Below are 192299 nucleotides of genomic sequence, written 5' to 3' on the forward strand. Positions count from 1 at the left end.
CTGGTCGTTTCTTCTTATCACTAGGTACGCCGGCTAACATTATTCCTGGATCAGGTACAGCGGTTCGTTCTAACGTTATTGGTACTGGTGAAGTAGATGTATCCAGTGGTGTTATTCTTATTAACTTAAACCCTGGTGACTTAATTCAAATTGTGCCAGTTGAATTGCTTGGAACTGTGGACATCCGTGCTGCAGCATTAACAGTTGCACAAATTAGCTAGTAGAAAGCGGTATTTCTCCTTTGAAATACCGCTTTTTATATATAATAAAAAACACTCACAGTAACATGAGTGTTTCATTCTTCATAGTGTTTTATTACATTCTTCTTTTTCCCACAATTACATCCCTTTTTCTTCACAAATCCTTGTTGCTGTAATTGTTCTTGATATGCCTGTTGTTGCGCTTGGTGTTGTTGCTGTATATGATACCATTGCTGCAGGTCATATGAATTTTGCCTTGGATTATTGCTCACAGCAAACATCTCCTCTACTGTCAATTCTGTCTATTTACTATATGAACAACTCTTTATTTCCGTTCCCTCATTCTTTTAAACTCCGCTTTCTCTCATATTATAAAAATATATTATTCTCCCATAAAATATCCTGTGATTGTTTCAATAATTGCTGCTGCACCTGCAATAGCTAATAATGCAAGTAATGGCTCTGCAACGATAGGGATCCAATTATATAAAACTAATAAAAAAGCACTAACCCATACACCTGTACACCAATAACAGCTTAATAATTCGCCAATCCACTTTCTTAATCCTTTACCTTTTACTTTTGTAAAAGTTGATACACTTCCATCCGGCTCTGTAATCTCTAATTCGTCAATAAACGGTCGCCGCAAAAAGGCTGTAATTTTATCATAAACAATTAAACGAGTGAGCCTAAAAGCAGCTAACGCGAAAATAAAAAATAAAAGCCAACTTGTAAACAGCATGATTCCACCTTCCCCTATCTTCTTTCGCCTATTTAAAAAAAAAGGTCTTGAGATTGTGACCAAATCTCCTCGACTCCAATATCTTATTAATGTAAATACAAACAAGAAGATAAGGAGTGACATTAATGAGTTGTAACGAAAATAAACACCATAGCTCTTCTCATTGTGTAGTTGACGTTGTAAAATTCATCAATGAATTACAAGATTGTTCTACAACAACATGTGGATCTGGTTGTGAAATTCCATTTTTAGGCGCACACAACACGGCATCAGTAGCGAATACACGCCCTTTTATTTTATACACAAAAGCTGGAACACCATTTGAAGCATTTGCACCATCTGCAAGCCTTACTAGCTGCCAATCCCCAATTTTCCGTGTAGAAAGTGTAGACGATGATAGCTGTGCTGTACTACGTGTGTTAACTGTTGTATTAGGTGATGGATCTACTGTACCACCTGGCGACGACCCAATTTGTACGTTTTTAGCTGTACCAAATGCACGACTAGTATCAACATCTACTTGCATCACTGTTGATTTAAGCTGTTTCTGTGCAATCCAGTGCTTACGCGACGTTTCTATCTAATAAATAAAGTGAACTAAAAAACTATTGGGGTGGTAGAAGCTTTCTACCACCTTTACATATTTAAAAGCCGGCCATATCAATTGATTTAATGTCTTCTATAGCTAACCTAATATCTCTCATACTATTTGGTGGCATAATAGCTACAATTCCATTACGATACGAGATGATCGATCCAATATAAGAAACGGTAGCCGTTTTTATTCTGCACCTTACTTTCGGAATATAATGAGGGCGGTTTAATAAAAAGTGAATTTTCTCTTCATTATTCATATCCTTAAATGATTTATTATATGGGACTGTTCTCACTGGCTCTTGCTGTTCTTGCTGTTCTTGCTGTTCTTGTACTGGTTCCTCTTCTTCTATTTCTTCTACTTGCTGCTCTTGTTGTTCTATTACCTCTTCCACAGCACTACTTACAGCATTTTCATTTCTATTACGTTCTTCTCTTCGATCCTCACTTTCAAAGTTTGTTAAGATAATCCTTTTTATTTTCGGTGCAGCAAGTTCCAAACTGACTTGCGCAATATATAACAACGGTTTTCCAACTGTTGAACTTTTATTTTTATTTTTCACACTCGTCCCTCCCACTTCCATACGTAGCTGAATAAATCGTGTACTATTATAGTTATATTCATAACGTGGTAAGAACTTTCGTTAAAAATCGTTCTTTCTAAGAACAAATAAAAAGGACAATCTCAACATGTAGAGATTGTCCTTTAAAAATTACTATTATATTTAACCTAGGATATGATACCCTGAATCAACGTGAATGTTTTCTCCTGTTACGCCGCGTGCTAAATCACTGAATAAGAATACTGCTGTATCCCCAACTTCTTCTGGAGTTGTTGTACGACGAAGTGGTGCGCGTTCCTCAATTTCTCTTAAGATTGAGTTAAAGTCGCCTACACCTTTTGCAGATAACGTACGAATTGGTCCTGCAGAAATAGCGTTAACGCGAATGCCATGTTGGCCCAAATCGTTAGCTAAATATTTCACGCTCGCTTCTAATGAAGCTTTCGCAACACCCATAACGTTATAGTTTTTCACAACGCGCTCGCCGCCAAGGTATGTTAACGTTAAAATATTTCCGCCTTCTGTCATTACTTTCTTCGCTTCTCTTGCTACAGCTGTTAAAGAGAATGCGCTAATATTTTGTGCAAGTAAAAATCCATCGCGAGAAGTATCTACAAATTCACCTTTTAAATCATCACGATTTGCAAAAGCAATACAGTGTGCAACACCGTGAATTGTACCAACCTCTTGCTTGATTGTTTCAAAGCAAGCTGTAAGTTCTTCATCATTTGTTACATCACAAGGTAATACAAGTGATTCTTGTCCTTCTAATGTGTCCGCTAATTCACGAACGTTTCTCTCTAAACGTTCTCCTGCAAATGTGAATATTAATTTTGCACCTGCATTATGCAAAGAGCGAGCAATTCCCCACGCAATACTTCTTTGGTTCGCAACGCCCATAACAACAAATGTTTTCCCTTGTAATAGTTCCATGATATATCCTCCCAGAATTACTTATACTTGTTATTAGTACCTGATACTATAATTATAGTACCATAAAACCTCTTAAAGGCAAACAAAAAAGTCATTAACTTAAATTTTGTTAATGACTTTTTGTTTCTATAAAAAACCGCTCTAATCCTTCTTCCCAAGAAGGCATTTGTGAAAAACCATTTAATCGTAGCATGTTATGTTGGAAAATAGAATATTTCGGTCTCGCTGCCGCCGATCCAAATTCTTCGGTTGAAACAGGTAATACATTCACTTTCATATTTGCATCCGAAAATATTTTTTTTGCAAATTCAAACCAAGAACATGAACCTCTATTTGACACATGATACGTACCGTATAAAGAAGTATGAATGAGCTTATTAATCATTACATTTAGATCCGCCACATAAGTAGGAGAACCGATTTGGTCTGCTACAACAGATACTTCTTCTCTTTCTTTACCTAATCGCATCATCGTTTTCACAAAATTATTTCCATACTTACCATATAACCACGATGTACGAACGATAAAGTATTTATTATGTAGCTCTTTAACGAACTGCTCTCCCGCATACTTAGAAGCTCCGTATATATTTATCGGCGCCGGATTATGAAATTCATCGTATCCCTCCGGTCTGTCGCCCTGAAATACATAATCAGTGCTAATATAAACTAACTTCGCCCCTACTAATTGGGAAGCAACCGCTACATTTCGAGCTCCTATTGCATTTATTACATAAGCAATATCTTGTTCTTTCTCCGCATGATCGACCTTCGTATACGCTGCACAATGAATAATGATATGTGGCTTTATTTCTTGTACCACTTGCTGCATTCGGGATATATTTGTTATATCTAGTAACTTTTTATCAAATGGATATATGTCATATTCTTCAGGATTTAACTCTTCTTGTAGTTGCTTTCCCAATTGACCGTTTGCTCCTGTTATGATAATCCGTTCTTTCATTTATATGCCCCTTACTTTTCTTTTAGTGGTTTCCACCATTCTATATGATGTTCATACCATTCCACCGTTTCTTTCAACCCCTGTTCAAACGTATACTGCGGTTCCCACCCGAGCTCATTCTTCATCTTTTGTGCATCAATCGCATAACGACGATCATGTCCTAAACGGTCTGTAACATACGCAATATCTTTTTTCGTTTTTCCTAAGAGAGTAATAATTTGTTCCACAACATCTATATTTGTTTTTTCATTATTTCCACCTATGTTATATACTTCCCCTATACGTCCCTTATGCAAAACGACGTCAATCGCACTACAATGATCCGTTACATGTAACCAATCTCTTACATTTAATCCATCGCCATATAACGGTAATTTTTTATCTTCCAACGCATTCGTAACCATTAACGGAATTAACTTTTCAGGATATTGATACGGTCCATAGTTATTGGAGCAACGCGTTACTATAACTGGTAATTGATATGTTTTATAATAAGATAAAGCTATCATGTCGGCGCTCGCCTTACTTGAAGAATATGGGCTATTTGGAGCTAACGAGGTTTCCTCAGTAAATCGCCCTGTTTTCCCTAAAGAGCCGTACACCTCATCTGTTGATACTTGCACGAGTTTAATATGTGGATATTTTTTTACTAATTCTAATAAGGTGACTGTCCCAATTACATTTGTATCATAAAAAGGAATCGGATTTTCAATGCTACGGTCCACATGTGATTCAGCTGCGAAATTGACAATTACTTGTACGTCACGCTCCTTAATAACATGCTCCAGCAGCTCTCCGTTTTGAATTTCCCCTTTTACAAAAGAGTAATTCGGATGATTTTGAAGAGACTTCACGTTATTTAAATTCCCGCTATATGTTAATGCATCGAAATTAATAATTTTATATGTTTCATAGCTTTGTAACATGTAATGAACAAAATTACTTCCAATAAATCCGGCCCCACCTGTTACTAATATATTCATATAACAACTCTCCTACTCAAAAGCTATCTTCACATTCCTGGAGTAACGGTAATATTCGATCTTTATCAGACAAAATAGGACTTGTTACCGGCCATGGAATTGCTAATTCTTTATCTTCCCAAAGTAACCCTGAGTCATGCTCGGCGCTATAATACTCATCTACTTTATACATAACAATCGTATGCGGGACAAGTGTACAAAAGCCGTGTGCAAATCCTTTTGGCACTAATAATTGCCGGTGATTATCCGCGCTTAAAATATATCCTCTCCACTGTTTAAACGTTGGTGAATCTTTTCGCAAATCAACGATAACGTCATAGATTGCTCCTTGCATAACTTGAATAAGTTTCGTTTGTGCTTTCGGATTTTTTTGAAAGTGTAATCCCCGAATCGTTCCCGCTTCTGCCGAATAAGAAACATTATCCTGTACAAATGAATACGTAACTCCTAATGTTTCTAGTACCTTCTTATTATAACTTTCTGTAAAAAAGCCACGCTCATCTCCAAATAACCTCGGTTCTAACAATTTTGCGTCGATAAAGTTTGTTTCTACAACTTTCATATTCTCACCTATTCTCCGTTAAACTGTTTACCAAAGTTTATATCCCGTGCTAACGTATTCGCCCTTTGAAGAGAAACATGAGTTCCCGCATCAGTCCACCAACCGCCCATTTCATTATAAGTAAGTACCTCTCGTTTTAAATACCAATTATTGATATCTGTAATTTCAAGTTCTCCCCTTGCGGAAGGTTTTAATTCTTTTATATAAGAAAAGACTTTCGAATCGTACAAATAAATTCCTGTAACTGCATAGGAACTTTTCGGCTCTTTCGGCTTTTCTTCAATTTCAACTATTTTTCTGTCTTGAATGTGCGCTACGCCAAATCTCTCCGGATCATCTACAGATTGCAGCAGTACTTTCGCACCTTCTTTTTGATTTGCAAACTCTTCAACGTAAGGACGAATGTCATCTGAAAAAATATTATCTCCTAATATAACTACCATACGATCTTTCCCGACAAAATCTTCACAAAGTCCTAATGCTTGTGCAATTCCCCCAGCCTTATCTTGCACACGATACGTAAAAGACACGCCAAACTCTTGACCGCTTCCTAAGAAACTAACAACATCTCCCATATGCTCTTTCCCTGTGATAATCATAATATCTGTAATATCGCATTGTTTCAGCTTATATACCGCATGATAAATCATTGGATAACGTCCAACAGGAAGCAAATGTTTATTCGTTACTTTCGTTATTGGATATAATCTCGATCCAGTTCCACCTGCTAAAATAATTCCTTTCATCCTACATCTCTCCCTTATGATGGAGATAGTATATCTTTGTAATGTTCTACAAACACTTTCCGATACTTCTCATATGTATCCGCATCAAACTCATCCCCATTGTAGTGAATACACCATAAATTCGCTTGATTAGGGATACCAATTAAATAACCCGCCTTTTGAAATTCTAAAGACTGCGACACATCATAAAAGTGGAATCCTTGAAACAAGTCTTCTCGCCACGGAATATCATATTGTGTGGCCATTAATAATCCATCAATTGCCTGAACTGACATAAATGATTGATTCCCATAAAACAGCTGATCTAAATTTAACAATTGATAATTTTGTCTTCTGTATTCAATCACTTTCCCTACTAAATTTTTCCCTTCCCACCATATCCCGTTGCTCGGTAAAAACTGGGCACCAGCTACGCCAATTAAACCAAGTTTTTCGTTATCTTTAAAAAGAGAAATGAGTGTATAAAACATCTCTCGATTAATAAGATACGTATCTTGATGTATATAAACCTTATACTTCGCGGGATATGAAAGTGCTCGGTTATATGCACTTGCCATACTTTTCGCATCTCGTATCGGAAAAATTTGTACGACATAACCAGGGGGAACAAAAAGATTTCTTATTTGTCTCTCGCATTGTTCAAATAAATCTTCATTATTTATACAAACAACGACTAATATTGTATGATCCTTCATCTTGTAGCCCCTCTATTCGTCTTGATTTACATCTGACATATAGTGCTCCACAAATATCTTTCTATACTTTTCATAGTTGGTCATATTCACATCAAAATGATAATGAATACACCACGCATCACGCTGTACAGGAACCCCAACTGTATAGCCAGCTTTAATAAATTCAAATGATTGAGATACATCATAAAAGTCAAACCCATCAAACAAGTCTTCTCGCCACGGAATATCGTATTGCGTTGCCATTAATAAACCGTCAATACATTCAACTGGTATAAATGTTTTTGACTCATGGTACGGCCTTTCTTGACTTGCCATATAAAATAAATCATTCATATAACCAATTACTTTCCCAACAATTCCCCTGCCTATATTCCACGTTCCATTTGGAGGAACATATTGAGCTCCAACCATACCAATCATCCCAAGATGTTCATGTTCCTGAAACAATTGAAGTAATCCATATAAAAAACCTACATTTACAATAAAAACATCTTGATGTATATATATTTTATATTTCGCTGGATGCGAAATTGCTTTATTATATCCACTCGTCATACTTTCTGCGTTTCGAATCGGCATAAATTGTATCGTGTATCCTGGAGGAACTGCCAATTGTAATATATGTCGCGCACATTGTGCATACAGTTTCCGATCATTTATACACGTAACAAATAATATCGTTTTCTCTGCCGCACTCATAATTGCGATTTTTCTGCTTCAATAATATATTGAAATACAACCGTCTCAGCCATGAAGCCACTTCCAAGACGATATTTTTTACAAATTCCATATAGTTCTTCAATAAGCGGTTCATATATTTTATGATCAATATATACACGATCTACTTTACTAATCGAATAACCTGCTTTTAAAAACATTCGTAGCATTTCATTAAAAGTAAAGAAACGAATATGTGTTTTATCTAATAAACCATATTCTGTATACGTCCAATTTCCAGCGAGTAAGGGAGCTAATACTGAGATGTGAGAAACGTTCGGTATACTAGCCAAAATTACACCATTTTGCTTTATATATGGTTTTACTTTTTCTATGACAGCCCACGGATCAAATAAATGCTCTAATACATCTCCAAATATAACGCAATCAAATTGCTCTTCCTCATACGGCATATCCATTGTTTCTATATCGCCTAAAACAACATGATCTAGTTTTTCTTTCGCTTGTTCCGCCGCCTCTGGGAATGCCTCAATTCCTGATACACGTGTACCGTTTTCTTTTATGACCGCTCCCAATGCACCACTCGAACAACCAATATCAAGAACTTCTTTCCATTCCTTTTTTATATGCTTTAATAAATTCGGATTCACTGCATTATAATAATGCCCAGACTTTTCTTCATATAAAGAATTTTTTGGGGAATTCATTTCACACACTCCTTATGCAAATTGAATTTGATATATAAACCTCATATGAAATCTATACATGTACCGATACTTTACTATATAACCAATCTATTATAGTTAGAATCGTGATAAGCTATTTCTAAAAAAAGCAACCTATAACGATTTATATTGTTTATCAAAAACACTCCGAAAATATTTGCGGTTATATTCAATTGCAGCATTATTCGGAACATAAGAAGCTGCTAATTCATTGTAATAATAAGCTTTATCTTGCTCTCCTAACTTGCTATAACAAATACACATTTGTAAATAAGGGATCCATGTGTAGCTAGCTGGACTGTGAAAAGGACTCTCTGTTGCCATTGGCACTTCTGTTGCAAGTTTAAACCAAAAAATTGCTTCATTGTATTTTTCTTGTTCCATATATACATATCCTATTCTTGTACAATTCTCTCCTCTAGGGACATCATACCGAAATGACTTTACACAAGATTCAACGGCCTTCTCCCACATTCCAAGCTTTGCATAGCAATCTCCTAATTTACCACAAGCATAAATTTTCTCTTCATACCAACCTTCGTCTTGATTAAGAAAGGTTTCATATAGTAGAACTGCATCATCATATTTTTGATTATCCATAGATTCATTCGCGTAATAAAACAAATCTCTCGGACTCAATTCTTCTCCAGCTGCTACAGTATCTTGAAAAATTTTCAAATTACGGTTCGTTACCTTCTTTTCTTTTTTATGTGTAATCGCAACATCACTATTAAAAGTCTCACCAAAAACTGCTAAATACTCATGCACCTTTCCAAACCATTGAAATTGTTTTTCACGCTTTACAAGTCGATATCTTTTTGTACAATATAAAGGTTTTCCGTTAGAATCCATTACAAGATGATAAGGCATCGAAACCGCATCCACATTAGAATCTAATTCTCTTTTTAATAGGTTCAATGCCTCTTGAGCATCTTCTAATAACACATCATCAGCATCTAGCCATAATATATATTCTTGCGTCGCTTTCGAAAAAGAAAAATTTCTAGCTGCCGCAAAATCATTAATCCATGAAAAGTCATATATGTTAGAGGTATATTGAGCTACAATTTCTTTCGTTCGATCAATAGAACCTGTATCAACTACAATAATTTCATCAACAATTTTTTCTACTGCGTCTAAACATCGACCTATTGTATTTTCCTCATCTCGAACAATCATACATAAACTAATTGTAATTCCTTGCTTGTTCAACATAATCACCCTCTTCCAAATCAATCATATGTTATACATACAATAAACTTTCCATTTTTTTAACTTGCACAAGTAGTTTAAGATTTCTTTTCAATAATTCAAATGTCCGTGTCATTTTCTTCCGGTTTTGCATCTACTATATAATGAACGCTTTATGGAGGTGAATTTATGTCAAATAATAATTATTCAGATGGATTAAATCCCGATGAATCTTTATCAGCTAGTGCATTTGACCCTAATCTTGTAGGACCAACATTACCACCAATACCGCCGTTTACTCTTCCTACCGGGCCTACTGGACCTACTGGACCTACTGGGCCGACTGGGCCGACTGGACCTACTGTACCAACTGGAGCTACTGGATCAACTGGGTCTACTGGACCTACTGGGCCTACTGGACCTACTGGACCTACTGGGCCTACTGGACCTACTGGGCCTACTGGACCTACTGGGCCTACTGGAGACATTGGTGCGACTGGACCTACTGGCGCGACTGGAGACACTGGCGCTACCGGACCTACTGGGCCAACTGGAGACACTGGTGCGACTGGACCGACTGGAGACACTGGTGCGACTGGATCAACCGGGCCAACTGGTGCGACCGGATCTACTGGGCCAACTGGACCTTCTGGATTAGGACTTCCAGCAGGGTTGTATGCCTTTAACTCAGCTACAGTTTCTTTAGCTCTTGGCGTTAATGATCCTGTACCATTTAATACTCTTGGATCTAGTTTTGGTACAGCAATTTCTCAAATGGATCCCGATACTTTCGTAATTAGTGAAGCTGGATTCTACAAAATTACTGTTATTGCTTATACAGCAGCAGTAAGTTTATTAGGAAGTCTTTCAATTCAAGTTAATGGAGTGAATGTACCGGGTGGGGGCACAAGCTTAATTTCACTTGGAGCTCCTATCGTTATCCAAGCCATTACACAAATTACTACAACACCATCACTCGTTGAAGCAATTGTTACAGGAATTGGATTATCACTAGCTCTTGGTACAAGTGCATCCATTATTATTGAGAAAATCGCTTAATTTTGTACTTAGCAGTAAAACTGATATCAGTTTTACTGCTTTTTCATTTGTAAATTCAATCATGAAATCTTTCTTTTCTACATAATCATAATGTTGTATGACATTCCGCAGGAGGCACTTATATGGAAAATAAATCTGCTGTCCAGCTTTATCTTGAGTTATTAAAGAAAACAATTTTATTTGAAATATGGTTAGAATACGAACCATACTTACCTGCTTCTCTACATATATCTAAAGAACTATCATATGAACCAGTTACAGTTCCACTTCCTTTATTTCTTAAGCAGTACGTAGAAAATCACAATTTAAAAATCGTTGATCCTAGCGTTTCAAAAAGTGAGCGACAAGGCGGCAATGATTGGCCAAGAGCGGCACACAGTATGGTTGGCCGAAAACGTATGAATCAATTACATGAGGCTATGGAAACTGTTGTCAGGGAAAATATAGAAGGTGATTTTATTGAAACTGGTGTATGGCGCGGAGGATCATGTATTTTTATGAATGGTTTTTTACAAGCAAACAACATTACGGATCGTACTGTGTGGGTTGCCGATTCGTTTGAAGGTCTGCCAGCACCTAACTTAGAACAATATCCGAAAGATTACGGTGATTATTTGCATACATTCGATTACTTACGAGTTTCTTTAGAAACAGTGCAAGAAAACTTTAGAAAATACGATTTATTAAATGATCAGGTGAAATTTTTAAAGGGTTGGTTTAAAGATACCTTACCTTCAGCACCGGTAGAAAAAATTGCAATTGCTCGCCTTGATGGTGATATGTATGAATCAACAATGGATAGTCTTGTAAACTTATACGATAAAGTTTCAACAGGTGGCTATATTATTATTGATGATTACGGATTGGTAACATGCGCCGAGGCTGTAACAGATTTCAGAAAGGAAAGAAACTTACAAGCTCCTATTACGAAAATTGATGATTTCGGTATTTATTGGCGAAAAGAATAGAATTTTATTTTTTGAGGGGTTCTATCACACTACTTATTCATAAGAGCTAATTGTGTAAAGTTCCCCTCACTATAGATTAATTTATATATACAATAGAAATCCCCTACTTTACTACAAGGACGGAGTGAATGTATGAACGAAAATGAGAAAAAAATCACATTAATTCCACCCCCAGAACTCGTTCAATATGTAGGTGGTAACTTTGAAGAAGTTGGAAAAGAGTTTATGCAGTATTTTATTGAAATTGGAAACTTAAACTCAAATGAAACAGTATTAGATATAGGATGCGGTATCGGCCGAATGGCAGTTCCATTAATGAATTATTTAAGTGATGATGGTGCTTATTATGGATTTGATTTATTCAATGAGGGAATTACATGGTGCAAAAATAACATTTCAACACGCCGCAACAATTTTCATTTTGAACATGTCGATATATATAATCAATTCTATAACCCCGAAGGAAAAGAAGATGCTTCCCAATACAAGTTCCCCTATGAAGATGATTCATTCGATTTTATTTTTTTAACGTCTGTATTTACCCATCTCCTTCCGAAAGAATTAGAACATTACGTATGTGAGATTTCACGAGTTTTGAAAAAAGATGGGAGATGTTTTATTACTTTCTTTTTAATTAATTCTGACTCTTCCTATTACTTAAATGCAGGATTAAGTACGTTAGGTTTTTATCATCAAATGGACAATTGCTATGTTCTTAATAAAGACATCCCGAATTTCGCAGTTGCCTATCCTGAGGAAGATATTCATACCCTATTAAATAAGTATGGACTAGAAGTACAGACTCCCCCCCATTATGGTTCATGGTGTAGCAGAACTGAACATACAAGTTATCAAGATATTATTCTTACACAAAAAATTTCTGAAAGGTAGTTGTATATGAATAATACAAAAAATCCGCCTCTCGTTTCCATCCTGATTCCCACCTATAATCGACCACATTATTTTAAAATTGCTCTAGAAAGCGCATTAGCACAAACGTATTCCAATATCGAAATTATTGTAGGAGACGATAGTACAAATAATGAAACAAAAAAACTAATATACAGACATTATTTACATAAGTATAAAAATATAACGTACATTCGAAATAGCTCTACTCTTGGACAATTTCATAACGCCCTTATGCTCTTAGAACGGTCAAATGGAGAGTACATAAATTTCTTAATGGACGATGATATATTTTATAATAATAAAATCGAAAAAATGATGTTTCATTTCCAACAAGACTTAAATAAAAATCTCGCACTTATCACATCCTATCGCACTTGGATTAATGATAATGGAGATACAATTGAACAACATCCCTCCATGAAAAAATTATATGATGAAGATACATTACTAAATGGGAAAGATTTTGGAAACCGTATGCTTATAGCAGGACAAAATATTATCGGTGAACCTACAATCGTACTTTTTAGAAAAAGCCTATTAACAGAACCTTTCGGCACCTTACATGGCAGAAAATATGGCTGTAGTGTCGATATGGCCTCTTGGATCAGTTTACTTTCAAAAGGTGATGCAATGTATATCACTGAGCCCTTAAGTTCATTCCGCCTTCATACTGGACAGCAAGTACATCATAAATTCCTTGAAGGCTGCGAAGATTTTTCTCAGCTCGTTTTAACCTCGAAAAAGTATGGTTTCTTGCAAGACGCCAAATATTATAAAAAGGGGTTGATACGAGCTTACGGATGGTATAAAAATGCGGTCAAATTTTACAATCTATTTCCAAACCTCATTCCAGATATAAATACACATGCACGTCTTTCCTATTGTTTACATATCATTACAAAAGAGCTCCGTGCAATATAGTCTATCACAAGGGAGGTGCTATTCCTTCCTCGTGATGTATGACTTCCCACAAATAGTGGAATAAATGTATGCATAGTCTGCTTGTATATTATTTTTATCATGACATGATCCATATACTTACTAGGCGATAGAAAGGAATACATACATTGAAAGATCCAAATTCTCAATATCAAATAGACTACGTATTACTATTCATCTTATTTGCCATTGGGACTGTTAGTTGCTTTGCAATTGCAAGTGCACAAGCTTCTTTACCACCATTTTTGCAAAGCGTAAATTTTGTATTAAAGCAAATCCAATGGTACTTCATTGGATTTATAGCCATTGGTGTCATTATGATTATTGATTTCGATCGTTATCAAAAAATTGCTTGGTATTTATATAGCTTTGCATTGGTACTACTCATTGGACTAGAACTTCAAGTACCAGGTGCCGTCACAATTAAAGGTGCGACTGCTTGGTACAGGCTCCCAGGCATCGGAAATTTCCAGCCTTCTGAAATTATGAAATTGTTTTTAATTCTCGTCACCGGACGAATTATAGCAAATCACAATGAAAAATATTTTTTCCGAACAATACACGACGATTTTTTATTACTCGGAAAAATATGTGCAACAAGTTTGCCACCTCTGCTACTTATTGCAAAGGAACCTGATTTAGGTAACACGATGGTAATTTCAGCTATGCTCGCAGCAATGATATTGGTTTCTGGTATACGTTGGCGTTTTATTTTCGGATTAGTTTCTGGTATTTCTGCAGCTGGCGTTACATTAACTTATATTTTTTTTACTCATACAAAATTCTTTAAAGAACACATTTTACAAGAATATCAACTAAATCGCTTTTACGGCTGGTTAGCTCCATACAAATATGATGCGCAAGGCTATCAATTAAGACAAGCTTTCTTAGCTACTGGATCGGGAGAAATGCAAGGAAAAGGTTGGGAAAATGGACAAGTGTACTTTCCAGAACCACATACAGATTTTATTTTCACTAATGTCGCTGAACAATTCGGCTTTTTAGGAGCGAGTGTCATTATTGCACTTTTTTTCCTACTTATTTTCCGCATGATTCATATCGCTCTAGAAAGTAATGATCCTTTTGGTAGTTACATCTGCGCTGGTACAATCGGAATGTTTACTTTTCAAGTATTTCAAAATATCGGGATGACCATCGGGTTACTCCCTATTACAGGAATCACACTACCCCTTATGAGCTACGGAGGAAGCTCCTTACTCACATACATGATAGCAATTGGATTTGTTTTAAACGTTCGCTCAAGGACGAAAATCTTTATGTTTAAATGAAGTACAAAAACGGTATATTTTTATCCCGCTTTAATGGGCAGTAAGACCCCCACCTTAAAATTCAGCGAAAGCAAAGAAGTTAGGTGGGGGTCGGGCTGCCCATTAAAGTCCGATTGGTGAGGGCTAATAATCAGTGGGGGATGAAGAAAACCCCCCACTGATTAAAGTTTCACTTTATCTCTATCCTTTTTTAGATATACTAATGGAAAATATGATGGAGGTTTAAATATGAAATATGACATTATAGGGGATATTCACGGATGCTTCCAAGAGTTTCAAGATTTAACAATGAAACTCGGATATAAGTGGAATAGTGACCTGCCGATTCACCCTGATCAACGTAAGCTTGCATTTGTTGGTGATATTACAGATCGCGGTCCTCATTCATTACGTATGATTGAAATTGTATGGGAACTTGTCATAAATAAAAAAGTAGCTTATTATGCTCCGGGAAATCACTGTAATAAACTATACCGCTTTTTCCTCGGGCGTAACGTATCAATCGCTCATGGGCTCGAAACAACAGTTGCCGAATATGAAGCACTGCCTTCTCATAAACAGAATATTATAAAGGAAAAATTCATCACACTTTATGAGCAATCCCCTTTATATCACGTACTCGATGAAAAAAGGTTAATTGTATGTCACGCCGGAATTCGGCAAGATTACATAGGAAGACAAGATAAAAAAGTACAAACCTTTGTATTATATGGCGATATTACAGGAGAAAAACATGCTGACGGCTCTCCTGTCCGTCGCGACTGGGCAAAGGAATATAACGGACAAGCTTGGATTGTATATGGACATACACCAGTAAAAGAACCTCGCTTTGTAAATCATACAGTTAACATTGACACTGGTGCTGTATTTGGCGGGAGTTTAACTGGATTACGTTATCCCGAAATGGAGACTGTTTCCGTCCCTTCCTCCCTACCTTTTTTCCCAGAGAAGTTTCGCCCAATTTCATAACTTACGAGAGATTACCATATCATTTAGGCCGCTCTCCTATAAAAACTAGGTAAAGTAATTAAAAAAAGATGCGATAAAGTGCATCTTTTTTTAATTACACGGCATATACTGTCGCAGGAGGTGACAGAATGAAGAAAAAATCTTCTAAACAAAAAAGAAAATGCCCGCCTTTTTATCTGCCCATGTACGGAATTAACAACTGGTGCAGCATCCGAGCTGCAGCTTTAGAAGAACTGGAAGGACAAGAGGCATCCCAAAAAAACAAAGCTAGACCAAAATATGTCTCTTTAGAAAATGCTGTAATGAGCCGCATAATTGATAATAGAAAAACAAAGATGCAACAAAAAAATAAACCTCTCTCTACTCATAATGAACAGATTGTGCCCTCTGAGCAAACAGAGAAAAATATAGAAGAAAATACACCTGTAGCAATAAATCAAAAAACAGAAGTAGAAATTCCAGCTGCTATTATCAATCAAGTGAAGAAAATAAAAGAAGCATTAGCACCATCCAATGATATACAAACGGAAAAAACGATCATAATTCAAACCCCTACATCTGAAAATACAAAAGTAAAAAAAGGTGGGCGGTATGCATATGCAGAGGGGCTTCACTCTCATGCAGAGGGGACAGCTTCACATGCAGAAGGGCTTCTTACACACGCAAAAGCTTCTTTCTCTCATGCAGAAGGATCAAAAACGAAAGCAACTGGACATAGTTCCCATAGTGAAGGAAGTGAAACGACAGCAGGCGGATCTTATTCTCATGCGGAAGGTAAACATACAATCGCTTTAGGCGAAGCAGCACATGCAGAAGGAACTGCGACTATCGCTAACGGATTCTCTTCTCATGCGGAAGGTAATCATACATCAACGGCTCATTTTGCAGGTAGCCATATTATGGGGCGCTTCGGCACAGCAGAAGAATCTTATTCTTGGTTTATTGCTAACGGTACAAATGAAACCGATCATCATATTGGTGCAAAGTGGCTTGCTCATAATGGGGAAATGTATATTGATGGCGCTTCTTACAATGCAAGTGGAACTGATTTTGCACAAATGTTTGAAACAGCAGACAATAATCTTATTGATGTAGGTTATTTCGTTACATTTAGTAGCGAAGAAAAAATTCGGATCGCTACTTCAAACGATTCATTCATTTTAGGAATATCTAGCGCAACCCCGGCACTTATAGGAAATAGCGGTGCTTTAAGTTGGCAAAAACGCTACAAAACAGATAGCTTTGGAAAACGTCAATATGTATGTACGGAATCGCAAGACATACAACCTCTTTTAAATACAGAATGGGATCCAGCTTGCAAATATATAGCAAGAAAAGATCGTGCCGAGTGGCTTCCTGTCGGATTAATTGGACAAATGCTAGTACGCGATGACGGCACTTGCGAAACGCATGGATATTGTCGTCCAAATAACGATGGCATTGCAACAAAATCCGAAAGTGGATTTTTCGTTATAAAGCGCACGGGTGAAAATCAAATTTTAATATTATTCCGCTAAGAAAAAAGGGAACAAAATTCTTCATTACATAAGAATTTTGTTCCCTTTTTAAGTATGCCTTACTACCTCCTGCATATCGCTTGGAATCGTTGTAGTGAAAGACATTTCCTTCTCTAAAACAGGATGATAAAACGTCAATGATGTACTGTGAAGTGCTTGTCGTTTCATTTCATCCCTTTTCCCACCATATAAAGTATCGCCAAGTAACGGATGTCCTATATGAGCCATATGTACACGAATTTGATGCGTTCTTCCTGTCTCAAGCTCAAGTGATACATGCGTCTTATGATTGGCGCTATCCATCACTCTAAAATGAGTAACTGCTCTTTGCCCATCTTCACAAACTATTCGCTCAATAATGCTATCCGATTTTCGTCCAATCGGTGCATCAATTGTTCCTTCTCGTTCGGTCATCTCACCATGAACGATTGCTTCATATGTTCTTTTCACAGCTTTTTGTTGATGCTGTTTCGATAAAAGATGATGCACGAAACGATTTTTTGCAATGAGCATAAGCCCTGAAGTATCACGATCTAACCTTGTTACGATGTGCACTGTACTTGCAAGATGCTGCTTATCATAATGGGATAAGAGCGCATTTGCAACACTCCCTGCCGGATGTTCTCTAGACGGAATCGTTGACATGTTCGCCTCTTTGTTTATGACAAGAACCGCATCATCTTCATATACAATACATAAAGGGATATCTTCCGCAATCATCCCTTCACTTCTTTCCTCCACTGGAAAAAAGACACGTAATTCTTCACCAGCTTGCAACTGATGACGAACGCTCGCATGTTGATCATTTACTTCAATAGCTCCGCCGTGAAATTTTATATCCGTTAATGCAGCTTTAGAAATCCCTTTTGTTTTTAAAAACTCTCTAACTAAAGTTCCCTCTTCAGCCGATTCTATATCCCATTTCAATGTAAATCTGTTCAAATACATAAACCCTTTCTATTTATCTGCCACAAACGAGTCACGAACTCGTTTCCAGAACGGGAATGGACGGAAACGAACAAATCGTACTTTCTCGTTTGCAACGCGATACTGGATTGATTTCACATCTTGATGCACCATCGTTAAATGGTCCACCGTAATTTGTAAGTTCATTCCTGCAGCCGGCTTCAGCACACATGTATGATGCTTCGGCAGTACGAGTGGCGACCCTACAGTACGAAACACACGGTTATTAATAGATGCCATTTCTGCAATTTGAATCGCTTCAATAGAAGGGTGAATAATCGCTCCGCCAAGCGCCTTATTATACGCAGTACTTCCAGAAGGAGTAGAAATACAAAGACCATCCCCGCGGAACGTTTCAAAATACTCTCCGCGTATTTCCACTTCTGTTACTAATGTACCTTCCGCACTTTTCACAGTTGCTTCATTCATCGCCAAATACTGTGACTCTTTACTCCCATTCACATAGCGAATAATCACTTCTAAAAGCGGATATTCCACCACTTGAAATGGCGTTTTAGCAATTGCAATTACTAATTTCTCTACTTCTGTCGGTAACCAATCTGCATAGAAACCTAAATGCCCTGTATGTACACCAACAAATGCTGTTTCATCCAATCGATTATAATAACGATGAAACGCATATAAAAGCGTCCCATCTCCCCCAACAGAAATTACAATATCGGGTTCCTTTTCATCCATTATAAATCCAAAATCTAGCAAGTACTCTTTCATCGTGCCTGCCAGTGTATCTGATGATTGATCTCCCTTTGACATAATTGTAAATTTCATCGCCCAACACCCTTTAGTTTATGATTCGGAATCTTTCGTTTCTTGTTTTCTTGAAAAAGCTTTCTGCGCTTCTTGAATCTCAAGACGAATAGAAGACATTTCTTCATCTAATAAAAACGCCGCTTCCGCTGCGCGTTGCAAGCGTATTTTAATATCTTCAGGAAAACGTCCACTATATTTATAATTTAAAGAATGCTCAATTGTTGCCCAAAAATTCATTGCTAACGTACGTATTTGGATTTCTACCAATACTTTTTTTTCTCCCTGAATCGTTTGAACTGGGTAACTAATGACAACGTGATAAGAACGATAACCGCTATCTTTCTTTTGCGTGACATAATCACGTTCTTCCACGATTTCAAAGTCATTTCGTTTTCGAAGATATTCTACAACAGGCTTAATTTCATCAACAAATTGACACATCATTCGAAGGCCAGCGATGTCTTGCATATCTTCTCTTAGCCGATCTAGCGGTACATTTCTCTTCTCCGCTTTATCAATAATACTTGCAACCGACTTTACCCTTCCTGTTACAAACTCAATTGGAGAATGCTCTGTTAACATTGCAAATTGAGTACGCATTCCTTTTAGTTTCACTTTCAGCTCTGCCACCGCTTGATGGTAAGGTGCTAAAAATTCTTCCCAATTTCGATTCATTCCAACCACCACCAAAATCAATCCATTTGCTTATAGAAATACTTTTTCTACAGCAGTTACTAGTTCTTCTCCGTAATTTGCATTACCTTCAATATTTTCAACTAAATATTCTACTTCTTCTTTTAAACTTTCTAATTCCATTTCAACGTCATTCACACGAACGAACATTGCCATATCTTTATTCATCGCTTCATGCATTGCTTCCCAGCATGTGTGCGGAATACTTACATAAATGAAAGATGATTCGTTTTCTAAGATATATAAAAATGATAAATTGTCTGAGTCTACAAGTACGTGATTACGCGCACTTAACTCCTTTACCTCTATTTCATTATTTTCCGCACAAAAAATAAGAGCATTCTCTCTCTTTTCTACGCTCTTAACTTGAATTTTATTTTGCATGCTCTAACTCCTCCATCTCAACTTCCTGTCTTACTTAACAGTATTATTGTATCATAACATGGACGCAAACAAATAAAACATTGAACCAAATTTGTGAAAAAGCGATAATGTGTAAAGAATTATTTTTCAAAAGGAGCGCATACAATGACACAAGAAATTGAAATTGAATTTAAAAATATTGTTACAGAAGCAGAATTCGATACATTATGTAAATCATTCTCTATTGAGGTATTTACGAAACAGGTGAATCACTACTTTGAAACACCGGGCTTCTCATTAAAAGAAGCTGGCTCTGCACTTCGTATTCGTCATAAAGGAGAAACTTATACATTAACATTGAAACAACCTGCAGAAGTCGGCTTGCTGGAAACGCATCAAGTCGTAACAGAAGATGAAGCAAGAATAATGATGGAAACAAACGTAATCGTTCAAGGAGCTGTAATGGATCAACTACACAAATTACAAATTCCTGTTTCCGCTTTAACTTATATGGGCAGTTTAACAACTGAAAGAGCCGAAACGCTATTTGAAGGCGGAACACTTGTCTTTGATCATAGTTTCTATTACAATCACGATGATTATGAAATTGAATTTGAAGTGCAAGATGAGGAAACAGGCAAAGCTGCATTTATTCATTTATTAAAGCAGCACGACATACCAATCCGTCATACAAATAATAAAGTAAAACGCTTTTTCCTTGCCAAACAAAACAAAGCACGCTAAAGTGAAAATTCCACTAGTGAATACGTTCTACTAGTGGATATATCTCACTTTTTAAAAGGAAAAGATTCTTTTACATCTGTAGAATAAGCAAAGAACGTTACGAAGGCTATTTATTTGCCCTCTGGAACATTCCATTGCTACAATAGATATACATTTCATGGAAAAAGGAGTTTATAAAGGATGAGCAAGCAACCGATGACACCATTTGAAGCAATTGGCGGTGAACAATGCATTGCAATATTAGTAGATACATTTTATTCCTATGTCAGCAAACACCCTGACCTATCTCCCATCTTCCCGGATGATTTAACAGAAACCGCTAGGAAGCAAAAACAATTTTTAACGCAATATTTAGGTGGTCCTAATTTGTACACTGAAGAACATGGTCATCCTATGTTAAGAGCACGCCATCTTCCGTTTGAGATTACGCCAAAACGAGCAGAGGCTTGGCTATCATGTATGGAGCAAGCAATGGATGACACAGGAGTGCACGGTCATATAAGAGAGTTCGTTTTTGAACGTTTAGCATTAACTGCTCAGCATATGGTTAATACTCCAAATGAAACAGGTGAAGTGTAATGGATAAGCAGGAAGCAAAGCATATCAATATGCCATCTCCTTCCGCATGTGAGCATAAGTCTGTAGAAGCATATTTATTTATTGATCCACTTTGTAAAGATTGCTGGGAAATTGAGCCCTTTATTATTAAACTATGGCTTGAATACGGGAAATACTTCTCTATTCGTCATATCGTAACAGGAAAAGTGGACGGAACGAACGCTTCCTCACACAAATGGAATAAACCTGCTAATATTCGATTTGTGTGGGAAAAGACCACAAGTTTACAAGGTTTTTCATGTGATGGAAAGGTACATATGCAAGAGGCATCGTCAACACCATATTTAGTTTCGATGGCAATTAAGGCAGCGGAGTTGCAGGGCCGAAAAGCAGGTTCGAAGTTTTTGCGAAAACTCCAAGAATATATTTTCCTTGAAAATGTATCAAACCCTGATTGTGAATTATTACTTGCATGTGCAAGAGATAGCGGTATTGATGTAGAAGAATTTAAAAAAGACCTACATTCCACTAGCGCAAAAAAAGCTTTCCAATGTGACTTAAAATTCACAAATGAGATGCATATTACAGAAATACCTTCTCTCGTATTTTTTCATGCGAATTCAGATGAAGAAGGTATTAAAATCGCTGGAACTTATTCTTACGACGTATACGTACAATTATTGAAAGAACTTGTAAAATGTGAAATTGAGCCAGAACCATTACCACCTTTAGAAGTTTTATTAGAAGCAACACAATTTATCTCTTCAAAAGAAGTAGCATTTATATATGACTGCTCGCAACAAGAAATTGAGCGCGAACTGAAAAAATTACAACTGAAACGAAAAGTACAAATGATTGACGTAAAATGTGAGCGTTATTGGAAATGGATAGCAAAAGAAAAAGACCTGGTGTAAAACACCAGGTCTTTTTCTTTACGGCTTATAAAAATATTAAAGGGGATGGGAGAAATTTTCACGTTCAAACAAAGGGGTATATGTTTGTATGTGAATTCGTTCACGCTTATTATATTACAAGATTCGACGTCAGATGACAACCCCTTTTGTCGAATTTCACACTTTTGTCACATTCTAAACGTTTTCATTTCTGAATAAGCTATAAAAAAGCTATTTTGGAGGTGTTCTGTATGAAAAAAACATATATTTTACTTATCTTACTAGCTGTCATCGTTTCTTTTTTCTTGTACATCCTCTCTCTACTACAAGCTTTTCCTAAAATTATTGCCTTTCCTCTTTTATTTGGAGTCATTGTCATCGCTCTCTCTTATTTCAACCATAAAAAACGATTTAAAGGGTTTTAACTACAAAAAAATCGCAAAATTGCCTTCTAATTTAGAAAAAAACAAAGAAATTCACTTTATTTTTTCGACAAATATCGACAGAAATATTCAAAACAAAAAAGACGAGGTAAATTCCTCGTCTTTACTATTACTTCTCTTCAAATAATAATGCTTCTAATTCATTTAATTTCTCTTCAAACACTTGCAATGCTTCTTTTACCGGTTCTGGAGATGCCATATCTACTCCAGCTTTTTTCAGCACTTCAATTGGATAATCTGAGCTTCCTGCTTTTAAGAACTCATTAATGTAACGTTCTACTGCTGGTTGCCCCTCTTCTAAAATTTGTTTAGATAAAGCTGTTGCTGCACTAAATCCTGTTGCGTATTGATATACGTAATAGTTGTAGTAGAAGTGCGGAATACGAGACCACTCTAAACCAATTTCTTCATCGATTACTAAAGCATCACCGAAATATTTCTTATTTAAATCATAGTAGATCTCCGTTAACATGTCTGGCGTAACCGCATGTCCCTCTTGTACTTTCTTATGAATAATATGCTCAAACTCTGCGAACATCGTTTGACGGAATACAGTACCACGGAATCCTTCTAAATAATGATTTAATAAGTATAGACGCTCTTTCTTATCTTCTGTCGTTTTTAATAAATAATCGTTTAGAAGCGCTTCATTACAAGTTGATGCTACTTCTGCAACGAAGATTGAATAATCACCGTATACGTGCGGCTGCGTTTTTCTTGTGTAGTAACTATGCACAGAATGACCGAACTCATGAGCAAGTGTATATAAATTATTTACATTATCATGCCAGTTCATTAAAATATACGGATTTGTTCCGTATGCACCAGATGAATATGCTCCGCTTCGTTTTCCTTTGTTCTCATACACATCTACCCAGCGATTTTCATATGCTTCTTTTAAAATGTCAACATACTCATCACCAAGTACATTTAAAGACTTTAATAACATGTCTTGTGCTTCTTCATATTTCACGTTCATTTTCACTTCTGGTACAAGTGGTGTATATAAATCATACATATGAAGCTCATCAAGCCCTAATGCACGCTTACGAATATCAATGTAACGATGTAGCAAGTGTAAATTATCATTTACAGATTCAACAAGTTGATCATACACAGCTTCAGGAATATTATTATTACTTAATGCCGCTTGACGTGCAGAATCGTATTTACGAACACGGGCGTTGAAATTATTACGTTTCACAGCTCCGCTTAACGTACTTGCAAATGTATTCTTATATTTTCCGTACGTTTCATATACAGCTTTGAATGCATCTTCGCGCACACGACGATCATCACTTTCTAAAAACTGAATGTAACGACCATGTGTAATTTCTACTTCTTCTCCATCCTCACCTTTAATAGATGGGAATTTCAAATCTGCATTATTCAACATACCAAATGTATTACTTGATGCACTCATTACTTCAGATGCTTCTGCTAATAGAGCCTCTTCCGCTTCAGATAATACGTGCGGGCGTTGTCGCGTAATTTCTTCTAATGCATGTTCATATACACTTAGGTCTCTATTTTCTTTCAAGAATGTTCGCAGTGTATCTTCTGAAATCGATAAAATTTCAGGCACAATATATGCTGTGCTGCTAGATACTTGTGAATATAAGTTTGTCGCGCGGTCATTTAACGCTTGATACACAGAGTTTGTTGTATCTTGATCGTAACGCATATGTGCATATGTATATAGCTTACCTAATCGCATTGAAATTTCATCTTCATATTGCAATGCTTCAAGTAAATTGTTCGCAGAGTCACCAAGTTTCCCTTTAAATTCAGTTAACTTCGGTAATAGCTCTTTAATGGCTTGGAATTCTTTTTCCCATTCTGCATCTGTTTGGAAAATATCTTCTAATCGCCACGTACTTGATTCTTCAATTTCTTTGCGATCTGGTAATGTTTTTGCTGTGTTTTGTTCAGACATCCTTTAAGCCCTCCTTTAAATATCTCTACTTACATACAATTCGATTTTTCTTATGTAATTCCTTCACGATCAGTCTTTATTATATCCCCTTTTCCTTCTCTCATGTTGTACTTTGCCTCAAATAAAGATAAGGCATACGCTAAGCAAATTTCATCATATTTCATAACTTCCTCCTTTGTTTTCAGTATGACTACACCCCTTTTTTTCCGGTACTTATCAGCCCCCACTTTCTGCAATACACCTGCATAACATAGAAATACTATATATTCAGTAACTGCCACTTTCCATATATGCTGTGAAAAGTACGGGAGCATACGCCTTTTCGTATACTTTTTCACATAACTACACACATATTGAAGGGAAATACAATCGCCTACCGCAAGCTCGCCTATACACTTCATATATAGAAAAGCTTGCCATATAAATGGATTTGTTTGAAAAGCAATTGAGGACGGGAGCGGCACACCAATTTCAGAAGGAAAATTTGCTGGGGTACATTTACATTGATATAAGAGGCGTAATAGTGACTTATGATTGTAATTCCAAATGGGTAAAGCATTTTTCCGAAAGTAGTTCTTTCGCTTTTTCCATTCCTCACCTAATGTTTCTTTTCGGAAAGAGACGGGAGAAAAGAGCATTTCAAAAGTAGTCGTTTCAGTTGGTAAATATATAATATGTGAGAAAGAGATGTTTGTAGAAAATGAAGTGAGAAACGCGCATTTCATAAATAATTTTTGTTTCGGACAGAAAAAAATGAGAAATGGCTGAGGGTAAGATTGTAAGGAGAAAGCCATAAGTGAGGAGAATTTCATCCAATATGCAGAGTGCTTTTTCAATTGATTTCCACCAATGATCCAAATGACCTGTATACCAGCTTGCCAATACGAATAGGTTCGTTTGTACAGCTGCTCTATAGAAAGATTTGCGCATTGGTATTCAATCGCAATTGTTCTCCCTGCTCTCTCTATAAAAACATCTGGTCGTTGCTGAATCTCTGGAAGATAGTGCTCTATATATACAGGGAAGTTTTGACGTTTGAACCACCTATATAACAATTCTTTACCGTGCATATGATACATAGATTCCGCTTCATAAAATGCAAGACACGCGTCCATTTTCTTATGAGCAAAATGCCAACTTTTTTGTTTCCCTAATTTCATTTGCAATTCTTTCCCGCAAGCTATGCAAAAGAAGCTTTCCCTTTTACGCATACGATGTAAAAGCTCTTCATCATGATGATAGAGTAGATGAATTTTTTCTCCGTTTTCTCTTTTAGCGATAAACATCAGAATCACACCCTTTCAGCTCCTTATATTCTACAATTTATTACAAATTCCTTTTAAAAAAGAGATGTCCCAATTTCGGACATCTCTTTTTATAATAAAGGTGATAATAATCGATACGTCGATTCAACAATTCGTCTATGAAGACGCCTTTTATGAAAACGATCGACATGAATTTCACTTGATTCTTCTATATCCTCTTTAAAATCTTGAACGAGTTTTCGAATGCTGTCTGTATCATATAAAAAGGCATTTACTTCAAAGTTCAAATGAAAACTTCTCATATCCATATTAGCTGTCCCAATTGAAGCTAAATCAGAATCGACAATGACAACTTTACTATGGAGGAAACCTTTTTCATATTCATATATTTTTACCCCTGCATCTAAAAGCTCCGGGAAGTACGATCTCGATGCGTAAAAGACGGTGCGCTTATCAGGCTTACTCGGCATTAATAAACGAACATCAATACCAGCAAGTGCAGCTACCTTTAATGCGGATAAAATATCATCATCTGGAATAAAATACGGCGTCGCAATCCAAATGGATTTCCGTGCAGAAGAAATCATGGCAAAATATAAATGTTTAATTGTTTCCCATTTATTATCCGGTCCACCTGCAACGAGCTGCACGCCTCCCCAATGATCCCCCTCAACTGCTTTCGCTTGTAAATATTCAGGGGCTAGCACAGCCTCACCAGTCATATAAAACCAATCTTGAAGGAAAATAAGTTGTAAGCTTTGAACAGCTTCACCACGCAAATATAAATGCGTGTCTCGCCAAAAGCCGAAGTACTTATCCTTCCCTAAATATTCATCACCAATATTTAATCCACCTACAAATCCTTCATTCCCATCAATAATAACGATTTTTCGGTGATTTCGATAATTAATCTTATCGTTTAAAATCGGAAAGCGCACAGGGAAAAACGGGATCATTTCAACACCTGCGTCGTTTAATTCTTCAATATATGAATTCGATAATCTAAAACTTCCAACCGCATCATATAAAAAACGAACAACTACGCCTTCTTTTGATTTTTGTATTAAAATATCTTTAATTTCTGTTCCAAGCTTATCATCACGGACAATGTAATATTCCATATGAATATGATGTTTCGCTCGTTTTAATCCATCTAAAATGGCCTGAAACGTTTCATCTCCATTTGTTAATGTTCTCGTTTCAGTTTGAAATGAAATATTTAAAGCGCCTAAGCGGTCCGCTAAACGAAATAACAGCTCTTGATGCTTATGATTGCGCAAAATCCGTTCTTCATAATCTTCATGTCCCTTATATTGTAAAAACGCTTGTTCATCGAGCAACGCCTTCTTTTGGAACATTCTCTTCCTCCGAAAGTTCTGTCCGAATAATAAATAAGCGAAGAATCCAAATACCGGAAAAATACCTAACACAATGAGCCATGTAAGTGTTTTTGACGGATGACGGTTCTCTAAGAAAATTACGCAGCCAATTAAAAATGCAGATACTGTAAATAAAATACTAATAATACCTAAAATCGACACATCTTTTATCCCAATTACATCCGAATAAAATGCTACATCAATAAACATACGCAACGAAACAAATAATGCGAACAATAGTAAAACAAAGAAAATCAACTTTAACGTATTTTTCATCTCTTACCTCCTTACTAAGAAAGCTTTCCTATTCTTCATATAAAAAGCCGATTTCATACTACAGAAATCGGCCTACGTTTTAGCAGGAAAATTATTGCGAATTGTTTCAAGCGCATGCTCTTTCACAATTTGTTTCCCATACTCACTTACACGATGAATTGTTAAAGTTGATTCTTCTCCGTACTCTAAAACAATACTTAAAATACGATCGATTTCTTCTTCATCATGTAGCACTTCATCGAATTCCACATATACATAATAGCGGTTCTCAAATGAATACAGCTCATCTTTTATATCTTCAAAGATAAGACGGTGACTTAATGAAATAACATCTTCAAAATCATTAAACTTAATTAAAAAGCCAAACGTACCATCTTCGTTAAAGTTTGTTCCTGCTTGCTCTTCTACCTCTTCCACTAATTCTTGCTGGAATAATGATTCAATGCCTTCATCTAGAGGAATGTCTATGATTTTATCTACACCTATTGGTAGTTCTAACTTTTGTCCATCCTTTGAAAGCTCTGCTTTCGTAACAAGTACTTCAATCCCTTTATCGACTGCTTGCACTTGAATCCATAACGGCCCATCAATAAAGAAATCGTCATGATCACGAGCTTCGTCCATCATTTCCCAAAAGAGCTCTTCGCTTCGTTCGCGGTCATACCAAATTTCCTCACGATTAAAGCCTCTGTCCTCTATATCAATGTACGTAATAAAAAATTTCATCGTATGGTCATTTATTCTTTCAATATCCAAAATACAACTCTCCCTTCCTGTTTGGAATTGTTATGAAGGGATTCCCCACTCATATGACAAATCAATAGATTCTTGTACTCTCATTTTATGATAAGATTCTCCAGAATGGAAATAAAATCGATTTATTTTACAAAAATAGTTATATGCCTATCTTTATTCGATTGTCTACACAAATATATCATTATAGCGATTTCTTACTCACAAAAAATTTGGACATACATTTCCACCTTCCCCCGTACACTGTAATAAAGTGAAACTTTTATTAGAGAAGATGATTTACTCTCTCTTCACCACATACATATAGTTCGCTTATTAAAACATCATAAATGGAGGCAGACGAATGGACTTAGAGTTTTTAACATCCGTACTAATGATTGTCGGTATCGATGTTGTACTAGGTGGTGACAACGCAATCGTCATCGCACTGGCTAGCCGAAATTTACCTGAATCGAAACGAAATAAAGCCATTTTGATTGGTACTCTTTTAGCAATCGTACTAAGAATTCTCCTTACTATACTAGCTGTCTATTTACTCGACATTCCATTTCTGCAACTTATCGGCGGTGTTTTACTTACATTAATTGCAGTAAATTTACTAACCGATAATAGCAACGATCTTTCTTCTATTCAAGGAAAAACAACTTTATTTCAAGCTGTGCGTACAATCGTATTCGCGGACCTTGTTATGGGATTTGACAACGTTATTGCCATTGCAGGGGCAGCTCACGGAAGATTATTACTCGTAATAATCGGCTTACTCATCTCTATCCCGATTATTATTTGGGGCAGCAAACTCATTTTAATACTTATGGAACGCTTTCCATTCCTCATTTATTGCGGGGCAGCGATTCTCGCCTATACAGCTGGAAAAATGGTCACACATGAAGACCGACTTGCAACCTTTTTTCATAACAACCCAAGTTTCACTGCAAGCATTCCTTACTTATTTATTTTCACCATTTTATGCATCGGTATTATCGTGCAACAAGTTCGATTACGAAATGTGAAACACTAAAAAAAACCTTCTACTATATAATAAGTAGAAGGTTTTCATATTATTATAATTAATTTACAAGACGCTGTGCTTCACGTAATTGGAACGTTCTTACAGTACGTGGTAAGAAACGGCGGATTTCGTCTTCATTGTAACCTACTTGAAGGCGTTTCTCGTCAATCATAATTGGACGACGTAAAATCCCTGGATAGTCACGAATCATCTTATATAAATCTTGAAGTGGTAAAGACTCTAAGTTTACATTTAATTCTTGGAAAACTTTCGAACGAGTAGAAATAATCTCATCCGTTCCGCTTTCTGTCATACGTAAAATCTCTTTAATTTCCTCAATCGTTAATGGATCTGAGAAAATATTACGTTCTGTATAAGGAATATGATTTTCCTCTAGCCATAATTTCGCCTTTCTACAAGACGTACAGCTTGGAGAACTATATAATGTTACCATACAAAGCTCACTCTCCTTAAAGAGTACAAATTCTGTACTAATTACAGTTTAAATTTCTAAATTCAGCATTTTTTTGCGATACCTTGTCTTAAAACAAAGTGCAAAAATCGCATTTCATGTAAGCAACAACTTTTAGCAAACAACAATTACTTTTAATAAGTAACTTCTATAATCATTATACAATAGATTTTGCAAGAAATATACAGTAAATTTCCTTCTAATTGAGAAAACTCTTCCGTGTATTCCACTGCTATGTAACATGATCACACTCGATTCATCTGTACTTTAACAATACCTCCAACCCTCTTAACGCTTGCTTTTCATAGATTATTCATATGATATATAGTTATTTTCCCAGAATCTTTCCTATAAAAAAGAGAACGTTTTCTTACCTTTTCTTGATAAATCAATTAAGAAATGTAAGACTATACAATTGAGAATAAAAAGGAACGTTTGTTCTTATTTTAACAAACATTCTCCTTCATGTCTATACGATTTCTAAAATAAATCAATAATTTTTCTGACATTTCTTTCTTTTTTACCTTTTATCTCATACAATAAACATACAGACAGGCAAAGGGGGAATTTGCAAATGATTGCTTTTTTTATTGATTTTGTCACGGTTGCTGCCCTCATCATCGGAATAACAGCATTGATTGGTGTCATTACAAATAGCATTGGTGAAAAACTCTTTGGCGGAAAAGAAAAGATGAAGTTTGTTAATAAAAGTTTGGATGTGCAATCCGGTTGGAATCAAGTTGGTGGGAAAGGTATTTATAAGAAACGTACGTATTAAAAAAAGCAGGCAATCACCTGCTTTTTTCTTATTTCTCTACTGACGCCCATTTAAAGCTTAAATCGCCGCCATATTTATGGTTGTACATATTTTTAATTGATTCTCTTTGTATATACGCTCTACCACGTTGATATACTGGAACAATCGCAGCGTCATCAAGTAACATTTTCTCTGCTTCTAATAAGTTTTTCCAACGGGCATTTACATCGCTTCCATCTTTCTTCGCTTTCATGATAATTTCATCATATTTCGGATTAGAGTATTTCATTTTATTTTGCGATCCGTCCGTCACAAACATATCAAGGTATGTAACTGGATCTGGGAAGTCTGCACTCCATCCAGAGAATGACATCACATAATCGCCCGCATCTTCTAGTTTTAGTTTTTGCGCAAATGGTTGTTGTTTAATTTTCACTGTTAAGCCTGGTAAATTCTTTTCTAACTCACCTTTTAAATATTCACCGGTTTTCTTCGATAATTCAACATCTTCATTTAATAACTCTAATTCGATTTCATTTTTACCAAGTTCTTTTTTACCAGCTTCCCAATACTTCTTCGCTTCTTTCACGTTTGGTTTTACAATATCTCCATTTACAGCACGGAAGTCTTTCTTATCTGGCCCTTTAATGAAGTTATCAGGAATTAATCCTGTTGCTGGCTTAGAACCGTTATTTAATAATGTATCAACGAACGGCTTACGTTCAAAAGCAAGTGAAATTGCTTTACGAATATTTTTATTTGCTAAAGCTGGGTCTTTTTGATTTAAACGAAGGAAGAATACAGATGTATCTTCTACTGTTTGGAAATCTGGTTTTCCTTTATATTTATCGATGAACTCTGCTAATAACGTCGCTCGATCGACTGCGTTTGTTTCATATAAATTAATTGGCGTAGACGTATCTTTTACAATATTAAAGTTTACTTCCTCAATCTTCACTTCTTTATTGTCCCAATATGACGCGCTCTTTGTCATTTTAAAGCTACGTTCATGTTGCCAATCACTTAATGTAAATGGTCCGTTATAAAGTGTTGTATTCGCTTCCAAACCAAACTTCGTACCTTGCTCTTTCACAAACTTTTCATTCACAGGATAGAAGATTGGATATACCATTAAATCTACAAGGTATGGAATTGAATTGTCTAATTCCACTTCTAATGTATGGTCATCAATCGCTTTCACGCCTAATTGATCTGGACTCATCTCTTTTTTATTAATTTTCTCTGCATTTTTTATATCATACATAATGTACGCTGATTTCGCAGCTGTATCTGGGTTAATCGCTCTTTGCCATGCATATACGAAATCCTTCGCCGTCACAGGCTCACCATTTGACCATTTTGCGTCTTCACGTAATTTAAATGTATATTTTTTACCGTCTTCTGACTTTTGGAATTCCTTCGCTACACCAGGAACTAGCTTATCATCTTTCCCTAAACTGTATAAGCCTTCCATCGTATTAGTCATTACTCTTGAAGAAACTGCATCAGCTGATAACGCTGGGTCCATCGTTGGAATTTCTTGTGTTTCAATTAAGTTAATAACTTGCTTCGCACCGCTTTTCCCGCTATCCCCTTTTGCGTTCGCTTGCGGTTCATCTTTTTGGTAGCTACATGCCCCTAACATCATGCTCATCGCTACTGTTGACGCTACAAAAACTGGTATCTTTTTTTTCATACTTCCACCCTCCAAAAAAATGTTAGCCCTTTCATTTTCGAACAAATAGAAATATATATATGTTCTAACAATTCATATTATACACATAAATATATTTTTTGTATATTTATATTTCTATTTTATTAAAATTTTCTGTTAAAAAATAAACCTTTGTAAACGTTTCATATTGTTGATTATCCTTACTAAAGTGTTGAAAATAACATTTTTTATATTTTTCTAAATTATCAGAGAAAAATAAATTTTATATTTTATAATACTTTGTGCATAATTATCCTTCTCTTTTTATCATAAAATAGCACTCTCTTCATAATAAAGATATGTAGGTTAAAATGAGTGCAAAGGATAAGAAAGTATGTTACGATACACTTTGCTAAAAATAGATATCGGTAAAGAGGGGACGGACATGACAGCAATTCAGGCAAAAAACGGGCCGACAGAGAAATTAAGTTTATTCTTATTAACATGGCCTATTTTTCTAGAAGTTTTTCTATTTATGTTAATGGGGATCGCTGATACTTTCATGTTAAGTGCATTATCAGACGATGCTGTATCTGGGGTTGGTGCAGCGAATCAATATCTCCATATCGCTATTTTGGTACTAGAAGTCATCGGGAACGGCGCAGCTATCGTCGTATCTCAATACCTCGGTTCCAAACGTTTTATGGAAGCATCTAAAATATCAGCTTTAGCCGTCACATTAAATTTAGTGGTCGGACTCATTATAAGCGCTGGTTTTCTTTTATTTTCAAAACATATGATGATGGCAATGAACTTACAAGGCGATGTACTCATGTATGCGCAAAACTATTTATCCATCGTCGGAGGCGCTATTTTCCTTCAAGCTATTATTAATTCATTAGCCGCAATTATCCGCGTACATGGCTTCACAAAGCAAGCGATGTTTATTTCACTTGGAATGAATATTATTCATATCGCTGGAAACTACGTACTCATTTTCGGAAAATTTGGTTTCCCAGAGCTCGGTGTACAAGGGGCTGCCATTTCTTCTGCTGTCAGCAGATTAATCGCACTTATCGTTTTCTTCTGGTTACTGTACCGTGTTATGGAATACCGTGTGAAATTACAATATTACTTCACCTTATCAAAGGAATACATCGGAAAAATTTTAAAAATCGGGATTCCATCTGCATTTGAGCAGGTTATGTATCAAGCTTGCCAAATTGTCTTCTTATACTATGCAACATACTTAGGAACGGAATCATTAGCGGCGAGACAATACGCTACGAATATTTCTATGTTCACTTATTTATTCGCGATTGCGATCGGTATGGGAACAGCCATTATTATCGGACGCCTCGTTGGCGGTGGTGAAAAAGACGAAGCGTATGAACGCGTATGGAAAAGTGTAAAGTGGGCAATTGGAGTCACTTTATGTATGGTCGCTCTCGTCATTACATTCCGTACACAATTAATGGGACTATTTACAGATAATCCGCACATTATTACGTTAGGTGCATCAGTTCTTTTACTAAGTGTACTACTTGAAACGGGACGCACGATGAACATCGTCATTATCAATTCACTTCGCGCAGCTGGTGATGCAAAGTACCCCGTTTTAATCGGCGCATTCTCTATGGTGTTAATGAGTTTACCACTCGGTTACTTTTTCGCCTTCCATTTAGATATGGGGCTCGTTGGTATTTGGTTAGCGATTGCTATTGATGAATGGACACGTGCCATCATTATGTTCTTCCGCTGGAAAAGTAGAGCGTGGGAACGTTATGCACTCGTTAAACCAGAAGAACAAGAAGAGATTGTTTCTGTTCAGGCACAGTAATGCTCGTTTAATTGAGATGCAGTCATTTGTAAATGAAATTTGCATTGGAGAAAAGCTGTTCCAACAAATTGTTGGAACAGCTTTTTTTAATTATACTTTTCAATTTCTATCTTCAATTCGTCAATATTCTTATTAGAAATCGTATCCGATATTGTATGATCCACTTGATTTTTTAAAATATATGTTTGGTTATCTTGTTTCTTTTTAACACTTAATCTCTCTTCGTCTACATGTAATAAGTTTGACTGTAAATACGCTATATCATTTTCATCAAACATTATGGAAAATGGTTCAATTGCGCCAAAGTAATGACTCATATTTTCATCTTTTTTCAAAAATAACATGTATTTCTTCCCAATCTCCGGCTTTATATAAAGAGGGTCTTCATTTACAACCTTACTATTCGAATCATCGATTTCAATTTGTTCTGCGTATCGATAATTAATTTTCATTCTATCTTGTAAGGGGTCTCCTTTTAAAACTTCTTTTACGTTAAAATTGTATAAATGCCCCTCTACATAATTTCCCTGATCTTCTTGACTAATGTCTTGTGGATTACGCGCCATATTCCAAGTTGAATCAAAACTATCATAATTGCCTATTGCAACTACATCGGCTTCCTTAACCATGTCTTCTAATCTACTTGTGGATGGAAAATCTTTAGTTATTAAAATTGTTTTATCTTCGACTTCTCCAAAATAAATACTATATCCCCCTATACATAAGAAAATTGCGAAAGGAACTGCCAACAAAATGAATTTTAATTTTTTATTCATTATATATCCCTCCTTACTTTCACTTATAAATTGCATTTACACCATTCACATCATCTTTTTGAGGAACATGCATTTTAGTACGATCTCTATCACTATTCATAATAGTGCAATCTCTTTCACCCTCCAAAATAATAAAATGAGATTTCCCTACTTAGAAAATACTTATTTTCTAGTCTCAAAATAGAAATAATCTAATATTAAAGCAAATTTATCCCTTCACTTTCTTCAATCCATAAAAAAAGAGCCACCCCTCATAATAGAAGAATGACTCTCTTTCTTATTGATAAATCTCTTTATATTTCTTATACTCCGCTTCAGAACATAGTACGAAATGTCCTGGGCGAATTTCACGCATTGTTGGCACTTCACTACCGTAATCATGCTGAGATGGGTCGTATACGATACGTTTACGATTGCGCTCATAATCTGGATCTGGAAGCGGAATTGCTGATAATAGTGATTTCGTATATGGATGAATTGGATTCGCATATAACTCTTCACTTGTTGTTAGCTCAACGATTTGACCACGGTACATTACGCCGATTCGGTCACTAATGTATTTTACCATTGATAAATCATGGGCAATGAATAAGTATGTTAAACCTTTTTCTTTTTGTAACTTTTTCAGTAAGTTTACAACTTGCGCCTGGATTGAAACATCAAGTGCTGAGATTGGCTCATCGGCAATGATAAATTCCGGTTCTACAGCAAGTGCGCGAGCGATACCGATACGTTGACGTTGTCCACCTGAGAATTCATGGGGGAAACGGTTTGCGTGCTCTTTATTTAAACCAACTGTGATTAATAATTCATGAACACGGTCCATACGCTCTTTTTTGCCTTTTGCTAGTCCGTGAATATCAATACCTTCTGCAATAATATCCCCTACTGTCATACGAGGGTTTAATGATGCATATGGATCTTGGAAAATCATTTGCATTTTACGGTTGAACTTCTTCAGTTGTGCACGTGATTTTTTACCATGTACATTTTCACCATCGAACAATACTTCACCAGCAGTTGCATCATATAAACGAATAATCGTTCTTCCAGTTGTAGATTTACCACAACCTGATTCTCCTACAAGACCAAATGTCTCTCCGCGGTAAATATCAAATGAAATATCATTAACCGCTTTGACAACACCACCACTCACGTCGAAGTGCTGCTTTACATTTTTTACTTCAATTAATTTCTCACGTTGTTTAGTCATGTTGTTCACCTGCTTTCATTTGAAGAATGCGTTTTTCAACAACTGCCGGCGGTCTTACTTCTGGAGCTTGCTCGTGAAGTAACCAAGTTGCCGCATAGTGTGTATCACTTACTTTAAATAAAGGTGGGTCCATTTCAAAATCAATTTTCAATGCCTGTGGATTACGTGGTGCAAAAGCATCTCCCTTTGGTGGCTTTAATAAATCTGGAGGCGTTCCAGGGATTGCGTATAACTCTTCTTCTGAACCATCTAAACTTGGCATAGATGCGATTAAGCCCCAAGTGTACGGATGTTTTGGATTGTAGAAAATTTCATCAACCGTTCCAATTTCAACAACTTTACCAGCGTACATAACTGCCACGCGATCAGCAACGTTTGCCACTACACCTAAGTCATGCGTAATGAAAATGATTGCCGCTTCTGTTTTTTGCTGAATGTCCTTCATAAGCTCTAAAATTTGCGCCTGAATTGTAACGTCTAGCGCTGTTGTCGGCTCATCGGCAATTAATAATTTCGGGTTACAAGCTAACGCCATCGCAATAACTACACGCTGTCTCATACCACCTGAGAATTGGTGAGGATATTGTTTTAAACGCGCTTCTGGATTCGGAATACCTACAAGGTCGATTAATTCTAACGCAACTTTACGTGCATCTGCTTTACTCATCCCTTGGTGTTTAATAAGACCTTCCATAATTTGATTCCCAATTGTCATCGTTGGGTTTAATGATGTCATAGGATCTTGGAAAATCATCGCGATATCTTTACCGCGCACTTGTTGCATTTCTTTTTCTGTTAATTTCGTTAAGTCACGACCTTCAAATACGATTTCACCGTTTTTAATACGTCCTGGAGGATTCGGAATTAATCCCATTAAAGCTTTAGAAGTAACTGATTTACCAGAACCAGATTCTCCTACAATCGCTAATGTTTCTCCTTTTTTCAAATCAAAAGTAACACCGCGTACAGCTTGTACTTCACCTGCATGTGTATCAAAGGAGACTTGCAAATCTTTTACCTCTAGCAATGTTTTCATTTTTACTTCTCCCCTCTTTTACTTACGCATTTTTGGATCTAACGCGTCGCGTAATCCGTCTGCCATTAAGTTGAATGCTAAGATTAACATACTGATGACAACCGCAGGGATGAACATCATATGTGGATACGTTTGAATTGATTTATAACCATCATTTACAAGAGAACCAAGTGACGCAAATGGTGGCTGAATTCCTAAACCGATGAAACTTAAGAACGCTTCACCAAACACCGCTGATGGAATTGTAAACATTGTCATTACGATGATAGGTCCCATTACGTTTGGAATTAAATGTTTCACAATTAATTGTGTATTTGTTGCACCTAATGTACGAGATGCTAATACATATTCTTGGTTTTTTAACTTTAAGATTTGTCCACGAACAATCCGCGACATCCCTATCCAGCCTGTAATCGCCATTGCGAGTGTAATTGACCATATACCAGATCCCATAATGATTACCATTAAAATAACGATGATTAAGTATGGAATACCATTAATAATCTCCATAACACGTTGCATAATATTATCTACTCTACCGCCATAGAACGCTGAAATACCTCCGTATGCAACCCCAATTACTAAGTCAATCGCCGCTGCTAAAAGAGCGATATATAACGATACGCGCGTACCTTCCCATGTTCTTGTCCATAAATCGCGTCCAAGATCATCTGTACCAAACCAGAAATACTCTTTAATATCACGTTTTTCATATTGGTCAACACCATATTGATCTGTACCGTCAAATGGTAGCCAATGAACATTTTCAATAACAGGAATTTTCGGTGGTAATTTCGCACGACCTAAGTCTTGCTCTTTATAAGAGTGTTTACTTACCATCGGCCCAAAAATTGCTAGTAATATAATAAGCGCTAATAAAACGAAACCTAACATTGCTCCTTTATGTTGGAACAAACGTCTTCTTACATCTTGCCAAAACGTTAAGCTTGGACGGGCAATGACTTCATTATCCACATTATTTTGATTGGCTTGTTGAAATAAATCTGGAGATAATTTTTGTACATCTTTCATCATTTTTTCCCTCCCGCTAAACGAATTCGAGGATCAATAATTCCGTATAAAATATCAACAATGAAAATAACTAAGATGAAAATCGCACTATAGAAAATTGTAGTTCCCATAATAACTGTATAGTCATTCACTGTAATAGATTTAACGAACTGTTCCCCTAGTCCTGGTACTGCATAAATTTGCTCGATAACGAGTGTTCCTGTAATTAATGCCGCAACCATTGGTCCTAAAATTGTTACAACTGGAATTAGCGCGTTACGAAGTGCGTGTTTTACAATGATAACGCCTTGACTAATCCCCTTTGCTTTCGCTGTTAAAATGTAGTCAGCTTGCATAACTTCAATTAACTCTGCACGAGAGAAACGTGCGATTGTTGCTATAACTGCCATCGATAAAGCGATCGTAGGCATCACTGTAAACTCTGGTCCTTTCCAGAAGGCTACTGGGAACCAACCAAGTTTTACCCCTACGAAATATTGTAGTAATGCGGCGAATACGAACGATGGTACCGACATCCCGAGTACGGAAATAATTGTCGCCCCATAATCGACCCACGTATTGTTACGAAGTGCCGCAACGATTCCTAAAAGTAAACCGATAAATGTTCCTAATATAATCGCTTGTAAACCAAGTTGTGCTGATGGTCCAATGCGATCCACAATCATATCTGTTACTGGACGGTTATCATATTGGAATGATACCCCTAAATCACCTTTTGCTAAGTTACCTAAGTAACGTGCATATTGAACTGGTACTGGATCATTTAAGCCATATTTTTCAAGAATGATTTCTTTTTGTGCCGGTGATAGTTTCTCCTGGTTTTTAAGCGGAGAACCCGGAAGTAATTTCATCAAAAAGAAAGTCAGTGTAGTAATTAAAAATAATGTCAAAGCCATGTACACGAAACGTTTTAATACATAACGTCCCATAGTCAAGCACCTCCCCGTTTTTCTCAAAAGCAATAAGATAGTTTAAAATATTCTTACTTTTATTTTTTTAAAATAAGAGCATACGCCCATCATAGGCATATACCCTAGTAAACGATGGAAAAAAGATTATTTTTGTTCAACAGATGCCCATTTGTAAGTTAATTTACCACCATAGTTAATTGGGATAATATCTTTTACGGCACCTTTTACTACATACGCTGAACCTTTTTGGAAGATTGGAGTGATAACAGCATCCTCTTTAATTAACATCTTCTCTACTTCTAAAAGGTTGTCCCAGCGTGCTTGTAAATCTTTTGTATCTGTTTTAGCTTTTAAAATTAACTCATCATATTTTTTATTAGAATAGCCTGTTTTATTTTGAGAACCATTCGTAACAAACATATCTAAATATGAAATTGGATCTGGGAAATCTGGTCCCCAAATACCAAACGCAATATCATATTGCTGAGAATCTTCTAATTTATTTTTTTGTGCGAATGGCTGTTGTTTAATTTTAATCGATAAACCTGGTAAGTTCTTTTCCATCTCACCTTTTAAGAATTCACCAACTTTTTTCGCATCTTCATTATCGAAGTTTAAGAATTCTAGTTCGATTTTATCAGTGCCAAGCTCTTTCTTCGCTGTTTCCCATAGCTTTTTCGCTTCTTTTGGATCTGTTTCAACTAACTTTCCATTTTCAGCTCGGAAATCTTTTTTATTCGGACCTTCAGCGAAATCTTTTCCAACAAATCCATAAGCTCCAATTGCACCATTATTTAAAATAACTTTCGCAATGTTATCACGGTCAAAGGACATTGAAATTGCTTTTCTTAAGTTTTTATTGCTTAAGTATTGATTACTTTGATTAAATCTTAGATAAGCAACCCCTGCTTCTTTTCTTGTGTGGAATTCTGAGCTTTGTCTAAACTTATCAACAAATTCTGAAGATAGAGCCGCACGATCAATCGAGTTTGTCTCATATAAATTTACATCAGTTGACGTATTCTTAACAATATTAAAATTAATTTCTTCGATTTTAACCGTTTTATTATCCCAATATGATGGGTTCTTCTTAAACTGGAAGCTTTGCTCATGTTTCCAATCGCTCATAACAAATGGTCCATTATATAATGTTGTATTCGCCTCTAACCCAAACTTATCACCTTGTGCTTTTACAAAGTTCTCATTGAGCGGGTAAAATACTGGATAAACCGTTAAATCAACAAAGTAAGGAACGGGATTGTCTAATTCCACTTCTAATGTATAGTCATCAATCGCTTTTACACCTAATTGGTCAGCAGGTAATTCTTTTTTATGAATTTTCTCTGCATTTTTAATATCGAACATAATGTACGAATATGTCGCTTTTGTATCTGGATTTACTGCTCTTTTCCATGAATACACAAAGTCTTTTGCTGTTACAGGTTCCCCATTCGACCACTTTGCATCTTTTCTTAATTTAAATATGTATTTCTTTCCATCATCTAGCTTCTGAACATCCTCAGCAATTCCAGGCACTCTCTTCTGATCTTTACCTATACGATATAAACCTTCCATCGTATTATTTAATGCTGTAGAAGATGCAGCGTCAGATGCTAATGATGCATCCATTGACGGAATTTCAGATAACTCCGTTAAATTAAGAACCTGCTTTCCGTTACTACTACTCGTAGCGTTTTCTTTCCCTTTTGCTTTTGCGTCATCTTTCTGGTAGCTGCACGCACCAAGCAACATACTTGCAGTTAAAGTCGATGCAAGTAATAACGGTATCTTTTTCTTCATGTTGTGTTGCCTCCCCTAATTGCACTTCCTGTACCCTCACTTGTAAAAAAGTAGAATTGAAAGAATAATCTCCAAGTTTCTACAATTTTCATTATACATATAATATAACAATTGTGAATATAGTTTTTTGTTTTTTTGTTAAAATTTTTAATAAAATGTTTATTTTTTTATTTTTTTGTAAAGGGATACGTTAACATTGCTACCATCATCTTAAAATCAGACCTTTAATTGCGTATAATTTTCAAAAAATTAATTCTAGTACATATTATAGCTTTTATAGTATAATAATTCTAGTAATATTTTGACGGAGGGGAACATTTTGAATAAAGTTTTTTTTCATACTTGTATACTAATTTTCATAGCGATAATCGCTTCTAGTATTGGCGCAATCCTCGTTTCATCGCAATTTTTGTTGAATTTTGTCAATATATCGTTTTATGCCGCACTACTTTTTATTCTTGTCGGCGGTTTTTTATTCATATTTCAAAATGGATTTTTTAACGTAACAATTTACGCCTTTCAAAGAGTGTTTGGTACGAACAAAAAAATTGACTCTTTAATTGAAGAAGCAGAGGAACCTGTCGATAAGAAAGAACGTATTTATAAAACATATTCATTCAAATGGACGTATCCAATTTGCATTACAGGTATCGTTCTTGGGTTGTTCTCAACCCTCATTAGCTTTACTATTTTGATGTAGTTTGCAAACACTATCCCATATGATATAATAATCAGCAAAACATTTTGTTATAAAACTTTAGTTCTTTCATATTAAAAGAGCTCAGGTAACAATAAATAAATTTATATGTATGCGATGATAAAGAAGAGTACATATTGAGGCAATTTCAGAGAGCTTGTGGCTGGTGTGAACAAGTAATTGCGCAGTGTGGAATGGGCTTTTGAGCACCAAACCGAACCGAAAGTAGTAGGCTTTGGCGTTATATCCAAACGTTATTATGGATTAGAGAGATTTCACAGTAGTGAAATAATTAGGGTGGTACCGCGGTCCATTCGTCCCTATAGTTTTTTGGGATGAATGGGCTTTTTTGTTTGCCTTCTCTTCCCTATCACGCATTCAAATTTAGGAGGAATTACTTATGTCAGTTATCTTTTCTGGTATTCAGCCGAGTGGAACGATTACACTTGGAAACTATTTAGGAGCTATGAAGCAATTTACAGAGCTTCAAAATGAACACGACTGTTATTTCTGTATTGTAAACCAACATGCGATTACAGTACCTCAAGATCCCGTACAACTTCGTAAAAACATCCGCAGTCTTGCTGCACTTTATGTAGCATGCGGCATTGATCCGGAAAAAGCTACTTTATTTGTACAGTCAGAAGTACCAGCACACGCTCAACTAGGATGGATTATGCAATCAGTTGCTTACGTTGGAGAATTAGAGCGTATGACGCAATATAAAGATAAAGCATCAGGTAGAGACTCAGTTCCAGCTGGATTACTAACGTACCCACCATTAATGGCTGCTGATATTTTACTTTACAACACTGAAATCGTACCTGTTGGTGATGATCAAAAACAACATATGGAATTAACACGTGACCTAGCAGAGCGTTTCAACAAGCGCTTCCGTGAAGTGTTCACTGTTCCTGAAATTCGTATTCCAAAAGTAGGAGCTCGCGTTATGTCATTAACAGAGCCTACGAAGAAAATGAGTAAATCTGATCCGAATCCAAAATCAATGATCAGTATGCTTGATGAACCGAAAACAATTGAGAAGAAAATTAAGAGTGCTGTAACTGACTCTGAAGGTATTGTGAAATTTGATAAAGAAAACAAACCTGGAATCTCTAACTTATTAACAATCTACTCTTCATTCTCTGGAAAAACAGTAGAAGAAATCGAAGCAATGTACGAAGGAAAAGGATACGGAGACTTCAAAGGCGACCTAGCACAAGTAGTCGTAGATGCAATTCGTCCAATCCAAGACAAATATAACGAACTAATCAGCTCACCAGAACTAGACGAAATTCTAGACAAAGGTGCCGAAAAAGCAAACCGCGTTGCATTCAAACAACTACGCAAAGTAGAAAACGCAATGGGATTAAGTAGAAAACGTAGGTAACTTATATAAAGCGGAGGCGGCTCGTTCAGAATGTGAGGGGGATGGAGCGCCTTCCTGCGAGGCGCTTTTTGCCTCGCAGGAAGGCGCGAAGCCACCGAACATTCCTGCCGCTGGAGCTGGATTACTATATAAAGCGGAGGCGGCTCGTTCAGCCCTGACTGGCTAAGGTTCTTTCCCACAGAAGGTGCTTTTTACCTTCTCGTGGGGAAGGTTCTTAGACGCGAAGGACTTGCTACCGGAGCTGGATTTCTTAGAATGCTCGCTGAAGCCAAGTTACAACAAATAAAAAAAACCGCCAATTGGCGGTTTTTTAATTTACCTTTTGCTCATTTTCCATTTCCCATAACTTTTCAAAGAATGGCTGTCCTTTTACGAGACGCTCACATAATTGTTCATGCTTCTCAGACCAGCCTGTTTTCGCTTCATCATACAGTTTAGCCCAAATATCTTCAAATTCCATATGTTGAACCATTCCATATGCTGATGGATCCCACTCTGTGAACCAATAGCGAATTTCTGCTGTGTTTTTCGTTGTATGTAATTGATCTAACGCCATAAATAATAATTGTTTAAGCTGTCGTTCTTTACGAGTTAAGCCATTCATAATGAAAGGTGATGGTGATAAAATATGATGTTCTTTTTCCATTTCTTCTACTTGGAACTCATATTTTTCTGCTTGTACGTTTTCTACCATCTCATATACCATCTGCTCTTGGCGCGGTATAAGTCTGCTCTTTCGAATTGGCACATTGTAACCAATTGTGTCAATCGCAATAATTCCTTTTCCATCTGTAACTACAAAGCAATACTCTTGCTGCAAACGTTCATGATTTTTACGAATATAAGCCTTATGATGTACGTCTTCCAACAATTTTTGCGGAAGCTCTAACAATTCGTCTTCGATGTAATGATATAATGTGGAATCTACTTTTAATAATGGCACTTGATCTAATAGCTCAATCGTATCATCTTTTCGCCATTCGTAAAAATGACAAACGTTATACCCATTCTCTTCACCTTCAAACCAATTTACCCATACATCATGTAGATATAACATTCACTACCCCTCACTTCACTACTGTTTGTATCAATCATTATGTTCAATTTTGCTTAACTTTATTCCACCTTAGGAAATATATTCTAATTATTATTTTTTCTTCTATTAATAGTAAAAAAACAGGAAATAGAATTCCTGTTTTTTTATATATGAAATGTATTTGCTTTATTCAATATTTCTTTCGCATCTATAGATAATAAAGAAAGTGTATCTATAGATGCGGAAGTTACACAATCTTTGACAATATGAAATCCAAGTGCATAGCCAAGCATCTTCGGATAAGAATGAAATCCATTTAATAAGATGTCATGCTCCCTTGTTCCTCGTTTTATACTTATTCTTTCGTGTACAACGTTTTCCCAATAATAAATAGCCTCTTCTTTTGAAAGATACGTCGTCCACGGTGCATTGTTTTTTTCTGAATATCTTTCCGTTACTGCTTGCTCAGCTAACCCTTCCATAATCATCGTATCAAGTAATGTATATTCTGTTTCTTTCGTCTCAATTTGATGTAACCTGCATATGTGATGATATTCATGCGCCAATAACACTTTTAATTCTTCTACCGAATTCCGTCCGCATACGAATAAGAAAATAACGTGACGCATAGATAATCCAGCCCTGCCGTTATACTCTTCTTGTACAGTTCGATTATAAGAATCTGATAATAAAATAAAGACAGGGACATCCGGACCTTTCAACCAATTTTTCAGTTTCTCATACTCCATACGTAACTCTTTCCAGATTTCCTTTTTCTCTAACTCTTTAATCTCTTGTTCTCCTCGCATAACCGGGCGATACATACCTTTAGAAATTAAAAAGCGGTACAATCTTTCTTTTGGCAACGGGATATACTTCGTAAACTTCTCACACAACTTTTCTGGCCGTCCATAATATAGATGTAACCACTCGGCAGTTTCAACAATCCCCATCTTTATCCCTCCTTTTTCTTATGTATATGCAAAAGGAGGAAAAGGCGTAAAAATAAATAAGGAGTTTTTTCGCAATATACTACGAAAAAACTCCTTATTTCATCTATTATTTATACGATTTAAATACTAATACTGCGTTATGACCACCGAATCCTAGTGAATTACTTAAAACCGCGTTTACTTCTTGATGTCTCGCATTATTCGGTACGTAATCTAAGTCACATTCTGGATCTGGTGTTTCATAGTTAATTGTTGGAGGAATTACTCCGTCTGTAATTGATTTAATAGAGAAGATCGCTTCAACAGCACCAGCTGCTCCTAATAAGTGACCTGTCATTGATTTCGTTGAGCTAATTGCTACTTTATACGCGTGCTCACCGAACGTTTCTTTAATTGCCATCGTTTCATACTTTTCATTCGCATCCGTACTTGTACCATGCGCATTAATGTAATCAATATCTTCTGGCTGTAGACCTGCATCTGCTAAAGCTTGACGCATTGCACGCACGCCACCTTCACCGCCAGGAGCTGGCATTGTAATATGGAACGCATCACCAGTTGCACCGTAACCAGCGATTTCCGCGTAAATGTGAGCACCACGAGCTAATGCGTGCTCTAATTCTTCAAGAATTAAAATACCTGAACCTTCACCCATTACGAAACCACTACGGTTTTTATCGAATGGACGGCAAGCTGTTGCTGGATCTTCATTGAATGTTAATGCTTTCGCTGAGCTAAATCCTGCGAATGCCATGCTTGTTAACGGCGCCTCTGCTCCGCCTGTAATCATTGCATCAGCATCACCGCGCTGAATCGCTTTAAATGCATCACCAATTGAGTTTGCACCAGATGCACAAGCTGTTACTGAACAAGTGTTAATTCCTTTTGCCCCTGTTACAATCGATACTTGACCTGCTGCCATATCTGGGATCATCATTGGTACGAAGAATGGGCTCACGCGGCGCGGGCCTTTCTCAGTAAAAATCTTAAATTGTTCTTCGTATGTTTCCATACCGCCAATACCAGAACCAATCCATACACCAATTCGAGGTCCGTTTTCTTCTGTAATTTCAAGCTTTGCATCCGCAACTGCCATTTTCGCTGCTGCTACTGCATATTGTGTAAAGCGATCCATACGGCGCGCTTCTTTTTTATCAATATATTTCTCGACTTCAAAGTCGTTAATTTCTGCTGCTACTTTTGCTGGAAATAGTTCCGGATCAATTCTTGTAAGTCGTCCGATTCCAGATACACCCTTTTTAATGTTTTCCCACGCTGTTTCAACATCTGTACCGACCGGTGTAACAGCTCCTAGTCCTGTAATTACGACCCTCTTTTTTTCCATACAAAATACACTCCTTTTTTTCTCTCAGTCCTTATTTACCCCAACGAAGAGCGACTGCTCCCCATGTTAATCCGCCGCCAAAACCAACAAGTATAATTAAATCACCATCTTGAATACGTCCGTTTTGCAATTCCTCTACCATTGCAATTGGAATTGAAGAAGCTGATGTATTACCAAACTTTTCAATTGTCATACTCATTTTTTCTTGTGGTAAATTTAATCTCTCTCTTGCAGATTCCATAATACGAATATTCGCTTGATGCGGTACTAAGAAATCCACATCCTCTTTCGTAAGACCAGCCTTATCCAGCACGCGAAGACAAGATTCACCAAGTTGACGAACGGCAAATTTAAAGACTTCTCTGCCATTCATCATAACATAATCGTCTTGATATAGATGCTTACCGCCACTTCCGTCTGCTCCTAATTCGAAAGATAGAACGCCTCTTCCTTCCGAAACAGCCCCCATTACGATAGCACCGGCTCCGTCTCCAAATAGTACTGCTGTATTGCGATCATTCCAGTCTACAATTTTAGAAAGTTTATCACTACCAACTACTAATACATTTTTATAAGTTCCCGTTTGAATAAATTGCTGCGCTGTAATCATTCCGTACATAAAACCAGCACATGCTGCACCTACATCCATTGCAGCTGCATGTTTCGCTCCAATCGCTTCTTGGATGACACAAGCTACTGCTGGAAACGCACGATCTGGTGTTACTGTCGCCACTAAAATAAGATCGATATCTTCTCCGCTAATCCCTGCATCTTCAAGTGCTTTTTTAGCAGCCTCTACGGCCATATATGAAGTATCTATTGTATCATCGGCAATGCGTCTTTCTGCAATTCCCGTTCTCGTACGAATCCATTCATCGGATGTATCCATTATTTTCTCTAAATCGTGATTTGTGACTACTTTTTCCGGCACATATCTTCCGATCCCTAAAATGCCCACGTTCACATCGCAGCCCTCCGTTTTATATCAATTATTATGACTTGGTACTAATTTTAAAACATAAATGTATTTTTGTCTAGAATATATTTCAGCTAAAACATAAAGCTAGGCATTATTCACTTTATTGTTTATTAAAAGAAACAGAAACATACCTTTCCTGTTTTTTTTGAAATATAAAAAGGCCCGAACCGCTTCTATTCACGGTTCGAGCCTCTCTTCCATCTAAAAAAGAAGGTTTTATTCTTTATCTGCTTTCCTTCTAGACTAGGGAGTTCTCCTCACTACTTTTCCTTTATCCTCTTCATATCTCTGATTTCTCCCCAGACGAGAATAAAAAAGGCCCTGACCGCTTCTGTCCACGGTTCGAGCCTCTCTTCCATCTAAAAAGATTCTTTTTATTCTTTATCTGCTTTCCCAAGCTCATATGCTTCGTTCATAACTTTCATCAATAACTCTAATACTGGTTGTGCTTTCTCCATATCAAGCGCAATTCCATTATCATCTAAAATGGCCTTTGCTTCTGGTAAATGCTTCATTGCGATTTGTAAAAATTGCATGCTTTTCTCATTCATATTATGTTCTTCCTCTCCATTAAAACTTTCACATACATAGTGTAACACGCCCGCTATCCTTCGTATAACTCTTTATATTTTTTCATATGTGCCAATTGTTTATTTAAACCGTATTCTAACGGAGTATTCCTTTTTATCGAAATAACCTCGACAGTATCATCTCTTTCTTCCTCATTCTCTTTATTCACTTTATCCTCTGCACGTAAAAGGTTCATACCTTTTTTCCATAATGATTTTTTACCACTAAGTAAATTGTATATACCGAGATGCTCCTCGTTCATTCCATTTTCCCATAAGTATTCACATACATCTTCCACGTACAGTAAATCACTTCCGTTTTCCTCACTCGCATAATGGCACTCTTTCTCATCCAGTTCTGATAAAATGAGCTGATGATACATCATAAAAGATGGTTGCCACGGCCCATATAATGTAGGAACTCGAAATACACTATACTGTACCTCTCCTTTTTTCAATCCTTCTTCCACTTTCGAAAATAAACGTTTATTTTCAGATTCATCTGCGTTTCCTACTTTAATAGAAGAAATTAGATTTAACTTCACTTTATGTTCTGCACACAATCTTATAATCCGCTTTAAATACTGTAATATGACCCTTTCATTCCGAAAGCCACTTTGTTGATTTGGCTCATACAGGCAAAAGTAAACCGTATCGAACTTCTCTCCTTCTACTGATTTCCATCCATCTTCATCTCTTATCGAGTAATACGTAAATAACGCATTTCGCCCAATTAACAATAACTTCTCTTCATTAATTTTTGTCATATTCTCGAATTCATCAAAATCAAGACCGTACACTTCTACTTCTTCTGCAATCATTTTATTCACAAGGTGATAACCTACAAACGTAAGTGCACCTACAATTAGCACGCGCTCCATACCACCAACCCTTTCTCCTTGAAACAAATAGCTCCTCATTTATGTATATGGGAGCTTCACAATTCTTCTTCATATTTTTTAAAGAAATCAGTCGTTTGCCTAACCATTTTATATTTCACATCTTGCAGATGGAATAAGACAGAAGTATCACATTGATTGAATTGCCTCATTTTCTCATATTTACGTAACAACTGTTTTCTTCCTCTTTTTTCTTGTGTTGATACGAAAACTTTAACAGGTACACAAGACGGAAGAAGCGTAAATGTTTTCTTATTTATTTTAGACTCCAATTCTTCTTCTTTGGAATCATACGCCAAACTTAATTCCTTCACTAATCTTTTGTAAAAAAACTTATGCTCTTTCTCAAACTCCACATATTCTGGTAAATCTAAACACGGATTTAACATAATGACTGAGCGTATACATTCAGGGTATTTGTTCATCATTTCAAGTGCTACAAGTGCCCCCATACCGTCTGCCATAATGTGCATTTTCGCATTTAATGTCTCTTTTCTCAAAACAACGTCATATAAGCGTTTTGCTAGACGAACAGATTGGTCGTTTCCCCAATGTCTTCCGTATAAATTAGAAGAAAAGACCGTGTAGCCTTCCTCAATAAGGCCATGTAAAAAATAAGATCTACCCGCATGCTGTGTCCATAAACTTGTACCATTCTCAATAAAGTAGTTGTAATCACCAAGAAGCATTACAGAAAATCCATTTGGCTTCTCCGGTAAATAAATGACACATGGCTCTTTTTCTAAGTAAAAAAAACGTTCCGTAATACTCATTTTTCCCCCGCCTTATTTTCTAAACGTATAAAAGTACTCTTCTATAATGTATGAACGGAATGCAAATTTGCGTTGAAAAATCTACAAATATTTTTCTATATTCTTTTTTCAATTGTGTTACAATAAGGACAGATTGAACGAATAGAGGTGTAAAATATGCGTTTCATTTGGGCATTAATTTGGTCGTTCGCGCTTGTACATATGATGAGCTACGTAATCGGCTCTATGACTGGCGGTACATACGATTTTAACCAAGCGTCTATTTTCTCAGTTGTTCTTGCGGTATTAGTACTAGCAATTTCAGCTGCAATTCCAAACGAACCAGTAGAACAACACTAAAAAAAGAGTCCGGATTTTATCCGAACTCTTTTTTACATGGATAAAAAATCTTTTATCATCCTTTAACGGTTACATAACTAATATAAGGACAAAGAGCATTATTCTCTTATTGAAAAAGACTAGATCGGAATATAAAGGAGTCATGTTATGAATTTCAAAAATTATAAGATTTGCAGTATTTACGGCCAACAAATGTGGCATGATCAAGCTATTATTATCGGTAACAAAAAAGGACTAGAACAATTAAGGGATATGATTGATGTAGCATTAACTGAAAATCAAAGTGAAGATGTGTTCTATCCAACCGATTTCGAAGGATACGAATTGAAGATTATTTGTCTCGAAGATGAAAAAACATTGGAGCACTTAGCTTTGCCCTACCACGATGAAAATTACTACACCAAAAACGATAATGAAATTGCACCAGAGTCCATAAAGTGAAACTTTAATCAGCCCTCACCAATCGGACGTTTACGGACAGCCCGACTCCTACCTAAATTCTTTGCTCGAACTGAATTTTGAGGTGGGAGTTTTACTGTCCATTAACGCGGGATAAACAATAAAAAAAGCACTTAAAAGTGCTTTTTTTATTAGGCTGTGGAGAAAACCTCCTCCACAACCTATTTTCATTCCACATGAACGACTAATTCGTTATTTTCTACATCAACAACTACGTGACTGTTATCAGTAATCGTTCCTGCAATTAATTCTCTCGCTAATTTTGTCTCAACTTGACGCTGTACATATCGTTTTAATGGACGAGCTCCGTACATCGGGTCAAAGCCAGCTTCTACAACAAATTCTTTCGCTGCATTTGTTAATTCTACTGTAATATGACGGTCAGCTAAACGACCTTGTAATTCTTTTACAATTTTATCAACAATACCTTTAATTTCATTCGTTGTAAGAGGTTTGAATAAAATAATTTCATCGACTCGGTTTAAGAACTCTGGTCGGAAATGTCCTCTTAACTGCCCCATTACCAGTTCTCTTGATTCCTCTTTAATGGCGCCATCTGCTTCTAATCCATCTAACAAATGAGCAGATCCAATATTTGAAGTCATAATAATAACCGTGTTTTTAAAGTCTACTGTACGTCCTTGCGAATCTGTAATGCGTCCATCATCTAACATTTGTAATAAAATGTTGAATACTTCTGGATGTGCTTTTTCGATTTCGTCTAATAAAATAACGGAATACGGTTTACGTCTTACCGCCTCTGTTAATTGACCGCCCTCTTCATATCCAACATATCCAGGAGGCGCACCAATTAAGCGTGACACAGCGTGTTTCTCCATATACTCAGACATGTCGATACGAATCATTTGCTCTTCACTATCGAATAAAGACTGTGCTAACGTTTTTGCAAGTTCTGTTTTACCAACACCTGTCGGTCCTAAGAAGATGAAGGAACCAATCGGACGATTCGGATCTTTAATACCAGCGCGTGCACGAAGAACTGCGTCTGATACTAAGCTTACCGCTTCCTCTTGTCCGATGACACGCTCTGATAAAATTTGCTCTAAGCGTAGTAATTTCTCACGTTCACCCTCAACGAGTTTTACGACCGGAATACCAGTCCAGCGTGAAACAATATCAGCAATCTCTTCTTCACTTACTTCCTCACGTAATAAACGATTTTCTTGTTTATTATGCGCGCCCATTTCTTCTGCTTCTTTTAACTCTTTTTCAATTGCAGGAATTTTCCCATGTCGAAGTTCCGCTGCTTTATTTAAATCGTAATTACCTTCTGCTTCTTCTAATTCACGGCGCAGACGCTCTAAATGTTCACGTAAGTTACGAACTTTGTGAATATCTTCTTTTTCTTTCTCCCATTTCGCTCTCATACCACTTGCAACTTCTTTTAAATCCGATAATTCACGTTGCAACGTTTTTAGACGTTCTTGGCTACCAAAGTCCTTCTCTTTTCCAAGAGCTGCTTCTTCAATTTCCAGTTGCATAATGCGGCGCGTTACTTCATCTAATTCTGTTGGCATAGAATCAATCTCTGTTCGAATCGTTGCACATGCTTCGTCAACAAGATCAATTGCCTTATCTGGTAAAAAACGATCCGAAATATATCGGTCTGATAAAACAGATGCTGCTACAATCGCGCGGTCATGAATATTTACACCATGATAAATTTCAAAACGCTCTTTTAAACCACGTAAAATGGAAATTGTATCTTCAACAGTTGGTTCTTCTGCTAATACTTGTTGGAAACGTCTTTCTAGCGCTGGATCTTTCTCAATATATTTACGATATTCATCTAATGTTGTCGCCCCGATACAATGCAGTTCACCACGCGCAAGCATCGGCTTTAACATATTTCCTGCGTCCATCGCACCTTCTGTTTTACCAGCGCCGACGATTGTATGAAGTTCATCAATGAATAATAAGATGCGGCCTTCACTCTTTTTAATTTCATTTAATACAGCTTGCAGGCGCTCTTCAAACTCACCACGGAATTTTGCTCCAGCTACAAGCGCACTCATATCTAATGCAAAGATTGTTCTATCTTTTAACCCTTCTGGTACATCCTTTTTCACAATACGCTGCGCTAACCCTTCAACGATTGCTGTTTTACCAACACCTGGCTCACCAATTAAAACCGGGTTGTTTTTCGTTTTACGTGAAAGAATGCGAATTACGCGGCGAATTTCACTATCGCGGCCGATAACAGGGTCAATCTTCCCTGCTCTTACTTCCGCCACTAAATCACGGCCATATTTCTCTAACGCTTCATAAGTTGCTTCTGGATTTTGACTAGTCACTCTTTGATTCCCCCGAACTGTCATTAAAGACTGTAATAAGTTATCTTTCGTAATATGAAATCTTGTAAGTAATTGATGTATATCGCCTTTTTCTTCAGAAAAAGCAAGCAGTACATGTTCAACTGAAATGTAGTCATCTTGCAATTTCTCTGCTTCTTTTCCTGCTCTTACAAGCAGTTGTTGCAGAGCACCTGTTATATATAATTTACCTGCTTCTGCACCGCTTCCTGTTACAGAAGGCTTTTTCTTAATTAAACTTTCTACTCCTTGTTTTAACGCTTCTATATCGACATTCATTTTTTGAAAAATACGCACTGCTAACCCATCTTGCTCTTCTAATAATGTAAACAAGAGATGAACAGTATCTACTTCTTGATGATGATGAGATACCGCTAAAGATTGGGCACTCATAATCGCCTCTTGTGTTTTTGTTGTCATTTGATTTAAGTCCATCTTTACAGTCCTCCAAATGTTTGACTTTCTTTGACCTTTGATTTGATTATACGCCAACTGACTTTTTTATACAATAATTTTGCTTATGTATTTTCAAACTTATTATTGGAAAAAGAAAAAGAGTGCATTCATTATACAGGTTAAAAAGTTACGGTAAATGTAATTACAATGCCCCATAACAAAAAAAGCCGCAATAATGATTGCGGCTTCTGTTACGGTCTTCTTTTATATGTCCACTGACGGTTATGATTTGTGTTATCTGGAAACCTTTCACCGGCAGTTAATTTCACCATTTGCGGATCTTTTACCATACTTCCTGTTTCACCAATCTCTACATAAATCCCATCATTTGGCGCTTTTTGTCCAGAACGAAACCTGCGATTTTGTCCCATTTCCATTCTCCTTCCATGACGTCTTTGCCTCATTAGTATATCCATTTTCAAAGAAAGCTTTTCTGTCATGTTTAGGAAACAAGTACTACATTTCATTCTTGTACATATACATGAATGACACAAGCTTAGGAAGAAATTTCGTTCCTATTTGTAGAAAAAAAAAGAAACCAACCTACTATAGGCCAGTTTCAAAGGAGAGTCAAACATATACGAGAAGATTACATGTTCATTATAAGCTTCCTCACACGAGCAATGTAACCCTTTTCACAATTTGTACATAATGAAAGAAACTTTGTTTGAACTTTCTAAAAAGACGTTGACTTTTCTTAATTTCCAGCGAGAAATAGTAGACACCGTAGCGCTTTGCGACGTAAGATGGATATATAGTGAAGTTTCCATCTTTGGTGTTCTCACCCAGCTTAACCTCTTATTTCTGCATATTAAAAACGGAAATACAGATAGAAACAAAAAAATTATTATAAGAGGTGAAATTATGAATAAACAACATTTAATCGCATTAGACTTAGACGGCACTTTATTGACAGACAACAAAATAATTTCCACTCGAACGAAACATACAATTACAAAAGCAAAGGAACAAGGACATATTGTCGTTATTTCAACAGGGCGTCCATTCCGTGCTAGTTTTGATTACTATAAAGAACTTGGTCTGAATACACCCATCGTAAACTTTAACGGTGCTTACGTACATCATCCTCTTGATTCAAAATGGGGAACACATCACTCTCCTCTTGAGCTAGCAACAGCCCAAGAAATTGTCCGAGCTTGCTTTGATTTTGGTGTAAAAAATATATATGCTGAAGTAATGGACGATGTGTATGTTCGTGAAATTGATGAAGATAAAAAACATATTTTCGAATTCGGTTCTCCAAAGATTTTTACAGGAGACTTATTAAATACTTTAAACGATCATCCAACTTGCTTATTAATTGACGCACATGACGAACATTCTAGCGCAATTCGTCAACATTTAACTGATATGCATGCTGAAGTAATCGATCATAGAAAATGGGGCGCACCTTGGCCGATTATTGAAATTGTAAAAAGCGGGTTAAATAAAGCTGTCGGATTACAAAAAATTTCTAGTCATTACAACATTCCACAAAAGCGAATTATCGCTTTCGGTGATGAAGATAACGACTTTGAAATGATTGAATTTGCTGGTCACGGCATCGCAATGGGAAATGCTATTCCTGAATTAAAATCACTCGCAAACCATACGACGTTAACAAATGAAGAAGATGGTATTGCACTATATTTAGAAGAGGTACTTGGGTTGTAATCTAAAAATTCCCTGCTTATAGTTTCTCGCCAAACGCTCATACTATTATCAGACGCACAAGTCAGCGCGTCGATTGTTTTCAGCTAAATAAAGGGGGTTTTTCGAATGGGTAAAAAGAACAAATCAAAACGTTTTATCCAACAAGGAGCCGATGCTGTTATGAAGCATGATGCAAGATTCCCGTACCGTGGTACATTAGCTGAGGCAGAAAAAGCGAGAAGTAACTCTTCTTTTGGAGGGGTTTAAATGGGGAACTTACTATTCCAACAAGCTAGAGATGCCGTTGCAAACGCCGTAACTTGTTCCAGTGGTGCTGAGCAACAAGATCTCGTATATAGAGCCAAAAACGCTTTGCACTCTGCTTATGCAAACTCTTCAACAGCTGAAAAGGTTCAGCTACGTGAAATGCAGGAGCAGTTGCAAAACATTACGAATTTGCATTAAAAAAGAGGACCAGCTTTGGTCCTCTTTAATCTTTTCGAAACAACCCAAACACCCCGACCGTTTGCAGTACGTTTGTAAATGCACTTGGGTCCACTTGTTTAATAACCCTCTCTAATTCGTATAACTCATAACGTGTAATAACAATCATTAACATTTCCTTATTTTCATTTGTATAAGCACCTGTTGCTGGGATAGTTGTAATCCCCCTCACTAGGCGGGAATGAATCGCCTTTCGTACATCTGCCCCATTTTTCGTAACGATTAGTGCTGTTATTTTCACATGACGTGTATGAATCGCATCGATAATTCGCGTTGATACATACAAAGTCACCAAAGTATATAATGCTTTTTCCCAGCCATATACATAGCCAGCAGCGATAATGATAATTGCATTAAAGAAGAAAAAGTATGTACCAACAGGCTTGTCTTTAATCTTTGATAAAATCATAGCGATAATATCTAAACCACCTGTAGAAGCTCCCCACTTTAACGCAATCCCTACCCCAATTGCTGAAATAATCCCGCCAAAAATCGCATTCAATATGATATCGTTCGAAACCGCCCTGACCGGGATGATTTCTAGAAACAACGTCATAAATATAACGCAAAGAAAACTAAAGAAAGTAAAGGCCTTTCCAACCTTTTTCCACGCTAAAATAACGACGGGAATATTAAACAAGCTAAATAATACCCCCGTTGATATGTGAATAGATAAAAATTCACCTAATATTTGTGATAATAATTGAGACAATCCAGCAAAGCCACTCGCGTACACTTTCGCTGGCGTTAAAAATAAATTCATTCCAATCGCGTTTAACAAACCTGCGACGATTACAACGATTAACTTCTTTATAAGTTCGGTATAATTCAACTTCAAATCCATTTCTAATCCACCTTTATTATTCATGAATGCACCGCTATACATAGTCTTTACGAAAAAGGAAATGATAAACGTACAACGTTTAGAAATGGAGTTGATACATATGCCACATACGAGTGATAATGACAAAAAAGCACGCGATAATAACGCAAAGCGTACGCAAAAAAATGAGCAAGAACAAAAAAATATCCAGCAAGGTAAACGTGCCTATTCTAAAAAGACCGATCACCTTTGATTCCATCGTACATCAACAGTATTGTTGATGTACTTTTTTTTACATTTTACAGGAAAAAACATTGAAAATTCACTTCATGTTCACTTCTATATTCTACAATAGCGATAACATATTCGGATGAGGTGTTGGCATGAGAGGGAAACATATTTTCATTATTACTGCACTAATAAGTATATTAATGCTAGCTGCTTGTGGACAAAAAAACAGCTCAGCTACAGTCGCTACGGCAACAGACTCAGCCATTACGAAGAGCGACTTCGAAAAGCAGTTGAAAGATCGTTACGGAAAAGACATGTTATACGAAATGATGGCACAAGACGTTATCACAAAAAAATATAAAGTATCTGACGATGATGTAGATAAAGAAGTACAAAAAGCGAAAAAGCAATACGGTGATCAATTCACAGCTGTACTAGAAAACAATCGTTTAAAAGATGAAGCTGATTTCAAAAATCAAATTAAATTCAAACTTGCTATGAATGAAGCAATTAAGAAAAGTGTTACAGAAAAAGACGTGAAAGACCACTATAAACCAGAAATTAAAGCGAGTCACATTTTAGTAAGCGATGAAAACGAAGCGAAAGAAATAAAGAAAAAATTAGATGCTGGTGCTTCATTTGAAGAATTAGCACAACAAGAATCGCAAGATCTACTATCAAAAGATAAAGGTGGAGACCTTGGATACTTCCATTCCGGTACAATGACACCTGAATTTGAAACAGCTGCCTACAAACTAAAAATTGGCCAAATTAGCGATCCCGTCAAATCACCAAATGGCTATCACATTATTAAACTAACTGGTAAAAAAGATTTACAACCTTACGATGAAGTAAAAGACTCCATCCGCAAAAGCTTAGAAGCAGAACGTATTGCCGATCCTACATTCAGTCACAAATTACTACAAAAAGAATTAAAAAAGGCAAATATTAAAATAAATGATAGTGATTTGGAAGATACGTTTACTCTTGCGCATGAGCAAGGGAATTAAGAAAGCACGATCTTATTTAATAAAATAAGATCGTGCTTTTTAATCTTCCATCAATATTTTCAACTTTTTCTTCAAGCTTTTATAATGCCAATTGATATGATCTAATTCTATCTCTACTTCAATTAGCGTATCTATTAAGTCTTCTTTAGATTGATGAGAGTTTATAATATTTTCAAGTAATTTTTCAAAACTTTTACTACTCTCATATATATCATTTAAATCGACCGCTACTATTTCACGTTCTTTTTCAGGGGATAATATGGAAAGTCGTTTTATTAATTGTTCTAGTACATTATCTTGCATTTCCGTACCTCTCTTTCTCTAACACATTATATGTACTTCACAATTAACCACGGATACCATAAGATTTCTTCTGCTTCAATTTCTCTATTATCAATTAAATGGATAATCTGTTTTGCATCTTCATAATTATCAACGAGTGATAAGTCATTTAATTTCTTGCCAAACACTTTAAAGTCCGCTTGTAAATTATTGAAAATAAATGAGTAAAATCCATTAGACTCATAACCGCATATATCAAATCCTAATATCCCATCATTCTTAACATCATTAGGTAATGAACTTTTGAGAAAACCATATGTGGAAACTTTACAGTCATTTTCTTCCCGCTCATTCATTAAAAAGTCCATCCGATACTCTTCTGAAAGATTTAAGCCGATAACTTCTAAGTTTTCTATCGCCTTTAAATAATTTTTCTTAAAGAATCTCGCATCCTCTAAATTTTTAAAAACATTCGGCCAAACAAACCTTTCTTCTTCCGTTAGTGTATCTAAAAAAGCTTGAGCACTTTCATGCTCTTCTTTACTAATCTCTAACCTTCCATTTATTATCTGAGCAATAGGATCATTTTTATTTGAATTACACCAAGGGAAAAACCAATAATCTGGAAATGTAGGGCGAACCCCCTTACATATCGTTAAAATTGTTTGTGATAGCCCCTCGATATTACATTCTTTATAGATAAGTTCCCTATCGTAGGAAATGATGAGGTATCCGGCGTTATAATACTTCATTTACATACCTCTTTTCTTTTCAATTAAATTTAGACTCACACTCTCTTTCATATAGATATAACTATCTATCCTTTCTATATTTTTTAAAATATTCCTCTTCCAATGATCCTCTTACCACAAACAAAAAAGAACTATCACTTCCCTAATAAACCTAGAGAAAAGATAGTTCTTTGTAGTCTCACTTTATTTCTTAAAATACGTCCAGCCTTCTTCTTGATAAATCTTCTCTTCTTTCATCAACTTACCAAGCGCACGCTTAAATGCAGCTTTACTCATGTTGAAGCGTTCTTTAATGTCTTCTGGGTTGCTCTTATCCCAAAATGGCATTGCTCCGCCTCGTTCTTCCATATATGCATAAACTACAGCAGCATCATCTTCCATTCCTTCTTCTTTACGAGGAAGAAGTGAAATGTTAATTGTACCATCATCTTTTACGTCAATAATACGGCCCGTTACACGTTCACCGATACGTACTTGTTCTTTTCTTTCCGTATGGTGTAAGAAAGCACGGAAATGCTCATCAGTTAGTATGAATGAACCAACTTGAAGTGAACGATACACACGTCCATTTACGTTTTTATTACGCATAGATGGTGTCGCATCTACGATAATTTCTTGCATATCACTGTCTCTTGCCGGAAGAGCGATAAGACGATCACGATTCGTTAATTTTAGCGTACAATATAATTCGTCTCCAACTTCTGGCCATACTGGCATATAAATCGGGAACTCATCAGCTGGGATTAGTATATCTTTTGATACACCAATATCAACAAACACACCTAAACTAGGGATAACTTCTACAACTTTTACCCAGTTCCAATCAAAAGTTGTAATAAGTGGCTCCTTCATTGTTGCTGAAACACGATTTTGATGATCAAGGTATAAGAATACATCAATCGTATCGCCTTCTGCAATTTCTCCAACTAATTCGTTTTTATGTAGGAAAATTTCTTCTTCTTCATTCCCAACCATATATCCGATTTCTGTTTCACGTAAAACAGTTACCTGTTCAATTGCTCCTAATTGTAAATACATATTTTTTAATTCCCTTCTCTATATAAAGTGAAACTTTAATCAGTGGGCGTTTTGTTCCTTCCCACTGATTAGCAGCCCTCACCAATCGGGCGTTTACGGCAGTGGATCTCCCACTTAACTTCTTTGTTCTAACTGAATGCCCGTTAATGCGGGATAACATTATCTTTTTTATCATTCCAAACAAAAGTTAATTATAACACGATTTCCCCTTTATTTGTCCAACTGCCCAAAATTCACTATAATAAAATGAGGTTACATGAATATAAGTATGAAAACACTTAAGTCTAGACTCGTTTTCAGCTATACTTTAGTATGTACAGTACATAAAAAGATTAGAAATTTATTTGGAGGTGCTAACTATGGCAAAAGAGAGTTCTTTTGACATCGTTTCGAAAGTAGAATTACCTGAAGTAACAAACGCAATTAACATCGCATTAAAGGAAATCCAAAACCGATATGACTTTAAAGGAAGTAAAAGTGATATTAAATTAGAAAAAGAAGTACTAGTTTTAACTTCTGACGATGAGTTCAAATTAGACCAAGTAAAAGACGTTCTAATTGCTAAACTTGTAAAACGTAACGTTCCAATTAAAAACTTGGACTACGGAAAAGTTGAAGCTGCGACTGGTAACACTGTTCGCCAACGCGCGACACTTCAACAAGGTATCGATAAAGATAACGCGAAAAAAATTAACAACATCATTAAAGAAATGAAATTAAAAGTAAAAACACAAGTACAAGATGACCAAGTACGTGTTACAGCGAAAAGCCGTGATGACTTACAAGCAGTTATCGCAGCAGTTCGTAGCGCTGACTTACCGATTGACGTACAATTTATTAACTACCGTTAAAAAGAAAAACATCCTCTGTGTAGAGGGTGTTTTTTTTAGCTAGTAGAGAAAATATTACAAAGTCTAAGCTTACGAGCAATCAGATATTTAGAATGGGTATTTAATTATTATGCATAAATAAAGAAGGTCCTTTTAATAATCGGCGCAAAAACCTCCCTCCCCACTCAAATGTAACAAATTATGAGTATAAGAATATTTTCCACCCTTTCATGTAATGTAAAATTAGTAAGGAATTTATTTTATGAAGAAATGTTAATTAAAAAAGAGTTAGAAGTGGTTATTTGAAGAAATTAATACTATGTTTTTTATTAACTACATTCTGTCTATATATTGCAGGGTGTTCTAATAATATAACTACACCCGGGGATACATCTAAAACTTCAACACCTGCGAAGTGCAAATACATCAACAAATCTTGGTATAAGAAACCTATAAAATGTAATAATTGATGATATAAGTTATAAAAAAGACACCATAAGGTGCCTTTTTTTATAGAAATTAATAAGGTATTCATTAGAAATTATGAGTCATTTTTTATTTTGATTTTCAAAATATTTTTCTTTAACTATTTTGATCAGATTTTCTTTTTCTGTTAGTTCAAAGATAAATAATGCTTTTTTCATGTTATCAGCTACATCTTCTTCATTATATTGTTTCAGCTTTAGTAAATTCCAACCTTTCCCATAATATAATTCACCTAATAAATATAACGTGTTTAGGTTAATAGCTAATTTGATACCCATATCATTGTATTTTATTGCCTCTTCATGTTGATTTGCATGACCTAAAATTTCCGCTAAATTAAAAATGATTTTTAATTTAATCTCTTTATCTCTAGGAAAATCTAACTTGTTAAAATTCGTTAAACATCTTCTTAATATATTAATACTCTTTTCATATTCTTTATTTTCCCCATAAAATATAGCCATTGACTGCATAATATCTATTTCTCTTTCTGATAAAAAATCACCATTCGTTACAGTTAGTTTTAATGCACTATTTAAAAGATTTAAAGCAGTTTTTATTGATTTATTTACATGAAATATAGCAATTGCTTCATGCCATATTAGAAATTGTTTATCTTCTTTTAACTGGAAATTACTTTCGTTTTTCTCTTGTTTCACTATTTCGTAAAGTTCATTATATTGTTTTTGCTTTATACAATCTCTCATTACATATTTTACATTTTCTACATATTTTAGTTTTTTGTTTTGAGTTAGTGCGAAAATATTATTTGGATCAATACCAAGTCTTTCAGATAACTGATATAACAATATACTAGATGGATAAATTATACCTTTTTCTATTTTGCTAATTTGACTTTGTGAACATATTCCATGACACAATTCAGATTGTGATATATTCTTTTTCATTCTAAGTTCTTTAATGGTAATACCCAAATCGTAAAATTTCATTTTTCCTCCTCAAATATAGCCCTTAATGAGTATCAGAATATTTTTCACCCTTTAATGTAATGTAAAATCAGTATAGTTGCAATTGTTGTTTGTTCTAAATGTCTTTTCACTTCTTTGCTCAGCTGCATTTCGAGGAGAGAGTCTCACTTCACACAAAAACAGGCTAGGGAGACACTCTTCTCCTTAGCCTGTTTTCGTACTTATTAAGAACAACACATCCGTTACTCATTTCCGTCTCTTTTTAACCGCAATCAAAAACGCAATAAACAATACATTCACACCGACTATTAAGGAGATAAATAACCAATTCACGCCTGTTTCCCCGTTAACTTTATACACATTTGATTCTTCACGCTTTAAAACGAGATAAAACTTTCCGTTTTCTTCTCTTATAATTTCATCTTCTAACAATCCTCTTAATTCTTGTTTTTCACCAATCGTACTTACAGGTACAGCCACTTTTTGTGTTTCTTTCGTATTATTAATCGCTACTAATGTGACTTCATCTTTATACTTTCGTTTTAGTATACTCATTCCATCTTTATCATACAAAAGTTCAAACGTACCGCGTCGTAGAGATGATCTCGTTTGTCTAAGTTCACCTAGTTTCGTTATGTGCTGCATAAATTTTTCATCTGATTTGAAATCCATTAATCGTCTATTATCCGGAGTATCTCCTCCATCTAATGCAATTTCAGTCCCGTAATAAAAATTCGGAATACCCGGTGATGTTAATAAATATGTGAGAGCTAGTTTCAAACGAGATGGCGGATAATTCATATGCTCTTTTGCAATACGAGCATATCTTTTTGTATCTTGATTATCTAAAAATATAATGGATTTCCCGTCTTTTTTACTCACATCATATAAAGGTTTCACTGATACATCCGCTTTTGAAAACGATTCTACTATTTTTTCGTTATACTCACTATCTCCCTCTGTCATAATACGAAAATCTTTCTTTATCGCTTGCATGTCTTTTTGTACGCCATCCCAAAAAGCATCCGACTTTTTTTCACTATGTATCACATAACTTCCATCTAAATCAACTTCTTTGCCCCACCATTTCATCGCGTCGATGACTTGTTGTTCATTTTCCCCAAATGGAAATTGAAGTACAACTTTCATTCCTTTTGCGTGCGCTTTTTGTACAAGTTCTTTCACATCATTTTCTGTTCCGAAATGTTCATTTACCTTTTGAAAATTACGCACATCTAACCCATCATACGTTCCACTTTCAAAAAGCGGAGAAAGCATAACAGCCGTAAAGCCCATTTCTTTTATGTAATCCAGTCTTTTTATAATCCCTCTTATATCTCCGCCCTGATATCCTTCCAAATTTCCAACTTCTAACTGTTTGTCATTTTTCGGTTCTCCATTATTGAAGCGATCAATCATAATGGAATAGATAACTTCGTCTCGCCACTCTCTTTTTTCATCCGCAAACGTATGTATTGGTACAAACAAAACGACAGCTAAACAAAAACAAATGAATAGTTTCCTAGTCCGTATTTTCCTCACACGCATCCCCCATGTTTTTTAATTGTAAGAATATTATACCAATTATCCAGACGAATCGCATACGTTGATTTCTTTCTCCGCAAAATACTTCATGTCAGATTTCCTAACATGAAGTATAAAGTTTTCTGAATTTTTAGTTGATTTTATGTTTCTTTTCGAATATGATATGAAACATAACAAATTGATGTAATTTTTTCTGACATTATAGGAGGAGAGAGAATGAATACAGGAGATACGGTTTTTATGTTTGTAACGACAGTAATGGTCATGTTAATGACACCAGGATTGGCACTTTTTTATGGGGGCATGGTTCGCAGTAAAAACGTACTCAGTACGACAATGCATAGTTATAGCGCAATGGCTATCGTTTCGATTCAGTGGATTTTGATTGGCTATTCTTTATCATTCGGACCAGATTGGCACGGACTTATCGGTACACTCGATTGGTTCGGTTTAAACGGCGTTACCTACGCACCAAATCCAGACTACTCATCTACTATTCCTCACAACTTATTTATGATGTTCCAACTCATGTTCGCCATTTTAACTCCTGCTTTAATTTCAGGTGCATTCGCCGAAAGAATGCGATTTTCCGCTTTCCTTATTTTCATCCTTCTATGGACAACAATCGTTTACAATCCTGTCGCTCATTGGGTATGGGGCGTTGGCGGGTGGCTTAGAGAGCTTGGCGCGTTAGACTTCGCTGGTGGTAATGTCGTTCATATTACATCTGGCGTGGCTGGCCTTGTATTAGCTATTTTTCTCGGAAAACGAAAAAACATAAACGGTTCGTCTCCTCACCATTTACCATTTACGATGTTAGGCGCAGGCTTACTATGGTTCGGCTGGTTCGGTTTTAACGTCGGAAGTGCATTATCTTTAAATGATGTAGCTTTAACCGCATTTATTAATACAAATATAGCCGCAGCTGCCTCCGCATTAACCTGGATGCTTTCAGAATGGTTCTTCCAATCAAAACCGACTGCGATGGGAGCTGCTTGCGGAGTTGTTTCTGGTCTAGTCGCTATTACACCAGCTTGCGGGTTCGTTACACCTTTCTCAGCTCTTCTTATCGGAGCAATTGGCGGCGTATTATGCTTCGGAGCAGTCTTTTTCTTAAAAACAAAATTCGGATACGATGATACACTTGATGCATTCGGATGCCACGGCATCGGCGGAACTTGGGGTGGCATTGCGACAGGACTATTTGCAACTACTACGGTAAACAGTGATGGCGCTAACGGATTATTTTACGGAAACGCGGCTTTACTGTTTAAACAACTTGTAGCAATCGGCGCAACATATGCATTCACGATCATCATGACGTATGCCATTATTAAAGCGATTAACTTCTTCCTCCCTGTTCGGGTAGACGAACACGAAGAACATATGGGACTTGATATTTCGATGCACGGAGAAAAAGCTTATGAGTATGTAGAAAAATCCGCTAATTAAAACGAAAAAGGTGTACTCCGTTCTAACACGGGGTACACCTTTTTCGTATATTCATAACGATACAAGTATTCCAAACTATTGGTATATAAATATCTTTATCTGTCTATTCATATAAATATCTTATCTTTTCATTAGTGCATTTAAAACGAGCTGCACCGCAACCGCATCATCTAAATAACCGATTGGAAATATATAATCTGGAATTACATCGACCGATAATATAAAGTAAATGAGCGCACTTCCCATTAAAGCAAGTTCTGCAGTCGTCCCCTTCTTCTTCGTAAACCTCTCGTACAATTCTTTCAAATCATTAATAAACGGGCCAATACTGCTTACCTTTTGAATCTTTTCAAGAAACCCCTTTTCAATCGTTTCTTTCCCTTCTTCAGTTTGCGAATATTGTTCATAATTCGCTAACTGCTGCTCTACATTCGATATACTAAACTTTTGATCATAGAGCTGGGCAGATTCAAGTAAGTGTTCAATGTTATTAATGGAAACGTGAATATCAGATTGCTCCTCCTGTTTCGTTTCAATAGAATAACCTGCCGCCACAAACAAATCACCTACCGGAACATCAAGGCTCTCTGCGAACTTTTGTAAATGCTTCGGATTCGCCTTTCGCTTACCATTTACGATCATTGAAATAGTAGCGGTATCAATATCAGTAAGCGAACTAAGTTTTCGCATCGATAAAGACTTTTCTTTAAGTAACTTTTTCAACAACAATCCAAGATTACTTCTTTCATTATCTTGAGACATATCTCATTCCCCTTTATTCACGAGAATAACCATAGTTATTATAAGAAAAATAACTACAACCTCTATACACTTTATATTAACAAATTTTTCTGACCATTTACAAGATAGAAGTCCCTTTATATGTTTACATTTTGCAAACAAAAAAGCTATCTTATATTTAAGATAGCTTTTTAAAATCATTTCAACCATTTCCGCAATAATAAAAATACACTACCGCAAATTATGTAAGAACTGACGAATATAACGATTGCCATAAAAAATGAATGATGTAGAGAAAAGGTTAGTATCATCAATAAGAAAGATACAAAGAGTAAATCTAATAAAATAAAGTATCCTGAAGTTAAAACACTTTCCACTAATTGCAACTCCGACTCTAACTCCGAGTACTTTAGCCTTTTATACAGTAATCTCAATTTCACTCACCTTCTATGAATTAATCAAAAAATGCAGCAAACGCAATAACTAGTAATAATGTTCCACTAATCAATGTACCAAACTGACCTAAAGTGAATTTACCGATGCGAACGTGAGCGATTTTTCTCCCTAACGCAACTCCGCCCCACACTGTAATAAAACTACCAACTGCAGCTGCAATACAAATAGCAATTGGATTTAAACCGAATAACCCTGCTCCTAAGCCGTTCGTTAGTGCATTCGCGGACAAACCAATTCCAAGAAAAATAGACTCTGCAAAACCGATTTCACCAGATTTACCGATATTTTTCGTTAAGCCATTTATTTCTGCACTTGCCACCTCTCCCTCAGTCTCTTGCACCGGAACCTTACGAGGTATTGCTAGTAAAATAATTCGGAGACCAATTATAACTAATAAGAATGAGCCAATTACAACTGGCATAATCCCAGGTAAAATTTTTGATAACCATAAACCAAAATATATTCCTACTACACTAAATAAAAAACAAATTATCGAAATAATAAAGTTTGATAGATGACTAATTTTTATATTTCGAATGCCGTAAGAAATCCCTACCCCTAAGTTATCGATACTTGATGAAAATGTTAATGCCAATACCATTATCCATGCTGCCATTTCGTTCACCCCTTCATATTGTTGAACATTCCGGAAACTAACGTGACATACATAGTACGGAATATGGATAAGGGAGAAAAAACTCCCTCTATCCCTCCCAATTAACAACTCTTTTTAAAAGCGAGGTAGCGTGAACCACTTCATTATATTCATGCGATTCACTTTTCCTTTTTCACGAACAGATTGAAAAATTTCTCCTGTAAAAGACCCCATTTTAGTCGCAATCTCTTTTTGCATTGCTTTATTTTCTAACGCCGCCTTTACACTCAAGTCTAGCGCCTGTTCAAAATGCTCTAACGCTTTTTCTAAATGATAATCCACATCTTGTTCAACAGCTTTATGCGTCATTTCTTACTTCCTCCATTTCTTCAACCTTTGCAGCCGCTTCTATTACCTCTTGCTCTTCAGCGTGATCATCTTCAACGTAAGAAAGTTCTTTCTCAAATTGTTTTTGCATTCTATCCATTTTCGCTTCTACAATAATATCTTCTACTTCTTCTTTAATCGTTTCAAAAGTAGATTTCACACCTTTTGCCCCTGATTCAACAAGTGGACGAAGTGTATTTCTTACAACAGGTAATAAAGCGGCACTCGCTAATGCTAAAGTAGATCCAATAACAATTTTTCGTATCATTTTCATTGCTCCTTTACACTGTTTTTAATAATGCTAGTTCATTGACTACCGGTTTTGCCGAGTCATCATTCTTATATGAAATTAAATTAATAATAGGCTTCGAAATTTGAGATACTGTGCCCGCTACAAGAAGAACAGGTATCCATTGTATAAGCGTTAATGGCACTGTATGGAATATACGAGCAAATGACGGAACATATATAGCTGATAATAATACAAGCCAAGACGTCCCTAACGCTGTTACAAAGAAACGATCTTTTGACCAATCACGCATTGTTTCGTCCGATCCTTCTTGCCTCCAAGAAAATGTTTGAATGAGTTGACCTGCAACTAACGCCGCAAATGCTGATGTTTGCGCTACTACAAGAGGCACACCAGCAGCTAAACTCATACCGAATAAAGTAAGCGATCCTACTCCTAGCAATATACCTCGCGTCACAACCTTTTTGTATAGCTCTTTATCCACAATATCTTGGCGTTTCGTTTGCTTCGTTTTGTTTCCAGGGTTTACAGCTAAAATCATTGCCGGTAAAGCATCCGTAATAAGGTTCATTAATAAAATTTGAATTGGCACTAACGGAATCGGCATCCCTGCAATAACAGCTGCACTTGTCACCAATACTTCAGCTAAATTTCCCGTTAATAAACAACCAACCGCTTTACGAATATTACCAATGATCGTTCTACCTTCTTTTACCCCTTCCACAATGGAACCGAAGTGATCTTTTTTCAATATAAGATCTGCAGCTTCTTTCGTTACTTCTGTTCCTGTTTGCCCCATCGCAATACCGATATTCACTTTCTTTATAGCAGGCGTATCATTCACACCATCTCCAGTCATCGCAACAATTTGACCGTCAGCTTGATATGCAGTTACTATGCGTAATTTATGAGCCGGTGTTACTCGCGCAAAGACAGAAGTGTTTTTCACGATATTTTTTAGCTCTTCATCTGTTAAATTATCAATTTCTATCCCAGTTAAAACACGATCATCACGATTCCAAATACCAGTCTGCTTCGCAATAGAGATCGCCGTGGTTGGATGATCACCAGTAATCATGACTGGCTTTACACCAAGTTCAATCGCTTCACGAATACTTTCTTCTACTTCAGGCTTCGGAGGATCCACCATACCAACTAACCCAACAAAAATAAGATCATCCTTCTCACCATCACTGTATGCAAAACCTAATACTCGTAACGCCTGTTCTGCAAAACCTTCATTTTGTTGTAAAATAACTTCTTTTTCTTGTTCACATAACGGATAGATTTCACCATTATGTTGATACCATTTACATCTAGTAAGAATCGCCTCTACAGATCCTTTCGAAAACTTATACAGTGATTCATTTTCCTGACAAACAACACTCATAATTTTCGTTTCAGAGTCGAATGGTTCTTCATGATGTCGTTCAAATGATTTCATATCTTCATGTGACACACCCGCTTTAGAAGCCAAACTTAACAAAGCCCCCTCAGTCGGGTCACCTTTCACGATCCACTGATTCTCTTCTTGTTCTAATTTACTATTGTTACAAAGGACACTAATTTGCAGAACGCGAACTAAATCTGGATTTTCTAACGGTGTCTTTTCACTTTCATGATAAGTCACTTCTTCTACTTCCATCTCTACAGCAGCGGCGACTTTAGATGACGTTACATCCGAGATCTTACCTACCGGTTCATATCCGTCACCTGATACACTCCATACACGATTTGGCGTAGCGATCACTTTAACCGTCATTTCATTCTTCGTAAGAGTACCTGTTTTATCAGAGCAAATAACAGTTGTTCTGCCTAACGTTTCTAAACTGGAAAGTTTCCGAACGAGTGCATTTTGCTTCTGCATACGGAATATCCCTGCGCTTAAAGCGATTGTAATCATAATCGGCAAACCTTCTGGAACAGCTGATGCTGTAAGAGCAACCGATGTTGTAATCATTTGTGTAATCGGCAAACCTCGTAGTAATCCTGCCACAAGTACGATACCACCAGCTACAAATGCCCCTTTAATAAATGTTTTACTAATAGACGTCACCTTTTGCTGGAGTGGTGTAGGCTCTGTTTCTTCTCCTTTCATTAAGGAAATCATATAACCCATCTCTGTACTCATCCCTGTTTCCACTACTATTGCTCTCGCTTTTCCGCGCGTTACGGACGTCCCCATAAAGAGCATATTATTCCGCTCCGCTAACGAACATTCTTCTCCTATAGCATCCTCTTTCTTTTCAACAGGTAAAGACTCACCCGTTAGCATCGCTTCATTAACTTCTAAATTCCAAGAATGTATAGTACGAAGATCAGCAGGCACACGGTCTCCAGCCTGAAGACAGACAATATCCCCAGGAACGAGCTCACTACTGGCTATTTCTACTTCTTCTCCTTCTCGGATTACCATACAATTCGGCGCACGAAATTGATTTAAAGCTTCCACTACTTTTTCGGCCTTCCGCTCTTGAAGCGTTCCAATTACCGCATTCACAATAAGAATGGTCCCCATTGCCAATCCATCAAACACCCCGCCTGATAATACAGACAAGCCAGCTGCTCCAAGTAAAATAAGCGATGTGAACTCTTTAAATTGCCCCATAAATGACACAATCCAAGGGACAGACTTCTTCGGTTCCATTCTATTCATTCCATACTTTTCTTGTCGCATTTGCACTTCTCTATCACTTAATCCTTGCTGTTTTTCCACTTGCAATTCATTTATTACGTCTTCTTGCGAGAGTGTATACCATTTCAGAGAAGGTTCTCTTGCTGCGGATTCGTTCCTATTTACTATCTCTTCATTAGAAAAAATCTTCTCACTCACTCGCTTCGCTCTAGATAAAAACGTTAAAGATAGAGCGTTCGCCAATAAAGCGATAACAGGCGCCGTAAATATAGACCAAACAGCCAACATCTCACCGGCAATATTCCACATTTTTGCTACTCGAAAATGTTCTCTCACCAATAAATCGATTCGTTTTGCATACGCCATTGATTGAAAGACATTTTTCATTTCATAGTGAGATATTGACGGGAATTCAATCTTTTCCTCACATATAAATAACACTTCTTCCCCATTCAAACGGATACGCTCTACACGTTCTACAACATCGCTATGTTGCCAACTTGTATCAATACCGTATTGCGTAAGAACACTCTCATTCATATTTAAACTATTGTTCATAACAGCTATCGCACATTTATTTTCGTTTAACTTATGAAAGATATTTGCAAACTCAGGAACAATTGCTATTTTTGATCCAACTAACAATCCGAGGCATTTTTGACCTTTAGCAACAAACTGAACGTTAAATCCTTCTTTGCTCAGTCTCTTCGCTTCTAACTCATAAAGGCTTATATCTACACCATTTCGTTCTATAAATTCTTTACTACCGGCAAAAGATGGGATACCTTGTATTTCACCTTTTATCCCTTCTTCATCAATCTCGATTTCAAAAGCCTTTCTTAACGTTCTTCCTGTTTGCTTCGCTCGTTGCACAACCTCATCTTTCCAATCATGCTCACTTTTCTCCAGTAATGAGGCTGCCGTGCACAGAACTTGCCCTTCATCTTCTGAAATACAGCTAATCTCCGCTTCTTCATTACGGAATATACGAGAGACATCGTCAAATACAATTGTTCTCGTTCTGGACAATTGAGATAACGATCCTTCATTTGGAATAAGGTATCCTCTTTCTCTCGCAACGAGATCTCCTTGTCGCCATGCATACTCAGCAGACGAAACAGCCGGTTTCGGATTCGCAGCTAATAAGACCGCCATTCCGCGTAACGGATTTCTCGTAAATGCCCATGTTGCTCCGCCAAAAAGCATGCCCCATTTCGATTGCTTTTCACTGTATGCTTTAATCTCTGGGGATAAAATTCGTTCTTTATACGAATCTGTTTCTTCATTTATGTTCGCTTGACTACGCTTCCAATTTAAATAGTTTAATAGACTAAGTCCCGCTAGCACGACAATATTTTCGCGCGCAAGTGCTAGTGCTAACGTTCCTATACCAAGCACTAGATCAGAATTCACCTTTTTGCTAGCAACCATTTTTTTGAATCCACGTTTTAGAAACGGATATCCCGTCACAACAGATAAAGCACCTGATACGTAAAAAAGTCCTGGGCTTCTAGCTAAAGCAGATCTTCCCATAAATAATTGTTTTATACCGAAAGCACCTAATCCAACGACAGAAAGCGCTAGCGGTAACGGAACACCTTCACCTTTTTTCTCGTAAGAAATTAAACTAGATGAAGAATCTTCTACTTTCTTCGTTTCTTCAATATTATTAAGGTTATTATTCTTTGTAATTTGTTCTTCTAGGAGTTTAATTATTTCACAAATTGTATGTAGAGAGGTCTTGTTGATATCGTAAGTAATAAGGGCTCTTCCTGTAGAAATAGAGGGACTCACTCGATAAATACCTTCCACGTCACGAAAACGTTCTACTATCAAGTTCGCCAAATTCATGTTGTATTTCAGTTTATATATTTCAATTCGAATTCTTCCAGGTAACGATCGTATAAATCTCGGTTTCAATGATTTACTCTGCATCATCATCCTCCTTATCCTTGTAAATGAAGTAACATCACTTACTATTTAAGGAGTGACAGGTATGCTCTCGTAATCTACACTCTCATTGGAATGATATGCATTTATATGAGATGCCCATTTTTCCTGAAATTTAGAAATCGTATTTGGAACCGCTTCTACTGCTCCAATAATTGGTGATACTGTTTTTACTGCCACTTTACGTGCCGTTTCTTTCACTTTCGGTAACACCTCTTCCATTTCTGCACCAGCACTTTGCATTTGTTCTTTTGCACCAAGAAAAGCAGATACTGTTTTTACCGCTAGTTTTCTTAGTCCCTTTCTCGCTTTCGGTGACGCCAATATAACCGCCGCTACCCCAACCGCTATGCCGATTGGTGATTTCATAAATCGAAACATGTACATTTCTCCTCACTTAATTTTTTCAAATCCACAAAATAAACAAAACCTATACAGCTAAGTACACATGTAATCCACTTCACCACATCCTTTTTTTGTAAAAAGTATATATCGAGTATATATTTTCGTTTGTATTATTTCAACAATTTATTAGTTTTTTGTAAATTTTGTGTTAATTCAAAAAAGTGTTTTGTGAATTTTTCTATTCTTATGCAAGGGGTCAGGTAATATATTCCATATTATTCTTACTCAATTGTTGAGATTATATTGAGAAATCATTTTGTTTTTTTACAAATTACAAACTAAGACATGCACTTTTACAAAACAAATTTTATATACTATAAAAAATGCCTCAAGGAGTGATTTTCATGAGCTTATCTTATTGGAAATACGCTATTCTTAATCATATTACTGCAAATTTTCGCACCTTCTTATTCAATATCATTGTCGCTATTTTAGGCGAAATCGCACTCTTTCTTGTCCTCAGTTTTATCCCAAAAAGATTTCATAAATTTTTCGCATAAAAAAGCCTGAGTTCCTATCTACTGTAGAACTCAGGCCATTTAGCTTTATTAAATATAGGGACTTGTTACATAGTGTTTATATTTGCGCCTTGAAATACCCCATCTAGTATTGCTACGAATATATCGGCGATTCTCCGGATATATCGACGATTTTTTAAATATATCAACGATTATTTCAATATATCGACGTTTCGACACAACATATCGATTTATCAACAAATTCCGACATAGCGAACCCGAAAAATACCCTGTCCCGGCGTAACTTACGAATCGCCGTACTTTCTTTTATTCGTACTTAAAATAATAAGAAATGCCACAGCTATTACAGCTAAAAAGCGAACTGGATTAAACGGCGTTCCTACCGTTTCATTAAAACGATGATAAATAAACGGGATCATCTCAAGTACCATTAGCCCCATCGCAATTTGAAACGTCTCAGCCATCGCTTTGTTTTTTATAAACGCAGCACGTTCATCACCTTGTTTTCCAATTGCTATAAACATTTTTATAATAGCAAACACTACAAATAAAAAGACACTTAACGCAATAATAAAAATCAAAACATCCATCAAAATACACCTCTTATATGTAAAACTTATTTGACAACAGTTTAACATCTTTCGCCCCGCATGTAAAATATCTTTTACATACAAAAAGACGACTGTTAAACAGTCGTCTTTTCCTATTTATTTCGGAGCATTCCCTACATATTGCGTAATATCAACATTTAAAGACTGCGCTAAACGCATTCCGTACTCTTGATCTGCACGGAAGAAGTTACAAACAGCTAGTAATTTCGTGCGCTCATTTACGTCTTTTAAGTCATTTGTTAAGTTTGCAATTAAGTTATCTTGCTCTTCTTTAGAGAATGAACGGTAACGCTCACCTGCTTGTTTGAAATCATTTGGTTTGTCAATTTTTTCACGAGATACGTAGCCTTCTACTTTCATAGTTGAATCCCGGTAAGTCGGGTCTTCAACTGGATTTTCAGTATGACGGCTCGGTTCGTAGTTAATTGTAGATGGATTTTGATTCATTTGCATCGCACCATCACGTTGTTGATTATGAACAGCTGCGTACGGGCAGTTTACTGGAATTTGTAAATAATTTGCTCCAAGACGGTAACGCTGTGTATCTGGATAAGAGAATAAACGACCTTGCAATAATTTATCTTCAGATGGTTCAATACCATTTACAGTTGCACTTGGAGAGAACGCCACTTGCTCTACTTCTGCAAAGAAGTTTTTCGGGTTACGATTTAACGTCATTGTCCCTACTTCAATTAATGGGAAGCGATCTTCTGGCCATACTTTCGTCGGATCTAATGGATCGAAATCTAAAGAATCCGTTTCTTCTAGTTGCATCACTTGTACGTGTAAATCCCACTTCGGATAATTTCCTTTTTCGATTGCATCGAACAAGTCACGAGTTGCATGGTTGAAGTCTTTCCCTTGTACTTCTTGCACTTCTTTTGCGCTTAAGTTACGTACACTTTGCTGTGGTTTCCAGTGATATTTAATGTAGACGATTTTACCTTCTGCATTAATCCATTTAAATGAATGGACACCGAAACCTTCCATTTCGCGATAGCTTGCTGGTGTACCGTAATCAGAGAACACCCATGTCATCATATGTGTAGATTCTGGACTTAACGTCATGAAATCCCAGTAACGATCTGGCGTTTGAATATTTGTATCAGGTGCTGGTTTTAAAGAATGCACCATATCAGGGAATTTAATTGCATCACGAATGAAGAAGACCGGTAAATGGTTACCTACAATATCGTAATTTCCTTCTTCTGTATAAAATTTAACAGCGAATCCGCGTGGGTCACGAGCTGTTTCTGGAGAACCTTGACCATGAATAACCGTTGAGAAACGAACAAATACAGGCGTTTCAGTTCCTTCATTTTGTAAAAACGCTGCCTTTGTATATTGCTTCATGCTGTTTTTCGTTACGAATACACCGTGAGCACCTGCACCACGTGCATGTACAACGCGCTCTGGAATACGTTCACGATCAAAGTGAGCCAGTTTTTCTACTAAATGATAGTCTTCTAATAATACCGGTCCACGGCGACCAGCTGTACGAGAATTTTGGTTATCTCCAACCGGAGCACCTTGGTTTGTTGTTAAGCGATTATTTGGATTCATCAGGGGGATCCTCCTCTTTATCTTTTAGGAATTATTATTTATTTAAAATTATTATAAATTAATTATTATTCAAAACTAAGTTCTTGTCAACTATTTCCTTCATTTTCTTAGAAACAATTTCAGCTAAGCAATCGATAAATACAGATTGTGAGTTTGGCATATTTGGTCTAAAATATGCTACGTTTAATTCATCAGTTACAACTTTACATTCATAATCGTTGTCATATAAAACTTCTAAATGTTCTGCCACAAAGCCGACTGGACAATATATGAAAGATTCATATCCATGCTCTTCAAATAAATCTCTCGTTAAATCTTGTACATCCGGTCCAATCCATGGATCCGGTGTATTTCCGGCACTTTGCCAACCAATTGTATAGTGTTGAATATTTGCAGCTGCTGCGATTAAATCCGCTGTATGTTGCAATTGCTCCACATAAGGGTCTCCTGCTGCAATAATTTTCTCTGGTAAACTATGTGCTGAAAAGATTACGACAGCTTTCTCTTTGTTTTCAATCTTTATACATGTTTCTTTTATTTGCTCTGCCCAATACGAAATAAATTTCGGTTCATCGTACCATTGTTCAATTGGTTCAATAACAGGACCACCGATTTCTTCCGAAAGACGAATAGCACGGTCATTATATGCTTTAATGCTAAATGTAGAATAATGCGGTGCTAATACGATACTAATCGCCTGCTCAATTCCATCTTTCTTCATCTCTTCTACTGCATCTTCTATAAATGGAGCTATATGTTTTAATCCTAAGTAACAAGTAAATTCATACTCTGTAAATATATTATTCATTGAATCTGTTAATTTATGCGCTTGCTCTTTCGTAATTTTTGCAAGTGGCGAAATTCCGCCAATCGCTTTATAGCGCCCGATTAAGTCTTGGAGTGCTTCTTCTGAAGGTTTACGCCCGTGGCGAATATGTGTATAGTACGCTTCTACATCATCTAATGATTCGGGCGTTCCATACGCCATTACGAGTAAACCTATTTTTTTCTTTGTCATCTATATAACACCTCACTTTTATAAAGTGAAACTTTAATCAGTGGGGGTTCTTCCTCCCCCACTGATTATTAACCCTCACCAATCGGACTTTTATGGGCAGTTGATCCCCCACCTAAATTCTTTGCTTTCGCTGAATTTTGAGGTGGGGGTCTTACTGCCCATTAAAGCGGGATAAATGAGAATCTTTTTCAAGAACATTTGTTTCCAATTATAACAACTAATAATAAGTACGTCAAAATAATGATTCTAAATAAGTATTATTTCTAATATAATTTCGAATTTTATTTGACACTTTATTTAATAAAAAGCGACTTACATAAAAGTAAGTCGCTTTTCTTCTATTCCTTAATGTTTACCCCATACTCTTTAAACCAAACGTGAATTTGCGCTAAATGAGCTAAAAGCTGAGGCCCCGTCATTAATTGACCGAACCAAGGCGATTGAAATGCACTGCCGCCTGACTCAATCAAGCCGCTCAATTGCTCTTTATCAAATAACTCGTGCAAAATTGATCCTTTATCCGTTAATAAATCTTGTAGCCATACTGTTACAGCTTTCGTATAGTGCGGATTATGCGTTTTCGGATATGGACTCTTCTTTCTATATAAGATGTCATTTGGAAGTAACCCTTCTAACGCTTTACGCAATAGACCTTTTTCGCGGTTTTTATACATTTTCATTTCCCAAGGAATATTCCACGCATATTCGACAAGTCGGTGGTCCGCAAACGGAACACGTACTTCTAAGCTTGCCCCCATACTCATACGGTCTTTTCTGTCTAATAATGTTGTCATAAACCATACCATGTTCAAGTAAAATAGTTGTCGTCTCTTTGCTTCAATTGGGCTTTCTCCTTCTAAAATAGGAACTTCTTGAATGGATTCTTCATAACGCTGCTGCACATATTGTTGTAAATTTAATTTATTTCTCCATTCTTTCTTTAGCAGTTGTTCACGTGCTTCTGTAGAGCGCATCCACGGAAAGGCACTCGATTGTAAATCATCTTCTCTATAAAACCACGGATAACCACCAAATATTTCGTCTGCGCATTCCCCAGATAAACCGACGACAAAATCTTGTTTAATTTCACGGCAAAACCATAATAATGACGAATCGATATCTGCCATACCAGGCAAATCACGAACGAGTACAGCTTCTGTTAAATACTGCGCTAATTGTTCATTTGAAATGACGCAGCGATGGTGAATCGTTTCAAACGTATCCGTCATTAAATGAATAAATGGCGCATCTGAATTTGGTTGGAATGCATTCGCTTTAAAGTATTTATCATTATCTTCATAATCAACAGAATATGTGTGTAATTGCCCTTTTCCTGACCTTGCATATTCTTTCGCAGCAATTGCTGTAATCGCGCTCGAATCTACACCACCTGATAGAAAAGTGCATAGTGGTACATCAGAAACGAGCTGCCTTGTAATCGCATCTTGTAATAAAAAGCGCGTTTTCTCTACTGTTTCTTCAAAGGAGTCTTCATGTTTTTTACTTTCTACATTCCAATATCTCCATATACATAAACCGTTCTTTGAAAATGTCATCGCATGACCTGGACGTAATTCTTTTATACCAGCATAAATACCGTGACCAGGTGTTCTAGATGGTCCAAGGCCGAATATTTCGGATAATCCTTCTAACGTTACTTCTGCCTTCACATCAGGATGAGCTAATATCGCTTTTAACTCTGAACCAAATAGTAATCGCCCACTATCATATTTATAAAATAGCGGTTTTACACCTAATCGATCTCGCGCAATAAATACTTGTTCTTTCTGTTCATCCCATACGGCAAACGCATATATACCGTTTAAATGATCGACACATTCTTCTTTCCATTCCATATACGACGCTAATAGTACCTCCGTATCAGAATGCCCTTTGAACGTATATCCTCTTCTTAATAATTCCTTTCGAATATCCTCTGTGTTATACAGTTCACCGTTATAACAAATTGCATAATTCGTTTCATCTTTTAAACAAGTCATCGGTTGTTTCCCGCCCTCAGGGTCCACAACGATTAACCGTTTATGCCCAAATGCGACATTGCCTTTAATCCAAACTTTATTATCATCTGGGCCACGTTTTGCTAACGTCTCAGCCATTTTCGTAACGACGTCCCGTTCTCCTTCTAATGAGCGTTTATAATCCACCCATCCTGTAATCCCGCACATATAAATCATCCTTCCATCCTATTTCTTTTCCTAAACGAGCAGTAATCCCCACCCTACAAGGTGCGGATCAAAAAACGAAAAACTTGACGATAACCTACTATCCACATATGGAATAGCATTTTCACTCAGTAAAACGTGTTTTATTGTATGCCCACCTATGTCTAGATGTGTCTAGTTATAAAGAATGCACGAACTGTCTATAACAGAAATAACTACTTTTCATAAAGGAGAAATCGTGTATGATACAACGTAACCATATTTTATATAACCAACCTCGCGCTCATACAGTCGGTAATGTAGAATATATAAACAATGAATGGGTATTCTTTGATGATGAAAATGATGAAGCATTTTTATTAGAAGATATTGCCGAAGATGGCTTTGAGATTTTATATAACAACAACTGGCTACCAGCTCGTTTCTACGAACAAGATGTATTACAAATCGCAAACGAACAGCACCACCTGCAAAACGGGGAAATGATAAGAATTCGAAAGAAATTACTTCTTAGCTATACGGAATGGCTTGAGGAATTACCTGACTCTGTCTTTACGTTATTAACCGAATCATTGCAATCACTTCATTACTCTTTATATGATTGCATGTATTGTCATAATTATTTATCTTTCTTACCGAAAGAGGAAACGCGCGAAGGAGTAAATATTCTTTTGTTCGATAACGAAGAGATGATTTGTACACTGCAGCACCATTTCGTTCGTCACGCTACGTCAAATAAAAACATGTTTCGTTTTACGAAAGCAAACGGAGAAGAGTTGCATATCGATGCGACATAAAATAAAAAAACCACCTTATCTCCCAAATATTTGAGATTATAAGGTGGTTTTATTTTTATTTAAATACGTACCAGCCAAGTGGTAATTTTAGTCCTAAGTATATTACCGCTACTAACGCAACAATAAATAAGCCCCAAACCGCCCCTGTTGGTTTGTTTTTGCTCATTTTTACAAGAACCATTTCCATTCCACCGATAACTAAAATACCAGCTAACATTTTCATGCCGTACCACATGTGCATGCTACCTGTTGCTGTCTTCACAATACTCATGTACAACATGAATCCTGTCACAATAATGAAGATATACACTAGACGAAGCCCCATATGTACACCCTTACCTTTTCTCCCTGCTGAATAAAGTGAATACGCAACGAAGAATAAAATTAAACCTAACGCCCATGCTGTAATATGCATATGTACCATCGTATCCCTTACCTCCTCTTTTCACACTTTTTCACTCTATATGATAACATGTTCATTTATTTTCAGGAAATGTTTCGCTTTTTTACATTTAAATGCTATAATATTTAGAGTATTTACAAACTTCTTGTAATAACAAAAGGGGGAACAATCATGATTCAAACTAAGGATATTATCGAACTTACAGACACATACGGGGCAAATAACTATCACCCACTTCCAATCGTTATTTCTAAAGCAGAAGGCGTTTGGGTAGAAGATCCTGAAGGAAACCGCTATATGGACTTATTAAGTGCATATTCTGCAGTAAACCAAGGTCATCGTCACCCAAAAATTATTAACGCTTTAATTGACCAAGCTAATCGTGTTACGTTAACTTCTCGTGCTTTCCATAGCGATCAATTAGGTCCTTGGTACGAAAAAGTTGCGAAACTAACTAATAAAGAAATGGTACTTCCAATGAATACAGGTGCAGAAGCTGTTGAAACTGCAATTAAAACAGCTCGCCGCTGGGCTTATGATGTGAAGAAAGTAGAAGCAAACCGTGCTGAAATTATCGTTTGCGAAGATAACTTCCACGGCCGTACAATGGGTGCTGTTTCTATGTCTTCAAACGAAGAGTACAAGCGTGGATTCGGTCCAATGCTTCCTGGCATTATCGTAATTCCTTACGGTGATTTAGAAGCGTTAAAAGCTGCTATTACGCCAAATACAGCTGCATTCATTTTAGAGCCAATCCAAGGTGAAGCAGGAATTAACATCCCACCAGCTGGTTACTTAAAAGAAGCTCTTGAAGTATGTAAAAAAGAAAACGTTTTATTTGTAGCAGATGAAATCCAAACAGGTTTAGGCCGTACTGGTAAAGTATTTGCTTGTGATTGGGACAATGTAACTCCTGACATGTACATACTTGGTAAAGCACTTGGCGGCGGCGTATTCCCAATCTCTTGCGTAGCAGCAAACCGCGACATTTTAGGCGTATTCGAGCCAGGTTCTCACGGTTCTACATTCGGTGGTAACCCACTTGCATGTGCTGTTTCTATCGCAGCTCTTGAAGTGTTAGAAGAAGAAAAATTAACAGAGCGTTCTCTTCAATTAGGTAAAAAATTAGTTGGGCAATTAAAAGAGATTGATAACCCAATGATCACTGAAGTTCGTGGTAAAGGGTTATTCATCGGTATCGAATTAAACGAGCCAGCTCGTCCTTACTGTGAACAACTAAAAGCAGCTGGTCTATTATGTAAAGAAACACACGAAAATGTAATTCGTATCGCACCACCTCTAGTAATCTCTGAAGAAGATTTAGAGTGGGCATTCCAAAAAATTAAAGCGGTATTATCGTAATAATAGAGAGGTTGTCCTACATGTTGGGACAACCTCTTTCTTTTTATATTGATTTATACTAAAATAAAGTTGTAATTTTCTGCCTTTTAAAATTGTAAAGGAGATTCGATATGTTATTAAGGTACGGCAAACATATTAACTATTTGGCTACATCTTTTATTTTAGTTACATTCTTTGGCTTCCTACTTTCCACAACATTGCTTATTAACTACTCAACTTCTACTACATTCACACTACTGAAAGCATCATTTTGGACTGCTGTTATTCTTACCATCATTGGTTTTGGACGAGAAAAAAGTGCACTTACCGTTATACTATTTGGCATTTGTACACTTGCATTCATTGGTCTTTACATTTTTTCTATTATTGATTACCTCTATAACCCAAGACCATAAAAAAGAGCTATCTTCGATAAGATAGCTCTTTTTTCATTTCACTACATTTCGCAAAGTACCAATGCCTTCTACTGTAATGACAACTTCATCACCAGCATGTAAAAACTTCGGTGGTGTTAAACCTTTTCCGACTCCAGCCGGCGTTCCTGTTGCGATAATATCTCCTGGTTCTAACGTCATGCCTTTACTTATCGTTGAAATAATTTCTTCTATTGAAAAAATCATTTTATTTGTATTTGAAGTTTGCCTTACTTCTCCGTTTACTACCGTTTCAATGTGTAACGCATTTGGCGTTTCAATCATTGATTTATGAATTAAATACGGTCCCATCGGACAAAATGTATCGAAACTTTTTCCAAGGAAAAATTGTTTATGCTTCCTTTGAATGTCGCGAGCAGTTATATCATTTATAATGGTGTAACCAAACACATGCTCAAGCGCTTTTTCTTTTTTTATTTGCTTCCCTCGCTTACCGATGATGATAGCTAGTTCTCCTTCATAGTCTAGTTCATTCGTTGCGTGGGGATGACTATTAATTTTTTCATCCATGCCAATAACTGTCGTTGGCGCTTTCGTAAAGATCATTATATTTTCCGGAATGGATTCTACTCCGCCCATTTCTATCGCATGCTCACGATAGTTTTTTCCAACGCAAAGAATATTCTTCCTTGGCCTTGGAATCGGTGCTAATATTTTCACCTCAGTTAACGGATAATACGCGGTTTCCCCATGCTCTTTTGCCCAATTTACAATTTCACATACTTTCTCAAAGCATGTGGTCCCTCTTTCAATATACTCTAGCATTGTAATGGGGATTGTAACCTTTTCCCCCTTTTGCCTTTGCGCTTCTCTTAAGTGCAATACCTTTTTTTCTTCTTCATCCACAATACCTACAAATACCTTTTCATCTTTTTTTGCCGTTACCAAACGCAATATTTCCACTCTCCATCCTAAAACTCATACCCTTTAATTGTATTCGCATCCGTAAGAAAAAAACCTTCTCATGCACGCTAATTTTTACAATATTCTTCCCCTATCCTATTCGTTACTCCTTTACATTTGACATAAAATGTAGAAAATTTACTTTTTTTAGCGAAAGTATTTCTTTTTTATGGGATTTTTGTATAATATGTACTACATATATACTAAAAATTTCATTTAGAGATGGAGCCGATTTCAATGTTTGAGCAAGCGATTGAAAAAAAACGTGAAAAAATGATTTATTTTGCTGAACGCTATGGAATGACTTCTCAAAAAACAGTGGATTGTAGCCAAGAACTGGACAGGCTCTTAAATGCAATTTGGCATGTACATACGGATTTTCACCCTAATCAAACACTCGATACACACACGCAATAACGCGTGTGTTTCTTTTATTTCAAAAAAACACACATTTTATTGAAAACGCCCATACAATAGTAGAAAAGAAAATTTTAAAAACGAAAGGTGTTTTGTATGCCAGCTATGGTCGGACATATTCGTATCGTCAATATTGGATCAAGTGGTATTTTTCATATTGGAGATGTATTTGCAATTAGGCCTATTAGTTATTCACGCGCTTTCGCCGGGGCCGGCTCTTTTAATGTTGGAGATAACGTTTCTGTCTACAATTATCAAAGCGCAACGACTGTTAATGACTCCGATGTAATTGATCAAGCGATAATTGGTTCAACTTAGAGGAGGCGATTGCATTGAATTTTTACGTAAACCAAAGCATCATCATTAACAGCATTAAAATTGATAGCATTACAACCTCTTCTGTATTTCAAATCGGTACTGCTGGAAGTATTAAAGCTCTATCTAAGTTCTCAAATACTGGCGGATTTACAGAACCCCTTCGCCCATTACAGGCGAAAGGACAAATTATTTCTATCAAACCATCAACTAGTTCTTCTTAAGACATCCTTGTCATAAATATATAGCAGGAATATATTTACCCTCCCTATTGAAAAGGAGGTTTCACAAATGAATCAAGATATATATACTTACTTACACCAACTTCAGCAAGCTCTTCAAACACAGCAAGCAGCCATCCTGAATTTAGAAGAACAAGTGCGTCAACTCCAAGAAGAGCTTAACGAATTAAAAAATCGCCCCTCCTCTTCTGTAGGAAAAGTGGAATACAAATTCGATCAATTAAAAGTAGAAAACTTAAATGGCACTTTAAATATTGGTTTAAACCCATTTTCAGCAAAAGGACAGCAAATTGAAGATTTCCAAGTAGATACAGAAACTTTGAAGGTCAACCCTGAGACTGACACAAATCCAGACTTTTACCAAGGGATTCTTCAAGAAATGCATCGTTACTTAGATGAAGAAGCATATAATCGGATTCTCCATTTTGAACAAGAAGAGAGAACGCCGCTCGATGAAATGTATCGACAAATGATGGTTGATGACATAAAAAAACAGATGGAGCATAGACTTCCTTATTATTTAACACAAGCGCAATCATATGAAGGGATTTCAACAGATCCAGACTATTTACGAGATATCATTATTCAAGCAATGAAACATGATATCGACAAAGCCTTCCTCTCTTTTATTCAACACATACCGGGCAATTTCCGAAAGGAGTAAGTATGTATGAATCTTAACGTTGTAAATCGTGAATTAAAAGTCGGACAGATTAAAATGAACGGTGTATCGTCATCTGCACTCTTTTTAATTGGGGATGCGAATCTCCTCATTCTATCTTCTATTCTTGATACACCATTTGAAACTGTAACAGAGGGTCCGTTTGTACCGTTAGTAACAGATGTCCCTCCTACTCCAGGTTAAGGAGACTGAGAAATTATGTTACATCATGTGTCTGTTGTCCAAAATGTTTCTATTATTTCTTTAGGGATTACTGCCGTATTTCAAGTTGGAGATGCAAATCAAATGGAGTTAAAAAGTAGGGCTCTTGCCGTCCACCGGGAAATTCCTTGTTATATAAAAGACGAAGGTCGCTTAGATGCATTTGAAATTTTTACAGATGAACATGTCACAATCCCAAAACGAACGACAGATGTAAAATTAAACATTGTCAATGAATGTCCTTTTATTGAAGTGAATGACGTTGAATTACGAACACTTTTAAATTCTGGTTGCTTTCAAATCGGAAATGTTGATTATGCTTTCAATAACTCTCGTATTATGCAAATCCGCCAATATATTACTGATGAACCTTCCGCTCCATAATTCATATAGTAATTAAAAAGCTTAGTAAAGTAGGTGGATGGTATGCCTTCCGTTGTTGGAAATCTCGTCGTTCAAAACAGTAATGGTTCTTTTAATTTAGGGGATTTTTATAACGTATCTCCGAAAGAGAATACGAAAGCTTATAATGGATCCGGAGCTTCCAATGTTGGATTTGTCGTGAATACTTTTAGCGGCGTTAGTGCAACAAATACGTTTGATTCTGATGTGGCCGATCAAGATCAGATCGGAACAGCGTAAAAAAAGTAGGAGATATTCTCCTACTTTTTTCTTTTATCTCATTCAAGATTATCAAAAAAATCACTGTTTACTGTTTCATTTTATTTAAATGATAATCCGCTCTCCTCCAAAGCCTTTCTAAGCTTCGACATAGATGCAGGTCCCATACCATGCAGTTTCGAAATTTCTTTTTCACTATATCGTGAGAGTTCTTCTACAGTACGAATGCCATGATGTTCTAATGCCCTTCTTGCTGGTGCTGATAGAAGAGAGAGAAAACCTTCTTTCGGCGTTCTCTCTTTCTCACAAGTCGGGCAAGTTGGACAATCGCTACTTTTGTAGTATTCATGTCCTTTTTCACACGTTCTTAACGTTTTTTCCGTTGCCATTTTCAAGTCCCTCTATTCTTCAATTTCGATAACATGATTACCATCAAAGAAGTATAAACATTTCTCTTTCACAGGATGTTGCAAGCTTTTCTCAAGTGCCTTTGCATATAACGAAAGCTGTACTTTGTATCGATCTTCTAAAATTTGTTTTGCTTGCTCAAATCCGCCTGGGAACTTCCCTTCAATCGTATCTGTTTTAAAGTCGATTAAAGTAATACCGTCTTCCTCTTCAATCATACAGTCGATAACCCCTTGGACAAGAATTGATTCCCCGCTCTGCCCTTGCCAATCTTGATATGCTTCTTCTGCTGCAAGCATCATCGTAAATGGTACTTCACGCTCAACACTTTTCGCCGCTAATACCCTTTTACCTAGATCACTGTCAAAGAATGAAATGACTTTTTCGATTGCTATTTCTTCGGCTTGTTCGAATGTTAATAGTTCTTTATTAACCATGCCACTAATTTGCTCCCGAATCACTTCTTCTGTAATCGGCTTCTTCAAATCAACATGTTGCATGACAGCATGAACTGCCGTACCTCTTTCAGCGTATGTTAATCCTTTTTTCTCCATAAAACGAGGACGTGTTTTAATTGGCGCACGCATTTTTTTAATAAAGGCGTTATCGCTACCTTCTTCAGATTGATAATTTCTCTTTATTTCTGTAACAGACTGTTTCGCACGGTGAGATGTTGCTTCCTCATATCCGTACTTCCACATTAATCTGTCATACACTTCTTCTTTTCGTTCACTTTGCAGGGGAACAGCTTTTTTCTCACGAAGTGCTTCTAGTAATTCTTGTTTCTCTTCTTGAACCGGTTCTGGCGCAAGTAACGTGCTACCGTCTACAACTTCGACTTTCCAACTCGTGTCATAGTCATAAATTTCACCCGGAATGCTTCCTTGTCCTAATTCAAGAAGCATTTCACTATCACGATGTCTATATAATGAAGGTGCAATCCAGTCTAAATAACATGACGCTCCGGCACGTATATGATCTGGTAATAACCATTCACTATGCTCCCTCGCATCAAGCCATTTTTCCATTTCCTTATTTACATCCTTAACCGTTCCGATTAAAATTAACTTCTCTTTTGCACGCGTTAACGCTACATATAATACGCGCATTTCTTCCGCAATTAATTCCATTTTCATTTTACGCTTAATCGCAAGTTGCGATAATGTCGTATATTTAATACGTTTACGAGGATCGATAAATTGTGAACCGAAACCGAAGTCTTTATGCAGTAAGAAACGTTTCATTAAGTCTTGTGTATTAAAACGACGACCAAGCCCCGCTACGAATACAACTGGGAACTCTAGTCCTTTACTTTTATGAATCGTCATAATACGAACGACATCTTCTTGTTCACCTAAAGCTCTCGCCGTCCCCATATCATCACCGCGTTCTAAAATACGTTCAATAAAACGTAAGAAGCGGAATAATCCTCTAAACGATGTTGCTTCGTATTGTCTTGCGCGGTCATAAAGTACACGCAAGTTTGCTTGCCTTTGCTTTCCGGCCGGTAAACCACCGACAAAGTCATAATAACCTGTCTCCCCGTATACTTTCCAAATTAAATCAGAAAGTGACTGTTGGCGTGCAAATTCACGCCATCCTTGCAGTAAATTATAGAACCACTCTAATTTATCATGTAGTTCTTGTTCTTCCTCAAGCGGTGCCCCTTTTAAGAATGAGCTCATTACTTCGTAAAACGAACCTTTCTTTCCGTGAGCACGGAGCGTCGCAAGTTCTTCATCATTTAATCCAACGATTGGTGAACGAAGCACAGCTGCAAGCGGAATATCTTGCATCGGATTATCAATCACGCGGAATACGTTCATCATAATATTTACTTCTGTCGCTTCAAAGTAACCAGTCGCAAGATCAGCGTATACTGGAATTCCTTGCAGCTTTAACTCTTCCATAATTTGCGGCGCCCACGGCATAGAGCGAAGTAAAATAACGAAATCGCGGTATTGTACAGGGCGCATACTATCCGTTTTACGATCATACACTTCATAACCTGAATCAACCATCGCTTTAATGCGCTGTGCCATAAGGCGAGCTTCAAGCTGCGCTTTTTCTACTTCTGCACCTTCTTCTCCGTCTTGCACTTCTTCTTCCGTTTGCTGAATGCATAGTAGTTCTGCCGCTACATCTTCACCTTCTGGATAGCTAGCACCTAACTTTAATTCAGCGTCTGCATCGTAGTCGATTTCTCCGACTTCTTCACCCATAATTTGTTTGAAAATAAAGTTCGTACCTGCTAACACTTCATGACGACTACGGAAGTTTTTCGCTAAGTCGATCTTCATTCCGCCGCCCGATCCTTCTTGTGTGAAGCGTTTATACTTTCCTAAGAATAAACCTGGTTCTGCTAGTCGGAAACGATAAATCGACTGCTTCACGTCACCTACCATGAACAAGTTCCCTTCACTCTCAGAATCTTTCGTTACGAATTTAATAATGGATTCCTGTACGAAGTTCGTATCTTGATATTCATCGACTAGTACTTCAGCAAATTTATTACGATATTGAAGCGCTACTGCTGATGGCTTCATCTCACCATTTTCACTTTGTTCACTTAAAATTTGTAAACAGAAATGCTCTAAATCGGTGAAATCGACCATTCCTTTATCTCGCTTCATCGCTTGGAAGCGCTCTGTAAATACTTTTACAAGTTGAACAAGCTTTTCTAATACAGGATGCATATCTTGAAAATCTCGTAAGAAACTTTCAGGTTTGCGGCTAAATAACTCTTCTTGTAATTTCTTCACTTCATCTTTCGCTTTATTACGAAGAGAATCTACTTGTTTTACAATATCTTCGTTGTAATCACTTTTCTTAATACGTTTTAACGTTTGCCACGATACGTTTTGCATAGCTTCATACACACTTGTCCACGATTCATGAGCAGCTGATGATAACGTTCCAAGTAAAACTGCATCAGCTTGCAGGGTTTCAACGCGAGGCGCCGGGCCGTCAGGAAGCATTGCGAGTTCAGTCGCTTTACGAATATGCTGTTCCGCTGTTTCAAGCTGGAATTTCACATCTTCTAATAAGTAAGAAGCATACACTAAATCTTCAATTGTCTTTCCTTCTACGTCGTATGCTTCTACTAATTTATCGAGCCATTTTTCCGGATTTGGATGCGCTCTTGATTCTGTATGAAGCGCTAAAATCATACGCTGTAAGTCATCATCACTACGATCACTTGTATAACGATCAACGAGTTCAAAGAATATCGTATTATCTTCAATTCCATACTCTGCTTCTAATATGTCATCTAACACTTCTTCTTTTAATAATTCATTTTCTGTTTGATTCGCAATGCGGAAACGAGGATCAACATCAAGCATGTAGTAGTATCCTCTAATTACTTGTAAACAAAAGGAATGAATCGTCGAAATAGATGCTTTATTTAATAAGCTCAGCTGCTTTCTTACGTGCTGAGAGCTTGGCTCATCAATTAATACTTTTTCTAACGCTTCCCCAATTCTATTTTTCATCTCTTGCGCCGCTGCATTCGTAAATGTTACTACGAGCAGGCGGTCGACATCGACTGGATTTTCTTCACTTATAATCTTTTTAATAATACGTTCAACTAATACTGCTGTTTTCCCTGATCCAGCTGCTGCTGCGACTAAAATATCACGTCCGTTCGCTACAACCGCTTTCCACTGGTCATCTGTCCACTGACTACCTTCTGGTTTTTCAGGCCAATTTTCAATCATTCTCCGCCAACCTCCTCTCTAATTTTCTCCATCGCTTCGCTATCTTTCATATCTTTTAGCGTACGGAATTGATTATCTTCAAGTGATTCATCGAACTGACAAACAGATTTGAAGTTACAGAACGTACATGCCGCTTTATTCCCCTTTTTGTAAGGAGCAATATCGATAACACCTTCTGTAATATCTTTTCCGATATTTTCAAACGTATGGTGTACGTATTTTTGCAATACGTTAAACTCTTGTTCACTTGCAATGCTCGAACGAGCACTAAAGCTACCGTCTTTTTTCAGACCCGCAGAAATAATATCAGAGCTTCCTGTTGAAAGTTTGTTATCCATTAAACGAACAACATCAGCATCGCCTAGCACGAGTCCTTTCATTTTAAATTTCTTTAAAATTTCTTTCTCAATTTCCGCTTCAGATGCGTCACCTTTCATCTCAACGATCGGGTTATGAATATGGAAGTACAGTACACCAGCCGGTGAAGCCGTGCCACCTTTTTTCATCCACGTATGTGCATTTGAAGTAACAACATCTAAATACGTTAACATTTGAAGTGCCAATCCGTAATACACTTCCGTTAAGTCTAACGCTTTTGAGCTTGATTTATAGTCAATAATACGTAGGAACGTACCACTTTCATCTTCTGCCTTATCAACACGGTCAATACGGCCAACTACTTCCATCTTCACACCATTTGGTAATGAGAATTCCATTGGCGGAAGTGATCCTGTACCGCCCATACCGAATGGCACTTCTAAATCAACTGGTACGAAACCACTTGATTTCGCGTGCTCACGAAGAATGATTGACGTACGGAAAATGATTTGTTGTAGTTTTTGTTTTAAATAGAAATGACGGTTTGAACTTAATAAAATTTGTCTTTGTAATAACGGTGCAATCTCTTCTATTACTAAAGCAGAAAGATGCTCACACTCTTTTATTGATAAATCCGCCCAAGTACGGTTTTCACGTAATAGCCTGTCTGCAATTCTCTTCAGCGCTGCATGGAATAGCTCGCCAATATCCGGTGCATCCAGCTTGAAAATATCACGCTCTCTTAATGATAAACCGTGCTGCGCGAAATGAGCATATGCGCAACGGTTAAATAGTTCCATACGAGAGACGCTTCCTTTTATTGTGTCTCCGTATAAATCTCTACTTACAACTGAACTTAGCTTTTGCGCACGATTTCGGTAGAATAAGCTTGATAATACGCGGCTACTTTTTTGCTTCCATTCATCTGAAGTAACGTAGAAGTTATATACGTCCCACCAAAAGTCTAAATTCCCTTCAAATCCGTATCGCTTCCACGTTTGAAGTTGCTGCATTACATATGACAACGTTACTTCTGGCGTTGCTACGTATGAAATTTGTTCCGAACGTGATAAATCATTTACGTCATTCGTAATAAATGTATCTTTCACATCAGGGAACATTCTTTTTATTTTCTTAATAAAGCTAGACGCAAGTAACGTCTTTCCTTCTTCATCTGCTAGCGGACAAGAAATATATAATTTCTCAGTCGCTCTCGTTACCATTTGGTACATAACGAACTGTTCTTCTAATAAAGTTTGTCTCGTCGTTGGTGCTAATTCGATACCTGCAGCACTAAGAACATCTCTTTCTTCATCAGACAGCATCCCTTCATCCATAGGTGCTGCCGGAATCACACCTTCATTCACGCCAATCACAAATGTTGCTTTCACATTTGATAATCTAGAACGATCGATATTCGCAATTAACACTTGGTCTAATGACGGCGGAATGTTTGCGAATTGAAGTGCCTCAAGACCTGTCGATATAACGTCTGTAAACATAGAAAGTGACATTTTCTCTTCGCCAAGCATTTCAACGAACGTATCAAAAAGACTCATTACTTCTTCCCATACTTGCTCATGATCTGTTGCGAATAAGAAATCTCCGCTCTCTTCTGCACGAATACGTAATGCTTCTAGTTTTTTCGGAACATCAAGCTCTTCTAAAAATAAGTAAACAGCTTCGCACATTTGCATAACTGTTCCCGCACGCTTCAATCTTTTTTGCATACGAATAACAGGCGTTCTTACAACATCGCGTAGTCGATTTATTTTCTCTTCCATTTCACGTTCACTGTCTGTAATCATCCCATCTGTATCGTCAAGAGATCGATAGCGGCGATACATCCACGGATCTTCTGAAGTCCATCTCTTTCCTTGTACACCGTACGCTAAACAGTAGTTTTCAAACTCGTCCATCTCTTCGCGCATCGTTTCTTTTCTTACGTCTAATGGATATAAAAGCTCTGTTTTCACGCAGCGAAACACTGCATCATAACGCCAATTCCCGCTAATAATCTCTAGTGCAGAACGAATACATTCTACTAGCGGATGATGTGACATCGGGCGTTTTTCATCGATGAAGTGCGGGATATTATAATCTGTAAATAACGTTCGCATCACATCGTAATAACTTTCCCCATTACGAAGAAGAACCGCAATATCTCGGTAACGGTAGTCTTCATCCGCCACAAGTCTACGAATTTCACGGGCAACACCTTCTACTTCAGCTCGTAAATTCGCTGCTGTATGAATCGTTACACTTGCTTCCCCGTGAAACTTTTCATTCGGACGCGCTTCATAATGCGTTTCTAAATGCGCTAATGCTTGCGAATGAAAACGTGGTTGTTCCATAAGTGGAATCGTTTTTTCAATTTCTATCTTCTCTTCACGCGCCACTTGCTTTATTTTTTCATACGTTAATGTCGTTTCATAAAATAAATCTAGTTCATTTACTGGCTGCGCTAACGTTTTTTCATCTATCGTTAACGTGATCGTAACTCTCGCTCCGCAAATCATAAGCTGTCTTACAATTTCTAGTTCTTGCGGTGAGAACGAATGGAATCCATCTATATAAATTTCAGCCCCATTTACATATTCAGATTGCGAAAGCTTTTCCACTAGCAATTGCAGGTAGTCTTCTGAATCTAAATATTTTCCGATTAAAGCACGTTCGAAATCATCATATAATAGTTGTAGATCATACACTTTATTCGCTAATAGCTTTTGTTCGGCACTGCTACTATGTGCATCTAATTGTTGCCACATTTCATATACGTTAGATGGCGTCACGTTGTAACGTTTAAACTCCGCAATCATACTACCAAGATGTTCAAAGAAACCGTTTTGCTCCGCTGCTTTTTGGAACACTGATAACCCATCTTTACGAGACTCTACAATTTTACGAAGTAGCATATGTACGCCCGCTTCATCAATGTGAAGACGACTCGCTCCGCCAACTTCTTGCAGTACCTTCCACGCTAACCGTGAAAAACTAAAAACTTGTGCCCGAATAGAACCTCTAACATCCTCACTACCAATTAACGCCTGCTGCGTTTGGAATGTCATCTGTTCTGGCACAAGATATAATATTGTTTCCCCTCTTGGGCGCTGCTTTAACTCTTCTTGCACTTCGTGTAAACAAAGTGTACTTTTTCCACTTCCCGCTCTACCAATCACAAATCGAAGTGACATGTAACCCCACCTTTCACTTACATAACGAACGTTAGTTTGCTACTATAATTGTATTATAGGACACGAAAAAAGACAAACGGAGTAGTTTGTCTTTTACTATACTTCTATCTATTATATCAACCTTTTGAAAAATTCGTTTGCACCTCTTTAATTGGCCAATATCGTAAATCAACTTTACCGACAACTGTATCAGCTTTTACAAATCCAAAGTGTCTACTATCCCAGCTTCCGAGGCGGTTATCGCCTACTACAAAAATATATCCAGGTGGTACCGACTTTTCTTTCGTTAACTCTTCTAGTTTAAAATCACCTGTTAGTTGTCGTCCATTTATCTCTTTCTTATACGTCTCTAAATAAGGTTCATCCAAGAATTGTCCGTTTATATATAGTTTATCATGCTTATATTCAATTTGATCCCCAGGTAAACCGATAATTCGTTTTACATAGTCCTCTTTTTTATTCGCATGAAACACAACAACATCAAACCTGTTCAAGTCCCCTACTTGATAACTCACCTTATTTACAACGAGCATATTGCCATCTTGCAATGTCGGCATCATTGACTTCCCCTCTACAACGTACGTTGAAAAGAAAAACGTTCGAAAAAATACAGCTAATAATACACCAATTAAAATTGTTCGTATCCACTCTATGCCTTCTTTTTTCAAAGTTTTCTTCATCCGCTTCTCCCCTTATCCTTTAATAATGAAGCTTTCCTTTACAAAGAAGACTATTCTTAATGTAGTTCTAACTTTACTTCGATTTTCTTGCCGACATACCATAAAATAAAAATACCAATCACTACAATGACTGATTTCACCGGATTATGAATAAATGACATTAAATCATGACCGATATACGTTAAAATAAAAATCATCACAAGTTTTCCGAACGCGAGTGCAAGGCCAAACTGTTTTACACTAATGCGAGATAAACCAGCGACAACATTTATAAGCGCAGACGGTGTAAACGGAAAACAAAAGATGACGAAAATTGGTGCGAATCCTTTCCTTTCAATCCATCCCATTGCCTTTCGTACTCTCTCATGCTTATTTACAAAAGAAAAGAAACGGCTGCGGCCAAAATGGCGGATTATGAAAAAGACAAGCAAGGCACCCATTACTGATCCAAGCCAGGAATAAAGAAAACCGAGCCAAAATCCAAATGCAACAGCATTCGCCAGTACAAATACGATGAGTGGCAATGCCGGAATCAACGCTTCTATCATCGGTAAACCAATACCAAGAAGTGGTCCGAACGCTTTATAACTTTCAACAATATGATCCATATTTTCTGGTGAAAAATACTCTTTGATTGTCTGAAAATCCATTCTACACTTTACCCCTTTACTCTAAGTACTACCCCTACTGTATCATTGCTTATATGAAAGAGGAAATGGTAGATACGACATATGGAGATGTAATTATTAAGTTTCCATATCTTTCATTAGAATTCCTTCATTATTATGCTATGATAATCTATCAATATTCGACAGGATATGAAGTCAATTTAGACAATGTGTCCAGATTATCACTCAATGACTATTATAAAAAAGAAGAAAATAGAGAAAGTAATAATTAGTCTTTTTCATAAGAATAATCCTACTGCATGTAAGGTTATTTCTACCTATACAAAAATAAGTAGCAGCGGATCATTTACCTTCAAACAATGATCCTTTTCTATTGGTTATCCCTTATATTTTTTAACAAACGTACACTGTCAATCACAATTAGGATCAACATGTATATAAAAGATAGTATTATTAATGTACTCCGAATAGGTAACATTCGAAATTTGTATAGAAACTTATCAATCATATATATACCTTGCTCATTCGTTATAGTTGCAGGAGTGAATATAAGATAATCTTTCCAATTATCTATCCACGTTAAATCAACTGCGGAAAACTTCATCGTTCCTAACCACACGTAAAGAAAAATTGGGATAAGAATCATATATTGCAAGCTGTGTAATATCTTTCTTTGCTTCTTGCATTCCATAATTTGAAAAACAAAAAGTGTCAGTACATACACGATCGATAGTAGAAATACTATGGTGACAGCTGGTTGAATTGAAAAAGAAAATAGGAATTTATCAATTTCACTAATTTGACTATATTCTGTTGCATTTTTAGGCGTAAAAATAAAATATTGTTTGTCAGCCCCTATCATTAACTGACTACCAACAAACCAGTAAACATAAAGGTAAGCAATAGTATAGGCAAAACAAGAATATATTGCGCCCAAAATAACATAGTCCTTTTCAACATACCATCTCCTTTTTATACAATAAGGTAAGCAATATTATGTATGCCACTAATGTAAAATGATGTATATTAACAGTGCAATAAATGTATGAAGTAAAATTACACTGTTAATGTAATTTTACACCATTCCAAACTACTAAAGAACAAAACTTTCCAAATTTTTCTTGTTTCGTTTATGAAACTTACAGCGTGACGATATATATAATAAAGTGATACTTTAATCAGTGGGGGTTTTCTTCATCCCCCACCTAACTTCTTTGCTTTCGCTGAATTTGGAGGTGGGGGTCTTACTGCCCATTAAAGCGGGATAAAATCAAAAAAAGGATGAGTCACCCCATCCTTTTCCTCTCATACATCCTCTTCTCTAACAAAATACACTTTCTCATAAGCTGGCCTTAATGTTGATTCATCCCTTTGATCTATCTCTTTAAAACAAGGGTTTCCTTGTTTTTTCCTACGATCTTCATATTCAGTACGCAATTTTGCCGTACGATTTAGTTGATTTTCAAAACTACTTTTTGATATTTCTAATTTCACAGCAAAGCCATTTATAAATCTAACAATAATATTTCCGTCCTTTGATTCTTTATTACTTTCAATATAAAAATGAGACAACCAAGCGCACTCTTTTCTAGAGTATGAATAAGTGGGGAAAAAATAAAGTTGATCTGTCGGACTAATCGCAATCGGTGCTTTATGCGTAATATGAGTTAACTCTTTCGTTCCTTCTTTTCTACCTAAGAAACTAGAACCATGCTTGCGGCAACTTCTTTCTATAATATCTAGAGGCTTTTGAAATACGAAAAAGGAATCTTCCCTCTCAACAACTCGTGTAACAATTTTCTTCTCACTTAAAATAACAGGAAGTAAGGCCATTGTATTTTTATTTACCACATAGTTTTCGACATAACGTTCTACTTTACTTTCCATATTCTACTGTCTCCTTTTTTCCATTTATATTAGCAGCTGCATATATAATTTTAGCATCTATGAAAAGGAAATGGTTTACAGATTCCGCTTTTTTACAATACTTTATCATTTATCAAATATCTTTTAAATTATAAAATAACAATATAGTGATTTATCGATAAAAAACCGATACAAAATGTATTTATACTATCTATAAATATTTACAACCACTTCCTCATTTCGCATCATTACGACAATTAACTTTGCTATAATTAAAAAATAAATCCAATATATGGAGGTCTACTATGGAAGAAAAAGAAGTGCAACCAACGATTCAAATGAAAAATAGTAGCATTGTGATCGTGAAAAACTCATCCAGCATTATATTCGGACTATTTTTCATTCTACTATTCTTCGCAAAGCCTTTCCGAAAATCGAAATGCCCTGAATGTAAGAAACGCGAAAAGAAAAAGATTGGAACAGAAGAGTAAAAGGCCTTCCATTTCGGAAGGCCTTTTACTCTTCTTCGTTTTGTATACTTTTCCATCGTATATTACAACAAAAAAGGGATGGCAGCAGCCATCCCTTTTTTCCATAATAAACTATAAAATTATAGTTTGATTACGTTTTTAGCTTGAGGTCCACGGTTACCTTCTTCGATTTCGAAGCTAACTTTTTGACCTTCTTCTAAAGATTTGAAACCTTCAGTTTCGATTGCAGAGAAATGTACGAATACATCGTTTTCGCCTGGAACTTCGATGAAACCGAAGCCTTTTTCGTTGTTAAACCATTTTACTTGTCCTGTTACTGCCATGATTATTTCCTCCTAAGAAAATACAAATTTTTAAGTTTTTAGTCTTCCTGTCTAAAAAAAGAATCCACACATTATCAAATACGAAACATAAACTAGTTCTCACATACTTTTTCTCGTTCGTTTTCAGCACTTGATAACATATGGATTGCTTAATTTAACTATTCAACTGGGACTATCATAGCACATTAAAATAAAATGTACAATCTTTTTTGAAAATAACTGACAAATTAAATTGATTATACATTCGTAAATAATTGATTTTAGTATGTGCGGATTTCACTTTAAAATGAACACACATACCATTTGAATACGATTACATCCCTTATTCTGAAGTGTTACAATATAATTATATTGGAGGGGATTATATGTCAAACTACGCCAACGAAGAAAAGCTTACAGGGGGAAATGTATCAAATGTGTATCGTTCTGAAAATACTGTTCTGCGAGAATTAAAGCCAGGTAGTGCAAACATTCATACATTATTACAACACTTAGAAAACAAAGGGTTTCATTATGCTCCAAAGTTTTTAGGTGTAGATGAAAAAGATAGAGAAATTTTATCCTTTATTGAAGGAGAAGCTGGGAATTATCCGTTAAAAGAATATATGCGGTCTAATGCTGTTTTAAAAGACATAGCAAAGATGCTCCGCCTTTATCATGATGCGGTAAGTGATTTTCCGTTATTAAATGAATGGAAACCGATGGATCATACTCCAAATAACATGGAGGTTGTATGCCACAATGATTTTGCTATATATAACATTATTTTTAATCAAGAACAACCAGTAGGCATTATTGATTTCGATGTCGCTGCTCCTGGTCCAAGAATTTGGGATATCGCTTATACGCTGTATACTTGTGTGCCTTTAAGTAGAACGTATTATACAGAATCGGGTGAGGCAGTTCATTATGACTCATCGCAACATGCTGGCCATATGAAAGAAAGAGTGAAATTATTTGTCCAGTCCTACGGTAAAAGTATGGATGAAGATTACTTAGGAATGGTGTTACTACGATTAGAGGCTTTATGTACATATATGAAACGAAAAGCGCAAGAAGGCGATGTGAATTTCCAAAGAATGATTGATGAGGGACATTTAGAGCATTATGAAAAAGATATGGCGTTTATTCGTGAGCATAGAGCTGAGTGGATTTAATCATATTGTCTTATTTTGTCGGTAAGTCGATATCCTTTGTCGAATCGTTGATATATCGAAATAATCGTCGATATATTTTAATTTACTCTCGAATCGTTTAGAAAATAATAAGGGGCACCCTTCAAGGAGGTGCCCCTTCCGTTTATTTCGTAAACTGTGCTTCTTCCGTAGATCCTTTTAGCGCTGTCGTTGATGATGTACCGCCTGTAATAACTTGCGCTACTTCATCAAAGTAACCTGTTCCTACTTCCCGTTGATGACGTGTTGCGGAGTAGCCGTGTTTTTCAGCTGCGAATTCTGCTTGTTGTAGTTCAGAGTACGCTGCCATGCCGCGCTCTTTATAGCCACGTGCTAATTCAAACATGCCATAGTTTAATGAGTGGAATCCAGCTAGTGTTACGAACTGGAACTTATAACCGTAAGATGCGATTTCTTTTTGGAAGCTCGCAATTGTTTTCTCATCTAGTTTTTGTTTCCAGTTGAATGAAGGTGAACAGTTATATGCAAGTAATTTCCCTGGATGCTCTTTATGAATTGCGTCTGCAAATCGTTTTGCATCTTCTAAATTCGGTTCAGATGTTTCACACCAAACGAGATCTGCATAAGGAGCGTATGCTAAACCACGTGCAATCGCTTGATCAAGACCTGCTTTCGTACGGTAAAATCCTTCCGGAGTTCTTTCTCCTGTAACAAATGCTTTATCAACCGGATCAATATCGCTCGTAATTAAATCTGCTGCATCCGCATCTGTTCTTGCAACAATAATGGTCGGCACTCCCATTACATCTGCCGCAAGGCGTGCCGAAATTAAATTACGTACCGCTGTTTGCGTCGGCAGTAATACTTTTCCTCCTAAATGGCCGCATTTTTTCTCTGATGATAATTGATCTTCAAAGTGCACACCTGATGCACCTGCTTCAATCATACCTTTCATCAGTTCAAATACGTTTAATTGTCCGCCAAATCCTGCTTCTGCATCTGCTACAATCGGTACGAAATAATCTGTATCATCGCTTCCTTCCATATGCTGAATTTGGTCCGCACGTTGCAATGTTTGATTAATTCGTTTTACTACAGCAGGTACGCTGTTCGCTGGATATAAACTTTGGTCTGGATACATATGTCCAGAAAGGTTCGCATCTGCTGCTACTTGCCACCCACTTAAATAAATTGCTTTTAGTCCAGCTTTTACTTGCTGCATCGCTTGGTTCCCTGTTAATGCCCCAAGTGCGTTAATGTAATCTTCCGTATGAAGCGATGACCAAAGCTTTTCAGCACCGCGGCGCGCTAATGTATGTTCAATATCAATCGATCCGCGCAGGCGAATTACATCTTCTGCCGAATATGGACGTGTGATCCCTTTCCAACGCGTATCTAATTCCCAGCTCTCTTGTAATTTCTCGATTCTTTCGTTTTTCATTTGTTCCATCCCCTTTTCAATTTTTATAAAATTTCATAACCTGGTAATGTTAAAAATGGTACGAATTCATCATTCCGAACGAGATTTGTAAACAACGTTGTCGCCTCTTGGAATCTCCCTTTCTTAAAGGCTTCTTTACCAATCTCTCTTTCTATTTTTGCTAGCTCTTCTTCTTTTAGCTCTTCCATCAGTTCAAGCGTAATATTACGACCGTCGTTTAGCTTTCCACCTTCATGGCGAATCCATTGCCATACTTGTGCTCTAGAAATTTCCGCTGTTGCCGCATCTTCCATTAAGTTATAAATTGGTGCTGCTCCCCGTCCGCTTAACCAAGATGCGATATATTGAATGCCTACGCTAATATTTAGGCGAAGTCCCTCTTCTGTAATCGTTCCCACTGGTACTTCTAATAAATCCTTTTCTGTAACATGTATTTCTTCACGTTTTCTAAAAATTTGATTCGGTGTTTTCATAATGTGATTAAATACTTCCATCGCGACTGGTACAAGTCCCGGGTGGGCAACCCAAGTCCCGTCATGGCCGTCTAAAGCTTCGCGCTCCTTATCTGCACGCACTTTTTCAAAAGCTGCTTCATTTGCTTCTAGATTGTTTTTAATCGGAATTTGCGCTGCCATTCCTCCAATAGCTGGTGCATTACGGCGGTGACACGTTTGAATAACTTTCAAAGAATATGCGCGCATAAACGGCGCCGTCATCGTGACTTGCGCTCTATCTGGAAGTAAAAATTTATTATGATTACGGAAACTCTTTAGAAAGCTGAAAATATAATCCCACCTTCCGCAATTTAACCCAGCAGAATGATCTTTAAGTTCATACAAAATTTCATCCATTTCAAACGAAGCGTGAATCGTTTCCAGTAGTACCGTTGCTTTGATTGTTCCGTTTGGAATACCGATATATTTTTGAGCAAATACGAAAACATCATTCCATAACCTTGCTTCTAAATGACTTTCCATTTTCGGTAAGTAAAAGTATGGACCGCTTCCTTTTGCTAAAAGAGCTCTCGCATTATGGAAAAAATAAAGTCCGAAATCTACTAAGCTACCAGACATATTCTTCCCATCAACTTGCATATGTTTTTCTTCTAAATGCCATCCTCTTGGACGCACAATTAATACTGCTGTTTTACTATTTAAACGATACTCTTTTCCGTTTTCATTTTTATGTGAAATCGTTCCCTTCACAGCATCTCGTAAGTTTATTTGTCCTTCAATTGCATTCTCCCAAGTTGGTGAATTCGAATCTTCAAAATCCGCCATAAAAAGATGTGCTCCTGAATTTAAAGCATTAATAACCATCTTTCTATCTACCGGTCCAGTAATCTCTACGCGGCGATCCTCTAAATCTTTTGGCAATTTGGCAATTGTCCAATCCGCTTCACGTATGTGCTTTGTTTCTTCTAAAAACTTCGGAAACTCTCCTGCATCAATTCTCTTTTGTTTCTCCGCACGCTTTTGTAAAAGTTCTATGCGGCGCTCATTGAAATTTTCATGTAGTTCCTTTAAAAAACTAAGCGCCTCAGGTGTCAATATTTCGTTGTACGCTGGTAACAATTCTCCCGGCAGTGTAACCCGTGAAGTTTGCGTCGACATATTAGCATCCCCTTCTTAAACTGTTTTATAACAGATTTGATTTTATGTTTTATATTATATAACAAATCTTCAGAAAAGGAAGTTTTTTTTGAAAATTCATTTCGTTTTTTTTCAAAATACCTTTCTTTCGCGCTTTATCCCATACAAAAAGGCCACTGTTATACAACAATGACCTTTTTGTATTATTTTTCAAATATTACTTTACTAGTTAAACCTTATTGCTGTCCTTGTTCCATATCATGCAAAATTGCTTTGTATAAAAACTGTGCGTATTTCTCTCTTTTTATTTTCATGGATGGGCCGAATTTATTATCTCCGATTCCCGCTGTAATACCATTTGTTTGTATTGCACTAATTGCATTCTTTGCCCATGAATTTGCTGAAACATCATTAAGCGTATGAGATCCCTTCGCCTGTAAATCAAAAGCATTTGTAAGCACTCGCGCCATTTCCGCACGAGTTAACGTTGCTTTCAGTCAAAAGTTTCCATGCTCGTCTCCCATAAAAATTTCTAGTTCCGTTAAAGCTAATATCTCTTCAATCAAGTTTGTTGAGTTTTCATCGATATCCCCATATGGGTTTTCATATTCCTCTTGTTCTTCTATATCAAATACACGATAAATTAAAGCTGCCACTTGCTCACGTGTTGTAAGGTCTCCAACACCATACTTTCCATTTCCGTATTCAACTATAATTTTATTATAAGCTAAATCTAAAATGGCATCCTATGCCCAAAATCCGTATGGAACATCATCAAATACGATCATTTCCGGATATTCTTCCGCTTTTACAGGGGCCACATTCGTCCCTGCAAATATACCGCCTACCATTGTCGCAATCATCATTACACCCAATATTTTTTCTTCATTGTCCTCTCTCCCTATTTCTATTTTATGTTAAATAGAAAAATAATAGATAATACGAAGTTATCCATACTACATATGAAGTATTTTCAAATAAAATGAACTTCATTATTTCAGGAGTATTAATTTGTTGGTGAATGTAAGATAAAATGCAAATCTTCTAGAAGAACCATTTCGACTACCTCTCTGCTTTATACCTCCTTCTTTCTTATTTCAAAAAGGAAGCTTTCACATCTAAGGTACTATATATTAAAAATTCTACAATCTCTTTGTGAACTCCTTTACATTTTTAAATTTCACTTTATTGACACAAAAAGAAGCAAATAGTATATATATGCGTCTTTTCAATATCATTTTATTCAAATTACAAAGTAGCACTTTCCTTCATCGATAAATCCTTCTCTGTTCCCTTGCGAAAAGTAAATGCCATTCCTACAAATATAAGAACAATCCCTACTACTTGCATACTAGTCGGTCTAAATCCGGTAAATACTGTATCTAATAATATTGCAACCGCAGGATCTAAAAACACTAATACAGAAATTAATCTCGTCGATAAACCTCTTAAACTGTCAAAAAATAAGTAGTATACAAATCCCGTATGTATAAGTCCTGTTGCTGTAATCATCATCCAGTTCATCTCTGTTAACCCTTGAAACTTGCCAAAATCTACGAATGGTAGCAATAAAAATATACCTAAAAACGTTTGTAAAAATGTCATCGCATATGCGCTCGTATGCTGAATTCCTTTTCCTAATAAAGTGGTAAAAGCATAAAATAACGCTGCAAGAAGTGCCCATACCATTCCAGATGACATTAATTTCTCTAACGACATACTACCGTCTACTCCAGCTACTAAAACGGTACCGATAAAACAAATGACAATGGACATAACCGCGAATACTGTAAGTCTCTCTTTAAATACAATACTACCAATCATTAATACGATAATGGGTGCAAGATGGTACACTGAAATCGCAATTGTAATCGACATAACTTCAAACGCTTTAAATAAAAATACCCAGTTAAAAACGAGAAATACGTCGCATGCTAATATTTGCATTACTTCTTTTTTATTCCATTTCTCACTTTTATACTGTCCTGTTACGAGCCAACACAATGCTAAAAATATAGTTGCACAAATGCAACGAACGAATACTAATTCAAAAGACGGTAAACCTGTTTGAGTAGAAAAAAATCCAATTGATCCGAAAATAGACATCGAAAGGATCATTTTATAGCCGGTATTGATTTTTTATTGAACACCCTTTCTCTCCTCCTATAAACTATCTTTTACAAATGAAAAATCTCCAAAACATTACGTATTATTATATATTAAAATCGGAAAATTATAAAAAACATAATATATTAAGTGATAGCTGCACAAAATTCCCATAAAAAAATCATCCTTTGTTATATAGGATGATTTTTTTATGGGAATTTTTCTATATTGAAACTTAAATATACTACTACTTTTGAAGAGTAAATTGGGCAACTATTTGTTTTAATCCCCCTGCTGCATTATGCATATGTTCAATTGAAACCGAGATCTCTTGAACAGATTTTTCTTGCTGTTGAATAGACTCTTTTACCCTATCAGTGCGGTCAGATGATCTTTGGGATATTTGAGCCATGTCTTCTGCAGAAGCCGAAATCTCTTCACTACTCGCTGCAATTTCATCTGTAGACATAGATACCGTTTGAATTTGCTCAGATACTTGCTGTACTTTTTCTGTAATTTTTCCAAATACTTTTTCTGTATGCATTACTACTTGTGTACCTGCCTGTACCTCATTATCTACTTTCCCCATCATATGTACCGTATGGTTCGTTGTTCCCATAACTTGAGTAATAAGCTTCTCAATTTGTTTTGCAGAATCACTAGATTGTTCTGCTAATTTTCTTACTTCATCTGCCACAATTGCAAATCCTCTACCACTTTCCCCAGCACGTGCAGCCTCAATTGCGGCGTTTAATGCTAATAAGTTAATTTGAGAGGTAATGCCTTGCATAACATCAATGATTTTAACAATTTCTTCTGATTGTTCTTTCATAGTCTCTACTTGTTTCACACCGTTATGTACTGAATTTTGGATTGTATCCATCTGTTGAATCATTTGTTTCATTAATTTGTTACCACTCTCTGCATCTAATGCTGATTGAGCAGACAATTCATTTACAGAGGATGATGTATTCACTATACTCTGCATTCCTTGTGTCAACTCTTCCATCGCACCCGCAGTTTGCTCCATTGCCTGCATTTGGCCCTCTGCGCCATTTGCAACTTCTTCAATATCTATAGTGATTTTCTTCGCTGCACCACTAGATACTTCCGATGCAGATACTACTCCGTCTGCATGTTGGAATAAAAGCTGAATATTATTCTCTACTTCTTGCATATTTGTTCTTAGCCCTGCAATCATTTCGTTAAAATCACTTACTAATACACCTAATTCATCCTTAGCATTATACTCACCATGTACAGTTAAATCTCCTTCTTTTGCTCTTTCCATCATACGACTAACCGTTTGTAAAGGTGCAACTATAAGCTTGCTAATAATATAACTTACTATACATATAATGACTGTAGTAACTACTACAAGAATGATAAAAGTAATAACGGACCGATCTATCATTTTTTGAGAATCTTTAAATACTTGGTCAGCTAAATTTGAAACATACGCTTCTAGATCTACAGCATAACTAGCTAACTCTACTCCCTTCGGTTTTAATTCCTTATGAAATTCGTTTACCATTTGAGATTCATTTGTTACCTTCGCTTTATCAAACAACTTCTTATATGTCTCCATATAACTTGGCAAAGATTCCTTCATCTTCTGAAACAGCTCATCCTCTTGCTTACTTAAATTGAAGCCATCATCATATTCTTTCAATAAAGAATCATATTTTTCAAGATCCTTTTCAATATTACCAATAATCCCCTCTTTATTTGTCCCCTCATTTGGTGACGCTGTAATTAATTCTAGTAAGTTATACTCTAGTGAATTTTGTGTACGAAGCATTCCTTCTAATAAAACTACAGAATGTTGATAATCATCTACTACAACCTCTGTATCATGCTTAATCTTATTAATAGAATTAATTGCTACGCAGCTCATAATTACCATGCTCAATACTGCTAATGAAATAAGTGATAATAATTTATATTTCACTTTTAAATTTTTTAAAAAATACATTTTTTCACCTTTATTCCTTTATATATGGATTTTTAGAATTTTATAGCTTATTATTCACAAAATCTCAATAAAAAGCAATGATAAATATTCCCAATATAAAACTTATATCTCTAAAAAAGAAGTAGCATAATCGCTACTTCTTTTTGCTTTGTTTCTCATATTGTTCAAACGTATGAATTCTTTCGAAAATTGGTGGATGTGTGTATAAGAAAAACTTCACTAATGCAGGCGGATTTACTTGGCTTAAACTCGTTTTTGATAAATATTGAAACGTTTTTACGCCAGATGCCCCATCTTTCGTCATATCTAAAGCATATTGATCTGCCGCTCGTTCTTCTATACGAGAAACATAGTTTGTTGCTGGCTGTGATGCAAAAGAGAGCACAGAAGAAATTAAGAAAAATAAAGGTAAAATTGAGAAACATGCTACTTTTGAAAGTTGCAGCGTATCCCCCCATTTTCGAATACACATATTTATAATACGGCTAATGAGATACATACCTATAAACGATAGCAATACATAACTCGCAACGCCCCAATATATATGTTTCATAACATAATGCCCCATTTCATGAGCCATTATAAATAAAATCTCTTTATCTTTTAATTGCTTAAGCGTTGTATCCCACATTACAATACGGGCGTTAGGACCAATTCCTGTTACATATGCATTTAACGCATTCGTTTTCTCTGACATATTTACTTCATACACGTGTTTAGCAGGAATATTAGCTTTGTCTGCTATCGCTAAGATTTTCGTTTCTAATTCTTTATTTTTTAGCGTCGAAAAGTCGTTATAAAGTGGATCAATAACGACAGGCTGTATAAATGTTAAAAAGATTGTAAATGGAACAGAGAGCGCCCAGCCTGCTAGCCACCATCTCTTCGGAAATTTACGGATGAGCCACAGAAGAACGGTAACTACGATTAGCATAGTCGCATAACTCTCCCAAAAACCAATAACGTGATCTTTTATCCAGCTTTGTGTACTTTGCGTTGAAATGCCGTAATCAACGGACACTTTTCGGCTAATCCATTGCATCGGCAGGGCAAGAACTGTTGTGAGTAGCGATAAATAAAAGAAATAAATCGCTACTTGCAGGACACTTATTTTCGTCGTTTCCTTCGACCATTTCTCGAACTTCCTTGAAACACCGAGCACAAGTACAAATAATAAAATAATCCATTCAAGAGGCGTCGCTAAAAAATACAGTAAGTTTTTCACGCGCGAATAATCTTGGCTTAGCGTAAGCTCTCTTGCATTCATAAACGTTTCTGGATCTGCACTCGTTCCTTTATACATGTCCGGAATCAGTTCATGATTCCATCCAAATAAATACCAATATATAAGCAACGCAAACCCAACGTACAAAAAAAGCGACCACCCAATAACCTTCCTCACGCTATTCCCTCCTCTATGCTGCCTGTCTATTATTATTGTAAGTTCGTACACGCTAAATTAGAACAAGCTTATTACGCGAATTGCTCGAGAACCTTCTATTTATATAAAAAAACTCTTCTACAAAAAGAAGAGTTTTACCTACCTTTAGACACTTTCTTCGGTTCATACTCTGGGATAAGAAACGTACTTACAACCCAACATACTAAACCAGCGCCTTTTACATAGCGTATATATTCATAGTCTTGAAAAAATAACGTCGTTACAATAAGCGTAAAAAATCCAATTAAAACTAGTACGTATCCTATTTGCTTCTTAGATAACATAACGCGTCCCCTTATGGAAGTACATCCACTAATAAACTAAAATCTTGTAAAGAAAAAGAACTATATTTCATAATACCTTGCACTGCTAAAAGTAAAATAAGACCGGTCACACACATATAATTAACGCTTTCTTCACTCTTTTTTTCAGCAACTATTCCGCCGCTTATACATAATATTCCTAACAAATGGAGTGCTAAATACATAAAGAAATAAGCTTCCTCCCAGCGAAGAATAACATTGACTGTCGTTATCAACACTATGCTAAGCACAATCAAATAAAAAAACTTATTTGATGATATTGTTTCATTCATATAATTTTATACATCCCTTTCAAATTTCGAATTAATGATGTTTCAAAGCTATAAAGTAAATGATTATTTTCATACTATAAAACAAAAGGAAAGCCACTATTACTTTCTCGAATACTTTATGGATCCACATATACTTCTCTTCATTTCTTCTGAAGATGCGCTTCATCATTTCTTCTACAATTAGACCAAATATTAATAAAACCCCTAACACAATAAGAAGAGAAATAATATTTTCTTTTAAATAAGTACTAGAAAATAAATAATACTCTGGAAACACAATCGTATCTACTACAGGTTGCATCCAATGACAAACGCTTTTATCACACATATCTGTAAGAGAAGTAGACTCTATAATTTCTTTCAATATTTTTTCAAACGTTTTCTTCATCTTACTTACCCTCCACTACGTCTGAAAAACTCTTTTCCTGCTCTACATATATAGCTGGCATTTCTTTACTCCAATATTTGCGGTTAACAAATAAAAAGATGAGTACTAAGTTTAATCCCGTTATAAAAATAATAAGTCCTGGAAAGAACGTCGTATAATTTGAGAAATCTGCAAAACTCATTATCTCTTCTTTATTTATTAAAAAAGATGCACCGATTACAAACGCATTGTTTAACATGTGAATCGCAATTGGCATAAGTAAACTATTCGTACGAATATATACGATTGATAGTACAACGCTAAATACTACTGCACCTAGGAAATCAACATGTAACAACGCAAACAACATCGCTACTACAATGATCGCTATACTCGTTCCCCATTTTGCTGCAAAGCGTTGCAGCAAAAATCCCCGAAAAACAAACTCACCAATAATTGGTGCGATGAATACGACCATAATAAACTGATATACAAATCCCCCTGTGCTATCTATAATCGGTTCACGTAACGCGTTCATAATAAATTCCGGTGTAATCCATGCAAAGCTATACATGTACAAAATAAGATATCCGTAACTAAACACGCCTAACATAAGTGCAATGTATAAAACTTGCACCAGGTTAAATGTTTCATTTTTATTAATAAATAATGAAAAGGAAACACGGTGTTTTCTATACTCATAATAAATCCACGTAATCGGAAGGATATAGAATATAAGAATATTTATAAAAGTAGAATTTTGCATATGAAATGTATTTTCTATCAATTCATTACTGGCTCTTGCAACTAAAGTTAATAGTGCAAATACAATTAAAAAATATCTAGCTCGCATCGTTTGAAACGGATTCACACTCATCTCCCCCCTATGTTCCTTTTATCATATCATTTGATTCTTAATTTTTTGTGAAAGAAAACCTTAAAATTTCCTTAAAAATTCCATAAGTTACAGAAAGATGATATGATATTCGAGGAAATTAGGAGGGATTTTTTATGTATCAAGCAAATATTTTGCTCGTTGATGATGAAACAGCAATTTTACAATTACTAACTACCATTCTTGAAAAAGAAGGTTTTTCTCATATTACAACTGCAACATCCGCTGAAATAGCGTTATCTCTCACTGAGCAAAACGATTACGATTTAATTATTTTAGATGTCATGCTTCCTGGACAATCTGGTTTTGATATTTGTCCGATCATTCGCCAAAAAACTGATTGCCCTATCTTCTTCCTCACAGCTAAAACATCTGATTTAGATAAAATATCTGGATTTTCACACGGTGCAGATGATTATATTACGAAGCCATTTAATCCACTTGAAGTAGTAGCTCGTATGAAAGCACAACTCCGTAGACATATGAAACAAGCTGTACCACACGAACAAAAAGCACACTCCAGTTCATTTGGTAGATTTGAAATTGATCGATATTCCGCAGAGCTTACAGTAGGTGGACATGTTGTCGAATGTTCCGCCCAGCTATTTCAGCTATTACTCTTCTTTTGCGAGAATCCGAACTATGTATTTTCGAAAGAAGAAATATACGAAAAAGTTTGGGGAGCACCTGCCTATAATGGTGATGACAATACCGTTATGGTCCACATTCGAAAACTACGTGAAAAAATTGAACAAGACCCAAGTAAACCAGAATATATAAAAACTGTTCGCGGACTTGGCTATAAGTTCATTACAAAGTAGGGTGACGATATGAACTTTAATAAACGACTTATTATCCAGTTTATTCTGCAACACGTATTTGTTTTAGTTACATTACTAATTGCTGTAGTAGCTGCTTTCACTTATTTAATTTTTCTTGTTACTAGCACTTCATACGAACCAAACATTCCAGACTCTGATAATTTTGTGATTGCAAGATATATCTCTTCAGAAGATGGCGATATTTCATTAAAGGCTGAAGTAAAAGACTTAATTAAAGAGAAAAATGATTGGATTCAAGTTGTAGAGGAAAACGGAAAAGTTCTCTATCACTTTAATACGCCAAATGACGTACCGACATCCTATACGAAAACATCTTTATTCTCATATATACAGAATCATATAGAAAGCCCTTATACATTTACATATTGGGAAATTGAATTAGAAGAAAAAAACGTACTTGTTATTTACGGCGGTACGTTAAAAAGCAATGGATTACTGAAATCAATCCAGAAAGAGCACCCTTCTGTATCTATGGATACATTCACATTAACAGAAGATGAAAAACAGTTACTTTCTAAAGAAAAAGCAACGCTTCAAATCTTTAATAGTGGCGGCGAAGAAGTATTCTCCTATCCAGATGGAAAGAAAAAAACGTTTTCTGCCATACAAGCTGCTCTTAATGCAAAAGAACCGTGGAATCATAAAGAAAACACGTCTAGCTTTTACGACACAAATAGCAATCATCTTCTCGTTGTAACTGCCAAAAATGAGCACTACTACCCAGATGATGAAATAGAAGATGTATTTGCTAAAAAGTTTCTAATCGGATGCGGATTAATCCTTCTTATCGTATTTGTTTATTTAGTCATTCTTTCTATTTGGTACGGTAATAAATTTGGAAAGCCGTTATTACATGCGATGCGCTGGCTTAAAAATATAGCTGGCGGAAAGTACGAAGAGCCTGTTAGTAAAAAAGGGAAACCTGTCAGGTTCCGGCGATCCGGTAAAGAAAAATGGTCATTCCGCTTATTTAGTGATGTGACAAATTCACTAGAGCACCTTTCTATTACACTCAAAAAAAATGATGCGATGAGGCAAGTACTACAGCAAACTCGTGAAGAATGGATTACTGGTCTCACACACGATTTAAAAACGCCACTAAGTTCTATTTATGGCTACGCATTATTACTAGAATCACAGCAATACAACTGGACTGATCGTGACATTCAACAATTTGGCAGCGTTATGAAAGAGAAATCTCAATATATGACGACATTAATTGATGACTTAAGCTTAACGTATCAATTAAAAAATAATAGTCTTCCTGCGCAGCACGTGAACATTGAAATGAATCAATTCGTCCAAAAAGTATTATTACAATTTATTAATAATCCGACACTCCAAAATCAAAATATTGAATTCGTACCGAGCTCAAATAACATTCAATATTTCATTGAAGAAAAATGGTTCCAGCGTATTATCGAAAATTTACTCGTAAACGCTGTAAAACATAATAATGAAACGACAAACGTCATCGTAAAACTTTCGCAAAACGAAAATTCATTTACACTCTCTATTTCAGATAATGGAAAAGGAATGGATGACAAAACGAAAGAACTTCTTTTTGAGCGATATTACAGGGGAACAAATACAGAAGAAAGCAACATCGGAACTGGACTTGGCCTTGCTATCACGAAACAGCTCGTTCATGCTCATAACGGAACAATTTCGATTGATAGCGAACTTGGAAAAGGAACGACGATTATACTTGTGTTCCCGTTTCGTTCGTAAAAAAAGCGCTAGATGGCGTCTTTTCTTGGGGCGGAGTTCAGCGGTAAATAAAATTATATCAGCGATTTTCAAGAAATATCGACTTACCGACAAAATTCGTCAAATATAGTAGCCTATATGAAAAAAGCGAACCACTCGGTGGCTCGCTTTTCTTTCTATTATTTCTTCTTCACCGGTATCCAAAGTTCAATTTGAGCGAACTCACTTTTATCTGCATGGGAACGCTCATCGTATAGCTCAAACTCATTAACGCCGCAATGTTCGTATCCTGAATGCGGGAACCATTCTGAGAATACGGCATTCCACGTTTGGTGGATAGACGATACCATTTCTTCATGAGGAACTTTCGGCGTTGTAAATACGGCATATGTTGCTGCTGGGAAAGTACGCTTCGCAACTTCATTTGGTACATTTTCAAAGCCTGTAACTTCCATTCCGATAATATAAGTGAAGTCGCCCGTTTCTAAATTAAAATCAGTACATAATCCAAGCTCTACCCATTGGCTCGTATCTTTACGATTCGGAATCGTTGTTCCAAGATCTTTCTGTAAATATTCTTGCCAAAATGCTGGGATGTCTTGATGGTTTTTCCCTTCTTTACTTGTCGTCTTCAGTTCATAACCTGCCATTAAAAATTCTGGTTTATTTACAATACGATATTCCATTTGTATGCCTCCTAAATACGGATTTAATTTTCTTTGCTTTACATTCACGCTGTAATACATCGGTGTTTCAATTTCTTGTTTTCGATATTCACTCGGTGTCATTTGAAATATTTTTTTAAAGGCTCTCGTGAACGTTTCGTGAGATTGAAAGCCATGCTCAAATGCGATATCAATAACTTTTTCATCCGTATGAGAAAGTTGATAAGCTGCCCGGGCTAACCTCCTCTTTCGAACATACTCCATTACTGTATCACCTACTAACGCCTGAAATACACGATGAAAATGCGACTCAGAAAAACCTGCAATACGTGCTAAATTACGCAGCGTCTGTTTTTCCATTACATCTTCTTCAATATAATCAATGGACCTTTGGATTTGTGTTTCATAGCTTTCCATCTCTGTTCACCCGCCTTATATGTATTATGATAAAAGAGAATCCTATCCAATTCTTGACGTTTTTTACTATAATTCCATAAAACATTGTAACTTTTTTATATGTATTTCGTTGTTATGTATGAAGGGAGGGAAATGTAGTGAAACGCAAACAATCATTAGAAGAAATTTACTCCGAGCATATGCAAGATTTATTTTGCTATCTTCTCTCCCTAACTGGAGATTCCCACTACGCGGAAGATCTCATGCAAGAAACATTTTATCGAATGCTCGTCCATATTGACTATTATAAAGGAGAAGAAATTAGGCCGTGGTTATTTACGATTGCCTACAACGCCTTTATCGATTGGTATCGAAAAGAAAAAAGATATAAAAAAACGACAATTACAGAATTCCATTTACCAAACGTACCAAGTACAGAGCACTCTTATTTCGTAAAATATGAGATTGCTAGTTGGTTAGACAGCTTATCTTCTCTTCCCCTTGAAAGACGAAATGTCCTGCTACTACGAGATTACTACGGATTCTCGTATAAGGAAATAGCAGAAATGACTGGTCTCTCACTAGCGAAAGTGAAAATTGAATTACACAGGGGACGAAAAGAAACGAAAAGCATAAAGGAGTGATCAGGATGGGTTGTACAGAGTTTAAAAAACTATGGGAGAAGTACGAAAACGGAACGCTCACGCATGATGAACAAGAATTGTTAGAGAGTCATATTGAGACATGTGAAGAGTGTGAAGTTTACTTAGATGAGTTGCTTTCGAAGAGTGAACCAATAAAGAAAAGGCTACCTCCACAAAATCTTAAAGTCCCGTTTTGGAAAATAAAATGGAAACAGCGTTGGCAAACCGTTAGTTTTGTCCTTGCTGTTTGTATAGCAATCTATTTTGTTGGTCATTTTTCATCATCTTTTTACTTCTATAATATGAAAAAATTAGCTGAAGTAGATGAGATTCCAGCACTCGCACTAGAAGCAACAATGCCAAATAGTCGTTCCGTTGGAGAAAGTACGAAGGTTAAACCCTTTTTCCGTACAGAAAACGAAATGAATTTCTATAAAACAATCGGTAAAAAAGAATTTCCAATTGGTACAGTAACAACACGTAGTTTCTTATCGTCTGTTACTGTCAAAAATCCATCTTGGGAAAACAGAGCCTATTCAAAAAAACTTTCCTTTGTTCATCCAAAAATCAAGGAAGAAGCTTCTTTGAAAGAATCATCTAAAAAAGTGTGGGATACACTTGGAAAGATACATGAGGGAACAGTTGCAGAAGTAGCGATATCTTTCGATAAAGCTTACACTTTACAAGAAGTCGAATCCATTCTATATAGCGCATTTGAAGCACAAGAAATGCCGCCAACTCCGTTATGGTACGCTTTAGACACAGGACAAGAAAGAATAAATGAAGACGATTTTATCTTGCATAGCGGAGAGATTATCGGATTTCGAGAACATATAGACCTTCCTGATAGTGAAGCAGAACAACCGAAAACAAAAGAAGATGAAGTAATCGAAATGATGCGCATTCTTTCTGAACATAAAAAAATTGTGAGTGAAGCTACTCGGACTCGTGAAAAAGATCTGAACTTAGATAAGCGCTATCAGTACGTAAAAAATAACGGCGTTAAAGTATACGGCATGGTCATTACTGGCCCGTCGAAAGAGTTATTAAAATTACAAAACTCGCCGCACGTTCGTTATGCGACGCTTGGAGATATTGAGGTTTGGAATTGGTTTGATTATTAATGAGAAAAAAGAGAGCATCAAGAAGAGATGCTCTCCTTTTTAATCCGAAATCACTTTCACATACATCCCTCTCACCGCTTTTTCATAAGCGACCTCACTCATCTGTTTTATCTTTTCCGATACGACAGACGATTGAACAACTTCACCTTCACGAAGGAATGGAGGATCAATTAGACGGACTTTATTTTTCTGATACAAATCATAATCGTTTCTATCTTCTTTTACTTTTACATTCGAATGAACTTTTCTTAATAAAGCATGTACTTCTGGCTCACTACATTGCTGCAATTTCGAAATAAGCTCATCATCTTCAAGAAGGAAATCATCTGCATGAATAACCTTTTTATGAAGAGCTAACTTTAACGTCTTAGCTAACATATCATTTCCGTAAATATTCATTGGTTTCATAAAGAAATCGATTACTTCTTTGTAATACGTTTCTGTAAACCATTCTGCTACTTCGATACTTTGAAGAACCATCTTCCCATCTACTGCGATGACATCCTCTAAAAAACTGTGAACTTCTTCTAACGAAATATACCCGTATGTATACATATCTCGTAATGTATAATCCACTCGGTCTGCACATAATTCTGGTGCTGATCTTTCCAGTAATGTCCACTTCGAATCATCTAACAAAATGTCCTCATAGTTATAACCATACTTTGAAAGAATCACTGGAATTTCTGAGTTTTTCACGACAGAACTAAATATCTCTTCATGATAACTTTCATCCTCATTATGAAAAACGTAATCAATCACATGAGAAAAAGCAGTATGCGATACGTCATGCAGTAAACCTGCAATTTGTTCTTCTACTGAACCACCGAGTTTCTTCACTAACAACATAACACCAACTGAATGATCAAAGCGTGTTACATTCCATTTCTCGCTCACTAAATAACTTGCGCCGGCTTGATGAATGCCTTTCAGTCTTTGCACAGGCTTACTTAACATTAATTCTTCTACTACTTGATCTACTTTAAACTCACCGTATATAACATCTGATATAACCACTTATAATCCCCCTTTATCCCGCTTTAACGGGCAGTAAGACCCCACCTCAAAATTCAGCGAAAGCAAAGAAGTTAGGTGGGGGGCGGGCTGCCCATTAAAATCCGATTGGTGAAGGCTAATAATCAGTGGGGGATGAAGAAAACCCCCACTGATTAAAGTTTCACTTTATTTCAGCAGAGTCTTCTAATCGTACCTTTTTTATGAAATCGTCATCAATAAAAATTATAAATTTAAATATATAGATATCAAGTTATCATTATTGTATATTATACATGTCTGTTATTTCTTTTAATTCATTTATTTTTATTGAGCGCTCCTTATATGGAGCCTTTTTTTATTGAAAAATGTGGGGACTTTCATTCCAAATCGTGAACAGAACGCTAGAAATAGAAACGTACATATTCCGGCGAGAAAAAGGATAACATTGCCGGTTTTATTCTATTTTGATTTAATACAGGTATAACTATTAAGGGAAAGAGGGGGAACATGAAAAAGATTTTCTTCACCATTCTATTCATCATTATTGTATTAATTAGTTTAGGATATTGGAAATTCTTCACTTTATCTGGGCTTTCAGGCGGTCAGCAGATTCAATCCATACAATCCCCAGATAAAACGTATACTTTACATATATACAGGCATAACGGCGGCGCAACGACTAGCTTTGCTATAAGAGGAGAGCTTGTAGCAAATAATAAAAAATTTATGAACACGAAAAATATATACTGGAATTATCGTGAAGAAGATGCAACTGTACAATGGTTAGATGATCATACAGTGATGATTAATAAACATAAACTACATGTAGAGACGGACACGTATGATTTTAGAAAAAAATAAAGAGAAAAGGACTGACTTTTATCAGTCAGCCCTTTTCTCTTTATCCCGCTATTCAAACGTAACTTCCACCTGTACAATCTCAGATCTACTTCCAAGTCGAAGCGGTGGTCCCCAGAATCCGAAACCAGAAGAAACAATCGCGTGGAATGCACCTTTTTGTGCGTATCCCCAGTCTAATTCGTACATTCTTCTCGTTACAATATGATTCGGCGCCATTTGTCCGCGGTGCGTATGACCGGATAATAGTAAATCGACGCCAGCATCCGCTGCTTGTTTCAACTCAAATGGTTGGTGATCCATTGCGATAACAGGCATAGATTTATTTACCGTACTCATTAAACTTTCAAAACTTTGGCGATCTCGCTCTGTTTTATCTCTTCTTCCAACGATATAAAAATCATCTTCAATTGTAATCACTTCATCTAACAGAATACGAATATCAATCTTATCCATCTCTTGTAAAAATTCCGGAACCGCTCGTCCGTAATATTCATGGTTTCCTAACACACCATATACGCCTAGTGGAGCTTTCATTTGTTTCATAATTGGTCCCATATTTTTTTGAATGAACACACCTGGATGATCATCGATAATATCTCCTGGCAGTAAAATAATATCAGGCTCCATCTCATTTACATGACGGACAAGTCTTTTTAAATGCGCAACGCCCGATAATTTACCGAAATGCATATCAGAAGCCATCGCAATGCGTAAGCTTTTACGTCCCTCTACTTTTTTCGGGATGTGCACCTCATATTTTCTTACTACTGGGCTATATGCGTTGAATACTCCATACGCAAAAATAAAGATGAACGCAAGTAACACGGCCGTTCCTGTCCAAATAATTGCCGCTTCTTTCTCCACTGAAAACTGTAAAAGAAAGACCGTAATATCCGCTAACGGCAATAACATAAGCGCATATTGTATGACCGCAAACCAAATTGAACCGACCGTTCGTAGAAATGGCAGAAACTTAAACACTTGCACGAGAATGTACGCATATGAAATAAATCCGACTACGAAAGCGTAATATCCCCAAGATTCCCAGCCAAACACCGCATGAAGCCAAACCCAACCGTTCCAGCCGATGTAAAACATGAGTAGTGTGTATACAATTAACATAGTAAATATATTGAAATAACGAAGATTTTTCACAGCCAGCCTCCTTCTTGATTTCTTCTATTATATCTTGTTATGCACGTTTAACGTAAATATTAAGCACAATAAAAACCTCTAACTGCTAGATGCAAACCTAACAATTAGAGGTGCAATTCAAAACAAAATTACTTTTACAGATTTTCGTTATAGAAACTTGTTAATTTTTCAACTGCTATTGTAACTGGTTCTGGTTGGTCATATAAATCATAATGACTCGCACCTTCCACAACAAGTAAATCTTTTTTCTCTGAAGCTGCTTTCTCATACAACTCGTGACCATCTTTATAAGAACTGAACGCACCTTGCTTACTGCCGACAATAATTTGCAACGGCTGTGTTAATAGTGTATCTGCTAAATGGAACGCATCAAAGCCAATTACCGATCCCATGCTCGTAAAGTTTAACTTATTTGGCGAGTTAACACTTTGCCCTCGCGGTGTTGTATAATACTCAACTGCTTCTACAATATCTATATCCGTCATACTTGCTGCCTTTAATTCCTCCTGATTTTTAGGAATCCAGTTCGTAATCATTACCTCTGCTCCGCGTGCTTCAGCAGTACGTTGTTTACCAATCGCCTCTAACACCCCAATTGGATCAGCTTCACGATTTAATCGGCCGATATTTGCACCAACAACTGTGCCAACTGCTTTAATACGGCGCTCTGTCATTGCAGCATTTACCGCATAACCACCGCCTGCACAAACCCCTAACACACCGATACGTTCTTCATCTACATAAGGAAGAGTAGTTACATAATCTACTGCTGAGCGAATATCTTCAACGCGTGCAGCGGGTTCTTCCATATATCTCGGCGCCCCTTCACTTTCACCTTGATAGGACGCATCAAACGCAAGCGTTACATAACCTTGTTCCGCTAATTTCTCCGCATATAATCCTGCTGTTTGCTCTTTACAGCTACTACCTGGATGCACACAAACAATTGCTGCATTTTGTTTCTTTTCCTCAGCACCTACAGGAATATTTAAAACACCTGCAACTCTTAATCCTCTTGCATAAAAATGAACATTTCTCTTCGTAACTGCCATATATAAAACCACCCTTACTTTATTATAAATTTACACTTGTGAGAGTTAATACTCACGTGTATATTTATAATAAAGCGAGCAACCACTTGTTTCAATGACCACATTTACGCATTTGGGTGATAATACACACATAAAGAAATATGTGTATCAATAACGGAGGAACATCATATGGAGAAAATCGATAGAAGAATTATAAAATCACAAAACGCCATTCAATCCGCATTTATCGAAATGTTAATTGAAGATGGCTTTGACGAAATTACAGTAAAAAACATTACAGAAAAAGCAAACATCGGAAGAAAAACTTTCTACCTACACTACCTAGATAAATACAATTTATTAGACAAAATTGTGGACGACCATTTAAATCAATTAAGAGAAATATGCGACATAAAACAAACAAAAGGCTATATAGAAGGAACTGTCATATGGTTTGAATACTTCAAAGAACATAAACCATTTTTCGCAGCATTATTTAGAAGCAACAGCACATTATCATTTCAGAAAAAGTTCCTAACGTTCATCATGGGGGAACTAGAGAAAAAACTAAACACGAATACGTCAGTAAATAAAAACATTGATAAGCACATCGTTTTAAAATTTTTAGGAACAGCTGTCATGGGCATTTTAGAATCTTACGTGTTAGACGAAATTGATAATGATATTGAGTATGTTGCGACGCAAGTTGGAGAACTGATGAAGAGGAATATATAAAAGTTGTAAAAAAATGCACCCAGATTGTTGGGTGCACTTTCAATCTCAACGTAAAAACTTTTATAGCTTTTATTTTAATCCATAATATGTTCTTCCGCATAACAAACAAATAACATCCATTTCTTCAAAAATCCATACCTCAAAACAAAAAAATACGGTCCCTATACATATTAATAAAGGAACCGTACCTTATTATTAAATAACAAAATCCTCTGGAATAAACACCTTCACTTCTTTCGGCTGTACGTATACAACATCACCCGCTTGAATGCTTAGCAGTTTGAACTGTTCTTTACTTATTTCTGCTTCTAAATACTCATCTGTTCCGTCTCGTTTTAATTCTACATATACGACAGGTCCAACTGCATGAGAGTATGATACTTTTGCAGGGATTGCATCTACGCTTTGTTTCGTACGAGAGATGGATAAGTGATGTGGCCTTACGTAAGCTACTCCGTCTACGTTTGAAACGTGCTTATGCTCGGGTGCTTCTAGTTCCACTGAGCCTACATTCAGCTTACCTTTATGGACGCGGCCGTGAAATAAATTTACATTCCCTAAAAAGTCATACACGAACGGGCTTGCTGGATTTTCATATACTTCTTCCGGTGTTCCCATTTGTTCAATGCGACCTTCATTCATTACAACGATGCGGTCCGCAACGTCTAGTGCTTCTTCTTGATCGTGCGTTACGAATACGCTCGTAATTTGAAATTCGTCATGTAGTTTCCGAAGCCACCTTCGTAATTCTTTTCTCACTTTTGCATCAAGTGCACCGAACGGTTCATCGAGTAATAAAATTTTCGGTTCAACTGCAAGTGCCCGCGCTAGTGCGATACGCTGTCGTTGTCCGCCAGATAGTTGCGCTGGGTAACGTTTGGCGAAACCATCCATTTTTACTAGTTTCAATAGTTCTGTTACTTTTTCTTCTATCACCTCTGCTGACGGTCTTAAGCTTTTCTTTCTTACCTTTAAGCCAAAAGCGACATTTTCAAATACATTCATATGTTTAAAGAGCGCATAATGCTGGAAGACGAATCCGACTTGCCGATTTTTCACATGAATACTTGTTAAGTCTTCCCCATCAAATGATATAGAGCCGCCATCCGCTTCTTCTAATCCTGCAATAATTCGTAATAACGTCGTTTTCCCAGAACCTGACGGGCCTAATAAGGCGACAAGTTCGCCTTTTGGAATATCCAAATGAATGTCTGTTAGCGCCTGAAATGTACCATATTGTTTTGATACATTTTGAATTTGAATACTCACCATACTCCCCCCTTATTGTCGTTTTTCCATTCTCCATTCAATCCAATTTTTTATAACGAGCGTAAGAACAGCGATGAGTGACATTAAAGTCGCCACAGCGAACGCTGCTGAAAATTGATATTCATTGTACAAAATTTCAATGTGAAGCGGCATCGTATTCGTAACGCCGCGTACGTGACCTGATACAACAGAAACTGCTCCGAACTCACCGATAGCACGGGCATTACATAGGATCATCCCATATAAAAGACCCCATTTTATATTTGGAAGTGTAACGCGCCAAAACATTTTCCAGCCGCTTGCGCCAAGTGATAGCGCTGCCTCTTCTTCACTTTTCCCTTGCGCTTGCATAATTGGAATTAGTTCACGTGCAACGAACGGAAACGTTACAAAAATCGTTGCGATAATAATTCCTGGGACAGAGAAAATGAGTTTGATCCCATGTTCGAGTAACCATCCACCAAGAGCAGCCCTCGGTGTGAAAAGTAAAACGAATACTAATCCTGCGATAACTGGTGACACAGCAAATGGCAATTCAATAAGAGAAAGCAATATTTGTTTTCCTTTAAACTGAAATTTGGTAATAAGCCACGCAGCCGCTATCCCGAATATCGTATTAAGCGGTACGACGATACATGCAACGAGAAGTGTTAACCGAATTGCCGAAAATGCTTCTTGATCTGTTACGGCTGCAACGTATACATCACTCCCTCGTTCGAAAGCCTTTAGAAAAATTGTTATGAGCGGCAGTAATAGAAAGAGAGATAAAAATAAAACTGTAATCGTAATAAATACAATTGGTACAAACCTAGATTCTTTTTTAGGTGATTTACTTTTTACTATTTTCTTTTCTAGTAATGTTGGTTCCATTTTCTCCCCTCCTATTCGCTTTTCAGTTCATGCCTTCTACTCCAGCTTTGAATCATATTGATAAAAAGAAGGAAAAGGAGAGAAATAATAAGCATGACAGTCGCTACAGCTGTTGCCCCCGCATAATCATATTGTTCTAGTTTTGTCATAATCATAAGTGGTGCGATTTCTGTTTTCATCGGCATATTTCCTGCGATAAAAACGACAGATCCGTATTCTCCTAATGCTCGTGCAAATGCGAGTGAAAAACCCGCCAGAAGAGCGGGAAAGATTTCTGGTAAAATGATTTTCACAAATATTTGAAAGCGTGATGCCCCTAAACTCGAGGCCGCTTCTTCTATTTCTTTATCGATATTTTGAAGCACCGGTTGCACCATCCGAACGACAAATGGTAAACCGATAAAAGTAAGCGCAACGATTATTCCAAGTTGTGTGAATGCTACTTTTATATGAAACACGCTTAATATTTTTCCAATCCAACCATTTTCCGCATATAAAGTGGTAAGTGTAATACCAGCTACAGCTGTAGGCAGGGCAAACGGTAAATCAATGAGTCCATCTAATAGTCGTTTCCCTGGAAATGTGTATCGAACGAGTACCCAAGCAATTAATAAGCCGAAAATGGCATTTACAACGGCCGCTGCAAATGAAGTTGTCAAGCTAACTTGATAGGAATGTAACACACGCTCGTTCGTTATAACCCCTGCAAACTTCTGCCAACCTAACTGTGAAGTTTGAATAAATACGATAGAAAGTGGTATAAGTACGAATAAACTCATATACAGCATTGTAAACCCAAGAGATAATCCAAACCCTGGTAAAACACGTTTCTTTCTCATCTTCTTTCACCTCATACCCCTTTAGCAGCGCTCATTATTTTTGATACATTTTATCGAATACGCCGCCGTCATTAAAGTGTTTTTCCTGTGCTTTTTTCCAGCCACCAAATAGTTCATCTACTGTAAATAATTGAATCTTTGGAAATTGAGATGCGTATTTTTCTGCTACTTTTTCATTACGAGGACGATAAAAGTTTTTCGCCGCAATTTCCTGACCTTTTTCTGAGTACAAATATTCTAGATATCCTTCTGCTACTTTTTTCGTTCCTTTTTTATCAACGACTTTATCAACAACCGCTACTGGTGGTTCCGCAAGTACACTAATAGAAGGGGTTACAATTTCAAATTTATCTTTTCCTAGTTCTTTTTGTGATAACAACGCTTCATTTTCCCAAGCGATTAATACGTCTCCAATTCCTTTTTCAACAAATGTTGTCGTTGCTCCGCGTGCTCCTGAATCAAGTACTTCCACGTTTTTATAAATTTGACCAACAAACTCTTTCGCCTTATCTTCACTATTATTATATTTTTTCAGTGCGTATCCCCACGCGGCTAAATAGTTCCAACGTGCTCCGCCTGATGTTTTCGGATTAGGCGTAATGACAGACACACCTTTTTTCGTTAAATCATCCCAGTCTTTAATTCCTTTCGGGTTTCCCTTTCGCACTAGAAATACAATTGTTGATGTGTACGGAGTTGAATTATCCGCAAATCGCTTCTGCCAGTCTTCTGCTAACAGTTTCTTCTTGCTAATCGCATCAATATCATAAGCAAGCGCTAACGTAACAACATCGGCTTCTAAACCATCAATAACAGAACGCGCCTGACTTCCAGATCCTCCGTGTGATTGTTTTACATTTACCGTTTGCCCATTCTTCTCTTTCCAATACTTCGTAAATTCTTTATTGAAGTCTTGATATAATTCCCTAGTTGGATCATACGAAACATTTAACAGCTCAACTGTTTTTTTATCTCCACTTCCTTCAGAATTACTAGTGGATGTTGCCGAACCACACCCTGATAAAAGCACAACTGCAGATAATACAATACCTGTACTTTTCATAAACGCTGTCTTACCCCACTTTTTCATTGTTAAGCCCCCTTAGTTTATATAATAGAAAAAGGCACACAATATATTCACAAAAGTGAACATTGTGCGCCTTCAGTTTATCTGATTAGCTTCTCATGTATTTTATTCAATTTCTTTTCATTTTAATTCCGTAATTCATATGTGTCAACTTGGATTTTGTTTTTTCTTCCTAAATAAAAATCAGTGAGGATCGTCCCTCACTGATTACAGTTCCACCTTATTTCTTTAACTTATCCGTCTTCGCAATCAATTGCGCTGCTTACTGCTTTATCTGGAGTCCAACCATTATCTGTTCCAACTGAAATGTTTTCTTCGATTAAACTATTGGCATGCTTCGCACCCCAATGATTGTTTAAGTCAGCACATTCTTTTGGTAGTTTCATATTTTCATTTGTTTGCTCTTTATAAGTTTTAAAAATAACATCGTATGTATCAGCTACTTTTATATGAATAAACGCAACAAAACCACTAATTGATAATAATTATCAATAAAGTATAAAAAATATCATTTTCTACACAAATATGCTTTCCGTTCATTTTTAAACAGTAAATAATGTGCCGTATGAACTTTCCGTTCTAAATAATCAATAGAATACGAGCTTGATGGATCAACTAAATCACCTATCGCACCTGAAAGATGATCAATTACTTGCTGCAAAATTTCTAAGTTTTTCTTCTCACTTTCCGCGTTCATTTCATCCATAATGTCACAAATAAGATATTGAACTCTCCGCAAACGTAATTCCTTTTGCTCCACGTATATCTCCTCCTTATTAGTCATATTACGGTTTAAATATATGGGGTTATAGCTTAATCAATTCTAAAAAATACAAAGGCAACCATCTTCATCAAGATGGTTGCCCCTATTTTTATACTTGCATCGCTTTCTCTTTTAACGCCCTTCTTAACAATTTACCCGTCGTATTCTTCGGCAATTCTGTTAAAAATTCGATACTCATTGGCACTTTATATTTTGCTAAATGTAACGTGCAATAATGCATCAGTTCTTCTTCTGTTACTTGAGCTTGTTTCAGAACGACGTAAGCTCGTACTGCTTCTCCTAAGTTTTCATCAGGAACGCCAATTACGACAACTTCTGCTACAGATTCGTGTGTGTATAATACTTCTTCTACTTCACGAGGATATACGTTATAACCGCCAACTAAGACGATATCCTTTTTGCGATCAACGATATAGAAGTAACCTTCTTCATCCATTTTCGCTAAGTCTCCTGTATACAACCAGCCGTCTTTCAATGTCGCTGCTGTATCTTCTGGTGCGTTATAGTAGCCTTTCATAACGTTAGGTCCGCGAACAATTAATTCACCGACTGCACCAACAGGTACTTCTTCCCCAAGTTCGTTCACAATTTTATTTTCTACATGCCAAATATTTGTACCGATTGATCCTGGTTTACGCGGACGATCTAGCGGGTTAAAACAAGTAACTGGTGATGCTTCTGATAAACCGTATCCTTCTGAAACGATAACGTCAAAACGTTTTTCAAAGTTTTGCAGAAGAGCAACAGGCATGGATGCACCACCTGAAATACAAAGGCGAAGCGTCTTCACATCTTCTGCGCTTGCTTCTTCGAATAAATATAAATAATTGTACATCGTCGGTACACCAGCAAAAATCGTTGGCTCATACGTACGACAAATACGGAACACTTCTTTCGGACTAAATTTCGGTAACATTAAAATAGTCGCTCCGTTCACAATCGGTGCATTGACCGCCACTGTTAAGCAAAATACATGGAACATTGGCAGTGCCGCAACGACGCGGTCAGCAGCAGTAAATTGTAAATACGACGCCACATCGTTCGCATTACTATATAAATTTTTATGTGTTAACATAGCGCCTTTCGGTTTTCCAGTCGTGCCTGAAGTGTATAGAATAACGGCTACATCTTCTTCATCTAGCTCTGGGCCTTCGTAAGTTAAATCTCCAGCCCCTATCATTGTCGTAAACGTTTTCATTTTTTCGGTTTCTGTATGGTTAAAATCTGATGAGGTTTCGCATATGATGATGTTTTCAAGTGAAGGAAGTCTTGTTGTAAGAGATTGTATAACAGGTAGAAGGACGTCGAGTACGATGATTGTTTTTACATCTCCATTTTGTAAAATGTAATGCATTTCGTCTGCTGTATAAATTGGATTAACTGGAATAACAGTTGCTCCAGCTTTCATTGTTCCGTATAAACCGACCAAAAAATGTGGTGAGTTTCCAACAACTAATGCGACATTGTCCCCTTTTCCAATGCCCATTGCTGCTAAATTGCTAGAAAACCTTGTGACCATTTTGTTTAATTGGTCATACGAGACCGACTGATCCATAAATATATAAGCCGGTTTATCCCCCTTCTTTTTCGCCGTTTCAGCCAAAGATTGAACGAGATTCACACAAACCCCACCTTTATAAAATTTAGAATATTTAAAAATTCTAAATTAATTATATTAAAAGAAAATTAAAGTAGCAAGTGATATTCCATTAACTGCATATACAACGATCACCTCCTGTTGACTCTCTTTGGAAGGATAAGGTAATTTTATTTGTTAGCAAATGATGAAACGAAGGCTAAAATCATTTCAGGATAATATGCACTCATCTTTTCGCTAAGTTTTTCTAGTTCCTCCTTATTCAAGCTCGTATGCTCCCCATACAAGTTGATTGCATCCGCTCCGTTTTCATGAAAAAACAATGTAACATATAATGTCGGTAATCCGTTATTGGCCTCATCTATCGACAAGACAAGATCTGGCGTTTTATTCACCGTACTAAACGTTTCATTTCTTTTCCATTTCTTATTTTGAAACATAGTTTGTATATCATCTATCTGTCGTCTGTTATCTGTATGTGTAAAATATATGACATGATCCTTCGCTGGCTTTCCAATAGATAAAAGTGTGCGACTTGAGGACGTTACAGGCTGTCATTCCGATGACGAAGCTGAGTAGTAATACAACGTACATTACCCTCTTCATTTCAATCCGCCTCCTTTTGAATATATATATGTCTTTATGAGTGGCAAATGTCCTGTGATTTTATGGTGAGTGAAATTATATCGACGATTTTTCTAATATATCGACTTACCGACAAAACGCGACAATCTACGCAAAAAAAAGAGGCTGCCCGTTACGGCAGCCTCCCTCATTTTTAGAAGAACAAATGTAAGAAATCTTCTGTTGTAATATTACCGAAATAGCGTACGATATCTACGCCTTCTAAAGCTGCAGTGAATGCATCTTTATCAAATTGTACACCTGTTAGACGCTCTTCAATGTCATGTACATCTAGTGAACCGAAGAAGTCACCGTAAATTTTACATTCTGTTACTGTTCCTTTTTTCACTTCAAGACGAACGTCAACTTGTCCAACTGGGAAGCGGTGTGAATGTTGTAAGTTGAACTTCGGAGATTTTCCGTAGTTCCAATCCCAATTTTGGTAGCGCTCTTCAGATAGTTTATGGATTTCTTTCCAATCATTTTCTGTTAATTCGTACGTTGGAATTTCTGTTTCCCCTTCGAAAATTGTTTCTAGAAGAAGTTGTCTAAACTCTTCTGTCGTCATTTTTTCGTTTAAGAACTCTGTAATGTTCGCGACGCGGCTACGGATTGATTTGATTCCTTTTGATTGGATCTTATCCATTTTTACTTTTAACGCTGATACGACGTGATCGATTTCAGAGTCAAATAGTAACGTACCGTGACTGAACATACGACCTTTCGTTGAGAACTGCGCGTTACCTGAAATTTTTCTACCTTCAGCTAAAATGTCGTTACGACCACTTAGTTCTGCATTTACACCTAATTTACCAAGCGCTTTCGTTACAGGCTCTGTGAATTTTTTAAAGTTGCTGAAACTGTCTCCATCGTCTTTCGTAATAAAGCTGAAGTTTAAGTTTCCTAAATCATGATATACTGCGCCTCCGCCTGATAGACGACGAACAACATGAATACCTTGTTCTTTTACGTAATCTGCATTAATTTCTTCTACTGTGTTTTGGTTTTTACCAATGATAATAGAAGGTTCGTTAATGTAGAACAGTAAATATGTTTCGTTAATATCTAAATTCTTCACACAATATTCTTCAATTGCTAAGTTTATTCTAGGATCTGTAATTCCTTTATTATCAATAAATAACATCGTATCACCTCATGAGTTCCATACGTAGCCACTATGCGCTAGCGTAATATGGCCACTGAAAATTTGTTTTGCTTCTGTTACTAAATCAGATGTGTTGCCTGTATGCGGTAAGTGCGTTAATAAAAGTTCTTTTACATTTGCATCTTTCGCAATACTTGCTACTTCTGTACTATTCATATGCCCTGCTTTTGCCGCTTCTTGATGTGCATACATATTACACTCACAAATGAAAAGGTCGGCATCTTTTGTGAATGGAATGAATTCAGGAATATAACTGGAATCTGCGCTATATACTACAGCGTCACTACCAGCTGTAATACGCATCGCAAAACATGTAACAGGATGAACAGTTTTTAAGAATGAAATCGAGAACGGTCCAACTTGAAGTGTTTCTTCTGGATTGTACGCGATTCCTTTCGTATGTGGTTCATGCGTTAAAGAATGGAATCCATTCTTGTCAAACGTATGACCGTATATTGGTAATTCTGGTAGTTGCCCCTTCGCCCCGCTCATAATTAATCTCGCATATTGCAATACCCCAATGTCTGCAACATGATCATGATGATAATGCGAAAGTACAACTGCATCTATATCAGATGGTGTTATATATTTTTGAAGCTGTGCTAGTACACCACTACCACAGTCTACAAGTAAACGAAAACCATCGTGTTCAAACAAATACCCCGACGTTGCTTCTCCCGCTTCTGGAAAGCCGCCCCAAAAGCCGACAACAGTCATTTTCATATGTATCCATCCTTTCTAAAACCGAGTAGGAATGCATGTTTCACTTACATCCTACATTGTTAACTATAATCCATTTCCTAAACTTTTTCATTAATTTTCAATTTTGTTATAAAACAGTTGTTGACTTTTGTTTTTTGTACTAATACAATAATAGTAAGAAATGGAAATGGAGGGATTGACATGATCGATCAACCAATGGAGTTTTTCAGAAATTTACCGACGAAAACTTGTGCGCACTGCGGGAAAGAAATTGATGAACAGCACGAAGCGTACCATAACAAATGTGATGACTGCGTTCACGAAGAATAGTAGTTTATGAACATAAAAAAACCTAGCAGACATAGTCTACTAGGCTAATAACATCGTATCCTTCTTCATCGTTGAACCTTTCACCAAGAGCTCCAGTTCAAACTCATACAATTCTTTTTGTCGATAATTTTTCGTATGGATTTTATCCATCATCAGGTCGACAACCTTTCGAGCCATCTCATCGATTGGCTGTTCAATTGTCGTAATACCTGGCTCTGTAATCTGTGATAATATTTGATTATCAAAACCGATAACAGCGAGATCATCTGGAATGCTCCAGTCATGGCGTTTTGCCTCTGAAATAATTCCAGCTGCAACCTCGTCGCCTCCTGCCAAAATCGCGGTAGGATTTTTTTTGTCCTTTAATACTTCATGGAATATTCTCTTTCCATCATCCCAAGAGAAAGCGTTTTCAAGAAAATCGATCGCTTCTACTTGGCGGCTCTTCTCTGTTATGGCACGTAAAAAGCCCATTTTTCGCTGTTGGCTAACCACTTTGGTTTCGTTTCCACGGCAAAAAATAAGATTACGATATCCTTGTTCTAACACATGCTTAGCAGCTATGTATGCTCCTTGCGCATGATCAAACTTCACTGTTGGAACATTTGCTTCCTCAATATATTCATTACATAACACGATTGGACCGTGCTGTAAGTATGGCTCTACATCTTCCCACGGATTTTCTAGTGAACATAGAATAATCCCATCTACTTGTTTCGTAGATAATAATTGTAAATACTCCATCTCTTTTTCCGGTAAATATCTTGTTTGACAAATAATCAGTTTATACTTATGTTCAGAAGCAGCAATTTCAATTGCTTCGATAAATCTACTGAAGAAAGGATTTGTAATCCTTGGAACTAACACCGCAATTGTTTCCGTCTTTTGTTTACGAAGCCTTCTCGCCGCAGAATTAGGAACAAAGCCTAAATGCTTCATTGCTAATTGAACCCTTTTTTTCTTCTCATCTGAAACATATGGATGATTATTAATCACCCTAGAAACCGTTGTCCTTGATAACCCCGCTAATTTCGCCACGTCCTCTATAGTCGACACGAAATTCTCCCCCTTTGCATGAAAACGTTTTCTTAAATTGATTATATAGTATATTATTGGAAACTGCAATATAGGTTGTTATGATTTTACTATATTAATATTATACATAGGGAAAAGTCTGTTAATGGGAGGAGAGTTTATACTGCTTTTAGAAGTTTACAGTAGGCATATTTATAAAAGATACAGGGGGATATTTCATGAATCGGACGGATCGTTTATTAGCTATATTAATTGAATTACAAAGAAGACAAACTGTTACCGCACAAAGCTTAGCTGAAAAATTTGAGACAAGTATAAGAACGATTTATAGAGATATGGATGCACTTAGTGAATCTGGCGTCCCACTTTTCGCCACACCTGGCCAAGGCTATTCATTAATGGATGGCTATTTCTTACCACCCATTCAGCTTACGTCTGAAGAGGCTGTTACTCTTTTATTAGGCGGTGATTATATCGAGAAAACTTTCACTTCTTCTTTCTCTGTACATGCAAAATCGGCAAAAGAGAAACTTGAGGTCGTCCTCCCTACTGATCAACAAAAGAAAGCCCGAGAGTTACGAGGGACTTTCCGTTTCCTTTCTCCTATATTTTCACACAAACAATCTGAACAAGAAAACCTTGAAAAACAACTTATCCTGTTGCAAGAATCTATCCAAAAAGAACAGGCTATCTCTTTTTCTTATCGTAAACCAAGAGAAACTACAAAAATAAAACGGACCGTTCATCCTTACGGCTTAGTCAATATTTCAGGAATTTGGTATGTCGTTGCCCATTGTTTACTGCGAGAACAAATACGTAATTTCCGCTTAGATCGAATGGAGGAATTACAGCGAGAACAAGAATTCTTTACAAAACCCGAAGACTTTTCTTTGCAAGAATATCAGCCTGAAAGCAACCGTACTGTGATGATTCATTTATTATTCCCAGCCCATATTGCACATAAAATTATTGAATCACGATACTTCTTCATAGATTCATACGAGCATAGAGACAATGGTTTTCACGTCTTTTTGAAATCGAGAAACATAGACGAAGTATTTCAATGGGTATTAAGCTGGGGAAGCCAAGTGCAAGTACTTGAACCAAACGTTCTATCTGAGAAAATCCGTGATGAAGCAAAGAAAATGTTAAAACTTTAATTGTTGCATTTCACTACTGACATAATGTTGTCAGCATTACTTCTTTATAGTAGGGAGTAACAAATACATTTTCATAAAAAGGAGTTAGTGATATGAAGAAATTTGAAGAGTTAGCAACGTACTACATAGAGGAATTAGAAAAGTACTCTATAGAACAATTTAGGATGAAGCCTTCTCATGAGGAATGGTCTCTCGGTCAAATGTATAATCACTTAATTTCAGCTACACGCATGCAGTTAGATGCAATCGCGAAATGCAGAACTGAAGCGCCTTCTGCAACTAATAAAAAAACGGATATGGGAGAAAAGGTATATATGATGGGAGCTTTCCCAGACATAAAAATCAAATTACCAGATCATCCTGGATATATGCCTGAAAACCCATCTAATAAAGAAGACGTACAGAAACAGCTTCTAGAATTAATTACAATTGTTAAAGACATTGAGCCAACACTTTCTTCTATCCCAAGTGATTGTAAAGTCGAACATCCTGGGCTTGGTTACTTACATGCAGCAGAATGGTTCCAGCTTATTTCTATGCATTTCGCACATCATCTTCGTCAGAAAGAGCGATTAGAGAACGCAATTTCATAATTTCTCATAAAATGAAAATGGAATCCTCCCACAAATATAGTGGGAGGAAGAATAACATGTTTTAAAGATGGCTCAGATATTTACCTGGTCATCTTTTTAATCGTTACTATTAAAGCGGAACTATAAGAAGTAAACTACTAATTTGTAAGAGCCCACGTTGAAAAACTGAATTGAAACAATTATATACATTACTGAAAGTGAGGGTTCAAATAAAGTACTATTTTTATTTCTCAACAAAGAAACGTAGGGAATATAACAAATGGTACGACTAAAGAATAATTTTTATAAAGCCCCCCATAATCGTTCCCTCCTTTAATTCCTTAGACAAATATTCACACAAACTGTATTATACATTTCCATATAATTTATCTACACTTAAAAACATAATACCCTTATTTTTCAAACCTATTACAAACCAAACTTTCTCAACAATTAATTACTAAAATGCGATTTACAGCTATAAAACTATCACTTATCATTAAGGAGAATTTTACCATTTAAATAAAATACAGGTAAAATTCCCAAAAAAATAAATTACACAAAGGGGATGGATTATGAAAAAGCTACATGCACTAACGTTAACAATGGGGTTATTAACTTCTGCTGTGGTTGTACCTACTGCTTCTTTTGCAAAAAGTGATGATTTACCTTACTTAAATGAAATCAAAAAGATGCAGCCCGATGTAAGTACACAAGAGCTAATATCTAGTATTAATGAATTAGCAAACAACACTGGGAATACAAAAGAAGCTGTTTCTGAACAGATTTATAAAGAGCTAAAAGCAGATGAAGAACAAGGCAAAAAAGAAGCAAGTAAAAAAATGAATACTTTAGGAGCTAGTGGTGGTACAGTTTCAGTAGGGAACAGCAATATGGGGGATTTCTTCTATACGGGTTCATACACTGCATACTTAAATCATGGACATGTTGGTATGTATTATAGTTCAAATACAATCGTAGAATCTGTACCAAATGATGGCGTTCGTACAATTAGTACTACATCCCGTAAAGTAGATAAAGGAGATGCGGTAGTAAAATCCGTAAATACATCTTGGCAAAACAAAAATGATGCGGCATGGTGGGCAAAAGATCGTGTAGGTAAAGATTCATATTCTTATAATTTTGCTACAAATAGAAGTACAACCCATTACGGGGCCAAAAACTGTTCTAAACTAATTTGGTCTGCTTATCAACTTCATGGCGGACTAGATTTAGATAAAGATGGCGGTGCTGGTGTATATCCACGAGATGTTCGTGACGCAAAACAAACCTCAACAATCCGTAATATTTAATACTGAAGAAAAAGTGCAACAACTATATTTGTTGCACTTCTTCTTATAAAAGGAGCTCATAACAGTGAAAAAAATAATCGTTCTTATTCTAAGCATAATTTTAATTGCAGCACTCATCTACTTTTTCTTCTTTAAAAACAGTAATGTAAATTCAATATCTGAAGAAGATATTGAGAAAAAAGATTTTTTGAAAGATAAACAAGCTGTCATTTATCTCTCTTCGACTGCCGATCAAGATATGGATGGTAGAGGGATTAGTTATGCGATATTCATCGATAAAAATGAAAAAGCACATGGATATAAAATGAATGGTTTAGAACTCGGAGGAATAGGTGTATCTGATAACAAAAAAGAAATCGTACTAGAAAGTAAAGATAATATTAAATTTATTGGAGAAGATTTTAAAAATTATAAAATGAAATACCAACATACAGGAGATCAAAGGATATATTTAAAAAAACAAGACTTATTTGTTAACATTTACAATTCAGGCAGTAACTCCACTACTGGCAATTATGATTCAAATGTAATTTATGGTAATCAAAAACAAATTCATAAAGGAAATATCCCTCATTATCTTATTAGTTCTGGCGTTAATACAGATGAAGTTTTAGTTTTAACTCAAGATATAGATAAAAATGAGCATAGTTTAAAAAAATTATTATTTAATGATTCAACTATGAATCTTGAAGATGTTACAACAATTAATCTTGATAAAAACATGTCGTATTCTAGTTACTCATCTATTTTAAGTGACTCAAATTTTTATTATACGATTTTAATTGAGAATGATAATTCAATTAAAGGAAAAGTATATTTATTACGCATTGATAAAAAATCATTAAAACAAGATTTAATTTTACTTTCTTCCGAGGAGAATTCCACAGCTTCCATACCATTTACAAAAAATAATTCCGCTTATCTACATAACAATGAATTATTTTTTATAAATGGACTAGGTGATGTCATAACTTTTAATACAGAAACATATGCAGTCAATCTTAAATTCAAAATTGATTACCATGTAACCGATGGCGTTAGATATAATGAACAAACATATTTTGAAGACGATCAATTATATGTATTACGTTATAATGAAAAACAAGAACATAAATATTCTATAGAAACGTACTCTCTATTAACCGGTAAAAAAATTAAAACTACTAAAATTAAAGATATGAATCAAATTATTACATCTGTTAAAGGTGGTAAATCCATTTACGCCTACGATTTTAAAATTTTACATCCGAATAAATAATAAAAAGCTCTGTTTTCCATAACAGAGCTTGTTTATTTTAACTCCTCCCACTTCGTCCAAACTTCTCTCCCGTTTATATGGTACATATTATCCTCTCGCTCCATAAACCCGTGTACAATAAACTCGCGTCTAATTGTACAAAAATCATCGTGATATTGTTTTATGAATGTATTAATTTCTTTTTCCGTATATTGATTTTCAGCGTTTAATTTGCTAATTAAATGCTCTAACAATACTAGTTTTTTCTTCTTTTGACCTGGAATCGATTTTAGGCGGTTCTCTTTATCAAAAAAGTTACGAATGGTTGTATCACGAAATTTCATTTCACTTTCAGTCATTTTGTTGTCCTCCATCGGTTTTTATGCAATGAAACTTTATTATTTGTCCTTACTATTCTTCTTCATTCTTTCACTTACAACATCCATAAGGTAATACCCGCTAATTAGCACATAGTAAACTAAAAGTATTCCTAGTGCATCTTTCATATTTATATATTTTTCTTTATGAAACAAGATAGGTGAAAGGGCGTAAACAAGAAAGATGATTAGCGGATTTAAGATAAAATAATAAGTAAGATTTCCTTTCATCATATCAACTCCTCTATTCTAGTTTTCTCTGTAAATTGTTGTAAACCCTTTTCTTTCGTCTCTATAGCTTTTAAAAAGATTCATATATAAGCTACAGAAAAGATGCCTACATTAAAATAAAAAAAGCACCAGAAAGGTGCTTTTTTCTATGCTTCAATCGATTGGTTTTCCGCAATATTTCTAAATTGTCGTTTGTGCATCCAAGTTAAGGATGCAATTGTTCCAAGTGATAACACAACGATGAAAATCATGAGTACTCCTACGTTTTGCCACATGAAGTCAAAGTCTCCACTGGATACGACTGCTTTCAATCCTGATACAGAGTATGTCATCGGTAACCAAGCGTTGAATGGTTGTAAAAACTTCGGAATCAATTCTAGTGGGAATGTTCCAGCACTTGTTGTAAGCTGAATAATTAATGTGATGATGGCGATGAAACGCCCTGCATCACCAAATGCTGTTACTAAACATTGAATTAATGCGATAAACGCTAAACTTGTAACGATGCTAAAGAGTATGAAATACGGAATACTTTGTACTTCTACACCTAATCCGAATAGCAATATAACATCTGCTACTATCGCTTGAATAATGCCAACTGATAGTAATACGCCGAACTTACTAATAAACCAACTAAATCCTGATTTCGGAACGCCAACTGTATCGCGTAATGGATAAACAATAGATAATAGTAATGCCCCAACAAATAAGCCGAGTGATAAGAAGTACGGTGTAAATCCAGTTCCGTAGTTAGGAACTTCCGCCATTTTCTCCGTCTTCACTTTTACAGGACTTGCAAACATATCGTACGTTTTATCCGTCCCTTTCACTTCACCAGTTTTTTCTGCTCCTTCGCCAAGTTTCTCAGCAAGTTCACCTGAGCCATCGTTTACTTTTACGAGACCATCCGTTACTTTTCCAGATCCATCTGCTAGTTTATTTACGCCGTCGATTAGCTGGGTTGAGCCTGTAGACATTTGATTTAGTCCACCATTTAGATCGCCTAGGCCTGTTGTTACTTGATTTGATCCATCTGCTAATTGATTTACTCCACCTGCCATTTGGTTTGCTCCTGCAGATAATGTTCCTAAACCGCCTGTTACTTGGCTTGAGCCATTTGCTAATTGATTTACTCCTCCAGATAATTGACCTAATCCTGCTGTCACTTTTCCAGATCCGCTTTGTAATTGCGTTACTCCATCAATTAATTGAACTGATCCATCTTTTAATTTATCGGCACCTATTTTTGCATTATCTAATCCCTCACCAAATCCATGAAACTTACTAACAAATTCATTTTGTGCGCTCGTTAGTTTCGCAATACCACCTGCTAGATTTTTTACCCCTGCTGGATTTGGTAGTTGGTTTTGCAATCCATTTGTTGTTTGATGTATTTCGCCTTTTAATTGTTTTACTTCTTCATTTAATTTATTTGTTCCACCTGCTACTCCGGCAGCTTTTTGCTGAACTGTCGCTGTACTTTTTACAGCACTTGTTATGAATGGTTGTAACTGCTCTTGATATTCTTTTGGTAAACTTTCAATTTGCTTTTGTAAATTCGCTACATCTTGCGCTGCTGTTTTTGCATCTCCTGCTGTTGATTGCGTAAGTTCATTTAACTGATTCACATTCGCCCCAGCTCCATCTATTTTCTCATTTACTGTATTCAATATAGAAGGAACTTTCGACTGCATTTCCTCTAAGCCTGCTGCAGACTTTTGTACGTTACTATTTAAATCTTGCAATCCCTTTTGAATCGCTTGAGAACCTTCCTCTAATTGACTTTTCCCTTCAACAAGTTTCCCCATACCATTTGATAGGTCAGTTGTTCCCGTTTGTAATTCACCGGATTTACTTACTAATTTGTTCAAGCCACCGGTCACTTTCTCAGATCCATCACGCAATTCACCCGTTTTGCTATTTAACGTATTTAAACCATTCGTTACTTTTCCGGAGCCATCTACTAATTTTCCGATACCTGTTTGCATTTCACTTGTTTTACTATTTAACGTATTTAAACCGTTCGTTACTTTTCCGGAGCCGTCTACTAATTTCCCAATACCTATCTGCATTTCACCTGTTTTGCTATTTAGCGTATTTAAACCGTTTGTTACTTTGCCTGATCCATCTACTAATTTATTAGATCCATCTGCTAATTTCCCAACTCCATCCTTCATCTCTCCAGACTTCCCTTGAAGTGTATGAAGGCCATCGGTCACTTTACTTGAACCATCATGTAGCTCACTTGATCCGTCGTATAGTTTATTTGCTCCTTCCGCCCCATCTGCTAATCCTTTTGAGACGTCTTGAATGGAATCAAACATTTTCTCTGCATATGTTTTCGTTAACGTACTTGATACTTCACCTTTAATTTTTTCAATGGCTGTTCCGCCAATTTGTGAAGATAAGAAGTTTAAGCTTTCGTTTGGAATATATTCTAAGTTTAATGGTTTTGGATCATCTTTTAATAACGTTGTAGCGTTACTTGAGAAGTCATCTGGAATGCGTACTAACATGTAATACTTTCTACCTTCCATTCCTTGTTTCGCTTCTTTTTCACTTACAAATTCCCATTTAAAACTTGTATTATCTTTTAAGTTGTCAACGAGCCCTTTTCCGACCTCAATTGGTTTTCCATCAAATACTGCACCTTTATCTAAATTGACTACCGCCACTGGCAAATCATCTAACTGTTTATATGGATCCCAAAAGGCCCATAAAAACATACCTGCATATAAAATTGGTACGAATAAAACCGCGATAATTGGAATTAATATTTTTTTACTTTTTATAATTTCAGTAAACTCTTTACGAAGTAATTGATTCCATTTCATCATTTCTACCCCTTTTCTGAATGACCGAATTGTTCATCTGGTCATTTTCTCCCAAATAAAAAGGCTATACCTATTCATACATATGCCTTATCCCCGAATTTATACTATGCAACTGTTTCTTCATATGAAGTGAATATTTTTATTATCCCTCCTTAAAATAAATGTATGACCAATTCGTTCAAATGGTCACTTTTTATAATAATAAAAGGATTATCTTAGTTTGACAATCCTTTTAATAAATAAAGTTCAAATAATTCTGCAATTTTTTCTTTTTCTAGCGGTTCATGATTTTTTTCCCAATCAAAAATAAGCGATACGTATAAGCGAAGCATAATAAATGCTGTAATTTCTGGATCACATTTGCTAATCTCACCTTTTTCAATCGCAATCTTTAAATACGATTGAATGACAGAGACGATTTCCACATCTACTTGTTGCATCACTTCTTGTACTTCTTTCGTTCCCATATCGCGCTCTTCTTGAATTAACTTAATCATGAGCTGATGTTCTTTTCTGAATTCTAATATGCTATATAATGCTCTATGTACATTTTCAAAAAATGAAACATCTGAACGAATTGCATTTTCTGCAACTTGCTTCATTTCTGTAATTAAATTAGAAATAATTTCGCCAAATAGCTCTTCTTTATTTTTGAAAAAAGTATAAATCGTTCCTTTTCCTACATTCGCTAATTTCGCTACTTGATCCATCGTTGTTGCTTTATAACCGAACGCTGAAAAAGACTTTGTTGCAGCTTCAATAATAGAACGTTTTCGATCTATCGCCACATTGTCACCTCCAAAAATGACCAATTGGATAATATAGTCAATCAGTACATCTTTGATATTACCACACGCTTACATTCTATACAAGTTCTCTTTTTTATTATTTCCAGTATAAAAAAATTCCAGTCAAGTTATATAATACCTTCCATAGTGTATCAAAAAGTATACTTGTATGGAAAGCTAGAATATATTCATAATAATTTCTTTATTTCACTCAATTTTTTTTGGAATTGAATCCTTCTGTTACGGATGTTTTCTTCTTCTAACAGTAAAGAATCTGCATGATTTTTAAGTTTAGCTACTACTTCATCTATTAGTTTCTTATCCCCACATCCTAATAAACCTTTCAGTTCAAATAGTAGTTGAATGTCTTTCAGGCTCAACCCCATCTCTTTTAATTCAATAATAACTTGAAAGTCTACTATTTCTTTTTCACTATACTCTTTTCTATTATTTGTTCGATTTGGAACAATTAAATTTAAATCTTCATAGTGTCGAACTGTATCTTTTGTAGTATGTAATAGCGTAACAAATTCTCCAATTCTCATTTTTTCACTTCCTTAACATTATTTATTGACAAGGGGTTAACCCCGTATATTTTAATGAAATCATATTTTAGCAATATAAAAGGAGGAATTATTTTGAATATCTTTTTATGGAGTAGTAGTATTTTAGCTATCTTTTACGCTTCTCTTCTCATCTTAGCTGGGTTAACTCAATATAAACAGAAACGTATACCTACTTTCTCTGTTGTCGGAATTACTGTGTCCGGAATAATTATGCTTGTATCTAGCATTTTAATTTTTTTCATCCCCTCTATATTATTTCTATTAATTGTCACTCTCACTACTGTACACGTATTAACAATAAGAAATGGCTATTATCTTCACGGCAAAATCCATATACATCACCATCTAATACGAGGGTGTATTTCTTTCATAATCATATTACCTTATATCATTTAACTGTAAAAAAGTGTTCCAAATGTAAGCAATTCAGGAACACTTTTTTTATTTCAACATAGAATTTCATCATCTGTTCTAATTATTATTATACAACGCTATTTCTCCTAACTTATCTAAACTACGATTAATAATTACCAATGTATTTTAGAAACCAGATTTTATTAACTCATAAATAAACCTTACTTAACAACAACGAATTTCCCTTTTTTCAAATAATCAAATAAAAAAACAAGAAAATCTTTACATTTAATAGTAATATAGAAAATAGACAAGTTTATCAAAATAGTGGAGGCTTTTTCAGTCATGATGCGTGCGCTTCGTTTAAATATAAAGCAAGCTTTTTGTAATCGTGTTTCTTTAATTATTATGTTTAGTGGATTCGTTCTTATTTGTATTTATCACTATTACTATGTACTTCGTTATTTAGGAGATGCAGCGAATGGTCCTATATCAACAGATATGAAATGGATCGGATTTCGCGACAATGAAATGGATGTTTATTTATTATTAATGCCCGTTATTGCGAGTTTCCCCTTTAGTACAAGCTACAATTCGGATAAATCAGATGGTTTTAAACCGTTCGTGAGTAAAGGGATTTCTTTCTTTCCTTATTCAGTAACGAAATATATCGTTACGTTTTTTTGCGGAGGATTTCTTTATACACTTCCATTCATCTTATCGTTATTATTTTGCAAATTAACCATTCCAGACGGAGCACCTACGGCTGGTTCAGGTATCATAAATGATGATGGGATGTTCGCAAACCTATATTTAGATGCACCTCTCGCTTACATTACTGTATATATCGGAATTAATTTTTTATTTGCAGGTTTAATGGCCCTTTTAGGACTTGCTGCATCTGTATGGTCACAAAAAGACTATATGGCGATTCTCTTTCCATTTGCAGTTGCCTCCATTCCGTACGTCCTGCTAAATACAATATTCCCAACTATAGGCGGAGCACCTTTTCATTTATATGACCCAAAGCAGCCATTACAAGGCATGTCACCGTACATTTTAACGATGCAATGTACCTTCTTCCTTCTCGTTAGCTTATTTATGTATATACAAGGAGTAAAGCGGGATAGAAAAAAATATAGAAGAAGACTGCAAAAAAGAGATCGGTGTAGAAAAGCGTTTCAAGCAATTTCAGACTAATTCATTGAACGAATAAGAGCGTAATTCCCTAAGCTAGCTTAGAGAATTACGCTCTTATTATCGATACCCATCATATATTCATCCCCCTTTACGGCGTACCTGCCAATCCCCATAAAATAACGAACACCACAAAATAAATCGCTTTAATACCTACAACTGAACATAGTAAAATAATTGCATATTTACTTAATTCTCTCCTTGCACCTATTAAAGTAAAAATGACTGCCAAACTAAACGTTATATAGGACGATGCTGTATGTATTAAGTTATACGTAAGGTCTAAATTTTGAGTAAGTCCTGTTACCTCAGCTACAAATTGTAACAGGACGATTGTACTAAAAAAAATCGCTAACTGATTCATTAGTTTCCCATTTATTTGTGCTGGCATCGTTGCCCTCCTCTATAAGACTAAATATTCAATTAATTTTATCGCTAGATTACAAAAAAAGGAATCACCTCTTTGTACCATTCTATGACGCTACAAAAACAAAAAAGAACGCTTAGTTACCTAAGCGTTCCCCTCATTTAAGAAGCTTTCTTCAAATCAATTTGAGCAAGTACTGGATCATGGTCACTTACACGTCCGTGCTCTTTCATAATATTTGAGTTTAAGTGTACTGGATCTACAATTGTGTGTGGTGCGATGTTGTTTGTTACTAAAATATGATCTAACACTTGCGCATTTCCTTCATGAATGTACGTGTAGCGGTTCTCTTTCGGCACTGTGTTTAACATATTTTTTAAGTTTGTTCCTTCTAGTGCTTTTAGTGGTTTAGCAAACTCAAAATCGTTCATATCTCCTAACACAACAACTGGTGCATTCGTGTTCTTTTTCTGAATTCCTTGTACGAATTGATTTACTTCTTGCGCTAACTGAATTCGTTTTTCTTCACTCTGTAATACAAGCGGCTGCACTTTTCCAAATGGCGTTGCATCTCCTAGTTTTGAGTTTAAATGATTTGCAACGACAACAACGTTTTGTCCTTGGAACGTAAATTCTGCCGCAAGCGGTTTACGTGTACTTTCAAATAATGGATTTTCGTCTCCAATGCGAACAACATTCTTATCAAGTAACTTCGGTACTGCTGCTAATTTCACGCGTGATGGGTTGTAGAAGAAACCAACGCGAATATTCGCTCCTGGTGCTCCTCCGTCTAGATTATTATTCGGAGCAATTTCTACATACTCATACTTTGGCCCGCGAATCTCTAGAACTGCATCAATGATACGTTTTGCGCTTAAAGAAGCATCTGTTGTACCGTCATTAATCGTTCCGTTATTATCTTGCATTTCCTCTACACCGATAATATCTGGCATTTTTAAATTGTATTTAATAGAATACGCTAACGCTTTTACTTTTTCATCTGTTGTTTCTTTTTTATTCGCCGAGAAGTTTTCAATGTTATATGTAGCAACTGTTAACTTATCAAGACGAGGCTGAATATTTGCGCCTACTTGCTTAAATCCACCGTCCACTACAGATGGTAATTCCGTTATTGGCGAAATGCGGAACGAACCGTAATCATATCCGACTACCCCTGTTATATCTCCAGTGAAAGTATCTCCTACTTTTGCTACATAATCACGAGGTACTTTGACAGAAAGACGCTCTGGGTTTAATTGATTTTCATCTAACAAAGGTGTGCCGTATTTCGTTACGACTTTATTTCCGCCATTTTCTACTGTTACATATAAATTCCCGTTTTTCTGAGGTGCAATAATTTTTGGCGTTGGCATCGTAACGCGCATACCTTCTATACTCTCATAAAAGTCGATTGCATCTTCATTTGGATCAAATAAACCGAATGCATCATTATCGATAATTTGATCAGGGATTTTCACACCGTTTTCTCCAAGTACAATCGGTGCTGGTAAAGGTTGATCTTTTGCAATTACAGCAACGCGGCTCGCCTTAATTTCCGTCGTCGTTAAATCTGTGTCAAACCTTTCTGCATATCCAGGACCAACATATTCTTCTACTTCTCCATCAACTTGAATAAGATCTCCTACCGCTACATTCGCATCTTTTTTGTACACATAAATACCTTCTGAAGTAGCTGGATCATTATCCGGCTGATTATCTTCTATATAAAAACCATTTTTATCAAGCGCTGTTACAACGCCTTCCACATTGTATACTTTCTTACCTTTGTAAGGAGAGACATGTGATTTTCCTTGAATATCATGAATACGTACTGGTTCATTATTTACGATAATAAATGAAAATGTTGAAATCGCTGAAGAAGTAAGCCCTTCTTTCTCTGCGATTGCTTTAATTACACTATTTTCATTCACTACAATTTGTCCGTTATAACGAACACCCTTATTTGTAGGATTAGAGCCATCTAACGTATAGTAGATTGTTGCTCCTTCTGTATTCGTTGTTAATGTTACCGCTGTTCCCTTCGCAACTTCTCCGCCACCTGGTGAAGCTACTACATCGCTAACACGGTTTTGTCCTTCCCCTTGAAACTTATGAGCGGTTACTGATTTTAAACCTGGGCTACTAAAATATAATTCAAGCGTCCCTGTTAAACTAACTTTCTTCCCGATATTTTCAGGATGATCTTTCACATTTACTGCCGCTCTCACATCGCCTTTTGGCAACTGAACAGGCATGATTTTGTCTGGATTCGTTTCATTTGGCGAATCCGCAATTGCTACGTTTGTATCATCAAACTTAGCCGGATCTTTCGTGTATTTAGAAGGACTTTGCGTATATCCGACAATATATCCTTCCACTATCCCCTTCGTTTTACCTTGCTGCTTAAATACTTGAATTGCTTTTTCTACTGACATAGAAGTCGTTTCTTCTGCTTGTACTAAAGTTCCAGTAAATGAAAGCAATAGTATAAATGATAAAAAGACACTTAACAATTTCTTCACAGCCATTTTCCTCTCTCTATTTCATATTTTTTCAACATGTCTATCATAACAAATGATTCGTTATATAGAACTATAATTCGACAAGTTTTACAAAAAATTAATCTAATTTACTTGTCGTCAAACTATAATACAGAATAATAATTTTACACCTTCTACGAATGCGCTCTATAATATTAGAGAGAGAAAACAGAAAATATCGAAATTTCATTGGCATGTAAAATGGATTCATTTGAATAGGAGTGATTGGATGGAAGTGCAAACAGAAACATACCGCGCAGCTATGAATGGAACATTAGAACGTCATTTTTCAGATATGATTGCCGTTATACCAACTAGAATTACAATTGAACAGTTAAAACAGCGGTTAGAGACTATCTCTACTAAAGTTGATGAATTAAAAGTTGTTTACAGTGATGAGACAAGCCTTATTGTTGAATTACATATGGATGAAACAATCATACCGTATGAACTGCATATCGATGAGGCAAATGACCCAGAAGAATATAAAATGTACAATAGACAAGATTCTACAATCGTAGATCGTCATTTTGAAGATGCTGCTTATGGCACTGAAATTTTCACTCGTACGCTATTTACAGGCGATGTGCTGGACTGCTTTTTCCAGCAGTTACAGTTTTTATGGAACCTCGCTCCAGATTTATTATTTGTAATCGATTCAAGTGCCGCAATGAAAGTGATATCTAGAAGCTATATTGAATATCACGTTGAAAATGAATTGTTACCTGACATTCCTGATCTATACGTTATTCATTCGGTTTATGAAGATGGTAAAGACGGTGAGCCTACGCAATATTGGTTTCATACACATGGCCTTTTAAGAGCAGGCGTAACAGAAATAGAATTAATTATTCCAAATCGCATTTCTTCCTACTACGGTATTGGCGATCTTTTTCAAACGTTTGCTAATAACGCCGTTGAAAATGGACAAGTCCCTATGAATGAGCCTATCGTTATCGCGCATAGTCAGCAAGGTTCTATACATACAGTAGCTGTTCCATGGGAAAAAGGATTATCTTATATTGGGCATAAAACGAGTATGGATCAATTATCTTCAATTGAGGATGAAGAAGTGAAACTACAACCAATAGATGCGCAAAACGTATTTCTTGGCGGAATGGATGACCGAGATGAATACCATCAATCTCCATCCGTTCTCTTATTCAAATTAAATACTTCAGAAGAATATATTGAAAGTTTTTTCAAAGAATACGAGGAAGCTACAGGTCTCATGTTCTATAAAACAAATAGTGAAACCGATCGTATGGCTTACAATGCGAAGAATACTTTCGGGTATTTCAGCAACATTTTTCACATTGAACAATCAAATGAAGATTTTCGTTTCCTCGCTAAGTTTGGTGTCTCTTACGAAGAAGGAAAAAGTGAACATATGTGGTTTGAAATGCAAAACATTACGGAAGATTTCATTCAAGGAATACTCATTAACGAACCATATTTTATAAAAGATATGAATGAAGGAAATAGTTATCATTTAGATTTTGATAACTTAACAGAGTGGATTATTTATGCAGGGGATGCCGTTATAAAGCCAAATAACTTATATATGTTTGTTGGCGAATAAGTAACAAAACGCCTTCAATATGATTGAAGGCGTTTCACTTTATTGTGCGATTAATTCTGTATCCATTACTTTCTCAAAATGAGAGAGTACACGCTTTGCCGCTAACTCACCTTGATCAATACAGTCCGGAAGACCAGAACCAGCGTAAGAACTACCTGCCAAATATATACCTGGCAACTCTTTCTCCATAAATGATGTGAGTTTCTTCATTCGCTCGTTATGGCCTACTGTATATTGGGGCATTGCTTCTTTCCAGCGGCTTACGACTGTAAATTCTGGATCCTCTGTAATATCCATCGTCTTTCGTAAGTCTTCTAGTACAAGCCTAACAAGTTCCTCTTCTGTTTGTTCTACAACTGCTTCATCACCAGGGCGTCCAACGTAACACCTAAGAAGCATTTTTCCTTCTGGCGTTGTATGTGGCCACTTTTTATGTGTCCACGTACATGCAGTAATTGTGTAATCGTTATTTCGAGATACGACAAACCCTGTACCATCAATATCACGCTGAATGGCTGATTCTTGGAAAGCCATTGCCACGTTCGCAACTGATGTGGACGGAATATTGCGGAAGAAACGAAACTGCTTGTACTGCGCAAACATAGATGGCAATACTTTATGTGATGTTGCCACTACGACCGCGTCCGCTTCTATTTCTTTTCCGTTACTAAGAGTAATCGTATAACCATCACCAAGTTTTGCAATTTTTTCAATGCGAGTGCCCTTTATTATCGTACCTTCATGCATCTTCATTTCGAGAGATTCTACGATAGATTCTAAACCGTTTTTAACTGTTTGGAAGATTCCTTTTTTCGGTTCAGTTTTCTCTTCTTTCGGTGCAAGTGTACGCATACCGAGTGAAATACTGCGATGTTTCTGCTCGATTTGATACATTTGCGGGAATGTTGACATTAAGCTCATTTCATCAATATCCCCTGCATAAATACCCGATAGTAATGGTTCGATTAAATTTTCAACCACTTCGTTGCCGAGGCGATGTCTGAAAAACTGCCCGAGTGATTGGTCAGATACTGGCTTTGATCTCGGCATTAACAGATCAAAGCCAGCTCTTATTTTACCAATTGGAGAGAGCAGCCCGGAAAATAGAAACGGCGTAATTTGCGTTGGAATTCCCATCATTGATCCGCTCGGCATTTTATGTAACCGATTGTTTACGAGGATAAATGATTGACCGCCCTTATTATTTACAAGTTCATCGCCAAGACCTAATTCTCTCGCTAATCTTGCTGCACTTTCTTTTCGTGCTAAGAAAGAATCCGGTCCGCGTTCAATTGTAAATCCATCTTTTCGAACGGTTTGAATTTTCCCGCCAAGTTTACCCGATGCTTCTATCAGTAATGTATCGATCGGCAAGTTGTTGTCACGAATTTCTTTTTGCAAGTTATACATTGTTGTTAATCCTGTGATGCCACCGCCGATGATTACAACTTTTTCCCTCAAGCAGGCTCCCCCTTTCTTCTTACAATACAGATTCTTTTTTCTTTAATACAACATCTGTTAAGCAATCAATAAATGCGTCCGATGCATTTGGCATTTCTGGACGATAATATTTCGCGCCAATTTCATCTGTTACAACTTTACACTCAAAGTCATTGTCATATAGAACTTCTAAATGTTCCGCAACAAATCCAACTGGTGCGTATACGAATGAAGTATAACCGTACTTTTCATTTAATTCTCTCGTTAAATCTTGTACATCTGGACCAATCCAAGGATCTGGTGTGTTTCCTGCACTTTGCCAACCTACTGCATAGTTTGCTACTTCAGCACCTCTTGCAATATAGTCAGCTGTTTCATTTAATTGATCTGGATATGGATCGCCAAGTGCGATAATTTTTTCTGGTAAGCTATGTGCAGATACGATTAATACTGCTTTTTCACGTTCTGCTTCTGCCATACCGTTATATATACCTTTCACTGCATCAACCCAGTACTGGATGAATTTCGGTTCTTTATACCAGCTATCAATGCCGTGAATTGTTAAGTTTCCAAGTTTCTCTGCTTCTTCTTGTGCTCGTCCTACATACGATTTCACGCTAAATGTAGAATAGTGCGGTGCAAGAACAAGTGCGATTGCATCTTGTATACCGTCGTTATGCATATCTTTCACTGCATCTTCAATGAACGGTTCGATATGTTTTAAGCCGAGATACATATGATACTCTACTTCATCTTGTACTTCATTTAAACGCTTCTCTAACTTTTTAGCTTGCTCTAATGTAATAGTAGCTAAAGGAGAAATACCACCAATTGCACGGTAACGCTCTGTTAAATCTTCTAGCATTTCAGGACTTGGCTTTCTTCCTCTACGAATATGTGTATAGTAACGTTCAATATCTTCTTCTTTATATGGCGTTCCGTATGCCATTACAAGCAAACCAATTTTCTTTTTCATACAGCAATGCTCCTTTACTTCGCTAACTGCCCTTTAGAGTATTCATGAATAAATGTAGTTAAACGTTTTAATGTATCTGGATTTACTTCTGGGAATACACCGTGTCCTAAGTTAAAGATATAACCTGGCTGTTTCATCCCTTGATCTAAAATACCTTTTACATGTTCTTCAATAACAGACCATGGCGCAAGTAAGAATGACGGGTCCATATTGCCTTGTACCGCCTTATGAACACCACGCGTGCGTGCCTCTTCGATCGGTAAGCGCCAATCTAAGCCTACTACATCAAGTGGTAAGTCGTGCCATTCATTTACTAAATGTGCAGCTCCTACGCCGTGCATAATCATTGGAACACCCATCGGGCGAACTTCTGCAAAAATACGCTCCATTGCTGGTTTAATAAATACGCGGTAATCTGCTACATTTACTGTTCCAACCCAAGAATCGAAAATTTGAACTGCTTTTGCTCCTGCGTTAATTTGTGCTTTTAGATATGTAATAACCATATCTGCTAGCTTATCCATTAAAGCGAACCAAGCTTTCGGCTCTGCATACATGAACGCTTTCGTATTATGGTAATTACGAGATGGACCGCCTTCAATCATGTAGCTTGCTAATGTAAATGGAGCTCCTGAAAAACCGATTAACGGTACGTCTAACATTTCTGTCGTTAATAAACGAATCGTATCTAATATGTACGGTACGTCATCTTCTGGATTGATTTCCCCTAGCTTTTCTACGTCTTGTAAAGAACGGATTGGGTTATCAATAACCGGGCCAATACCTGATTTAATTTCTACATCCACACCAATTGCAGGTAGTGGTGACATAATATCTTTATACAGAATTGCTGCGTCTACATTATATTGATCAACTGGCAACTTTGTAACGTAAGCACATAATTCTGGATTATGTGTAATTTCAAATAAAGAATACTTTTCTTTTATCTTTCTATATTCCGGCTGTGAACGACCTGCTTGACGCATATACCATGCTGGTACATAATCAGTACGTTCCCCCCTACATGCTTTTAAAAATGTCTCATTTATATTTCTTACCAAGACCCTTGCTCCCTTCCTTGCCAATGCTTTTGCTCTAAATACGTTCTATTCCGATATTTATCTTTTTTTACTATACAGCTTGTAAAAACAAAATGCATAATATTATGTACGTTGTTCATTAAATTGACACAAACATTCTTAAAAACGCTTACTATTTTCACAACATTCTTATTATAACACAGAGAAAAACTATGGTTTAGCTACTTTTGACTTTTCTCCCTCGCGATTCGTTTGTGTGTTATATGGCACAACGTAAAAACTCGGTTTTGAAAAGATGTTAACGAACTTTTCTTCATATTCCCCGGCACCATTTACAGTTGCTACATGCGTATGGACTCCGTTTTCCACTCTATAAATCCGATACATAATTCTATCATCTGGAAGTGGTGTCCAGCTTAATTTCGCTTTAAATAAACCGAAAGGGCTAAACGCTAATTTCATTTTCACACCTTCAATTTTGCGCAGCCGAATTGGAGCACCGATTGTTTCCACACCTTCTGGTTTCATAAACTGCTCTTTCTGTTCTATATTTGCCTTCGTTAAAATTTTCTTAAACAATTTCGTTGCTGACGCACTTTCTCCTTGCAACTGATGCTCTTTATCCGTACGGTCATAACCAATCCAAACAGCGCCTACTAAATTTGGCGTATAGCCAACGAACCACATATCTCTCGCTCCATTATCGTCATTTGGTAAGGAAGTTGTGCCTGTTTTCCCAGCTAACGCCCCGTTATATACACCGGCTTTCGCTGTCCCTTCCTTCACAACTCCTTCTAACATTTTCGTCATATACCATGCCGTTTGTTTTGAGAAAATTTTCGTTTCTACTTTTGGTGATTCTCCAATAACTGCGCCGTGTCTATTGAATACTTTATCAATCACGTGCGGCTCAATAATAGCGCCATTTGCTAAAAACGCACGATACATTTTCACAAGTTCAAATGTTGAAACACCGTTTTTCAATCCGCCAAGCGCTGTACTTAACCCCGCATCGGCAATATGAACATTGCCTTTCTCTAAATATTGCTTTCCTTCTTCTACCCCTAATTCATTTAATAAAGAAACTGCCGGTACATTTGCTGACTCTAAAATCGCATCGTACATCGTCATTTCTTTCGAATACGCATGGTTGTAATTTCGTGGTTCGTAGCCTTCAAATGAATTTCTTTCATTCGTTAATAAAGAATATGGATTATACTTTTTCGTTTCGAGTGCTGGCGCATAGACAATAAGTGGTTTAAGCACAGAACCTGGCTGTCTTTTTGCGAAAACACGATTAAAACCTCTCGGGACGTACTTTCTTCCGCCAATCGCCGCTTTAATTCCGCCCGTACGATTATCCATTAATAAAAAAGCACCTTGCGCCCCCTCTTCTTTCCCAGGGAAATTCTGTGCATCTTGAAACTGGTTATACGCTACCTTTTGAATCTTTTCATCCATCGGAACGACAAACGTATATCCTCCGCGGAGTACTTCTTGATGAGACAATCCATATAAACGAGCTGCTTCATCTATAACCATATCAATATACGGCATATATGCGAGCTCATTCTCATCTAAGTTTTTATATAGCGCAATCGTCTTCCCTTGATAACGTACACTTTCTTCGGCAGTCAAATAGCCTTGTTTATGCATAAGTGACAATACGAGATCGCGGCGCTCCTTACTTTTCTCTGGAGAGAAATACGGTGAATATCCGTTTGGCGACTTCGGAAGACCTGCAAGCATTGCGCCCTCTTCTACTGTTAAATCTTCTACATTTTTATTAAAATACAACTTTGCTGCCGCTTGAATACCGTAAGCCCCATGGCCAAAATAAATATGATTCATATACATTTCAAGAATTTGTTGTTTCGTATATTTTTGCTCTAATTGAAGGGAAATTGCGACTTCCTTCAATTTCCGCGTAACTGTTTTTTCACGAGTTAAAAAGACATTTTTAGCGAGTTGCTGCGTAATCGTACTACCACCTTCTACCTTTTCTCCAGCTAACGTATCTTTATAAAGAGCACGGAATATAGAAGGATAATCAATTCCTTGATGTTCATAAAAACGAGAATCTTCCACCGCAATAAACGCCTGCTGCACGTATTTCGGAATTTGCTCGACTGGTACGAGGTCTCTATTTTCTACGTATAGTTTCGTAATTTCTTTCCCTTTCTGGTCAACGATACGTGATGAAGAGTGGAAAACGAGCTGCTTTTCATCCATCATATAGCCACCAGCTAGCACAATAAGTTTATAAAGTACAATCGCTAATACGAGCGTTGCTAATCCACCTAATAAAGTCCACTTTACTTTCTTCATACATCGGCCTTCTTTCCAAATGATGGTACATTTATTATTTGAAAAAGAAGTATCTTTATGTATATAATCTTCGAAGTTTTTTACGAGAGTTGATATAATAGAAACAAACATTTAAAGGGGGCATTAAAATGAAGGCTATTATTTCATACGAAACACCTCTAGAACAAGCACATTTCACTGCAAAAAATAATGAAAAAGATATGTTTTATAAAGAAAATACAGAAGAATCAGTAGAAGGCTCACTTAGTTATGACGTACTAGACGCTGTTGGCGAATTTAAAGGACAAACTGGCTACATCGTTTGTAACAACATTTCTGTCACAGACGAAGGTCGCCCAGTATTTGAAAACCGTTTTAAAAACCGCGCAGGCCTTATTGAAAACGAACCAGGATTCCAAGCAATTCGCGTTCTACGCCCATTAAGTAACGATACATATGTCATCTTAACGATGTGGGAAACGGAGCAAAACTTTAAAGACTGGACAGAATCACGTTCATTCGAAAACGCTCACAAAAAACGCCCTGCACAAGCAGAAGGACAGGCTCAGGCTCAAGCGCATCCACATGCGGAACAGCAAAAAAGTATTTTCTCTCGTCCGTCATTTGTGACTACTTTTGATGTGTTAGTTTAAGGGGTTTTGTGCTGTGGTTGCTCCAAGTCTGCGGTACATGAAATTATATCGGCGATTTTTCAGATATATCGACTTATCGACAAATCACGACACAAAAAAGGAAACACCATTACGCACCGGTGTTTCCTTTTTCTTTGTACCAATTATATATGCGAAGCGCTTCTTTTTTTCGCATATGCTTCACTTTATATTTATGCCCCGCTACCGATACGGCAGCTGTACATAGCTCGTCTTTCTTTTGAAAATACGATTGATTGTATCCTACTGCTTGAACATGCCTTCTTCGCATGATTCCTGTATATTTTGCTAGGCCACGGTATACCATGACTAACTGATTGTCTCGTATCATATATCCACCACTTGTATACCTAGCGTATGAGAGTAACGTAAATATGATAAATAGTGGTATTAGCGTGAACAACGCCATATTTTGTTTAAAATATATACTCGCACCGATGATCGGCACTGCGAGTACAGCACTTGTAATCCAGCCCATTATTACGTAACGGCGTAATGCGGCCTTCGGTAAATGAACGATTTTCTCTTCCATTTTATACGGCAATTGTAAATATGTAAGTAACTGCTGGACATCTTTCTTTTTCATAAAAGGATGTAACATCACTTCATGCCCTGCTGCTTCTATACTTTGAATAACTTCCACTTCGACAGAGCAATAACCGAACGGCTGGCGAAGAATTCCTTCTTTCACAGTGATCGCTTGAATGCGGTGTAGTTTTAAAACAAACTCTTTCTTATCAAATAACCCTTGCACGATGCGAATTTCATTTCTGTTTCGCTCAATTTTAAAGTTCGCATATTTTAACGCATAACCAGCTGTCGAAACGACCCACGAAACCGCCATTAAAATCGCAGCCATAACAATTAATTCATATACACCGTTATCCATCACATACGCTTCTACTTTATTGATGAGCCATTTTGGAAGAAATTCATTAAACTCTGTGTAAATGATGACTAACATAGAAAATACTAATCCGAATCTACCAGATGTAATAGAGGCGAATAAAATTTCTTTCGCTGTTAACTGATAAATTGTCTTATTTTCTGCTGTCGCGGGCTCTTCTTCAGTCACAACACTTCTCTCTTTATGTAATAAAGAAATCAGTTCCTTCGCTTCACTTTCTCTAATGCCAGCTAACATCACTTCTGGGTCACTACCGCCGCCAGCTACTTCTATGTTTAACTTCGTCAGTCCAAGCACTTGATAAATGATGTTAGAAGACGTACTAATATTTTGCACACGTTCTTTATTTAAGTAACTTTCCTTCTTAACGAACACACCGTGCTTTATATGTACAATATTATTTTCAACCCAGTACACTTTGAAATACCATTTTATAGCTGAGAAAATTGCCATAATAAATATTATGGCCAAAAGAACGAGATGAAAGAAATACCAAGGTTCTACTTGACCATCTGATTTAAATAGAACAAGAAAAATAAAAGGTAACAAAGTCGCAACTCGAATACCTAATAAAATCGTGATTGGATGTTGCCTCTTATACATCCTCATCACTCACTTTCGCAAGTTCTCCAATTTGTCTTTTCAGCTGCTCTGCTTCTTCTTTCGTTAAGCCTGGAATACTATGAGAAGTTGCTGCTGTTGAAATATGTAATTCTGCTAAATTATACTTTCTCATAATCGGTCCTTGTTCAATCGTTACGTGCTGCACACGCATCATCGGAATGAGTACGCGTTTTACAACGAACATTCCTTTTTGAATCTCAATCTCTTCTTCATTTAATCTGTAACTATAATAGCGTTGACGTAAATTTGGAAACACGAAATAATCAAGCGGGATAAATAGAATAGCGCCTGTTACTAACAAGCCAAACAACCAGCCCCACCAATTAAAATTGATCATAAAAAAGAAATATGCAATTACGACTGCTAGTATAACTGCCGCCCCAATTAAAGCGTGAATTCTCCACACCTTCAGCATATTAGAATGAATCTCCCTTTCTAACGGCTGCATCTCATCACTCCAATTATATGAATTTATTAATTATATATTAGTTGGTATATACATATTTGTAAAATTATCCCGCGTTAACGGGCAGTAAAACTCCCCCAAAATTTCAGCTGGAGCAAAGAAGTTAGGTGGGAGTCGGTCTGCCCCGTAAACGTCCGATTGGTGAGGGCTAATAATCAGTGGGGATGAATCTCCCACTGATTAAAGTTTCACTTTATAGTTTTCTACATCGTATCCATCATTTCTTTAAAATTCCCTTCATTAATCGCATACACATGAAACTGAATGTAATCTATTTCATTCGTATTCGGACGGGCATATGGCAAAATGTTAAATTTAGAAGCTGATCTTCCTAATATATCTACAATCATTAAAGAAACGTCAATATATTCGAAATCTACACGGAATACTACTGCTTCTCCCGTACATTCATAGTCTTTAATCGCATCATAAGATTTATTCGCACTAATTAACGTTATTTTTAATAGTTGGTTCAAATTTTCTGGTTTAAAATTAATCATATACGTAACTCCTTTTTTTAATAAAACACTATGAAAACAGTGTAATCTTATACTTTCATAGCTTTGCACATCAATGATATAAAAAATAAAGCTAGTTTTTTATAAATTTTTTGATATAATTACTTACGGGAAACGGGAAGATATTTATCTTCCCTTGTGTTTTTATTTGCATCTAGTACTTTTGCTAGATGCCTTTTTTTATGCTAAAAAAGGTACCCTCATATACTTTGAGGATACCTTTTCCATCATTTTAGTGCATTTCAATAATTGTACCATCTTCGAATACTTTATATACACCAGTAAATCCTGGTCCACCTGCACCTTCTATTTTATATGTCGTATGCACTCTTATTTGATAATATTTCTTTCCATTCTCTACTTGCGTATTCTCTAGCGTGTAATCATAGTCTTCTTTATATTCATTTTTGATATATTCTTTTGCTTTCTCAAAAGTAAATGCATTTTGATTTTTTCCTGTTTCTACTTTTTGGTTCTTTTCTGCTTCTACCTTTTGATTCTTTTCTGTCTCAGTTTTTTGGTTCTTTTCTGTTGCTACCTTCTGATTTTTTTCTACCTCGGGTTTTTGAGTCTTTTCTGCTACTACCTTTTGATTTTTTTCTGCCTCAGGTTTTTGAGTCTTTTCTGTTGCTACCTTTTGATTCGTTACTGCATTTGTTTTTTGTGCTTTCGCTGCTGCTTCATTCTTTGCAGTTTTTTCTTCTTCATTCATTTTAGTAACTAATCCTACCGCTTTTTTATTATATTCTTCAAGTTTTTTGTTATCTTTTGTTTCTGCAACTAGCTTATTTAAGATTTCTTTCGCTTCTACATAATTTTTCTTACCTATTAACTCTTCACTTTTCGTCAGTTGCTCGCTATACTTCTTATTTTGCTCTAAGATGGCTAGTAATGCTGTGCGTTCTTCCTTTGCTTGTTTTACAAGCGTAGCATTTCCATTCTTCATGTTCTCTACTTTTTCAAATGACTTGATTGATTCTTCTACCTTTGTTTCTTCTTTTAACTTCACTGCTTCTATCATTATTTTCGTTTGTTCTACAAGCATCATTGCATCTGAATCATCTTTTTTCTCACCTAGCGCTTTTTCAAATGATGATAAGGCATTTTTATATTCTTTATTCGTTAACGCGGTCTTTCCTTCATCCATTGCTTTGTCAAAATTCCCATTGCTACATCCAGCTAACATTAAAAACGTAAGTCCAATTACCATTAATAACTTTTTCATTTTTTCTCCTCCTATATATCCCTAAAACAATAAATAACAGCATATGTATAAAAGTCTGTGTAGTAATTAGACTGAAAATAAAGATGTACTTTGTGTGTGGGAAAGGAAGTACATTTCATTTACTATCATTACTTAAAACTCCTAAATAGTTGGTAGGTGGTTTTCTTCTTCTTTTAAAGACAGAAAGGAATTTTAATAATGTGCGTAAAGATCTCACCAGACTCTTTACTACACACACTCTTATACACATAGAAAAACTATTTTTAGGTTGCTATTTTTTAGCTTTACTTTTTCTCTTTTTGTAACATACCGAAAAACAAAAGAAAACAAAACGTAACATAAGTTACGTTTTGTAACTCTTCTGTAACACAAATGTAACATAAGGTTTTAAAACATACAATAGTTTTTTTACATTATTTTCCCCAGTCTATATTTTCAGGCAATAATCAGGTTCCAATCCTTAAAAAGCATACAGGTATCTCTCCTCATTATCATCAAGTTGAAAAATAAATACTCTGAAACAAAAATCCCTTACGCTAAGCAAAGCTAAATAAAAAAGCCAACTTCTTTACATGAAAAGAAATTGACCTTTTATTTTATTCACGTTAATCCCTATGTATTAAACAATTTATTTATTAGTCTCAAAAACTACAAACAACCATTTATGAAACCCGCCTAACGTATCGTAAATCCAAGTTTTTAATGAAATAATCCATTAGCGTTTGAGATTAACCAAAAAGCCTACTAATGAAAATAGACTTTAAATAATGCCGTATAAATTATATTTTTTAGAGTATCAAATTAATAATTTTCCAGTTCATTTTCAGGAGTTTGAATAATAACAGGATTTTTTCCTGGATTAATCCATTTTAAAATATCACTGACATTTTACTTATCAAACTTGCTTCCAACTAGCATCCTTCACATCTTCACTAGTCGGTTTTCTAACTGATTTCACAAAAGCTTCCTCGCAAGCACCAAATGCAATAAAGTTTTTCTGTGCTTGTCTTAACGAGACTTCATTCGCTCCGCCTTCATAGTCAGGATCGTTAAACTGGACCCCATCATCTTCCCAATAACATATATTACAAATTTCATATGTACCTGGTGGTTCTTCTTCTAATGTTTTATATCCACAGCATGGACATGTGTATTTCATTATTTCACTCCATTGTTAACTTGTTTTTTCTCCCATATATTCCGCCCCATAAAGAATGTAACAGCACAAATCATAGTTATTACCATGAAAGTAGTATTAGAATCTTCATATGTAGTTGGAATTCCAACCGTTACGGAAACAATACTAAAAGCTAAAAGTAAATATAATAATAAAGATATAATATAGCTTAGTTTAAAACGTAAAATGATACCTCTAAACAATAGTTCCCCAAGTAGACAGCCACCTAAAATAATTGGCACTCCGAAATACAATGTAAGGACTCCCATTTGCGCAGTAGATTGAATTATCTTTCCAATTATGTTCGGCGAAGTCATCTCATCATTTTTTCCCATCCTATCAAATAAATCAAGTGCCGTTACTGAAATAAAGAAACTTAATATAGAAAATGAATACGGTATTAAAAATTTGCTCACTCTCATTCACCTCGCTTTTCCTTCCCCATATATTATTCATTATTTTTATATAAAAAAATAGCCCATCTTCCGCAAAAGACGAGCCATTCTATTTAATTCTCACTTAATTTCTTCTTATACCAATCCTGCATTCTCTCCGCATCTTCTACTCTCGTATGTTCTAATTTATACTCCGATGATGCGTTAGAGAACTTATACGTACATAGATTTGCACGGCGCTGGAAATATGATTGTGTCTTTTCCATTGATTGGACGTGTCTTCTTCTAACAAGTCCTGTATATTTTCCGACGCTGCGATATACAAGCGTAATTTGCTCCCCGTTTACCTTGTAACCATTTGTTCTAAATGTTGCGTATCCAAGTATAAAGATGAGGATCGCGAGCGGAATTAATGCCCACATGATGAAGTGCTTTTCAAAGTATATACTGATTCCAATAAGCGGGATTGCTAGCATTGCGAAGAATATAAAACTATCAATTAAGTAACGACGCAATGCCGATTTTGGTAATGAAATAATGTTTGTATTCAGTTCGTATGGTAATTGTAAATCCGCGAGTAACTGTTGCACACGTTCTTTTCGAATGATTGGGTGCAGTGTAACTTTCTCTTTTTCATCACCCAGTCCTTTACCTTGAATAACTTCTACTTGCACAGCGCAATAACCGAACATTTGACGGAAAATACCTTCTTTTATCGTAATCCCTTGAATACGGTGTAACTTTAGTACAAGTTCTTTCCTTTCTAGTAACCCTTGGGCAATGCGGACTTCATCATTTCTTCGATTCACTGTGAAATCTCCATGTTTTAACGCATAACCGATTGTCGATATAATCCACGAAAGGACGATCAAAACGGCCACCATGAAAATCCAGCCATATATATCATGTTCCATTACATATGACTTTACGCCATTCTCTATCCATTTCGGAATGTACTCATCTACTTGGTGGTACACGAAAAAGATTAATGAGAATAATAGTCCAAACTGACCAGATGTAACAGAAGCTAATAAAATCTCTTTCCAAGTTAACTTGTATTCTGTCGATTGTTTTTCCTCTGTAACAATTTCTTTTTCTACTGTATGTTCTACTGCTTCGTCTAATGTTTCTTCTGCTTTCACTTCTGGAGTTGGCTCGTTTAGCAATGCAATAAGCTCTGTTGCTTCTTCTGCTGTAATACCAGCTAAGCTAACTTCTGCATCGTCGCCCCCACCAGCTGTTTCGATTTGAATTTTCTTTAAGCCAAGCATTTGATATAACACGTTAGAACTTGTATTAATCGTTTGCACACGTTCTTTATTTAAGTAGCTCTCCTTCTTCACAAAGAGCCCTTGCTTCACATGTAATACGTTATTTTCAACCCAATATGTTGTGTAATACCATTTTTCAAACGCTGAAAAAACGGTGAGTAAACCGAATGCAGCGGGAATTAAATACCAAAACGGGAATTTTCCATTTAAGCTAAACATGAAAATAATGAGTGGTATAAAGTCTGTTATTTTTAATTCTAATAACATCGTGATTGGATGCTGCCTCTTATACATCCTCATCACTCACTTTCGCCAATTCTGCGATTTTTGTTTTCAACATTTCTGCTTCATACATCGTTAAGCCTGGAATGCTGTGAGAAGTTGCCGCTGTTGAAATGTGTAATTGTGCTAAGCCATATTTTCTCATAATCGGCCCTTGTTCAATCGTCACGTGCTGTACACGAATCATCGGTACTAATACACGCTTTACGACGAAAAGACCGTGTTGAATTTCAAGTTCTTCTTCATTTAGTTGATAGCTATAATAACGCTGGCGAAGTTTCGGGAATACGAAGTACTCCAATGGCGCTAGTGCAACCGTTAACCCGATTAACACGTACAAAATCCACGCCCACCAATCAAACTTTATCATGAGGAAAAGGTAAGCTAAAATGACAAGAATACCGATCCCTTCTTCAATTACAGCACGAACTTTCCACACCTTCACCATGTCAGGGTGAATTTCATTTTTCAATGGATCCATGTAACCACTCCAAATCTAGTAATCTAATATATGAATACTCTCAGTCTATATTTTACATAACTTTACAGAAAATTAGTATTTATTCTTCTTTATCTTTCTTCTCAGGAATAAAATATCCGAACCAAAGTAGCCAAATAAACCCTATTAACTTCATCCAACTTCCATCCGCTTGAAAAGCTTCCATCATACCTGGGATTTTATATACACCAATGAATCCAAGAAAACCGAGCCACCAGTTTTTTTGCATTTTCACTTTTATTCCTCCTTCATTACGTTTTTCACATTTCGAATCCAAATCTCTTTATACTTTAACTGGAATCCCATGAGCATGTAATTACTCATATTATCGATCACGAGCGCTAACGTATGAGCATTTTCTTCTGTTGCATGCTGTGACACAACGTCAAGTTCCACACCTTTCTTCAATAAATCGTGGAAACCATTTAAGAAATCTTCTTGTATTTCAAATAAACGTTTCTGATACTTTTCATTTCGCGATGCAGTTACGATAAATTCATTTATAACACGTAATATTCCTTCTTGCCCTTCATACTCAGAGAACATATGTAACCCATCGGCAATTAACTTTTCTGCAAAGTTTTCTTTCGTATATTGTCCTTTATCGAAATAACTCACGAAATGATACCCCGAAAAAATTTCTTCAAATAAAAAATCAACTAACGCTTCTTTAGAAGAAAAATGATAATAAATAGCCGGTTTTGAAATACCTACCTCTTTCGCAATCATAGAAAGGCTCATCTTCTCAATGCCGTGCTCTGCCATAAGTTTAAATGATGCCTCTACAATGTTTTGCGATGTTTGTAAATTCTTTGTCATACTGTACCTCACTTATTTTTACTTACCGGTCGGTAAATAAATTATAAAATGAAACGAAATGATTTGCAAGTTAGTTAACATCACAGAAGGGATTTATTGGTAAATACAGAAAGTATAAAGTAAAAGCAACATATAACAATAAGGAGGACATACATATGGCACTTGGCGGTAAAGGCGGTAGTGGTGGCACTGGCGGCGGTGAAGCTGGACAAGATGGTAAGGGCGTTAGTAGCGGTTATATCGTACTCATTGTGCTCTTTATCATATTAATCGTAGCTGGAGTCAGCTATAGTGGACTTGGTCTTTAACTTTCAGCAGTAAGAAAAGCACTGGTTGTATTAGCGGCCAGTGCTTTCTATTTTCATTATTGATCATCCACAATAATATACGCTGTTCGGATTGGCCCATGTACACCTACGACAAGGTTCATTTCAATATCTGCGCTATTTGATGGACCAGAAACGAAATTTACACAAGCGGGTAGTTTTTCTCCCGCTTCATTTTGATCATGGATTCGTTTTGTAGCTTGAGTTAATCTTGGTACGATCGTACTTTTAGGAACGATTGCAATGTACGACTCCGGAAGAAGGCTAACATGTCTTCCTTTTAATCCGTCATTAAATAGTACAACGGTTCCTGATTCTGCCAGCGTCATATCACTGAACGTAATGCCAAGGTCAGCAGCTTTCGCAAATGCTATGTCCTCTTCTTTCTGATCCGATCCCCACATACGAAAATGTGTTGCACCTTCATTTTTGAAAAGTGGAGTAAGACCATACTCATGAAAACGCTCATCGTTCGCATACATAGCAGATGTAATATTCCATTCTTTTAGTAAGGACCCCAATGTTTCAACAAGATTTCCTTTCGTTGTTCGCTTTACTTCTGTATGAATGACTTCGCAGTGCTCTATTAGTTGTAATACAAGTTTTTCTTGCGCGAGTCCGTCAAAAACAGTCCACTGCGGGGCAAAAGACCATTTCGGTTTTTTCACTGCTTCAGGACGTTTTCTACCAAGCTTTTCTGATAACTGGAGTAAAAATTCTTCACGATTTTGGATGGCCATCATCGTTCTCCTTTACGTGTTTTTCAAACCACTTTCGAAACGGTTGTTTTTTCGGAACTGGGAAATCTCTCGCATCCGTCCACGCTTTTAACGGTCCAATGCCGCGCTCGATTTTATCACCTTTCGCAAGAGGTTTTAATGCATACGGAGCACTCTTCGCAGCAAAAGAAAATAAGCTAGGACTCTTCACTACTTTTTCAAAACCTTTCATCGCCGCGTTCCAAGCTACAGGTGATCGTTTTTCTTCTACAATGCGGCTGCGATGTTTAATTAATAAGTCGTGTAACGGGATTTTCACCGGACATGCTTCTGTACACGCACCACAAAGACTAGATGCATAAGGTAAATCCTTATATTCATCATATCCCCCTAAAAGCGGTGTTAACACAGCTCCAATTGGTCCTGGATAAATAGAGCCATATGCATGTCCGCCAATATGCCTGTATACAGGACACACATTAATACATGCTGCGCAGCGAATACACTGCAGTACACTTTGGAATTCTGTCCCTACAATATCAGAACGGCCATTATCCACAATGACTAAATGAAATTCCTCAGGTCCATCTGTCCCGCCAGGCTCTGTTAATCCTGTAATATAACTTGTTAACTTTTGTCCTACAGAACTTCTGCATAGAAGAGTTACTAACACATCAAGCTCTTCCCATGTCGGCACAATACGCTCCATCCCCATAACGGTAATTAACGTTTTCGGAAGTGTCGTAGTCAGTCTTGCGTTTCCTTCGTTTGCTACGATAGAAATGGACCCGGACTCTGCAACCGCAAAGTTACATCCAGTCACTCCTATATCCGCCGCAAAGAAATCATCACGTAAATAACCTCTTACAAACCTCGCCATTTCCGTAGGGTCAGATGTGCCAGTGTAATTTAGCTTTGTTTTAAATATTTCACAAATGTGTTCTTTATCTTTGTGGAGGCACGGCACAACAATATGTGACGGCGGATCGTGGTCGTTCACTTGTAGAATAAATTCAGCAAGATCTGTTTCTAACACTTCCGCTCCAGCTTCTTCAATCGCTTCATTTAAACTGATTTCTTCCGTTACCATCGATTTTGATTTCACAATTTTTTTCGCGTTTTTCTTTTTTACAATTTCTTTTACATATTCCCTTGCGTCTTCTGCCGTCTTTGCAAAATAAACAAAACCGCCGTTTTTCTCAATATTTTCACTTAGCTCATATAAATAATAATCAAGATTTTCTAATGTATGCTTTCGAATTTCTTCTCCTAAACCTCGCCATTCTTCCCAATTCCCAAGACTCTCAGTCGCTTTTAATTTCTTGCCCCTAAGACCATCTTGCGCTTTCCTAACAGCCTGCCGCATAAATTGATCACCAATGCCGGTTGCAGTACGCTTATGAAAGGGATCGTTCCCAATTCTCATTCCCATCTATATATCCCCCTCTTATTTTCGGTCCTCATTTAATACTTGAGCAATATGTTTTACATCAATTGGATAGCCCTGGCGTGTTAAACGTCCTTTTATATTCATTAAGCAGCTACAATCCATCCCAATTAACACTTCTGCACCGGTTTCCATAATATGCTTTACTTTTTCATCGACCATTTGTTCAGAGATTTCTGGCATCTTCACTGAAAATGTCCCTCCAAATCCGCAGCAATCATAATTGTGCGGCAGCGAAACTACTTCCAGTCCTTTGACACATTTTAATAATTTTTGCGGTGGTTCTTTAATTCCCATCAATCGGCTCATATGACAAGATGTATGAACTGTTGCTTTTTTATGAAGCACCGCACCTAAGTCTTCTTTCCCTAATACTTCAACGAGAAATTGTGTAAATTCATATGTTTTCTTCGCAAGCTCATCCGCTTTTTTCTTCCACTCCATTTCACTCTCAGAAAATAAGATAGCAAACTCGTGAACCATCATCGCGCACGAACCCGATGGTGCCACAACATATTCTGAATGAGCAAAGGTTTCAATCATATGCTTTGCCGCTGTTTTCGTTTCTTTCACGTACCCGCTATTATAGGCCGGCTGTCCGCAGCAAGTTTGGCTTTTAGGAAAATCAACTTCACACCCTAAATCTTCAAGAATTTCGACGACATCACTTCCGACCTCTGGATAAAAAACATCTGCCACACAAGTGATAAATATTGATACTTTCATATTTGCACCCCTAAATACAATAAAGTAACTCCATTTGTATATTATTGGTAAAATGATGAAAAATATGAATAAAAATAACAAAAAGCATCCTACATTACACATGTAGGATGCTTTTTTTTAATTTCTATTCAGCAATCGCATACGATAACAATTCATCGTCACTTCTCCGAGTCTTTGCAGTAATTGATAGTTCGCATATGCGCCGACTGGGGCACCGATTATTGGTACGAGCTGAAGCATTTTTGCTAAATCGATATAGTCTCGGTACTCTGTTTGGAACTTTTCCCAGTCCATATGATTTTCTTCTTCTGTATCCCACGTTTCGATTGCTTTCCATATTTCTTTTCGGTGGTCGTCACTTGAAAAGGCAAGTTGGAAAACGTGAAGAATAAAAAGACGCTCTTCTTTGTTACTCGTATCAAATCCGTACAACGTTGCTGCATCAAATAAAAATTTAATTTTAATGCCGAGTAAAAGCGGAAAGTCAGCAAGACCGAGGAGAATACCGCCAGCTCCCGTCCCTGCTCCTTCTGCCGCTGCTATTTTTTTGTACTCATCCATTTTTTTACGTACTTCGTCGTCTCTTCTTTGCAATGACCAGTGCGTCTCTTTTAATTTCGGCTTTATAAAGTTTGATCCGGCACTAATCGTTTGCACCATCATCCGAATCGTTTCCGTTAATACTTTTTGCACTTTCGCCGGAATAAGCTGTTGTACTTTCGTCTGCACTTTCTTAGAGAACCGTGTCATCATAGAAGAATCTTTCATGAATGTAGCTTTCCACTGCTCCAATTCTTTTATAACCTTCTCTTCGTATGTAATCATAGGTTCATTCCCTTCAATTTAAACGCTCAATACGTTTCGCCCCGTATTGATAAACGAAACCGATACTAAATACTATGCTTACGACTAATAAAATTCCCGTCATCATGAAATCTTTCGTCGCAAAGGCGAATATAACTGTAAATATCACGCTACCGATAATAAGAATTGCATTTAATAAAGTAAGAAAATCTTTCTTCTTCTCTTCTCCCCCCACCGGATACAAATCAAGCCAAATCTTCATGCGGTGATGCTTCCATAAAGTTAAGAGCTGATAACCGATTAAGTATAGGAAAATAAGGCTTACGATAAATCGTCCATATAGAAACGGAATGAAGTAAAGAATAACTCCTCCAAGAGCGAGCAAACGCACATATAAGCCGAAATAGTTACCAGATCGTAAAAACGTTCTCATATATAAGTATAAATATGTACGCTTTTCACCGATCATCGAAAGGATGAAATCAAGCCATTTTCTACGTGCTACTCTTTCTTTTAATGCTGGTACGTCAACGAACATATTCGCGATGCGGTACAGCAGCATCATTTTCTTACCTTCCTCAGAAATTAAATACTCCCAGTTTAGCGGCTTTCCCTTCACCATTTGATGCAGTACTACGAGGTATAACACCATGAGAAGGACGGTTCCGCCAATAAACATAACGGAAGTACGTTCTACAAGGAAGTATACAAATAAGCCGTTTAAAATAAAACGAATGAACCAATCAGCTCTTTGTATATTTTGATCTGTTAAAAATGATTTTTCCCATGCAACGAATAAGTTCCACGCTTTTACAATGACAAACGCGAGTACAATCCATATGTAAGCCGCTCCTGTTTGCTTCATTTGCTGGAAGTATAACGGGGCAAGCGCTGCCGCTACGATTGCGATTATGTATAACTGAATCATAAACGTAAAGAGAAATGCCTTTGTGAAGTAAGGTTTTAACTTTTCTTCAACTGGCAGTAAGTAAACGAGATCCGCTTCTTTTAATAACGTTTGAATGGATCCGGCCGTTAATACGAGACCGAGTAACACTGCCATAACGAGGGCCGCCTGAAACGAAGGCGTTAACGTTTGTAACCATTGCTGGTAATAATACGCCCCTGCGCCGATGATAAATACGAAAATAAATTTCAAATGATCATTAAATACGTATTTACTATATGTACGAACTTCTTTTAGAAAGTGACGAAATCGTTCTTTCCATAATGCTGTGCTATTCATAATCTTCTTCCTTCGTTAATGCAATATAGATATCATCTAGCGTTGCACCTGGCATATTAAACTGTGATTGCAGTTCAGATAATGTTCCCATCGCTCTTACTTCACCTTGATGCAAAATAATGAACGAATCACAATAACGCTCTGCCGTCGCTAAAATATGTGTACTCATTAAAATACCTGCGCCACTCTTTTTCATTTGATCCATCATTTGAAGGAGTGATTGAATCGCTAACGGATCAAGTCCAACGAATGGTTCGTCCACAATGTAAAGAGATGGCTCCACTAAAAACGCACTCATAATCATTACTTTTTGTTTCATCCCTTTTGAGAAATGAGATGGAAACCACTTTAAACGATTTTTCATGCGAAATTCTTGTAATAGTTGTCCTACACGTTCTTCGTATTGTTTTTCATCGACACCGTACGCCATCGCTGTTAACTTCAAATGTTCTTCTAGCGTTAGCTCGTCATATAATACTGGTGTTTCTGGGATGAACGAAAAACTAGAACGGTACGCTGTCATATCATCACGAATTGTTTTCCCATTAATTGTGACAGTTCCTTTTTTCGGTTCCATTAAGCCGATAATATGTTTAATCGTCGTACTTTTACCCGCTCCATTTAAACCGATTAAGCCGACAAGTTCACCTTTATTCACAGAGAACGAAACATCTTTTAGTACAGGTCGTTTCGTATATCCTCCTGTAACATTTTCTACACGCAATAACTCGCTCATACGACACCACTTTCTTCATTAGTATTCATTCTATATTCATCTTACCAAAAATAGCGCTGTACTACATAGTATCGATGCCCTCAAAAAAAATTTAAATTTGTTCGCATATATTTTTACGAAAGCGGACATCATAATTAAGGAAGAAGGAACACATTGAAAAAGCAACCACCAATTGATGAGTACAACAACATAGTGAAGTCATCATGAAATGGGGTGTCCATGTTGGACAAAGAAATTTACACATAACCAGATCATTTGTTTCATTTTAGAAACGGGGTGTCTCCGAAAGAGCATATACTGTTTTAAAAAATAAACAATTTCCCTTTATAAAGATTGCAATTCATTTCACTTGAAAATGGGGTGTCTACGGCAGAAACTTTAGCCGATTTACCGTGCATTTCTTAAATAAATGAGGTGTCTGCGAAACGTAAATTACGATAATGCTTTTTCAATCCCTCTTCAGAAAACAGGAAGCTGAGTCAGCTTCCTGTTTTTCGTGTTTGTTCTCTTATGTAATTATGGTAAAATACGGCTAAGGATATTTGAAAGGATGAGATCAATGAATCATACAGCGGACAATTGTATTTTTTGTAAAATTATTGATGGGCAAATCCCTTGCTCAAAAGTATACGAAGATGAACATGTGCTTGCATTTTTAGATATTAGTCAAGTAACAAAAGGACATACTCTTGTTATTCCAAAAGTTCACAAACAAGACATTTTTGCGTTAACGCCAGAAATCGCATCACACATTTTTTCTGTCGTTCCGAAAATCGCAAATGCGATTAAAGCAGAGTTTAATCCAGTTGGCTTTAACCTACTTAACAATAACGGTGAAAAAGCTGGACAAACTGTGTTCCACTTCCACCTTCATTTAATTCCACGCTACGGTGAAAACGATGGTTTCGGTGCTGTTTGGAAATCACATCAAAATGAATACACAATGGAAAATTTACAAAACATCGCAAGTACAATTGCAAATAGTGTGAAATAGTGACACTATAATAAGAAGTAATACATAACAAGCCACTTTCCTAAAGTGATTACATATTGCACGGCTTGTTTCTCCACTCAAGATGCCGGGGACTGTGCACTGCACACTTTTTTCCCTTGTCTTAAAGATATGCATATGTTTTCACATCATGAATACGAACAAAAAATAAGGAGGTTTCCTTTTATGTCAAAAGCTAAATCCTTTATTACAGGTGTCATTTGCGGCGGAGCAGTTGCTGGACTAGCCGTTCTTTTCTCTACTCCTTCTTCTGGTAAAGCTATGCGCGGCAAGCTAAAAGAAAAAGGAACTGATATTAAAAAGACTTTAGCTGATATTACAGCTGATACAAAATTATTAAAACGTCAAATCGTTGAAACTGCTTCAGAAGGTAAAGAAGTGTTTCAAGAATTAAAAGACGATATGCAAGACACGCTTTCGAACTGGAAGCAAGATATTTCTCAAAACAAGCGCCATATTGAGAAAGAGATTTTGGACATTCAAAAATCAATTGAGAAACTACAAGAAGCTGTTCCGGAAAAAGCGTAAACAAATTCCTGCTTAGTTTTTTGCATATAACAAATATTTTTTATATAAATTGACCTTAACACGGCATATCACACAGATATGCCGTGTTTTTATGCATTTACAATATATGTTATCACTTAACATGTATGGACAACGCATGTATTCACGACTCATAAAACGCTTCCACAGTTATGCATGATTTGTATAGAATGTCATTTTTCCGAAAAATTTTCACAATTCTCACAAAAAGACTTTATTAATTTTTACTTTACTGGCATAATAGATAGTAATGAAAAAGAATGTTAAAGTGGGTGAGTAAATGAAAAGTGGAGAAAAAGATTACTCGGTAAAAGAAGCGATGATTTTCAGCCAACGCATTGCTCAATTATCGAAAGCGCTATGGAAATGTGTAGAGAAAGATTGGCAACAGTGGATTAAACCTTACGATTTAAACATTAATGAGCATCATATTTTATCAATCGCTTATCATTTAAAAGGGGCTTCTATTTCTGAGATTGCTAAGTTTGGAGTTATGCACGTATCAACGGCGTTTAACTTCTCGAAAAAGCTGGAAGAACGCGGCTATCTTGTATTCTCGAAAAAAGAAGATGATAAACGAAATACGTACATTGAGATTACAGACGAAGGGGAAGAATTACTACTTCGCTTAATGGAGGAGTATGATCCTGAAAATAACTCTGTATTTAATGGGGCTCTTGCACTTCGTAATTTTTATGGTAAGTTCCCAGAAAATATCGAACTTATCGCTATCTTGCGTAACATTTACGGACAAGACTTCATCGATATTTTTGAGAAATCATTAGAGAATATTGAGGAGAATTTTACGGAATCCAATCAGAAGTTAGTTAAGAAGTAATCTATTTATTTTTTCGCAATCATGCTTAAGAATTCATTCATAAGCGGGTTAAATAAACCTTGTTTTGCTAGCGCTTCCGCAGTTTCGTGTACTTCGAGCTGATGTGGAAGCGCTTTTTCAAATTGATCTAACAGCGCATCGAACAACAGAAGCCCTTCTGCTTTCTCCACTACATATTGCTCGTTCAGCATTTCACAAAGATTTAGTATACGTTCAATATCTTTTTTGCGAGCTTTTTTCTTTATGATCAAAGAATAAAATGGACACTTTTCTTCATCAATCATTTTAAATAGTAGGTCTACGTAGTATTCAGCTTGTTCTAATCTTCTAACAACGTCCATTTTCTCCCTCACTTTCTAACACAAAGTCTTCTATTTCTGAATTTTATAACACGAACAAAATATCGTATGATACAATATATAAAGTATATGTATTTTAGCCAAAAGGAGGTCTCGCCTCATGACACTTATAACAGTTGTTTTTGTCGCATTCGCACTTCTTGTTATATTTTACACGAATTTTATGACACATACACTGTGTGAACGAAAACAAATAGCTGCGAGCCGCCAACCCGGTGTCTTTCGGGTTATTAATGTATGTATAACAATTTTATTAATTTCTAGTTATATAGAAATTATATTTCATGGAAAGTGAGGAAGGAAGCCCCTTCCTCACTTTTTTCCTCTATAAGCAAATTATACCTACTATAACCAATAAAATAAACAGTACAAGTAATAAAATAAGTTGAGAATTCATCCCCATCCCCTCCTCTTTTCTGTATATGCGGCATGCGCCCAATATGGAACACCTTCAAAATCTGACACGGACTGGTTAAATTTTCTTTATCAATATGAAATCGAGTCGAAATATGATATATTAAATTTTGTACATATTGCTTATACTATGAAATAAATGACACGCATCTTAACTTTATCCTAAAGCCTCGGTAAGCCCTGTTAAGCGCGCTTTACCAATACAAAAAGCAAAAGTATCAGTGAGACTTAATCGGGCTCTTATGAACTAAAATTCATTGGGTAGGATAAATTAAAAATACATAATAGTAGGAGTGTTTATTGAATGAAGAAAGCTATGCTTGCCTTAGCCGCAACAAGTGTAATCGCATTATCAGCATGTGGAACAGGATCATCATCAGACAAAATCGTTACATCTAAAGCTGGTGACATTACAAAAGACGAGTTCTACGAGCAAATGAAATCACAAGCTGGTAAACAAGTACTAAACAACATGGTTATGGAAAAAGTACTTATTAAAAACTACAAAGTTGAAGACAAAGAAGTAGACAAAAAGTTCGATGAAATGAAAAAACAATACGGTGATCAATTCGATACACTATTAAAACAACAAGGTATTAAAGAAGAAACGTTAAAAACTGGTGTGCGTGCTCAATTAGCGCAAGAAAAAGCTATCGAGAAAACAATCACTGATAAAGAATTAAAAGATAACTACAAGCCTGAAATTAAAGCAAGCCACATTCTTGTAAAAGATGAAGCGACTGCTAAAAAGGTTAAAGAAGAACTTGGACAAGGTAAATCTTTCGAAGAGTTAGCGAAACAATACTCTGAAGATACTCCTTCAAAAGAAAAAGGTGGCGACTTAGGATTCTTCGAACATGGTAAAATGGTTAAAGAATTCGAAGATGCTGCTTATAAATTGAAAAAAGATGAAGTAAGCGAACCTGTAAAAACACAATTCGGTTACCACATCATTAAAGTAACAGACATTAAAGAACCAGAAAAATCTTTCGAACAATCTAAAGCTGACATCAAAAAAGAAGTCGTTCAGAAGAAAGCACAAGACGGCGAATTCATGAATGATCTTATGATGAAAGAAATCAAAAAAGCTGACGTAAAAGTTGACGATAAAGATTTAAAAGATCTTTTCAAAGAGCAAAAAGCTGACGCTAAAAAAGACGAAAAGAAATAATGAAAAGCTCGGGCTAATCCCGAGCTTTTTTGTTTGCCCTCTTCTCTCGATACATTGTGTTCAGATTCGGTAAATGAAATTATATGATTAGTTCCCCAATTCCACAGAAAGAATAATGTCTTTTTCGTTTTATGGATTGCGTAAAATCTTAGTTACTTATATATTTCCATAATCTTCGTTAACAGAAATTGATTTTGTCATTCATTTAACTAAAACCATTTTTTATGCATTTCATTTAAAAATGTTTCTGTAATTTTAAACCCAGAACTTTCTCCGATAATAGAGTCGATCCCACAATGCGGACAAACTGCTGTGTTATTATCATCCCACCACTCTGTAATTTTTTCAGGATTAAAAATTTCCAAACAATAAAAACAACCACATACAAGATCTTTTTCTAAGTGGTTTCTATTACGAGAACAAAAACGATGTGCTGCCTCAAAATATTTCTCCATTAGTATCCCCCTATTCCTGACTTTCTTCTATTCTTTAATTAGATTCTCCTCGGCAAAATTGCAATTCTTTCTTAAATAAAAACAAAAAACCTTGATTCCACCGCACGGAACCAAGGTTTATCTTATTATTATTGATTAAATGAAAAAACTATGTTAAATTAGTACAGAAACACGTTTTATAAAATACAGAGAACGTATTTATCCGTATCTTAATTGTACACCAAAACACATCTTCAGTCAACCTCTATTTTTCACTTTTAAAGGAGTGCTTACGTATGAACAAAAAACTTGATTTAGAGCAAAAACGATTGGATACCGTAATAGAAACGATTACGGAGCAAATTGATAAACTGGAAAACGAAACTGGCAGACGCCGTGCAGAAGTAATCCATATTCGTAAACACTTTTGGGATGACGTGAAAGTGAATACTGATACTTTTGATGATTATCTTGAAACAGTTATCAACTTAAGACAACAAGCTCAGTCACTAGCTGTCACACAAATTACCCATAAGCACACCTTTAATCGACTTGCCGCATTAAGACGCATGCATAAAGCACCTTACTTCGGAAGAATTGATTTCAAAGAAGAAGGAGAATCTGCTGCGGATCAAATTTATATCGGCGTAGCTACACTTACTGATGCAAGCGGAGAAAACTTTCTTATATATGACTGGCGCGCACCCATTTCGAGTGTGTACTACGATTATCCACCAGGACCAGCTGAATACAGTACACCAGGTGGCATAATCCACGGTAATGTGGAGAAAAAATTACAATACATTATTCAAAATGGCGAGATTGATTCTATGTTCGATACGAGCCTTACAATTGGTGATGAAATCTTGCAACAAGCGCTCGGAAAAGGTACGAACAAACATATGCAGAGCATCGTTGCTACAATTCAGCGCGAGCAAAATGAAATTATCCGTCACGATGAAGGCCGACTCCTTATCGTGCAAGGAGCTGCTGGCAGTGGTAAAACGTCAGCTGCCCTGCAGCGAATCGCCTACTTACTATATAAATATCGCGAATGGCTAAAAGCTGATCAAATTATTCTCTTCTCCCCTAACTCTATGTTCAACAGCTACGTATCTAACGTACTACCTGAACTTGGTGAAGAAAACATGCAGCAAGTGACGTTCCAAGAATATTTAAACCATAGACTAAGCAAGTCATTTGACGTTGAAGATCCTTATGAACAATTAGAATATATGTTAACGGAAACGGATAGCCCTATCTATAAAACGAGAAATGCGAGCATTCGATTTAAAGCATCTACTCAATTTTTTGAGATGATTCGAGCGTATAGACAATCTCTTGAATCTTCAGGCATGCTATTTAGAGGAATGAAATTTAGAGGAAAGCTAATTGTTTCTGCTAAAGAAATTACTGAGCAGTTTTACAACACTGACTCCTCCCTCCGCTTCCATAATCGAATTGAAAAGTTAACGGATTGGCTAAATAAGCAAATAGATGCAATTGAAAAAGCGGAACTGAAAAAGCCTTGGGTAGAAGAAGAAATTGAGTTACTTAGTAAAGATGAATACCAAAAGGCTTATAAATATTTACAGAAAAAAGGCGAGTTTGACGACAACTCCTTTCATGATTTTGAGAAAGAAACGAAAGTACTCGGACGTATGATTGTCCGTAAAAAATTGAAGCCACTTCGTAAAGGTGTTCAAACATTGCGCTTCATCAATTTCACAGGCATATATAAACAGCTCTTCACAGATGCATCATGGGTTACTGGAGAAAAACCGAAAGAATGGGATGACATTTGCTCCTTAACAGTAAACATGCTTGATGAAGGAAAGCTATATTACGAGGATGCAACGCCATTTTTACTTTTAAAAGAATTAATTGAAGGCTTCCAAACGAATAGATCGATTAAACACGTACTCGTAGATGAAGCGCAAGATTATTCGCCGTTTCAGTTTGAGTTTTTAAAACGTCTCTTCCCTGCTGCAAGAATGACTGTACTCGGGGACTTTAACCAAGCGATATTTGCCCACGCGAGTGAAGCAGTGAATTTCAACACACTTACTAGCTTATACGGACCAGATGAAACGAACGGCATCAACTTAACTCGTAGCTATCGCTCAACAAAACCAATTATTGAATTTACACGTGCTCTCGTACCGGAAGGAAAGAACATTCACGCCTTTGAACGTGACGGCGAGAAACCTACAGTGACGAAAGTATCAAGTGACAGCGAACTGCATGAGCATATTACTGCCAAAGTTGCTGACCTACAAAAAGAGCAGCACAATACGATCGCAATTATATGTAAATCTGCAGCTGAAAGCGCCGCTGCCTACGAAGCTCTTCGTCATATCGAAAATATTAAACTTGTGAAAAGTAACTCAGCCGAGTATGAGCAAGGCATTGTCGTGATCCCTGCTTACTTAGCGAAAGGTATCGAATTTGATGCGGTTATTATTTACGATGCTTCTAAAGATGTATATAGCGACGAGAGCGTTCGTAGATTGTTCTACACTGCTTGTACGCGCGCAATGCATGAATTACAACTTTATAGCGTTGGCGAGGTTAGTCCTTTTATACTTGGGGCTGATTCGGAGAGTTTTGAAGTTATTACACCTTGATGCGAATCAAGGTGTTTCTTTTTAAAACAAGTATGACCTCATCTAATATTTAGATGAGGTCATACTTGTTTTATTTTGCCGCAATATATTTACATATACTTCTGTTAACACTAAAACCGAAACTTTTATTTTAGAAAAAATTGTATAAATGCGAAACTATCATAAATATAATGGCAAATCCAACTTACCCAAACACTATTGGATTTTTTCCATACATAATTTAATGCCAATCTAATTGGAATGATCGTTATTAATAACTGCATTGGCACAAATCCATAAGCTGGAATATGCCATAAAGCGAACAATACACTACATATGATTGATGCCGTGCCGAATTTCAACCCTAATTTTTGTAATGCAATCATTACATTGGTACAAATCAACTCTTCGCCCATTAGCATAAATGGTACACGGAATAAAATCATAGAAATACTTATTACTTCTGCAACAGAATTTTTAGTTGCTGGTTCAAAAATGTAATTGAATATAGCACCAGAAATTACACCTACAATAACTACTAAAGGTAAACCCCAAAGTAATGTCTTAAATTTAAAATGTTTAAATTGCTCTAACGATATTTTCCCTAAAAAATAGTATCCAATAATTCCACATAACAGAAGATTCCATAGAGCTTCAAGAATCATTCCTAATACATTAGGTATAGCATCTCCCAAAACTTTTCCTAAGAACTGATATGTAATTCCGGTAATCATCAATAACCCCAAAGCCAAGAGAGACTTTGAATCAATTTTTTTCTCTGTTTCTAAAAGCTTTGTTTCCACAACAACCCCTTCTCCCTTATTATTCAGTTAATTGCGAATATATTATAGCACAACGACCTATTATCTATATAGCGAATGGATGGAAGAATTTTGAAGATGCTATGAATTTTATCACTAAGTTAGAACCGTTACATTATATGTATAGGTGAGCTGTGCGAATTCCAGAAAAATAAAACCACCTTTCCCCTAAAAAATATAGAGAACAGATGGTTTAGGCGTTTTGATGGATGTCCCGTTTTCGGGGTTCACTTCAATCATCAAGGTGTTTTTCTCATTCTAAACGGCATATCTTTACGCCGATATACACTCAGCACAATCCCCATTATAAATGCATGAAATAGAGTTGGTACTAATCCATAACTAATAAAAGGTAATGATATAGAAACACGTGGTAATAATCCTAAGATCATGCCAACGTTACAAATGAAATGGACTACAAAAAGAGTCACTCCACCAACGAGAAGCAATTTACCATAACCATCATTTATTTTATAAGCTATGTTCATTATTCTTACTGCAAAAAGAGAAAGAATCAAGACAAGAACTAACGCAAGCACATATCCATAATAGTAAGTCAAACTCGCGAATACAAAATCAGTATGGGCAGCAGGGATAGATTTTATATTTCCATATGTACCAAACCAACCTGCCGACGACATTGCCTCTTGTAAACGTAAATACCATAGATCATGCTCTGGGTTTAAAAACCCTAAAATTCTAGCTACCCGGTATTCTTTTACAGCCGACCAAGAAAATAGATCTCTAATAATAAAGAGAAAAATTGGTAACATTGTAATGAGCCATGCTGTTTTCTTTCCTAGCTTACTCCACCAAAGCATAACGAATACCATCGTAATATAGATAAAAATTGGCACCATAATCGATGTCGTTACAAATAGATATAAAGAAAATAAATACAAAATGAAAAGATGTATAAACTTTAATCTACTGTTATTAAAAAAAGAAGCCCAGGTTAGAAAAAAGAATGGTATCGTCATTAAACAGTCAATTTTGATGGGACCAATTTTCATCAACGCTTCCCCATTTATAGAAATAGTCGGAAAACATTTTATAGCTAACAAGATCAGTATTCCAATTGTATAAAACAACCACCCGAGCCTCTCTAACTTCCGATAATCAAGTAGCATGATCCCAACAGCCGTTACAATGCCGAGAATCACAAAAATCACTTTGTTCATTAGTAAATCGTTCGTATTACCAAGAGCGATTATTGGCAAAAATCCTAATCCCATAGCAGCCACTAATAAAATAAGTAAGAACCAGTCCACCTTTGGCTTATGCAGTTTATTAAGTTCCTGGCCAAGTTTAATCGGACTTCCCATTTGTTCCACAGCTTTATTTTCAGCAATTTCCTCACTTAATCCTTTTTCTATCCATGTGTTCTTCGCCTGTTTTAAGTGAAACTCTAGTTCAGTTGCTACAAAGCTCTTTGCTTCTTTTGATTTAATATGATTCGTAACCTCGCTTACAAAACGATCCCCTTTTTTATTCAATTCCGCCTCACTCCTGTACTAAGCCTTTTAATATAAATTGTACCTTCGTAGCATTTTTTTCTGCCTTTCGCAGCATCTTTCTGCCTTTATCATTCAGTTGATAATATTTCGCTCCTTCATGATCCCAACTTGATTGGATAAAATGATTCTGTTCTAGACGATGTAATACGGTATATAAAAACCCTTCATTTCCTTCAAATTTTCGAATCCCTCTCCCTCGTAGTAGCTGTGACAATTCGTATCCTGTTTTTTCATTACTGAGGAGTTGTAAAATCGCTAAAGAGATGTCCTCTTCCTTCTCGTTTGACGCATTGATTTTTTCGCGCACCTGCTTTCGATGTTGATCAGAAAAACTCAAATGTTTAAACGTTGTATTCTCCATTGATTTTCGCAGGCCTTTTAATCGATCTTCCATTTGATTATTCCTCCAATCCTTTCTTCAAAAGCTCCTTCGCCTTTTTCAGTCTCGTTTTTATCGTATTCTCTTTCACGTCTATTACAATAGCAATCTCTTTAATTGATAATTCCTCATAATAAAATAGGTAAATGACTTCTCGGTATTTTATCGGTAAGTTCATTACTGCAGAAGCGAGCTCACGGTCCTCAGCATTTTGAATGACAGTTTGTTCGACACTATCATTTTGAACCCCAATATAAGCAGCTTCATCCTCTGTCACGATCACCTTTTTGTTATACCAACTTTTTATATAATCCTTACATTGATTAATCGCAATTCTCCATAACCACGTTTTCACATTCGACTTCCCTTTGTATGTATGAAGAGATTTATAACACTTCACAAATATATCTTGCGTTACATCCTCAGCAATCTCTTTATTGTTTACATATGAATACACAAGCTGCAGGACTTCTTGTCCATACTTGTTCATAATTTCATCGATAAGGAGTTCCTTATCTTCTATTTCAAACGCTTCTACCGTTAATTCATCCACATCATTTCCTCCTTCCCATATATTAGACGACGTACTGTATGGAAAAGTTTTATAAATTTATAAAAAATACGGATGGCAATAACGTTTTTTATAAAACACTTCCTCAGTAACTTACATATAATAAACCGAATAGTCGTTACAATACATTCACCTAAAGAGCGCCTCTCTCCCAAGGCGCTTTTTAAGTTTGCAATAAGGGTTGTGTCTTAGTTTTCTATCGCCAAGATTCCCCTCATCGCTAAATTAAAAAGAGAACCGATTTAATCGAATCCTCCTTCTTTCTAACGCTCACTTAAAAAATCTAATATTTCATGACCATACAAAGATGGCTTGATTATATCAAAACCGATACATAACACACAAAAAACCACCTAAAGGCTCCCCTTCAGGTGGTTTCTATTTTACGCTAACGAGCTGCCTGTTCTTGTTGATCTACAGGAATTACAGCGTCTCTTAATGCTTTTTCTAGTTCAGCTGTGTATTTATCATCATTTATAGCACCAATAAAGACGGATCATGCACCCGTTTCATAGCAGTATCAATAACCAAAAAACAACACCTATTACGAATATAAAAATCCTCTCACTATATAGTACCTATGTTTTCAGTGATACTCTATTATCATCAAGCTAAATTCATATAATTTTAACTACACGATAGCAAATTAATTTTCAAATATCTTCTTGCGCATAGCCCTAAATTTATTATCCATTTGTATCATGCTTATAAATAAAAGATATCCTATCGATGCACCGAGCATATTTATAGCAATCCGCCACACATCAAAAACATCAGATAAAGTTAGTAAATGTAATAACTCCCAAACAAGAAAGGTCATAACATACCACTTACAAGCTTTCTTATAGTTCGTCACTTTATTAATCAACACTGGAACAAAAAATCCAAATGGAACTAACAATATTATATGTTGTAAAACGATTAACCAATAAGTTGAGTTCCCCCACAGACCCGGATGCGCAATAAAATCTTTAATTTGCCAAAGTGTTATTCCAAAAAGTTGTAATAACGTTTCTAAGTCAGATATATGTAAAAATTGCTGCCAAAATTCAATCGGATGATAGACAGTTCCACCTGTCAAACTACGAATAGAGTCAAATGTAGAAGTTGAAATAAATGTTCCTAAAAAGACAATAAAACAAATCATTATATAAGGAATACATAAAATTTTTGATAATATCTTTAATGGTCTAGGAACTTCGTATACCGATTGATTAATCCCTAAACCAATGACTTTTGATTCGCCAAAACTTTGAATCGCTTTATACACTGCTTCTTTTTCATTCATACCTTGTTCCATATATTCTTCTTTCAAGCTGTTCAAGTGATCATATATTTCTAGAAATAGCTCATCCTGTTCAATATTACTAAGTTCTGAATAAGCTAAAATGGACTTAATATACTCATCAAATTCACTCATAAATAACTCCTTTCTGACAAGCTTGAATTAATGATGTTACACGCTCCCAAGAGTTCACTTTCTTCTGCAATTCTTTTTTCCCTTTACTTGTAATAGTATAAAATTTCCTTTTCATCCCATTCTCAGATTGATTCCAATAAGATTCAAGAAATTCCTTTTTTTCTAATCGCTTTAAAGCTGGATACAAAGTTCCCTGCCCCATACTATACAAATCTTCACTTGCATCCTTTAAACTTTGAGCTATTTCATATCCATATGTATCACGTTTTGCAATGATAGAAAGTAATAAAATATCTATACTTCCCTTCAAGATTTCTTTGTCCAACAATACCACCACCTTACATACATCGTATAACAACATATGTCGTTATGCAACATAGTTAGAAAAATAAACCACCAAAAAAACCACCTAAAGGCTCCCCTTCAGGTGGTTTTCTATTTTATGCTAATGCAGCTGCCTGTTCTTGTTGATCTACAGGAATTACAGCGTCTGTTAATGCTTTTTCTAGTTCTGCTGTGTATTTCATTTGCTCTTCTTTGCTCCAGCCTAGTTTCGCAGCCATGTAGTTGATTACTGCTTCTTTCCACTCGTATACCCAGTGGATGTTGAAGAATACAGCGCCTCTGCGGCGTACGAAGAAGTCAACTGGTTTTGCTGTCATTTCGTAATCCATTGCGTATACAAGTGGGATTAGAACGTTTAGCGGCATGTTGTATTCTTTCGCTTCATCTTTATGTTTTTTCGCTAAGTCGAATAGTACGTCTACGTTAGAGCCGTAGAATTTCGCGAATTCTTCTGCTTGTGCTGTCGTTAAACCGTATTTCGTACCTTCGCCTGCTTTTTTCGCAACGAATGCTGGGAATCCGTGTGAACCATCTACATGTCCACCAGAGATTGGCATATGTTTCGTGTCGCTCTTCGCATATGCACTATGACCTTCTTTTTGTAATAGATTCGTTACATAGTCTACTACCATTTCAGCCATTTTGCGGTATCCAGTTAATTTACCACCTGCGATTGTAATTAAACCAGATTCAGAAGTCCAAATTTCATCTTTACGAGAAATTTCAGATGCATTCTTACCTTCTTCATAAATTAACGGACGTACACCAGCCCAGCTTGACTCTACATCTTTTTCTGTAATTTTTACACTTGGGAACATGTAGTTAATCGCATTAATGATGTATGTGCGATCTTCTGTTGTCATGTGTGGTACAGCTGCGTCTTTATCATAGAACGTATCTGTTGTACCTACGTATGTTTTTCCGCCGCGAGGAATCGCGAACACCATACGTTTATCTGGTGTATCGAAGTAAATCGCTTGGCCTAATGGGAAACGTTTTTGGTCAATTACTAAATGCACACCTTTTGATAACTGAAGTACTTTTCCTTTTTTCGAGTTATCTTTTTCACGCAGTGTATCTACCCAAGGACCAGCTGCGTTTACAATTTTCTTACCGTACACTTCATATACTTCTCCATCTAGTAAATCGATTACACGTACACCACATACTTTTCCATCTTTATATAAGAAACTGTCTACTTTTGCGTAGTTAACAGCTTTCGCACCGTGTTCAATTGCTTCTTTCATTACTTCAATTGTAAGACGCGCATCGTCTGTACGATATTCTACGTAGTAACCTCCGCCTTTTAATCCTTCTTGTTTTACAAGAGGCTCTTTGTTTAATGTTTCTTCACGGTTAAACATTTTTCTGCGCTCGCTTCGTTTTACGCCTGCTAAGAAGTCGTATACACGAAGACCAATTGATGTACTGAATGATCCGAACGTACCGCCTGTATGGAACGGAAGTAACATCCACTCTGGTGTTGTTACATGGGGACCGTTCTCATATACGATCGCACGCTCTTTCCCCACCTCTGCTACCATTTTCACTTCAAGCTGTTTTAAATAACGTAGACCACCGTGTACAAGTTTCGTTGAACGACTTGATGTACCTGCTGCAAAGTCCTGCATTTCAAACACAATTGTTGATAACCCGCGTGTTGCTCCATCTAATGCAATACCAGAACCAGTAATACCTCCACCAATTACGATCACATCTAACTCTTGTTTATTTACTCCGTTTAATACGTCTTTACGTTGTTTACTTGAAAATTTCATGGTAATTCCTCCCTTTGATAACGAAAAAAGAGACCACAAACTCCGCTATAGATTTCGCCTCTATAGCGCGTTGTGGTCTCTCCAAATCTCCTACCGAATTATTAACTTGTCACCATTATAACACTGTTTATGATTATTTGAAAGCTTTTGTTGCTTCAATTGCTTTTTTCCATCCAGCATATAGCTCTTCGCTTGTTTCCGCTTCCATCGTTGGTTCAAAGCGTTTGTCCATATGCCACTGTTCTTTAATTTCATCTTGGTTTTTCCAATATCCAACCGCAAGACCAGCTAAGTATGCTGCACCTAAAGCTGTCGTTTCGTTGATCACTGGACGCTCTACAGGAACATCTAAAATATCACTTTGGAACTTCATTAAGAAGTTATTTTTAACAGCTCCGCCATCAACGCGTAATGTGTTCAGTTCAATACCTGAATCTGCTTCCATTGCGCATAATACATCTTTCGTTTGGTAAGCTAAAGATTCTAGTGTTGCACGAATGAAGTGCTCTTTCGTCGTACCACGCGTTACACCAAACATAGCGCCGCGTACTTCACTATCCCAGTACGGTGTACCTAAACCTACGAATGCTGGTACAACGTATACACCTTCAGTTGATGCAACGCGTGATGCGTATACTTCACTCTCACTTGCATCTTTAAACATGCGCATTCCGTCACGTAACCACTGAATTGCAGAACCTGCTACGAAAATACTTCCTTCTAATGCGTAATTCACTTTACCATCTATTCCCCATGCAATTGTTGTTAATAGGCCATGCTCAGAAGCTACTGCTTTTTCACCTGTGTTCATTAACATGAAGCAACCAGTTCCGTAAGTGTTCTTCGCCATACCTTCACCGAAACAAGCTTGTCCAAATAATGCTGCTTGTTGGTCACCAGCTACACCTGCAATCGGTACATTTTGACCGAAGAAGTGATAGTCAATTGTTTCTCCGTAAATTTCAGATGATGGGCGTACTTCTGGAAGCATGCTCTTTGGCACTGTTAACATATCTAGAAGCTCATCATCCCACTGTAAGTCGTGAATGTTAAACATTAATGTACGTGATGCATTTGAGTAATCTGTTACGTGCGCTTTACCGCCAGACAATTTCCATACAAGCCACGTATCAATTGTTCCGAATAATAGATCGCCGTTTTCCGCTTTTTCTCTTGCACCTTCAACGTTATCTAAAATCCATTTTACTTTCGTACCAGAGAAGTATGCGTCAATTAAAAGACCTGTTTTTTCGCGAACCGTTTCGCTATAACCTTTTTCTTTTAACTCGTCACAAATTTCAACTGTTTGACGAGATTGCCATACGATTGCGTTGTAAATTGGTTTTCCAGTCGTTTTATCCCAAACAACCGCTGTTTCACGTTGATTCGTAATACCGATACCAGCGATTTGTTCTGGTTTTACATCTGCTTCGCTTAAGCAAGTTGCGATAACTGCTAAAATAGATCCCCAAATTTCTTGTGCGTTATGCTCTACCCAACCTGGCTTTGGAAAATGTTGTGTAAACTCTTTTTGAGCTGAATGAACAATTTCACCTTTTTTATTGAATAGAATTGCGCGTGAGCTAGTTGTTCCTTGGTCTAAAGAAAGAATATATTTTTTCATATCGGTTTCCCCCTATGCTACTTTTCTACTATTTGTATTGCTTTCACTTTTTTTACTTGTCATATAAGAGATTGCTAGTACAATCACAGTTGCAATAATCACATAAATAAGTGCTGCATTTTGTTTTCCTTCAAATACAACTTGATGGAATAATCCTGCAAGTGATCCACCTAAAATTGGACCAACTACTGGAATCCATGCATACTTCCAGTTTGAACCGCCTTTTCCTGCAATCGGAAGGAAGAAGTGTGCGATACGCGGACCTAAATCACGAGCCGGGTTAATCGCGTATCCTGTTGTTCCACCTAATGATAAACCAATACTTACGATTAAGAAACCTACGATAAATGGATTTAAACCATCTGCAAATTTATTTGCTCCAATTGCTAATATACCAAATACTAAAACGAATGTTCCAATCATTTCACTCAAAAGGTTTGTAAATGTGTTCGGAATTGCTGGACCTGTTGCAAATACACCTAATTTTGTTCCTGGATCTTCTGTTTCTTTCCAGTGTGGTAAGTAATGTAAATATACAAGAACTGCCCCGATAATTGCCCCAATCATTTGTGCTGCGATATAACCTGGTACGTCACTCCATGGGAACGCTCCCTTAAAAGCAAGACCTATCGTTAAAGCCGGATTTAAATGTGCCCCACTAATTGATCCAACTGCATACGCGGCTACCGCTACTGCTAAGCCCCAGCCCATTGTAATGACAATCCAACCAGAATCTTTCGCAAACGACTTCTTTAAACTTACACCAGCGCAAACGCCGCCACCAAGTAAGATTAACAACGCAGTCCCTATTAACTCTCCTAAATATGCTGACATAGTATCCCTCCACAATCAATTTAAACGCTTCCAAATGTGATAGAGGTAAAATGAATGGCCATTCGTTTTTGTAAAAAGAAAAAGACCCACAGCTTTGCACGCTTCTATATAAATTTATATAGAAACAATGAAATGTGGATCTCTTCTTTTCTCCGTCACGTTTATTAACTTGTCTATAATGTTAACCTCTCATGAAAGCGGTGTCAACAGAATTTTTTCACATTTTCGTCACTTTTTTTGGTAATGTTTCCATAGTTCTCGTTTTGATGTCGTAATTGCTGTCGCACCAGCATTTAAAGCTCTTTCAACATCTTCCACAGTACGAATGAAACCACCAGCTAAAATCGGGACGCCCGTACGCTCTTTCACTTCAGCAATCACATCCGTTAGCGCACCCGGAAGCACCTCTATATAATCCGGCTTCGTCTTTTCTAGCAAATTACAGCTCTTTTCCATCGCGCTAGAATCAATTAAAAAGATGCGTTGAATGGAAACAACACCCTTTTGCTTCGCCTTCATAATTACACTCGCCTTTGTCGAAAGTAACCCGTACGGTCTAAACTCTTGGCATAAATACTCCGTCGCATGCCCATCACTCTGTAAGCCATGAATTAAATCCACATGTAAAAATACCTTCTTACAATATTGCTTCGCAAGTGACACGACACTCTTCAATTGACCAACATGAATATCTAAAATAACAATATACTCATACGAACTATGTAATAGCTTTTCCAAATCTTTAATTTGCCTCACTGCCGGCAAAATCTTCTGTTCATGAAATTCCATTCTAAATGTCCCCTTCTTTATGTCATCCTATCCTTTATAGTACACAATTTGAGTAGAAAGAACAGCTAGTGCGGGGAATTATTTCATCTATCTATATATTTTCTTCAACTTATCAGATCCCATACCACCTATGACCATTAATATGAGAGGTAAAAAATTCATTATATATGGTGCATCTGCTACAAATGTAATGCTCGCTCCGGCAAACTTATTTAACGTCCATACAACGATTTTGGTAAGAAATAAAAATACGCCTATCATAAAGAGACTATCGAAAAACACCTTCCATTTTGGATATGCTAATTGTTTACTATCTTCAATTACTTTTTGCGTCAACTCTTCGTCACTCCTTAGCAGTTCATCAATCGTAATACCGAACAGATCGCTTAAATGAATAATAATTTCAATGCTCGGATAGTTCTTTCCCGTCTCCCATTTTGAAACAGACTGCCTACTTACATGAATTTTTTCAGCCAAATCATGTTGCGACCAATTTCGTTTTTCTCGTTCTTCTTTTAAACGTTCACTAAAAATCATACAGTGTTTATCACCTCTCTACGTCTAGTATGGTCAAATAACGGATGAAGAGTAAAGCGAGTTATCGTTGCGTAGGTGGTGCAACTTGTGCGTTACATCTAAAAATGACGCTATGTATCATGTCGATTTCATATACTTTTCTTCTATAATAATTTCCCGAACAATAATTGCGCCTCTTAATATTGTCGTTTTGTGTCGGTAAGTCGATATTCTATGTCGAATCGTCGATATATTTCAGGAAATAAAAAAAGTGGATAACAAGACGTTATCCACTTTTCTCTAATTATAATAAAACCGAATCCTTATCATTCAAATCGTTTTGTTAATTTCTCAACTTATACTAATATGGATAGCGCCAGGGAAAATAATGAAGAGATAAAATTAGAACGAACAAAAAACCCTGTAAAATTTATCCCGCTTTAATGGGCAGTAAGACCCCCACCTTAAAATTCAGCGAAAGCAAATAAGTTAGATGGGGATCAACTGCCCATTAAAGTCCGATTGGTGAGGGCTGATAATCAGTGGGGATGAAGAAAATCCCCACTGATTAAAGTTTCACTTTATTACAGGGGTTTTTGCCAATTACTTATTGTTTCGCATAACGAATACGAACGTTATCGTCCATATGATAAATTTGTAATGTGTTTCCATCATAGTTTTGTAATTTATACATCATACTATCATTTGTTAACTTTACTTCTTGACCGTCTTTAACTGCTTTTGTTACTTTTAAGGATAACTGAAATGACGGAACATCTACCGCATATGTTCCTGTTAGGTAGTTATCTTTATTCGGATAAGAACCATTCGCATAGGACTCAAATGTTTTATCACCTTTTAGTACTAACGTAGTTTTTATGCCACTACCGTAATCAATACCCCAATTCCCAATAATCTCAGTACCATCTTTGATGTTCTTCTCCATGTTTCCATAATTAATTCCTAACTCTTCACTTGTACCGACTGTACCTACAAATACTCCTGTTCTAGCTTGGCTTTTATCTGTTTGAGCCTGACTATCAGTAGTTGGGTTTGTCGATGTAGAACTACTTGTTGTACTAGTAGATTTTTCTGTGGCTGTATCACCTTTTATTTCGGATCTTAACTTATCGAATGTAGGTTTCCAAATACGTTTTGCTTCCTCTAGTTTTGTATTTGCTTTATTTAAGATTTCCTTATCAGTCTCTAAGCTGAAGCCTTTATCGTTGAATAACTTCTCTATTTCGCTGAATGTTTCTCTTAGTTTACCTGTCGCTCTTTCAATCTCTTTTTGGTCTTCTTTATGTTTTGGCGGTGCGTAAATCTTTTCTATCTTATCAAATACTTTATAGATGTCTTTAATACTATCTAATACCTCAGCTTTTGATTTACTTCCATTTCTCAAATCTTTTACAGAAGCATCATAGTAATCAAATCGTCTTAACATATCCTGTTCAATGTCTAATAAATACTGTGCATAATCTTCATCTAAAACTCGAACCTTTTGAACATCTTTACTTTCTTCTTTCGAATTAGTTGATTTTTCTTTCGTTTCAGCAGCCTTAGATTTACTTGTTTCTTCTTTATTTGCTGAATCTTTTACTGTAACACAGCCACTTAATAATATGGCAACTGGAACTGCAGCAGCTATTAGTTTCTTTACTTTCATACCTCATACCCCTTTAAGTCATTTATTCTTAGTTAGTTTTACTACCGATACTCTTCGCTGCTTCTTCAAACAGTTTTGAACCTTCTTGTGCTTTACTTAATGATTGATGCATTTTACTCTCGTCTTCTTGGTCTAATGCATCAAAGAGAAGTTGGAAACAATCCGCATACAGTTCCATCGATTGCTTTATCTTCGCCTGTTCTCCCTGTAATTCAGGAGGTGCTTGTAGATTCTTCAGTTTCGTTGCAGTTGCCTTTGCTCCACCTAAACTCAGTTGTACTTCACTTTTCTTTTGTTTGTATGACTTTACATCTGAACCTGCTATTCCTTCAATTAATTTCATTGTATCTTCAATTTGAGTAGCACTGTTTATGATATCTGCCTTGTACCTTTCAACATCTGAGCCAGTGACCTTACCAGTTGAAGAACTAGAAGCAGTTGAATTATTTGAAGAAGAACTTTGTTGACTACTTGATGAACTACTATTTGTACCTTCACCTTTCGCTACAGATAAGCTATCCTCTTTCTTGCTATCAGTTGACTTACTCTCTTTTTCAGCAGTCTTACTCTCTTTCTCTACCTTTTGCGTTTCTTCTTTCTTTGGTTCAGCTTTCTTACCATCAGTTTCAATTGTAATACAACCACTCAATAACATAACTGGTAACGCTAAACTTACTAATTTCTTTGCTTTCATGATTACTAATACCCCTTTATTTGTAAAATGTAGTGCAAACAGCTTAATATACTTAACTAATAAATTCTCCCAAATAATTTATCAGCATCTACTATCCATAGATTTCCTGTATATTCATAATCTTTCCATATATCATTTTACAAAGAATTACATATTTGGTCAAAGGGATTTATGTAGTCTTTACAGGGAAATTTATTAAACGAAAAGAAATTTTAATCACAAAGAAAAGAAGCTAACCATAAACTGTTAACTTCTCAACTGAAAGTAAAATAGTATCTTTCCTTATCTTCTAATATCTAGGTTGGGATTGAATATTTGTAAGATGAACATCAAACATATCAATGATTTCAAGAAATCTATCAGCTTCACGGAAAACATGGTCTGCTAATAACGGATGAATGATACTCTTAATTTTACATTGCTCAATTAAATCACGTGCTGTTTTCTTAAAATCCCGAAGAGATGTAACCGACACACGATTTTGATCTAAAAATTGATCTAAAAGAGGGACTGTTTGGGATTGTGGTTTCATAGATTCTAAGTCAATTGCTTGATACATCAATTCATCAAAATCATTACTAAAATTCCGAGCTGTATCTACAAGCTTTCTTTCCGATGGATCAAGAAGATGACCAATAAATTTAGCGTGATCTGCCATAATCCTTAAAAAGAAAACATTTTCTTTAATAATAGCATCAGGAAGAGCATCTAATTTCCCTTCATTTAATTGTATTAAACGTTTTCTAAAATAATCAGCTTCCCTACTTGTATGGTCAACTAACAGCGGAAAGTTATTTTGTCCTGGCAATTTACATGTGAGAATTAACCCTAAAATTTTTCGTTTAAATCCCCAAATATTAGTTGCGGCTTGTTGTACTTCTGCATTAAATCTTTTTATTTGATCAGGATCTGTTTCATTTGTATAGGAATGTGCTATTTGTTCAATATGTTCAAACAATCGATAAAATTGATTAGCCTCTTCGATTAGTTGCGTATCCTCGCATCTAAATCCTAAGCGAAGAAAAAAAGAATGCTCCTTCATGATTCTAGACCAAAAACGAATTTCATTTAATGAACGCTCAACAAACATTACAGACGTAACACCCGTATCAGGATGTAATGATGGTTCATCCCTATGCATTGTTAATCCCCCCCGTAGATACTGCGCTAGTTCCATTCTTATGAGGAAACATATATATAAATACCATCAATAAAGGTTCATGATGAATTTCTTATACATGCTCCTCAAAAAGAAAAAAAGCCACCACCTAGATGTAAAGTTCTACTAGTTGGTAGCCTTTCAATATTTCTATTAAAGCAAAACCGAATCCTTATCACTATCCTGATTCCGCTTCTCTCGCTCTTCTTCTAAACGCTTCATATACACTTCGCCTTCTTTTTCGATAAACTCATTATCCATCTCTTGCTCTTTTCTTGAAGTATATAAAACCATGTAGCCACTTAATACGATCCCGACGATTACAAGATACACCCACCATGGTAAAGTTTCCACTGTACTTCATCCCTTTCCTTAGACAAGCCTTATTAGTTTCACTGTATGAGGAAAGAAGTGGATTTATGCTTAAAATTTATTGCGGATTCTTCGCGAAGAACGCTTGTACATATTCCATAAACTCTATTGGTTCCTGGCGAAACGGTGCGTGGTATCCTTTTTCAATGATATGGAACGTACTATCCGTAAATAGCTGATGATACAGTTCACCATTTTTCCAAGAAACGCTCTTATCGTGACGTCCCCATATAATTAAAGTCGGCACCTTAATTTTGTCTGCTTCCATCGCGATGCGGCGCTCTCTCATTTTCGTCAGCTGATCATAATGTTCTTTATCGTCGCGACTATTTTTCACTGCATTTTTATTATAATCCGTAATCTCTGTTACAGTTTGTAAGTCCGTCGATAGTGGCGGCACTTCATAACTTTCTTTTTGCTGGAAAGACTCAATCCCTGTAGAATCCGCTAAAACGAGATGCGTTACTGCATCCGGATATAAATACGCTAAATTTAGAGACATCTCTCCGCCCATAGAATGACCAAGTACTGCGAATTGATCGTATCCGAGTTTCTTCATTAGTTTATAATATAAATTCACTTGCGCAGGAAACGAATACTGAAAATCAACTGGCTTCGAAGAACGTCCAAACCCTAAAATATCAACCGCTATAATCGTGTGATCCTTTACAAGTTCCGGGTAAATATCACTAAACCCATCAGATGAACCACCAAACCCGTGAAGCATAAGCAACGGCGGCTTCCCCTCACCAATTTGCTTAAAGTAAATCGTCTGCCCATCAATTTGCGCCATACTCTCTTTCGTATTCAGCTTCATCATAACAGTATTTTTCACTTCTCCAACCTTTGCAATCGGCTTATCAACGAAGTTACATACGATTAACAAAACGAGCACAATACCGCTAATGAAATAAAATTTAAACCGTTTCAAAACTCCCGTCTCCTTTCTCTTGTTGCTATTTAAAGTTTTTACATTATTTGGTTGTTTTATGATTATTTTTAATTGTAACTATAACAGTTACAATTATACTAAAAAAATATTACTCACTGCCATTAGTGATGGTTATTTTGTAACTATTATAGTTACATATTTAAAGTAAGTCAATTCTTTTTAGTCGTAAAAAGAAAAGGGACCTCGTTATGAGGTCCCTTTTCTTTATTATTTAATTTAAAAATGGTCAGCGTGTGAGTCTTGTTTGCTAATACCGCCACCGTCACCTTTATTGAAGTTGGCTGGTGCTCCTCCATCTCCTCTATTATCTGCTGGTGCTCCGCCCGTGTCTCCTCTATTAAAACTAGCATAGTCTGGTCTTGCTGGTGCTCCACCAGTATCTCCTTTATTAAAGCTAACATAGTCTGGTCTTGCTGGTGCTCCGCCTGTCTCTCCTATATTTAATGCTTGATTTGTAAACGCACTGTTAACTCCAATTGATAACGCACCTACTAACGCAATCCCCAACATTCCAAAGTGAATCTTTTTCATTATTTTAGCGCTCCTTTTTTTAATAATTTTTTTTGAGCTTTATGACTCATGTAAAAATAGTGACTTGCTTTATTATGATTCTCTTCTTTATGAAACCTTAGAGCTAACATTTCAGCGTATTCCTGTATACAATCCCATAGCTCTTCTCTTTCAAAATAAGTAATGCCTTCTAAAACTACTTGCTCTAAGCTTAATGTAGGTGATTTTTCGTTTACACTTTTCAAAATCATAAAACGATATTGAAACTCTTCCTTATTTAATTCTTTACAAATATCCAAACCTTTTTCAATCAGATCTGCTGCCAATTGATATCGCCCTAATTTATAACATTCACGCGCTTCAACAAATAGCGCTTTAAAAAATTTCGGCTGTTTTTTTGTAACTTCGGATGCATGGCGAACTGCAAGTTCCGATAAATCTTGACTAGCATACAAAAAGGCTAAATTATGACGCACCATTAAAATATATTTTTCATAATTTACCTTTTGGAAAATATCCATAGCAGCATTAAAGCTTTCTTCCGCGAGTTCATAATTTTTCAAATCTACACAGCACAGACCAAAAGCATTTTCACATAGCGCTATATTTATTTCGCAACCTATATGTTTTTTGAACTCTTCTTTCGCTTTTCTCAAATAGTCAATTGCATTAACTTGTTGATATGTCTGATAGTAAAAATTACCCATACGATAATCAAACTCTGCATTTTCTAAAGAGTGCGAAACGTATTTCAGTAGTTCATTTGCTTTTTCATAACTTTCCTTCGCATCGCTATATTTAGACATTGAAGTACAATATATTCCTTTAAAAAAATGATAATAATACGCTAAAAACCCTTTAGTTGGAATTTCAAAAGATTCTATTCTCTCAAAACTATTTTCTTTTATATTCAACCAATCCGTCAGCATTTTATATCTAAAATCTAATAAGGTAAAATACAAAGATAACTCCTGATCCACATCCAGCCCACTAATCTTACTATCAATCTCCTCTTTCATTTCTGTGGCTTTCTCTATGTTTTGCTGCAACATTACACGATACCAATCATCTAAAGAATGTTTCATTTGCTCCCGTGTTACTACATCTGCTCCCATTCACTCGCATCTCCTTTTCTCAAACTTACAAAATTAGGATATTTATACAATTATCAAAATTGTATATTATCACCTCTTTTCTATGTATTGAAAAATAATTGTCAGAAAATTTATAATTTAAATGAATTATACCAAATATTTCTATTTAGAAAACTTGAGAAACATTTTTCAGAAAATTTTATAGACCAAACAAAAAAGCAAGCAGTTCCAGCGATTAGCTAAAACTACTTGCTCTCCTACTTATTCTCTCTATTGTTACTCTTTAATAAATTCCTTCGTGCTTCTTACTGTATCAATTGGACGAACTAATTTTTCAATTTCTTCACGTTTTGGCTCTAGGAACGGAGGTAATGATAATTTTTCACCAAGTGTTTCGTATGGCTCATCTCCCATAAATCCTGGGCCGTCTGTTGCAAATTCAAATAAAATTTGCGGTGCTACTCTTGCGTATAATGATTCGAAGAAGTGACGATCTACATATCCAGATGACGGAAGGCCAACGCTACCGATTCTCTCAATCCATTCTTCTAATACAGCACGATTTTCTACGCGGAATGCAGCATGGTGCACTGTACCAAATCCTTGTTGTGCTTCAGGAAGAACCGTATTATGTTCTACAATAACAGAAGCACCGTTTCCGCCTTCGTTTACTTCAAATAAATAGAATTCTCCTTCTTGCCCAATCTCTTTAAATAATAAAACTTTCTCTAACACTTCTTTAAAGAAACTAAAGTTTGCGATACGAATAAATACAGGTCCTAAGCCAGTAATTGCATATTCTAATGGAACTGGACCGTTTTGCCACGGTGTACCTGATTCTATCCCGTTATCTAATTCATCTGAGATTAATTGATAGTGCTGATCATCAAAGTCCACAAATGAAAGAGTTTTCTTACCAAATTGCTCTTTAATTCCTGTATGCTCCACTTCAAGACGGTCAAAACGTTTCACCCAATACGCTAATGCTTCATCAGTTGGAACGCGGAATGAAGTTTTTGAAATTTCATTTGTACCATGTACTCCTTTTGGAACACCTGGGAAGTCAAAGAATGTCATATCTGTTCCTGCACTACCTTTATCATCTGCAAAGAATAAATGGTATGTTTGGATATCATCTTGGTTTACTGTTTTTTTAACTAAACGCATTCCTAAAACGTGAGTGAAAAACTCATAGTTCTTTTCTGCACTACTTGTAATTGCTGTAACGTGGTGAATTCCTTTTAATTGGTTCATTTTATATTCCTCCAGTGGTTTTAAAGTTATATTTTCTCTTCTATTACTTCTCTTCAATAGGTGCTAATTTTGCTTCAATTTCTGCTCGCTTTTCTTCTAGGAACGGCGGTAAATCAAGTTTTTCTCCTAAATGCTCTACATCGCCATCAACTGTAAATCCTGGTCCATCTGTCGCAATTTCAAATAAGATTCCGTTTGATTCGCGGAAGTATAAGCTTTTAAAGTAGAAACGGTCGATAATGCCTGAAGAATGGAAACCTTTTTGTATCACCTGTTCTTCCCAATGAGCTAGCTCTGCATCATTTTTTACACGAATTGCCAAATGGTGAATGCTACCACGGCCCGGCTTTTCAGTAGGACCATCTAAATATTTCACAACGATTTCTCCGAAGGCTTCTCCTTTAATAGACTGGAAAATCGCTTCTTCGTCATTTCGGCTAACTTCTGTATAACCAAATATGTCTGTAAGTGTACTCGCCAGTTTATCAAGTCTACGCACTGTCATTTCCACAGAACCCATTCCTTGAATTTGATGCTGTGCAGGAACTTCTGATTTCTCCCAAGTTTCCCAGTGCTCCACTTTTTCTCCGTTTGAAACGAGTAGTACGAGGCGAAGACCTTCCGCATCCTCAAATTGCAAAGCAGGACGATTTGCATATGTTGTTATTTCACTGTGTTTCACACCAAATTTCTCAAATCGTTCTTTCCAGTAATGTAAGCTTTCCTCTGAAGGAACGAGTAATCCGATTCGCGTAATTGCATTCGTACCACGGTATGTTTTTCCTACTAAAGGCATTTCAAAAAATGATAGTTCCGTACCTGGGCTCCCTGTTCTATCTCCGTAAAATAAGTGATACATCGATGGATCATCTTGGTTTACCGTCATTTTCACACGGCGTAAACCAAGCACGTTTTTATAAAAATGGTTATTCTCACTTCCGTTTTTTGTAACCATTGAAATGTGATGATGCCCTTTAATTTCATACATTGATAATTCCTCCGCTTCATTTTACTAGTCAAGTGATACCTAAAAAATAATATGCTTCTTAGCTTTTCAATTTATTCTCATTATGTTTTTGTAAATTCATCTTAGTTTTTACTGAATAAGTTACTTCGTTTTTTTAATCAAAAGCAAGTGAGTGTATGTTTTTCATATGACTCAATCGCTTTCGTTACTATCACTTTACATCTCAAGTGATTAAAAAGCAAGTGATTTATCTCAAATTCGAGATATTTTTTTATTAAATAACATTTTGGACTAAAAACACGAGAAATTCTTGGTTTGAGGAAATTATAAAATTCATAAGTTGATGGATGTGAGATATCGCCAGCATTTTTGAAAAAAACACGCTAAGAGTATGCGAAATTTTATACAGTTTTTTCGTTAATCCAATAACAGACAAGAACCCTAAAACCGCACCAGAATAGGAATGTATAAAAAATTGCATAGATCCGTAGAACGTAAAAAGGAGGTTCCCTTGTGAGAGCAGGGTTCCTCCTTGTCCTTGCTACCGATAATAGGACGTTATGTTAACTGATCATGTATAGGATATTCATATAGGAATTGTTTCTATCAATGCTGAATTATACAAAGAAGGAGGCATGATAATGAAAAAAGAACAATTAATATTAATTGCTAGTCTTACTCTTTTATTTCCTGTCCTTGAATTTTTCTTCCAGAAATATGATTACTTCAATTTTTACGCACATATAGGTATTATAGCCATTGCTGTATCAACTGTCGTATTCACACTCCATTATATAAAACAAATTTATTGGAAATTATCGATCGTATGAGGAAATTATGAAAGAATAGAATTTAATTGAATATGTTTTCTATTACCCGTTTCAAGCTTTTCCCCATACCTTTTACTGCCCATACTAGTTTAAGGAACACTTTAAAGATAGCATCCCATACGTGTTCATTAATAAAAAATTCGTATACTTTCTTTAACCACTCTTTCGGGGATTTACTCTTACGTTTAAACCTTTGCCAATGCGTTTCTTCACTAGTTTTCATAACTCCCCCTTCTTTCTTAATCGAATATGCTTTCTATTAGAAGTTTTAACACCTCGCTATAATGATGAAAAGAACGAGGTTTATCATATCTGGCAATTTAATCACTCCTAATTTTAAATTAAATTCATTATATAACGATTTCTAAATTTTAAGTTAATTACTAGTGAGAATTAAGCAAAATTTAAACAAAAACACCTATATTAGGCTTTAGTTACAGGTTTTCCCCCTATAAAATCAACTATTTGCGCCACCAACTATGGGGTACGCGAATTACTTTGATATTATCTTTGAACGAACAAAATAACTCCTTTCGAAAAACAAATGAACTGATATTAATCAACTTCCAATAACGAGAATTATGTAAATAAGCTGCCCATATGGACAGCTTATTGTATTTTTTGCTTAACATATTTTTTCTGAAATACTGGTGTTACTCAACTAAAAAGTTGATATGCTCCCATTCTAGTGGCGAGATATGTTTTATTTGTTCTTCGTTACACCCATGCGTACTTCTTAACTATTTTATTTCATTTTTAATAAAGTGAAACTTTAATCAGTGGGGGTTTTCTTCATCCCCCACTGATTATTAGCCCTCACCAATCGGACGTTTACGGACAGCCCGACTCCCACCTAACTTCTTTGCTTTCGCTGAATTTGGAGATGTGGTCTTACTGCTCATTAAAGCGGGATAAATCGAAATTTAATTACTTAACATTATGCTTATCTTGGGAGCTAGGTATTTTATCGGTGAGTGTATACAAACCATGTAATGCTTGCTGTTAATAATGCTGACGAAATCAAAGCTGTAAGAACACTATATGTTTGCCACATAAGTATTGTTGACCAATCGAAAGCACAGCACAGTATACCCAGGGCAATCGTAGCGGTCAGGAAAATAACTGTTACGGTTATTCTCTTTTTTGTCATTGGCTGCCGCTCATTCGTTCTCCTACTGCGTAATCCTAAGAGAAATAGCAAAACGGCCAATAGGCAAAGAATAATTGTGATAGACGACAAAATGATATCCAAAAGCTGTGTGCCGC

197 protein-coding genes, 8 pseudogenes and 1 other annotated feature (1 of these 206 only partly in view) are annotated in these 192299 nt (G+C 36.3%); of the genes and pseudogenes, 62 read left to right on the forward strand and 143 right to left on the reverse strand.

Translation table 11 applies throughout. The annotated features are described in order from the left end of the window. Positions 1–221 carry the end of an exosporium protein ExsF gene (gene exsF / locus MR115_RS17870; RefSeq protein ID WP_061678756.1) on the forward strand. The gene continues 283 nt to the left of window position 1, outside the view, so only the last 221 of its 504 coding nucleotides appear in the window; the start codon falls outside the window, past its left edge; the stop codon is at positions 219–221. A gap of 74 nt (positions 222–295) precedes the next feature. Here exsF and MR115_RS17875 read toward each other — a convergent pair whose 3' ends face one another. Both MR115_RS17875 and MR115_RS17880 read right to left on the reverse strand, forming a co-directional pair. Beyond that, a complete protein-coding gene (locus MR115_RS17875) occupies positions 296–481 on the reverse strand; it encodes a hypothetical protein (protein WP_061678755.1) in 186 nt (61 codons plus the stop codon). Positions 482–582: 101 nt separating this feature from the next. Next, complete coding sequence (locus MR115_RS17880) at positions 583–942, reverse strand: DUF1360 domain-containing protein (RefSeq protein WP_000899662.1); 360 nt, start codon at positions 940–942, stop codon at positions 583–585. A gap of 125 nt (positions 943–1067) precedes the next feature. Here MR115_RS17880 and exsY point away from each other — a divergent pair, with 125 nt between their 5' ends. Further along, positions 1068–1526: an exosporium assembly protein ExsY gene (exsY, locus tag MR115_RS17885; protein WP_061678754.1), complete on the forward strand. Its 459-nt coding sequence runs from the start codon at positions 1068–1070 to the stop codon at positions 1524–1526. A 60-nt stretch (positions 1527–1586) separates the two neighbouring features. Here exsY and MR115_RS17890 read toward each other — a convergent pair whose 3' ends face one another. The 10 genes from MR115_RS17890 to MR115_RS17935 all read right to left on the reverse strand — a co-directional run bounded on the left by MR115_RS17890 (position 1587) and on the right by MR115_RS17935 (position 9600). Beyond that, complete coding sequence (locus tag MR115_RS17890) at positions 1587–2120, reverse strand: CotO family spore coat protein (protein ID WP_242242193.1); 534 nt, start codon at positions 2118–2120, stop codon at positions 1587–1589. A gap of 141 nt (positions 2121–2261) precedes the next feature. Further along, positions 2262–3032 carry an enoyl-ACP reductase FabI gene (fabI, locus tag MR115_RS17895; protein WP_002158869.1) on the reverse strand — a complete coding sequence of 257 codons (771 nt, stop codon included), beginning with the start codon at positions 3030–3032 and terminating at the stop codon, positions 2262–2264. Positions 3033–3141: 109 nt separating this feature from the next. Beyond that, on the reverse strand, positions 3142–3996 hold the full coding sequence (gene rfbD, locus MR115_RS17900) for a dTDP-4-dehydrorhamnose reductase (RefSeq protein ID WP_242242194.1): 855 nt from the start codon (positions 3994–3996) through the stop codon (positions 3142–3144). 11 nt (positions 3997–4007) lie between these two features. Further along, positions 4008–4979 carry a dTDP-glucose 4,6-dehydratase gene (rfbB, locus tag MR115_RS17905; protein WP_242242195.1) on the reverse strand — a complete coding sequence of 324 codons (972 nt, stop codon included), beginning with the start codon at positions 4977–4979 and terminating at the stop codon, positions 4008–4010. Between the two features lie 16 nt (positions 4980–4995). Beyond that, entirely contained in the window at positions 4996–5541 is a 546-nt protein-coding gene (gene rfbC / locus MR115_RS17910; protein WP_061678750.1) for a dTDP-4-dehydrorhamnose 3,5-epimerase, read from the reverse strand. Positions 5542–5549: 8 nt separating this feature from the next. Next, positions 5550–6287, reverse strand: coding sequence for a sugar phosphate nucleotidyltransferase (locus MR115_RS17915; protein ID WP_061678749.1), 738 nt, complete (start codon positions 6285–6287; stop codon positions 5550–5552). Positions 6288–6301: 14 nt separating this feature from the next. Then, entirely contained in the window at positions 6302–6982 is a 681-nt protein-coding gene (locus tag MR115_RS17920) for a glycosyltransferase family protein (protein ID WP_061678748.1), read from the reverse strand. A gap of 12 nt (positions 6983–6994) precedes the next feature. Beyond that, positions 6995–7681 (reverse strand): glycosyltransferase family protein, encoded by a 687-nt coding sequence (locus tag MR115_RS17925; protein ID WP_242242196.1) that lies wholly within the window; start codon positions 7679–7681, stop codon positions 6995–6997. Next, positions 7678–8367, reverse strand: a complete 690-nt coding sequence (locus MR115_RS17930; RefSeq protein WP_063260254.1) for a class I SAM-dependent methyltransferase — start codon at positions 8365–8367, stop codon at positions 7678–7680. The genes MR115_RS17925 and MR115_RS17930 overlap by 4 nt, the downstream gene beginning before the upstream one ends. A gap of 132 nt (positions 8368–8499) precedes the next feature. Then, complete coding sequence (locus MR115_RS17935) at positions 8500–9600, reverse strand: glycosyltransferase (RefSeq protein WP_088028995.1); 1101 nt, start codon at positions 9598–9600, stop codon at positions 8500–8502. Between the two features lie 165 nt (positions 9601–9765). Between MR115_RS17935 and MR115_RS17940 the strand changes: the two genes are divergently transcribed. From MR115_RS17940 to MR115_RS17970, 7 genes are all read left to right on the forward strand, one after another. Then, on the forward strand, positions 9766–10635 hold the full coding sequence (locus tag MR115_RS17940) for a BclA C-terminal domain-containing protein (protein WP_242242197.1): 870 nt from the start codon (positions 9766–9768) through the stop codon (positions 10633–10635). Between the two features lie 122 nt (positions 10636–10757). Beyond that, positions 10758–11603, forward strand: coding sequence for a TylF/MycF family methyltransferase (locus MR115_RS17945; protein WP_242242198.1), 846 nt, complete (start codon positions 10758–10760; stop codon positions 11601–11603). Positions 11604–11735: 132 nt separating this feature from the next. Further along, positions 11736–12494 (forward strand): class I SAM-dependent methyltransferase, encoded by a 759-nt coding sequence (locus MR115_RS17950; RefSeq protein WP_061678742.1) that lies wholly within the window; start codon positions 11736–11738, stop codon positions 12492–12494. Positions 12495–12500: 6 nt separating this feature from the next. Then, on the forward strand, positions 12501–13436 hold the full coding sequence (locus MR115_RS17955) for a glycosyltransferase family 2 protein (RefSeq protein ID WP_242242199.1): 936 nt from the start codon (positions 12501–12503) through the stop codon (positions 13434–13436). 146 nt (positions 13437–13582) lie between these two features. Then, positions 13583–14743, forward strand: a complete 1161-nt coding sequence (locus MR115_RS17960; protein WP_063260248.1) for an FtsW/RodA/SpoVE family cell cycle protein — start codon at positions 13583–13585, stop codon at positions 14741–14743. Between the two features lie 228 nt (positions 14744–14971). Further along, positions 14972–15712 (forward strand): bis(5'-nucleosyl)-tetraphosphatase PrpE, encoded by a 741-nt coding sequence (gene prpE, locus MR115_RS17965; RefSeq protein ID WP_242242200.1) that lies wholly within the window; start codon positions 14972–14974, stop codon positions 15710–15712. A gap of 128 nt (positions 15713–15840) precedes the next feature. After that, entirely contained in the window at positions 15841–17229 is a 1389-nt protein-coding gene (locus MR115_RS17970; protein ID WP_242242201.1) for a peptidase G2 autoproteolytic cleavage domain-containing protein, read from the forward strand. A gap of 48 nt (positions 17230–17277) precedes the next feature. Here MR115_RS17970 and MR115_RS17975 read toward each other — a convergent pair whose 3' ends face one another. From MR115_RS17975 to MR115_RS17990, 4 genes are read right to left on the reverse strand one after another with little or no spacing between them, the layout of a single operon-like run. Beyond that, positions 17278–18171, reverse strand: coding sequence for an RluA family pseudouridine synthase (locus MR115_RS17975; protein ID WP_242242202.1), 894 nt, complete (start codon positions 18169–18171; stop codon positions 17278–17280). A gap of 15 nt (positions 18172–18186) precedes the next feature. Further along, complete coding sequence (locus tag MR115_RS17980; protein WP_000673186.1) at positions 18187–18984, reverse strand: NAD kinase; 798 nt, start codon at positions 18982–18984, stop codon at positions 18187–18189. A gap of 18 nt (positions 18985–19002) precedes the next feature. Then, positions 19003–19641 (reverse strand): GTP diphosphokinase, encoded by a 639-nt coding sequence (gene yjbM / locus MR115_RS17985; protein WP_001081480.1) that lies wholly within the window; start codon positions 19639–19641, stop codon positions 19003–19005. A 30-nt stretch (positions 19642–19671) separates the two neighbouring features. After that, positions 19672–20043 carry a UPF0738 family protein gene (locus MR115_RS17990; protein WP_016088885.1) on the reverse strand — a complete coding sequence of 124 codons (372 nt, stop codon included), beginning with the start codon at positions 20041–20043 and terminating at the stop codon, positions 19672–19674. 144 nt (positions 20044–20187) lie between these two features. Between MR115_RS17990 and MR115_RS17995 the strand changes: the two genes are divergently transcribed. The 4 genes from MR115_RS17995 to MR115_RS18010 all read left to right on the forward strand — a co-directional run bounded on the left by MR115_RS17995 (position 20188) and on the right by MR115_RS18010 (position 22642). Then, on the forward strand, positions 20188–20766 hold the full coding sequence (locus tag MR115_RS17995) for a CYTH domain-containing protein (RefSeq protein WP_097816601.1): 579 nt from the start codon (positions 20188–20190) through the stop codon (positions 20764–20766). A gap of 180 nt (positions 20767–20946) precedes the next feature. Further along, a complete protein-coding gene (locus MR115_RS18000) occupies positions 20947–21345 on the forward strand; it encodes a globin domain-containing protein (protein ID WP_000043382.1) in 399 nt (132 codons plus the stop codon). Continuing rightward, positions 21345–22238 (forward strand): ClpXP adapter SpxH family protein, encoded by an 894-nt coding sequence (locus MR115_RS18005; RefSeq protein ID WP_000360655.1) that lies wholly within the window; start codon positions 21345–21347, stop codon positions 22236–22238. Before MR115_RS18000 ends, MR115_RS18005 begins: the two co-directional genes overlap by 1 nt. Positions 22239–22468: 230 nt before the next feature. Next, positions 22469–22642, forward strand: coding sequence for a hypothetical protein (locus MR115_RS18010; protein ID WP_046957017.1), 174 nt, complete (start codon positions 22469–22471; stop codon positions 22640–22642). Between the two features lie 127 nt (positions 22643–22769). Here the strand turns inward: MR115_RS18010 and pepF are convergent, their stop codons facing one another. The 4 genes from pepF to mecA form a co-directional block, all read right to left on the reverse strand. Then, positions 22770–24596, reverse strand: coding sequence for an oligoendopeptidase F (gene pepF / locus MR115_RS18015; protein ID WP_242242203.1), 1827 nt, complete (start codon positions 24594–24596; stop codon positions 22770–22772). 50 nt (positions 24597–24646) lie between these two features. Continuing rightward, positions 24647–25891, reverse strand: a complete 1245-nt coding sequence (locus tag MR115_RS18020) for a competence protein CoiA (RefSeq protein WP_242242204.1) — start codon at positions 25889–25891, stop codon at positions 24647–24649. Positions 25892–25971: 80 nt separating this feature from the next. Further along, complete coding sequence (locus MR115_RS18025; protein WP_000799208.1) at positions 25972–27516, reverse strand: cardiolipin synthase; 1545 nt, start codon at positions 27514–27516, stop codon at positions 25972–25974. Between the two features lie 72 nt (positions 27517–27588). Then, complete coding sequence (gene mecA / locus MR115_RS18030; protein WP_000350711.1) at positions 27589–28272, reverse strand: adaptor protein MecA; 684 nt, start codon at positions 28270–28272, stop codon at positions 27589–27591. 340 nt (positions 28273–28612) lie between these two features. On the opposite strand from mecA, the gene MR115_RS18035 reads away from it, so the two are divergent. Next, positions 28613–29287: a TerC family protein gene (locus MR115_RS18035; RefSeq protein WP_061678732.1), complete on the forward strand. Its 675-nt coding sequence runs from the start codon at positions 28613–28615 to the stop codon at positions 29285–29287. A 49-nt stretch (positions 29288–29336) separates the two neighbouring features. On the opposite strand, the gene spx is transcribed toward MR115_RS18035, so the two are convergent. Beyond that, positions 29337–29732, reverse strand: a complete 396-nt coding sequence (gene spx, locus MR115_RS18040) for a transcriptional regulator Spx (protein ID WP_000258267.1) — start codon at positions 29730–29732, stop codon at positions 29337–29339. A 592-nt stretch (positions 29733–30324) separates the two neighbouring features. On the opposite strand from spx, the gene MR115_RS18045 reads away from it, so the two are divergent. Next, positions 30325–30528, forward strand: a complete 204-nt coding sequence (locus MR115_RS18045; RefSeq protein ID WP_000559978.1) for a hypothetical protein — start codon at positions 30325–30327, stop codon at positions 30526–30528. Positions 30529–30556: 28 nt separating this feature from the next. Here MR115_RS18045 and MR115_RS18050 read toward each other — a convergent pair whose 3' ends face one another. Then, positions 30557–32203 carry a peptide ABC transporter substrate-binding protein gene (locus MR115_RS18050; protein ID WP_063260239.1) on the reverse strand — a complete coding sequence of 549 codons (1647 nt, stop codon included), beginning with the start codon at positions 32201–32203 and terminating at the stop codon, positions 30557–30559. Between the two features lie 352 nt (positions 32204–32555). Between MR115_RS18050 and MR115_RS18055 the strand changes: the two genes are divergently transcribed. After that, positions 32556–34001, forward strand: coding sequence for an MATE family efflux transporter (locus MR115_RS18055; RefSeq protein ID WP_242242205.1), 1446 nt, complete (start codon positions 32556–32558; stop codon positions 33999–34001). An 86-nt stretch (positions 34002–34087) separates the two neighbouring features. Here MR115_RS18055 and MR115_RS18060 read toward each other — a convergent pair whose 3' ends face one another. From MR115_RS18060 to MR115_RS18090, 7 genes and pseudogenes are all read right to left on the reverse strand, one after another. After that, on the reverse strand, positions 34088–34777 hold the full coding sequence (locus tag MR115_RS18060; protein WP_242242206.1) for a cardiolipin synthase: 690 nt from the start codon (positions 34775–34777) through the stop codon (positions 34088–34090). A 19-nt stretch (positions 34778–34796) separates the two neighbouring features. Further along, positions 34797–34883, reverse strand: a pseudogene (locus MR115_RS18065) (matrixin family metalloprotease); the annotation flags it as partial. A 171-nt stretch (positions 34884–35054) separates the two neighbouring features. Further along, entirely contained in the window at positions 35055–35990 is a 936-nt protein-coding gene (locus MR115_RS18070) for an ABC transporter ATP-binding protein (protein ID WP_242242207.1), read from the reverse strand. Then, complete coding sequence (locus tag MR115_RS18075) at positions 35983–37026, reverse strand: ABC transporter ATP-binding protein (protein WP_000854348.1); 1044 nt, start codon at positions 37024–37026, stop codon at positions 35983–35985. The genes MR115_RS18070 and MR115_RS18075 overlap by 8 nt, the downstream gene beginning before the upstream one ends. An 18-nt stretch (positions 37027–37044) precedes the next feature. Further along, on the reverse strand, positions 37045–38061 hold the full coding sequence (gene opp3C, locus MR115_RS18080; RefSeq protein ID WP_097816595.1) for an oligopeptide ABC transporter permease: 1017 nt from the start codon (positions 38059–38061) through the stop codon (positions 37045–37047). After that, complete coding sequence (opp3b, locus tag MR115_RS18085) at positions 38058–38987, reverse strand: oligopeptide ABC transporter permease (protein ID WP_063260236.1); 930 nt, start codon at positions 38985–38987, stop codon at positions 38058–38060. Before opp3b ends, opp3C begins: the two co-directional genes overlap by 4 nt. Positions 38988–39113: 126 nt before the next feature. Then, on the reverse strand, positions 39114–40769 hold the full coding sequence (locus MR115_RS18090; RefSeq protein ID WP_242242208.1) for a peptide ABC transporter substrate-binding protein: 1656 nt from the start codon (positions 40767–40769) through the stop codon (positions 39114–39116). A 319-nt stretch (positions 40770–41088) separates the two neighbouring features. On the opposite strand from MR115_RS18090, the gene MR115_RS18095 reads away from it, so the two are divergent. Next, a complete protein-coding gene (locus MR115_RS18095; protein WP_242242209.1) occupies positions 41089–41469 on the forward strand; it encodes a DUF3899 domain-containing protein in 381 nt (126 codons plus the stop codon). A 105-nt stretch (positions 41470–41574) separates the two neighbouring features. Then, positions 41575–41791: a binding site (T-box leader), on the forward strand. Positions 41792–41866: 75 nt separating this feature from the next. After that, on the forward strand, positions 41867–42856 hold the full coding sequence (trpS, locus tag MR115_RS18100; protein WP_061678727.1) for a tryptophan--tRNA ligase: 990 nt from the start codon (positions 41867–41869) through the stop codon (positions 42854–42856). A gap of 310 nt (positions 42857–43166) precedes the next feature. On the opposite strand, the gene MR115_RS18105 is transcribed toward trpS, so the two are convergent. The 7 genes from MR115_RS18105 to MR115_RS18135 all read right to left on the reverse strand — a co-directional run bounded on the left by MR115_RS18105 (position 43167) and on the right by MR115_RS18135 (position 49410). Further along, a complete protein-coding gene (locus MR115_RS18105; protein ID WP_071721621.1) occupies positions 43167–43913 on the reverse strand; it encodes a YjbA family protein in 747 nt (248 codons plus the stop codon). A gap of 143 nt (positions 43914–44056) precedes the next feature. Further along, positions 44057–44845 carry a DUF2268 domain-containing putative Zn-dependent protease gene (locus tag MR115_RS18110; RefSeq protein ID WP_071721620.1) on the reverse strand — a complete coding sequence of 263 codons (789 nt, stop codon included), beginning with the start codon at positions 44843–44845 and terminating at the stop codon, positions 44057–44059. 106 nt (positions 44846–44951) lie between these two features. Next, positions 44952–46190, reverse strand: coding sequence for a beta-ketoacyl-ACP synthase II (gene fabF, locus MR115_RS18115; protein WP_242242210.1), 1239 nt, complete (start codon positions 46188–46190; stop codon positions 44952–44954). Between the two features lie 31 nt (positions 46191–46221). After that, complete coding sequence (fabH, locus tag MR115_RS18120; protein WP_242242211.1) at positions 46222–47154, reverse strand: beta-ketoacyl-ACP synthase III; 933 nt, start codon at positions 47152–47154, stop codon at positions 46222–46224. A gap of 389 nt (positions 47155–47543) precedes the next feature. Continuing rightward, entirely contained in the window at positions 47544–47720 is a 177-nt protein-coding gene (locus MR115_RS18125; protein ID WP_001986215.1) for a ComZ family protein, read from the reverse strand. Positions 47721–47773: 53 nt separating this feature from the next. Next, positions 47774–48646 carry an NAD-dependent epimerase/dehydratase family protein gene (locus MR115_RS18130; protein ID WP_242242212.1) on the reverse strand — a complete coding sequence of 291 codons (873 nt, stop codon included), beginning with the start codon at positions 48644–48646 and terminating at the stop codon, positions 47774–47776. Between the two features lie 29 nt (positions 48647–48675). Beyond that, entirely contained in the window at positions 48676–49410 is a 735-nt protein-coding gene (locus tag MR115_RS18135) for a lipase family protein (RefSeq protein ID WP_061678725.1), read from the reverse strand. Positions 49411–49566: 156 nt separating this feature from the next. Between MR115_RS18135 and MR115_RS18140 the strand changes: the two genes are divergently transcribed. Both MR115_RS18140 and MR115_RS18145 read left to right on the forward strand, forming a co-directional pair. Next, positions 49567–49749, forward strand: a complete 183-nt coding sequence (locus tag MR115_RS18140) for a YjzD family protein (RefSeq protein ID WP_001211112.1) — start codon at positions 49567–49569, stop codon at positions 49747–49749. A gap of 147 nt (positions 49750–49896) precedes the next feature. Further along, positions 49897–50190, forward strand: coding sequence for a hypothetical protein (locus tag MR115_RS18145; protein ID WP_242242213.1), 294 nt, complete (start codon positions 49897–49899; stop codon positions 50188–50190). 185 nt (positions 50191–50375) lie between these two features. Here the strand turns inward: MR115_RS18145 and clpB are convergent, their stop codons facing one another. Then, complete coding sequence (gene clpB / locus MR115_RS18150; protein ID WP_242242214.1) at positions 50376–52976, reverse strand: ATP-dependent chaperone ClpB; 2601 nt, start codon at positions 52974–52976, stop codon at positions 50376–50378. 212 nt (positions 52977–53188) lie between these two features. After that, entirely contained in the window at positions 53189–53368 is a 180-nt protein-coding gene (locus MR115_RS18155; RefSeq protein ID WP_242242215.1) for a YjzC family protein, read from the reverse strand. 493 nt (positions 53369–53861) lie between these two features. On the opposite strand from MR115_RS18155, the gene MR115_RS18160 reads away from it, so the two are divergent. The 3 genes from MR115_RS18160 to MR115_RS18170 all read left to right on the forward strand — a co-directional run bounded on the left by MR115_RS18160 (position 53862) and on the right by MR115_RS18170 (position 55115). Beyond that, a complete protein-coding gene (locus MR115_RS18160; RefSeq protein WP_242242216.1) occupies positions 53862–54671 on the forward strand; it encodes a Cof-type HAD-IIB family hydrolase in 810 nt (269 codons plus the stop codon). A 105-nt stretch (positions 54672–54776) separates the two neighbouring features. Continuing rightward, a complete protein-coding gene (locus MR115_RS18165; RefSeq protein WP_000516816.1) occupies positions 54777–54917 on the forward strand; it encodes a hypothetical protein in 141 nt (46 codons plus the stop codon). Continuing rightward, positions 54918–55115 carry a DUF3813 domain-containing protein gene (locus MR115_RS18170; RefSeq protein ID WP_000527404.1) on the forward strand — a complete coding sequence of 66 codons (198 nt, stop codon included), beginning with the start codon at positions 54918–54920 and terminating at the stop codon, positions 55113–55115. A gap of 25 nt (positions 55116–55140) precedes the next feature. On the opposite strand, the gene MR115_RS18175 is transcribed toward MR115_RS18170, so the two are convergent. After that, positions 55141–55998 carry a YitT family protein gene (locus MR115_RS18175; protein WP_242242217.1) on the reverse strand — a complete coding sequence of 286 codons (858 nt, stop codon included), beginning with the start codon at positions 55996–55998 and terminating at the stop codon, positions 55141–55143. Positions 55999–56098: 100 nt separating this feature from the next. Between MR115_RS18175 and MR115_RS18180 the strand changes: the two genes are divergently transcribed. Together MR115_RS18180 and prsA (MR115_RS18185) are read left to right on the forward strand one after the other, a co-directional pair. Next, positions 56099–56230, forward strand: a complete 132-nt coding sequence (locus tag MR115_RS18180) for a DUF3941 domain-containing protein (protein WP_001120851.1) — start codon at positions 56099–56101, stop codon at positions 56228–56230. A 130-nt stretch (positions 56231–56360) separates the two neighbouring features. Then, entirely contained in the window at positions 56361–57218 is an 858-nt protein-coding gene (prsA, locus tag MR115_RS18185; RefSeq protein ID WP_242242218.1) for a peptidylprolyl isomerase PrsA, read from the forward strand. Positions 57219–57257: 39 nt separating this feature from the next. On the opposite strand, the gene MR115_RS18190 is transcribed toward prsA (MR115_RS18185), so the two are convergent. The 3 genes from MR115_RS18190 to MR115_RS18200 all read right to left on the reverse strand — a co-directional run bounded on the left by MR115_RS18190 (position 57258) and on the right by MR115_RS18200 (position 59290). After that, the gene (locus tag MR115_RS18190) at positions 57258–57521 is read right to left on the reverse strand and encodes a hypothetical protein (protein ID WP_242242219.1); all 264 of its coding nucleotides are present in this window, start codon (positions 57519–57521) and stop codon (positions 57258–57260) included. Between the two features lie 26 nt (positions 57522–57547). Then, the gene (locus MR115_RS18195) at positions 57548–58252 is read right to left on the reverse strand and encodes a hypothetical protein (RefSeq protein ID WP_242242220.1); all 705 of its coding nucleotides are present in this window, start codon (positions 58250–58252) and stop codon (positions 57548–57550) included. A 183-nt stretch (positions 58253–58435) separates the two neighbouring features. Further along, a complete protein-coding gene (locus MR115_RS18200) occupies positions 58436–59290 on the reverse strand; it encodes a CvfB family protein (RefSeq protein WP_242242221.1) in 855 nt (284 codons plus the stop codon). Positions 59291–59649: 359 nt separating this feature from the next. Here MR115_RS18200 and MR115_RS18205 point away from each other — a divergent pair, with 359 nt between their 5' ends. Continuing rightward, a complete protein-coding gene (locus MR115_RS18205) occupies positions 59650–60141 on the forward strand; it encodes a YajQ family cyclic di-GMP-binding protein (RefSeq protein ID WP_061678717.1) in 492 nt (163 codons plus the stop codon). Positions 60142–60668: 527 nt separating this feature from the next. Here MR115_RS18205 and MR115_RS18210 read toward each other — a convergent pair. Together MR115_RS18210 and MR115_RS18215 are read right to left on the reverse strand one after the other, a co-directional pair. Continuing rightward, positions 60669–61556 carry a helix-turn-helix domain-containing protein gene (locus MR115_RS18210; protein WP_242242222.1) on the reverse strand — a complete coding sequence of 296 codons (888 nt, stop codon included), beginning with the start codon at positions 61554–61556 and terminating at the stop codon, positions 60669–60671. A gap of 225 nt (positions 61557–61781) precedes the next feature. Continuing rightward, positions 61782–63083, reverse strand: coding sequence for an alpha-amylase family glycosyl hydrolase (locus tag MR115_RS18215; protein WP_242242223.1), 1302 nt, complete (start codon positions 63081–63083; stop codon positions 61782–61784). A gap of 213 nt (positions 63084–63296) precedes the next feature. On the opposite strand from MR115_RS18215, the gene MR115_RS18220 reads away from it, so the two are divergent. After that, on the forward strand, positions 63297–64532 hold the full coding sequence (locus MR115_RS18220) for an ammonium transporter (protein WP_097863892.1): 1236 nt from the start codon (positions 63297–63299) through the stop codon (positions 64530–64532). A gap of 120 nt (positions 64533–64652) precedes the next feature. Here MR115_RS18220 and MR115_RS18225 read toward each other — a convergent pair whose 3' ends face one another. The 11 genes from MR115_RS18225 to asnB all read right to left on the reverse strand — a co-directional run bounded on the left by MR115_RS18225 (position 64653) and on the right by asnB (position 77808). Then, complete coding sequence (locus tag MR115_RS18225) at positions 64653–65294, reverse strand: DUF1232 domain-containing protein (protein WP_073517560.1); 642 nt, start codon at positions 65292–65294, stop codon at positions 64653–64655. A gap of 176 nt (positions 65295–65470) precedes the next feature. Further along, a complete protein-coding gene (locus tag MR115_RS30070) occupies positions 65471–65707 on the reverse strand; it encodes a hypothetical protein (protein ID WP_088023078.1) in 237 nt (78 codons plus the stop codon). Positions 65708–65727: 20 nt separating this feature from the next. After that, on the reverse strand, positions 65728–66408 hold the full coding sequence (ytaF, locus tag MR115_RS18230) for a sporulation membrane protein YtaF (RefSeq protein WP_088023113.1): 681 nt from the start codon (positions 66406–66408) through the stop codon (positions 65728–65730). Positions 66409–66459: 51 nt separating this feature from the next. Next, positions 66460–66693, reverse strand: coding sequence for a hypothetical protein (locus tag MR115_RS18235; protein ID WP_073517562.1), 234 nt, complete (start codon positions 66691–66693; stop codon positions 66460–66462). Then, positions 66683–66979: a hypothetical protein gene (locus tag MR115_RS18240; protein WP_073517563.1), complete on the reverse strand. Its 297-nt coding sequence runs from the start codon at positions 66977–66979 to the stop codon at positions 66683–66685. Before MR115_RS18240 ends, MR115_RS18235 begins: the two co-directional genes overlap by 11 nt. 13 nt (positions 66980–66992) lie before the next feature. Further along, complete coding sequence (locus MR115_RS18245; protein ID WP_242242224.1) at positions 66993–71531, reverse strand: cation-translocating P-type ATPase; 4539 nt, start codon at positions 71529–71531, stop codon at positions 66993–66995. A gap of 45 nt (positions 71532–71576) precedes the next feature. Then, positions 71577–71927: a YtxH domain-containing protein gene (locus MR115_RS18250; protein WP_073517565.1), complete on the reverse strand. Its 351-nt coding sequence runs from the start codon at positions 71925–71927 to the stop codon at positions 71577–71579. 787 nt (positions 71928–72714) lie between these two features. After that, positions 72715–73020, reverse strand: coding sequence for a hypothetical protein (locus MR115_RS18255; RefSeq protein ID WP_242242225.1), 306 nt, complete (start codon positions 73018–73020; stop codon positions 72715–72717). Between the two features lie 117 nt (positions 73021–73137). Continuing rightward, entirely contained in the window at positions 73138–74604 is a 1467-nt protein-coding gene (gene katB, locus MR115_RS18260) for a catalase KatB (RefSeq protein WP_061678712.1), read from the reverse strand. Between the two features lie 58 nt (positions 74605–74662). Further along, the gene (gene hemH / locus MR115_RS18265) at positions 74663–75622 is read right to left on the reverse strand and encodes a ferrochelatase (protein WP_242242226.1); all 960 of its coding nucleotides are present in this window, start codon (positions 75620–75622) and stop codon (positions 74663–74665) included. A 338-nt stretch (positions 75623–75960) separates the two neighbouring features. Then, positions 75961–77808 carry an asparagine synthase (glutamine-hydrolyzing) gene (asnB, locus tag MR115_RS18270; RefSeq protein ID WP_097816576.1) on the reverse strand — a complete coding sequence of 616 codons (1848 nt, stop codon included), beginning with the start codon at positions 77806–77808 and terminating at the stop codon, positions 75961–75963. 239 nt (positions 77809–78047) lie between these two features. Here asnB and MR115_RS18275 point away from each other — a divergent pair, with 239 nt between their 5' ends. Continuing rightward, entirely contained in the window at positions 78048–78602 is a 555-nt protein-coding gene (locus MR115_RS18275; RefSeq protein ID WP_088028979.1) for a DUF2777 domain-containing protein, read from the forward strand. 55 nt (positions 78603–78657) lie between these two features. Here the strand turns inward: MR115_RS18275 and MR115_RS18280 are convergent, their stop codons facing one another. Further along, on the reverse strand, positions 78658–79026 hold the full coding sequence (locus MR115_RS18280; protein WP_061676282.1) for a YisL family protein: 369 nt from the start codon (positions 79024–79026) through the stop codon (positions 78658–78660). Between the two features lie 150 nt (positions 79027–79176). Between MR115_RS18280 and rocD the strand changes: the two genes are divergently transcribed. Beyond that, positions 79177–80367, forward strand: coding sequence for an ornithine aminotransferase (gene rocD, locus MR115_RS18285; protein WP_242242227.1), 1191 nt, complete (start codon positions 79177–79179; stop codon positions 80365–80367). Between the two features lie 110 nt (positions 80368–80477). Next, on the forward strand, positions 80478–80762 hold the full coding sequence (locus MR115_RS18290) for a hypothetical protein (RefSeq protein ID WP_060629921.1): 285 nt from the start codon (positions 80478–80480) through the stop codon (positions 80760–80762). 33 nt (positions 80763–80795) lie between these two features. Here the strand turns inward: MR115_RS18290 and MR115_RS18295 are convergent, their stop codons facing one another. Then, on the reverse strand, positions 80796–81695 hold the full coding sequence (locus MR115_RS18295; RefSeq protein WP_242242228.1) for a fumarylacetoacetate hydrolase family protein: 900 nt from the start codon (positions 81693–81695) through the stop codon (positions 80796–80798). 246 nt (positions 81696–81941) lie between these two features. Between MR115_RS18295 and MR115_RS18300 the strand changes: the two genes are divergently transcribed. From MR115_RS18300 to gerPF, 7 genes are all read left to right on the forward strand, one after another. Next, complete coding sequence (locus MR115_RS18300; protein WP_000462840.1) at positions 81942–82121, forward strand: aspartyl-phosphate phosphatase Spo0E family protein; 180 nt, start codon at positions 81942–81944, stop codon at positions 82119–82121. 96 nt (positions 82122–82217) lie between these two features. Continuing rightward, positions 82218–82439, forward strand: a complete 222-nt coding sequence (gerPA, locus tag MR115_RS18305; RefSeq protein WP_001111187.1) for a spore germination protein GerPA — start codon at positions 82218–82220, stop codon at positions 82437–82439. Positions 82440–82453: 14 nt separating this feature from the next. After that, a complete protein-coding gene (gene gerPB / locus MR115_RS18310; RefSeq protein WP_001012508.1) occupies positions 82454–82660 on the forward strand; it encodes a spore germination protein GerPB in 207 nt (68 codons plus the stop codon). Positions 82661–82727: 67 nt separating this feature from the next. Continuing rightward, a complete protein-coding gene (gerPC, locus tag MR115_RS18315; RefSeq protein WP_063263235.1) occupies positions 82728–83342 on the forward strand; it encodes a spore germination protein GerPC in 615 nt (204 codons plus the stop codon). A gap of 6 nt (positions 83343–83348) precedes the next feature. Next, entirely contained in the window at positions 83349–83543 is a 195-nt protein-coding gene (gene gerPD, locus MR115_RS18320; protein WP_001052807.1) for a spore germination protein GerPD, read from the forward strand. Between the two features lie 15 nt (positions 83544–83558). Next, a complete protein-coding gene (locus MR115_RS18325) occupies positions 83559–83945 on the forward strand; it encodes a spore germination protein GerPE (protein WP_098884175.1) in 387 nt (128 codons plus the stop codon). 42 nt (positions 83946–83987) lie between these two features. Further along, positions 83988–84203, forward strand: a complete 216-nt coding sequence (gerPF, locus tag MR115_RS18330) for a spore germination protein GerPF (RefSeq protein ID WP_001141570.1) — start codon at positions 83988–83990, stop codon at positions 84201–84203. Between the two features lie 80 nt (positions 84204–84283). On the opposite strand, the gene MR115_RS18335 is transcribed toward gerPF, so the two are convergent. The 7 genes and pseudogenes from MR115_RS18335 to MR115_RS18365 all read right to left on the reverse strand — a co-directional run bounded on the left by MR115_RS18335 (position 84284) and on the right by MR115_RS18365 (position 95017). Further along, positions 84284–84571: an RNA polymerase alpha subunit C-terminal domain-containing protein gene (locus tag MR115_RS18335; protein ID WP_242242229.1), complete on the reverse strand. Its 288-nt coding sequence runs from the start codon at positions 84569–84571 to the stop codon at positions 84284–84286. A gap of 12 nt (positions 84572–84583) precedes the next feature. Further along, positions 84584–88309 carry a helicase-exonuclease AddAB subunit AddA gene (gene addA / locus MR115_RS18340; protein WP_242242230.1) on the reverse strand — a complete coding sequence of 1242 codons (3726 nt, stop codon included), beginning with the start codon at positions 88307–88309 and terminating at the stop codon, positions 84584–84586. Then, the gene (gene addB, locus MR115_RS18345; RefSeq protein ID WP_242242231.1) at positions 88306–91821 is read right to left on the reverse strand and encodes a helicase-exonuclease AddAB subunit AddB; all 3516 of its coding nucleotides are present in this window, start codon (positions 91819–91821) and stop codon (positions 88306–88308) included. Before addB ends, addA begins: the two co-directional genes overlap by 4 nt. 116 nt (positions 91822–91937) lie before the next feature. Then, positions 91938–92501 (reverse strand): signal peptidase I, encoded by a 564-nt coding sequence (gene lepB, locus MR115_RS18350; protein WP_097816569.1) that lies wholly within the window; start codon positions 92499–92501, stop codon positions 91938–91940. A gap of 56 nt (positions 92502–92557) precedes the next feature. After that, on the reverse strand, positions 92558–93151 hold the full coding sequence (locus MR115_RS18355; RefSeq protein WP_242242232.1) for a TVP38/TMEM64 family protein: 594 nt from the start codon (positions 93149–93151) through the stop codon (positions 92558–92560). Positions 93152–93500: 349 nt separating this feature from the next. Beyond that, a pseudogene (locus MR115_RS18360) lies at positions 93501–94090 on the reverse strand (DUF4306 domain-containing protein). A 345-nt stretch (positions 94091–94435) separates the two neighbouring features. Then, positions 94436–95017 carry a competence protein ComK gene (locus MR115_RS18365; protein WP_242242233.1) on the reverse strand — a complete coding sequence of 194 codons (582 nt, stop codon included), beginning with the start codon at positions 95015–95017 and terminating at the stop codon, positions 94436–94438. Positions 95018–95301: 284 nt separating this feature from the next. On the opposite strand from MR115_RS18365, the gene MR115_RS18370 reads away from it, so the two are divergent. Beyond that, positions 95302–95487: a hypothetical protein gene (locus MR115_RS18370; RefSeq protein ID WP_242242234.1), complete on the forward strand. Its 186-nt coding sequence runs from the start codon at positions 95302–95304 to the stop codon at positions 95485–95487. Between the two features lie 119 nt (positions 95488–95606). On the opposite strand, the gene cspA is transcribed toward MR115_RS18370, so the two are convergent. Beyond that, positions 95607–95810 (reverse strand): RNA chaperone/antiterminator CspA, encoded by a 204-nt coding sequence (cspA, locus tag MR115_RS18375; RefSeq protein ID WP_000301522.1) that lies wholly within the window; start codon positions 95808–95810, stop codon positions 95607–95609. A gap of 365 nt (positions 95811–96175) precedes the next feature. Here cspA and MR115_RS18380 point away from each other — a divergent pair, with 365 nt between their 5' ends. Continuing rightward, positions 96176–96967 carry a phosphotransferase gene (locus MR115_RS18380; RefSeq protein WP_242242235.1) on the forward strand — a complete coding sequence of 264 codons (792 nt, stop codon included), beginning with the start codon at positions 96176–96178 and terminating at the stop codon, positions 96965–96967. A 142-nt stretch (positions 96968–97109) separates the two neighbouring features. Here MR115_RS18380 and aceA read toward each other — a convergent pair whose 3' ends face one another. The 11 genes and pseudogenes from aceA to MR115_RS18430 form a co-directional block, all read right to left on the reverse strand. Then, positions 97110–98387: an isocitrate lyase gene (gene aceA, locus MR115_RS18385; protein WP_242242236.1), complete on the reverse strand. Its 1278-nt coding sequence runs from the start codon at positions 98385–98387 to the stop codon at positions 97110–97112. Between the two features lie 23 nt (positions 98388–98410). Beyond that, positions 98411–100000 carry a malate synthase A gene (gene aceB, locus MR115_RS18390; protein WP_242242237.1) on the reverse strand — a complete coding sequence of 530 codons (1590 nt, stop codon included), beginning with the start codon at positions 99998–100000 and terminating at the stop codon, positions 98411–98413. Positions 100001–100215: 215 nt separating this feature from the next. Further along, positions 100216–100845, reverse strand: a pseudogene (locus MR115_RS18395) (S-layer homology domain-containing protein). A 382-nt stretch (positions 100846–101227) separates the two neighbouring features. Then, a pseudogene (locus MR115_RS18400) lies at positions 101228–102129 on the reverse strand (DMT family transporter). Positions 102130–102332: 203 nt separating this feature from the next. After that, the gene (locus MR115_RS30320; RefSeq protein ID WP_412678003.1) at positions 102333–103286 is read right to left on the reverse strand and encodes a methyl-accepting chemotaxis protein; all 954 of its coding nucleotides are present in this window, start codon (positions 103284–103286) and stop codon (positions 102333–102335) included. Next, positions 103281–104060: pseudogene (locus MR115_RS30325) on the reverse strand (MCP four helix bundle domain-containing protein); the annotation flags it as partial. The gene MR115_RS30320 and the pseudogene MR115_RS30325, both read right to left, overlap by 6 nt. A 133-nt stretch (positions 104061–104193) precedes the next feature. Further along, positions 104194–105462, reverse strand: coding sequence for a M48 family metallopeptidase (locus MR115_RS18410; protein WP_242242239.1), 1269 nt, complete (start codon positions 105460–105462; stop codon positions 104194–104196). Positions 105463–105596: 134 nt separating this feature from the next. After that, a complete protein-coding gene (locus MR115_RS18415) occupies positions 105597–105785 on the reverse strand; it encodes a hypothetical protein (RefSeq protein ID WP_163095225.1) in 189 nt (62 codons plus the stop codon). 11 nt (positions 105786–105796) lie between these two features. Beyond that, complete coding sequence (locus MR115_RS18420; RefSeq protein ID WP_061676514.1) at positions 105797–106096, reverse strand: hypothetical protein; 300 nt, start codon at positions 106094–106096, stop codon at positions 105797–105799. 31 nt (positions 106097–106127) lie between these two features. Continuing rightward, entirely contained in the window at positions 106128–106484 is a 357-nt protein-coding gene (locus MR115_RS18425) for a hypothetical protein (protein ID WP_242242240.1), read from the reverse strand. 1 nt (position 106485) lies between these two features. Continuing rightward, on the reverse strand, positions 106486–107334 hold the full coding sequence (locus tag MR115_RS18430; RefSeq protein ID WP_061676516.1) for a CPBP family intramembrane glutamic endopeptidase: 849 nt from the start codon (positions 107332–107334) through the stop codon (positions 106486–106488). Between the two features lie 140 nt (positions 107335–107474). On the opposite strand from MR115_RS18430, the gene MR115_RS18435 reads away from it, so the two are divergent. Together MR115_RS18435 and MR115_RS18440 are read left to right on the forward strand one after the other, a co-directional pair. Next, positions 107475–108179, forward strand: a complete 705-nt coding sequence (locus tag MR115_RS18435; RefSeq protein ID WP_087979750.1) for a response regulator transcription factor — start codon at positions 107475–107477, stop codon at positions 108177–108179. Positions 108180–108188: 9 nt separating this feature from the next. After that, positions 108189–109931, forward strand: coding sequence for a sensor histidine kinase (locus MR115_RS18440; protein WP_242242241.1), 1743 nt, complete (start codon positions 108189–108191; stop codon positions 109929–109931). 158 nt (positions 109932–110089) lie between these two features. On the opposite strand, the gene MR115_RS18445 is transcribed toward MR115_RS18440, so the two are convergent. Beyond that, entirely contained in the window at positions 110090–110992 is a 903-nt protein-coding gene (locus MR115_RS18445) for an AraC family transcriptional regulator (protein WP_071721586.1), read from the reverse strand. 137 nt (positions 110993–111129) lie between these two features. On the opposite strand from MR115_RS18445, the gene MR115_RS18450 reads away from it, so the two are divergent. Together MR115_RS18450 and MR115_RS18455 are read left to right on the forward strand one after the other, a co-directional pair. Further along, positions 111130–111615, forward strand: coding sequence for an RNA polymerase sigma factor (locus MR115_RS18450; protein ID WP_242242242.1), 486 nt, complete (start codon positions 111130–111132; stop codon positions 111613–111615). Positions 111616–111620: 5 nt separating this feature from the next. Beyond that, a complete protein-coding gene (locus MR115_RS18455; RefSeq protein ID WP_242242243.1) occupies positions 111621–112739 on the forward strand; it encodes an anti-sigma factor in 1119 nt (372 codons plus the stop codon). 39 nt (positions 112740–112778) lie between these two features. Here MR115_RS18455 and MR115_RS18460 read toward each other — a convergent pair whose 3' ends face one another. Then, the gene (locus MR115_RS18460; protein ID WP_242242244.1) at positions 112779–113756 is read right to left on the reverse strand and encodes an HD domain-containing protein; all 978 of its coding nucleotides are present in this window, start codon (positions 113754–113756) and stop codon (positions 112779–112781) included. 486 nt (positions 113757–114242) lie between these two features. Here MR115_RS18460 and MR115_RS18465 point away from each other — a divergent pair, with 486 nt between their 5' ends. Continuing rightward, entirely contained in the window at positions 114243–114596 is a 354-nt protein-coding gene (locus MR115_RS18465; protein ID WP_242242245.1) for a DUF5412 family protein, read from the forward strand. A gap of 48 nt (positions 114597–114644) precedes the next feature. Here the strand turns inward: MR115_RS18465 and MR115_RS18470 are convergent, their stop codons facing one another. Then, positions 114645–115751, reverse strand: coding sequence for a metallophosphoesterase (locus MR115_RS18470; protein WP_242242246.1), 1107 nt, complete (start codon positions 115749–115751; stop codon positions 114645–114647). A 134-nt stretch (positions 115752–115885) separates the two neighbouring features. Beyond that, complete coding sequence (locus MR115_RS18475) at positions 115886–116803, reverse strand: alpha/beta hydrolase (RefSeq protein ID WP_242242247.1); 918 nt, start codon at positions 116801–116803, stop codon at positions 115886–115888. Between the two features lie 168 nt (positions 116804–116971). Between MR115_RS18475 and MR115_RS18480 the strand changes: the two genes are divergently transcribed. Then, positions 116972–117517, forward strand: coding sequence for a TetR/AcrR family transcriptional regulator (locus MR115_RS18480; RefSeq protein WP_242242248.1), 546 nt, complete (start codon positions 116972–116974; stop codon positions 117515–117517). Positions 117518–117712: 195 nt separating this feature from the next. Here the strand turns inward: MR115_RS18480 and MR115_RS18485 are convergent, their stop codons facing one another. The 10 genes and pseudogenes from MR115_RS18485 to MR115_RS18530 form a co-directional block, all read right to left on the reverse strand. Further along, a complete protein-coding gene (locus tag MR115_RS18485; RefSeq protein ID WP_242242249.1) occupies positions 117713–118786 on the reverse strand; it encodes a sulfate/molybdate ABC transporter ATP-binding protein in 1074 nt (357 codons plus the stop codon). Between the two features lie 12 nt (positions 118787–118798). Next, entirely contained in the window at positions 118799–119656 is an 858-nt protein-coding gene (gene cysW, locus MR115_RS18490) for a sulfate ABC transporter permease subunit CysW (protein WP_242242250.1), read from the reverse strand. A gap of 11 nt (positions 119657–119667) precedes the next feature. After that, the gene (gene cysT, locus MR115_RS18495) at positions 119668–120495 is read right to left on the reverse strand and encodes a sulfate ABC transporter permease subunit CysT (RefSeq protein ID WP_242242251.1); all 828 of its coding nucleotides are present in this window, start codon (positions 120493–120495) and stop codon (positions 119668–119670) included. A 34-nt stretch (positions 120496–120529) separates the two neighbouring features. After that, a complete protein-coding gene (locus MR115_RS18500; RefSeq protein ID WP_242242252.1) occupies positions 120530–121585 on the reverse strand; it encodes a sulfate ABC transporter substrate-binding protein in 1056 nt (351 codons plus the stop codon). A gap of 217 nt (positions 121586–121802) precedes the next feature. Next, positions 121803–121992: pseudogene (locus MR115_RS18505) on the reverse strand (S-layer protein); the annotation flags it as partial. A gap of 98 nt (positions 121993–122090) precedes the next feature. Continuing rightward, positions 122091–122342: a hypothetical protein gene (locus tag MR115_RS18510; protein ID WP_000435468.1), complete on the reverse strand. Its 252-nt coding sequence runs from the start codon at positions 122340–122342 to the stop codon at positions 122091–122093. Positions 122343–122454: 112 nt separating this feature from the next. Beyond that, on the reverse strand, positions 122455–123987 hold the full coding sequence (locus MR115_RS18515) for a fatty acid--CoA ligase family protein (protein WP_242242253.1): 1533 nt from the start codon (positions 123985–123987) through the stop codon (positions 122455–122457). Between the two features lie 146 nt (positions 123988–124133). After that, a pseudogene (locus MR115_RS18520) lies at positions 124134–124569 on the reverse strand (hypothetical protein). Between the two features lie 172 nt (positions 124570–124741). After that, positions 124742–125731, reverse strand: a complete 990-nt coding sequence (locus MR115_RS18525) for a lipoate--protein ligase (protein ID WP_063261987.1) — start codon at positions 125729–125731, stop codon at positions 124742–124744. Between the two features lie 9 nt (positions 125732–125740). Further along, positions 125741–126475: an MBL fold metallo-hydrolase gene (locus MR115_RS18530; RefSeq protein ID WP_242242254.1), complete on the reverse strand. Its 735-nt coding sequence runs from the start codon at positions 126473–126475 to the stop codon at positions 125741–125743. A 180-nt stretch (positions 126476–126655) separates the two neighbouring features. Here MR115_RS18530 and yhfH point away from each other — a divergent pair, with 180 nt between their 5' ends. Continuing rightward, on the forward strand, positions 126656–126784 hold the full coding sequence (yhfH, locus tag MR115_RS18535) for a protein YhfH (protein ID WP_000567010.1): 129 nt from the start codon (positions 126656–126658) through the stop codon (positions 126782–126784). Between the two features lie 39 nt (positions 126785–126823). Here the strand turns inward: yhfH and MR115_RS18540 are convergent, their stop codons facing one another. Next, positions 126824–127840, reverse strand: coding sequence for a LacI family DNA-binding transcriptional regulator (locus tag MR115_RS18540; protein WP_000103724.1), 1017 nt, complete (start codon positions 127838–127840; stop codon positions 126824–126826). Positions 127841–128037: 197 nt separating this feature from the next. Between MR115_RS18540 and MR115_RS18545 the strand changes: the two genes are divergently transcribed. The 4 genes from MR115_RS18545 to MR115_RS18560 all read left to right on the forward strand — a co-directional run bounded on the left by MR115_RS18545 (position 128038) and on the right by MR115_RS18560 (position 132122). Further along, positions 128038–128979 carry a helix-turn-helix transcriptional regulator gene (locus tag MR115_RS18545; protein WP_242242255.1) on the forward strand — a complete coding sequence of 314 codons (942 nt, stop codon included), beginning with the start codon at positions 128038–128040 and terminating at the stop codon, positions 128977–128979. 92 nt (positions 128980–129071) lie between these two features. Further along, the gene (locus tag MR115_RS18550) at positions 129072–129572 is read left to right on the forward strand and encodes a DinB family protein (RefSeq protein ID WP_242242256.1); all 501 of its coding nucleotides are present in this window, start codon (positions 129072–129074) and stop codon (positions 129570–129572) included. A gap of 554 nt (positions 129573–130126) precedes the next feature. Beyond that, entirely contained in the window at positions 130127–130864 is a 738-nt protein-coding gene (locus MR115_RS18555; RefSeq protein WP_132133798.1) for a hypothetical protein, read from the forward strand. A gap of 64 nt (positions 130865–130928) precedes the next feature. Beyond that, positions 130929–132122 (forward strand): hypothetical protein, encoded by a 1194-nt coding sequence (locus tag MR115_RS18560; protein ID WP_061676542.1) that lies wholly within the window; start codon positions 130929–130931, stop codon positions 132120–132122. Positions 132123–132154: 32 nt separating this feature from the next. Here the strand turns inward: MR115_RS18560 and MR115_RS18565 are convergent, their stop codons facing one another. From MR115_RS18565 to MR115_RS18585, 5 genes are all read right to left on the reverse strand, one after another. Beyond that, the gene (locus MR115_RS18565) at positions 132155–132460 is read right to left on the reverse strand and encodes a DUF2087 domain-containing protein (protein ID WP_242242257.1); all 306 of its coding nucleotides are present in this window, start codon (positions 132458–132460) and stop codon (positions 132155–132157) included. 39 nt (positions 132461–132499) lie between these two features. Further along, positions 132500–132709, reverse strand: a complete 210-nt coding sequence (locus tag MR115_RS18570) for a hypothetical protein (protein ID WP_061660104.1) — start codon at positions 132707–132709, stop codon at positions 132500–132502. A gap of 146 nt (positions 132710–132855) precedes the next feature. After that, positions 132856–135543 (reverse strand): YhgE/Pip domain-containing protein, encoded by a 2688-nt coding sequence (locus MR115_RS18575; protein ID WP_242242258.1) that lies wholly within the window; start codon positions 135541–135543, stop codon positions 132856–132858. 215 nt (positions 135544–135758) lie between these two features. After that, positions 135759–136331: a TetR/AcrR family transcriptional regulator gene (locus MR115_RS18580; protein ID WP_000963378.1), complete on the reverse strand. Its 573-nt coding sequence runs from the start codon at positions 136329–136331 to the stop codon at positions 135759–135761. Positions 136332–136519: 188 nt separating this feature from the next. After that, positions 136520–136876 carry a MerR family transcriptional regulator gene (locus tag MR115_RS18585; RefSeq protein ID WP_242242259.1) on the reverse strand — a complete coding sequence of 119 codons (357 nt, stop codon included), beginning with the start codon at positions 136874–136876 and terminating at the stop codon, positions 136520–136522. A 93-nt stretch (positions 136877–136969) separates the two neighbouring features. Here MR115_RS18585 and MR115_RS18590 point away from each other — a divergent pair, with 93 nt between their 5' ends. Both MR115_RS18590 and MR115_RS18595 read left to right on the forward strand, forming a co-directional pair. Next, positions 136970–137293 (forward strand): hypothetical protein, encoded by a 324-nt coding sequence (locus MR115_RS18590; RefSeq protein ID WP_242242260.1) that lies wholly within the window; start codon positions 136970–136972, stop codon positions 137291–137293. Positions 137294–137596: 303 nt separating this feature from the next. Next, complete coding sequence (locus MR115_RS18595) at positions 137597–138451, forward strand: hypothetical protein (RefSeq protein ID WP_063261998.1); 855 nt, start codon at positions 137597–137599, stop codon at positions 138449–138451. Between the two features lie 88 nt (positions 138452–138539). Here MR115_RS18595 and MR115_RS18600 read toward each other — a convergent pair whose 3' ends face one another. Beyond that, positions 138540–138839 carry a hypothetical protein gene (locus tag MR115_RS18600; RefSeq protein WP_242242261.1) on the reverse strand — a complete coding sequence of 100 codons (300 nt, stop codon included), beginning with the start codon at positions 138837–138839 and terminating at the stop codon, positions 138540–138542. A 137-nt stretch (positions 138840–138976) separates the two neighbouring features. Beyond that, on the reverse strand, positions 138977–141343 hold the full coding sequence (locus MR115_RS18605) for a DUF6359 domain-containing protein (RefSeq protein WP_242242262.1): 2367 nt from the start codon (positions 141341–141343) through the stop codon (positions 138977–138979). Positions 141344–141584: 241 nt separating this feature from the next. Between MR115_RS18605 and MR115_RS18610 the strand changes: the two genes are divergently transcribed. After that, positions 141585–142937, forward strand: a complete 1353-nt coding sequence (locus tag MR115_RS18610; protein ID WP_242242263.1) for a DUF4026 domain-containing protein — start codon at positions 141585–141587, stop codon at positions 142935–142937. A gap of 39 nt (positions 142938–142976) precedes the next feature. Here the strand turns inward: MR115_RS18610 and hemY are convergent, their stop codons facing one another. From hemY to MR115_RS18630, 4 genes are all read right to left on the reverse strand, one after another. After that, positions 142977–144398 (reverse strand): protoporphyrinogen oxidase, encoded by a 1422-nt coding sequence (hemY, locus tag MR115_RS18615; RefSeq protein ID WP_242242264.1) that lies wholly within the window; start codon positions 144396–144398, stop codon positions 142977–142979. Between the two features lie 19 nt (positions 144399–144417). Next, on the reverse strand, positions 144418–145353 hold the full coding sequence (hemH, locus tag MR115_RS18620; protein ID WP_097863929.1) for a ferrochelatase: 936 nt from the start codon (positions 145351–145353) through the stop codon (positions 144418–144420). A 14-nt stretch (positions 145354–145367) separates the two neighbouring features. Next, positions 145368–146414, reverse strand: a complete 1047-nt coding sequence (hemE, locus tag MR115_RS18625) for a uroporphyrinogen decarboxylase (RefSeq protein ID WP_063262004.1) — start codon at positions 146412–146414, stop codon at positions 145368–145370. Positions 146415–146603: 189 nt separating this feature from the next. Then, positions 146604–148721 carry a transglycosylase domain-containing protein gene (locus MR115_RS18630; RefSeq protein ID WP_242242265.1) on the reverse strand — a complete coding sequence of 706 codons (2118 nt, stop codon included), beginning with the start codon at positions 148719–148721 and terminating at the stop codon, positions 146604–146606. Positions 148722–148849: 128 nt separating this feature from the next. Between MR115_RS18630 and hmoB the strand changes: the two genes are divergently transcribed. Then, the gene (hmoB, locus tag MR115_RS18635; RefSeq protein WP_242242266.1) at positions 148850–149353 is read left to right on the forward strand and encodes a heme-degrading monooxygenase HmoB; all 504 of its coding nucleotides are present in this window, start codon (positions 148850–148852) and stop codon (positions 149351–149353) included. Positions 149354–149462: 109 nt separating this feature from the next. Here hmoB and MR115_RS18640 read toward each other — a convergent pair whose 3' ends face one another. The 10 genes from MR115_RS18640 to MR115_RS18685 form a co-directional block, all read right to left on the reverse strand. Then, positions 149463–150881 carry a PH domain-containing protein gene (locus tag MR115_RS18640; protein ID WP_242242267.1) on the reverse strand — a complete coding sequence of 473 codons (1419 nt, stop codon included), beginning with the start codon at positions 150879–150881 and terminating at the stop codon, positions 149463–149465. Continuing rightward, a complete protein-coding gene (locus MR115_RS18645) occupies positions 150874–151350 on the reverse strand; it encodes a PH domain-containing protein (protein WP_048554087.1) in 477 nt (158 codons plus the stop codon). Before MR115_RS18645 ends, MR115_RS18640 begins: the two co-directional genes overlap by 8 nt. Positions 151351–151571: 221 nt before the next feature. Continuing rightward, complete coding sequence (locus MR115_RS18650) at positions 151572–151868, reverse strand: protoporphyrinogen oxidase (RefSeq protein WP_242242268.1); 297 nt, start codon at positions 151866–151868, stop codon at positions 151572–151574. Between the two features lie 250 nt (positions 151869–152118). Further along, positions 152119–153111: a hypothetical protein gene (locus tag MR115_RS18655; RefSeq protein ID WP_242242269.1), complete on the reverse strand. Its 993-nt coding sequence runs from the start codon at positions 153109–153111 to the stop codon at positions 152119–152121. An 895-nt stretch (positions 153112–154006) separates the two neighbouring features. Continuing rightward, positions 154007–154270: a CPCC family cysteine-rich protein gene (locus MR115_RS18660; protein WP_242242270.1), complete on the reverse strand. Its 264-nt coding sequence runs from the start codon at positions 154268–154270 to the stop codon at positions 154007–154009. Beyond that, on the reverse strand, positions 154270–154704 hold the full coding sequence (locus MR115_RS18665; protein WP_242242271.1) for a hypothetical protein: 435 nt from the start codon (positions 154702–154704) through the stop codon (positions 154270–154272). The genes MR115_RS18660 and MR115_RS18665 overlap by 1 nt, the downstream gene beginning before the upstream one ends. Before the next feature lie 92 nt (positions 154705–154796). Further along, the gene (locus MR115_RS18670; RefSeq protein WP_242242272.1) at positions 154797–156248 is read right to left on the reverse strand and encodes a PH domain-containing protein; all 1452 of its coding nucleotides are present in this window, start codon (positions 156246–156248) and stop codon (positions 154797–154799) included. Then, positions 156241–156717 carry a PH domain-containing protein gene (locus MR115_RS18675; protein WP_229142904.1) on the reverse strand — a complete coding sequence of 159 codons (477 nt, stop codon included), beginning with the start codon at positions 156715–156717 and terminating at the stop codon, positions 156241–156243. The genes MR115_RS18670 and MR115_RS18675 overlap by 8 nt, the downstream gene beginning before the upstream one ends. Before the next feature lie 79 nt (positions 156718–156796). Next, a complete protein-coding gene (locus tag MR115_RS18680) occupies positions 156797–156970 on the reverse strand; it encodes a hypothetical protein (RefSeq protein WP_242242273.1) in 174 nt (57 codons plus the stop codon). 2 nt (positions 156971–156972) lie between these two features. Then, positions 156973–157554, reverse strand: a complete 582-nt coding sequence (locus tag MR115_RS18685; RefSeq protein WP_242242274.1) for a TetR/AcrR family transcriptional regulator — start codon at positions 157552–157554, stop codon at positions 156973–156975. Between the two features lie 155 nt (positions 157555–157709). On the opposite strand from MR115_RS18685, the gene MR115_RS18690 reads away from it, so the two are divergent. Continuing rightward, positions 157710–157862: a sporulation protein YjcZ gene (locus MR115_RS18690; protein WP_226545630.1), complete on the forward strand. Its 153-nt coding sequence runs from the start codon at positions 157710–157712 to the stop codon at positions 157860–157862. Positions 157863–157918: 56 nt separating this feature from the next. Here the strand turns inward: MR115_RS18690 and MR115_RS18695 are convergent, their stop codons facing one another. From MR115_RS18695 to ecsA, 6 genes are all read right to left on the reverse strand, one after another. Beyond that, the gene (locus MR115_RS18695; RefSeq protein ID WP_242242275.1) at positions 157919–158620 is read right to left on the reverse strand and encodes a LutC/YkgG family protein; all 702 of its coding nucleotides are present in this window, start codon (positions 158618–158620) and stop codon (positions 157919–157921) included. Continuing rightward, entirely contained in the window at positions 158601–160031 is a 1431-nt protein-coding gene (locus tag MR115_RS18700; RefSeq protein ID WP_242242276.1) for a LutB/LldF family L-lactate oxidation iron-sulfur protein, read from the reverse strand. The genes MR115_RS18695 and MR115_RS18700 overlap by 20 nt, the downstream gene beginning before the upstream one ends. A gap of 15 nt (positions 160032–160046) precedes the next feature. Further along, positions 160047–160772, reverse strand: coding sequence for a (Fe-S)-binding protein (locus tag MR115_RS18705; protein ID WP_242242277.1), 726 nt, complete (start codon positions 160770–160772; stop codon positions 160047–160049). A 117-nt stretch (positions 160773–160889) separates the two neighbouring features. Continuing rightward, a complete protein-coding gene (gene ecsC / locus MR115_RS18710) occupies positions 160890–161597 on the reverse strand; it encodes an ecs operon protein EcsC (protein WP_242242278.1) in 708 nt (235 codons plus the stop codon). Positions 161598–161610: 13 nt separating this feature from the next. Then, positions 161611–162822, reverse strand: coding sequence for an ABC transporter permease EcsB (ecsB, locus tag MR115_RS18715; protein ID WP_242242279.1), 1212 nt, complete (start codon positions 162820–162822; stop codon positions 161611–161613). After that, on the reverse strand, positions 162815–163558 hold the full coding sequence (gene ecsA / locus MR115_RS18720) for an ABC transporter ATP-binding protein EcsA (protein WP_001292604.1): 744 nt from the start codon (positions 163556–163558) through the stop codon (positions 162815–162817). Before ecsA ends, ecsB begins: the two co-directional genes overlap by 8 nt. Positions 163559–164117: 559 nt before the next feature. On the opposite strand from ecsA, the gene MR115_RS18725 reads away from it, so the two are divergent. The 3 genes from MR115_RS18725 (at position 164118) to MR115_RS18735 (ending at position 165954) form a co-directional block, all read left to right on the forward strand. Further along, positions 164118–164552, forward strand: a complete 435-nt coding sequence (locus MR115_RS18725) for an HIT family protein (protein WP_001016840.1) — start codon at positions 164118–164120, stop codon at positions 164550–164552. Between the two features lie 183 nt (positions 164553–164735). Continuing rightward, positions 164736–165098: a YtxH domain-containing protein gene (locus tag MR115_RS18730; RefSeq protein ID WP_000030296.1), complete on the forward strand. Its 363-nt coding sequence runs from the start codon at positions 164736–164738 to the stop codon at positions 165096–165098. A gap of 298 nt (positions 165099–165396) precedes the next feature. Then, entirely contained in the window at positions 165397–165954 is a 558-nt protein-coding gene (locus MR115_RS18735) for an HTH-type transcriptional regulator Hpr (RefSeq protein ID WP_242242280.1), read from the forward strand. 5 nt (positions 165955–165959) lie between these two features. Here the strand turns inward: MR115_RS18735 and MR115_RS18740 are convergent, their stop codons facing one another. Continuing rightward, positions 165960–166295, reverse strand: coding sequence for a DUF1878 family protein (locus MR115_RS18740; protein ID WP_098884761.1), 336 nt, complete (start codon positions 166293–166295; stop codon positions 165960–165962). Between the two features lie 118 nt (positions 166296–166413). Between MR115_RS18740 and MR115_RS18745 the strand changes: the two genes are divergently transcribed. Next, positions 166414–166608, forward strand: a complete 195-nt coding sequence (locus MR115_RS18745) for a hypothetical protein (protein ID WP_000172690.1) — start codon at positions 166414–166416, stop codon at positions 166606–166608. A 30-nt stretch (positions 166609–166638) separates the two neighbouring features. On the opposite strand, the gene MR115_RS30075 is transcribed toward MR115_RS18745, so the two are convergent. Then, positions 166639–166752 (reverse strand): hypothetical protein, encoded by a 114-nt coding sequence (locus MR115_RS30075; RefSeq protein WP_002007073.1) that lies wholly within the window; start codon positions 166750–166752, stop codon positions 166639–166641. Between the two features lie 279 nt (positions 166753–167031). On the opposite strand from MR115_RS30075, the gene prsA (MR115_RS18750) reads away from it, so the two are divergent. After that, positions 167032–167898 carry a peptidylprolyl isomerase PrsA gene (prsA, locus tag MR115_RS18750; RefSeq protein ID WP_242242281.1) on the forward strand — a complete coding sequence of 289 codons (867 nt, stop codon included), beginning with the start codon at positions 167032–167034 and terminating at the stop codon, positions 167896–167898. A gap of 209 nt (positions 167899–168107) precedes the next feature. Here the strand turns inward: prsA (MR115_RS18750) and MR115_RS18755 are convergent, their stop codons facing one another. Continuing rightward, a complete protein-coding gene (locus tag MR115_RS18755; protein ID WP_242242282.1) occupies positions 168108–168353 on the reverse strand; it encodes a cytoplasmic protein in 246 nt (81 codons plus the stop codon). Positions 168354–168628: 275 nt separating this feature from the next. Here MR115_RS18755 and helD point away from each other — a divergent pair, with 275 nt between their 5' ends. Next, on the forward strand, positions 168629–170959 hold the full coding sequence (gene helD, locus MR115_RS18760; RefSeq protein ID WP_242242283.1) for an RNA polymerase recycling motor HelD: 2331 nt from the start codon (positions 168629–168631) through the stop codon (positions 170957–170959). A 125-nt stretch (positions 170960–171084) separates the two neighbouring features. On the opposite strand, the gene MR115_RS18765 is transcribed toward helD, so the two are convergent. From MR115_RS18765 to MR115_RS18860, 20 genes are all read right to left on the reverse strand, one after another. Further along, positions 171085–171741: a CPBP family intramembrane glutamic endopeptidase gene (locus MR115_RS18765; protein ID WP_242242284.1), complete on the reverse strand. Its 657-nt coding sequence runs from the start codon at positions 171739–171741 to the stop codon at positions 171085–171087. A gap of 257 nt (positions 171742–171998) precedes the next feature. Further along, positions 171999–173255: an FtsW/RodA/SpoVE family cell cycle protein gene (locus MR115_RS18770; RefSeq protein WP_242242285.1), complete on the reverse strand. Its 1257-nt coding sequence runs from the start codon at positions 173253–173255 to the stop codon at positions 171999–172001. Between the two features lie 7 nt (positions 173256–173262). Beyond that, positions 173263–173670: a PadR family transcriptional regulator gene (locus tag MR115_RS18775; protein WP_242242286.1), complete on the reverse strand. Its 408-nt coding sequence runs from the start codon at positions 173668–173670 to the stop codon at positions 173263–173265. Positions 173671–173674: 4 nt separating this feature from the next. Then, a complete protein-coding gene (locus tag MR115_RS18780; RefSeq protein WP_063262030.1) occupies positions 173675–174208 on the reverse strand; it encodes a sigma-70 family RNA polymerase sigma factor in 534 nt (177 codons plus the stop codon). A 664-nt stretch (positions 174209–174872) separates the two neighbouring features. After that, a complete protein-coding gene (locus MR115_RS18785) occupies positions 174873–175646 on the reverse strand; it encodes a VanZ family protein (protein WP_242242287.1) in 774 nt (257 codons plus the stop codon). Then, entirely contained in the window at positions 175639–175971 is a 333-nt protein-coding gene (locus MR115_RS18790; protein ID WP_016104079.1) for a PadR family transcriptional regulator, read from the reverse strand. Before MR115_RS18790 ends, MR115_RS18785 begins: the two co-directional genes overlap by 8 nt. A gap of 115 nt (positions 175972–176086) precedes the next feature. After that, positions 176087–177769 carry an aerobic glycerol-3-phosphate dehydrogenase gene (gene glpD, locus MR115_RS18795; protein WP_242242288.1) on the reverse strand — a complete coding sequence of 561 codons (1683 nt, stop codon included), beginning with the start codon at positions 177767–177769 and terminating at the stop codon, positions 176087–176089. A 133-nt stretch (positions 177770–177902) separates the two neighbouring features. After that, positions 177903–179393: a glycerol kinase GlpK gene (gene glpK, locus MR115_RS18800; RefSeq protein WP_097819076.1), complete on the reverse strand. Its 1491-nt coding sequence runs from the start codon at positions 179391–179393 to the stop codon at positions 177903–177905. Between the two features lie 12 nt (positions 179394–179405). After that, positions 179406–180227, reverse strand: coding sequence for a glycerol uptake facilitator protein GlpF (glpF, locus tag MR115_RS18805; RefSeq protein ID WP_242242289.1), 822 nt, complete (start codon positions 180225–180227; stop codon positions 179406–179408). 228 nt (positions 180228–180455) lie between these two features. Continuing rightward, positions 180456–181016: a glycerol uptake operon antiterminator GlpP gene (gene glpP / locus MR115_RS18810; protein WP_061678705.1), complete on the reverse strand. Its 561-nt coding sequence runs from the start codon at positions 181014–181016 to the stop codon at positions 180456–180458. 87 nt (positions 181017–181103) lie between these two features. Then, positions 181104–181553: a helix-turn-helix domain-containing protein gene (locus MR115_RS18815; RefSeq protein ID WP_242242290.1), complete on the reverse strand. Its 450-nt coding sequence runs from the start codon at positions 181551–181553 to the stop codon at positions 181104–181106. Between the two features lie 586 nt (positions 181554–182139). Next, the gene (locus MR115_RS18820) at positions 182140–183201 is read right to left on the reverse strand and encodes a DUF3994 domain-containing protein (RefSeq protein ID WP_242242291.1); all 1062 of its coding nucleotides are present in this window, start codon (positions 183199–183201) and stop codon (positions 182140–182142) included. Between the two features lie 28 nt (positions 183202–183229). Further along, the gene (locus MR115_RS18825; protein ID WP_242242292.1) at positions 183230–183895 is read right to left on the reverse strand and encodes a DUF7018 domain-containing (lipo)protein; all 666 of its coding nucleotides are present in this window, start codon (positions 183893–183895) and stop codon (positions 183230–183232) included. A gap of 289 nt (positions 183896–184184) precedes the next feature. After that, positions 184185–185036 (reverse strand): DUF2935 domain-containing protein, encoded by an 852-nt coding sequence (locus tag MR115_RS18830; protein WP_242242293.1) that lies wholly within the window; start codon positions 185034–185036, stop codon positions 184185–184187. 171 nt (positions 185037–185207) lie between these two features. Further along, a complete protein-coding gene (locus MR115_RS18835) occupies positions 185208–185408 on the reverse strand; it encodes a sporulation YhaL family protein (protein ID WP_063262039.1) in 201 nt (66 codons plus the stop codon). A 76-nt stretch (positions 185409–185484) separates the two neighbouring features. After that, positions 185485–186357, reverse strand: a complete 873-nt coding sequence (locus MR115_RS18840) for an alpha/beta fold hydrolase (protein WP_242242294.1) — start codon at positions 186355–186357, stop codon at positions 185485–185487. 237 nt (positions 186358–186594) lie between these two features. Beyond that, positions 186595–186909 carry a Phr family secreted Rap phosphatase inhibitor gene (locus tag MR115_RS18845; RefSeq protein WP_242242295.1) on the reverse strand — a complete coding sequence of 105 codons (315 nt, stop codon included), beginning with the start codon at positions 186907–186909 and terminating at the stop codon, positions 186595–186597. Then, positions 186909–188003 (reverse strand): response regulator aspartate phosphatase, encoded by a 1095-nt coding sequence (locus tag MR115_RS18850; protein ID WP_242242296.1) that lies wholly within the window; start codon positions 188001–188003, stop codon positions 186909–186911. The genes MR115_RS18845 and MR115_RS18850 overlap by 1 nt, the downstream gene beginning before the upstream one ends. Positions 188004–188258: 255 nt before the next feature. After that, the gene (locus tag MR115_RS18855) at positions 188259–189236 is read right to left on the reverse strand and encodes a ring-cleaving dioxygenase (RefSeq protein ID WP_242242297.1); all 978 of its coding nucleotides are present in this window, start codon (positions 189234–189236) and stop codon (positions 188259–188261) included. 43 nt (positions 189237–189279) lie between these two features. Then, positions 189280–190224: a ring-cleaving dioxygenase gene (locus MR115_RS18860; protein ID WP_242242298.1), complete on the reverse strand. Its 945-nt coding sequence runs from the start codon at positions 190222–190224 to the stop codon at positions 189280–189282. Positions 190225–190844: 620 nt separating this feature from the next. Between MR115_RS18860 and MR115_RS18865 the strand changes: the two genes are divergently transcribed. Next, complete coding sequence (locus MR115_RS18865; RefSeq protein ID WP_000712159.1) at positions 190845–191033, forward strand: hypothetical protein; 189 nt, start codon at positions 190845–190847, stop codon at positions 191031–191033. Positions 191034–191055: 22 nt separating this feature from the next. On the opposite strand, the gene MR115_RS18870 is transcribed toward MR115_RS18865, so the two are convergent. Further along, positions 191056–191256, reverse strand: a complete 201-nt coding sequence (locus tag MR115_RS18870) for a hypothetical protein (RefSeq protein WP_000858032.1) — start codon at positions 191254–191256, stop codon at positions 191056–191058. A gap of 741 nt (positions 191257–191997) precedes the next feature. Next, positions 191998–192299: pseudogene (locus MR115_RS18875) on the reverse strand (hypothetical protein); the annotation flags it as partial.

This window comes from Bacillus cereus group sp. BfR-BA-01309 (assembly GCF_022664315.1).
GTDB lineage: Bacteria > Bacillota > Bacilli > Bacillales > Bacillaceae_G > Bacillus_A > Bacillus_A mobilis.

Excerpts from the sequence above, each read along its gene's own strand:
- hemH (WP_242242226.1), bottom strand. The coding sequence starts at position 75,622 with ATGACAAAGAAAAAAATAGGTTTACTCGTAATGGCGTATGGAACGCCC.
- prpE (WP_242242200.1), top strand. The coding sequence starts at position 14,972 with ATGAAATATGACATTATAGGGGATATTCACGGATGCTTCCAAGAGTTT.
- spx (WP_000258267.1), bottom strand. The coding sequence starts at position 29,732 with ATGGTAACATTATATAGTTCTCCAAGCTGTACGTCTTGTAGAAAGGCG.
- MR115_RS18195 (WP_242242220.1), bottom strand. The coding sequence starts at position 58,252 with ATGAAGTATTATAACGCCGGATACCTCATCATTTCCTACGATAGGGAA.
- MR115_RS18555 (WP_132133798.1), top strand. The coding sequence starts at position 130,127 with ATGAAAAAGCTACATGCACTAACGTTAACAATGGGGTTATTAACTTCT.
- MR115_RS18725 (WP_001016840.1), top strand. The coding sequence starts at position 164,118 with ATGAATCATACAGCGGACAATTGTATTTTTTGTAAAATTATTGATGGG.
- MR115_RS18005 (WP_000360655.1), top strand. The coding sequence starts at position 21,345 with ATGGATAAGCAGGAAGCAAAGCATATCAATATGCCATCTCCTTCCGCA.
- MR115_RS18280 (WP_061676282.1), bottom strand. The coding sequence starts at position 79,026 with ATGGTACATATGCATATTACAGCATGGGCGTTAGGTTTAATTTTATTC.
- MR115_RS18355 (WP_242242232.1), bottom strand. The coding sequence starts at position 93,151 with ATGGATTTTCAGACAATCAAAGAGTATTTTTCACCAGAAAATATGGAT.
- MR115_RS18435 (WP_087979750.1), top strand. The coding sequence starts at position 107,475 with ATGTATCAAGCAAATATTTTGCTCGTTGATGATGAAACAGCAATTTTA.
- MR115_RS18775 (WP_242242286.1), bottom strand. The coding sequence starts at position 173,670 with ATGGAAGATCGATTAAAAGGCCTGCGAAAATCAATGGAGAATACAACG.
- MR115_RS18145 (WP_242242213.1), top strand. The coding sequence starts at position 49,897 with ATGAATTTCAAAAATTATAAGATTTGCAGTATTTACGGCCAACAAATG.
- MR115_RS18220 (WP_097863892.1), top strand. The coding sequence starts at position 63,297 with ATGAATACAGGAGATACGGTTTTTATGTTTGTAACGACAGTAATGGTC.
- fabI (WP_002158869.1), bottom strand. The coding sequence starts at position 3,032 with ATGGAACTATTACAAGGGAAAACATTTGTTGTTATGGGCGTTGCGAAC.
- rfbD (WP_242242194.1), bottom strand. The coding sequence starts at position 3,996 with ATGAAAGAACGGATTATCATAACAGGAGCAAACGGTCAATTGGGAAAG.
- MR115_RS18600 (WP_242242261.1), bottom strand. The coding sequence starts at position 138,839 with ATGCCAGCACAAATAAATGGGAAACTAATGAATCAGTTAGCGATTTTT.
- MR115_RS18110 (WP_071721620.1), bottom strand. The coding sequence starts at position 44,845 with ATGGGGATTGTTGAAACTGCCGAGTGGTTACATCTATATTATGGACGG.
- MR115_RS18605 (WP_242242262.1), bottom strand. The coding sequence starts at position 141,343 with ATGGCTGTGAAGAAATTGTTAAGTGTCTTTTTATCATTTATACTATTG.
- yjbM (WP_001081480.1), bottom strand. The coding sequence starts at position 19,641 with ATGAATCGAAATTGGGAAGAATTTTTAGCACCTTACCATCAAGCGGTG.
- prsA (WP_242242218.1), top strand. The coding sequence starts at position 56,361 with ATGAGAGGGAAACATATTTTCATTATTACTGCACTAATAAGTATATTA.
- MR115_RS17915 (WP_061678749.1), bottom strand. The coding sequence starts at position 6,287 with ATGAAAGGAATTATTTTAGCAGGTGGAACTGGATCGAGATTATATCCA.
- MR115_RS18070 (WP_242242207.1), bottom strand. The coding sequence starts at position 35,990 with ATGACTAAACAACGTGAGAAATTAATTGAAGTAAAAAATGTAAAGCAG.
- MR115_RS18050 (WP_063260239.1), bottom strand. The coding sequence starts at position 32,203 with ATGAAAAAAAAGATACCAGTTTTTGTAGCGTCAACAGTAGCGATGAGC.
- glpF (WP_242242289.1), bottom strand. The coding sequence starts at position 180,227 with ATGTCAGCATATTTAGGAGAGTTAATAGGGACTGCGTTGTTAATCTTA.
- MR115_RS18860 (WP_242242298.1), bottom strand. The coding sequence starts at position 190,224 with ATGTATGAAATTAAAGGGCATCATCACATTTCAATGGTTACAAAAAAC.
- MR115_RS18290 (WP_060629921.1), top strand. The coding sequence starts at position 80,478 with ATGTTATTAAGGTACGGCAAACATATTAACTATTTGGCTACATCTTTT.
- MR115_RS18675 (WP_229142904.1), bottom strand. The coding sequence starts at position 156,717 with ATGGATCCATTGAAAAATGAAATTCACCCTGACATGGTGAAGGTGTGG.
- cysW (WP_242242250.1), bottom strand. The coding sequence starts at position 119,656 with ATGGAACCAACATTACTAGAAAAGAAAATAGTAAAAAGTAAATCACCT.
- hmoB (WP_242242266.1), top strand. The coding sequence starts at position 148,850 with ATGAAGGCTATTATTTCATACGAAACACCTCTAGAACAAGCACATTTC.
- MR115_RS18425 (WP_242242240.1), bottom strand. The coding sequence starts at position 106,484 with ATGAAGAAAACGTTTGAAAAAATATTGAAAGAAATTATAGAGTCTACT.
- MR115_RS18060 (WP_242242206.1), bottom strand. The coding sequence starts at position 34,777 with ATGAATAAAAAATTAAAATTCATTTTGTTGGCAGTTCCTTTCGCAATT.
- prsA (WP_242242281.1), top strand. The coding sequence starts at position 167,032 with ATGAAGAAAGCTATGCTTGCCTTAGCCGCAACAAGTGTAATCGCATTA.
- MR115_RS18830 (WP_242242293.1), bottom strand. The coding sequence starts at position 185,036 with ATGCATAGGGATGAACCATCATTACATCCTGATACGGGTGTTACGTCT.
- MR115_RS18180 (WP_001120851.1), top strand. The coding sequence starts at position 56,099 with ATGCCACATACGAGTGATAATGACAAAAAAGCACGCGATAATAACGCA.
- MR115_RS17940 (WP_242242197.1), top strand. The coding sequence starts at position 9,766 with ATGTCAAATAATAATTATTCAGATGGATTAAATCCCGATGAATCTTTA.
- yhfH (WP_000567010.1), top strand. The coding sequence starts at position 126,656 with ATGATCGATCAACCAATGGAGTTTTTCAGAAATTTACCGACGAAAACT.
- addB (WP_242242231.1), bottom strand. The coding sequence starts at position 91,821 with ATGTCACTTCGATTTGTGATTGGTAGAGCGGGAAGTGGAAAAAGTACA.
- MR115_RS18475 (WP_242242247.1), bottom strand. The coding sequence starts at position 116,803 with ATGGCAGTTACGAAGAGAAATGTTCATTTTTATGCAAGAGGATTAAGA.
- MR115_RS18300 (WP_000462840.1), top strand. The coding sequence starts at position 81,942 with ATGTTTGAGCAAGCGATTGAAAAAAAACGTGAAAAAATGATTTATTTT.
- MR115_RS18170 (WP_000527404.1), top strand. The coding sequence starts at position 54,918 with ATGGGGAACTTACTATTCCAACAAGCTAGAGATGCCGTTGCAAACGCC.
- fabF (WP_242242210.1), bottom strand. The coding sequence starts at position 46,190 with ATGGAAAAAAAGAGGGTCGTAATTACAGGACTAGGAGCTGTTACACCG.
- MR115_RS18650 (WP_242242268.1), bottom strand. The coding sequence starts at position 151,868 with ATGATTAATTTTAAACCAGAAAATTTGAACCAACTATTAAAAATAACG.
- MR115_RS18205 (WP_061678717.1), top strand. The coding sequence starts at position 59,650 with ATGGCAAAAGAGAGTTCTTTTGACATCGTTTCGAAAGTAGAATTACCT.
- MR115_RS18640 (WP_242242267.1), bottom strand. The coding sequence starts at position 150,881 with ATGTATAAGAGGCAACATCCAATCACGATTTTATTAGGTATTCGAGTT.
- glpK (WP_097819076.1), bottom strand. The coding sequence starts at position 179,393 with ATGAAAAAATATATTCTTTCTTTAGACCAAGGAACAACTAGCTCACGC.
- MR115_RS18420 (WP_061676514.1), bottom strand. The coding sequence starts at position 106,096 with ATGAATGAAACAATATCATCAAATAAGTTTTTTTATTTGATTGTGCTT.
- MR115_RS18165 (WP_000516816.1), top strand. The coding sequence starts at position 54,777 with ATGGGTAAAAAGAACAAATCAAAACGTTTTATCCAACAAGGAGCCGAT.
- MR115_RS18200 (WP_242242221.1), bottom strand. The coding sequence starts at position 59,290 with ATGTATTTACAATTAGGAGCAATTGAACAGGTAACTGTTTTACGTGAA.
- MR115_RS18240 (WP_073517563.1), bottom strand. The coding sequence starts at position 66,979 with ATGATACGAAAAATTGTTATTGGATCTACTTTAGCATTAGCGAGTGCC.
- MR115_RS17970 (WP_242242201.1), top strand. The coding sequence starts at position 15,841 with ATGAAGAAAAAATCTTCTAAACAAAAAAGAAAATGCCCGCCTTTTTAT.
- lepB (WP_097816569.1), bottom strand. The coding sequence starts at position 92,501 with ATGAAGAAAACTTTGAAAAAAGAAGGCATAGAGTGGATACGAACAATT.
- MR115_RS18735 (WP_242242280.1), top strand. The coding sequence starts at position 165,397 with ATGAAAAGTGGAGAAAAAGATTACTCGGTAAAAGAAGCGATGATTTTC.
- MR115_RS17890 (WP_242242193.1), bottom strand. The coding sequence starts at position 2,120 with ATGGAAGTGGGAGGGACGAGTGTGAAAAATAAAAATAAAAGTTCAACA.
- MR115_RS18785 (WP_242242287.1), bottom strand. The coding sequence starts at position 175,646 with ATGAGTGAATTTGATGAGTATATTAAGTCCATTTTAGCTTATTCAGAA.
- MR115_RS18125 (WP_001986215.1), bottom strand. The coding sequence starts at position 47,720 with ATGAATGAGAAAAGCATGCAATTTTTACAAATCGCAATGAAGCATTTA.
- cspA (WP_000301522.1), bottom strand. The coding sequence starts at position 95,810 with ATGGCAGTAACAGGACAAGTAAAATGGTTTAACAACGAAAAAGGCTTC.
- MR115_RS18565 (WP_242242257.1), bottom strand. The coding sequence starts at position 132,460 with ATGACTGAAAGTGAAATGAAATTTCGTGATACAACCATTCGTAACTTT.
- MR115_RS18530 (WP_242242254.1), bottom strand. The coding sequence starts at position 126,475 with ATGAAAATGACTGTTGTCGGCTTTTGGGGCGGCTTTCCAGAAGCGGGA.
- MR115_RS18370 (WP_242242234.1), top strand. The coding sequence starts at position 95,302 with ATGGAAGAAAAAGAAGTGCAACCAACGATTCAAATGAAAAATAGTAGC.
- opp3C (WP_097816595.1), bottom strand. The coding sequence starts at position 38,061 with ATGATGAAAGATGTACAAAAATTATCTCCAGATTTATTTCAACAAGCC.
- MR115_RS18655 (WP_242242269.1), bottom strand. The coding sequence starts at position 153,111 with ATGAAAAAGTTATTAATGGTAATTGGACTTACGTTTTTAATGTTAGCT.
- MR115_RS18275 (WP_088028979.1), top strand. The coding sequence starts at position 78,048 with ATGATACAACGTAACCATATTTTATATAACCAACCTCGCGCTCATACA.
- MR115_RS17925 (WP_242242196.1), bottom strand. The coding sequence starts at position 7,681 with ATGAGTGCGGCAGAGAAAACGATATTATTTGTTACGTGTATAAATGAT.
- MR115_RS17880 (WP_000899662.1), bottom strand. The coding sequence starts at position 942 with ATGCTGTTTACAAGTTGGCTTTTATTTTTTATTTTCGCGTTAGCTGCT.
- MR115_RS17935 (WP_088028995.1), bottom strand. The coding sequence starts at position 9,600 with ATGTTGAACAAGCAAGGAATTACAATTAGTTTATGTATGATTGTTCGA.
- MR115_RS18845 (WP_242242295.1), bottom strand. The coding sequence starts at position 186,909 with ATGAAAAAGATTCACTTTGGAATGTTGGGGATTGCGTTAGTAGGTGCG.
- MR115_RS18075 (WP_000854348.1), bottom strand. The coding sequence starts at position 37,026 with ATGAAAACATTGCTAGAGGTAAAAGATTTGCAAGTCTCCTTTGATACA.
- MR115_RS18755 (WP_242242282.1), bottom strand. The coding sequence starts at position 168,353 with ATGGAGAAATATTTTGAGGCAGCACATCGTTTTTGTTCTCGTAATAGA.
- MR115_RS18700 (WP_242242276.1), bottom strand. The coding sequence starts at position 160,031 with ATGGGAATGAGAATTGGGAACGATCCCTTTCATAAGCGTACTGCAACC.
- MR115_RS18035 (WP_061678732.1), top strand. The coding sequence starts at position 28,613 with ATGGACTTAGAGTTTTTAACATCCGTACTAATGATTGTCGGTATCGAT.
- pepF (WP_242242203.1), bottom strand. The coding sequence starts at position 24,596 with ATGTCTGAACAAAACACAGCAAAAACATTACCAGATCGCAAAGAAATT.
- MR115_RS18815 (WP_242242290.1), bottom strand. The coding sequence starts at position 181,553 with ATGATTTTTAGTGAACGTTTAAAAGAAGAACGAGAAAAACGAAATTGG.
- MR115_RS18730 (WP_000030296.1), top strand. The coding sequence starts at position 164,736 with ATGTCAAAAGCTAAATCCTTTATTACAGGTGTCATTTGCGGCGGAGCA.
- MR115_RS30320 (WP_412678003.1), bottom strand. The coding sequence starts at position 103,286 with ATGATTGCAGGGCTAAGAACAAATATGCAAGAAGTAGAGAATAATATT.
- cysT (WP_242242251.1), bottom strand. The coding sequence starts at position 120,495 with ATGAGAAAGAAACGTGTTTTACCAGGGTTTGGATTATCTCTTGGGTTT.
- MR115_RS18000 (WP_000043382.1), top strand. The coding sequence starts at position 20,947 with ATGAGCAAGCAACCGATGACACCATTTGAAGCAATTGGCGGTGAACAA.
- MR115_RS18525 (WP_063261987.1), bottom strand. The coding sequence starts at position 125,731 with ATGTTATTTATTGATAATAAAGGAATTACAGATCCTAGAATAAACTTA.
- MR115_RS18215 (WP_242242223.1), bottom strand. The coding sequence starts at position 63,083 with ATGCGTGTGAGGAAAATACGGACTAGGAAACTATTCATTTGTTTTTGT.
- MR115_RS18610 (WP_242242263.1), top strand. The coding sequence starts at position 141,585 with ATGGAAGTGCAAACAGAAACATACCGCGCAGCTATGAATGGAACATTA.
- MR115_RS18090 (WP_242242208.1), bottom strand. The coding sequence starts at position 40,769 with ATGAAGAAAAAGATACCGTTATTACTTGCATCGACTTTAACTGCAAGT.
- MR115_RS18140 (WP_001211112.1), top strand. The coding sequence starts at position 49,567 with ATGCGTTTCATTTGGGCATTAATTTGGTCGTTCGCGCTTGTACATATG.
- MR115_RS18670 (WP_242242272.1), bottom strand. The coding sequence starts at position 156,248 with ATGTATAAGAGGCAGCATCCAATCACGATGTTATTAGAATTAAAAATA.
- opp3b (WP_063260236.1), bottom strand. The coding sequence starts at position 38,987 with ATGGGACGTTATGTATTAAAACGTTTCGTGTACATGGCTTTGACATTA.
- MR115_RS17920 (WP_061678748.1), bottom strand. The coding sequence starts at position 6,982 with ATGAAGGATCATACAATATTAGTCGTTGTTTGTATAAATAATGAAGAT.
- MR115_RS18480 (WP_242242248.1), top strand. The coding sequence starts at position 116,972 with ATGGAGAAAATCGATAGAAGAATTATAAAATCACAAAACGCCATTCAA.
- aceB (WP_242242237.1), bottom strand. The coding sequence starts at position 100,000 with ATGTCGACGCAAACTTCACGGGTTACACTGCCGGGAGAATTGTTACCA.
- rfbB (WP_242242195.1), bottom strand. The coding sequence starts at position 4,979 with ATGAATATATTAGTAACAGGTGGGGCCGGATTTATTGGAAGTAATTTT.
- MR115_RS18865 (WP_000712159.1), top strand. The coding sequence starts at position 190,845 with ATGAAAAAAGAACAATTAATATTAATTGCTAGTCTTACTCTTTTATTT.
- MR115_RS18500 (WP_242242252.1), bottom strand. The coding sequence starts at position 121,585 with ATGAAAAAGTGGGGTAAGACAGCGTTTATGAAAAGTACAGGTATTGTA.
- MR115_RS18585 (WP_242242259.1), bottom strand. The coding sequence starts at position 136,876 with ATGAGAATTGGAGAATTTGTTACGCTATTACATACTACAAAAGATACA.
- MR115_RS18870 (WP_000858032.1), bottom strand. The coding sequence starts at position 191,256 with ATGAAAACTAGTGAAGAAACGCATTGGCAAAGGTTTAAACGTAAGAGT.
- katB (WP_061678712.1), bottom strand. The coding sequence starts at position 74,604 with ATGAATCCAAATAATCGCTTAACAACAAACCAAGGTGCTCCGGTTGGA.
- MR115_RS18695 (WP_242242275.1), bottom strand. The coding sequence starts at position 158,620 with ATGGCCATCCAAAATCGTGAAGAATTTTTACTCCAGTTATCAGAAAAG.
- MR115_RS18160 (WP_242242216.1), top strand. The coding sequence starts at position 53,862 with ATGAATAAACAACATTTAATCGCATTAGACTTAGACGGCACTTTATTG.
- MR115_RS18630 (WP_242242265.1), bottom strand. The coding sequence starts at position 148,721 with ATGAAGAAAGTAAAGTGGACTTTATTAGGTGGATTAGCAACGCTCGTA.
- aceA (WP_242242236.1), bottom strand. The coding sequence starts at position 98,387 with ATGAAAAACGAAAGAATCGAGAAATTACAAGAGAGCTGGGAATTAGAT.
- MR115_RS18415 (WP_163095225.1), bottom strand. The coding sequence starts at position 105,785 with ATGTTATCTAAGAAGCAAATAGGATACGTACTAGTTTTAATTGGATTT.
- glpD (WP_242242288.1), bottom strand. The coding sequence starts at position 177,769 with ATGAAATTTTCAAGTAAACAACGTAAAGACGTATTAAACGGAGTAAAT.
- MR115_RS17875 (WP_061678755.1), bottom strand. The coding sequence starts at position 481 with ATGTTTGCTGTGAGCAATAATCCAAGGCAAAATTCATATGACCTGCAG.
- gerPF (WP_001141570.1), top strand. The coding sequence starts at position 83,988 with ATGCCTTCCGTTGTTGGAAATCTCGTCGTTCAAAACAGTAATGGTTCT.
- MR115_RS18740 (WP_098884761.1), bottom strand. The coding sequence starts at position 166,295 with ATGGACGTTGTTAGAAGATTAGAACAAGCTGAATACTACGTAGACCTA.
- MR115_RS18380 (WP_242242235.1), top strand. The coding sequence starts at position 96,176 with ATGTCAAACTACGCCAACGAAGAAAAGCTTACAGGGGGAAATGTATCA.
- glpP (WP_061678705.1), bottom strand. The coding sequence starts at position 181,016 with ATGGAATTTCATGAACAGAAGATTTTGCCGGCAGTGAGGCAAATTAAA.
- MR115_RS18045 (WP_000559978.1), top strand. The coding sequence starts at position 30,325 with ATGATTGCTTTTTTTATTGATTTTGTCACGGTTGCTGCCCTCATCATC.
- ecsB (WP_242242279.1), bottom strand. The coding sequence starts at position 162,822 with ATGAATAGCACAGCATTATGGAAAGAACGATTTCGTCACTTTCTAAAA.
- ecsA (WP_001292604.1), bottom strand. The coding sequence starts at position 163,558 with ATGAGCGAGTTATTGCGTGTAGAAAATGTTACAGGAGGATATACGAAA.
- MR115_RS17995 (WP_097816601.1), top strand. The coding sequence starts at position 20,188 with ATGACACAAGAAATTGAAATTGAATTTAAAAATATTGTTACAGAAGCA.
- MR115_RS18105 (WP_071721621.1), bottom strand. The coding sequence starts at position 43,913 with ATGTTATATCTACATGATGTATGGGTAAATTGGTTTGAAGGTGAAGAG.
- MR115_RS18595 (WP_063261998.1), top strand. The coding sequence starts at position 137,597 with ATGATGCGTGCGCTTCGTTTAAATATAAAGCAAGCTTTTTGTAATCGT.
- MR115_RS18190 (WP_242242219.1), bottom strand. The coding sequence starts at position 57,521 with ATGCAAGATAATGTACTAGAACAATTAATAAAACGACTTTCCATATTA.
- rfbC (WP_061678750.1), bottom strand. The coding sequence starts at position 5,541 with ATGAAAGTTGTAGAAACAAACTTTATCGACGCAAAATTGTTAGAACCG.
- gerPA (WP_001111187.1), top strand. The coding sequence starts at position 82,218 with ATGCCAGCTATGGTCGGACATATTCGTATCGTCAATATTGGATCAAGT.
- MR115_RS18820 (WP_242242291.1), bottom strand. The coding sequence starts at position 183,201 with ATGAAAGTAAAGAAACTAATAGCTGCTGCAGTTCCAGTTGCCATATTA.
- MR115_RS18250 (WP_073517565.1), bottom strand. The coding sequence starts at position 71,927 with ATGTTTCGATTTATGAAATCACCAATCGGCATAGCGGTTGGGGTAGCG.
- exsY (WP_061678754.1), top strand. The coding sequence starts at position 1,068 with ATGAGTTGTAACGAAAATAAACACCATAGCTCTTCTCATTGTGTAGTT.
- MR115_RS17930 (WP_063260254.1), bottom strand. The coding sequence starts at position 8,367 with ATGAATTCCCCAAAAAATTCTTTATATGAAGAAAAGTCTGGGCATTAT.
- addA (WP_242242230.1), bottom strand. The coding sequence starts at position 88,309 with ATGATTGAAAATTGGCCTGAAAAACCAGAAGGTAGTCAGTGGACAGAT.
- MR115_RS18685 (WP_242242274.1), bottom strand. The coding sequence starts at position 157,554 with ATGACAAAGAATTTACAAACATCGCAAAACATTGTAGAGGCATCATTT.
- MR115_RS18660 (WP_242242270.1), bottom strand. The coding sequence starts at position 154,270 with ATGAAATACACATGTCCATGCTGTGGATATAAAACATTAGAAGAAGAA.
- gerPD (WP_001052807.1), top strand. The coding sequence starts at position 83,349 with ATGAATCTTAACGTTGTAAATCGTGAATTAAAAGTCGGACAGATTAAA.
- MR115_RS18705 (WP_242242277.1), bottom strand. The coding sequence starts at position 160,772 with ATGAAAGTATCAATATTTATCACTTGTGTGGCAGATGTTTTTTATCCA.
- MR115_RS18365 (WP_242242233.1), bottom strand. The coding sequence starts at position 95,017 with ATGGAAAGTAAAGTAGAACGTTATGTCGAAAACTATGTGGTAAATAAA.
- MR115_RS18055 (WP_242242205.1), top strand. The coding sequence starts at position 32,556 with ATGTTACGATACACTTTGCTAAAAATAGATATCGGTAAAGAGGGGACG.
- MR115_RS17955 (WP_242242199.1), top strand. The coding sequence starts at position 12,501 with ATGAATAATACAAAAAATCCGCCTCTCGTTTCCATCCTGATTCCCACC.
- MR115_RS17990 (WP_016088885.1), bottom strand. The coding sequence starts at position 20,043 with ATGCAAAATAAAATTCAAGTTAAGAGCGTAGAAAAGAGAGAGAATGCT.
- MR115_RS18690 (WP_226545630.1), top strand. The coding sequence starts at position 157,710 with ATGGCACTTGGCGGTAAAGGCGGTAGTGGTGGCACTGGCGGCGGTGAA.
- MR115_RS18440 (WP_242242241.1), top strand. The coding sequence starts at position 108,189 with ATGAACTTTAATAAACGACTTATTATCCAGTTTATTCTGCAACACGTA.
- MR115_RS18850 (WP_242242296.1), bottom strand. The coding sequence starts at position 188,003 with ATGGGAGCAGATGTAGTAACACGGGAGCAAATGAAACATTCTTTAGAT.
- rocD (WP_242242227.1), top strand. The coding sequence starts at position 79,177 with ATGATTCAAACTAAGGATATTATCGAACTTACAGACACATACGGGGCA.
- MR115_RS17950 (WP_061678742.1), top strand. The coding sequence starts at position 11,736 with ATGAACGAAAATGAGAAAAAAATCACATTAATTCCACCCCCAGAACTC.
- trpS (WP_061678727.1), top strand. The coding sequence starts at position 41,867 with ATGTCAGTTATCTTTTCTGGTATTCAGCCGAGTGGAACGATTACACTT.
- MR115_RS18465 (WP_242242245.1), top strand. The coding sequence starts at position 114,243 with ATGAAAAAGATTTTCTTCACCATTCTATTCATCATTATTGTATTAATT.
- MR115_RS18825 (WP_242242292.1), bottom strand. The coding sequence starts at position 183,895 with ATGAAAGCAAAGAAATTAGTAAGTTTAGCGTTACCAGTTATGTTATTG.
- helD (WP_242242283.1), top strand. The coding sequence starts at position 168,629 with ATGAACAAAAAACTTGATTTAGAGCAAAAACGATTGGATACCGTAATA.
- MR115_RS18855 (WP_242242297.1), bottom strand. The coding sequence starts at position 189,236 with ATGAACCAATTAAAAGGAATTCACCACGTTACAGCAATTACAAGTAGT.
- MR115_RS18025 (WP_000799208.1), bottom strand. The coding sequence starts at position 27,516 with ATGAAAAATACGTTAAAGTTGATTTTCTTTGTTTTACTATTGTTCGCA.
- MR115_RS18575 (WP_242242258.1), bottom strand. The coding sequence starts at position 135,543 with ATGAAATGGAATCAATTACTTCGTAAAGAGTTTACTGAAATTATAAAA.
- MR115_RS18570 (WP_061660104.1), bottom strand. The coding sequence starts at position 132,709 with ATGAAAGGAAATCTTACTTATTATTTTATCTTAAATCCGCTAATCATC.
- asnB (WP_097816576.1), bottom strand. The coding sequence starts at position 77,808 with ATGTGCGGGATTACAGGATGGGTGGATTATAAACGCTCATTAGAAGGA.
- gerPC (WP_063263235.1), top strand. The coding sequence starts at position 82,728 with ATGAATCAAGATATATATACTTACTTACACCAACTTCAGCAAGCTCTT.
- MR115_RS18235 (WP_073517562.1), bottom strand. The coding sequence starts at position 66,693 with ATGACGCATAAAGCTGTTGAACAAGATGTGGATTATCATTTAGAAAAA.
- MR115_RS18545 (WP_242242255.1), top strand. The coding sequence starts at position 128,038 with ATGAATCGGACGGATCGTTTATTAGCTATATTAATTGAATTACAAAGA.
- MR115_RS18255 (WP_242242225.1), bottom strand. The coding sequence starts at position 73,020 with ATGGATGTTTTGATTTTTATTATTGCGTTAAGTGTCTTTTTATTTGTA.
- MR115_RS18645 (WP_048554087.1), bottom strand. The coding sequence starts at position 151,350 with ATGCAGCCGTTAGAAAGGGAGATTCATTCTAATATGCTGAAGGTGTGG.
- MR115_RS18010 (WP_046957017.1), top strand. The coding sequence starts at position 22,469 with ATGAAAAAAACATATATTTTACTTATCTTACTAGCTGTCATCGTTTCT.
- MR115_RS18745 (WP_000172690.1), top strand. The coding sequence starts at position 166,414 with ATGACACTTATAACAGTTGTTTTTGTCGCATTCGCACTTCTTGTTATA.
- MR115_RS18335 (WP_242242229.1), bottom strand. The coding sequence starts at position 84,571 with ATGGCAACGGAAAAAACGTTAAGAACGTGTGAAAAAGGACATGAATAC.
- MR115_RS17945 (WP_242242198.1), top strand. The coding sequence starts at position 10,758 with ATGGAAAATAAATCTGCTGTCCAGCTTTATCTTGAGTTATTAAAGAAA.
- MR115_RS18175 (WP_242242217.1), bottom strand. The coding sequence starts at position 55,998 with ATGGATTTGAAGTTGAATTATACCGAACTTATAAAGAAGTTAATCGTT.
- MR115_RS18445 (WP_071721586.1), bottom strand. The coding sequence starts at position 110,992 with ATGGAAAGCTATGAAACACAAATCCAAAGGTCCATTGATTATATTGAA.
- MR115_RS17980 (WP_000673186.1), bottom strand. The coding sequence starts at position 18,984 with ATGAAATTTACAATTATGTCAAAGGGAGATCAATCATCAGATACACTG.
- ecsC (WP_242242278.1), bottom strand. The coding sequence starts at position 161,597 with ATGATTACATACGAAGAGAAGGTTATAAAAGAATTGGAGCAGTGGAAA.
- clpB (WP_242242214.1), bottom strand. The coding sequence starts at position 52,976 with ATGGACTTAAATCAAATGACAACAAAAACACAAGAGGCGATTATGAGT.
- MR115_RS18155 (WP_242242215.1), bottom strand. The coding sequence starts at position 53,368 with ATGGGACAAAATCGCAGGTTTCGTTCTGGACAAAAAGCGCCAAATGAT.
- MR115_RS18225 (WP_073517560.1), bottom strand. The coding sequence starts at position 65,294 with ATGTCTCAAGATAATGAAAGAAGTAATCTTGGATTGTTGTTGAAAAAG.
- MR115_RS18550 (WP_242242256.1), top strand. The coding sequence starts at position 129,072 with ATGAAGAAATTTGAAGAGTTAGCAACGTACTACATAGAGGAATTAGAA.
- MR115_RS18245 (WP_242242224.1), bottom strand. The coding sequence starts at position 71,531 with ATGCAGAGTAAATCATTGAAACCGAGATTTATACGATCGTTACCTGGA.
- MR115_RS18455 (WP_242242243.1), top strand. The coding sequence starts at position 111,621 with ATGGGTTGTACAGAGTTTAAAAAACTATGGGAGAAGTACGAAAACGGA.
- MR115_RS18210 (WP_242242222.1), bottom strand. The coding sequence starts at position 61,556 with ATGAAATTTTACGATTTGGGTATTACCATTAAAGAACTTAGAATGAAA.
- MR115_RS18325 (WP_098884175.1), top strand. The coding sequence starts at position 83,559 with ATGTTACATCATGTGTCTGTTGTCCAAAATGTTTCTATTATTTCTTTA.
- MR115_RS18135 (WP_061678725.1), bottom strand. The coding sequence starts at position 49,410 with ATGAGTATTACGGAACGTTTTTTTTACTTAGAAAAAGAGCCATGTGTC.
- hemH (WP_097863929.1), bottom strand. The coding sequence starts at position 145,353 with ATGAAAAAGAAAATTGGTTTGCTTGTAATGGCATACGGAACGCCATAT.